This window comes from Staphylococcus kloosii (assembly GCF_003019255.1).
GTDB lineage: Bacteria > Bacillota > Bacilli > Staphylococcales > Staphylococcaceae > Staphylococcus > Staphylococcus kloosii.
The window spans coordinates 1960827-2191512 of sequence record NZ_CP027846.1; the positions used below are offsets into that span (position 1 = coordinate 1960827).

Here is a 230686-nt window from a genome sequence, read left to right on the forward strand (position 1 = left end):
GTCAATAAAGATATGCAACCGCTAATTGTTACAATATTTCATTTCGCATTATTATAGCATATTTTGTTACATCTAAAAGCAAAATAGTCAATAATATTAAAATTTATTGCTTTGATTTATTAAATATGGTACATTTATCAAGTATGTAGTAGATACGTGTATTTATATTTATTAAAGGAGGTACTTTCATGGGCAAACAATGTTACGTAACAGGTCGTAAAGCTTCAACTGGTAACAATCGTTCACACGCTTTAAACGCTACGAAACGTAGATGGAATGCTAACCTTCAAAAAGTTAGAATTCTTGTAGACGGAAAACCTAAAAAAGTTTGGGTTTCTGCACGTGCTTTAAAATCTGGTAAAGTTACTAGAGTTTAATAAATATAATGCACAATAAAGACCAATCCTTATGTGGAGGATTGGTCTTTTTTATTTGTCATTTATCCGTTGATTGTATCATTAGGACTGCGCCTTCATGTAGTTCAACGACGCCTGATTGCCCATCCAACTCATTAGATATAGTTAATGTAGAACCTTGTTCTAAATTTTGATGCTCTAACGGATATTTAAAATTGATTAATGAAATAGATGTAGGATAATTAACGGGTATAAAGGAAACATATTTAAAGTTTGCTTGCTGTTGTATATTGTAACAACCAGCAGTTAAATATTGTATTACATTTTGTTGATCAATAATAATTATTTTTACATTTAATCGCTGATATTCAGGTTTTTCCAGAATTTGTAATGCGCCCATAAAATGGTCTAACCTACCACCAGTGGCACCATAAATATGAATTTCTAAAAAACCACGTTGTACGGCTTCTTCAACGGCTATTGCTAAATCCGTATCATCTTTTTCTGCTTTAACCGGATTGATGCCAAATTGGTCAGTTAATACTTGTCTTTCTTCATCATTAACCGAATCAAAATCGCCAATCGTAAATTCAGGTTCGATATTATTTTGATATAGAATTAAAGCGCCTCGATCTACGCCACCCCATTTTTCTTCACTTTTATTATTTAATAAATGCTCGGGCGTGTTTCTATCGCTACACAATAAGTTTATATGCATAACATCATCCTTTTAACTGTTTTACTGCATCATTGTAATTTTGATGTCCAAAGAAGTATGAACCAGCAACTAACATCGTTGCACCATTTTCAATAACCTTATCTACTGTCTTATCGTTAATACCACCATCAACTTCAATATCAAATGTTAAATTATTGGCTGATTTAACGCTAGATAGTTGTTTTAATTTCGTTACTGTTGAATCGATAAACGCTTGGCCACCAAAACCTGGATTCACCGTCATTACTAATACATAGTCGACCATATCGATGACAGGTAGAATTGATTCTACTGGTGTACCTGGATTGATGACAACACCAGCTTTTTTCTTAGCATTTTTGATTTGTTGAATTACTCTATGTATATGTGGCGTTGCTTCGACATGAACAGAAATCATATCCGCACCACTGTCTGCAAATAATTCAATATATTTTTCAGGTGATTCAATCATTAAATGCACATCTATAGGTAAAGATGTACCTTTACGAACTGCTTCAAGAACAGGTATGCCTATTGAAATGTTAGGAACAAATTGACCATCCATTACGTCAAAATGAACGCCATCCACGCCTGCTGCTTCTAAGTTTGCTAACTCTTCATTTAAATTTAAAAAATCTGCTGATAATAGAGATGGGAATATCTTTGCCATTTAATATCTTTCCTTTCTGTTACTAATCTCGTTAAACAATTGAACATAATGATCATATCTAAATTGAGCAAGATTGCCTTGAGCCAATTCTTCTTTTACATTACATTTTGGCTCATTAATGTGATTACAATCTCTAAATTTACATGATTCGCCAAATTCATTAATATCTATAAAATATTCTTTTACTTCATTTTTTTGAATGTGGTCAAAATCTAAAGCGCTAAATCCTGGGGTATCTGCAATAAAACCATTACTTCTTTCAAATAACTCAACATGGCGTGTTGTATGTCGACCACGATTCAATGATTTAGAAATATGTTGTGTTTCAAGTTGTAATTCAGGAAAATAATGATTTAACAATGTAGATTTCCCAACTCCTGACTGTCCACTTAATACTGCTAAACCTTCTCCCCATTCATTAAATATTGTGTCAATATTACTATCTTTGCCGATAAATTGAATTTGATATCCTATCTCAGCATAAGTAGCAAGTTGTTGCTGAATGTTTTGTTGTACTTCTGACGTCGCTAAATCTTTTTTAGTAATTAAAATTTGAGGACGTAAATGATATGAATGTGCTATAACTAAAAACCTATCTAATAATTGCGTTGAAAAATCAGGTTCTACTGCACTCATCACGATAATTAAGTGATCAATATTACTCACCGGTGGTCTCTTCAATTCGTTTTTTCGTTCATGTATATGTTGAATATAACCTTCTGTTTTGTTTTCAACATCAAAGTCCACGACATCACCAACTATCGGAGAAAACTTATTTTTTCTAAATAAACCTCGCGGCTTTGTATCATACATTTCTCCTTGTACATCAACACGATATACACCACTTAGCGATTTAATGATACGTCCAGTTTTCAAATTTGCACCTCTTTTCATTACTATTACTTTTCTTATTATAGCAAAGCATAGTTATTTTAAATAATAAATAACCTATAAATAAAACAAAAGAGGTAAGACAAATTTTAATAATGACTATTAAAACTTGTCTAAACCTCTATTTACAATTAAAAATCATATGGAATATCTTTGTCTGACACTACTTTGTCATCCACTCGAACTGTATAACCTGCCGTTTTTCCTTTAGCAATCTTCATCGGAATTTTAATTGTTTTATCGTCTTTAATTTTATAAGTTTGAGCTACCGATGATCCAGAGTTATCTTTATCTCTAATATATACTTTTACTTCTTGGCTTTTATCGTCTTTACCAGTATAAGGTACGACAACTGTTTGCGTATAAGTTTTAGTCATATCTTCATCGTCATCATCTTTACTCTTATCTTTGTCATCTTTTTTATCTGTCTTGTCTTTGTCGTCATCATCTTTTTTCTCTTTACCTTTAGAGACAACAAAGGAGATTGTAGAACCTTCATCGACTTCTTTATCTTTAGGTGACTGACTAATAACAGATCCTTTACTAACGTGGTCGTCATTTTTTTCGGAAGTTACGACAACGTTAAAACCTTTATCTTCTAATTTAGACTGAGCATCTTTAAATGACTTGTCTTCAAAGTCCTCAACGTAAACTTGTTTAACACCTAACGATTCCGTTAATTTAATATTGTTACTGCTTAATTTAACATTATTACCTGCCGCAATATTTTGCTTTTCAATTAATCCTTTGGCCATATTATTTTTTGTATAAGCCCTATCTACTTTTACATTTTTAAAGCCTAAGTCCTTTAATTTTTTAACCGCTTCGTCTTTTGGCACGCCATATAATTGAGGCATTTTAGCCGTTTGTGGCCCTTTGGATAAGACAATATCAACTTTACTATTTTGTTTTAATCTCGAACCTTTTTTCGGTGTCGTTTTAATAATTTTATTTTCACCGTATTTATCACTATATGCACGAGATGTTTCACCTAATTTAAGCTTTTTCTGAGCTAAAATAGATTCTGCTTGTTTCTCTGTTTTACCAGATAAATTAGGTGTTTCTAAATATTTATTACCAAACATTCCCATAGCTACAAAGCTAAATAGACCGCAAAGTAATATAACTAAAATGAAAGCATAAAAAAACTTTTTCTTTTTCGATCTTTTTTTAGGAGGAACAGCAAAAATATGCTCTTCACTCGATTGGAACTTTTGGTGATCCACAATTGGAATTTGCATTGTCTGTTCAATATTATTGTTATCTTCTTGTCTGGCACGCTCTTTGATTTCATTTTTATCAAATTCCATCGTTGTCGTAGCCATATCTTCAGATACATATTTAGCTTCGTTAATGCGATCGTCTGACAAAGCACTCTTTAAATCTTCTTGCATTTCATTAACAGATTGGTAACGATCTTTTTTATCTTTTTCCGTGGCTTTTAATACAACATTACTTAACGCTTGAGGCACGTCCTTGCGCTGGTCAGTAGGGTTTGGCATATCGTCTTGAATATGTTTAATTGCGATGCTTATGGCATTTTCACCATTATAAGGAGGTTTGCCAACTAACATTTCATATAGTACGACACCAATAGAATAAATATCTGTACCACTGTCCGTAGATTCTCCGCGAGCTTGTTCTGGTGATAAGTATTGTACTGTACCGAGTACATGATTCGTTTGCGTCATAGTCGTTTCGCTTAATGCTTTAGCGATACCAAAATCTAAAATCTTTAAAGTTTTATCTTTTTCGATTAAGATATTTTGCGGTTTGATATCTCTATGCACTATTCTAGTTTCATGAGCGTGTTTTATGCCTTCAATAATTTGTTCAGTAAAATTAATGATAGTTTGAATATCTAACGGTTGATGATTCGCTATATATTCAGAAAGCGTTGGCCCATCAATATATTCCATAACTATGAAAAAACATTCATCATTTTCGGTTACGTCATACACATTTACAATATTTTTATGAGCAAGTTGCGTTAAGTTATGTACTTCTCTTTCAAAACGCTCAATTGTTTCTTCTTTTTCATTTGCAGGGATAGAAATAGCTTTTATTGCAACTTTACGCTTTAAAATTGTGTCTTCAGCAAGATAGACAACACTCATCCCGCCGCCACCAAGTTTTTCAAGCACTTCATAACGGTCATTTATTACTTTGCCTATCATACTTTGTCACCTTCAATCTCAGCGAGGACAAAACTTATATTATCATTTGAATCATTAGCTAATGCTACTTCTATTAATTTTGAGCCAATACTATCAATAGAATCGTTATCCTCGATAATTTCTTGAAGTTGATTATCTCTAACATAATCTGTTAGCCCATCAGAGTTTAATATAAGATAATCATAATAGTTAAAGCGTTTAACAAAAATATCTGGTGATACTAATTTATCTGTGCCCATAACTTTAGTAATAATGTTACGTTGTGGATGACTGAATGCTTCTTCTTCAGTAATTTGACCAATCATTACTAGATGATTAACGAATGAATGATCACTTGTAATTTGTTCAACATCTCGACTATTGACTAAATAAGCACGAGAGTCTCCTATATTTGCAACAACGATATAATCGTCAAATACTAATGCACAAACACATGTCGTTCCCATGCCACTATACTCAGGACGATCAATAGATAACTGATAAAGCTCGCGATTAATATTTTTTAACGTCGAACGTAACCAATCTTCAGCTTGATGTGCTTCTATTAAGTTTTCTTCCTCAAAGCGTTGTTGCAATTCTTTAGTTACGAATTGACTAGCCACTTCACCCGCTTGATGTCCACCCATGCCATCGCATAAAACTAATAGTTGTTGATTTGTTTTATTGTAAAATACGCCGCCCGCATCTTCATTGTTTTCACGATATTGACCTTTGTCAGTATAAAATTGTGCTTTTAGCATTTGAACTCTACCTCGTTTCTACTTGTCGTTCCTTAGCTCTTAATTGACCACATGCAGCGTCAATGTCAGATCCTTGTTCTCTTCTAATAGTTGCATTAATACCTAAACGCTTAAGCTCTTTTTCAAATTTGAAAATATCTTCTTTCGGTGTCTTTACATAGTTACGCTCAGGAACGTGATTGACAGGTATTAAGTTAACATGACAATTTAAATCTTGAATTAAATGTGCTAATTCTCTTGCATGTTCAAGCTGATCATTCACTCCACCAAATAGACCGTACTCAAATGTAATACGACGATTTGTTTTTTCTTGATAATATTCTATTGCTTCCATTAATTTCTCAACATTATATGCTCTATTAATAGGCATAAGTCGTGAACGAATTTCATCTTTCGCACCGTGTAAGCTTACGGCAAAATTAATTTGAATATCTTCTTCTGCAAAATCATAAATTCTAGGAATAATACCTGAAGTTGATACAGTTATATGACGTGCACCAATGTTTAAACCATTATCATCGTTAACGATTCTTAAGAAATCCATCATTTCATCATAGTTTTCAAAAGGTTCACCGATACCCATAATAACGATTTGAGAAACACGTTCTTCTGTTTCATCTAATGCTTTTTGTACTGTTAAAACCTGTGAAACGATTTCTCCAGCTTCAAGATTTCGTTTTAATCCACCTAAAGTAGAAGCACAGAATGTACAACCAATACGACAACCCACTTGTGTTGTTACACAAACTGAATTTCCGTACTCATGTCTCATTAATACTGTCTCAATTGTATATCCATCTTGTAGTTCAAATAAAAACTTAATCGTACCATCTTTACTTTCTTGTTTTACTACTGTAGAAAGTGTTGTCATAACGAAATTTTCTTCTAATAATTCTCTTAAATCTTTAGATAAGTTTGTCATTTCGTCGAAACTATTGATACGCTTTTCGTATAACCATTCGAATATTTGTTTTGCTCTAAACTTTTGTTGCTTATGTTCTACCAACCAATCTTGCATCTCGTCATATCTTAAAGAGTAAATAGATTGTTTCTCAAAATCCGGTAAAAATTTATTTTTTTTCTTTTTTTCGGCTGTAATCATAAATTAGCTTTCCTTCCGTCTTATTTTAGTTATAAAGAAACCATCGGAGTTGAAATCTTGGGGTAGTATTTGCATTGTTTTAACTTGCTCGCCTGTTCTCGGGTCTACAAATAGCTCAAATTCAAAGTCCTTATTATTTTTTAAAAATGTATAAATTACATTTTCATTTTCTAGCTGTTCTATTGTACATGTAGAATAAATCAATGTACCGCCAGGTTTAACGTTTGCTTTAACATTATCTAAAATAGCTAATTGTGTTTCGACAAGGCTATTTATTGTTGCTTTATTTTGTTCGTATTTAATTTCTGGCTTATGGCGTAACACACCCAAACCACTACATGGCGCATCAACTAAAATCTTATCATACACTTTATCATATTTTTCTGTGGCGTCGTGTGTATAGCTTAAAATGTTAGATAATCGTAATTTTTTGATATTAAAGTTAATCAAATCAATCTTATGTTCATGAATATCAGTAGCTTCTATTTGCCCTTGATTATCCATTAATTCTGCAAGATGACATGCTTTGCCACCTGGCGCACTACACGCATCTAAAATTACATCTTTTTTTTCAGGTGCTACAATGCCACCTACTAACATTGAACTTTTATCTTGAATTGATACTAAGCCATCTTTAAACATACGCGACTCAATAATTGGTTGACCACTGATATGCAAACAAATAGCAATATGTTGATCTTGTACTACTTCAAAACCATCTTTTTCTAGCCTTGAAATTGCATCGTCGACGCTGATTCTTGTTGTATTGACTCTTACGGTTTGTTTAACTTTCTCTAGTTGAGACTGTGCAATCTCTTCAGTTTTTTCTATACCAAAATGCGTCGCCCAATGATCGACTAACCATTTAGGTAAACTATATTGAATTGCAATGCGTTTTTTAGCATCTGTGATTTCTTCAAATTTAGGTAGCTCACTGCGCATAATATTACGTAAAATCCCATTTACTACATTACCGTTATGTGGGCCACCTTTATATTTAGCAATCTCTACCGCTTCATTAATGATGGCGTGCTCTGGAATTTTATTTAAATAAACATATTGATAAATGCTCATCCATAATAATTGGCGCACCCACCCTTTAATTTTGGTTTGAACAAATGGCTTTAAAAAATAATCTAACGTATATTTTCTCGCTAAAGTACCGTAAACTATCTCAGTATATAAATTTTTGTCAGCCCTATTCATTTCACTATTAGATAGCGTTTCGTTAATAATGATATTGCTGTACGCTTTATCATTTATAATTGCTTGTAACGTGTCAAATGCATGTCGTCTTACAGATACTTCCGTCATGTTAATTCCTTCCCAACTAATGATGTTTGAACACCACTTAAATAATTTGCGGCAAGCATACGTTTTTTACCCGCAACTTGAATATCCGTTAAAGCAATCGCATCTTGTGATCCTGTTCCAACAATAATTGCTTTTTTAGTAGTTTCTATAATTTCACCTGGTTTGCCCTTTTTATTAGTAACAATATGTGCTGCGTATAATTTCATGTTAGCATCGTCCATAATCGTATAAGCTACTGGCCATGGCGATAATCCTCTAATATGGTTATAAATTGCTTCTGCTGGTTGTTGCCAATCAATCTTTTCATCGTCTCGACTAATATTTGAAGCAAAAGTAGCTTCACTATCATCTTGTGGTTGTCTATTATTCGTACCATTAATAATAGCTGGCAATGTTTCTTTTAATAAATCAGCGCCTAAGAAACTTAATTTATCATGCATTGTACCTACATCGTCTTGTTGTTCAATATCAATTGCACGTTGAGCAATAATATCACCTGCATCGAGCTTTTTCGCCATATACATAATTGTTATGCCTGTTTTTGTTTCGCCATCGATAATAGCTTGATGTATCGGAGCACCACCTCTATATTTTGGTAATAAAGATGCGTGTACGTTTATCGCGCCTAATTTAGGTGCTTCTAGTAACTTTTCTGGTAACAATTGACCAAAAGCAGCCGTCACTATTAAATCTGACTCTAATGCTATAAGTTGCTCTAATTCTTCAGATTGCGTTAATTTTTCAGGTTGGTAAACTGGTAGTCCATGTTTCACTGCAATCTCTTTAACTGGCGGTGGCGTCATTTTTTTCTTTCTACCAACTGGTCTATCTGGTTGTGTTACAACAGCTATAACATTATGTTCTGCTATAAGCATTTCTAAAACTGTCGTTGAAAAATCTGGTGTTCCCATAAAAATTATATTACTCATGATTAAAATATGCCTCCATCTCAGATTCAGTCATTAATCGGTCAACACGTTCAGTGAATAACATGCCATTAAAATGATCTACCATATGTAATATCATTCTAGCCACATCATCATAAGCCGTTAATTCAACTTCATTGCCTTCTTTATCATTACTTTTCACGACTATCATCTTACTTCTTGTTACTTCACCATATACATCTGGTATGCTAATCGAACCTTCAAGTTCCGTTACTTTTTCATCTGATTGGCTTACTATTTCTGGATTAATTAACTGTAAAAGTCCGTCTATCTCCATATCAATGATTGCTACTTGTCTATCAATACCAATTTGTGGTGCACATAATGCTGATGCTTCTTGTTCATACATAGTATCTTCTATGTCTAATAATAACTGTTCAAGATCTTTATTATAATCTTCAACAGGACTAATCTTTTTAGACAAAAATGGATGTTGTTTAGCAACCAAACGTTTAATTGTCATTAGTAAGCCACCTCTCAAAATTCATCATATAATTATAACTTATCTTACATAAAATTGCGACCGTTACTAAATTTAACTTTCGTGCAAATTATATTGTCGTCTTTTAATTAATAATATTATGTTTTAGCAATTAAAAACAAGCATCTTCATAAAAGTTATACTTTTACTTAACAATGCTTGTTGTCATAGTTATTGAATATTCAATCTTTCGTATTGTTGCCCATTATTATCAAAATTACTTGGTGTTAACCATTGTTCATATTGTTGTTTAATACTAGGCCACTCACTATCCAACATAGAAAACCATGCCGTGTTTCTATTACGTTCTTTATAAATTTTATGTTGTCTAAATGTCCCCTCATAAGTAAATCCTAATCTTTTCGCACTATTCATAGACGCTTGATTAAAGTCATCACATTTCCATTCGTATCTACGATAGCCCAACTCTTCAAAAACATAGCTTGCTAATAAAAAATGAGCTTCAGTCGCAATACGTGTTTGCTTTAGTGCGTTTGAAAAATGAATATGCCCAACTTCAATCGAGGCATCGTTAGGATTTATTCGCAGTAACGAAAGTTCTCCAAGCGCTACATTTGTATTTTGATCAATTATGGCCATAAAGTATGGATCTTGTGAATTAATTTGATTATTTATATACTGCTTAAATTCGCTTTTGTCCTTAATCGGCTCTTCAGATAGATACGTCCAATTTGGCGCATCATCATCTAAACTAAAATGATTATACAAGTCATCAATATGCTGTTCGGACAACTTTTCTAAACGACAGTATTGGCCTTTTAAAATACTTACTTTAGGATTTGATGGTAAATTAAAAGTGTTTAAACTTTCACCAATAGGTTGATTGAATTGATTATATCTCACTTAGTACACCCTCTTTGTTTGATTAATATTAGTATTTGCTAAATAATTAAACGCTTGGTAATTAAGTTTATTGAAGCGAAAAAAGTCATGTATTGTTAAAGTTTATCATACCTTTTTTACTCATCATAAACTATATTTGACATACTTCTTAACGTAAAGCTAAATTCCAATGAATTATATTGCCAAGCTCATCACTTTTTCTTATTATAAAAGTATCGTGAAGTGTGCAGACAGGAGCTATTGAATAATGATACATATTAAGTCTGTATACAGCATGATAAGTTTCCAAAGGAATTAAAATATATTAGTATATACAAAATTTGTTAAACATAAATTTTAAATTAATTGAATTTTTTACTTAATATAGTAGATAAAGATAAATTTTAAGTATACTACCTTAATTCATCTAAGTTTTTATTGAGTTTATACATACCAAATACAACATTATGAAAATTTTTAAATTAAGATAAATTCATATGCCGTTTTTTATACGTAAACATCTAATGACCAATCATAATATAACCATCTTTATATATAGAGGCCTAGCTTAAGAGTTACGCTAACAAATCTATAACTTAACAAGCTTTTTCAAGAGTCGTAGTATGTTTGATTAATCAACTTACTATGACTCTTTTTATGTGTTGGCCATTGCAGTTTAACAAGTTTCAATAACTAAAAATTTTAATTTACTTTATCCATTTTGTAGGTAATTAAAATAGAGTTAAGGGTGAGTTATATATGAAAAAAGTCAGTGTTATTATGCCAACTTACAATAACGAAGCATGTATTAGACGCTCGATTGAATCTGTTATTAATCAAACAATGAATAAGCAAGATTACGAGTTAATTATCGTAGACGATTGTTCTACTGACAATACGCTAAATATTGCGCAAGAATACGCGCTTCAGCACAATGAATTAATTCGTGTAAAACAATTAAATGTTAATAGTGGAAGTGCTAGTATACCAAGAAATACTGGACTTGAATTAAGTGAAGGAGAATATGTTTTCTTTTTAGATTCAGATGATTATTTACATAAGAAAACACTGAAGGATTTATATAATTATGGTACTAAACATAATAGTGATTTAATAATAGGAAAGTATGGTGTAGAGGGTAAGGGCCGCAGTGTTCCAAAAGCAATTTTTGAAAATGGCAACGTCCCGCAAGCTAATATTATTAAAAATAGCATGTTTTATGCATTATCCGTATTAAAAATGTTTAGAAAAAAAGTCATAACAGACCATAATATTAAGTTTAGAGTAGATGCTAAAACAGCAGAAGATCAATTATTTACGGTCAAATTTTTAATGAATTCAAGCAACTACGCGATAAAAACAGATGTTGATTAATATGTAGTCGTTAATGATTTTGAAAATAGAACACATTTAACATCTAGTCACAGTACCGGTCGTGAATATTTTGCCACAATAAGAGAAATATATAAGGCAATATATAATAGTACAGTTTATACAGACATGGCTACAAGAGATGAATTTGCAGGAAAATACACAACTCGACTATTCAGACACGGTCGCAATAAAAATTTTGCGCTAAGCAAAATGGAATACAATGATAAGCTCGAATGGTTAGAGCATTATTCTGCAATGTTATCTGAACTACCTAGATCTATGGATAACTACGTTACTCAAAGTTTTAATATTAAATTAGAAGCTATTAGACAAAATGATTTACTAGCTGTAATGCTTGCTGATAAATTACTTTAATTCATAGAGAATTTTTAAACATTTTAACACTTTTAATTTATATTGGAACCACGTCATAAATATCATTTAAATATAAGAGTTTTGTAGGTCGTCCTCGTATAGTTGACTAGAGATGAAAAAGCTTAATACAAGCACATTTTCAATATAGTCACTCATTGCTAATGACAAAGAGTCTGGGGATAATATTATATGATGACATTATTATATAAAAATAAAATAAAAGCACTTTCAGTGAATTCACAATATAAAATGAATTTATACTGAAGTGTTTTTTTTTACCAGTCTCACTCCATAAAATCAAAACATTTTAATTTCTTATATAAAATATCTTCATTAGATAACAATGAACAATTATTTTCATGCTTAAATTCTTACTATAAATCTAAAAACATATTACATTATGTATTAATTAAACAATTATCCTATTTTAGAACATTTCTTTATAAATTAAAAAAAGCCACCCGATTAAGGATGGCTGTCTGAGTGTTTGCCTGGAGATACACCCTAGGGCGTATAGTAGACAAACCTTCATAAAATACGCCCTAAGACGTATTAATGTATCATACAATACTTTAATAATTAAAGCTAGCTTTATTTAATTAAATTTCATTAATGAAAAAGCATTATCACTATAAAGATAATTTTTATTGATTTTGTGATATCTTCTAGAAACTCTTTTTAGTTTTGTTGACTAAAAATAAACATTAATAAGCAATACTTTTGAACCCCTCTCTAAAATATTGATGTCTCATTAATTAAACCTAACGAAAATGAAATATATCATTTAAACCAAATTATCAGTGATGAACTTATCAAAAATATAATTTCTAATGATTCAAAGTTTTTTTGTGTAACAAATAAAAAAATAAAAAGTAATAATATAGATAGTGTTATTCTAGGTTGTACAAAATTACCTAATATTATCGCCGAAAATATAACAGATTTAAATTTAGTCGATACTACTCAAACTTTGGCGTATTAAACTTTAGAACATGTTATTAAGCAATAGTTGTACACATAATTATATACAAGTACTATGTCTTAAGAAAATTAATTAAAAACGCTTTGTAACTAGCTGTTACAAAGCGTTTTGTTACATCATCATATGCGGGTTGATATCAATCTTCAATGACAATTTATGTTTTAAATATTCATCATGATAATAATCATCTAAATATTGTAATGCTTCATGTAATGCCGGTTCATTTTTGTATTTCACAAGAATTTGAAAGCGGTACTCGTTATTTATTCTAGATAATGCCGCCGGTGACGGCCCTAAAACAAATGCTTTATCTGATATGTGTTGCACTAAAATTTGATGGATATGCTTAGAAGCTTCCATCACTTTTTTCATATCTTGATGTGCAATTGTAAAATTAATTAAAAAGAAATAAGGCGGGTATTTACCTAACTTTCTATAGTTCATTTCTTTATCATAAAATGCCAAATAGTCATTTAATTGCACGTCTTTAATTGCATAGTGATCAGGGTTATAGGTTTGAATTAAAACTTCGCCTTCTTTATCATGTCTGCCTGCTCTACCAGCAACTTGAGTTAATAACTGAAAAGTACGTTCACTCGAACGAAAATCAGGTAAGTTTAGCATCGTATCAGCATTTAACACGCCAACGAGTGTTATATTTGGAAAGTCTAAACCTTTAGCGATCATTTGTGTACCTAATAATATATCGCCTTTACCGGCACCAAAATCATTTAACAATTTTTCATGTGCACCTTTTCTAGAAGTCGTATCCACATCCATGCGAATGATATTAGCTTCAGGAAATTCTCGCTGTAACAATTCTTCCACACGCTGTGTGCCTGTTCCAACTTGACGAATATGTTCACTTTCACAATTCGCACATAAGTTTGGTGGCGTTTCTTGATAGCCACAATAATGACATTTTAACTGGTCTGCCGACTTATGATATGTTAACGAAATATCACAGTTTGGACATTGTGGCACATGCCCACAGTCTCTACACAACATAAAAGAAGCATAACCTCGCCTATTTAAAAATAGGACGATTTGTTCTTTCTTTTCTAAACGGGTTTGAATTGCGTCTCGTAACTTATTAGAGAACATTGAACGATTGCCTTCGCTTAATTCCGCTCGCATATCTACAATGTCGATTTCTGGCATAGCTTGATTATTAACCCTTGTCGGTAACGGTAATAAATCATATACCTTTTTATCTGCACGTGCATAAGTTTCTAGACTAGGTGTTGCGCTCCCTAAAATCAAAGGGCAATCATGGTACTGGCTTCTCCACTGTGCAATATCTCTAGCATGATAACGCGGATAATCTTCCTGTTTATAAGATGATTCATGTTCTTCATCTATAATAATCATCCCTAGATTTTTAAATGGCGCAAATACGCTTGATCTAGCGCCAACACTCACTCGAGCACGTCCGTCACGGATTTTTTGCCACTCATCATAACGTTCACCTTTTGATAAACCAGAGTGTAGTACTGCAACATCATCACCAAAACGGCGTTTAAAGCGTAATACCATTTGAGGTGTTAAGGCAATTTCTGGCACTAACATCATAGCTTCTCTACCAAGTTCTAACACTTCTTCAATAGTATGCAAATAAACTTCTGTCTTACCCGAACCAGTGACGCCGTGAAGTAAAAACGTTTGTTGTTCATGGGCATTTACTTTTGCTGAGATTGCGTCGAAGGCCTCTTGTTGTGACTCCGTCAAAGCTTGTTTTGCTTCTTGTTCAAAAACGCGCGTTTCAAATGGATCACGTTCTACCACAGTGTCGTATTTTTCAACGTAGCCTTTTTTAGCTAGTGTATCTATGCTTGATTTAGATAGACCCATCTCTTCTATATCTCTTAATAAAACCGTATGATGTCTTTCATCTAGCAAATATGCATATAAATCGTATTGTTTGGCCGATTTTTCAAGCGTTTGTAAAACTTCATCATAGTTATAATCTTCGGTAACTTTAACGGCACGTTGTTTTTTCTTTGTTGTATTTTGCGACAAAATCGTTTCTTCTGTAATGGCACCGCTATTAAGATATTGCACGAGTTCTGTAATATCGTCATTACGTTGCGCTTCTTTATAAAGATATTGACCGTCTTTATTAAATTTACTTAATAACAAAGATGGCATCATTTGCTCATCATTGAGTTTAAAAACTTTAGTATATTTCGCTTTAATTGCGCTAGGTAACATGACTTCTAACATAGAAATACGTTTCGTTACGAAATATTGACTATACCATTCACTTAATTCAATTAATTCAGGCGTCAATTCTGGTTTAATATCTTGTACTTCTTTAATTTCTTTTAATTTTGAAGTATCAAGTTGTTCGTCAGGTGTTTCAGTAATTGACATTACATAGCCTTGAATTGTTCTTGGACCAAATGGCACAATAACTCTCATACCAATTTGAAGAATAGATTGTAATCGTGTTGGGATAATATAATCAAATGTGAAATCAACACTTTTAGACGGTATATCAACGATTACTTTCGCTATCATATTATTGCCACCTTGCTTCAAGTTCATTTAATATTTTATCAGCGAGCGCTTTTTTAGTATCTTTACCAAGTTGAACAGAATCTTTAGTTGCAAAATGCATCGTATAATCATTATTGTCTGAGCTAAAACCAATAGACTTATCGCCTACATTATTAGCTATAATTACGTCGGCATTTTTTTTGACTAACTTTTGTTGCGCATAGTCATCAATATTTTGTGTTTCTGCTGCAAACCCAACTAAATATTGATGTGTTTTGTGTTCACCTAGATATTTTAAAATATCGGGTGTGCGTTTAAACGTTACCGACAATTCTCCATCTTGCTTTTTCAATTTATGATTAAGTGTTTCACTCGGTGCATAATCTGATACTGCAGCTGCCTTAAATACAATATCTAACTGTTCATATCTTGATGCAACAGCTTCAAACATTTCATCTGCACTTTGCACTTTTACTAATTTTATATTTTTAGATTGAGGTTGTGGCAAATGTGTAGGTCCACTGACGAGTGTTACGTTTGCGCCTCTTTTCGCTAATGCTTCTGCTAAGGCATAGCCCATTTTTCCTGATGAACGATTAGATAAGTAGCGTACCGGATCTAGCACTTCAATTGTTGGTCCTGCAGTAACTAATGCATTTTTGCCATTAAATGTACTATAGTCAAGTTCCTCGTCTAGTTGATTATTGTTTATAAATTGTTCTACTTTAGCTAAAATTTGTAACGGTTCTTCCATACGTCCTTTAGCAACATAGCCACATGCTAAATAACCTTCGCCCGGTTCGATAAAGTGGTAACCATCCTCACTTAATGTAGCCATATTTTGTTGCGTTCTTTTATTTTCGTACATATGCACGTTCATCGCAGGTGCGATAAATTTAGGCGTTTCCGTCGCTAATAAAGTTGAAGTCACCATATCATCAGCGATACCATGACTTAACTTAGCAATAGTGTTTGCAGTAGCTGGCGCTACGATAATAACATCTGCCCAATCTCCAAGCGCAACGTGTTGTATTTCTTGAGGATTTTGTTCAAGAAAAGTGTTTGTATAGACGGGATTTCTACTAATAGCTTGGAATGATAACGGAGTAACAAATTCTTGTGCATTATCTGTTAGCATGACGCGCACATCATAACCCGCTTGTGACAATTTACTAGTTAAATCTATAGCTTTATAAGCTGCAATTCCACCAGTAACTGCTAATAATATATTTTTCATTATAAAAGTTACCTCCATATAACTCAATTCGACTAACACCAACACGTTAATTTGATGTTGCAAGTGTTTGATTTTAACGTTCTCTTTTTACTTTCATCGCTAATTATACACAAAAAATTAAGATTATAAAAAAGACACACCTCGAAGTTAAAGGTATGTCTCACAATGCTTTTCGTATTAGCTTAAAATTTAGTTTTGTACGCCATCTGGGTAAACTTTACCTTCAGCTATTTCTTCTAAAGCTCTACCAACAGCTTTTTTTGAGCTATAACGTTCAAGTAATTCTGTATCTTCTACGTCTTCTAATTCACGCGCACGCTTTGCAGCAGTAGTGGCGATTAAATATTTAGAGTTTATTTTAGCAGTTAATTGGTTTAATGGTGGGTATAACATTATTTTTTGGCCTCCAATATCATTTTTCTATATCTTGCTTCTATACGTTCTCTTTTTAAATGTTCTGCTTCTACGATTGATTGAATGCGCTGTTTAGCTAGTTCAACCTCGTCATTAACAACAACATAATCGTATAAGTTCATCATTTCTACTTCATTTCTAGCTTCTTTAACACGACTTTGAATTTTCTCATCCGATTCGGTGCCTCGACCAACTAAACGTTCACGTAAATGGTCTAAACTTGGTGGAGCGAGAAATATAAATAAAGCGTCAGGAAATTTTTTACGTACTTGCTTGGCTCCTTCAACCTCAATTTCTAAAAATACATCATAACCTTCGTCCATTGTATCTTTAACATATTGAACAGGAGTTCCATAATAATTCCCTACATACTCAGCATATTCTATAAATTGGTCTTGTTTAATTAATTCTTCAAATTCAGCCTTTGATTTGAAAAAGTAATCAACACCATCGACTTCTCCAACGCGCATTTCACGTGTCGTCATAGAAATAGAATATTTGTAAGATGTAGATGGATCATCGAATATTTTCTTTCTAACTGTACCTTTACCAACACCAGATGGCCCAGATAGTACTATCAACAAACCTTTCTCATTATCCATTCCTTATAACCTCTCTAAGCTATACTATATTATTTACATATGATACCATAACAAAGCTTTAATTGTATAGCATACTTAATACAATCTTTGCCTGTGACCAAATGATTGCTACATGTTACAATTAAATGAATGACTTAAAATAAGGTGGCTGACTTAAATGGCATATGATGGCTTATTCACGAAAAAAATGGTTGAATCTTTACAATTTTTAACTAGTGGAAGAATCCACAAAATAAATCAACCTGAAAACGATACAATAATTATGGTGGTCCGCCAAAACCGTAAAAACCATCAACTATTATTATCCATACACCCTAGTTTTTCTAGGTTACAACTAACTAATAAAAAATATGACAACCCTTTTGACCCACCTATGTTTGCACGTGTGTTCCGTAAACATTTAGAGGGTGGCTTTATTAAAGAGATTAAACAAATCGGCAATGACCGTAGAATTGAAATAGACGTAGAAAGTAAAGATGAAATTGGCGATACGATTTATCGTACTGTTATATTGGAAATTATGGGTAAACACAGTAACTTAATTCTCGTCGACGACAAACGTAAAATTATCGAAGGTTTTAAACATTTAACACCTAATACTAATCAATATCGAACTGTTATGCCCGGCTTCCAATACGAAACGCCGCCAACTCAAAATAAAATGAATCCATTTGAAGTTACTGGTGCTGAAGTGACTCAGTATATTGACTTTAATAGTGGCAAAATCGCCAAACAATTACTCAATCATTTTGAAGGTTTTAGCCCTTTAATAACTAATGAAATTGTGAGTCGCAGAAAATTTATGACAAGTGAAACATTGCCGGAAGCATTTGACGAAGTGTTATCAGAAGTAAAATCTGAACCTACCCCCGTCTTTCATAAAAATCATGAAACGGGAAAAGAAGATTTTTACTTTATGAAATTACAACAATTTCATGATGACATGACGGTTTACGATTCATTAAACGAATTGCTCGACCGTTATTATGAAGCTCGTGGCGAAAGAGAACGTGTTAAACAACGTGCAAATGATTTAGTGAAATTTGTGCAACAGCAATTGCATAAATATCAAAATAAATTAAGTAAACTTGTAGATGAGCAAGAAGCGACGAAAGAAAAAGATAAACAACAACTTTATGGCGAATTAATTACTGCCAATATATATCGTATTAAACAAGGCGATGAAAATGTAACTGCGCTGAACTATTATACGAATGAAGAAGTAAAAATTCCGCTGAACCCTACCAAATCGCCATCGGTCAATGCACAATACTATTACAAACAATATAATAGATTGAAAACGCGGGACCACGAGTTAGATAAACAAATTGCATTAACAAAAGAAAATATTAATTACTTTGAAAATATTGAACAACAACTTGCACATATTACAGTTAATGAAATCGATGATATTAGAGATGAATTAGCTGAACAAGGCTTTATGAAACAACGTAAACAAAGTAAAAAAAAGAAAAAAACAGAACTTAAATTACAAAGTTATCAAGCAACAGATGGTACACAAATCTTAGTTGGTAAAAATAATAAACAAAATGATTATTTAACGAACAAAAAAGCGAATAAAAGTCATATTTGGTTCCATACTAAAGATATTCCAGGTTCACACGTCGTCATCTTAGATGATAACCCTAGTGATGAAACGATTAAAGAAGCGGCTATGCTGTCTGGTTACTTTTCTAAAGCAGGTAATTCAAGTCAAATTCCTGTAGATTATACAGAAATCAAACATGTGCACAAACCTTCTGGCGCTAAACCAGGTTTTGTCACATATGACAATCAAAAAACATTATTCGTTACACCTGACTACGATCACATCCAAAAGATGAAAAATGATAATTAACACTAATAGAATATTATAAATAAAAAGCTGCAAGCTTGAGTAATACTTCAAGTTTGCAGCTTCTTTTTATTATTGTTTTTCTGGTAGAGCTAATTGGAAGTTAACGCCAAATTTATCGACGATCCAAGTAAATTCTCTGAATGTTGGTGGCATTTCAGTTTTTGGCATTAATATTGCACCACCGCTTTTTAATTTACTAAATAGATGTTCCATTTCCATAGTACTCTCTACTGTCACATATAATGACATAGCAGGTGTCATATCAATATCAACGCCATTTACATTATCTATAGCCATCAATACTTGATCTTTAATTCTAAATATTGCGTGTTGTACGGCACCGGCCATTTCGCCACTGTCTTCGCCATATTTAACTAAAGTTAAAATTTCAGCATCCTCAAAAGTATTAACGTATAAATTTATTGCCTCTTCAGCATTTCCATTAAACATTAAAAAAGTTGTAACTTTAGGTATAAGCATCATTTTACCCCTCTCTACTTTTCTATTTACTTATATCATAACGATATTATAATTATAAATCGAGTTATGCCATTTACAGCTAATTCATATTCATAAAGCCATTGCCTAGCACATCACGTACGTCGTGTATCACTAAGAAGGCATTTTCATCGATTTCACTAACCATTCGTTTAACACGCGTTACTTGTGATTGTGGGACGACAACATATAACATACTCGTTTCTGTTTTACCGTATCCACCTTTACCATTTAATAAGGTAGAACCTCTACCGGTAAAGGAGTTTATCGCATTACTAATATCTTCACTTTTACTAGAAATAACAGTAACAGCTTTTTTAGGATTAAACCCTTCTATAATAAATGAAGTGGCACGTTCTGTAATAAATAACATAATAATTGTGAATAATACATTTTTTAAAGGTAGCACGAGTAAAAATGATAGTACGACTAAGCCATCTAAAATAAAAATACCTTGTGAAGTTTTAACGTCAAAATATTTATTTAACATCTTAGCAATGACTGAAGTACCACCAGCAGTACTGCCCGCTGCGATAATAAACCCACAGCCAATGCCGATGAATACACCACCGAATACTGAACTTATAATAAAATCATGAATACCTAAATTAAAGTCTTCGGTAAACCTTAAAAAGACAGACAATGCAGTATTTGTAATAAATGTGTATACCGCAGTAGCCTTACTTAAAAATTTCCACCCTACTATAATAACTAAAGTGTTAATAATTAATGAGGATATAGCAGGAGAAAATCCTAACGTATATTTAAGCGCTAAAGATATTCCAATCGTACCGCCATCGCCCATATTCGCTCCTAAAATAAAAAAGCTAACGCCAAGTGCGTTAATAAATGAGCCGATTATACAAAAGAGTACATTTTTATAGTGGTCTTTGAATAGTTTTTTCATACGCAGCTCCTAACGATAATTAATTATCCGTAGTTTTTGTTTTGTCTATGTTAAAATATAGATACCGTAATGAGTTAATTATTGATAAAAAGTAGAAAACGTCATACTATAAATAGCAAATAGTTTAGCATAAATATATAAGTATTTATCTACATCTTCTTAAATCAATATTACTTATAAACATGATTTTATGGTCTTTATTTCACAAGCGTTTTACATGCGTAAATATTTTTATGAAATTTCCACTTTTTCAATTATTGGAGGTTCGATATCATGATTTATGTTATTTCATTATTAGTAGCCGCAGCTATTATATTACTAGGTTATATTCTAACGAAAATTTTTATACGTTAAATATTAAAAAGAGAGCGAGACCCAAGTGAAAACTTAGTCTCGATCTCTTTTTTACTATTAAATATGACCTTTGGCTTTAATATCAGATTTTGCTTTTTTAAAAATGTTTTTATCTGAAGCCGAGGATAACCATTCATTTTGATCATTTGTTTTATGTTCATTGCGATAATCATCAGTTTTAGATAAAAATTTGTTTACATGAGAAAACTGTCGGTAAACATCGTGTGGGTTATTTGACATGATATTACCCCCTCTACTTAACATTTTATGCTAAGTTATCTCTCCATTCAACTAATGTCTTAATATCATCTTCTGAAATATCCCCATTATCTTTAGCTACTTCTATTAATTCATTATAGTCGCTTAAAGTGTAAAATGGAACACCTGCTTCATTAAATAATTCGTCTGCTTTGTTCAAACCATAAGTAAAAATAGCAACGACACCTAATACTTCAGCACCTGCTTCTTTCAAGGCATCTACTGCAGTAATTGAAGAGCCGCCTGTTGAAATTAAATCTTCAATAACAACAACTTTTTTACCTTCACTTAATGCACCTTCAATTTGATTTTGTTTACCATGACTTTTACTTTTAGAACGCACATAGTTCATCGGTAAATCCAATACTTCAGATACATAAGCTGCATGTGGAATACCTGCCGTTGCAGTGCCAGAAACAATTTCTACAGTTGGAAATTTTTCTTTAATTAACGCACTTAAACCATCTCTAATTTCAGTTCTCACTTTTGGATAACCTAAAGTCACTCTGTTGTCGCAATAAATTGGTGATTTAATTCCTGAACTCCAAGTAAATAAATCATTGGGCGAAAGTGAAACTGCACCTATATCTAATAACGATTGCGCTATACTTTTTGTCATATTAACCTAACCAACTTTCTTTAATTTTGTGATAACTAGCGACAGGATCGTCACTTTGTGTTATCGGTCTACCTACAACGATATGTGTAGAACCTAATTTTTTAGCATCTTCAGGTGTTGTTACACGTTTTTGATCGTTTGTTTCACTGTCTGCTGGACGTATGCCTGGCGTAACTTTTAAAAATGACGCTCCTAAATGATCTTTTAGCATTGTCGTTTCAAGTGGTGAACATACTACACCATCTAAACCTGCTTTCTGAGCAAGCGTAGCATAATTTAACACCGCTTCATCCATTGACGTCTTAATATTTTGTTGTTCATTCAGCATTTCTTGGCTCGTTGAAGTTAATTGTGTTACAGCAATAATTTTAATATCAGAATTATGTTTGCGAATGCCAGCAACGGCACGTTCCATCATTGTCGTACCGCCTGCTGCATGCACATTCACTAAATCTACATCAAGTTTACTCAATCCTTCCATTGCTTTTCCAACGGTATTCGGAATATCATGCAATTTCAAATCAAGGAAGATATCATGTCCACGTTCTTTTATTGATTTAATAAGTTGTGGGCCTGTTTGATAAAATAACTCCATACCTACTTTCACAAATAATGGCTCATCAAAGTTATCTAAAAAGTTATTTACAGCATCTTCAGTATCGAAATCGAGTGCAATAATTGGTAATTGTTTCATTTAAATTGGTCTCCTTACTGAACGTGTATAAAATTCAAGCTTTATTAACAATCACTCTAAGATAAATTACATATTTGCCATGTTAAATGTCATGCTTTCGATAACATTTGTTAAAGCATTAGCAGTATCTAATGAAGTAAGACATGGAATGCCATTTTCAACTGTTGTTCTTCTAATTTGGAAGCCATCACGTTCTACTTCTTTACCTTTAGTCATTGTGTTAATAACTATTTGAACTTCGCCATTTTGAATACGAGTTAACAAGTCATCTTCGTTACCAATTTTACCTACAACTTCTGCAGGAATATCGCGTTCTGCTAATTTAGATGCAGTTCCTTGTGTAGCTAAAATTCTATAACCAACTTCATGTAATCTGTTAGCAATATCGATGATTTCATCTTTATCCTTATCACTTACCGTAATCAATACAGTGCCATGATCTTTGACTTCAACACCACTAGCTGTTAAACCTTTATACAATGCTTTTTCCATTGTTAAGTCTTTACCCATAACTTCACCCGTAGATTTCATTTCAGGTCCAAGCGTAATATCGACGTTTTTCAATTTATTAAAGCTGAAAACAGGTGCCTTAACAAATACGCCTTCTGAATATGGTTGTATGCCTTCTTTGAAACCTAAATCTTTTAATTTATCGCCGATAATCGCACGCATAGCTAATTGTGCCATTTGAATATCAGTAATTTTACTTAAGAATGGTACTGTACGGCTAGATCTTGGATTTACTTCAAGTACATAAACGCCATCATGTGCAATAACAAATTGGATATTAATTAAACCTACAATGTTTAAGCCTTTAGCTAAACGAATTGTGAAGTCTTCAAGTGTATAGATTTCATTTTGTGTCAATGTTTGAGGTGGATATACTGCGATTGAATCACCAGAGTGTACCCCAGCGCGTTCAATATGTTCCATGATCCCCGGAATAATTACAGTTTCACCATCTGAAATAGCATCTACTTCTATTTCTTTACCAGTTAAATATCTATCTACTAATACTGGGTGATCTGGACTCGCTTTAACTGCTTGATTCATATAATTTTCAAGTTCTTCATCACTATTGACGATTTCCATTGCACGTCCACCTAATACGTATGAAGGTCTAACTACTACAGGATAGCCAATCTCACGTGCATTTGTTAACGCTTCAGCAGGTGAAGTAGCGGTTTTACCTTTAGGTTGTGGCACATCAATCGTATGCAACAATGCTTCAAACTCTTTTCTATCTTCGGCACGGTTTAAGTCCTCTAATGAAGTACCTAAAATTTTAACACCTTTGTTACTTAATTTTTCAGCTAAGTTAATCGCTGTTTGTCCACCAAACTGAACGACTACGCCACTTGGCTGTTCTAAATCAATGATATTCATGACATCTTCTTCAGTTAAAGGTTCGAAATAAAGTTTATCTGAAATTGAGAAGTCTGTAGACACTGTTTCAGGGTTATTGTTAACGATAATCGCTTCATATCCTGCATCTTGTATCGCCCATACAGCGTGAACTGTTGCATAGTCAAATTCTACACCTTGACCGATACGAATTGGACCAGAACCTAATACTAAGATTTTTTCTTTATCAGTCACAATTGACTCATTTTCATGTTCGTAAGTACCGTAATAATAAGGTGTTGTCGATTCAAATTCAGCTGCACATGTATCCACCATTTTATAAACTGGTTGAATGCCATTTTCTTGTCTTAGTGCATAGACTTCTTCTTCCGTCATATCAAATCTATGAGCAATAACACGATCACTGAAACCATAATTTTTAGCAAATTTTAAATAATCAATATCGCCTTTATTAGCTTTCAAGTCATGTTCAATATCGATAATGTGTTGGAATTTATTTAAGAAGAAGTAATCTATTTTTGTTAATTCATGAATTTCTTCCAGTGTTGTTCCTCGGCGAATTGCTTCTCCAATAAAGAATAAACGTTCATCATCTTGGTCTTGTATTCTTTCTTTAATATAAGACAAATCAAATGTCTCGCCATTAGGTAATCCTAAATGGTGTACGCCATATTCTAATGAGCGAATAGCTTTTAATAGCGATTCTTCATATGTTCTACCAATAGCCATAACTTCGCCTGTAGCTTTCATTTGAGTACCTAGAACACGTTCACCTTTTTCAAATTTATCGAATGGGAAACGTGGAATTTTAGAAATTACGTAGTCTAAAGCTGGTTCAAATGCCGCGTACGAAGTACCTGTTACTGGGTTCAACATTTCATCTAATGTTAATCCTACAGCAATTTTTGCCGCTAATTTTGCGATTGGATAACCAGTAGCTTTAGAAGCTAACGCAGATGAACGAGAAACACGTGGGTTTACCTCGATAATATAATAATCCATAGAGTGAGGATCTAACGCTAACTGAACGTTACAGCCACCTTCTATACCTAACGCACGAATAACTTTTAATGACACGTCTCTTAACATTTGATATTCGATATCAGATAAAGTTTGACTTGGTGCAACTACGACAGAGTCACCTGTATGAATACCAACAGGGTCAATGTTTTCCATGTTACAAACCACAATGGCATTGTCATTTTTATCACGCATTACTTCATATTCAATCTCTTTAAATCCAGCGATTGATTTTTCAATTAAACATTGTGTAGCTGGACTATAATGTAAACCATTTGAGACGATTTCATGTAATTCTTCGTCATTATGACAGATACCGCCACCGGTACCTCCCATCGTAAATGCAGGTCTAACGATTAATGGATAGCCTACTTGCTCTTTAAAGTGGAAAGCTTGTTCTACTGTATTAACAATGTCACTTTCAGGAACTGGGACATTCAAATCATTCATTAATGTTCTAAATAATTCTCTGTCTTCAGCTTGTTGAATTGAGTTTAATTCTGTTCCTAATAATTGCACATTATTTGTTTCAAGTACGCCGCTATCGTGCAATTGAATTGCCATATTTAGACCTGTTTGACCACCTAATGTTGGCAGTAATGCATCTGGTTGTTCTTTACGAATAATACGAGCAATAAAATCATGTGTTAAAGGCTCAATATAAACTTTATCTGCTACTTCTTTATCAGTCATTATTGTCGCCGGATTTGAGTTAACGAGTATAACTTTGTAACCTTCTTCTTTTAATGCTAAACAAGCTTGAGTGCCTGCATAGTCAAATTCTGCGGCTTGTCCAATAATAATCGGACCAGAACCTATTACTAATATAGATTTAATATCATTACGTTTAGGCATTTGTCATACTCTCCTTCACTTTAAATTCATTAATCATTTCTATAAATTCATCAAATAAATAGTTTGAATCTGATGGACCTGGGCATGCTTCGGGATGATACTGTACTGAAAATGCTGGTAATTTTTTATGTTTCAATCCTTCAACTGTACCGTCGTTTATAGCAATATGTGTTATTTCTAAATCAGTTTGTGCTAATGAATCTTTGTCGATAGCATAACCATGGTTTTGACTTGTTAAGGCTACTCTACCAGTTTTTAAATCTTTAACTGGGTGGTTGGCACCGCGATGCCCAAACTTCATTTTGAAAGAAGTTGCACCTTGAGATAGCGCAAATAGTTGGTGACCAAGACAAATACCAAAGAATGGTATTTTACCTAAAATATTTTGTATCATTTCAACCGCTACTTGTACTTCTTCTGGATCACCAGGGCCGTTAGATAACATTACACCGTCCGGTGACATTCTAATGATAGCTTCAGCAGAAGTATCATATGGTACTACTGTGACATTGCAGCCACGTGCATTTAATTCTCTAACGATATTTTCTTTTTTACCAAAATCAACTAATACGACGCTGTAGTGATAACCTGTTGAAATATAAGGCGTTTTAGTAGATACAGTAGTCACTTCGTTACGTGGTAATTCTACCGTTTTTAATTGTTCAACTAAGTTTTCAATTTCATTTTTATCATCAGTGAAAGCAGCTTTTAACACACCGTGCTTTCTTATTTTACGAGTAATACTTCGTGTATCCACACCTGAAATACCAGGCACATTATATTCTACTAATACTTCATGTAATGTCTTTTGTTGTCTAAAATTGCTTGGCTTTTGGCTCGCTTCTTTTACAACTACGCCATTTAAACTTAATGCTAATGATTCAAAGTCATCACGATTAATGCCATAGTTACCGATTAATGGATAAGTAAAAGTAATAATTTGTCCTGTGTATGATGGGTCTGAGATTGTTTCTTGATAGCCTGTCATTGCAGTATTAAAAACAATTTCTCCAATTGTTAAATCATCTGAACCTAATTTAAATCCTTCATAATATGAACCGTCTTCAAGTACAAGATAGCGTTTTTGTAACATTACAGTTCCTCCTTAAATTTAACTTCACCCTCAACCATCGTTAACACTGGTGTACCATATACTTGATAACCAATAAATGGCGTATTAGAAGCTTTTGAATAAAAGTCTTCAGCCTTAATTTCTGTTTCTTTATCTAAGTTAATAATTGTTAAATCTGCTAAACTACCTTCTTCGAGCTTGCCATAAGGTAAATCAAATGTTTGTGCAGGTTTTATCGTTAAATAATCAACAAGTTGTTGTAATGACCAAGAGCCATTTTTAACAAAATGAGTATATAACAATGGAAATGCTGTTTCGCTTCCTACAATACCAAATGGTGCTTTGGTCATTGGTTGGTCTTTCTCTTCTTTCGCGTGTGGTGCGTGGTCTGTAGCAATACAATCAATAGTGCCATCTTCTAATGCGTCTAATAATGCTTGTCTGTCTTCTTTACTTCTTAATGGTGGATTCATTTTATAAATTGCATTGTCACCTGGTACATCATCTTCTGTTAATAGTAAGTGGTGTGGCGTTACTTCTGCAGTAACGTGAATGCCTGCTTTTTTAGCATCTCTAATTACACGTACACTTTCTTTCGTTGAAACGTGACATACATGATAATGTGCATTAGCTGCTTCAGCTAATAATACATCTCGTGCGATTTGTACCGCTTCACAAATATTTGGAATACCTGGAATATCTAATTCAGCACTTCTTTTCCCCTCGTGCATAGCGCCGCCATAAATTAAGCTATTGTCTTCACAATGAGCTACGATTGCTTTGTTTACTTTCGCTGCTTCTTGCATTGCTTCATACATCATGCTCGCCGTTTGTACGCCTACACCATCATCTGTAAAAGCAAATGCCCCATTTTCTGCTAAAGCCTTGAAATCTACATGTTCTTTGCCTACTTGTCTTACTGTAATTGATGCATATGGTAACACTCTAACGTTTGCATCATTGGCAATAATATTATTTAATGCGCTTAAATTTTCTACATTATCTGGCACAGGTCTTGTGTTAGGCATTGGACATACAGTTGTAAAACCACCTCTAGCTGCAGCTTTTGTACCTGTCGCGATAGTTTCTTTATGTTCTCCCCCTGGTTCTCTTAAATGAACGTGAACATCAACTAATCCTGGTGCAACGAATTGGCCTTGTGCATCAATAATTTCTACGTCTTGATCCACTTCTATATGTTGTGCGATTTGCTTAACTTGCTTACCATCAATTAAAATCGAACTTTCTTGTAATTCTCCATTATTTAAAACTTTAGCATTTGTAATTAATTTCATATTATTGTTCCCCTTTCGTTTGTAAAACTGCATCTATAACTGCCATACGTAAATACATACCGTTTTGCATTTGTTGGAAAATGCGAGACTTCGGTGCTTCAACTAATGAACTATCTATTTCTACTCCTCTATTAACAGGAGCTGGATGCATCACAATCGCTTGTTGTTTTAATCGATTATAACGTTCAACCGTTAAACCATAAAGTTTATGATAATCATTTGATTCAAAGGATAAAACTTCATCATTATTATGGCGTTCATGTTGTACTCTCAACAACATGACAATGTCTACTTCTTCAATAACATCATCTATATCGACATATGGTGCTTCCAAAGTATCGTCCTTCCAAGAATCAGGGCTAGAGAACATTACATTTGCACCTAACGCACGTAGACTATAGTAATTACTTCTAGCCACACGAGAATTTTTGATGTCGCCACAGATCACAATGTTTAAACCTTTAAACGATTCGAAAGATTCATAAATAGTCATTAGATCAAGTAAACTTTGTGTCGGGTGTTGACCACTACCATCGCCAGCATTAATGATAGGAATATTTATATTACTTAATTCATCATAATATGCATTTTGAAAATGTCTTATGACTAATAAATCTACACCAATACTTTCTAGTGTCTTACACGTGTCATACAGCGACTCGCCTTTTTGTACTGAAGATGTCGTTGTTTCAAAATCGACTAATTTTAAACCTAATTTTTGTTCGGCAACAATAAAACTACTTTTAGTACGTGTCGAATTTTCAAAAAATAAATTAGCTACGAATTGATTACTGTATTGTGGTGTTGTAATATTGTGTGCTTTATATTTACAAGCTTGTTGAATAAGATGAAAAATTTCATCCGTTGTGAGATGTTCCATAGATAATAATTGTTGCATCTTCGGCCTCCTAGTTTACTTTGATTACCTTACGTTGATTGCTTTGGCAAAATTAAGTTCAATATGATACCAGCCAATGCAGCTAACGCCATACCTTCTATTTGTAAATTTACGCCAATCGGTTTGAGATTCAGCATTAGATTGCCTATACCGACAACAAGAATAACTGAAGCGATAACTAAATTACGATTTTGGGCAAAGTCAATTTCACTTTCTACTAACATACGTAATCCACTTGAAGCGATAATCCCAAATAAGAGAATTGAAACACCACCCATTACTGGTGTTGGTATGGATGAAATTAATGCCGTGAATTTTCCTACAAATCCAAGAATAATTGCTATGACCGCAGCACCACCAATAACGTAGATGCTGTATATTTTTGTAATGGCTAACACACCAATGTTTTCACCATATGTTGTGCTTGGTGGCCCGCCAATAACACTTGCGACCATTGTTGAGACACCGTCGCCTATAATTGATTTATCTAGGCCAGGATCTTTGAAGAAGTTTTTACCTACAATTTTGTTAATTACCATTTGGTGACCTATATGTTCACTAACTGTCACAAAAACAATCGGTACCATGACTAAAATTAACCCCAGATGAAACGACGGATGGTAATCTTTAAACGGTAAATAAATATCTGGCAATTGTAACCATTTGGCATTCGCTATTGTACTGAAGTTGACAATTCCCATGAAAGCAGCGACTACATAGCCAGCGATAATACCGATTAATACTGGTATTAAAGAGAGAAAGCCTTTGAAAAATCCTTGTACAATAACTGTTACTAGTAGAGTTACTAACGCAACGATCAAGTAACTTAAATTGTAACCTTTCATGTCACTTGAATTTTCATACATGGCCATGTTTACGGCCGTTGGTGCTAAACTTAATCCTATAACCATAATGACTGGTCCAACTACTACTGGTGGTAATAAACGCATTAGCCAATTTGTGCCACTCAATTTAATCGCGATACCGATGATGACATACATCAACCCACTCATGAATAAAGCCATTAACATATCGCCTAAACTATGAGAATGTAACCCACTAATAATTGGCGTTATAAAAGCAAAGCTAGAACCTAGATAAGCAGGTATTTTAGCCTGAGTAATTAATATGTATAATAATGTGCCAATACCTGAAGCAAGCAATGCTGCCGATATTGGTAATCCCGTAAGAAATGGTACTAGAACCGTAGATCCAAACATCGCAAATAAATGTTGGGTACTTAGAAACGCCCATTGACCTAATTTTGGTCTATCGCGTACATCTAATACGGGTTTGGCTGTCCTTTCAAACATTTCTTCGTTTCTCATAATTTGTCGCTTCCTCTCATAAAAAAATCTCTTTACATATTTCATGTAAAGAGACTAAAAAAGTTTATACCGCTCTAGTTAAAGAAAGTCACAATAAACTAACTCTAACGTTATGTTATAGGTATAAATGCAATCATAGAAAATTTTCTACGATTGTCCCTTTTTCAGTCTCTCGTACTGAGTTAAAAGGTTTATTCAATTACTACTGCATTTTTATTATCAATTTCTTCTAGATAGACAGAAACATCTTCATCACGAGATGTAGGAATGTTTTTTCCTACAAAGTCAGCGCGAATTGGCAATTCTCTATGCCCTCTATCTACTAACGTCGCTAAGCCAATTTTATTTGGTCTAGCATGCTGTAAGATAGCATCTAGTGAAGCTCTTACTGTTCTACCGGTATATAAAACGTCATCAATGATAACTACAATTTTATTAGTAATATCGACACTAATTTCATATGATTTGTCACCATTCGTATCGTTAACTTGTTCTAAATCATCACGAAATTGTGTAATATCAATCGTACCCGTAGGCACTTCACAAGCTTCAATCATTGCAATTTTTTGTTGAATTCTATTGGCTAAAAAAGCACCACGCGTTTTTATACCTAGTAAAACTAAATTATCTGTGCCTTTATTATATTCTAAAATTTCATGTGCAATACGTGTAACCGTTCTTTGAATAGCTGCTTCATCCATAATAATACGTTCTGACATAAGGCACACCTGCTTTCTTTAAATGTTATTAATTGTGATATAAAAAAACCTCATATCTTCAATTGAAGATATGAGGTATTCCCAGAAAAAATTTAAAGTATAAACGAGTATGAATGAGCTCTACTCAATTGGTATCTCAATATATACTTTGTGCATTTAAATACACTACTATATTAATAAATGTATATACTACATTATATAATCAATTTTCTCTTGGTTCATATCTTTGAAGTCTCTCTGGACTCTCAATTAAAGATGACCGATTCCTTATTAAACTGTCACCATTTTACCTTACATTTTATAGCAAGTCAATAAGCAGCTTATGTCGAAACCAACTATTATTCATTATGCATCAGTACGACGTAGCTCTTCTAACAATTGTGTAAATGATTCAGGTAGTGGTGCTTCTCTTTCAATATATTCATTTGTCACTGGATGATCAAAACCAATTATGCCAGCGTGTAATGCTTGCCCATCAAGGTCTAACGTTTTTCTAGGACCATATTTAGGATCTCCTGCTAATGGGAAGCCAATATATTTCATATGTACACGAATTTGGTGTGTACGCCCTGTTTCAAGTTGACACTCTATTAAAGTAAAGTTTTTAAAATGTTCTTTCACGTTAAAATGTGTAATTGCTTCTTTACCATCATCGACAACATCCATAGACTGACGATCATTTTTATTACGACCAATAGGTGCATCAACTGTGCCATAATCATGAGGAATATTGCCATGTACAAGCGCCGTATATTTACGAGTGACTGTTTTATCTATAAGTTGTTCAACTAAACTTCTGTGTGCCACATCATTTTTAGCAACCATTAATAAACCAGAAGTGTCTTTATCAATTCTATGCACAATGCCAGGTCTTACTTCTCCATTGATACCTGAAAGGTTTTTCATTTGATACATTAAACCATTTACCAATGTACCTGTATAGTGACCTGCTGATGGATGCACAACCATACCTTTTGGTTTATACACTATTGCAACATCATCATCTTCATAATAAATATCTAAATTTAAATTTTCTGGAACGATGTCCGCATCAACAATTTCCTTTTCAGTAACTTCGATTGCGTCATTCATTTTTACTTTATAGTTAGATTTAACATCCTTGCCGTTTACTTTAACTAATTTTTCTTTAATCCAATCTTGCATTTGAGTTCGTGACCATTCTGAATTCAGTTCAGCCAACACTTTATCTATTCTCTGACCTACATCAGCAGAATTATCTATTGTAAAATTATGTGTAGTCATTTAATACTCCTATCTATTTTCCCTTTTTAACATCTATTAACAGTGTAATGATAATCAATATGACACCTATCGTTAAACTTGAATCGGCAACATTAAAAATTGGAAAGTTATATCCAAAAATATATGTGTCAATAAAATCTACTACTTCGCCATGAAACAAACGGTCTATAAAATTACCTAATGCACCGGCAAACAGTAAACTTAAAGCTATTTGCATAAATAAATTATACTTCGCCTCTTTAATATAAAAAACGATTAACACGATTAAAATAATAATGGTGATGATAAAAAAGAAACTCATTTTACCACTTAAAATGCCCCATGCTGCACCATTGTTACGATGTGATGTAATATTTAAAAATCCTGGTATGACTTCAAAAGAATCACCTATACGCATAGAAGATGCAATAATAAATTTTGTTATTTGATCTAAAATTAAAATAATAATGGCGATAAATAAAGAAGTACCGATATAATACTGACGCTTCATGATTGTGCCTCCTAAATCACTTTACAACATAATATATTATAGCTTACTCATAACTATAAAAAAAGTTTGAGTTATGTTATTAAGTTTAACTTGCTTAATTTTAAATTAATTATTACATAAAAAGAAGCCATTAAATTAAAATATTTTTCAATTAAAAAACCTAGACAAACTATAAAAAGTAATTTGTCTAGGTCATTGTTTATTTTTAAACTAATGTTTTGACTACTTCTTGGCATCGAGGACATAAATGATCTAGGTCGCCTACAGAACCTAATTCTGTGCTGTAATTCCAGCAACGTTCACATTTTTCACCTTCTGCATGTTCAATACGAATATCACCGTATTGATAAGCAGTACCATTTTCAACGTTAGAAGTAACTTCAACTTGAGAAGTAATAAATAATTGTTCTAAATCTGAAAATTGTTGTAAGAATTCAGAAGGTTTAAAGTTATCATTGTCGCCGATTATAACTTTAGCTTCTAATGATTTACCAATTACCTTCTCGTTACGTGCTACTTCTAATGCACGGTTAACATCATCGCGTAATTTCATCAGTTTATTCCATTTTTCTAATAACGCTGAATCTACTTCTTCTACTTTAGGCATATGCGTTAAATGCACACTTTCTTCAGTTACGTGTGGAATATGAGACCAAACTTCGTCAGCTGTATGCGCTAAGATTGGCGCAAGTAATTTAGTCATATCAACAATGATACGATAAAGAACTGTTTGCATACTACGACGTTTATGTGCATCACGTGCTTCGATATAAAGAATATCTTTACCATAATCTAAATAGAAATTACTTAACTCAACATTAATGAAATTTTGAACTTCTTGATAAATATCAAGATAATCGAAATCATCATAATGTTCTAAAGTATTTTTTGTAAATTCTCTTAATCTATTTAATAGATATTTATCTACTTCTAATAGTTCATTTTCAGGTATCGCATTGACTGCTGGATCAAAGTCGTTAACGTTACCTAACATGAATCTTAGCGTATTTCTAATTTTTCTATAAACATCTGAAGTTTGTTTTAAGATTTCATCAGAGATACGCACATCGGCTAAGTAGTCAACACTACTTACCCATAAACGCGCAATATCTGCACCTTTTTGTTTAACGATTTGATCAGGTACGATAACGTTGCCTAATGATTTACTCATTTTTTTACCTTCGCCATCCATAACGAAACCATGGGATAATAACATTTTATATGGTGATTGCTCTCTAGTTGCTACCGCTGTAGTAATAGAAGAGTTAAACCAACCACGATATTGGTCACTACCTTCTAGATATAAATCTGCTGGGAATGATAATTCCGGTCTAGCTTCTAACACACCTCTATGAGATGAACCTGAGTCAAACCATACGTCCATAATATCCGTTTCTTTTGTAAATTCGCCATTTGGACTTCCTTCGTGAGTGAATCCTTCTGGTAATAACTCTTTAGCTTCTCTTTCAAACCATACATTTGAACCGTGTTGTTCAAATAAATCTGCTACATGATTTACTGTTTCAGAAGTCATGATAATATCGCCGTTTTCAGCATAAAATACTGGTAAAGGGACACCCCATACACGTTGACGTGAAATTACCCATTCGCCACGGTCGCGGATCATATTGTAGATACGTGTTTTTCCCCAGTCTACTTTAAAGTTTGTTTGATCAATTGCATCTAAGATATCAGTTCTTACTTTATCAATAGAAGCAAACCATTGTGGCGTAGCTCTAAAGATAACTGGTTTTTTCGTACGCCAATCGTGAGGATAACTATGTGTAATAAAGTCTAGTTTTAATAAAGCACCTTTTTCAGTTAATAAGTCAGTGATAGGTTTATTCGCTTTATCATAAAATTGACCAGCAAATTCTCCAGCTTCTTCAGTGAACACACCTTTATCATCTACAGGGCTAATTACTGGTAAATCATATTTTTGAGATACGATATAGTCGTCTTCACCATGACCAGGAGCCGTATGCACACAACCAGTACCAGCATCAGTAGTAACATGTGTACCGTTAATAACTAGAGATGTTCTATCTACAAATGGATGTTGTGTTTCTACATATTCTAACTCTGAACCTTTAAATTCTTTTTCAAGTGTAATATTTTCTTCATTCCAACCAATTTGTTCTGCAACATCACTTACTAAGTCTTTGCCAATAATATATTTTTCACCGTTAACATTATATTGACCATAAGTTAATTCCGGATGAACAGTGATAGCCACGTTAGAAGGCAACGTCCATGGTGTAGTTGTCCAAATAATAAATTTAGCGTCGTTATCGACAACGCCTTTACCGTCTTTAACGTCAAATGCTACATAGATTGATGCTGAACGTTTATCATGATATTCGATTTCAGCTTCAGCTAAAGATGATTCACTTGAAGGAGACCAATAAACTGGTTTTTTACCTTTGTAAATTAAGCCTTTATCCGCCATTTCACCGAACAAACGAATTTGAGCAGCTTCATATTCTGGTTTTAAAGTGATATATGGATTGTTAAAGTCACCTTGTACACCAAGACGTTTAAAGTCTTTCTTTTGTAGTTCAATTTGTTCTAATGCGAATTCTTCACATTTTTTTCTGAACTCAGCAACTGACATTTCTTTACGTTTTACGCCTTTTTTAGTCAATGCTTGTTCAATTGGTAAACCATGCGTATCCCAACCTGGCACGTAAGGCGCATAAAATCCTTGCATTGTTTTGTAACGCACGATAATATCTTTTAGGATTTTATTCAATGCATGCCCCATGTGTAATGAGCCGTTCGCATATGGAGGGCCGTCATGTAAAATATATGAAGGATTTCCTTCATTTTGTGCTAATGCTTTGGAATAAATATCGTTATTATTCCATTCTTCTTGAATTTTTGGTTCTTTATTTGGTAGACCTCCACGCATTGGAAAATCTGTTTTTGGCATTAATAACGTTTCTTTATAATCCATTGATTTCACTCCTTGTACTTTGCTAAAAATTTAAAACTAAAAAAGAACTCTAAGTTCAATTAACAGGGACGATTAAACCGCGTTACCACCCTGATTAACTCAACTTAGAGTTCTCTCATAAAAGTCTTTAATTGTTACATAACAGTGATATAAGCAACTTGTATATATTAGGCTCACACCACCCCTAATTCGCTGAATTATACTTCCAGTTACTTACGCGTCTGCTAAATTATTTAGATGTATCATCATCTGATTCTGAAGAAGCAACATCTTCCGCCGTAGTTTGTTGCTCGGCTTCTGCTTGTGCTTTCATCGCTTTTTCTTCTTCGGTTAAATCATTGTCGTGTAAATGATTAATATTCTCTTCTGTTACTTGTGCTGAATCTAAATCATAGTTCAATAAGTAATCCCAGTCTTCGCTTTTTAACAAGTCTAATTGTGCTTCGACTAACATACGGAAACGAGATCTAAAGATTTTAGATTGACGTTTCATATCTTCCGTTTGGAATGATAATCTACGTGATTTTTCGATAGCATCATTAACGATTTGATTAGCTTGCGCTTGTGCTTTGGCAACAGTCGCTTCTGCATCTTTTGTTGCAGCAGCTTTAGTTTCTTCACCAGCTTGTTGTGCTTGAACAAGCGCATCACTTACAGATTGATGAACATCTTTATATGATTGAATGTTCGTTTCTTTATCTTCAATTACTTGTTCTAATTGTTTTTTATCTTCTTTCAAACGTTCAATTTCAGTACTAAGTTGATCTAAATAACTTTCAACTTCAGTAGGTTCAAATCCATTTTTTACAGTTGTAAATGTTTTACTTTTAATTTCATTTGGTGTAAAAGGCATTGGATATCCTCCCTCTATAATACACTATTTTATTTAGTCAGAAAATATGCATTTTAACAATCTTACTTTATCTTTGATTACATATAAATATATTATACATTATTTAAAGAGTGTTTTGTAAGATATATGCACTTTATCTTTTTTCGTTCTGCCGCCTATGTCTGTTATCATTGCCCTGCCGTATCCTTGAACAGATATTAAATCATCACTATCAAGTTGGAAATCAACAGAGTCTATAATCGTATGATTAACTTTTACTTTTTTCTTTTCAATCAATTGTTTAGCTATTGAGCGCGACTTTCTAATGATATCTTTTAATACGACATCAAGTCTTAGTCCACTAACATTTGCTTCAAAATGCTTCCAATTCTCATTAGATTGTATCATATAATTAAATGGAATAGAATTAAGTTCAACCGTCGCACCTTTGATACGCGTTAATTGTAATATAATATAAGATTCTAATTGTTTTGTCAAAGTAAATTGAATACGTTCATTAACAATGATGTCACCTAATTGGTCACGCTCAATACCAAGTGACATAATTGTCCCTAACACATTTTGATGTTGTAACGTTACAAACTTTTGAGGGTAGTCTATTTCAATTAAGCTTATTTCAAAATCTTCTTCTTGAGGTTCAAAGTAACTTGGTGCGATGATTGCACGTTTACGCTCACTATATTGCCCACCAAAAAAAGTAACTTCTAATTCATCGAAACTTCCAATAATTACTTTTAATATATATTGTCCACGTGGATCGAGAAAATTTGTTAACACCGGTGAATACTGATCATTTGCTTGATTACATTTATCCAACAATATATCAATGATTTCATGCTCTTCTTTTCTAAAATGTTGATATATATCTATTTAAATCACTCCTACAACAACATAAAGCACCTCGCGCTACTATACGTTAGGTGCTTTACTCATTCAAATTTAAAACAACACATTTTAATATAAACTATTAAGTATAATTTCAAAAATATTTTGTAAACCTTTTTGGAATAATACTAATGCAATAATCGCTGCAATTGATGAAATATCAATCATTCCGATTGGTGGTATAATTTTACGGAAAGGCTCTAAGAATGGTTCATATATTTTAGCCAAAAATTGTCCAAATGCATTTTCTCGTGCGTTTGGTAACCATGACATAAAGAAATATATAATCATTCCAAAGTAATAAATTTGTACTAAAAGTAAAATAAAGTGAAATATAGTTGCTAATATTTCTGGACTCATTAATTAATAACCTCTATTCGCCTTGTTCCATATTTTCGATGTGATCCGTAATACTACCAGCAACTTCAACGTTATCTGGTGTACATAAGAAGATATCAGAACCTACGCGTTGGATATCTCCACCAATAGCATATACAGTACCACTTAAGAAATCTATAATACGTTTGGCTGAAACTTTATCGATACGTTGTAAATTTACTAACGTAGCACGACGATTTTTAAGTTCATCAGCAATATCTTGTGTATCAGAAAATACGCGTGGTTCAAATAAGCACATTTTAGAGCTTTCTTGCATCGTATTAAAAGTATCTTGTTCTTGATTCATATTAACAACATTCCTTGTATTGTTTTTAGGTGCACTATTTAATTGATATCTACGTTCGTTAGATTGATTACCACGTGTAGATTGTTTTTTAGGCACTGATTGAATTGAACGTTGATTATCTGTGTTGTCATAATTTGCGTGATCGTTATAATTAGTTTGAGACTGCGCTTGTTGTCTGTTTTGTTGTCTATCCGTCGTATTTTGTTGGGAAGGTTCTATTTCTTCTTCTTCCTCTTCTACTACGAAAAATCCGTTAAATAAATCTTTTAAAGCCATGGGGCTCACTCCTCTTTTCCTACAAGTTTAGTCCCAATTCTCACAAACGTTGCACCAACTTCTGTGGCGAGTTGAAAGTCATTACTCATACCCATTGATAGTTCTGAACATGGCGCATGTTTTAAATTGAGTTCATGTATTTCTATTTGTTTTTCTTTTAAGGCTTGAAACAAGTCTTTTATATAATCCTCATCATCTGTATAAGGCGCCATTGTCATAAGACCTACGACTTCAATATTTTCATAATCTTGTAAAGTATTAATAAAGTCATTGACTTCATCAAGCTTTATACCATGTTTCGATTCTTCACCAGAAACGTTGACTTGAATGAAACATTTGATTTTATGTTGTGCACGCTTGTTGATTTCATTTGCTAATTTTAAGCGATCTAATGCGTGAAAGTAATCAACTTCATTTATCACTTCTTTAACTTTTCTAGTTTGAAGTGACCCAATAAAATGAAAAATACAATCGTCAGGTAAAGCTTCTTTTTTAGCTAAAAAGCCTTCTAATCGGTTTTCACCGAAATGTTTTATACCTGCATTATATGCTTCATTAGCACGTTCTATTGTAACATATTTTGTTACTGCAATCACGTGAGGCTGTAATGAAAAACCGCCTTTCTTACTTGCTGCTGAAATTTCATTTTGGATTGCTGTATAGTTTTCCTGTACCGTCACCTAATCACCTCTTACATTATTGTCCAATAAAAGCTAGCATTCTACCAGTATTCCCTTTTTCTACTCTATAAGAGAAAAATACTGTTAATTCTTCAGACGTGGCATATTGTGTAATATAAATATTATCACTTGGCACACCTGCATTTACTAATAATAATTTATTAGCTAGCTTTAAATCTATACCATGTCGGTCATCGTCACGTGTTTCAATATATTTTGATGACTCGATCGGTAATTGTTCAAATTTTTGTTTAATATCATCATTTATTTCATACGAATTTGAAGTTGCAGGACCTATGACTACATTTAATTCTTCAAGATTAAAATCAATTTTCGTTAACATTTCCGCAACGATTTGACCTACTGTACCACGCCATCCTGCATGTGCTAATCCTATAAAATGATTTTGTTTACTATAAAAATATATAGGTACACAATCAGCATAACACATCGTTAATAATACATCAGAATCATAAGTATACATACCATCCACGCCATGTAATTCATCTGTTAATGTGTCAATATTCGTACCTCTATCGTGTTGCGTAATATGTACTACATTATTTTCGTGTGTTTGTATTGGAAAAACCCAATTTTCTCTAGGATAGTTAATAATTTCAGCAAGTTGTTCTTGATGATAAGTTATGTTACTGGGTTCATCGTCAATATATCTTGCCATATTAAAAGCGTCGTTTGGATAGGCACTCTTACCTTGCTCTCTTGTTGTTATGCCAATCGTCACATTTTCACTTTGATTATCTTCAAATAATAATACATGATTGTATTTTTTAAATTTTTCAGTCACGTTTGAAGCCTCCAACAAATTATTCAGTATTTAGAAAGCAAATTACAGTTTGATTTTTATAGTATTAAAAAAGTCATCAGATCGTTAAATCTGATGACATTAATATGGTCAGAAATGTATTCTAGCGACCATATTTATACTTATTAGTAAAGTATAACACTCTCAATTAACGTCTAGTTCTTCTAGAACGTCTTTCTTCTCTATTTCTAATGAAGCTTGGAATGTCATCTTCTTTTGTAGTATGACTTCTGGCTTCACTATTAGATTCAGAAGCTTGTGTTGAATTTGAATTAGATGAAGCAAATGAATCGTCTTTAGCAGAACTTGTTGCACTAGAACCAAATCCAGTGTTTGAAGATTTACGTCCTTGTACTGAAGGTTTGTCTTCAAATCCAGTTGCAATAACTGTCACAACAATTTCATCTTGTAATTCAGGATTAATTACAGTACCGAAAATCATGTTTACATCTTCGTCAGCTGCGTCCTGAACAATATCTGCTGCTTCTTGTGCTTCAAATAATGATAATGATTCTCCACCAGTAATATTCATTAATACGCCTTGCGCACCAACGATTGATGTTTCTAATAATGGTGAAGAAATTGCTTTTTTAGCTGCTTCTACTGCGCGATTTTCGCCAGAAGAAACACCGATACCCATTAATGCAGAACCTTGGTTAGACATGATTGTTTTAACGTCTGCAAAGTCAAGGTTAACTTCACCAGAAACTGCGATTAAGTCAGAAATACCTTGAACACCTTGGCGTAATACGTTATCTGCTTCTTTGAATGCTTCCATCATAGGTGTTGATTTATCAACGATATCTAATAAACGGTCATTAGGGATAACGATTAATGTATCAACTGCTGCTTTCATTGATTCTACACCAGCAGCTGCTTGAGTTTGACGTTTACGTCCTTCGAAACCAAATGGACGAGTTACAACACCAACTGTTAATGCACCCATTTCTTTTGCTATTTTAGCAACGACAGGAGCAGCACCAGTACCTGTACCGCCACCCATACCAGCAGTTACGAATACCATATCTGCACCTTGGATAGCATCTTCAATTTGCTCTCTAGACTCTTCAGCTGCTTTTTTCCCGATTTCAGGGTTAGCACCTGCACCCAAACCACGTGTTAATTTTTCACCAATTTGGATTTTTGATTCAGCTTTAGATAAGTTTAAAGCTTGTCCATCAGTATTAATTGAAATGAATTCAACATTGTTCATTCCGTGGTCGATCATACGGTTAACAGCGTTATTACCGCCACCGCCTACACCGATGACTTTTAGTGTCGCTAAATGATTAAATCCTTGTTCAAATTCTAACATTTATATTTCCTCCTAGTTTAAATGGCCAATCAATCGAATAATGATTTCATCAGTTTTTTAAATTTACTTTCTTCTTGTTCTTTAGGCTCATGATTGTGCTCTACATACTCATCTTCATATTGTTCTTCATGTTCGTCAGTTGACTGAGAAGATGCCGGTGATTTATGTACGTGTGCTGCTTCAGAATCATCTGAAATAGCGCCCTCCTGCTTATTTGACTTTTTCTTAAACCAATCAAATCCGCTAGATTTAGAAGTATTTTCTTTTTCTTCTGACTCAATTACTTCTTCTTCAAATTCTTCACTGCCATGATTACTAATTGTAACATAATCTAATAATTCGTCGAAAGTAATGCTACTAGAAATAGTAGAAATTGCTGAAGAAAATTCTGGTTTTCTAATTCCCATTTGAGATGGTGTATGAATTCTTACTTTTTCACTAACCATATCCTGTAATAATTCTTTAACACCTAATAAATTAGCAGAACCACCTGTAACAACAAAACCACCGTTTACTTTAGTTAAGCCTAGTTCTTCTAATACGTCAAATACACTTAAAAAGATTTCTTCTACACGTGCTTCAATTACATCAGCTAAATCTTTTTGCGTATATTGAACTTCTTCATCACTATCGATTTGGTTCACGTTGAAGATATCTTGACTTGAAGCTGAATCATAAAATGCATGTCCATATTGATGTTTAACTTTTTCAGCTGTTTCATAAGTAGTGTTAAATGCTTCAGCAACATCTTCTGTAATGTCGCGTCCAGCCATTTCTACTGAATCAGCGTCAACTAGTTCTCCACGTTCATAGAATGCTAATTGTGTTACATCTTCACCAATATCAATAACACATGCACCTAATTCTTTTTCAGTTGCAGACAATACAGAATTGTAGTTGTATGCGTCTGAGTAAACGTCTAAAACATCTACGCCACAAGACTCAACACATTTAATCATATTGATTAAAATAGATTGTTGTATTGCTATAACGCCCGCTTCAACTTTTAATGAATGTCTAGCAATCAGTTCTTTAGGGTCTGATACTTCATTGTCGCCATCAACTATAAATTTTATGGGAAATGCATTAATTACTTCAGTTTCTGGCACATCATTTTTTTCACGAATGCCTTCCAATGCACTCTCAATATGCGTACCATCTAACTCAGTATCTTCATAAAATTCTATTTCATTAGTTTCATCATAAACTTCAGTACCGATAATTGGTAATTTTAAAAACACTTCTTTAATATCTACACCTGAAGCAATTGAAGCTTTTTTAATCGTATCTTTAATTGCCTGTTTAGCTATATCAAAATCGTCTATTAAACCATTTTTTATACCACTCGTGTAGGTTTGTCCTGTACCTATCACATTTATTCCATTGTGAAATTTCTCGCCTACAATTGTTTTAACACTTGATGAACCTATATCTATACTTACATAATAATGTTCCTCCATAGATAGGCACCTCCTGACATTAACTATTCTATTTTACACTATGTTTAGTTTACAATACGTTGCCATGCTTGTGAACTATAAACACATGTATTTGTCAAAATTTTTTAATTACTTTCTTTTGAGTTCTTATTAATCTTATTTAAGGCACTTTGCAACTCATCTTTTGCCTTATCTGCTTCTGCTGTACCCTTTTCTACATCTCGATCACTATCTGATTTTGTATTAGATGATTCAGAGTAAGGAATAAATGAAGCACCTACTGTTAAATCTAAATAGCCTGATTTTTCTAATTCACCAGAGTCATTTCGTTTTAATGATTGAGACATTTGTGGGTAATATTTCATTTTGCTAGCAATCGTTTTGATATTACCTAAGATTTGCAAGTTATCCGAAGTATAAAGTTTAATTTGATTTTGCGAATTATCGCTAGGATCATATTTAATTTCAGAAATCATGTTTCGTACATTAGTTGGCATTTTAGCTAGTGCTTCAATCATTTTTTCTTGTTTCCCTTTTTTGAAGCCATCTAGTATTGGACCATCATCAGTAGATGTTCCACTGTAACTATCTAGTTGCTTGCCATTTTCTAAAATAGGGACATAATTATCTTTCTTTTTAACCAATCCTACTATTTTATATTCAGTAACTTTAACAGTCATTTTGTTAGGGAAATGTTTTCTCACTTCAGCATCTTTAATCAACTCATGTTTTTTTAAATTACTTTCAGCTTTTCTAGTGCTATAAGTGTACATTCTAGAATCCGATTTAACATTGATATATTTTTCAATCTTACTTTTGGATACGTTATCATTCCCTACTATTTTGACATTACTAATTTTACTAATAGATGTAAACATATACAGTAAAAATATTATAATCACGAATAGTAAAACACCAAAAATTGTATATTGAATTTGTTTTTGCCTTTTACGTCTTCGCTCTCGCTTTTCTTGTAAATACTCAGAGTCAAAAGTTCTTACTTTATCGGCCAAAGTTTGTCACATCCTTAAAAAGAAGGTAATTGAGCTTTAAAGCTATCAATAAATTGTTGACCACGCTCTTCAAAAGTATTGTATTGATCCCAACTTGCGCACGCTGGAGATAACAATACTACGTCATTCGGCTCTATTATATCTTGAATTTTATTTACTGCATCTTTTATATCTATAGCCTTAATTACATATTTACCTTGACTCTCACCCAATTTCACAAACTTTTCTTGAGTTTCACCAAAAGTAATCATTACACGAACATTTTCCATATATGGAATCAATTCATCGAATCCATTACCGCGATCTAATCCACCGCATAACCAAATAATTGGTTGGTTAAATGAATTAAGAGCAAATTGAGTCGCTAAAGTATTCGTTGCCTTAGAGTCATTGTAATATTTGTTCGTTTTATTAGTGCCAATATACTGCAATCTATGCTCAATACCTGAGAACGTCGTTAAACTAGCAATAATTGCATTAACAGGAACACCAGCAAGTAAAGCTGCTAAAACCGCCGCTAAAATATTTTCTAAGTTGTGCTCACCAGGTAAAACTAAATCATCAGTATGGATAATACGGAAACCTTTAAACACGATGTAACCATCTTTGATATAAATACCATCGACTTCTTGTTGTGTAGAAAAGTATAAAGTTTTAGCTTTCAAAGATTCAGATTCAATCAAATGACGTTGGTGATAGTTACAAATTAAATAATCATGCTCATCTTGATTTTTATAAATTTGCTTTTTCGCATTTTGATAATTTTCTAGTGTCTCATGATAGTCGAGATGCGCTGAATATATGTTAGTAATTATAGCAATATGTGGCTTATATTGTTCTATTCCTAATAATTGGAAAGATGATAATTCAGTAACTAGATAATCATCTTTAGTAACTTCTTGAGCTACTTTAGAAGCGACATAACCAATATTCCCTGACATTCTACCTACCAGTCTACTTTTTTGAAAAATATCGCCAATTAATGAAGTAACTGTTGTTTTACCATTTGTCCCAGTAACACCAATAATTGGTGCTTCTGATATGAGGTAACTTAATTCTACTTCTGTTAATATTTTCAATCCACGCTCTTGCGCTTCTTGTAAAATAGGTACTGTATAAGGTATACCAGGATTTTTAAAAATGATTGGTTCATTATCTAACAATGATAAAGGGTGTTCCCCACCGATAACTTTCACGCCAATATTTTCTAAATCCTTAGCATGTGAATCCTGTGACAAATCTTTTCCGTCATTGACCACTACATTAGCGCCAAGACGAGTCAATAATTTTGCTGCTTCATAACCACTTTTTGCTAAGCCTAATACTAAGACATTTTTTCCTTCTAAGCCTGTATAATTTAGCATTTTAGTGCACTCCAATCCATAAACCGATTAAACCTGTAATAAGTCCCACTGTCCAGAATACAGTTGTTACTTTACGTTCATCCCAACCTACTAATTCGAAGTGATGATGTAAAGGTGACATTTTGAAAATTCTTTTACCTGTTAATTTATAACTTGTAACTTGAATCATAACTGACAATGTTTCAGCAACAAAGACAAATCCAATAAAGATAAGTGAAAGTTCTTCATTTAACATAATTGAAATCGTAGCAAAGATTCCACCTAAAGCTAAACTACCAGTATCACCCATAAACACTTTAGCTGGGTTGAGGTTAAATGGTAAAAAGCCTAATAAAGCGAAAATCATTATTACGCAAAATATTCCAATTGAATTAGCACCATGAACAAAAGACATGATTGCGTACATTACAAAACCAATAATAGATAATCCAGTCGCTAACCCGTCTAATCCATCTGTTAAGTTTACGGCGTTTGAGAAACCAACTTGCCAGAAAATAATAAAAATAACATAAACAATTGATAATTGTAGATCAACGTTAGTGAATGGAATATGAATTCCTGTAGAGAAATTTGCTAATTGGAAAACTTGGCTCAATATGAAAAATATTACTGCAATAACAATTTGAGCTAAAAATTTCTGTTTACTTGTTAGACCTTCATTATCTTTTTTAACCACGATAATATAATCATCGATAAATCCAATCAATCCGAAACCAATAGTTACAAATAACAATAAAATAATTGGATTAGAATTATCCATGAATATAATAGCTAACACAGCAGTTACTATAATACTGATTAAAAATGTTAGGCCACCCATAGTTGGTGTACCTGTTTTTTTCATGTGGCTTCTTGGTCCTTCTTCTCTAATGCTTTGACCAAATTTCATTCTTTTTAATGTCGGTATGAGCAAAGGTACTAAAATTAAAGATATTAAAAATGCAATTATTGCGAGTAAATAAACCATATTGATCTCCTTTTTTATATTATGGGTTTTTACGTTTTGCTGAGTACAAATGCATATGTAAATTTAGTGAGACTTTGAGGTGGAATATTGTTGCTTGTTTATAATAACAACATATATTCCCCTCAAAATTGCCTCATCTAATTTATTAATTAAGAACTACTCGATTTTGAATCTCCACTTATTTTATCAGCTGAAAATTCAACTTCAATCTTATCATTCTTTTTAATTTTTTGTCCTTCTGAGGTTGATTGTTTTGAAACGAAGCCACTACCTTTAGTTGTGATTTTCACGTCAGTTAGTCTTTCAAATGCTAATACATCTTCTTTAGACCAACCTTTCATATTTGGCATCGTTAAATCTCCATCAGAAAGTAATAAAACTTTTCTGTTCGGTAAAATTTTCTTGTTGGCACTCACTGATTGTTTAGCAATCTTTTCACCAGAACCGATTACTTCAGGGTCTAATGATTTGGCGTTTAATGCATCTTCGGCATCTTGTACTGATTTACCTGACACGTCAGGCACCTTACTATATTTAACGTCTGAAGAATCTTTAGTATTTTTGTCATCAACGTTTAAATATTTCAGCGTATTTTTCATAATTGGAATAAATGCCTTACTAACACCCATTTCATAAGCTTCTTGGTCATTTTTTTGTGCTAAACTCATGCCAGCATATACAATGACTTTTGGATCTTTTTTCGGTGCATCACCGATGAAACTAACGAAATATGGATTGTCACCTTTTACATAGCCGCCACCTTTAGAATCTGCAACTTGGGCAGTACCCGTTTTACCTGCGATATCATAACCATGAATTCTATAGTTTTTCGCGTGACTATCATCACTGTTTACTACTTTATCTAATTCTACACGTACTTTTTTCGCTGTGTTTTCAGTAATTGGTTTGCCTGCATATTCCCTTTTACCTTTATAGAAAGTATGGTTACTTACTGGGTTCTTAACGCTATTTACAAACCATGGTTTAACCATATTACCTTTATTAAAGAATGCTGTTTGAGCTTGTAACATTTGCACAGGCGTTACAGTCGTAGATTGACCGAATGCAGACGTTTTTTGTTGCGCAGCATTATCCCAAGCAATACCACCACTTGCTTCACCATCAAACATACCATTAGTAGATTTACCAAAACCAAATTTTTCATACCATGATTTCATTTTATCGACACCTACTAAATCTTGTAAGTGCATCATTAATGTATTTGATGAATAAGTAAATCCAAGCGTCATCGGAATTTTACCCCAACCGACTTTGTTCCAGTCTGAAATTCTAGAGCCCATGATATCTCTATGGCCAGACATATATTTCTTGTTAGGAACGAATTTTCCTTCTTGAATCGCTGCTGCAAGACCAAATGATTTAAATGTTGAACCTGGTTCATATGTGTTTTGATATAAATCATTCGCCCATTTTTTACCAAAGTCTTTACCTGTTTCTGGGTTAAATGTCGGTCTTTGACTTGAAGCTAAGATTTCACCTGTATGTGCATCCATAACTACAGCAAATACATCTTTTGGTTTGTAATGGTCGACCATTTTGTCTAATGCTTCCTCAACGAACACTTGAATATTTGAGTCAATCGTTAAGTGTACATCATCGCCACGTTTAGGCATTTTTTCACGTTTTGTATTCGGCGCTAAATAGCCCCAAATATCATGAATATAAGATAAAGAACCTTTTTGACCGGATAAGTAGCTATCAAATATTTTTTCCACACCCATAGCGCCTTTAAGTTCACCTGTATCAGGATCTTTTTGTGCTATACCTAATAAATGTGACGCAAAGTTTCCATTAGGATAAAAACGTTCAGTTTCTGGATATAAGTTTATACCAGGTAAATTCATTTTATCTATTTTTTGCTTATCTTTATAAGTTAAATCTGTCCCTTTTTGCCCAAATTCAACTTGGAAGACTTTCTTCTGTTTCAATCGTTTTTCGATATCTGATTGAGATAAATCAAGTACTTCAGATAATTTTTTAGCTGTTTTCTTTTTATCGACAACATGCTTAGGTTTATCGCTATCCTTACTCGCCTTCTTATCGACGACAGCAACGACTTTATACCTTTCAACGTCTTCAGCTAAAACTTTACCGTTACGATCGTAAATTTTACCTCGTTCAGGTTGTTGTTGTGTGTTGACTAAATACTTTTCATTCGCTTTTAAAATTAAATCTTCACCGGAAGAATGTCCAGTTAGCATGATATATGAATATCTTAATATCAACGTAAAAAAGAGCAGTCCGAATCCAAGGATGAGTAGGACTGCCCCTATTTTATTTTGTTTTATTGGAATTTTAGGTATTTTTGGTTTTTTAAGTTTAATTTTTCGCTTCGCCATTATTACGCACTACCTTTACATTATCGTTCTTAAGGCTCATACCTTGATCTTTAGCCTTGTCGTAAATGCGTTCGTAAGATGAGTTCTTTTTAATTTCAGATTCTATCGAGCTATTTTCACTTGCTTGTTTTTCAATTTTTGTATCTAAATCTGCAATTTTTCCTCGAGTATCATACGCATCCATTTTCAAAGATAGCATATATATACTTATCAAAGCAATTATTGTTATAAGTCCTATGTATAACATTTTTTCAAACTTAGTTAATTGTACAACTACTTTTCTTTTTACCGACCTCGAACCAGGTTGGGTCGACGGTTGTGATTCTGGTATTTGTTGTGCCGAACCATTATATGGTTCGTATATCTTCTCTACAGCCACTTACAATGCACTCCTTATTTTAAAATTTCAGCGACACGCAATTTTGCACTACGAGCACGATTATTGTTTTCGGTATCTTCATCGGAAGCAATAATTGGTTTGCGGTTAACACGTTTTAATTTCGGGGTGTATGCTTCTGGTATAACTGGTAGTCCCCTTGGTACTTCTGGTCCCTTTTCATATTCTTGGAACATTTGCTTACACAAACGATCTTCTAAAGAATGGAAAGTGATTACAGAAATCCTACCACCAACTTTGACAAGCTCAATCGCTTGTTCTAATGAATCTTCGAATGCAGCCAACTCATCGTTCACTGCTATTCTTATTGCTTGGAAAACTCTTTTAGCTGGATGACCACCTTTTCGGCGAGCTTTCGCTGGTATCCCCTCTTTAATACTGTCTACAAGTTCTAATGTTGTTTCGATTTCTTTTTGATTACGATTTTGTTCTATACGTCTTGCAATTTGTTTAGCAAATTTTTCTTCACCATAACGATGGAAAATTCTGACTAAATCTTCAAACGACCATTCATTTACTACTTCATACGCAGTAAGCTCTTGTGTCTGATCCATACGCATATCTAATTTCGCATCATGATGATAACTGAATCCACGCTCGGGAACGTCTAACTGTGGGCTAGAAACGCCTAAGTCGTAATAGATACCATCAACTTTTTCAATATCTAAGTCATTTAAAATTTGTGGTAATTCTCTAAAGTTGCTATGCACGAAGGTTACTTTATGTAAATGATCCTTTAAAACTATCTTTGCATTTTCTATAGCTGTAGTATCTTGGTCAATAGCAATCAAACGGCCTTCGTCATTCAATTGATTTAACAAATAGAGCGCATGCCCTGCTCCACCTAGCGTACAGTCTACATACACACCATCTTCTTTAATATTTAAATAATCAATGGTTTCTTTTAGCATTACGCTTATATGATGAAACAAGTTAATTCCTCCATTTAAAAATCAAAATCTATTAAATCTTCAGCAATCTCTTCGAAACTATCCTCTGATTCTTCGTAGAAGCCATTCCAAGTTTCTCTGTCCCAAATCTCTATACGATTTGATACACCGATTACTGTACATTCTTTATCTAAGTTTGCGTATTGTCTCAAATTTTGAGGTATGTTAATACGCCCTTGTTTATCAAGTTCTACTTCAACAGCACCAGAAAAGAACATACGCATAAATTTACGTGCGTCTTTCTTTGTCATTGGTAAAGTTTTCATCTTTTCCTCAATAACTTGCCATTCTTCCAAAGTGTAGCCAAATAAACATTTATCAAGGCCTCGGGTGATAATAAAACGTTCATTTAAGTCATAACGAAATTTAGATGGAACGATCATACGTCCCTTAGTATCTAACTGGTGTTCGTATTCTCCCATGAACATTTTTTCTCACCTCACCTTCTCATATATATAATTTACCACATCTTACCACTATCCTCCACTAATTATACAATTTTCACCAAAATTTGTTAAAAAAGACAAAAAAAGACCCGATTCATCAATTGATGAATCAGGTCTAAACGTTGATATATCAAGGTTTTATAACTATATGTTCAAAAGTGTAGGAAAGTGGTGGATAGGTGGAGGGACTGAACACATCTATCCCAAATTCATTCATAATTTGTAATGGATTCCATATTCTTTCTTGTAATCCTTCCATTGGGTGGAGTGAATGATTTAATTCCCTAAAGTGTTTCATGCTAATGTCGTTTTCACGTTCAATATTTAATAAATAACGTTTAATTAAATAATCATATTGCTGCATATGAATATTATTATTTTTTTCCAACAACACTTTATTGTCGTTATTATTTTGTAATTCTTCTTTTAAAGACTCAAAAACTTGCGATTGTTGTTGCTTAAGTTCTTCGATGTTATTAATAAAAGTATCTGATGCATGCGCACGTATAAATTTATCTTTGGCACTTTCTGTACCTTCCGCAATTATTTCTTCTATTGGAAGAGCGTATTTTGATGATAACTTTTCAATTCTTTCATTAATATAACTTATTCTTAATCTAGGAATAACGATAGGCATTTCTATATTTAATGTTTCAAAAACTTCATTTAACTCTGCCCAATATTTTATTTCACTTGGTCCACCTACAAAAGCTATAGTATTGAATAACCATTCTTCCATTAATGGACGTGTGACAACATTATTAGAAAACCTTTCTGGCGACTGTTCTACAATATTTAATAATTCTTCTTTAGTATAGAAGGAATTGGATTTACTTGTTTTAAATTTGCCGTCTTCGAAAGTTAATAATTGTCGCATATTATCTTCTTCGATAAATAAATGCACATTTGTGTCAGTTTGAATCATTTGTTCGAAACCGTGAGATTTTAATTTATCTTGTGCCGACCTAAATGCTTCATCCACCTCATTAAATCGAGTTATTAACTCTTTTAAGAAAGGCTGTTCCAATGTTCTTAAATATTTATCTTGAGCATCAATAAATAATACGCCATATTCTTTAAAAACTTCATGTAATAACGCCTTAAACATTGCTGTCCAACTATCATAACGATCAATTATACTGTGACTTAATGTTAACAATTCTTTGGTATGCTTTGTCTCAGGTTGATGTTTGAAAAATTGATTTAAAGCATCTTTTAATTGTAATTTATTTGGATAATAATTAGACATGCTATCTTCGGGCGGTTCTAAAGTATGGTATTTCACTTTATGTAATTGAGCTTCATGACTACTATATACAAATGTATGATTAACTTCATCAAAGTCATGATCTTCACCGGCTATCCAAAACACAGGTACAACAGGTGTAGCATGATCTTCAGCTAAAGACTGACTTAAAGTTATAATTGAGAATATTTTATGAAAAGTATATAGAGGCCCACCAAATAAACCAGCCTGTTGGCCACCAATTACTACTTTCGCCCCTTCTCTTAATTGTTCAATATTTGAAAGTTGCTGCTGAGACAAAGTTAAATCACTCATATATTGATGAATAACATTTGCAAGTTGTTGTTCCCTACCATTCGTGGATTGTTCCACTTTGTATTTATAATTATCATGGGCCATGGCATCAAATTGATAAAATTTATTTAACGTTTCATCACTATTAGCAAGGCTCGTTATGAATTGATCTTTTTCGTTTAATTTTGTCGTCATACAATCCATTTATAATTCTCCTTATGTCCTATATTCCTAATTAGTATAAAGTTTATACAGCACTTTGACAATTTTACGGCTTACATATAAAAAATTTCTTTCAGTTAAAATATGTTTTGTAAAATATAGCTATTGGTTTTTAATTTAAATTTCAAAATATTATATGTGTAATATTAGTATTTATATACATCTAAAATTGTGAAAAATCATAATATTTAGGGTATAATAGTATATATAAATATAAAGGGGGAAGATGCTATGACAAGCGTAAAGCGTCTTGATATAAACTATAAAACCGATGAATTGTTCGAAGATTTTAGAAACTTCGGTAATAAAGACTTATATATGGTAGATGAACTACGTGGTGAAATGATTGATGCAAGTTCTGAATCTCCATTCTATGGTATCTATGTAGGTGAACGATTAGGTGCAAGGATGGCTCTATATAGAAAAGGCGAAGTCGAAGTAGAACATTTCCCAGAGTACGATGATTATTTAATTATTTGGAAATTAGAAGTCTTAAAAGATTTCCAAGATCGTGGTTACGGCACCGAATTATTAGACTTTGCAAAATCACACGGATTACCTATTAAAGTAATCGCACGAAATCAATCAAAAGACTTTTTCATTAAACAAGGATTTAAAGATTTACAACAAAAAAACAATGAAGACTACGATGTATTAGTATGGGAACCTTAAAAAGGATTGTGTTAGTTCAAACTAACACAATCCTTTTTTATATTGTTACTAACAATTCTTCGAAATGATTAATGGTTAAATCTGCCTCAATATTAGTGTCGTTAATTAGATGTCTAGGATTAAACCAACACGTTTTTATTTTAGCATTGATGCCTCCTAGTATATCTGAACTTAATGAATCACCAACTATCATTGTATTGCTTCGTCGATGCTCACCAATTTTATCAAATACATAATCAAAAAATTCAGGCATAGGTTTTTGATAACCTGTTTGTTCAGATACAAATACGTCATCAAATAAATCTTTAAACGCAGACTTGTCTATTCTTCGTTCTTGCGTCTCTAATACACCATTAGTAACTATATATAAATTAAATTTTTGACTTAACTCTTTTAATGTATTTAACATATTATCAAAATAAGTTAACGGTGCATTGGCTAATTCATCTCTAAAAATATGATCAGCTTGTTCACCATCTACATGGATATTATAACTTTCAAAAAAACGTTCAAAACGTTGCGATAATACTTCTTCTTTAGATAACTTCCCTTTTTGAAAGTCTTGCCAATGTTGTTGATTAACTTTTGTGAAATAATTAAAGTCTTGTGAAGATGCATTAAAATTATAACGATCTACCATTTTATAAAAAGCATATGTTTCAGCAGCTTCAAAATCCACTAATGTATCATCAAAATCAAACAGTATTGTGCCTTCCTTCATTATATATATCCCCCACAAAAACAAACTATATTACTGACTCTTATTTTTTCTATTAAAAGTTCTAATTACACGTACAAACATAGAAATTGTTGGTACTACCATTAACAATAATACAATATAGTACAAATCAACAATAGCATTTTCCCATGAAATTGGAACTAAAAATCCACTTATCATTATACATAAACCAATTAACAAATTAAAAAATACACATGCTATAAATTCTAAAATATTAGCTGTTCCTTTAAAATCAAATGCTCGTTTCCAAAAATTTATATAAAACATTCAATTGTCCTCCAATGAGTTTGTTGTCTTTCTAAATAAATTTTAATGTTATATATTTCAAAGTCTATATTTCTTCTTAAATAAGTAAAAAATTTGGAACAATAAACAAAAAAGGCAACCTTATTAGGTTGCCATAACAGAATGAATGTCCATTTAAATCAAATGTTAGCATTTGATTGCGTATCATTGTTTGAGCGGAACAATGAAACTAGAGAACTTAAGTGTACAAATCTCTTAAATATTTGTAACACACTCGTAATATAACATTAATTAAATAGAAATAAAACTCCTAACGCCATTTAGTAAATTTAAATATATATGACGCGGAACACTATTAAAATTGCATGTATCGATACACGATTAAACTATTTATAATTAAGTATTTATATCTGGAAATATTGCTCACTATTACTCTACAAGTTCAAATTTTTTTATTTGCTTATCTATTTTTTGATACTTTGCTTTTTCTTGTTCTTCAGCTGCTTTATTCATATTTTTATGTTCTTCAACATGATCCGGTCTAGAAACCCAAGCTTGAAAGTCATTTTTATCGTCCCATTTTGAAACAATAACATATTCTAATTTAGTTTTAGTCTCATTTTTCCAGACTTCCGCACCTTTGAATCCTTGAAAGCCTTCAAAGTCTTCTTTAGCATGACTTGCTTTCTCATCTAAAATAGAACGTACTTCAAAATCTTTTGTTGAAAATGTAACTTGTGCAACAAACATTCGCAATCTCTCCTTATTTCAATGTATAACTCAATGTAACAAAAATAAGTTTTTAAAACATATGAAATGCACTATGCTATTTTTTCAAGACTTAGCATCTGTTGCGTATTTATGAACCTACTCTTATTTAATAGCAAAAACTAAGCACTTAATTTAATTAAATAAAAAATCCTCTTAAATTAACATATTATTTACGATAATTTTAAGAGGAAATTTGAATATTAAAAGATTAATTTCGTATATTCACTGTTTTTTATAACTATAGTAATTTAATCAAAAATCAAAAACCATTTAAAAGAATGACTTGCAACTAATTAAAGTGAGTGTGTTTATTTATTATCATTTGAGGAGTTATTATTACCTAAAAATAAACCTAGTACCGCTATTGAAAATGTACTCGAAAAAATACTACCAATGATTGGATGGTTATTTAATATTAAGTAAAATCCACCCCCAATTATTACAATAGCTAAAATAAATCCTAAAGTTCTATTAATCCTATACATAGAATTTTCTCTATTTAATAATCTATTTTCCATTTTCCTACGGTGTAAACTTTCTGCTATACCGTTATCAATTATTTTTTTTGCAGCACCTTTATCTAATTTATCAAAACCCGCTAGTATATCTGGATGTGGAATGGGCCCATTATACATTTCCATAGTGGCAATTACTTCTTCTTTTTTGGGTTCTGGTATATCAGATTTTTTAACTGCTTCTATCACTTCAATGTCTGAACTTTCGTTGCTCATATTATTTTGCATGTTTTATAATTGCCTTTCTCATATCATTTCCAATTGCTGAGAAATCATTATTTATATTATTCCAATTCTTTTTTATGGCCTCATCTTCATCTAGGTTTTTATATGTTTGCGACATTATTATACTTGATGTTTGATGTGATTTAACTACCATTTTAGCAATATAATTAGAAAATCCAATTATCACTTTAGATATATTTTTGCTTAGTTTTAAAATGATATTCATTAAAGTTCACACCTTTCTACAAAACAATTTTAAATACTCTTAAATTTAATATAAACTGGAGTCGCGAAAAATCAAGAAAAATCACACTTTTATAAAAATAGTGCTGATTAGAGTAAAAAATAAGCTTATACATTTTTGTCAGGTTTTAAAATTATTTTATATGCTTTTCCAAATAATCCTTCCTCATAATATACATATTACTTATCTTGATTAATAGGGCCATCCCATGTCCTAATCTACAAATATAATATCTTCCCTCTACTCCTACTGTAACCTATAAAGACATGGTCACTAATTATATATAGTATTAGCGTTTAATATATTAGGTATGTCAACTCAATAAACTTTTGAAACGTTCAATAAAAATCTAAAATTTTTAGTATATTGACTTGATTACGAGGAGCAAAATCACCCAAATGTATACCCAATCATTAATGATTAGAATATATAGAGAAGTAGTAACTACGAAGTTTAATTGGTATGCACGCGCTTTAGGTTTATTTTCAAATCGTTATGAAGGAAATATGCTAATTAAAAATTCAAAAGAAGCGAACACCAAAAATTTATATATTTATTTAAATGAACAAACATTAGAAACCACTTGGAAAGTACACTTATATTTATCTAGTGATATAAAAGATGTTTTATATGATTTTAAAAAAACCAATTTACAAAGTGAATTATAAAGTTTTTAAATTACCAAAAAAGAAAATGTAAAGTTTTCTAAGAGATTAGAGTATGAACAAAAAATCTTTAAGCAAAGAACCTCATATGCAATTCGTTTCTATTCATCTTCAATCGCTATTTTTCCTTCAATCATTATTTTAGAAACTCCACCCAATTTCAATACATTGTCGCTTTTAATATAAACTTTGCCATTTCGGTTTATACATTCACCTTGAGAATTAGAAAATTCTTTATCCTTTAATAAACCATACAAATCATTCATAACAGCAACGCAACCATTACCACTTCCACAAACCGGATCTTCATCTACACCTTCTTTTGGAGCAAACGAACGAACTTCAAAAGTTGTATCTTTATTATCTTCATTTTTACCGAAAATTGTTACACCCGTAGTACCTTCATAGATATAATGTTCCATCAATTTAAAATTAGGTTCAATACTTTTAACGATACTCGCACTTTTTAATTCTAAAGTTAGCCATTCTGCGCCGATATTAATTTTTTTAGAGTGTACTACATCTTCCTTTTCTATCCCTAAACTATCAACTATTCCATCAAACTGTCGCGCCTGTAATTCACTAACATCAGGTTCAGGTAAACTAAAATATGTTTTATCTTTAGTAAAATCTATCTTCACTAAACCTACCCCGCATTCTTGTATGAGATAACTTTTGTTTTTAGGTACAAGACCATTTTGTAATATAGCGAAAGACGAACCTATAGTCGGATGACCAGCAAATGGTAACTCATTATTCGGAGTAAAAATTCTTAATTTGTAATCCGCATTATTATCCTCAGGCTTACAAACAAAAGTTGTTTCAGATAAGTTAGTCCAATTAGCAATATCTTTCATCTGTTTTACCGTTAATTCGTCAGCATCAAATATAACTGCAACAGGATTGCCTTTAAAAGCTTCATTCGGAAATACGTCAACTTGTTTAAAATTCAAATATTTCATAAACAAACCTCCATAATTAATATATAACTAAATTAACATAACCACTTTATTTCAATTGATTTATTGAAGTTTAGTTTTAGTATTCTAACTAATTTCTTGACTATTTATTAAATCGTAACATAATAAATTCGAAGCGAATCAAAATTTTCTTATAAGATGATTTTATCAATATTAAACCAAAATAATGTCAGATTAGCTTTGTAACGACTTGTATCATGCATACGCCTAGGAGGAAGTCTATGAGATAGGCAGAATATAAAAGTGAACATATTCAAAACCACCCGTATAACGGGTGGTTTGTTCTGCAGCTATAAGCCTCTTGTAATTAATTTCTAATATAATTTTCTATTACTTTTTTATTTCTACCAACTGTATCTAGATAAAAACTTTTACACCAAAATTTTCAGTTACCATATCTATACTTCAAATGGGCATGCCTATCAAATATCATTTAGCTACTTTTTCCTTTTAAGTACCCTACAAATTGCAAAAAGCTTAACTTCGGTGGAATACTAACTAGCATATGAATATGATCTTTGCATGCTTCAGCTTCTATAATCTCCACATCTTTTCTTTCACACAATTGTCTTAAAATGACGCCGATATCTCTTTTTATTTTTCCATAAATAATTTGTCTACGATTTTTTGGCGCAAACCCAATGTGATACTTACAATTCCATTTTGTATGTGCTAACTGTTTATGTCTGATGACATTTAATGCATCTCCTCGTATTGTTAATTTTGGTTGGCTGACCAAATATTACTCTAGCATGCAGAGATTCGTTTTTTAATACAACAGTGAAACCATACTGTACCATACGCATAGCGTATGGTTTTAATTACACAAAAAATTAGGCAAGCACTTAAAAGTACTTGCCTAAACTTATCTAGTCTTACTACTGTCTTGCATAACGTGTTGCTTACGTATTTAGGAATCATTGCTGTAGTCCTTGAAGTTAAGTGCGTTTTAACTTCTAGATATATAATATTAATAAATCTATGTGTTGTATATATAAATATATACTTTAGTAAAAAATAAGGTATATAATAGAAAAATTTATATTATAATTTTTCAGTTAATGTAAGTGAACACCAATATTTTTCATTTCTAAAGCTTTCTTTTTTATCAGTTATTTTACAAACAACACTTTATTAGGAGTAAATCCATCTTTCCTACGCCAACGTGCTTTTTCATTTCCACCTATTGATTCACAATAGTAACGGATAGCTATCTTTATGTTATATTGATTATTATCCTTTTTAAAATAGTCCATGTCATTTTTTTTAATAAAGCCTATTCTAACAATAAAATATTAAAAAATTATTTTGCGTCTTTAGGTCTTAAGAAAATAACATGTCATACATATAGTGAATTTTACCAGCTAACAATATATTAGCTTATTATATTTTAAAAAGATTATGTCATAAGAATATTAAAGTTACTTTGGAAGTCTATTACTATTTACTCGAAGAATCTTTTGTAGAAGAAGATAAAAAGGCAGAACAAGCAGTACAAATTTTATAGACTTGGCGTAATTTGGGCGTAGTAGAAGTTTAAAAACGGTGTAAAACGAAGAACATCGATATAAAAAACCGTTAAATCAACGTATTACTTACGTCAACTTAACGGTAATTAACTCATTAGCGTCCTGGGAGGGATTCGAACCCCCGACCGATGGCTTAGAAGGCCATTGCTCTATCCAGCTGAGCTACCAGGACATCACATTTTTGAACACAATAAATATTATATCTAAAGGAGTATTATAAAGCAATACTTTTAAGGGCAAAAATAAAGATGATTTTTCACTATTATAGATTATTTTCCACATTTAGAGCTTTTTGAATATTATTATATTAAAAATAATTTAATAAAAGGTACATTAATAGCATAATCAATGCACCTTTTTCACTATTAAATTTCGAATTTCACAGTCTCAATCACTTGATGATCACGGTTTCGGAAGTTAAGCGTAGCAGCAGTATTATCGTCATTTATAACTAATTCGGCATATGTTTCTTCTATATTACTTCTAGATTGTGAAATACTGCCTGGGTTTATCACATGAATACCATCAATTAACTCATACTTCGCTACATGTGTATGACCATAAAAAGCAAATTGACAACCTTTACTTTTGGCGGTTGCGGCTAATCTTTCACGAGATTGATTGACTTGGAATAAGTGGCCATGTGTAACATACGCATTTATACCATTATCGCTAACTGTTAAATCATTAGGAAATTCTGGATAAAAGTCTGTGTTACCTTTTACTCTTTGAAAGTAACTTAGTTCCGAATCATCATAAGTAAATTCTGAATCTCCTAAATGTAATGCTACATCTACGTCGTCATATTGATTAATAACATCAAATAAAATACCTTTTTCTGTATGATTGTCACTTACAATTATCCATTTTGCCATTAATTTTCACCTTCTAAATAACTTTGTAATTGAGCGATGGCTTTCTTTCTATGGCTGATTTCATTTTTATCTTCTGCTGGCATTTGCGCTAAAGTTTTATTTTTTTCTGTTACATAAAATATAGGATCGTAACCAAAACCTTCTTCACCTATTTTATTAAGTGTGATTTCACCAGTTAGTTCTCCTCTAAATTGTTTAGTTTCTCCTTCAGCAGTCGTCATACTAATAACACAGACGAAACGTGCTTCGCGATTAGTATCATTGCCTAATTTATCTAATACTTTTTCAATATTAGCATCGTCGTCTTTCTCACTACCTGCATATCTTGCAGAGTATACGCCGGGTTCTCCATTTAATGCCGTAACTTCTAAACCACTATCATCTGCTATAACAGTTTTATTTACAGCTTGCGCGCCAGCTTCAGATTTAAGCTTGGCATTTTCTTCAAAAGTCGTACCTGTTTCTTCAACATCAAAATCTTCAACTAAATCACTGATTGGTATTATATTGAAGTTTGGAAAAATAACTTTAAAGTCATTAAGTTTACCTTTATTATTAGATGCTATGACTATATCTTTCATTTGTAACCTGCTCCTCTACATTAACTTTTTCAACTTCTACAGTCATATTTAACCACTCTTTAATAATTCTTTCGATGTGTTCAGTATCTCCTGTAGCAAAAAATTTATGTTCCGGATTTTTCTTGTAGCCAGCGTGTTCGTTACTGAATGTTAGTAATGCACTTACTTCTCTGGCAGTTTCTAATCCTGATGATATAACAGTCTTCGTACCATCAAAATAGTCATAAATATATTTATATAGTAACGGATAATGCGTACAACCTAAAATGACAGTGTCAGCTTTACTGTTACGCCATTGCTTTAAAGTCTGGTGAATGACGATGCTTGTAATGGTTGGATCTTTATAGCGCATTTGCTCTACTAATGGTACAAAACCAGGACATGCAATACCTGTCACTTCTACATTAGGATTAATATTTTTTATATGATGACGATACGCTTCAGACTTAACTGTACCTTCTGTTCCTAAAATTAAAACATTTTGGTTTTGTGTCGTCATTATCGCGGTTCTTGCGCCCGGTTCAATAACTCCAATTACTGGTATCGTTAACCTTTCTTGTAGTGCTTCTAAAGCAACCGCAGTAGCAGTATTACATGCGATGACTAACATTTTAATATCGTATTGCATAAGTTTCTCTACAAGTTGTATTGTAAACTGTTTAACCTCTTCGCCAGATCTTGGACCATACGGACATCTTTTAATATCACCTAAATAATAAATTGTTTCGTTAGGCAATTGTCGTATGATTTCGCTAGCAACGGTTAAACCACCTACTCCAGAATCTATAACTCCAATTGGTTTATCCATAAATGCCTTCATCCTCATAATGTTAATAATTTTTATTGTAGCACAGAAGCTTTAGTATATTCACTTATCAAACTTAAAAATTGAACGAATAACGCAAAAAACCAACATTTGTAATAGCTACAAATGTTGGTTAAATAGTTATTAATAAACTTGATGATCTGAACCAAAGAATGATTTAAACATATGGAATGATGTTTCTCTGTTTAATGCCGCAATTGAAGTAGTCAACGGAATACCTTTTGGACAAGCATTGACACAGTTTTGAGAATTACCACATGCTTGTAATCCTCCACCACCCATTAAAGCTTCTAATCTTTCATCTTTTGTCATTGAACCGGTTGGATGTAAGTTGAATAATCTAACTTGAGAAATTGCTTGCGCACCAACGAAGTCATTATTTTGAGTAACGTTAGGACAAACTTCTAAACATACACCACAAGTCATACATTTTGAAAGTTCATAGGCAGTTTGACGTTTTTTCTCAGGCATACGTGGACCAGGACCTAAGTCATAAGTACCATCGATTGGAACCCATGCTTTCATACGTTTTAAGTTATCGAACATTCTAGAACGATCCACTTGTAAGTCACGAATAACTGGGAAAGTACTCATTGGTTCTAAACGAATAGGTTGTTCTAAGTGATCAACAATCGCTGAACATGATTGTCTTGCTTTACCGTTGATAACCATTGAACAAGCACCACATACTTCTTCAAGACAGTTCATATCCCAAGTTACAGGTGTTGTTTTTTCACCTTTACTATTTACAGGATTTCTTCTGATTTCCATTAAACATGCAATAACGTTTAAGTTTTCACGATAAGGAATTTCGAATTCTTCCATGTATGGTTTAGAATTATCATCATCTTGACGTTTGATAATTAATTTAATCGTTTTTTGCTTATTGCTTTGTTCTGCATTTTGAACATCTTGTACGTCGTTTGCTTCTTTAGTTTCTGCCATGATTATTTACCTCCTTTAGATTTAGACGTATAGTCACGTTTACGAGGTGCAATTAAACTGATATCTACGTCTTCATATGTGAATTTAGGAGCTTGGCCTTTACCTTGGAACTCAGCTAAAGTTGTTTTTAACCATTCTTCGTCATTTCTATCTGGGAACTCAGGTTTGTAGTGCGCACCTCGAGATTCGTTACGGTTATATGCACCAATAGTAATAACTCTTGCTAGTTCTAACATGTTCCATAATTGGCGAGTAAAGAACACTGCTTGGTTACTCCAAGTTTGTGTATCTTCAATATCAATATTATTGTAACGTTCCATCAATTCTTGAATTTTCTTGTCTGTTTCTAATAATTTATCATTTTCACGTACAACAGTTACATTAGCAGTCATAACTTCGCCAAGTTCTCTATGAAGTTTATAGGCATTTTCGTCGCCTTTCATTTGAAGTAACTTGTCGAATTTCTCTTGCTCTTCACGTACTCTACGTTCAAAGATGTCATCACCTAGGTCTTCATAAGAAGTTTCGATGTTTTCGATATATTTAATAGCGTTAGGTCCGGCAACAGTACCACCGTAAATCGCAGATAATAATGAGTTCGCACCTAAACGGTTACCACCGTGTTGAGAGAAGTCACATTCACCAGCTGCAAATAGACCTTTAATGTTAGTCATTTGGTCGTAGTCTACGTATAAACCACCCATAGAATAATGGACAGCAGGGAAAATCTTCATAGGTACTTTTTTAGGATCGTCACCAGTGAATTTTTCGTAAATTTCGATGATACCACCAAGTTTAACGTCTAATTCATGTGGATCTTTGTGTGAAAGGTCTAAGTAAACCATGTTTTCACCATTAATACCTAATTTTTGGTTAACACAAACATCGAAGATTTCACGAGTTGCAACATCACGAGGTACTAAGTTACCATAGTCAGGATATTTTTCTTCTAAGAAATACCAAGGTTTCCCGTCTTTATAAGTCCAAATACGGCCACCTTCACCACGAGCTGATTCACTCATTAATCTTAATTTGTCGTCACCAGGAATCGCTGTTGGATGAATTTGGATAAACTCACCATTCGCATATAATGCACCATTTTGATATGCAATAGATGCCGCTGACCCTGTGTTAATCATAGAGTTTGTTGTTTTACCAAAGATGATACCAGGTCCACCAGTAGCCATAATTACTGCATCAGCACCAAATGACTTAATTTCAGAAGTAGTTAAGTTTTGTGCGACGATACCTCTTGCCATATTATCATCATCTTTAACTATGCCTAAAAATTCCCAGCCTTCAAATTTGTTTACAAGACCATCAACTTCATGACTACGAACTTGTTCATCTAATGCGTATAGTAATTGTTGCCCTGTAGTCGCACCTGCATAAGCTGTTCTGTGGTGTAATGTACCACCGAAACGTCTAAAGTCTAATAGACCTTCGTTAGTTCTGTTGAACATAACGCCCATACGGTCTAATAAGTGAATAATTTGCGGCGCTGCATCTGTCATTGCTTTTACTGGTGGTTGGTTTGCTAAGAAGTCCCCACCATATATTGTGTCATCAAGGTGAACTGCTGGAGAATCTCCTTCACCTTTTGTATTTACCGCTCCATTTATACCGCCTTGGGCACAAACAGAGTGTGAACGTTTAACAGGCACGATTGAGAACAAGTCTACATATGCACCTTGTTCTGCTGCTTTAATTGTTGCCATCAGACCGGCAAGTCCTCCACCGACAACAATAACTTTCTTCTCTGCCATACTATGTCACTCCCCTAAAATGTATCTAAAGACTAATTTAATTTAATATTATAAGAACGCTAAGATTGCACTAACACCGATGTAACTAACTACTAAGAACACGATTAATGATACCCAAGTGAATACTTGTTGTGATTTCTTAGATTGTAAGGCACCCCATGTAACTAAGAATGACCATAATCCGTTAGCAAAGTGGAATGTCACTGATAATGTACAGATTATGTAAAAGATTAACCACCATGGATTTGAAACTATGTCATGAACTAAATCAAAGTTCACTGGATGACCCATAGCTACTTGGATACGTGTTTGCCATAAGTGAATACCAACGAATACGAAAGTAATTACACCTGTAACTCTTTGTAGTAAAAACATCCAGTTTCTAAACTGTGAATAATGTCCTACGTTTTCTTTTGCTGTAAAAGCAATGAAAACACCATAAACACCGTGATAGAAAATAGGAATGTAAATAAATAAAAATTCCAAAACAATTAAAAATGGTAAAGATTCCATGAATCCCGCTGCTTTATCAAAAGCAGAAGCACCTTTAGTTGCTTGATGGTTTACAAGTAAATGTACAAGTAAAAAGCCACCAATTGGAATTACGCCTAGTAATGAGTGTAAGCGTCTTAAATAGAATTGATTTTTCGTGTAAGCCAAAAGGAAGTCCCCCCTGAGAAACAAATAATTTATTTGATTTCTTTTTTCAGCAATTACGAACGTTAACCAAATAAAAATTATTAAGAACAAAAACATGAAACTTACATGAAAACTTGTGTCTTTGTAAGTTCGACGTTTCAATTGTTAATAATTTAAATATCACACTATATAAATTGATTCTAAAATTAAGTGATAATACTTCTCAATTAGAAAACGCTTCCATAATTTAGAAAAAAAAGAAATCTCTTTGCCTATTATTGTAACACTAAATAAAGTAAATTTGGGCATGAGAATGATTCTCACACCCACTTTTTTTGATTTACTAATTATTAAGTGCATCATAAAGGTTTTTAGCAACATTTTTTGGTAAGCCTGCTTTTGTAAATTCTTCAACAGATGCCTCTTTCATTTTTTTAATCGATCCGAAAGTTCTTAATAATTTCGTTTTTCTTTTTGAACCAATGCCATCTACTGTATCGAGAACTGATTGCAGTCCTGTTTTTTGTCTCGTTTGACGATGGAAAGTAATCGCAAATCTATGCACTTCATCTTGAATACGATGTAACAGATAAAATGCTTGGCTATTTTTCTTCAATGGTACGACTTCTGCACTTGCCCCATAAAGTAAATCAGAAGTTTGGTGTTTGTCATTTTTCTTCAATCCTGCCACAGGAATATCTAAACCAAGTTCATTTTCTAAAACATCTATTACTCCACTCATGTGTCCTTTACCGCCATCAACAATAATAAGGTCAGGTAAAGGTGTACCTTCATTTAGTACACGCGTATATCTTCTTCTAACGACTTCGCGCATGGACTTATAATCATCAGGACCTTCCACGCTTTTTATTTTGTATTTTCGGTATCCTTTTTTATTAGGCTTACCGTCAACAAATGACACCATAGCAGAAACTGGATCTACACCTTGAATATTTGAATTATCAAAAGCCTCGATTCGAATTGGTGTTTGAATACCCATTCTATCGCCTAATTCTTCTATCGCTTTAACAGTACGAGATTCATCTTTTGCAATAAGTTCGAATTTATTATCTAACGTAATTTCTGCATTATGATTAGCTAAATCTACCATTTCTTTTTTCTTACCTTTTTGTGGTTGCACAATTTTCGTATCAACAACCGAGTTAATCACATCTTTATTTAAATTTTTAGGGACATGAACTTCTTTAGGTAAAATGTGTTGATTTAATTCATAAAATTGTCCGATAAACGTATAAAATTCTTCTTCTTCTGTTTGTTGTAATGGAATAATCGTAGCGTCACGTTTTATCATATTTCCTTGTCGTACGAAAAAGACTTGGATACACATCCAACCTTTAGATACGCTGTAGCCAAATACGTCTCTAACAGTATAGTCTTTTGAAATAATCTTTTGCTTCTTCGTTAAGTTGTTTATATGTTCAATTAAGTCTCTATATTCTTTTGCACGTTCAAAGTCTAATTCTTCACTTGCTTTTTGCATACGTTCTTCTAAATTACGTAAGATTGTTTTGTCTTCACCATTAAGGAAATCGGATATTTCTCGTGTCATCTCAGCGTATTTACTTTGATCAACTGGATAGACACACGGTCCCATGCATTGCCCTATATGATAATACAGACATAATTTATCGGGCATTTTATCACATTTTCTAAACGGATAAATACGGTCTAGTAATTTCTTTGTTTCTTGTGCTGAATAAGCATTAGGATAAGGACCGAAATATTTTCCAGTTCCTTTTTTTACAGTACGAGTAACGATTAATTTTGGATGTTTTTCTTTAGTTATTTTGATGAATGGATAGCTTTTATCATCTTTCAATAAAATATTATAACGTGGCTGATATTGTTTGATTAAGTTTAACTCTAATAACAATGATTCGGTTTCACTAGAAGTTACGATATATTCAAAATTTCTAATTTCACTAACAAGTCGTGTTGTTTTTGCGTCATGTGCTCCTGTAAAATAAGAACGTAATCTATTTCTTAATTTTTTTGCTTTTCCCACGTAAATAACTTGGTTATTTCTATCTTTCATTAAATAACAACCCGGTTCCATCGGTACAACTGTTAATTTTTGCTTTATTTGCTCTTGATAAGTTTCCATGATTTACCTCCCTTCTTTTACACTAGTCAGTTCATTGTAATGATATATTTCATGAATATACGTATTATAAAACATTATTCAACGTTTATTACAAAAATTAAAGCTGATACATTAATAGTTAATGTACCAGCTTTAAGCATTTAGCTTATAGATGTTTATCGATAACTTCTGCTAAGTTTTCTTTAGGTTGGAAACCAACAACTTTATCAACTGGTTCTCCATCTTTGAACACAATTAGAGTTGGAATACTCATAACTTCAAATTTAGCTGCAGTTGATGGGTTTTCATCAACGTCTAATTTTAAGATATTTGCTTTTCCATCATAGTCACCAGCAAGTTCTTCTAGCACTGGTGCTATCATTTTACAAGGTCCACACCAAGTTGCCCAAAAATCTACTAAATTAACTCCAGATTTAATGTTTTCATCAAAGTTTGAATCTGTTGCTTTTACGATTGCCATAAATGCCAATCCTCCTTATTTTCAAATGATGAGCAAATTATAACAGAATTTAATTTATTCTGCATAGCCCTTGCTCACTATTATTTTAGTTCTACTACCGTAACGCCAAAACCACCTTCGCTTGGCATTCCATTTCTATATGATGCCACACTTTTATGGTTTTTCAAATAGTTTTGCACACCTTTTTGCAAAGCACCTGTCCCTTTCCCATGAATAATATTAACTTGCTGATAATTGCTTAATACAGCTTGGTCAATATATTGGTCTAGTTCATTAAGTGCTTCTTCATAACGATAACCTCTTAAGTCTAAATCCATTTTTATATTTTGTCTATTTTGACGCTTAACCATTTTAGTAGGCGCTTCTTGGGTCTTTTTAGTTTTTTCTAAGTCGCTTAATGGCAGTTTCATTTTAATGATTCCCATTTGTACAATTGCTTCATCATTGGATACTACTTCTAGTACTTCACCTTTTTGACCATAAGTTAATACTTTGACTTCATCGCCCGCATGAATCTCATCCCATTTTTGTTTTTTAACCTGTTGTTTAATATCTTTTGCTTCATATTGATCATCAAGTTGTTTTTTCTTATCTATAAGTTCATGTTCTTTTACGTCGGCGCCTTTTTTATCACGTAATGTTCTTAAATCTTTTAATATTTGATCCGCTTCTTGTGTTGCAGATTTAACACGTTGATTAGCTTTATCTTTCGCTTCATCCATTAAACGTTTTTCATAAGCCTGATATTGTTCGTATTTTTTCTCTAAGTTATCATGTGTTTCTTGTGCTTCTCTCAATAATCTGTCGAGTTCTATACGCTGGTCATCTACGCGTTTAGAATTGCTTTCAAGCGAAGCTATCATTTCGTTAATTTCCTGTTCATCTTGACCAATCATAGATTGAGCTTGTTGAATAATCGTTTTATCCAAACCTAGTTTGCTTGATATGTCAAAAGCATTGGAACGACCAGGTACACCCATTAACAATTTATATGTTGGACTTAACGTTGTTACATCAAATTCAACACTCGCATTCATAACACCGTCTCTATTATAGCTATATGCTTTTAATTCTGGATAATGAGTCGTAGCCATCACTAAACTATTGACGTTGTGTACATAATCTAAAATACTCATAGCAAGCGCAGCACCCTCACTAGGGTCCGTTCCTGCACCCAGCTCATCGAATAAAATCAAACTATCTGCTGTTGCCTCTTGTAGTATTTCTACTATGTTTTTCATATGAGATGAAAATGTAGAGAGTGATTGTTCTATAGATTGTTCATCACCAATATCACAAAAGACATTTTCAAAGATACTTAATTGGCTACCATCTAAAGTAGGTACTAATAAACCTGATTGTGCCATAACAACAATAAGACCAAGTGTCTTTAAAGTAACTGTTTTACCACCAGTATTTGGTCCTGTAATTATCACTGTTGATATATCTTCGGCAAATTCAATCGTATTTGCAACAACGGTATCTTGATCCAATAATGGATGAAATGCTTTAGGTAAATAAACAGTACGTTCTGTATTAAATGTTGGTTTTGTTGCTTTAATTGAACTAGCATAACGCGCTTTAGCGATTAAAAAGTCAATTTGTCCCATTACATTTTCAGCCGTTAAACAACCTTCTGCTTCAGTTGCAACTTCCGCAGTTAATTCGATTAAAATACGTTCTCTTTCAACCGCTTCATCATTTTTCAATCTACTAATTGTATTGTTCATTTCTACAACAGAATTAGGTTCGATATATAATGTTTGACCTGATGCGGATTGATCATGCACGATACCATTAAAATCTTGACGGTATTCTGCTTTAACAGGAATAACATTACGGTCATTTCTAACTGTAACTAACGCGTCAGATAATTTCTTTTGGTTGCTTTGACTTTTAACAATTCTATCAAGATTTTGCTTTATTTTTTGTGTAGTGCTAGCAATCTTACTACGAATGCCTTGCAATTCATAACTCGCATTATCATATAAATCATACGTATCACATTTTTGATGAATGGTTTGATACAAATCCGTTAGTACAGGTAATTGGTCCATTCTACCATGCAAAATAGGATATAAAATCTCTTCATCGTCTTCTAGCAATTGATTATAAAATGTTTTGAATTGGTTTTGCACTTGAATTAGTCGTTTAATTAAATTCAGTTCGCTAACGTTTAATACCCCACCGATTGTTGCTCTATGAATTAATTGTGAAACTTTCGAAAGTCCACTCAAACTAGGCAATCTATGCTTATTATAGATTTGGGATAATTCATCTGTTTCATCAATTTGAAATTGGACCGTATTTAAATCTGTTGCAGGTGACATGTTCTGCGATTTTTCGCGACCAATATCACTAATGGTTTCCTTCTCAACTAAGGCTTTAATTTTATCGAATTCTAAGACATCTAATGATTTCTGTCTCATGTAATCCCTCTATTTCTTCAATTTAATGTTGTTTTCAATCATTGATTTAAATGATTCTCTCGTCATAGTATTTATGACTCTATCTTTATGAACAAATCCTTTTTGCGCTGTAGCTACACCATATTTCATAAATTCTAAATGATCTACGTGATGTGCGTCAGTATTTATTGTTAATTGAACATTAGGATGTTTTTTAACAACGTCTGCAATTAAATCAAGACGCTTTGGATTCGCATTAATTTCTAATATAGTGTTTGTTTCTTCTGCTAATGCACATAATTTATCAATATTAGGTTCATAACCAGGTCGTCTACCTATAATACGTCCAGTAGGATGCGCGATATGTCTTACATAAGGATTACGGCAAGCATTTTCTAAACGTTGCATAATTTCCTCTTCACTTTGATTAAAGCTTTGATGAATCGCAGCAATAACATAATCTAGTTTAGCTAATACTTCATCACTATAGTCTAAACTTCCATCTGGTAAAATATCCATTTCTATACCAGAATAAATATCTATTTCATCGTATTGCTTATTAAGTTCTTTAATTTCTTCATTTTGACGCAATAATCGTTCTTCAGATAAACCATTAGCAACTTTTAGACTTTGAGAATGGTCAGTGATAACCATAAACTCATATCCTTTTTTGATGTTTGCTTCGATCATATCTTTGATGCTAAATGCGCCATCACTATATGTTGTATGCATATGGATATCGCCGTTTATATCATTAAGTGTTATTACGTTTGATAAGTCTTTATCAAATTCACTACCATCTTCACGCATTGCAGGCGCAATCCAATCTACGTCAAAATGTTGGTATATTTCTTCTTCACTTTGATATTGTATTAATTTGCCATCTGCTTGTTCTATACCATATTCACTTATTTTTTCATTTTTATCCTTTGCCATTTGACGAATTCTAATATTGTGATCCTTTGAACCTGAAAAATGTTGTAACGTATGATAAAAAGCTGCTGGTTCAATAAGTCGGAAATCTACGCCGATTGTTTCGTCATCGTAGCTTACTTCAAGTGACACTTTTGTAGAGCCAACTGCGACTTCTTTTTGTTTATTTGGTATTTTAATTAACGCTTCTTGAACTTCTTGGGGTTTAGTAGTACTAATAATGTAATCTAAATCTTTACTAACTTCTTTATATCTTCTAAAGCTACCGGCAACTTCATATTTATCTATATCATCAATAGTATCTAAAAATTCATTTATTTCTGCACTTAATCCGCGCATTTGGTCAATAGGATAATGATCTTTTTTAGCACCTAACGCTTTTACTGCTTCTAAAATATTTTGTTCTGTTTTTTTAGCAAAACCGCTAAGTTCACTCACTTTACCTTGTTCACAGGCATTTTGTAGCGCTTCTTTATCAGTGATATTTAATTCTTTATATAACTTAGCAATTTTTTTACTACCTAATCCTTGTATTTTTAACAATGGTACTAAGCCTGCAGGAACTTCTTGTTCAAGGTCTGCTAAAGTTGTTGATTCACCAGTGTGTCTATATTCATCAATTACTTCGCCAACGCCTTTGCCTATACCTTTAAGTTCTGTAACGTCTTCAATTTCCTCTAAAGGTCGTTCATCTATTTCTAAACTTTGAGCCGCTTTTCTATAAGCTGAAACCTTAAATGTATTCTCACCTTTTAATTCCATATAAGTGGCAATTTTTTCTAATAATTGGATTACATCTTTTTTTGTCATATCAATTCTCCTCATAAAAAAAGGGCAAGACAAGTTAACATGTGCGAAATGCAACAGTATAAACCTTGCGTCTTGACCTCCTGGATAATAAATTTCTCAGTTTCAATAAGCTATTATATTTTTAAAATAAAGTGTGATAAAAATGGTATGTTTAAAATTAACGGTTTAGCTATCAAAGATACTGAAAGTTGTGATTGCACTATGTCATTTGGATAGATTGCTAAAACATAAAGTGCTAAATTCACTACTATTAATGAAGTAATTATACTAACAATCACGCCAACAATTCTACTCCATAGCGTAATATGAGATTGCTTAATCATATTATCAAATACAGCTACAATAGCATAGAGAATCAACTTCACTATGATAGCAATAAAAATAAATGCAATAATATGATAAAACCGTTGTTGCAACTGTTCGAACGGTACGGCAAATTTCATATCATATGCCAACGTTTTCGGAAACGGAACAAACAATTCTAATCGACGTGCAATCATAAGATAGTATGCATTGCTTATAATTAAGGCTACTACTGTACAAGCCCCATGTAATACACTAAAACCAAAACCACGTCTAAAGCCTATAACTGCCATGTATAAAAAAACAAGCGCTACAGCTAAATCTATAATCATTGATTTTCTCTATTTTTATATTGCTGTAATTCTTGTTGTAGTCTATAGTTTTCTTCTTCTAATTGCACTTTTTCATGCATGACGTTCACTGCAGTAAGCACTGCTTTACGCGTCGTATCTAATCCTGCATTTTTACGACCTAATTCTTTTAACTTTTCGTCAACCAAATTTGCAACGTAGCGTATATGTTCAGGATTATCAGTTCCTACTATTGTATAATGTTTATCATTTATGATTACGTTGATTCTATTCTTAAACTCACCCATATGATAGCTCCTACCTTTTATATTATAGTTCGTAGTTATTTAATTAAAATAGCGTTTATCAACTACATATATTAAAAATATTTATCATCAGTCATTATACAATACTGTATAATATTTTGTAAGACCTGTGATTTAATTAGTAAATTCACTTTAATATTATATAATTTTAGAAATCTAAATGTCCAAAGTGCTATCATCATTACTTTATGATAAGATTACTAGTGTTTTTGAAGAAATTTTGCGAAGTGGTGAATAAAAATGAGCAATATCGTACATAAATTATCAGCATCGGAAGTAAACCAATTAATTAAACGGTTAGACTTTGAGACATCTAACCTTCCTCAAGGTATGAAAGCTAAACTCAAATATAAAGGAACGGTTATTTCTATATATAACTCAAATAAAGTGATGTTCCAGGGAAGCAATGCAGAAAGTACAGCAAACGAACTGTTACCTCATGTCAGTTCAAATAATACTACTAAAAGTTCATCATCTACTAAATCGTCTACTAAAAAATCGGCGACACACCCACCTTTTAATAAATATAATTGTATCGGCAGTGATGAAGCAGGCAGTGGAGATTATTTTGGTCCTTTAACTGTTTGTGCCGCATACGTATCTAAAGAACATTGCCAAGTGTTGAAAACTTTAGGCGTTGACGATTCAAAGAAACTTACCGACACTAAAATAGTAGAACTCGCTGAACAACTTGTTACATTTATACCTCATTCATTATTAACATTGGATAATAAAAATTATAATATCAAACAAGCTAGTGGTTGGTCCCAAGTTAAAATGAAAGCCGTGTTACATAATGAAGCGATTAAAAATGTTACTGCAAAAATAGAAACTGACGCCTTAGATTATATCGTTATCGATCAATTTGCCGAACCTAACGTTTATAAAAGATATGCATTAACTCAGCTCCCTTTCGAAGAACGAACTTGCTTTGAAACTAAGGGAGAGTCTAAATCTTTAGCCATCGCAGCAGCAAGTATCATATCACGTTATGCATTCGTTAAAAATATGGATCATCTGTCAAAAAAACTCAATACAACGTTGCCTAAAGGGGCAAGTAACAAAGTAGACTTGAGTGCAGCAAAAATAATTGAACGTTGGGATATCAATGTACTAGATGATATTACGAAAAAACATTTTGCCAACCGTAATAAAGCACTGGCATTAGTTAATAAAAAACACAATTAGTAGCGCAGTAATTATACTAAATTCAACTGCTCATCATTATTAATATGTCTATTTTCAAATGCATCAAATTTTGTTGGAATTTAAAAAACGTCAATTTCTATTAAAATATAGAAATTGACGTTTTTATTTTAATTATAGCTATTAATATCTTAAATTCGTTTACCTATAGTAATATTATCGAATTGTTGCACCATTATTTTGTAATGCTTCTAAAATATCATCATGGACAGCATTAACTTTATCATCAGTTAAAGTTTCTTCTGTATCTAAATAATATAGTCTTATTGCAACAGATTTTTCATCTTCAGCAACGTGTTCACCTTCATAAACATCAAACACCTGTGTATCTTGTAAAATATTGCCACCATGTTGTTTAATTGTTTGGATTAGTTCAGCTGATGGTGTTTCTCTATTAATTAATAATGCTATATCTCTCGCAGCACCAGGGAATCTTGGGATTGGTTCATAATTAATATAACCAACTTGAACAGCCATTAATTTTTCGTAGTTTAATTCAAATACATAAGTACGATTTAAATCATAAGCTTGCTCAACTGTTGGATGTAATTCTCCAACAAAACCTACAACTTCATCGTTTAAATAAATCATAGCAGTTCTACCTGGATGCATACCTTCAATTTCGCCATTAGCATAGTCAAAAGTGATGTCTAAAGTTTCTGCGATTCTGTCTACAACACCTTTAGCGATAAAGAAATCAATTTCTTCTTTTTTATTTTGCCAATCATTTGTTACATAATCGCCAGTTAAAATACCACTTAAGTATTCTACTTCATCCGGCAAATTACCCTTACCATTGTCGAAAAATACTCGTCCTAATTCAAATAATCTTACGTCTTTATTTTTACGAGCAACGTTATAAGATACGGCATCAATTAAATGTGGAATTAAACTTTGACGTAAAGTCGAATGCGCTTCACTCATAGGCATTAATAACTCTGTAGTATCTCTATCTACTAGAGTGAGTTGTCGCGCTCTTTCTTTATTAATTAAAGAATAATTAATTGCTTCGCTCAAGCCCGCGCCTTCTAATGAACCTTTAACAATTCGTGTCTTAGCTTGTCTGTCAGTCAATTTACCACTTGTAACAGTATCGAATACTGGTAATGTAGAAGGAATTTCGTCATAACCATATATTCTAGCAATTTCTTCAATTAAATCTTCTTGAATCGTGATGTCTTTACGTCTTGATGGTACATGTACAGTTAAAGTGTCATTATTATTTTCAGTTTTAAAACCTAATTGCACAAAGATATTAATAATATCGTCTGCACTTAAGTCAAAACCAATAGTATTGTTGACTTTATCTACTGTTATATTTATCGGCGTAACAAATTCTCCTAAGTCACCTTGTGATACACGGTCTTTTAGCACAGTACCGCCGGCATAAGTTTCTAATAAATAACATGCTCTATCTACGGCTTCGTTGACGAATTCAGTCGCAATACCTTTTTCAAAACGGCTTGAAGATTCACTACGTAAGTTTAATCGACGAGATGTATGGCGAATTGATACCGGATCAAAAATAGCACCTTCAACTAACACATTAGTCGTATTTGGTGTTACTTCTGAAAAGTCTCCACCCATTACGCCACCTAAAGCTACAGGTTGTTGGCCGTTAGTAATGACGATATCTCCTGAAACTAAACTACGTTGTTGGTCATCAAGTGTTGTCATCGTTTCATTTTCTTGTGCTTGTCTTACGACGATTTGTTCTGAACCGATTTGGTCTTTATCGAACATATGCAATGGTTGACCATATTCTAATAACACATAGTTTGAAATATCTACAACGTTATTAATAGGTCTAATGCCTGCTTTGATTAAACGTGTTTGCATCCAAATTGGAGAAGGAGCAATTTTAACGTTTTTAACCCCTCTTACACTGTAATAAGGTGTCTTATCTGGGTTTTCTACCGTTACTGACATGCTGTCATGTATTGATTCATCAGCATCTGTAGTTTCCGTTTGTGGTTTTGTCATAGAAGTATTATATAGTGCCGCAGCTTCATACGCCGTACCTACCATGCTTAGTGCATCTGCTCTATTTGGCGTTAAATCAAATTCCATTACTTGATCATTCAAATATAAAGCAGATAGTGCATCTGTACCAGGCTCTACAGTATCAGGGAAAACAAATATACCGTCCTCAAATTGTTTAGGTACTAAATTACTAGCTATACCGATTTCTTGTAATGAACAAATCATACCGGCAGATTGTTGGCCACGTAATTTAGCTTTCTTTATCTTAATGCCACCAGGTAATCTACCACCTACTTTAGCAACGATTACTGTTTGCCCTTCATCTACGTTTGGCGCACCACAAACAATTTGTACTGGTTCCTCTTCACCGATATCTACTGAACAAATATTTAATTTGTCTGCGTCAGGGTGGGAAGTTTTTGAAATTATATAACCGACAACTAAATTTTTAATATCTTGCGTATAATCAATAATATCGTCAACTTCAATACCTGTACGTGTTATTCTTTCGGCAAGAACATTAACAGGTTGATTGACATTAACGTAAGATTCTAACCATTCTTTTGAAATTAACATTATTGCTCACCTCTATCTTCTACTGCTTTAAATTGATTTAAGAATCTCACATCATTTGTATAGAAATGACGAATATCTTCAATACCGTATTTCAACATTGCAATACGGTCTGGTCCCATACCAAATGCAAAACCTGTATATTTTGTAGAATCGTAACCAGCTTTTTCTAAAACATTTGGATGTACCATTCCAGAACCTAAAATCTCTATCCAACCTGTATGTTTACAAACGTTACAACCTTTACCCTTACATTTGAAACATGAAATATCCACTTCTACTGAAGGTTCAGTGAATGGGAAATAACTTGGTCTTAAACGAATTTCTCGCTCGTCACCAAATAAACTTTTCGCTAATAATTCTAAGGTACCTTTAAGGTCACTCATTTTTATATTTTCATCAACTACTAAACCTTCAATTTGCGTAAATTGATGACTATGTGTCGCATCATCTGAATCACGGCGATATACTTTACCAGGGCAAATGATTTTAACTGGTGCTTTGCCGTTTCTTTTTTCCATTGTTCTTGCTTGTACAGGAGATGTATGTGTACGCATTAATATTTCTTCAGTAATATAGAAACTATCTTGCATATCACGTGCTGGGTGTGATTTAGGTAAGTTTAATGCTTCAAAATTATAATAGTCCTGTTCTACTTCATAACCATCAACTATTTCATAGCCTAAACCTAAAAATAAATCTTCTATTTCTTCAATTGTACGTGTTAAAGGGTGTTTTGCACCGATTGCCATTTTTCGACTAGGTAATGTAACATCAATTTTTTCAGTCGCTAACTGTTGTTCTAATTGTTCTTTAGCCAATAATTCTTGGCGTGATTCAATTTCAGTTTCAATAGCTTGTCTCACTTCATTAACTTGTTGGCCATATTGTGGTTTCTCTTCATTAGGTAAATCTTTCATATGTTTCATTAATCCACTAACTGAACCTTTTTTACCTAAATATTTAACTTTAACATCTTGTAATTCTTTTTCATTCGCAGCTTCATTAATATCAATTAATGCTTGCTGTTGTAACTGTGACATTTCTTCAGTTTGAACCATACTTTCTCCTCCTAATTTCGCTCACTTTTTTTACCAATAAAAAAAGACTTTCACCCCTGTAATAAAGGGACGAAAGTCTTCCGTGGTACCACCCAAATTTATGCCTTAGCATACGCTTGTAACGTCTTGATAACGGAATCTAATTCCGACTTAAATTTCTTTAAGTAACCAAAAAGGTGAAAAAAACTATTTGCTATTGGAATAAATTGCAGTCTTTGTTTATTCTCCCTGAACAATAACGTCTAATAGTTTACGTCTTTTTATCGGTTTATATTAAATTTAATGTAGTGATTTGTATTAATTATATACGAATATACTTTACAGGGTCAACCTTTCAAATGATACATTAATATGCTACCAGCAATAGCAACATTTAAACTTTCAGCTTTCCCGTACATAGGTATTGTAATATTATCAGTAACTGCTTCTAGTAATTCAGGTTTAACACCTTCTCCTTCATTACCTAATAAAATTCCAAATTTTTCCTGTTGCTCAATTGATTTGAATGACACAGCATTTTCAAGTGCCGTTCCGTAAATTGGACCATTAAAGTCATTCACAAAGTCAATTAATTCCGCAGTGATAATTGGCAAATGAAACACACTGCCCTGACTTGCTCTTAAAACTTTATCTTGGTATGGATCTGCAGTTCCTTTTTCTAAAACAATTAAATCTAATCCAGCTGCATCTGCTGTTCTTATTAAAGTACCTAAATTACCTGGGTCTTGAATTCTGTCGATAAGTAATACTTGTTGCGCATCATTTTTATCATAAACAGGTTTTTCAATTACTGCGAAAAAACCTTGCGGTGTTACCGTACCAGATAAGGCCTCTGCAACTTTTAAATTAATCTCAAAAGTGAGTTCTGCATATTCTACGATTGCATCATCAACTCTATCTGGTTCAACCATAAACAATTGTTTGATTGCAATATTGCTTTTATACGCTTCTTCAATCAAATGATATCCTTCAATTAGTGCAAGTCCTGTCTTATCTCGTTCACGCTTTTTGGCTAACTTAATTGCCTGTTTAATTTTGTTGTTTTGAGCCGAAGTAATATTTTCCATCATTTATCCTCGTCTTTTTTTATTTAACACGCTAGTGATTGTATATATGAAAAAATCGTTCACAAATTATCAATGTAATAATTAATGAACGATTCACATGACTATAATGAGTCATTTTATAATGTAATTATTTAGATACAACTTCTTCACCATTGTAAGAACCACAGTTTTTACATACACGGTGAGATAATTTGTATTCTCCACAACTTGGGCATTCAGTCATTCCAGGTACTGAAATTTTGAAATGCGTACGACGTTTATTTTTTCTAGTTTTTGACGTTCTTCTTTTTGGTACTGCCATGATTTATCCTCCTTATATTTAAACACAAAATCATTAATGTCAGATTCAATATTCAATTATACTATAGAATACATAAATCTGCTATTGCTCTTCATCATATAATTGGTGTAATTTCTGAAGCCTTGGATCGATTTGCTTAGACTCTGATTCTTCCTGTTCCTTAGCAAGTTCAGCCGCTTGTTCTTCGTCTAAAACTTCCCAACCATTACCTTCGCGCATTATTACTTCACTGTTATCAGCAAAGGCACGCATTGGTTTTTCAATGATGACAAGTTCTTCAGCAATATCTTTTAAATTTATCATTCCGTCAGATGCGTCATGATAATGTTCATCATCTTCACTATCTGCATAGTAGCCATCTAAATCAAATATTTCCTGTGAAGTTGTATCAAGCGGTACTTCAACTGGTTGTAAAGTTCTTGCACAAGGCATTGTATATGTGCCAGTGATATGCATATCTGCAATAACTTCATTTGATTTTACTGTTAACTCACCATCGATAGTAATATCTGATAAATCTATTAAATCCAATGTTTCTTTTAAATGATCAAAGTTAACCGTTTGATGAAATTCAAAAGGTTTATCTTGATATTTTCTTAATTGTGTTATCGACCATTTCATACGGCTTCACCTCTAACAAGCACAAAATTTATTTTAACTTTATAGACATAAGTTGTCAAGATTTTTTCTTAACACTTATGTATCTGATATAATATTAATAATGAATACTGAAAGGAAGAAATGCAAATGAAAAGTGTTGCGCTAATTACCGAGTATAATCCCTTCCACAATGGTCACTTATACCATGCTCAGCAGTCAAAGTCAATGACCCAATCTGATGTATCAATAGCTATAATGAGCGGTCAATTTGTAATGCGTGGCGAACCAGCAATTTATAATAAATTTGTAAGAGCCGAAATGGCACTATCTGCCGTTGACATCGTCGTCGAATTACCCGCCTATGCTTCTATGTCAGCAGGACAATATTTTGCTAATAGCGCAATACAAGTTGCTGATTATCTTGACGCAAATCATTTATCTTTTGGTAGTGAGTCTGGAAACATAAACGAATTTCATAAGACGGCCAACGAAATGAAAGCAATTGAACAATCGCCAATATTTGCGCAAAAGCAAAAAGAAGGTAAAAGCTATCCTCGTATTTTAGGTGAACTGCTTGAGCATAATGAATTATTAAAAGAACCTAATAACACGTTAGGCTTATCTTACATACAAGCCATTAATAATCTTGCTCCTCAAATAACACCATGGACGATACAACGCCATCAAGCGCATCACCATGACGACGGCATTACAAATCATTCATTTGCAAGTGGCACCTCTATAAGAAATGCCTTAATTGCTAATCAAAATGGTTGGCAAAATGTAGTACCTTCTCAAATAGTACAATTATACCGACATCCTAAAGCCGATACAGAATCTTGCTTCCCTTTTATTAAACACACAGTTTTGACTCATGATGCAAACCAACTGCGTCAAATACACACAATGAGCGAAGGATTGGAGCAAAGATTAAAAAAAGTAATTTCAGCATCGACTTCTCACTCTCAGCTTATCGACGCTTTAAAATCTAAACGTTATACACGTACACATATTCAAAGAGTATTAATGAATGTATTATTAAATTTTCAGCAGCATGAGAAGCCACAAACATTAGATGCAGTACATATATTAGGCATGAGCAAGCGCGGACAAGCTTATATCAAACATTTAAAAGCTCAATTTCCTGAGCGCAACTATATAACTAATATTAATAAGCAAAACGCACATCTTTTTAAATATGAAATCCAAGCTACGAATGTATACAACAATATATTTAATAATACAGCCACCGACTTTAATACCCCGGTTATCATTAAAAAGTAAACACTTTTAGCAATGACACTAACACGATTATCTAATCAATATAGTTAGTGTCATTTATTTTTTTATTCAAAAATGCCATCTTCTAAATTTGCCAAATATCAATTTCTAACAAGACCCCTATATAATCTATAACCCTACTACTAACCAACAATAATATATGACCACTCTTATTTTGAGCAAGACTTCTGACGGAAGAGAAAGTGTCTCGAGACCACAGGCTCGAGCCTTTCCCGTAGGAAAGCATAGCTCAAAATATATTACTTACAATCCTCTTCATAATAAAAATAAAAATGAATTAAAGAGTTATCCTAATAACATCGTTGTCTCCATCCCCTTTAACACACTTTTATTTTGAGCTAGACTCCTGACGGAATAGAAAGTGTCTCGAGACCACAGGCTCGAGCCTTTCCCGTAGGAAAGCACAGCTCAAAATATATTACTTACATAACACTTCCTAATAAAAATAATGATGAATGAAATGGCTAACTGAATAAGCACTGTTGTTTCCATTCTCACAAAAAACTCTTATTTTGAGCTTGACTCCTGACGGAATAGAAAGTGTCTCGAGACTACAGGCTCGAGCCTTTCCCGTAGGAAAGCACAGCTCAAAATAATCATAAATAAAAGCCAAACAATATAACGTAATAATATTGCTTGGCTTTAATCATCTTTTATTTTTTAAACTTTTCATTCAATGCTTTAGCAACATGTTTAGGTACAAAATCAGATACATCCGCTTTATAAGCCGCAACCTCTTTTACTACACTTGAACTTATAAATGAATAATTCGTACTAGTCATCATATAAAAAGTTTCAACATCACTATTTAACTTTTTATTCATAGAAGTTAAACGCAATTCATATTCAAAGTCACTTACCGCTCTTAGCCCTCTTATTATTGTTTTAGCTCCAATTTCGTCACAAAAATCAACTAATAATCCGCTAAATTGATGAACAACCACATTATCCAAATGCTTTACAGACTCCTTAATTAACTCGATACGTTCATCTACCGAAAATGTTCCAGCCTTACTACTATTTTTTAAGACACAAATATGTATTTCTTCAAATCGATCCGCACTTCGTTCGATAATATCGAGATGACCATATGTAATGGGATCAAAACTACCTGGGATTACTGCTTTTGTATTAGTCATATGAAACTCCTTTTTTAAGTAACAAAGTATCCGTTAATCCATAATGATAACGTTTAATTGCTTCAAAAGCTGTATAATCAATATCCTCTTTATGATTAAACTCACAAACGATAATACCATTTTCTTTTAATAAATCAAATTTATCAATTCCTACTAAAGCCTCGTCTATCAACCCTTTTTCATAAGGAGGATCTAAAAAGATAACATCAAATTGAATTTCTCTTTTATTCAATGCTTTGAGCGCTCTGTCGGCGTTATTTTTATAAACTTCAGCTTTATCCATGATATCTAAACTTTTTAAGTTCCCCTTTATCACTTGTACAGCTTTAAAGTTTTGGTCTACAAAAATCATTTTTTCCATACCTCTAGAAAGTGCTTCTATACCTAAAGCGCCACTTCCAGCAAAAAGGTCTAAACCAATACCGCTAATTTCATGCAAACTATTAAATATTCCTTCTTTAACTTTATCCATTGTTGGTCGAGTGTTACGACCCTCCATACTTTCTAAAGGTTTACTTTTATGTATACCAGAAATCACTCTCATGGTACTCCCACTTCCAATCCAAATATAAATTTTATATAATGCATTATGCATATTAATTAGGAGGTTACTTATGAAACAGTCTTTTATTTATCTAGGAGAAGGTCTAACTGACCTATTTGAATTTACAACACTTATCGAATATAACTATAAACGTGTTGATGCTGTGGTATTTTTCCATACTCCTAAATCACAAAAACAACTTAGTTCCGTTGCTTTAGTCATGCAACCAACTTCAGAAAATCACTTTCAAGCTATTTACATTATGTTAAATGCAGTAAAGTATCCATACCCACAAAGTAATAAGAAGAACGATATTATCACTGCTAGCGCAAACAACTACAATATTCCGATTAAAGGCGTAGACGTGCAGCCACCCGAAACTTTTCATGATCACGAATTGTACTTTAATTATTTAAAAAGCGTATTACGTCTACAAAACTGGATACCACCATTACAATAAGTAATCGTAACAACGTTAATTTCAATAATTAAGATAGCTCATGCTTCTCTTTTTCATAAACTTTTTTCAAATATTTATAGGGTGAGCCATCAATGTTTCTCACATATTTAAGCTTCATTAATTTGTTAACTACATCGTCAGCGTCCGCTTCATTAACATACAATACAACATACTTCTTTTGTTTATTTGTAGCAACGATGTGGCCAAATTTTCGAATTTGTCGTTCGTGTTTCATATGTTTAAGATAAATAATTAAACTTGTTCTTGAAATTATGTTCATATTCTTCATCACTCCGTTTATTAGCCACTTCATAATATCACGTCTGCATAAAATTATAAATGATATTTGCTTTTATACTTATACACGTTTTGATACGATATTACATATATTTATCCAATTAGGAGGTTAATAATGACGAAATTAAATACCGTACTAAAAGGCGCATTTGTCACTACAATCGGTGTGGTAAGTAGCATATTTTTCATTTCTAAGTATACAATTAAACCTAAAAATAAAACAATTCCTGCATTTTTCACACATCCTGCGCCTTATATTTTTGCACATAGAGGTGGCATGGCCGTAAGACCTGAATTAACAAAATTAGCATTCGATAACGCTATTAATTATAGAATTGACGGATTTGAAACAGATGTAAGATTAACGAAAGATAAACAACTAGTAGTATTTCATGATGCTACAGTTGATCGTACGACGAACGGTTCTGGCAAAGTAGCCGAACATACATTAGAAGAACTTAAACAGTTGGACGCAGGCTATTATTTTTCTGATATTAATAAGCAGTATGTTTATCGTGGACACAAAGATGCAAAAATTTTATCTTTTGCAGAATTATTATCTTTATATCCAAACCATCTTATAAATGTTGATTTAAAAGATGCGCCAAATAGCGAGCAAGGTCAATTAGCGCCAAACATTATGTTTGAAGAAATTATTAAACACAACGCTCAAGAGCGCGTATTAGTTACAAGTTTCCACGAACAACAAATAAAACGTTTTAATGATATTAGTAATGGCGTTGTTGCTATAGGTGCGAGTCAAAATGAAGTTGCCGATGGATTTATAAAATTTATGTCAGGCCTTGGCAATACTTACCAAGGCAATGCCAATACTTTCCAAATGCCACCTAGTTTTAAAGGTATTAGTTTAACTTCACCAAAATTTATTGCTTGGTTAATCCAACGCAATATTATCCCTGGCTATTATGATGTTAACAATATAGACTTAATGCAAGATTTAATAAATAAAGGTGCACATACGATAGTTACCGATAATCCTGAATTAGCCGACCGTTTTAAAGCAATTTCTTAATCAATATATTTTATTTTCAACACACATTTATATATAAGCATAAAAAAGCACTCAAACTTAGTTTGAGTGCTTTTAAATATATTATAATGAGCAGTTACATGACCCACCGGTCGAACAACCACCTGCATCTTTTTGAAAGAACGGATTCCCTGCTTCGATTTTTACATTCTCAGAAAAAGCAAATGCTATTTTAGTAATAATTTCATCTACTAACGTTTGTAACGCCATTTCTTTTTTCTTAAAGTCGACAACTACTGGTAAAGTTTCGTAAGCTCTTTTTCGTTTTCGAGTATCCATCATGACATTTTGATAATCCGGGTGATATTTACCAAAACGCATAACTTCATCATACTTTTCTTTTGATTTTAAAAATGCTTGATATAGTAAATGTGCCTCATCATTATCTGCTAATTCCTTTTCGGCCATTTTATAATCTTGATATAATTCTGACTTAACAATCATTTCTCCTAAGCCTTCAATATCATCTAATACTGACACTGTTTCTTCTGTAATCATCTATAGTACACCTCGCCTTATTTGTCTTTAATAAATATTAACGTATAGTAATCGTCCATTACATCTCCGCCCATTTGATTATATTTCTTATTTAACATTCTTGAGCGATGTATATCTGAGTTCATCCAACTATTAATGAGCGTTGGTACATCATTAAATTCGTAGCCGACATTTTGACTCGTTGAGACGAATGGTACTTGTTTAGCATTTAACTGTTGTTTTAATGCGTCTTCGGTAAATTCAACACTATCTGACCCCGTAGCATCATATAAATTATAAGAAGCTATATTAGAGAGTTGGTTATTTATTTTTAAAGGTTTTAATCCTTTAAGTTTTCTCATTTCATTAGTAACTTCATATAAAGTCATTAATTGATTTGGATTTTGTTCATAAGGTAACGCATCTTCTTTTGGTTTTTTAGTATCTTCTGAATTAACCGTTTGATATGGTTTAAACGTGTTAAGTGCATCACTGTCTAAAAAGCGTACACCGATAATTTTGTTAGATTGTTGGTCTATATATACTTGAGCGTACATTTTACCGAATTTAACTAACGTTTGTGTTTTCATATCTTCGTCTGATAATTCTAAATCATATTTTTTCCCATTAACGTGAATTGTGGGTTCTGGATTTATCGTTAAATGTTCGAATACTGACGACGCTCTGTCTTGTATTTTAAGTGGGCTAACATCGGCATTTTTTCCTGTAGCATACACTGATTTGATAATGTCTTTTTTCGTCGTCACAACATAATATTGATTATTGCCCCTAAACACATAATTTTTAAACCCATTTTGGTATGGATATGTACGATCTGCTTGCCCAAATTTTTTAGTTAAATGGTTAATATTTTTACCCATCCATGTGCCTACACCTTTTTTAGGTATTTTATTTTCAGTATTTTGTTTTTGAGGTTTAAAATCTTTATTTGAAGTAGTATTTTTACTATCTTTATTAGGATTTTCTAATACGTCAAATTTCAACCTAGGTGAATAAAATAAGTAAATTAAAAATATAATTAATACTATTACACCAATAACTTTTATTATTAGTTTGTTCATTTTTCACCCACCTAATTTATCTTATACACATTGTACATGTTTTGTTAATATACAATCAAGATATCTTATTTATACAAATAATTCAGTTTTTAACATTTCTAACTTTACTATTATAGCTTTAATTATAGGGTATACAACCTAATGAGGTGAACAGAATGGAACAAATTAGCATTCAAGGTGCAAGACAAAATAACTTAAAGAATATTTCAATAGATATTCCTAAACATAAAATAACTGTTTTTACTGGCCGTTCAGGTTCTGGGAAATCATCACTCGTGTTTAATACGATAGCTGCAGAATCTGAAAGATTATTAAATGAAACCTACTCTTCATACATACAACATCAACTGACTCAATATGAAAAACCCGACGTCGATTTAATCGCTCATCTACCCGTCGCAATGATTATAAATCAGAAAAGACTCGGTGGTAATTCAAGGTCTACCGTAGGAACGATTACCGATATCTACGCTTCAGTAAGATTACTTTGGTCACGCATAGGAGAGCCGTTTGTAGGCTATTCAGATATTTTCTCTTTTAATAATACAAAAGGCATGTGTGAAACATGTTCAGGTCTAGGTTATGTTGAAGATATCGATTTAAATGAGTTGCTCGATTATGACAAGTCTTTAAATGAAGATGCGATAAACTTTCCTTCTTTTAGACCTGACAGTTGGCGAGGAAAAAGGTACTTATACTCAGGTCTTTTTGACAATGATAAAAAGCTAAAAGATTATACTAAAGAAGAGATGGATACTTTATTATATACCAAACCTAAAAAGCTTAAAAATCCGCCAAGTAATTGGCCACGAACTGCAAAATTTGAAGGATTAATACATCGCTTCAGACGTTCATTTTTATTAAGTGACAATTTTGAAAAAAATAAATTCAAGCAAGATGTAGACCGTGTAGTTACACAATCGGATTGCCCTACTTGTAATGGCAAAAGATTAAATCAAGAAGTGCTAAGTTGTAAAATAAATGGACTAGATATTGCTGACTTTACTAATCTATCCATTAATGATGCTATTGCATTTTTAAAAAAAATTGATAACGATAAAGCTAATGTAATCAAAGCACCTTTACTTGAACAACTTGAAGCTTTAAGAGACATTGGGTTGAACTATTTAACTTTATCACGTCCTACTCCTACACTTTCAGGTGGAGAATCACAACGTATAAAATTAATTAGACATTTAAATAGTCCTTTAAGTGATTTAGTTTATATTATTGATGAACCAAGTATAGGTCTACATCCAGAAGATATTCAACGCATTAATGAAATCATTCAATCTTTAAAAGCTAAAGGTAATACCGTTCTTGTCGTTGAACATGATCCAGATGTGATTCGAATTGCAGATTACGTTGTTGATTTAGGTCCAAAAGCAGGCAAACATGGTGGTAATATTACATTCACGGGCAGTTACGAAGATTTATTGGCTTCAAATACAAGTACGGGTGAGGCACTTAGAAAGCCAAAACATTTAAAAAGCAATCCTAGACCTTTTAAAGAAACTATTGAATTATCACATTTAACTCATAATAATTTAAAAGATATAACTGTAACTTTTCCACAACAAGCCATGTCAGTTATAACGGGTGTTGCTGGTTCAGGAAAAAGCTCGTTAATTAATTCTGGCTTCACATCACGCAATGACGTCAGCTATATTACGCAAAAAGCAGCCCATGCTTCTAGTCGTTCAAATCTATTAACTTTTATGGATATTTTTGATGAAGTTCGTTCATTCTTTAGTGAACACACTAATTTAAAGAAAAGTATGTTTAGCTATAATTCTGAAGGTGCATGTCCACAATGTCATGGTAAAGGTGTGCTCAAAACAGAACTTGCCTTTATGCCGGATTTCACGCAAGTTTGTGATTTGTGCCACGGCACACGTTATAATCCAGAAGTTTTAGAAGCGACAGTTAATAATTACTCTATCGCAGACATACTTGCCTTAACAGTAGATGAAGCACTTGAATACTTTGATCATAATGACAATATCATTGCTGCACTGCAGGCATTAAAAGCTACTGGTCTAAACTATATGACATTAGGACAATCTCTAAGTACGCTATCTGGTGGTGAAACACAACGAGCGAAGTTGAGTAAACATTTAATCGATAAAGTTGAAAATCATATCTTTATATTTGACGAACCAACTACAGGATTACATGAAAATGATATTCATATATTGATGAATTGTTTTGACGACCTTATCGCTGCAAACAATACCATCATATTGATAGAGCATAATTTAACCGTCATGACCCAAGCAGATTGGATTGTAGACATTGGCCCATATGCAGGTGAACAAGGTGGTCACTTACTATTTGAGGGCAGACCTCAAGAATTGTTAAATTACACATCATCATTTACAGCCAAACATTTAAAAAATTATATTACACAAAATAAATAAGCAGATTAAAATCTTATCTCAAAAATAAAAGGCAATTGCTGTTATCTAAACTAGCAATTGCCTTATTTAATATCGTCCCAGCAACATTTCATATTTAACTATATAAAAAAAACCAATCAACATGTATGATTTTCAAACAAGTTGATTGGTTAATTATTGGGCGCAAAGCCTTTTATAGACCTAAAGTTGCCTTAATTAATGACGTTGTTTCTCCACCCGGATATAAAACATAAAGTAACACATATACTGCTACGCCTGTAATCGCTGTGAAGAACCAAATAATAGAAGCGATAGGTCCGACTTTTCTATGAATATTAAACTTATCTTTAAACGCAGTAATAATTTGGACTAAACCAAGAATGCCACCAATTGTAGCCAAATTTATATGAAAAACTAAAAATATCGTATAATAAATTTTAATTGAATCTGGTCCGCCGAAAGCCGTATTTCCTATAAACACAGTTCTTGAAGCATATATAATAAAGAATAATAAAGCTGCTACTGCGGCAGTTAACATTATTCTTTTATGCCCTTCGATGTTGCGTTTCCAAATTTTGCGCCAACCTATTGCAACTAAAATTGCACTTAATACAATGCAGGTTGTACTAATTGTAGGTAAAATAGGTAAATTCATAAGTTCCATCCTTAATAATTAAATTTAAAACATTTCGATTAGAGAAACGATTACTGTTAATACGAAAAATACTACTAAATAGTTTAATGAATAGATAAACATCTTAGTTGCCCATTTAGTATTATCAGTACCCTTTTTAAAACTTGTTAGACCCATGTATAGCCAACCTAAGTTTAGTAAAGTAGCAAGTACCATAAACGTAATACCTAAATCTCTAAATAAAAATGGTAATGGTAGTAAAAATACTAACCAGATAAACATACTCACTCTCGTACGATTGAATCCCTTAACTGATGGTAGCATCGGAATATTTGCTAATGAATATTCATCTTGACGCTTAATCGCTAGAGCGTAAAAGTGTACGGGTTGCCAACAAAAGACAACTAAAAATAATGCAATTGCAGTTACGCTTAAATGACCTTCAATCGCAGTCCATCCTATTAACGGTGGCACAGCTCCAGGAAAACTTCCGATTACAGTATTCCATACTGTGTGACGTTTTGCCCAAATAGAATAAAAAGATACATAACCAACGATTCCTAATAAACCAATTACACCTGAAGGTATGTTAAGTGCAAACAATAATGCCTCTCCTATTAACATCATCCCAAAACTAAGGATCAATAAATTTCTGTCTGAAATTCTGTCGTTTACAGTTGGTCTCTTTTGTTTGCTAGGCATGATGCTGTCAATATCTTGGTCATAATAATTATTCAGTGCACAAGCACCACCCATAATCAATGTAGACCCTAATAGCATCATAATGATTTGAGGTATTGACGAGAGGAAGGAATGATTTGCTAAAACAATTGCAAGCCATGAACCAGCAAATGCTGGAATTAAGTTGCCCTGTACAAGCCCCATTTTAATAATTTGCTGTAACTCTTTATAAGTTACACGGCTCGAAGATTGTGACAAAGTCTGCTCTTTGTTCATAATTTCCCTCCTAATATTTTCATACAATATATATGATAAAGCAAAATTATTTAAAACTCCATATATATTAAAATTTATTTGTGACACTTTAGCGACATTACAAATCGTCATTATTGTGACACAAATTATATATATATTCTTGCTATAATAAGATTAAAGATTATTATAACCTTTCTTATAATTTAAGATGAGATTTTTGCAATAACCGATATAATTACTATAATATATTGTTATTGGAAATTTTTATCTCATAAAGGTATTTTTTGGTGGGGTGTTTATCATTGTTTAAAAAACGAAACCTAAAATGGTTATCGGTACTAGCTACCATCATCATGGCACTAGTACAATTAGGTGGAGCGCTCGTAACTAAGACTGGTTCAGCTGATGGCTGTGGTTCCGACTGGCCATTATGTCACGGCGCTTTTCTACCGCAAAATTTACCAATACAAACAATAATCGAATTAAGCCATCGTGCCGTGTCGGGTTTATCCTTAATCGTTGTAGTATGGTTATCTATTGTTGCTTGGAAACATATTGGTTATATAAAAGAAATAAAACCATTAGCAATTATTAGTATTAGCTTTTTATTAATTCAAGCACTTATAGGGGCAGCAGCAGTAATTTGGCAACAAAACGCCTATATTCTAGCACTTCATTTCGGTATTTCTTTAGTCAGCTTTTCTTCTGTTTTTGTAATGACTTTAATCATTTTTGAAGTCGATCGCAAATATGAGGCTGATGAACTATTTATTAGAAAACCGTTACGTAGTTTAACATGGATTATGACGGGCATTGTATATTTAACAATTTATACTGGTGCCTTAGTAAGACATAAGAAAGCAAGTCTTGCATATGGTGAATGGCCATTGCCATTTCATGATATTATACCTCATACCGAAGGAGATTGGATTAACTTCGTCCATAGAGGTATGGCGTTAATTACATTTATTTGGATATTATTAACATTCATCCATGCACTTAACAATTATCACCAAAACAGAACAATCCGTTATGGTTACACGACTGCATTTATCTTAATTATTTTGCAAGTAACTACAGGCGCATTATCTGTCATCACACATGTGAATTTAATTATTGCATTACTACACGCTTTAATTATCACTATTTTATTTGGTTTAATCACCTACTTCATCGTACTAATGTTACGAACGATTCGTAGTGGTGGTTAATAAAAAATGATAAACGCTATAAACAAATGGAGCCTGGGACATAATTCCTAACTCGAATTAAATAACACCTCATTCTACTGATTTATTCAGTAAAAATGAGGTGTTATTTTTTATAATCTACGATTTTGTTCGTGCATGCTTGCCTAGGGTATGGCTCGAGCCTGTAGTCTCTCACTCATACGATTCCCTTAGGCGTCAGCACTTTACAAAATCGTTACAAATGTCCAATTTTATACAAAAAATAAAGCACGCTCGTATAATTTAATTAATCACGACAAAAACCAAATTAACGAGGTGCCTTATGTATAAAAATTATAACATGTCTCAAATAACGCTACCACTAAATATTGAAATATTGAATACAGAAAATGATATTGCACGTTATGTGAATCAAATTGTAGAGTTTATACATAGATGGTACTAAGATTGAAGCAAGTGCTAACAAGTCTACATTTGTGTGGTGAAAAACACTGAAAGATATATTAGTAAAGTAATTGAACAAATCTAACGAAAATGAATTTAACACATAAAATTGTACTTACTATGAAATAAGATATGTCATTAGGTGGGAATTCATAGTAAAACGCGAACTTGGAATTGCCTTAATAGCAACAAATATAAGAAAAAATGGTAGCTCTAAGAGCTACTAAAAAGACTTTGAAAATGAAATACAGTGGAAATTCAATTTTACTAATGAATTCCCACTGTATTTTTACTTTCTAGAATATTTCTGTCCCGGACTCTGTTTTATAGTTAATTAAATTTGAAAAGTTAATCTACCGCTTCTTTTTCAATTTCGATTAATAAATCACCTGATTCAATTGCGTCGCCACTTTGTACAGTTAACTTAGTAACTACACCATCAAATGGCGCTTGAACAGTTGTTTCCATTTTCATTGCTTCTGTAATTAATAATGCTTGGCCACTCTTCACATTTTCACCTTCAGCAATTTTAACTTCTGTTACAGAACCTGGCATTTGCGCACCAATGTGGTTAGGGTTTAATTTATCTGCTTTAGGTTTTACGCTTGCATTGGCTTTTACATTTTCATCTTGAATATAAATTCGACGTGCTTGACCATTCATGTCGAAGAAAATTGTACGTACACCTTTCTCATCTGGTTCTGTTATAGCTTTAAGTGTAATGATTAGACGTTTACCTGTATCAATTTCGATTTCTACAGTTTCATTGTTACGCATACCAAAGAAGAATGTTGGTGTATCAAGCAATGATACGTTACCGTATTGTTCTTGTGTTGTCATATATTGTTCATATACTTTTGGATACAGCACATAACTAATAATGTCTTGTTCTGTTACTTCTTTAAGTTGTTTTTCTTCTAGTTCTTTTCTAACACTTTCAAAATCTACTGGATCTAAGTATTCACCTGGTCTGTCTTCTAAAGGTGTTTCACCTTTAAGCACTACTTTTTGTAATTCTTTATTGAAGCCATCTACAGGTTGACCAATATCACCTTTGAAAAATGATACTACTGATTCAGGGAAATCTAATTTGTAACCGTCCTTGAGTACAGTTTCTTCATCTAAATCATTTTGTACCATGTATAGTGCCATATCACCAACAATTTTAGATGACGGTGTCACTTTAACAATATCCCCGAATAAGAAATTGACTCTACGATACATATCTTTGACTTCGTTATAGCGATTACCTAAACCTAAACTTTTAGCCTGTTGATGCAAGTTAGAATATTGACCACCTGGCATTTCATGTTTATATATTTCAGTATTTGGTGATTTAATATCACTTTCAAAGTCACTATAGTATTGTCGAACTGTACCCCAATATTGAGATAAGCTTTCCATACCTTCTATATCCGCACGCATATCACGAGGGAAGCCGTTTAATGCATAATATAATGAGTTACCACTTGGTTGACTTGTTAAGCCACTCATTGATGCTACAGCAGTATCAATAACATCGACGCCTGCATCAATCGCTTGTTTATACAGTAGTAAACCATTGCCACTTGTATCATGAGTGTGCAAGTGAATTGGAATATCAACGACTGATTTTAATTCTGCAACTAGTTCGTAAGCTGCCTTAGGTTTCAATAAACCTGCCATGTCTTTAATTGCTAAAATATGGAAACCTTCACGCTCTAACTCTTTCGCCATATTGACATAATAGTCTATCGTATAAATGTTAGAACGTTCTGGGTTTAAAATATCACCCGTATAACAAATCGCACCTTCAGATATTTTACCAGCTTCTTGCACTGCCTCATTCGCTACTTTCATTTGATCTATCCAATTTAATGAGTCAAAGATACGGAATACATCGATGCCTGCATCAGCACTTTCTTTGACAAACTTTTTAATAACATTATCTGGATAGTTTTTATAACCAACCGCGTTAGAAGCTCGTAATAACATTTGGAATAACACGTTAGGTATTGCTTTACGTAATCTTTCCAAACGTTCCCATGGATTCTCTTTCAAGAAATTGTAGGCAACATCAAACGTTGCGCCGCCCCACATTTCAAGAGAAAAGTTATCTTTCATGACTTGCGCCGTTTTAGACGCTATGTTCATCATGTCATTTGTACGAACTCGAGTTGCTAACAATGATTGATGTGCATCTCTAAAAGTAGTGTCTGTAATTAATACATCTTCTTGTTGTTTTAACCAATCGGCTACAGCTTTTGGTCCTTTGTCATCTAATAATTGTTTCGTACCTGATAATTGCGCGATTTCTTTTTTACTAACTTTTGGCGTTGGTGTAACTTCGTATTCAGGTTTTGGTCGTTTTTCTACATTTGGGAAGCCATTTACTGTAATGTTACCAATGTATTCTAACGTTTTTGTACCTCTATCTTGGCTCGGTTCAATTTCAAAAAGTTCAGGCGTATTTTCAATAAATTTAGTTGTATAATCACCACTAATAAATTGAGGATTACGGATTACATTTTTCAAGAATTGTACGTTCGTCTTTACGCCTCTAATACGCATTTCTTGTAATGAACGGTCCATTTTTTCTTGAGCTTGTTTAAAGTTAAGTCCATGTGTAGACAACTTAACTAACAGAGAATCATAATATGGTGAAATTTCCGCACCTTGGAATCCGTCGCCCGCATCTAAACGTACACCAAAACCACCACTAGAACGATAAGCTATAATACGGCCTGTATCTGGCATAAAGTCATTAGATGGATCTTCTGTTGTAATACGACATTGAATCGCATAACCTAATGTTTTGATATCTTCTTGATGAGGCATATTAACACGGTCGCCGAATAATGGTTCACCATCAGCAATTAAAATTTGAGTTTTTACGATATCAATACCTGTGATCATCTCTGTAATTGTATGCTCAACTTGAACACGTGGATTTACTTCAATAAAGAAGAACTCTTCTCCTGAAACTAAAAATTCTACTGTCCCTGCGTTGACATAATCAATTTTATTGGATAAATCTACGGCAGCATCACATATACGTTCTCTCATTTCTTCTGTAAGACCTACAGATGGCGCAACTTCAACGACTTTTTGATGTCTACGTTGAACTGAGCAATCACGTTCATATAAATGAACGATATTACCATGTTCGTCACCGATAATTTGTACTTCAATGTGTTTTGGATTATCAATGTATCTTTCTATATAAACTTCACTATTACCAAAAGATTTTTCGGCTTCTGATTTAGCTCTGTGGAATGCATCTTCTAATTCATCAGCATTACGAACGATACGCATACCTTTACCGCCACCGCCACTTGTCGCTTTAATCATTAATGGATAACCAGCTTCTTCGGCAAATGATTTGGCTGCCTCAAAAGTTTCTACTGGTCCATCCGTACCTGGAATAACAGGTAAATCAGCTTTGATAGCAGTTTCTCTAGCTTTCACCTTATCTCCGAACATATCCAAATGTTCAAGTCTTGGGCCAATAAATTTTATGCCCTCTTCTTTACAACGGCGTGCAAAAGTTTCATTTTCACTTAAAAAGCCATAGCCTGGATGGATAGCATCAACTTCTGCGCGCTTAGCTACTTCGATAATTCTCTCTATATTTAAATAACTATCTGCCGGTCCTAAATCTTCACCGACTAAGTATGATTCGTCCGCTTTATATCTATGTAAAGATCCTTTATCTTCATTTGAATATATAGCAACTGTTTGAATATCTAATTCAGTTGCTGCCCTAAAAATTCTAATTGCAATTTCCCCACGATTAGCTACAAGTAATTTATTTATGTTTTTCAAATCATGGTCCCCCTTAAATTTTTGAATTTTCTAAATAGTTAGATATATAACATTATATCAAAATGCGATGTTTGTATACAGTAAAAAATTATTCTTAGTGTTATTTTATACTAATGTATGTATAATTACTCGTATATTTACAATAGACATACCTTTATCTTATATGAAATTTGTGTGTCTACTATTATATTATAATTTATCAACGCCTTTATAGCACCTATTTATACACTAATAAGTACTTTAAAATAGACATTTTTATGTTTGATCTTCATTTCATTTATTGTATAAAAATAAACAGGCATTACATCTAAAATGTAATGCCTGTTATTTCGTTATCTACGTCTGTTTGTAGGTACAGATCGTATATTATAATTATTTTCTTTTTTATAAGCTTCATCAATTTTAATTTGTTTGGCAGTTATTAGTAATAAGCCCATAGCTATACTTAAACTAATCATAGAAGATCCACCAAAACTAATAAATGGTAATGGCACACCGGTAAGTGGAATTGTACCAGAAATACCACCTAAGTTGACGAATGTTTGACTTCCAATATAACTAGCAACACCGACACAAACTAATTTATAGAAATATGATGATGTTTTATTCGCAAGTTGGAAAGCTCTATAAACGATAAAGAATAGTAAGCAAATTACAAATAATCCACCAATAAGTCCAAGTTCTTCACAAATAATTGAAAAGATAAAGTCTGTATGTGGTTCAGGTAAATAACCTAGTTTCATTATACTATTACCTAGCCCTCTACCAAATAAACCACCATTACCTATTGCTAGCAGTGAGTTGGAAATGTGATAACCAGTACCTGCTTCATTACTAAATGGATTTAGTAAAGTACTGAAACGTGCAGTTAAGTAATGTGGTACTAAGCCAAATAGCAATGCCAAACCACCCACAACTACAACACCAATAACAATCACAAGTAAATATTTAACCGTTTTTTCAACACCAATTCCTGCATAAAATATTATTGAGAAGAATATGATTATAATAAGTAATGTTTGTCCAACGTCTTTTTGTAACAATACTAAGCCAATACAAAATGCTGCTAGTACTATCGGCGACGTTAATAATTTAGGTTGCTTAAAAACTCTCGGTCTTTTCTTTTCAATCATATATGGTATGTAGAGGATTAATGCAATTTTTAACAATTCCGAAGCTTGTAAATTCATAAACCCTAAGTTAATCCAACTTTTAGAACCATTAATATTACTACCAATCACAAGAGTTGCACACAATAACCCTACTATAATGAGCATCATCCATTTTTGAAATTTTGTCTGTTCCAAAAATTTAACATTAAGGAAAAATGCCATAAAGAATACGATTCCGAAACTCATAATAACGTAAAGTAATTGTCTAGAATAAAAATAAGTACCTGATACTGATATGCCACCAGTCAATGTACCTTTTGTAGCTGCAACCATACTCGCACTATAGACCATAACTAAGCCAATCATACATAATAAAATATATGTAACAACTAAAGGATAGTCAATGTACTTTGCATATTTTCCTACATGCCGTAGTATTTGCCTAATATTTTTCATTGTAAATTTCATCCACTTCTAAAATAATATCATTTCTATATACTTAATTTATGTAAAAAATTTGAGCTACGCTTTATTAAGTATAAACTTTGCACGTTTTATTATAGCAACTTTACTGTAAATTCTCGAATAAAGTTGTAATGTATTTTGTAACTTTATAAAAAAAGTGACTAAAAATAAATCAACATACATTTGATTCTTTAGTCACTAACTTGTCTCTATGTAGTTTTAATACAAACGATTAGCTTTTATATCATTAAACAAATACATTTAATACACATTATACGTTTGTAAAAGCGTCATGAAGTTTAGACAATTCTTTTTCTAAACGAAGCATTAAATCTTTCCCTACTTCTTTATCTATTAACTCTAATTGAATGGCAAAATCAACTTCTTTTTGTAAGCCAAACATTTGAGTGTCTAGTACTTCTTCATATAATGGGCATTGAGGTAAAGTAAGATTGTCCATTTGAACTTTAATCAATTGTAAAATCCTGTCAGCATCTTTATTTAACTGGTCATATGCCGCATTATTTAGTTTTTGACTTTTTACCATGACATATTCCCCCTATCAAATGTAACTTTATATTAAAATTCTATCCTACAAAGAATTAAAAAGCAAGTGAATTTATGTATTATACTTCATGAGTTAAGATATGCTAAAATAGTTAAGAGAAATTTTTTACCATTCAATTTGGTAAACTAAAATGGTTAATTTTACAACCATTGATATCATGGTTTTTTTCATTATTTTAAGCTTATGAAATTGTCAGAAAATAAAGTTTATAATATGTCATAAAAAAGACACAATTTCTATCTTTTATTTAATGCTTATCTAAATGGTATAAAATTTTTTACGAGTAATAAATTGATTAGGGAGTGGGAAAATGATTCAAATTAAAGGCGCGGTTAAATTTCCAATTACTTTAGATAGTACAACGTGGATATTCGATGATCGCAAAGTAAAAATTGAAGATTTAGAATCTGGTATTTTTGAAGGTACTAAACCGATAGACTTCGAGGATAATAGAGAATGGAATCGTGCTATTCTTGAAGGACAAACAAATCCACCTACGTTAAATTCTGAAATTAAATATAAGAAAAATGCCATGCTTGATGGCACTTTTGTAATAAATATGGCCACATTTTTCAAAAATGCTGAACCACATAACGATGCTAAATTAATACGTTTATCAAATGATAAAGACTCAATCGATATAGATATCGAATTATTACCATATTTATTTTTCCAATTTGCTAGAGAAGGCAAAAGACTTTATGACGATAATGCGGTTGATAGTTTTATCTATACACCAGAACAAGGCTATTCACAAAAATTCAACTATGTGACTAACATAGAGGTGATCTAATGATGATGACCGTACAATGTATAATTTGTGATACTAAAGTACTCATCGACAAAAATACATTAGAAGCTAAACGTCTCCGTAACGACCCAATGCACACATTTATGTGCGATGAATGTAAAAGTCGTTTAGATTCACCTAAACAACGTAAACAGCATATTAATTATAATTAACGTTTTAAAAACAAGGCCATTGTTATTTATTTAAATAACAATGGCCTTGTTTATTAATGACAAGTCTCAAAATTAATGCATAAAAAGGCCAATCAATCATTGATTGGCTTTTTATTTATTCTTCGTCTTGCATCATTTGTTTAACACGTTTTGATTCTTTTTCACGCGCAGATTTTTCAAGAATTTTCTTTCTTAATCTGATGCTTTCTGGTGTAACCTCTACTAATTCATCGTCATTGATAAATTGTAGTGCTTCTTCTAGAGTTAATACTCTTGGACGTTTCATTGTAACTGTTTGGTCTTTTGTAGCAGAACGTACGTTAGTTTGATGTTTAACTTTAGTAATATTAACTGTTAAGTCATTATCACGGTTATGTTCACCAACAATCATACCTTCATATACTTCAGTACCAGGTTCCATAAAGTTAGTACCACGATCTTCTAAACTCATGATCGCGTATGAACTTGCTTGACCTTGGTCCATTGAAACTAAAGCACCATTTCTTCTGCCGCCAATACGACCTTTGATACGTGGTTTAAATTCTTCAAATGTATGGTTAATAATACCGTACCCACGAGTTTGAGACATAAATTCTGTAGTATAACCGATCATACCACGTGCAGGCACCATAAAGATAATACGAGTTAGGCCATTATCTGTAGTAACCATGTCTAACATTTCACCTTTACGTTGACCTAATGATTCAATAACTGCACCAGTATATTCTTGTGGTACTTCACATTGTACTCTTTCGAATGGTTCACATGTTACTCCATCAATATCTTTTAAAATTACTTGTGGTTTAGAAACTTGTAATTCATAACCTTCACGTCTCATATTTTCAATAAGGATTGATAAGTGTAGTTCACCACGACCAGCAACAATCCAAGTATCTGGAGAATCAGTTTGTGTAACTTTTAAAGAAACGTCTGTCTCTAATTGTTCATCAAGACGTTCTTGGATTTGACGTGCTGTTACGAAATCACCTTCACGACCAGCGAATGGTGAGTTGTTAACTTTAAATGTCATTTCTAATGTAGGCTCGTCAATACGTAATACAGGTAAAGCATCTTGGTGATCGTGTGGTGTCACTGTTTCACCAACGTTGATGTCTTCCATTCCTGATACGGCAATAAGGTCTCCGGCATGTGCTTCTTGCACTTCAACACGGTTTAAACCAAAGTAACCAAAGATTTTAGTAACACGGAAGTTTTTCACTGTACCATCTAATTTAATTAATGACACATTGTCACCTACGCGCATTGTTCCTCTGAACACACGTCCTACACCGATACGGCCAACATAGTCATTGTAGTCTAATAATGCTACTTGGAATTGTAATGGCTCTTCATGATTGTCTAGTGGGGCTGGAATATAATCGATAATAGATTCGTATAGTGATTGCATTGTTTCGTCTTGTTTATCTGACTCTAAACTTGCAGTACCGTTAACAGCAGAAGCATATACAACAGGAAATTCTAATTGTTCATCTGTAGCTTCTAATTCGATAAATAAGTCTAATACTTCGTCTACAACGCCTTCTGGTCTAGCAGAAGGTTTATCAATTTTATTTACAACTACTACTGGTTTTAAATTTTGCTCTAATGCTTTTTTCAATACGAAACGTGTTTGTGGCATAGTACCTTCGTAAGCGTCTACTACAAGTACAACACCATCTACCATTTTCATAATACGTTCTACTTCACCACCAAAGTCAGCGTGCCCTGGTGTATCTAAAATATTAATTCTTGTGCCTTTGTAATCAACTGCAGTATTTTTTGCTAAAATTGTAATACCACGTTCTCTTTCTAAATCGTTTGAATCCATCGCTCTTTCATCTACATGTTCATTTTCACGGAACATGCCTGATTGCTTTAATAATTCATCTACTAAAGTCGTTTTACCATGGTCAACGTGAGCGATGATTGCTATATTTCGAACATCTTCTCTTAAATTAGTCATTCAATAATTTCCTTTCTCGATTAAATTCCCACTTTTAATTGCAACTTAATTATTATATCATATAATTGATTAAAGAAAACAAAAAGGTGTGGTAGGGATGCAACAAAAAAAATCAAAAGCTATATTTTGGGTACTCGCAGTAGTAGCCATCATATTCTTATTATTATTTAGTTTTAGCTTAGCAGCTACAAATGTTCCATTGATGATTTTAACACTTATATTGTTCATTGCAACATTTGGCGTTGGTTTCACTTTAAAAAAGAAATATCGTGAAAACGGCTGGCTATAATAATTTATAGTGACTACTTGTCTAACAAGGTCAATTCACTAAATTATTGCTTTTTAAAAAACTAATCCATGTAGTTTACATGGATTAGTTTTTTTATTTTATAAACACATTTATTATTTGAATCGTTCATGAAGTGCAATCAATGTATCTTTATAATTATCAAAATAATTATGAATTAAATTTTCATGCAAACTTGAATTAGCTACAACGACCGAATTCGGATGTAAAATAGACAATGGTTCGCCTAACATATTCGTAGCTCTTCCATTAACTTCATTTAAAATTATCATTCCACCTGCGAAATCCCACGGTTGCAATCTAGGCGTAATATAGGCACCTAATTTACCCGTTGCAACATAAACAATTTCTAACGCCGCAGAACCATAAGCTCTTGCGCTTCTTGAGTCTTCTACAATCGGCTGTAACATAGGCCCTAATTTAGGTTTAGTTAACCAGTTTGGATTAATACCTATAATACTCTTCTCTAAAATATCTTCTATTAAAGTTGGTAATAAGCGCTCATTTTCATATGCACCCTCGCCTGCTTTACAATGATATAACACGTTATTAATAACATCGTATACAAACCCAGCATAAGGTTCACCATCTTTAAAAATACCAATAGAAATTGCAAAGTTTTCTTGCTGATGCACAAAATTTAATGTGCCATCAATCGGATCCACGACCCATACAACACCACTTGTTTCCGATAGATCATGCCCATGCCCTTCTTCTCCGATAACGGCATGATTAGGATAAGTTTTTTTTATATTATCGAACAGAAATTTTTCTGTTGCTTTATCTACATTCGTGACTAAATCGTTTGGATTGGATTTAGTTTCAATTTCAATTTCTTGTTGCATAATTTTGGTAACATTATTACCCGCTTCTAATATAAGACCTTTTGCAAACTCATATACAGTCATTAAATCATCTCCTAGCTTAAATTGTATTATACATTAAATGCTTCTATAAAAAATGTCATATGCATAGAAAAAGTAAAATAAAATTTTTTCTTCTTTATTTAAAATAAAAAATTGCGTTACGTATAAAGCTAAGGCAATGTTTCTAAACAATGAATATGCTACAATATCAACAACTATAGTTATAATTATGTTGGAGGTTAATATGACTAAATATATATTTAAACCCAAAGATTTCAAAGCATTTACAGTACCAGGATTAGACGACAGAATGGCAGCACTCGAAGAACATGTGCGTCCTCAATTAAACAATTTAGGTGAATATTTCGCCCAATATCTAGAAACTCAAACTGGAGAAGTGTTCTATCCACACGTTGCAAAACATGCGAGAAGAAGTGTAAACCCACCTAAAGACACTTGGGTAGCTTTTGCGACGAATAAACGTGGTTATAAAATGCAACCACATTTCCAAATTGGATTATTTGAAGAACAATTATTTGTAATGTACGGCGTCATGCATGAAGCAAAAGATAAAGCACAACAAGTAAAAGTATTTGAAGATCAATTCAATCAACTTAAAAATCTTCCCGCCGATTACAGTGTAAGTTTAGACCATATGAGTCAAGAAAAAACACTAATTAAAGATATGGATGATTCAAGTTTACAAAAAGCCATTGATCGCGTTAAAAATGTTAAAAAAGGCGAATTTTTCGTTGCAAGAACATTACAACCTGGCGCAGATGATTTAAAAAGCGACAAAGCCTTTATCTCATTCCTAGAAGATACATTCACTCAATTACTTAAATTTTATGCTTAATATTATATTTCATCTTAAATAACATTAAAAGCAGCGCTGTAATAAATACAGGCTGCTTTTTTAATAGATAGAATTTAACTTAATAAATATATGGATCGTCTTTTTTCTTATTTAAATCTTGTTCTGGATTCCATTGCTGTTGATTGTGGTTAGTACCATTGGTCTTACCTTGTTTAATATTATTGTTATTATCTTTTTTAATAAATAACTTAACCGCAACAATTATCCATAACACCATCGCTACTAAATTAGTAACAAAAAGACTAACGACTGCTGCAATGATAAATAGTACACCTGCCAAAACGCGATTATTTTTCATTATTAGCGTTGCAATTATAGCTAGAATAATTACTACTGCTAAAATGATCGTTTGAATCAAATAGCTCATAAATAATAAATCTGGCGAGAAAGTTTGTCCTTGTGCTTGAGACATTTCATTAAACACCTTTTTAAATTCTTTAGTATTTGTGTTTAATAGTAGCACACCTAATAACACGATTAATAAATATAAAATACTTAAACCATTACCAATCCACGCCAATATTTTTTCGGTCTTTCTATTCATAACTTACCTCCTTTTATTCACAATTATTATTTTATCAAAATTACTATATCACCAAAAGACTTATATAACTACTTAAAATAACTACAAATTATAATTTTTAGGTTGACCTAACAATTATTTTTTAATATCCTTGATTTATTACAAAAATTAGTAAGTGGTGAAATTATGACAGAGAGAGATAATGAAAAAAGCCTAAGTGAAATTAATAATACAGTATCCATTAATACTGACGGTAAGTTTAGCCGTAAATTATTATCATTTTTAGGCCCCGGCTTGCTGATTGCAGTCGGTTATATGGATCCAGGTAATTGGATTACATCAATGCAAGGCGGCGCACAATTTGGATATATGCTATTGTTCGTCATTTTACTATCAAGTTTAGCCGCTATGTTATTACAAAGTATGGCGGTACGTTTAGGCATTGCTACCAACATGGATTTGGCACAAGCAACTAAACATTATTTAAATAAACCGTTTACCTATGTATTTTGGATTATTACTGAATTGGCAATTATTGCGACTGATATTGCAGAGGTAATTGGTAGTGCAATCGCATTATACCTACTCTTTGATATTCCATTACTTGTAGGTTCAATTATTACAGTATTAGATGTATTTTTATTACTATTTATTATGCATTTTGGTTTTAGAAAAATTGAAGCCATTGTCGGTACACTTATCTTTACTGTATTAATTATTTTCTTATTCGAGGTATATATCGCATCACCTTCTGTAACACATATGTTAAATGGTTTCGTACCACAGACAGAAATCATTACTAATAATAGTGCTTTATATATCGCTTTAGGTATCATTGGTGCGACAATTATGCCACATAATTTATATTTACATTCATCTATCGTACAGTCTCGTATGTATGATAGAAATGACGACAAAGCGAAGAAAAATGCTGTAAAATTCGCAACGCTAGACTCAAACATTCAACTTATCATTGCATTTGTTATCAATTGTCTATTATTAGTACTTGGTGCAGCATTATTCTATGGCGCTAATACGGAACAATTAGGTGGTTTCTTTGATTTATACCACGCACTTAGAACTGAGCCAGCACTAGGTGCAACTATGGGTGCAATTATGAGTACGTTATTTGCCGTAGCCTTATTAGCATCAGGTCAAAACTCAACAATCACTGGTACAATGGCTGGTCAAATTGTCATGGAAGGTTTTATTAATTTAAAAATTCCAAACTGGGCACGTAGATTAATAACACGTGGTATAGCTATTTTACCAATTATCATTTGTTTAATTGTTTTCAAAAGTAATACAGAAAAAGTAGAACAATTATTAGTATTCTCACAAGTATTTTTAAGTATCGCTTTACCATTCTCTCTAGTACCATTACAATTGGCGACGAATGATAAAAAATTAATGGGCATATTTAAAAATAAACGTTGGGTAAATATCATTAGTTGGTGCTTAATTGTAATTTTAAGTATTCTTAATGTTTACTTAATCGTTCAAACATTCCAAGAATTATAATCTCTATAATTACTTTAAACATAAATTCTAATATTAAAATACGAGAGCTAATCCATAATGGATTAGCTCTTTTATTTATATATAAATTTTGTATATGCTTTCCAAAAACAGAGAATCTTCAACCGCTATTTTATCTAATTTTTAAAGTTATAAATGATGTATTGTGGCTCTAAAAAACTCATAAAAAAGAAAACGTCAATTTCAATAGAAATTGACGTTTAGTCTATAATCAGAAATATTTTATTTCAAACACTTCTATATTATTTTTCTTTTTCGTCTGTAGTTGTAGTATCTTGGTTGTCAGAAGTTTTGTCTGTAACTTCTTTTTCTGTCTCTACGTCATCATGAGATGTCATTTTCTTACGTTCTTCATAATTCATACGACGTTGATTTACAGCACTTGGTTGTTGCTTACGTTTTTCTTTCATACGTTTTCTTAGTTCTTTTTTCTCTTGTTTGATTCTTGATTTTTCTTCGGCGCGTTCTTGTTTAAGACGTGCTTTTTCTTCAGCTTCTTCTTGTTTACGTCTCGCCTCTTCTTCTTGCTGTCGTTGACGCTCTGCTTCTTGACGTTCTAACTCTTCTTGAGAAGGTCCACGTTGGTAATCCGCTTCAGTATTTTCATCTTCTAGAGGAACTTCATCCTCTTGTTGTTTTTTATTTTTATAATTGTATTTAGCTTGTCTTGAAAGAACTTGTGGTTCTTCCTCAGCGTTAGGATCACCATTTACTTGTCTTGCTACCTCAGAACTATATCCACCTCTACGCAATGAATTATAATCTTTAGTTTCTTCTTCATCTGAAGGTGTACTTTGTTGATCAACTGTAGTACTTTCATCAGCATTTCTACGCATTGTACTTGGCTCATCAGCTGGTTGATAATAGCTTGCTTCTTGATTACTTTTACGTTGTTTATAATCATTTTGTTCTGGTTCTCTATCATAACCATGTCTAGATTGAGCATCTCTTTCATAATATCCATTGTCATAATATGCAGGTACTGTTTCAACCTTATCTTTTCTTGCAAACATCATAATTGCAACTATGATGAATAATACAGGAATGATTAATGGAACAAATAATACCATTAAAGGTAAAGTAACAATGGTAGCAATTAAGAATAAGAATCCTGATAAAATTCTAATATTCATTGAAATTAGGGCTAAAAACGAAATTAATAAACAGATTATTAAATATACTATAATCGCCCATACTCCATTTTGTAACCAAATAACTGCTTGTGTTGTGTTTAAATTGTTATTGGCAAAAATTTGTTGTGCAAATTCATTCGCATTCAATGAACTCTCAAGTTTTTGTATTGATGTATCACTACTAAATGATACGAGTGCGATAAACATTGTAGCAATGGTTAAAAGCAGTAAGAAAATCCAACTTAACCATCCTAGTACTTTTTCTGTTAATCGACTTACAGGACGTCTAACTTGCGTAAATTGCTCTCCTGACATGTACTTACAACTCCTTACATTACTAGTCAACCCATTATATCGAACTATAGCAAAAATAACTACTAACTGTCATCTATTTTAATGACATTTTGAAGTTTAAAAATCTTTCGTTATAATCGCTTAACGTTTGTTTACCTAAATCTTGATAAACTTCTAATTTGTGTTGTTCCTTTTTAGATGGATAGAATCGTTTATCATTTTTAACATCGTTCGGTAATTTATTTCTAGCTGCTTTATTTGGTGTTGCATATCCAACCCATTCAGTATTTTGTTTGTTGTTGCGCTCATTTAATAAGAAATTCATAAATTTATAAGCGCCTTTTTTATTTTGTGCTGTCTTAGGAATAACCATATTATCAAACCATAGATTAGATCCCTCTTTAGGTACTACGTAATCAAATTCATTACTATCTTGAACAATTGGTGCAGCCACACCACTCCATACAACAGCTACATTAGCTTCATGTTGCTCTAACATCATTGTTATTTCATCTCCAACGACACCTTTAATTTGTGGCTCTAAATGTGTTAAATCTTGTTGTGCTTCATTTAGATGTTGTGGATTATTATCATTCAAACTATAACCTAATTTATTGAGCGACAGACCCATAATTTCTCGTGCGCCATCTACTAACAGTATATCATTTGCATACTTTTTCTTGTAAAGACTTTGCCAAGAACTAAAATCATCATGTGGATATGCTTTTTTGTTATAAACGATACCTACCGTTCCAAAAAAGTATGGTACGGAATATTTATTATTTCTATCAAAAGGCATATCCAAATAATTTTTATCTAAATTTTTCATATTCGGTATCTTTTGGTGATCAAGCGGTAACAATAAATTTTCACGTTTCATTTTTTGAACGGTATATTCACTTGGAAAGGCAACGTCGTAATTTGTTCCACCGTTACGAATTTTTGCTTCCATAGCTTCATTTGAATCAAAAGTTTCATATACTACTTTGATACCCGTCTCTTTTTCAAACTTTTTAATAAGTGCTGGGTCGATATATTCACCCCAATTATAGACATTAATCTTTTCGCCACTCTTTGATTTATCTTTCGCAGTGAACTTATGACTAATGTATAAGCAAAGCAAGCCAACTACGATAGCAACAATAACTAATTGTAATACGCGTTTCATTATTGTACACCTCGCTTACTCTGTTGTTTTCGTTTTATCATGTGTAGAACAAAATAATAACCAACAACACCTATTAAAATAACGACAAATAACAACGTCGAAATAGCATTTATTTCCATACTTATCCCTTTTCTTGCCATAGCATAAACTTCAACGGATAATACACTAAATCCATTTCCTGTTACGAAGAAACTAACTGTAAAATCATCTAGTGAGTATGTTAATGCCATGAAGAAGCCGCCTAAAATGCCTGGTAATAATTGTGGTAACATAATATTACTTAATACTTGGTACTCATTAGCGCCTAAATCACGAGCCGCATGAAGCATGTTGTCATTCATTTCATAAAGTCTTGGTAATACAATAATAACTACAATGGGTATACAGAATGCAATATGAGATACTAGCACGGTCGTGAATCCTAGACCTAAACCTGTGATATGACCTATCGCTGTAAACATAATTAAAAATGATGCACCTATCACTACATCAGACGACACCATTAACACATTATTTAATGTTAACAGCGATACTTTCATCTTTTTATTTCTTAAGTGATAAAGTGCTATTGCACCCATTGTCCCAATTACTGTTGATACGGAAGCAGCAATTAGTGCAACTGCTATCGTATTAAAAATAACCGACATCAATCTATCATTTTGAAATAATGATTTATAATGTTCTAACGTAAAACCATCGAAATGAATCATATTCCCAGCTGAATTAAAAGAATAAATCATTAGAAAAATGATGGGAGCATATAATAATGCAACTAAAATTCCTATATAAAGTTTGCCATACCATTTCATTTGATTCACCCTTTTCCGTTCGATGATTTAGAATTCGTAATTACTAATATAAAGGCCATAAAGACTATTAGGAATAACGCGATAGTTGACCCCATACCGTAATTTTGAATAACTAAAAATTGTTCTTCAATAGAAGTACCGATATTAATAACTTTATTACCAGCAATTAATCTAGTTATCATAAATAAAGATAGTGCAGGAATAAATGTTACTTGAATACCTGTCAATATTCCTTGCTTCGTTAAAGGCAAAATCACTTTACGAAACGTTGTAAAAGGACTTGCGCCTAAATCTTTAGCAGCTTGCAACAAGTTATTTGGAATATCTTTCATACTATTAAAGATAGGTAAAATCATAAATGGTATATAAATATAAGTAGCTACAATTAGAAATGCTGGCGTAGTAAATAATAAATGCGCTTTAGGCAAATGTAGTATATTTAACAATTGATTTATAATACCATCATGACTGAAAAGTCCAATAAATGCATAAGTCTTCAGTAGTAAATTTATCCAAGTAGGAATAATGAGTATCAGTAACCATAAATTTTGATTTTTGGAAGCTTTAATAAAATACGCGGCTGGATAACTAACGAGTAACGTCAATAATGTGATTGCAATTGCATAAATCACTGAGTCCCAAATCATTGATAAATATTTCATAGACAGTATTTGTTTATAATTACTAAAACTAAAATGACCATTAATATCGATAAAAGAAAAATACACAAGCAATATTACTGGTACGATGATAAACAACACCATCCATAATAAATATGGAATGAATAAAAAGTTAGATATTTTACGCATTGTCTTGCTCCTCATAACTTTCGATTCGTTTATCGAATTCTTCTTCACTTTCACCAGGCACCATTATATGAATAGCTTCAGGATCAAAATAAAGACCGACTTTGCTACCAATATCGGCTTTTTTAGTCGTGTGTATCACCCATTCGTATCCTTTTCTATCTATACAACAAATTTCGTAATGTACGCCTCTAAATAACATTGAATCAACTGTCACTTCAAACAAACCTTGCTCGGCTTCTATTAATGAAATATCTTCCGGACGTATAACAACTTCAACATTTTTACCTGAAGGAATACCCATATCTACACAATCAAAATCTTGTCCATAGATATTAACAACATAGTCACGTTGCATTGTGCCTTTGACAATATTAGATTCACCAATAAAATCAGCAACAAATCGATTAACTGGTTCATCATATATATCGATAGGCGTTCCGAATTGTTGAATTTTGCCATCTTTCATAACAAAAATATAATCACTTAACGCTAATGCCTCTTCTTGATCATGTGTAACAAAAATAAATGTAATACCTAAGCGAGATTGGATTTCTCTTAGTTCATATTGCATTTCTGTACGTAATTTTAAATCTAGAGCAGACAACGATTCATCTAATAATAGTATTTCAGGTTCATTTACAATCGCACGTGCAATTGCGACACGTTGTTTTTGTCCTCCGCTCATATCATCAATACGTTTATTTTCATATCCACTTAATTTAACCAATTTCAAAGCTTCTTTTACTTTAGCTTCAATCTTTGGTTTACTCATTTTTTTGAGTTTCAGTCCAAATGCGATATTTTCAAACACATTCAAATGTGGAAATAGAGCGTAATCTTGAAATACTGTGTTTACTTTACGCTTATTGGCAGCAATATTGGTCATAGATTTATTTTGATAGATAATATCTCCACTATCTGGTTGTTCAAAACCTGCAATTAATTTTAGAATTGTAGTTTTTCCGCAACCTGAAGGCCCTAATAAGGTATAAAAAAAGCCTGATTCAATGTCTATATCTATTTCATTTAAAATTTGTTCATCATTATAACCTTTACTGACAGATTTAAAAGATAATAACGGCTTCATTTCTTGTCCTCCTATAAATATGATGCAGTAGCAACGATGATTGCTTTCGCTGTATGTTCACTACAATTAAACAATCTATGCTTGTCATTTGCTTTAAAATATAACGCATCTCCCTGTTGCGCTTGATAAACTTTTGTTCCGAGTTCTAACGTTATTGCACCTTCCATACAAAAAATAAAAGTGTCAGAGTTAGACGGATTAAAATTTTTATAAGTTGCTTGTGGTTTTAACGTCAGCATCAATGGTTCCATATCGAATTCATTAGATTGCGTAACTAACCAATTTAAAATATAACCTTTATCATATTCGTCATAAACAACTTGTGATTCTTGTGGGTATAAGACCTTTTCTTCTTGCTTTTGTTTAAAAAACTCGCTTGGAGAAGTTCCTAGCACTTCTAAAATGGATAAAAAAGTTTCCATACTTGGCGAAGCATGTTGGCTTTCAATTTGAGAAATGTAACCTTTAGATAAATCGGTGCGTTCGGCCAATTCTTCTTGTGTTAAGTTTTTAATCTTACGTAAATTTTTAAGTTTTATTCCAATATTCATTGTACTCACCCATCAAGTTGTATATATTCCAGTAAAAATTACCAAATAAAAAAGAGCTATACTTTGTTTACTTTTATCAAACTTTTTGTTTAATGCTTAATAAAAATATCAAAGTATAGTTCAAATAACAATACTTATTTTTGATTTGTCGATATATTTTTTTTATCTGGATTTTCTTGTGCATATTTTACTGCTTTAAAACTATTATAGCCACTACCTTTTTCAAATTCTTTAAAGATCTGTTTTTCCTCCGCCTTACCAGGAACGATACTTTTGAATTTGCGATATTGCTCGATAAGATAATCTCTTTCTACTTGTTGTTCATAAAAAGCTTCAATCGCATTAAAAAAAGTAACGACAGTGACCATTTCATCGTTTGTCCAATCTAAATCAATAGGATAATGATATTCCATTTTCACCCTCCTTTAATAAAAAAGGAGCAGGACAGAAATCTTATTTGTATAAGAAGATTTTTTAGTCCCGCCCCGACAAAGATGACTAAAGTTGAAAGACGCATGATACAAGCACATTTTCAGTTCAGTCATACTACTGCTTATATAAAAATAGAGTCTGGAGAAAATATTATGCTCCAGACTCTGTTAACTCTATAAATGTAAGCTGTTAATTACATAGTGTGAATAGGTAAACCTAATGCTTTTTCAGCAGCTTCCATTGACATTTCACCTAATGTTGGGTGAGCATGTACTGTTAATGCTAAGTCTTCAGCATTCATTCCTGCTTCGATAGCTAAACCTAATTCAGAAATAATGTCAGAAGCACCAGTACCTACTACTTGAGCACCTACTAAAGTGTTGTCTTCTTTAAGTGTTAATAATTTTACGAAACCAGTAGTATCGTCTAATGATAACGCACGACCATTAGCTGCGAATGGGAATTTAGAAGCTTTAACTTGTAATCCTTCTTCTTTAGCTTGGTCTTCTGTATAACCTACTTGAGCTAATTCTGGCTCAGTGAAACATACTGCAGGCATACCAATGTAATCTACTTCAGAAGCTTCTCCAGCAATTACTTCAGCTGCAACTTTAGCTTCGTAGCTTGCTTTATGAGCTAATGGTAAACCAGGTACGATATCACCAATTGCAAAGATATTATCGACAGAAGTACGGCTTTGTTTGTCTACTTCTAATAATCCACGATCAGCAAATTTTAAGCCAAGTTCTTCTAAGCCTAATTCGTCTGTATTTGGACGACGGCCTACAGTAACTAATACGTAGTCTGCTTCGATACTTTGTTCTTCACCATTAACTTCGTAAGTTACTGTTACACCATTTTCTGATTCATCAGCTGATTTAGCCATTGCTTCAGTAACGATTTCGACACCTTTTTCTTTCATACCTTTTTTAACAGGTTGAGTCATTTGTTTTTCGAAACCGCCTAAAATGTCTTTAGCACCTTCTAAAATAGTAACTTCAGAACCAAAGTTAGCGAATGCTGTACCAAGTTCAGAACCGATATAACCGCCACCAACAACAACAAGTTTACCAGGAACTTCTTGTAAGTTTAATGCGCCAGTTGAATCGATAACGCGGTTACCAAATTTGAAATTAGGAATTTCAATTGGTCTAGAACCAGTAGCAATAATAGCATTTTTGAAATTGTAAGTTTGAGCGCTCTTGTCGTCCATAACACGTAAGCTGTTATTATCAACGAAATAAGCTTCACCTTTTACGATTTCAACTTTATTACCTTTTAATAGTCCTTCAACGCCACCAGTTAATTTGTTAACAACTGATTCTTTGAATTCTTGAACTTTGTCAAATTTAAGTGATACGCTTTCAGCGATTACACCTAAGTTTTCAGAATGTTGTGCTTCACTGTAACGGTGAGAAGCGTGTAATAAAGCTTTTGAAGGAATACATCCAACGTTAAGACATACGCCACCTAAGTTACCTTTTTCTACGATTGTTACTTTTTGACCTAATTGTGCTGCGCGGATTGCTGCAACATAACCCCCTGGTCCTGCTCCAATTACAATAGTATCAGTTTCAATTGGGAAATCTCCAACTACCATGTTTTACCCCTCCATTAATAATAATTCTGGATTATTTAATAATCGTTTAATATGGTTCATCGCATTTTGTCCAGTAGCACCATCAATTTGTCTGTGGTCGAAACTTAATGATAATGATAATACTGGCGCTGCCACAATTTCACCATCTTTAACGATTGGTTTTTGTGCAATGCGTCCAATTCCTAGGATAGCAACTTCTGGGTGATTAATTACTGGAGTGAACCATTGTCCACCAGCTGAACCGATATTACTAATTGTACAAGTAGCACCTTTCATTTCGTCAGAAGTTAATTTACCATCACGAGCTTTAACAGCTAGTTCATTAATTTCATCAGAAATTTGGAAAATAGATTTACGGTCAGCATTTTTAACAACAGGTACTAATAAGCCTCTGTCAGTATCAGCCGCAATACCAATGTTCCAATAGTGTTTGTGTACAATTTCGCCAGCTTCTTCATTAAATGAAGTATTTAATGCTGGATATTTTTTCAATGCAGAAACTAATGCTTTAACAACATAAGGTAAGAAAGTTAATTTAGTACCTTGTTCAGCAGCAATTTCTTTGAATTTCTTACGGTGATCCCATAAATCTTGAACATCAATTTCGTCCATTAATGTTACGTGAGGTGCAGTATGCTTAGAGTTAACCATTGCTTTAGCAATCGCTTTACGCATAGCTGGGATTTTTTCTGTAGTTTCTGGGAACTCACCTTCAGTAGCTGTTGGTGCTGATTGTGCTGCACTTGCAGATTCTTCAGTACCCTGAGCTTCAGTGCTTTCAGAGGCAACTTGTCCACCGTTTAAGTGAGCATCGATATCTTCTTTAGTTATGCGACCATTTTTACCAGTAGCTGATACTGCTTTAATGTTAACGCCATTTTCACGTGCGTATTTACGTACAGATGGCATCGCTTTAACTCGTTTGTTGTCATCTACATCTTCTTCTTGAGTAGATGCTGATTTAGTTTCAGTAGCAGCTTCTTCTTTACTATCGTCAGATGATTCTGATGATTGTGAAGCACTTTCATCGCTATCGCTACCTTTGAAAGTCATTTCTTCAGCGTCAGGCGCATCGATTTTAACAATTGTGTCACCAACTACTGCAACTGTACCTTCGTCTACTAATACTTCTTCAACTGTACCGCTTACAGGTGATGGAATTTCAACAACTGATTTATCATTTTGTACTTCTGCTAATACATCGTCTTCTTCGATTTGATCTCCAGCTTTAACAAACCATTTTACGATTTCGCCTTCGTGGATACCTTCACCAATGTCGGGTAATTTAAATTCAAATGCCACGTTTTTGTCCTCCTAAGATTTCAATTTAAGTTATTGTGTGGAATTTTACTATGTACTAAACATAGCTTAACATATTTCATTTATAAAACATTAGAGAGAAGTAGAGAAATTTTCATTCAACTACTTCTGACTAGTGTATTAATTAGAATTCTAATGTTGCTTTAGCTTTTTCTAAGATATCATTTTTGTTAGGTAACCAAACATTTTCAGCTTGTGTAAATGGATATACAGTATCTGCTGCAGCAACACGAGCGATTGGTGCTTCTAATGATAAGATAGCACGTTCTGCTAATTCTGAAGCAACTGTTGCACCAACACCAGCTTGGCGTTGAGCTTCTTGTACTACTACTGCACGGCCAGTTTTTTCAACTGATGCAACAAGTGTTTCGATATCGATTGGTTGAACAGTACGTAAGTCGATGACTTCAACTGAATGTCCATCTTTTTCTAATTCTTCCGCAGCTTTAAGTGATTCTTGAACCATTGCACCGTATGCAATAATTGTTAAATCTGTACCTTCTTGTTTTACATTGGCTTTACCAATTTCAACAGTATATTCTTCTTCAGGTACTTCATCACGGAATGAACGATATAATTTCATATGTTCTAAGAATACGACTGGGTCATTGCTTCTAATAGCTGAAACTAATAATCCTTTAGCATCGTATGGGTTTGAAGGAATTACAACTGTTAATCCAGGAGATTGAGCTAAAATACCTTCTAAGTTATCTGCGTGTAATTCAGGTGTATGTACACCACCACCGAATGGCGCGCGGATAGTTACTGGTGCACTTTTTGAGTTACCAGAACGGAAACGAGTACGAGCAATTTGGCCCGCTACAGCATCAAAGACTTCAAATACGAAACCTAAGAATTGGATTTCCATTACAGGACGGTAGCCTTCTAAAGTTAAACCTAAAGCTAAACCACCGATACCTGATTCTGCTAATGGTGTATCGAAAACACGGTCTTCGCCGAATTCTTTTTGTAACCCTTCAGTTACACGGAAAACCCCACCATTAACACCAACGTCTTCACCGAAAAGTAAAACGTTCTCGTCGTTTTGTAATTCAGTTTTAAGCGCATTGTTAATCGCTTGAACCATTGTCATTTGTGCCATGGGTTACTTCGACTCCTTCTCTTTATAAATTTCATATTGCTCTGCTAAGTTTTGAGGCATGTTTTCGTACATGTTTTCCATTAAATCTGTAACAGTTTGTTTAGGTGTGTTGTCTGCTTCTTTAATCGCTGCTTTAATTTCTGATTTAGCGCGTTCGATAACTTCGTTTTCTTTATCTTCAGACCATAAACCTTTATTTTCTAAGAATTTTCTAAAACGGACTAATGGATCCTTTTTCTCCCATTCAGAATCTTCATCAGAAGTACGATATTTAGTTGGGTCATCTCCGGCCATTGTATGTGGACCATAACGATAAGTCATAGTTTCGATTAGCGTAGGGCCTTCACCATTTACTGCACGGTCACGAGCTTCTTTAGTAGCTTGATATACTGCTAATGCATCCATACCATCGACTTGAAGTCCTGGAATACCTACAGCAATCCCTTTTTGAGCAAGTGAAGTTGCAGCTGTTTGCTTACTACGTGGTGTAGAAATTGCATAGTTATTGTTTTGAATAACAAAAATTGCAGGTGCTTTATAAGCAGAAGCAAAGTTAATACCTTCGTAGAAGTCACCTTGTGAAGAACCACCGTCACCAGTATAAGTAATTGCAACAGCTTTTTTACCACGTTTTTTAATACCTAATGCTACACCAGCAGTTTGAACATACTGTGCACCAATGATAATTTGTGGGCTTAATGCATTTACGCCTTCTGGGAAACGATTTCCTTTGAAGTGTCCTCTTGAGAATAAGAATGCTTCAGTTAAAGGTAAACCGTGCCAAATTAATTGTGGTACGTCACGGTAACCAGGTAAAATAAAGTCTTCTTTCTCTAATGCGTATTGTGAAGCTAATTGAGAAGCTTCTTGTCCAGCTGTAGGAGCGTAGAAACCTAAACGTCCTTGTCTGTTTAATGAAATAGAACGTTGGTCAAGGATACGTGTCCAAACCATTCTCTCCATTAATTCAACGAATTGTTCATCTGATAAATCTGGTACTAAATCGTTATTAACAACATTACCGTCTTCATCCAAAATTTGAATCATTTCAAATTGAGATTGAGTATCGTTTAATACTTTCTCTGCATCGAATTGGGCTTGTAATTTCGGAGCCATTCAATTCACCATACCTTTCCCGTATAATAGAAATTCATTTTATCCTATCACATTGTATCACAAAACTGTTTCACTGTTAAACAATTTAAAAAAGTTCTGTTCTACTACAAAAAGGTACAGTTTCAAAACTGTACCAGTATATTATATACAACTGTACTAGTGGATAAAATGTGTCACGTAGCGTCATTTACCACCACTAATGTAAGCGCAATCATTTTTCTGATTTTATTCTCAACTTAATTTACATTAAATTATCGACATCTTGTTTTTCTTCTTTAACTTTTTTCATTGCATTAGAATAATTTTTAAATTGTTTATTCATATCTTTATATGCACCTGAAATAGCATGTGATTTTTTATCAATTTGTCCTTGAGAAGGTTGTCCTTTTGAAGCATATTCAAACATATCTTTTTCTTTATTCATTACGTTTTTATATGCATCTGCGTATTTATCATGTGCTTTATATTTTTCTTTTAATGCAGTATCTAATTGTTTAACTTCACGTTGCTTTTTACTATTACCAATTTTATCAATATGTTTAGCAGCTTTTTTATACTCTTGATGAGATTTGTCCATAGCATTTTCTTCTTCTTTAAAAGTTTGCTGTCTTTCTTTTGTATTATCTATTACTTTTTTAGCAATCTCTTTTTCTTTATCTTCATCTTTACCTTTTAAACTTTGAACTAATTTATTTTTCTTCTGTTCAAGATCATTTAGTTTTTTACTAGATGTATTAATAGATTTTTCGTTATCAAAAGCTTTTTGAATTTGTTTATTATATGCTTTCATTTCGCCTTTATCGGTAGTACAACCAGTTAATAGAACTGTCGAAGCTAATGCGACACCGATTCCTTGTTTTAATTTCATATTAAGCTAATTCCTCCTCTACGTGTGTGTTATATTATATAATATTATAGTATAAATCAAATAGATTACTGTATTTTAATTATTCAAATTTGGTATAGTGAAAGTAAGGAAGGTGTAAGTAAATGTTAACAATGAAAGACATAATTAGAGACGGTCATCCAACTTTGCGTGAAAAAGCTAAAGATGTTGAATTACCATTGTCGGATGAAGATCGCTCAACATTAAAATCAATGCGTGAATTTTTAATTAATAGTCAAGATGAAGAAACAGCTAACAAATATGGGCTACGCTCAGGTGTCGGATTAGCCGCACCTCAAATCAATGTTTCTAAAAAAATGATTGCTGTTTATCTTCCTGATGATGGTAATGGCAATTCATATGACTTAACTTTAGTTAATCCTAAAATCATGAGTCATAGTGTTCAAGAAGCTTATTTACCAACAGGCGAAGGTTGTCTTAGCGTCGACGAAAACATACCTGGCTTAGTTCATCGTAAATTTAGAATTACGGTAAAAGCAACAGATATGGATGGTAAAGAAGTGAAATTAAGACTTAAAGGTTATCCTGCAATCGTAGTCCAACATGAAATCGACCATGTTAACGGTGTTATGTTTTATGATCATATCGATCAAAATAACCCACTACAACCACATGAAGATGCTGTTGAAGTTTAATAAAACGATAGAGAGAGCAATTACATCTAGTAATTGCTCTCTCTTTATGTTTACATAAAATCGTCGCGTCTTTCACTATAAGCTATATGTATTTCATCTAAGCTTTTCTTTAACGCATTTAATTCTTGAATATCAATAAATTCCGGGTCGTGATTATGTTTAATAAAATATTGGTCTTGATTTTGTGTATCGACAATCTCTTCATAATTAAAAAACATAATTACTTGTTCAGTTCTCACTTCAAACGTAACGCCTTTAAAAATTTTGTCATCTCGTTGTTTTTCACGTTTCACATCTTCAATAATTCTACTTGTTTGATCCAAACTAATCACCTTAATTCTATTTTGTCTCGAATTTCAATTACTACTTGCCTTTTAGTTATATTATTTCATGATAAATAAATTTCTAGATTTACTCAAGACTAATGTTAAAAATTAACTAAACTTTCAGTTTATTATCATTTATAACTTTATGATGTTCATTTTTTTAAAACATAAAATATAGTTAGTTGCTCATGATAAACTGCTTTATTTATTCATTAACATCATGTAAAATAGGAAATAACTAGAATTAGATTAATATTGATTACATCTATTCTTATACTGAACGAAATTAACTTCCCTAGAAACATACTGGGCAGAAAGCTTGTATGTTCTTTTATATTCAGACACTTTGCCTAATTTTACAAATTTGGTTCTATTCATTTTTGTATGTGTATTCGACTAGGGTTTTTATTCAATAATATTAAATATTTAGAGATAGCAATAGGAGGAAATATAGATAATGGCAGTATTTAAAGTATTTTATCAACATAATAAAGACGAAGTGGTAGTTCGTGAGAACACACAAACAATTTACGTAGAAGCACAAACTGAAGAACAAGTAAGACGTTATTTAAAAGATCGTAATTACAACATTGAATTTATTACTAAATTAGAGGGCACACATTTAGAATATGAAAAACAATCAGATCACTTCAATGTGGAGCAAGCTGAATAATGAAGCAAATCAATAAAAATGAAGTAGCTGTATATGCACTTGGTGGCTTAGGTGAAGTAGGTAAAAACACTTATGCCGTCGAGTACCAGGATGAAATAGTTATAATTGATGCGGGTATTAAATTTCCTGATGACAATTTATTAGGTATCGATTATGTCATTCCTGATTATACGTACTTAGAACAAAACCAAGATAAAATCGTTGGTTTATTTATTACACATGGACATGAAGACCATATAGGTGGTGTGCCCTACCTGTTAAAACAAATTAATGTACCTATTTACGGTGGTCCATTAGCTTTAGGATTAATTAGAAATAAATTAGAAGAACATCACTTATTAAGAACTACAGAATTAATCGAAATAGATGAACAAAGTGTGATTAAATCAAAACATTTTGAAATTTCATTTTATTTAACAACACACAGTATTCCTGAAGCTTATGGTGTTATTGTTAATACACCGGAAGGTAATATTGTTCATACTGGTGACTTTAAATTTGATTTCACACCTGTTGGTGAACCGGCTAATATTGGGAAAATGGCTAAATTAGGTGACGAAGGCGTATTATGTCTGCTTTCTGATTCTACAAACGCCCTCGTCCCTGATTTCACATTAAGTGAACGAGAAGTCGGCCAAAATGTCGATAAGATTTTCAGAAATTGTACGGGCCGTATTATATTCGCGACTTTTGCATCTAATATATACCGTGTTCAACAAGCCGTTGAAGCCGCGATTAAATATGGTCGTAAGATCGTTACTTTTGGTCGTTCAATGGAAAATAACATTAAAATTGGCATGGAGCTTGGATATATTAAAGCACCACCAGAAACTTTCGTAGAACCAAATAAAATTAATAGTATTCCTAAACATGAACTATTAATTTTATGTACTGGTTCTCAAGGTGAACCCATGGCCGCTTTATCACGAATAGCTAATGGTACACATAAACAAATAAAAATCATTCCTGAAGATACAGTTGTATTTAGCTCATCACCTATCCCAGGTAATACGAAGAGTATTAATCGTACAATCAATTCGTTATATCGTGCTGGTGCAGATGTTATTCATAATAAAGTATCTAACATTCACACTTCTGGTCACGGATCTCAAGGTGATCAACAATTAATGTTACGTTTAATTAGACCTAAATACTTCTTACCTATCCATGGTGAGTACCGTATGCTTAAAGCACATGGTCAATCAGGTATTGAATGTGGTGTCGATCCAGATAATGTCTTTATTTTCGATATTGGCGATGTTTTAGCTCTTACACATGATTCTGCTCGCAAAGTCGGTCGCATTCCATCAGGTAACGTATTAGTTGATGGTAGCGGTATAGGCGACATCGGTAATGTCGTTATACGTGATCGTAAGTTATTATCAGAAGAAGGTTTAGTCATCGTAGTCGTTAGCATTGATTTCAAAACAAACAAACTACTATCTGGTCCAGACATTATTTCACGCGGCTTTGTTTATATGCGTGAGTCAGGTCAATTAATTTACGATGCACAACGTAGAATCAAAACGGATGTAATTTCTAAATTAAATCAAAATAGTTCGATACAGTGGCATCAAATAAAATCTTCAATCATTGAAACATTACAACCATATTTATACGAAAAAACTGCAAGAAAGCCAATGATTTTACCTGTAATTATGAAGGTTAACGAAGATGAAGATAGCAAAGCTAACTCTAGCAAACCACAAAAAGAACGTAAACCTTCAAATGCGAAAAAAGCACCTAAAGAAAATAAAGAAAAATCTCAGAAACAACAAAATAATACACAATCAAAATAGCATTTGAATTTTGCTACAAAATATATAAGGAGTATAGTTATCTACAATAGATAGCTATACTCCTTTTTATAGGTAATAAAAAAAGAGTGCTGAACTAATATTCAACACTCTTAAAAGCGTATAAGATTATCTTACAACTTTCATTTCAAAACGATTCAAGTCATTATCATGACCAATCATTATTAAAATATCGCCTATTTCTATATTTTCATTTGGATCAGGAGAAACTAGTATATTTCTACCACGTTTAACCGCTATTATACTAATACCAAATTGAGCTCTAATATCCAACTCAATAATCGTTTTACCTGCCATCTTTTCACTTGCTTTAATTTCTACAATTGAATGCTCATCTGCTAATTCTAGGTAATCTAATACACTCGCACTCGCTACATTATGAGCAATACGACGACCCATATCACGCTCTGGATGCACAACTGTATCGGCACCAATTTTATTTAAAATTTTCGCATGGTAATCATTTTGAGCTTTAGCTGTTACTTTTTTAACACCTAATTCTTTTAAAATAAGTGTCGTCAATGTACTAGATTGAATATTTTCACCAATTGCAACGATAACATGATCAAAGTTTCTAATACCTAAACTTTTCATTACGGCTTCATCTGTTGTATCAGCAACTACTGCGTGAGTAGCAATTTCACTATACTCGTTCACACGCGCTTCATTACTATCAATTGCCATAACGTCCATATCTAATGCATTTAATTCTCTAACAATACTACCGCCAAAACGGCCTAATCCTATTACCACATATTCTTTATCCATATGCGTCCTCCATTAAAAAATAAAGGCGTGAAAAGAGTCACTCACATTGTTTAACAATTTGTTAACCCTTCTCACCCTTTTGTTAATATTGAGACTTTTTGCCTTCTACATATTCTTTGTCGAAAACAAATAACTTCAATAATAATATTAACGATGGAACTAATAAAAGTAAACCACAAATAAATGCGATTGTTAATGCCATCGCCATACTATCATTTACCACTGCATGTTCGAATTGCACTTGCGGATAGAATATATATGGTAGTTTACTTGCACCATATCCGAAAAAGGCAAAAGCCATTTGTAGGATGACCATTATAAATGCCCAACCATGCGCTTTTTTAATTAGTGTTAATAACATGGCTATTATAAAGCAAATTAGACTAAGTAAGAATAACCACCAATAGTTAAGCACTGCTGATAAAAAATGACCTTCATTTTGAATTCTTAATGATAAAAAGACAAATAGTGATATTGCAATCATCGGTGGTCCCCAGAAAAGGAACCAATATCTTAATAATTTATATGCTCTCGTATCTTTTGCTCTATCAGCATAAAATGTTAAAAATCCTGAAGAGATATAAAGTACAGTGATGACTGCTAAAAATACTACTGACCATGAAAATGGACTTAGTAATAATTCAGTCCAATTCAAGTCAAAGTTTGAACCATGCTTAGTAATATAACCACCTTCAGAAATTGTCATTGCAGTGGCTAACGATGCAGGAATAAATAATCCTGTTAAACCATATAATACTAACCAAGGTAATTTAGAATCTTGGCCATAGTTTTCAAATGCGTAGAATGCACCTCTTATCGATAACAATACTAATGCAATGGAAGCTGGTACTAATAATACTGTTCCAAAGTATAATGCTGAGTCTGGGAAGAACCCTACCATTCCTACGAAAAAGAACACGAAGAACACGTTAGTTACTTCCCATACTGGGTTCAAATATCTAGATATTATATGATTTAACTTTTTATCTTGATTAGTAATCTTAGCGTGTAATGCAAAGAAACCTGCGCCAAAGTCGATTGATGCAATAATAATATAGCAAAACAAAAATAACCACAAGACGATTATTCCAATATAAGAAAATATCATTACTGCTCACCTCTCTCATTTGAAACTGCTGCGATATCTTTATAAGCAGGTTTATTTTTAAACATTCTTATTAGCACATATGCTGATGTTACCATTAGTACAATGTAAAGTAATCCAAACATAATAGTAACGAATGTTAAACCACCTGCTTGTGTAGCAGCTTCTTTAACTTTTAAATAACCTCTAACTATCCAAGGTTGACGACCCATTTCTGTTAAGAACCAACCAAATTCGATAGCTAACATCGCTGCAGGACCAGTGAGTAAGATACCATATAGCATTGGTTTAGCATGCATGAAGCGTCGTAATTTTTTAAAGATTAGCGTCGCTACATATGCCGCAGAAATGATGAAACAAAATACACCAAGTGATACCATCAAGTCAAAGAAATAATGCACGATGAGTGGTGGTAAGTCAGCTTTAGGAAAATCATTTAATCCTTTTACTTTAGTATTAATATTATCGTCTGCTAAAAAGCTTAGTAACCCAGGTATTTTTATTGCACCTGTTACTTGTTGTGTATGTTCATTAAGTGTACCGAAGAAGACCAAATCAGCTTTTGAACCCGTATCAAAATGCCATTCATATGCTGCTAATTTTTCTGGTTGTACTTTGTGTAAAAATTTAGCTGATAAGTCTCCAGCAAGCATTGAACCTAAAGTAAATACTAAGCCTAATATCATCGTTATTTTTAGTGCCTTTTTATGATATTCTGCATCTTTACTAACTTTATTTTTCAACAATTTAAATGCTGCTACGGCAGCTAATATAAATGCCATCGTCATAAGTGCAGTAGCAACTACGTGAAATGATCTCACTAAAAATGATGCATTAAACATTGCTGCCCATGGTTCAACGTTTACCATTCTGCCGTCTTTAACTTGGAATCCTGCAGGCGTGTTCATAAACGAGTTTACTGAAGTAATGAACAATGCAGAGAATGAACCACCAATAATAACTGGAATACTTAAAATTACGTGTGTCCATTTACCTTTAAATCTGTTCCAAGTATATAAATAAATACTTAAAAAGATAGCCTCAAAGAAGAATGCAAATGTTTCCATAAATAGTGGTAATGCTATAACATGGCCACCCATTTGCATAAATGTCGGCCAAAGTAATGACAACTGTAATCCGATAATTGTTCCTGTCACAACGCCGACTGCGACAGTAATCGTATAACCTTTGGACCAACGTTTTGCTAATGCAGTATAACTAGGATCATTCTTTTTAATACCTAAAAATTCTGCAATAGCAAACATTAATGGCATTCCAACACCAATAGTCGCAAAAATTATATGAACGGCTAGCGTCATTCCTGTGAGGAAACGCGCTATTTCTACTGAATCCATAAAATCACCTTTTTTCTGAATTTGTGACAAAAATCACAATATGTTTTTATTATAACTCGCTATTTTCATGGATGGAATTGTTATGGTTCAATTGAATATTGACAAATTAATGACGTGTCACAGACAGTTCACAAACTTGATTTCTTATGTTGTATCTCTTATATTATGGAATAGTATTTCAATTTGAAAGGAATTTGTTTTAAATGTCTAATATTATCATCTATTCACAAAATGATTGCCCGCCTTGTACGTTTATTAAAAATTATTTAACTGAAAAAAATGTTGATTATACAGAAAAGAATATTTCACAAAACTCAACATATCGTAATGAAATGATGGACTATGATGCATTTGCTACGCCATTTATTCTTTTAAATAATGAGCCTATGTACCAAATTGATATGGACAAAATCAACGCTGAATTAAATATTAAATAAAAAGAAGTTTATTAAGTGTTAACACTTAATAAACTTCTTTTTATTTGCTATTTAGTATATTGTTTAACTAATGTTTGAACTTCTTCTGAAGTTGCCGCATTAATTGCACGGTTAGTTAGTTCTTGCATTTCAGACTGACTTAATTCTTTGATTTGACGACGTGCTTTCAAGATTGAAGTAGCACTCATAGAGAATTCATCTAAACCTAAACCTAATAATAATGGTATAGCAATTTCATCTCCCGCCATTTCACCACACATACCAGTCCATTTACCTTCATTATGTGAAGCTTCGATTACTTGTTTAACTAAACGAAGTATCGCTGGATTATAAGGTTGGTATAAGTATGACACACGTTCAGACATGCGGTCTGCTGCCATAGTGTATTGGATTAAGTCATTCGTACCAATACTGAAGAAGTCAACTTCTTTAGCAAAGACATCTGCTAAAGCAGCCGTAGATGGAATTTCTACCATGATACCTAATTCGATATCATCAGAAACTTCAATACCTTCTTGTTTTAAGTTTGCTCTTTCTTCTTCTAATAATGCTTTAGCATCACGGAATTCTTGAATAGTTGCAACCATTGGGAACATAATATTCAATTTACCGTACGCTGAAGCACGTAATAGAGCACGCAATTGTGGTCTGAAGATATCTGGTTGATCTAGACATAAACGAATTGCTCTATAACCTAAGAACGGATTCATTTCATCTGGTAAATTTAAGTATGGAAGTTCTTTATCGCCACCAACGTCTAGCGTACGTACGACAACTCTTTTACCTTCCATAGACTCAATTACTTCTTTATATGCCTCAAACTGTTCATCTTCAGTTGGCAACTGATCTCTACCCATGTATAAGAATTCAGTACGATATAAGCCAATACCTTCAGCGCCATTTTCTAATACACCTTTAATATCATTTGGTGTACCTATGTTAGCAGCTAATTCTACATGACCACCGTCTAATGTAACTGACTCTTCATCACGTAATTTTTGTAAATCTTTTTTATCTTCAAAGAAACGTTCGCGTTTGTTTTGATATGCAATAACTTCATCGTCAGTAGGATTAACAATTACTTCCCCAGTTAATCCGTCAACGACAATCATATCACCTTGTTGAACTTCATCAGTAATAGATTTAGTTCCAACAACTGCAGCAATCTCTAAAGAACGACTCATAATAGCAGAGTGAGAAGTTCTGCCACCGATGTTAGTAACAAAACCTTGGACAAATTCTTTATTTAATTGCGCAGTATCTGAAGGTGTTAAGTCATTACCAATTATAACAACGCTTTCATCAATCATACTAGGGTTTGGTAATTCAACGCCTAATAGGTTTGCTAAAATACGTTTTCTCACATCTCTAATATCTGCAGCACGTTCTTTCATATATTCGTTGTCCATGCCTTCAAAGATAGAGATAAATTGGTCTGTAACTTCAGTTAATGCTGTAGGTGCATTAACTTGGTCATTTTTAATTTTGTCTTCGATTGGTTGAATTAACTCTGGATCATCTAAAACTAATAAGTGCGCGTCAAAAATAGCTGCTTTATCAGCACCTAAATTTTGCTCTGCATTATTTCTAATTTTAGTTAATTCAATTTTTGATGTATTGATAGCATTTTGAAATTTCTCTACTTCAGCAGATGCATTAGCAACTTTCTCATTGTCGAATGATAAGTCTGGCTCAACTAGTAAATAAGCCTTAGCTATTGCCACACCATCAGAAGCAGCAATCCCCTTAATATAATTAGTCATAATTATTCAGTAAGTCCTTCTTTAGATAATACTTCTGTAATTGCATCAATTGCTTCTGCTTCATCGCTACCATCTACATAAATTGTGATTTCAGCATCTTTACCTACACCTAAACTCATAACACCCATGATAGATTTTAAGTTTACTTTTTTGCTGTTATATTCTAATTGAATATCAGAATCAAATTTTGAAGCTGTTTGTACAAGCATCGTTGCTGGACGTGCGTGAATACCTGTTTCATCAATAATTACGTAAGATTTTTGTTCCATATGTGTAAATCTCCTTCATATAGTTAGTATCGTTAGTTTATTATAAAACTTAACATAGTTTTATACGTTTACATTACCAAAAAAGTTATATAAATTCAATTCGTTAATCCCTAGACACGATAATAATCGGAGATTATTTTCAAGTATCATGAAAGCGTTACAATTTAAATATTTTTTTATACTATTGAGCGAATTACTTTTTCACATTTTTCTACGTGGTCTTGCCCTATTTTTTTCATAAAATAATAACTAATTGATGCAGAGATAGCTTGGCCTACGATAGGGAACCATTTTGTTTGTTTAGCAGCGGTACGTTTAGCCACATCTCTAATTACTACTTTCAATAAAGCACTTGAAACTTTTCGACCTACAAATTGACTACCTTGAATTGCAGCAGCTGTATAAATACGTTCTTTTACATCATCGCCTAAATTATTAACTTGTTTATGATCAACACCATAAATTTTATTAATATCTTCAATAATGTCTCTCATTAACTTCAAGTCCACACCAAAGTCTAAACCTGGTATTGGCACAATACTCACACTAGAAGATAAAATAGCTTTTTTTCTAATTAGTGCTTCCGCACGTTCTCTACGATTAGCAATTTCATCATTAGTAGTTGGTAAATTATTTTTAGCATCTATTTCTTCGATATTTAATACTTTATTACCAAATTTATTAGTTAATTTATTTGTAACTTTATTTTTAATTCCCATTTTTAATCTACTCCTTCATTTGTGCACTCAATAATTTAAATACCCTGTTTTCAATAAATTATTTAATTTGCAAGAAGATAGCTTTTAAATATTTGGAAGGTTTGTAATGTGGATGCGTTTTGAAATCTTTAGGTAATCCCATAACTTCTATTAATTCATAATCAACATCGACGTTCTCCAATGTATCTTTTATTACTTTTTTAAATGCTTTTAATGAGAATGTGCTATTGTTTGTACATAATAATAAATTACCATCTGGACCTAAAATATCTAATGCTCCTAAAATTAACTTGTCATAATCTTTAGTAACAGAAAATGTTTTCTTTTTATTTCTAGCAAAACTTGGTGGATCGATTACAATCGTATCGTAAAAGTGATCGTGACGACGTGCATAGTTAAAGAAGTCAAACGTATCCATAACATAAATATATTGAGATTTAGGGTCGATGCCATTCAAGCCAAAATTGTCTTCTGTAAGGCTACGCGAACGATTAGCTAAATCAACGCTTGTAGTACTATTTGCTTCATTAGCAGCTACTACTGAAAATGCACCCGTATAACTAAATAAATTTAAAATATCGCGTTCCTTTGAGAATTTGTCTCTTAACTTTTTACGCACTTCTTTTTGGTCTAAAAAGATACCTGTCATTAAACCATCATCTAAATTCACATTATAAAATGTATTGTTTTCTTCAATAACAATTGGAAATTCAGGCGCTTCACCTGTTACAAAACCACCCGTTAATGAATCATCTTTAAAACGCATTTTTTCATATATAGAGGTATACTCAAATACCGCTTCAATTGCTTTTAATACCAAATATCTAAACTTATATATTCCTTTTGAATACCATTGGATTAAAAGATGACCATCATAATTATCAATTGTTAAACCACCAACGCCATCTCCTTCACTGTTAAATAATCTAAATGCAGAAGTGCCATCTAAATTATAAAAATAAGTTCTTTCTTCATGTGCAATTTGGAATAAGCGCTCGAAGAAACTCGCATTTATGTCTTCATCTTTATCATAGCTTAGTACCCAACCTATACCTTTATGTTGTCTACCAACATAACAAGTCGCAATATACTCTTCTTTGTTTGTTACTAAGTAAAACAAATCCCCTTCTTTTAAATGGTCGTGAGCATAAATATCCTCTTCTTCGATTAATGGATATTGGTTGTTATATTTAGTTTCTTTTCCTCTATTTAAAGTGGCTGTTTTCATAATGTGCCGACCTTTCTTTATTTATAATTTATAGCGCTTTTTATTTTAACATGTTGATTACACTGTAGCACATCACAAATATAAATGTTTAGTCTCGTAATACTTATTAAAATGGCTATTTTGTCTCCCGTTTTTACTTTTAAACACAAAAATACAGCTTAATGGCCTCAATTACATAACCATTAAGCTGCATTAGTATAATTATTTTAATGTCTTAGTTTTATTACAAACGCTACAATAACCGCAATTAACATGATGAATAAGATTGGAGTAATGAATATAGATAACAACAATCCGTGAATCATAATATTGACAAATTCTGTTAGTAATTTAAAGAACAGAATACTGATCATAAATAACTGTAAATAATAAAATTTATCGCGTAAGAAATTCGTAAGTGTAGTTAAAATGTAAATAATAATTGCAAACATGAGCAATAGTAACGTTACCCATTCGATAACATATTGTGTTTGAGAAATTTCCCATTCGCCAGACACAAATAAACTATTTCTGTTATTAAATTCAATTAGTGTAAAGAATAATAAAACTGCACCACATAATAATTCAACATATGCAGTTTTCAACCATTTTGGTTTCTTCATCCAATTTGGTACGTCATCTTCTTGAATGTCTATAATTTCTTTCCATTTGTTTATAACTTTATCTTTCTTATCGCGCATTTTTTGTAAATCAACACTTCTACGTGTTTTACGAGTAAATTCAGTTGTTCTATCTTGAAAGTTTTTCCAATGTTCTTTTGTTTGGTTTGTCATAGAATCTTTACTCATACGAGAAAGTTCTGGTTCTTCTTCACCTAATTCTTGTTTAGTAAGCGGAAGTGATCTTCTTAAAAACAAGAAATTCCATATAGACATTTGACCTAATACCCACATGATTAAAAAGAAAGTATTAATACTCAAAATATCTATTGATAAGATTTCATCGCTGTCTATACGACTATATAGAACGATTTGCGTCAATAGATAAACAATGCCATAACTAAAAATTATCCATAGATAGTGATACTTGCGGTGATTAGGATTCAATTCGTCTTTATAAACGATATATCCTATATGAATAGCGAATGGCACTATAAATAGTACTGCAAAGAAGCTATAAATTTGAGTCATTAAAATTATTGTTATTAGGAAATATAAAATACCTACTACTAAGAAGAATATTGAAATATCATAATCATATTTAGTCGTGCGATATAATGTAAAACCTAAGTAAATAACTAAAGCACCAAATAGAATAATTATAATTGCACTAACAATTGGGAAACTACCTATATAATTACTCGTTACCCTAATAATTTCACCGAAAAATGCATTGATAAAGTCCCAAACATTATGAATATGTAAATCTATCTTATCTTTGCCATTAAGTTTATTAATTAATGATAAATTAAGTAATATAATGACACTTATTAAAATAGACACTATACCAATTACATAGCTATATAATATTTCGGCGTGTTTTTTCAAAAACGACATACCATTCACCTCAAAGTTATTATATACGAACTTAAGAATCTTGTCTTTAATTAAACCGATAAATAAGTCTATAGTATGATATAAAATACACACATTAGACTTTCCACAGTTTGCTTTATTTTAAACAAACTTCAATTACTTAAGAATACCTTATTTATACGATTTCTTGCAACAATATTATAATTAATTTGTTTTAAATTTTGTGGAGGAGGTAAACACATCTGTATAACAACTTTATATAGTAAAAACCCTAAATTGAGGAGTGGTTACCTATGAGTAAAGAAGAAATGCACAAAGACTTAGCTGAACAAGCAAAAAACGCTGAAAATGAATTAAAAGACAAAAACGAAAACAGTACTGATAATCACGAAGAAACGATGAAAAATATTCAAGACTTATACGAATAAGGATGTAATGAGATAAATTTTCATTTACAACCTTGACAAACGACATTAAAAGGCATACATTAAGGTTAAATTAAAACTTAATATACGCACTAGGGGTGTTTTGTAACTGAGATGAGGATTACCTCAAACCCTTTGAACCTGATCTAGATGAGACTAGCGTAGGAAAGTGTACAATTATAATTATTAATTTATTAATGTTTTTGTATAATTATGCCTATAATTACGCACAACTTCTAGTGAGGTTGTGCGTTTTTTTATGGAGGAATGTTATATGTCAAAAGGTTTAAAACTATCAGAAATACTCGTTACGATACTTATTGCTATCGTCTTTTCAATTATTTATAATATTTGGAATTTCGTTTATAAAGCATTTCAAGTATCTGGTCTTCATATAGAAGAAATTACTTATGGTGCTTGGTTTATGGCTGCAGTAGTAGCTTATCTTATTATTCCAAAAGCCGGTATTGCTTTATTAGCTGAATTTGCAGCTGGTGCTGGTGAAACTATTATTATGGGTCGTTTCGATATTGCTACAATGATTTACGCATTTGTACAAGGGTTAGCATGTGAAATTATATTTGCTATTTTTAGATATAAATCTCGCAAAGCTATCGTTGCCATTTTAGCTGGTTTATTAACTGCAATTTCAACATTACCATTAGACTTTGCTTATGGTTACCTAGCATCACTTACAAGCTGGAACTTAATACTATATATTGTTTTTCGTTTATTAGGCGGCATATTAGTTGCCGGACTACTCTCTTATTATATAGTTAAGGCGCTCGATCAAACAGGTGTTACTAGATTATTTAGACCCTCATCAAAAGAAGATTACGATAATTTATAAGGAGCGTTGCACGTGTTAGTAGCAAAAAATTTACGCCTAAAATACCCAAACGCCAACAAAAAGATTTTTGATGGGTTAGATATAACGATAAAGGATCAAGAAAAAGTCCTATTATTAGGTCCATCAGGTTCAGGGAAAAGTACACTATTGAATGTACTTAGCGGTATAGTACCTGACTTGATAGAACTGCCCCTAAAATATGATCAACTAGATAGAGATTTAAATAGTGGTGTTATTTTTCAAGACCCTGACACCCAATTTTGTATGCCAAAAGTCTATGAAGAATTAGCTTTTATTTTAGAAAACAGACAAGTTCCTACAGATCAAATGGATGAAGAGATATTAAAAGCATTGCAATCTGTTGGTTTGTCTGTTGATAAAGATCAGTATGTAAATCAATTAAGTGGAGGCATGAAACAAAAATTAGCAATTGCAGAAACGTTATTACAAAATGCCAATACCTTATTTCTAGATGAACCTACTGCTATGTTAGACGTTGAAGCGACCGAAGCACTTTGGTCTAAAATTAAATCATTATGGACTAATCAAACAGTGCTTATTGTCGAACATAAAGTAGCTCATATATGGGAACACATAGATAGAGTAATTTTATTCGATTATGATGGAAATATTATTGCAGATGAACAACCACACACCATATTAACTAACTATGAACATCTACTAACTGAATATGGTGTGTGGCACCCTAAAGCTTGGGATTATGCACCTAAACCTATCACACAGCCTACTTTAGAAAAGTCAGACTATCAACTTCGTATAGAACAATGCACGATAAAAAGAGACAAAAGAGCGTTGATTAAAGTCAATGAATTAACGATAAATCAAGGTGAGTGGATTACAATCACCGGAGCTAATGGTAGTGGAAAAACTTCCCTACTAGAATCTTTAATGCAACTTATTCAATATGAAGGGAAAATGTATTTTAACAATAAACTTATCCGCAAGATAAAAGATGTTGCACACCATGCCTTTTTAGTTTATCAAAATCCAGAATTACAATTTATTACTAATTCTGTTTACAATGAAATATATGTTCAATATTCAAACTATAGCGATACTGAAGCGCAACAAAAAACAGAAGCTATGTTACAAGAACTAAATTTAACCGAAGTCAAACATCAACACCCCTTTGAACTTTCTGTAGGACAAAAAAGACGTTTAAGTGTTGCTACTGCATTAAGTTCAGAAGCTGAAATTATCTTATTAGATGAACCTACTTTTGGTTTAGATAGTCATAATACGTTTAATCTTATCAAATTATTTCAACAGCGTATTAGCAAAGGTCAAACTATAATTATGGTTACGCATGATCCCGAAATTATAAAACGCTATTCTACACGCAGAATACACGTAGAAAATAAACAACTCGTAGAAATGTTAGGTGAAGTACATGTTTGATTTATGGAAAACAAAATACACCTTCTTAGATGACGTTAATATTATTACGAAATTGGCATTATCGGTTTTATTATTTTTCTTAGTAATATTAATTCACCAATTCGATTTAATGATTTATTTAGCTTTATTAATGGTTCTATTTTTATTGTTTTTTAATGGTATTAAATTAAGAGTCACATTAATATTTATTCTCTTTACTATGATATTTAGTATAGTGTCAGCATTATTTATGATCTTTTATGGTAATGGTACGCATATGCTATTTAAACTAGGCTTTATACAAATTTCAATAGAAAGTTTAATAAGAGGTTTACATCTTTCATTAAGAACAATGACCGTGTCATTCTTTGGTTTATTGGTTGTATTCTCCTCGCAAATCGTCATGATTTTTTATAGCTTAATGCAACATTTAAAAGTTAAGCCCAAGTTTGCCTATGCTTTTATGGCAGCTGTAAGAATGGTACCACTTATGTTAAGTTCATTTGTTCAATTACGAAGAACGTTAAAAATGCGTTATCAAATGATACCTTCGAAAAATCACAAAGGATTAAACCGTTTTAAACATTTGTTAATTCCTATGCTAAGTCAAAATATTAGAAAAGCACATCAACTATCAGTAGCAATGGAGAAAAAAGGTTTTAAAGATGGACCACGAACGTATTACTATTATGTCCCTTTTTCATATAAAGATATTATTTTAATCGTCGTTATGATTGTGTTAGTAGCTTTAGCATTTATATTAGCTCATTTCATGCCTATTACTAGCATTAATGACGTACGAGTTAATAATATTTATTAAACATTCATTTAAAAAGCAAAAACGTCAATTTCTATCTTAACTAGGTAGAAATTGACGTTTATTTTTATCTTATTGCCTTATTACTTATATCATTTCTATAGAATAAGGCGTTGCTTTCTATATTTGCTATACGTTGATATGCTTGTTGTTTAGCGCTAGCAATATTTTCACCTTGTCCTACAGCTAATATAACTCTCCCACCACTTGTTACATAATTATCATTTTGTAACGTCAGACCACTTACAAAATAATTGCCATCTAAAGTGAATCCAGCGACAGTTTTGCCTTTTTCGTATGTGCCTGGGTAGCCTTTTGAAGCAAGCATAACGCCAACAAAAGCATCTTCTTTCCATTTAAATTGGATAGGTTGTTTTTGATCTAGTTCAATAATGTGTTGCATTAAGTCGCTATCCATTCGACTTAATAATACTTGCGCTTCAGGATCTCCAAAGCGTGCATTAAATTCAATGACTTTTGGACCATCTTTTGTAATAATCGCACCTATATATAGTACACCGAAAAATGAATAACCTTCCTCATGCATCGCTTTCGCAATCGGTTGCGCTATCGTTTCATTTGTTTGGCTTAAAATATCTTCACCGATATGTGGAACTGGGCAGTAAGCACCCATTCCACCTGTGTTAGGACCTTTATCGTCATCAAATGCTCGTTTATGATCTTGTGCAATGCAATCAAAAGGTACTGCATAATCACCGTTTACAAAGGTCATTAGTGAAAATTCTTCACCTTCTAAAAACGTTTCGAAAACGACAAGTTCATCTCCATTTTCATAAAATGCTTGTACTGCTTTAAGTGCTTCGTCATAATTTTGTGCAATGATAACACCTTTACCAGCAGCTAATCCATCTTTTTTTAACACAACTGGATAGTCACATTCCTCTATGTACGACAACGCTGTAGCTTTGTTATTAATTTCTTGGTAATCAGCAGTTGGAATATTGTGACGTTCCATGATTTGCTTTGCAAATGACTTTGATCCTTCGATTTGAGCAGCAACTTTATTGGGGCCAAATACTTTGATACCTTCTGCTTGTAGTTTATCTGTTAATCCTTCAGTCAATGGTTGCTCAGGTCCAATAATAGCCCAATCAATATTATTTGCCACCGCAAATTCAACGATTGTTGCATGATCATTTTCAGCTATCTCTTTATGAACTTCTGCACTATTTACCATAGCGTCATTGCCAGGAATGGCATATAAATGGCTAACTAGACTAGATTGATTGAGTTTAAAAGCAAGTACATGTTCTCTACCACCCGAACCTATTACAAGAACTTTCATTTTTTCAACCTACCTTCCATTTAATGTTTAAAGTGACGTACGCCTGTTGTTACCATTGTAATGCCATATTTATTTGCCATATCAATTGATTCTTGGTCTTTAATTGAACCACCTGGTTGAATGATTGCTTTAATACCAGATTGCGCTGCTAGTTCTACTGTATCCCCCATTGGGAAGAAGCCATCTGACACAAGTGCAACATTTTCGTTCATTTCTATCGCTCTTTCGATGGCAATTTTTGCAGAACCTACACGATTCATTTGTCCAGCACCAATACCGACAGTTTGTTTATCATTTGTTAAAATTACTGCATTACTTTTGACTGAGCCAACAACTTTCCATCCAAGTAACATAGCTTCCCACTGCGCTTCTGTAGGCGCAATTTCTGTTACAACTGACATATCTTCACGTTGTACTTTTTTATTATCTTTATCTTGAACAAGATAACCACCTGAAACTGATACAAGTTCTTGCTCATCACTATCGATATGCATACCAATTTCTAATAATCTAATATTTTTCTTTTGTCTTAAAATAGTTAAAGCTTCTTCACTATATTCAGGTGCAATGACTACTTCTAAGAAGATTTCATGCAATTTATTTGCAAGTGTGGCATCAACTTTTCTATTTAAAGCAACTATACCACCAAAAATAGATTGACTATCTGCTTCAAATGCATGTTGATAGGCACTTTCAATATCTTCACCTATACCAACACCACAAGGGTTCATATGTTTTACCGCTACTGCTGCAGGTTGCTCAAATTGTTTAACTAATGCTAATGCTGCATCTGCGTCTTTAATGTTATTATAACTAAGTTGTTTGCCGTGTAATTGCTCTGCGCCACCTAATGTATGCTTATCAGTTGATGTACGTACAAAGTATGCTTCTTGTTGTGGATTTTCTCCATAGCGTAAACTTTCTTTATTATTGTTAAAGAAATCAACGATTGCCGCATCGTAACTATTTGTATGTTCAAATACTTTAATCATTAGTGATTTTTTATAGTCATAATCTAATGTATTATTTTTCACTCTTGCGATTACTTCATCGTAATCTGAAGGATGAACTATAGTAGTCACGTGTTTAAAGTTTTTCGCAGCCGCTCTTAACATCGTTGGCCCACCGATATCTATATTTTCAATTGCATCATCTTCAGTAACGTCAGGATTAGCAACTGTTTCTTTAAATGGATATAAGTTAACGACTACCATATCGACTAAAGCTATATGTTGTTCTTCTAATTGAGCTAAATGTTCTTCTTTGTCTCTATCTGCTAAAATACCGCCATGCACTGCTGGATGTAATGTTTTTACACGTCCATCTAAAATTTCATCGAACTGTGTTAATTCAGAAATTGAATGAACTTCCACCCCTGCTTCTTTTATCGCACGCATCGTACCACCAGTAGAATAAAGTTCATAATCTTGTTCAGTTAAAGCTTTGGCAAAATCTACAATACCAGTTTTATCGGAAACACTTAAAATTGCTTTTTTCATTTTTTGCACCTCTTATTGAATAATTTCAGCGATTACTTCAGGATATAGTTTATGTTCTAATTGCTTAATTCGTGTTTCTAAACTTTCTTTATTATCATCGGGATAAATAGGGCAAGTACGTTGCGCAATTATTTCGCCTGTATCCATGCCACTATCTACATAGTGAACCGTTGTACCTGTTATATCGTCATCACTATTTAAAGCTTGGCCAACTGCATCTTTACCTTTATATTTAGGTAACAACGATGGATGAATATTAAGAATCCTTCTGTCATATGCATTAAGAATTTCCGTACCGATTAATTTCATATAACCGGCTAAGACAATCCATTCAACCTTTTCAGAAGTTAACCATTCTAAAATTTTACGTTCATAATCTTCTTTAGAATCGAAGTTTTTCAATTCGTTAATATGCACGTCTAATTTAAATTGTCTTGCTCGTTCAATACAACTTGCTGTTAATTGGTCAGTGTATAATGCTGTAACTTCTATATTAGGTAACAAACCTTGTTCAATCTGTGTCATAATATTTTCGAAGTTGCTCCCAGAACCAGAAGCGAAAATAGCTATTTTTGTCAATTTAATACCCCCGTTATTTGTATAGGCTCATCGCCTTCCACAATCTCACCTATAACATAAGCGTCTATATCGTACTGTTGAGCAATTTTTATAATTGCGTCGCTATTTTCTTTATCAACTACTAATGTATAACCGATACCCATATTAAATACGTTGTACATTTCATCTGCAGGTACATCACCGTGCTGTTGTAACCACTTAAATATTTTTGGCACTTCATAAGCTGTGGCATCAATTTGAGCAGTTACGCCTTCAGGTAAGGCTCTAGGTATATTTTCATAAAAGCCGCCACCTGTAATATGAGTCATTGCATATACTTTAAATTGATTTAAAATATCAAGGACGGGTTTTACATATAAACGTGTAGGTTCTAAAAATGTTTGTAAATAAGTACGATCCTCATCAAAGTTATCATTTAAATTAACGCCTGAATTAGCGATAATTTTTCTAACAAGACTATAACCATTTGAGTGGATACCACTTGAACTTAATCCTACAAGTACATGACCTGCTTCTACTTGTGAACCATCAATATATGCGTCTTTTTCAACTGCACCAACAGCAAAGCCTGCTAAATCGTAGTCGCCTTCGTGGTACATATCTCCCATTTCAGCAGTTTCGCCACCAATTAAAGCGGTATTCGTCTGTTCACAACCATCGCTAACACCTTTAACGATTTGTTCAATAACTTCAGGAACCACTTTATTTGCCGCAATATAATCTAAAAAGTATAACGGCTCTGCACCTGTAGTTAAAATATCATTCACGCACATTGCTACAACGTCGATACCTATTGTGTCATGTTTGTTATTATCAATTGCTAACTTTAACTTCGTGCCCACACCATCTGTTCCTGAAACAAGTAACGGTGCTGTCATATTTAACTGCGATAAATCAAATGTTGCGCCAAAACCACCTAATCCACCAAATACTTCCTTACGCATCGTGCGTTCTACATGGCTAGAGATTCTTTCAACTGCTTCATATCCTGCATTTATGTTAACGCCTGCATTTTCATAAGCTTTAGACATATTGATTTCCCTTTCTATCAAAATATTGTTTATTGCTAGTTAAAAACGCTTGTTGACGTTCACTTAAATTAGCATTAAAGCGTGCTTCATAGTCGTATAAACCAGCTGGATAATCTCCAGTAAAACTTTCAACACATAAACCACTGTATGGTTCTTCTTCATCGATACCGATTGACTCTATCAAACCATCCACTGATAAATAAGATAATGATTCGGCACCAATATATGTTTTTATTTCATCTGGAGATTTGTGAGCTGAGATCAATTCTGCCGTCGTTGATACGTCAATACCGTAAAAACTTGGGAACATAAATTCTGGAGATGCAATCCTAACATGTACTTCATTTGCACCCGCATCTTTTAATAACCTTACTATTCGTTTACATGTCGTCCCACGTACAATTGAGTCATCTACTAAGACAATATTTTTACCATGCACAATATCTTTAACTGCTGATAACTTGACTCTAACGCCTTGTTCTCTTAGCGCTTGCGTAGGTTGAATAAACGTTCGGGCTACATATTGGTTTTTTACTAATCCCATTTCATAAGGTAAATTTAATTCTTCCGCATAACCTGTTGCTGCTGATAATGAAGAGTTTGGTACACCAATGACCATATCTGCATTTTCTGCTGGGCTTTCTTGCGCAAGTCTTTTACCTGTAATTTTTCTTACAGCATGTACATTTTTACCTGCAATAGTTGAATCCGGTCTAGCAAAATATATATATTCCATCGCTGAAATAGCAGTGGTCGTTGCGTTAGTATATGATTCAACACGTACACCTTCGTCATTAATAACGACATATTCACCTGCATGTATGTCTCTTACAAATTCGCCACCGAGTACGTCAATTGCACACGTTTCGCTTGCCAAGACATATTCTCCTGTTTGTAATTGCCCTATTACTAAAGGACGAATGGCATTCGGATCAACGGCACCATAGAGTGCATCTTTTGTTAGCAAAGCAAACGTAAATCCACCTTTAATTGTGCGTAAACTTTCTTTAAGTGCTTCTTCAAAAGTTGCCGCTCTACTTTTACGTATTAAATGCATGATAACTTCTGTATCTGATGAAGAATGGAAAATAGAACCTTGTTCCTCCAATTCTTGACGTAAACTTTGGGCATTTATCAAGTTACCGTTATGACATACGGCAACGCTCATGTCGTAAAAGTGATATAAAAATGGTTGTATATTTTCGATTCCCTTATTACCAGAAGTTGCATAGCGCACGTGACCAATTGCATGTTCAAAAAATTTTAGTGACTCCAAATTTTGTTCAGAAATCGCTTCTGTTAGTAAACCTAAACCTCTTTCGCCAACTAGTTCTTCATTATTTGAAGCTACAATACCTGCACCTTCTTGACCACGATGTTGTAAACTTTGCAACCCCATATAAGTAAGGTGTGCCGCTTCATTATGATTCCAAATACCAAATAACCCACACTCTTCGTTTAGTCCTTTGTAGTCATACATTGAGCAATTGCTCCTTCCCACACTTCTTTTAGATTTGATACTTTATCTTCCAATACACTATCTCCATTAGAAACAACAAAATTATTATTATCGGTGAATGAACCTATTGCTATCGCTCCCTCTATATTTACAGGTTGATCGTCTTTAACTGCGACAACATAACGTCCTTGAGTTTCACTAAATAATTGTGCATTTGTAAGAGATAATGAAACATCCATACCTAAATCGTAAAACGCACTCATACGTGCTAATGTGATTGCTAAACCACCTTTACCGACAGTTTGTACATGCGATGCTCTACCATCTCGCACTAACTTTTTAACCGCTTCACCTTTTTGCACTTCTTGTGATAAATCTATTTCTTCAGATTCATGGTTAACATCTTTATATAATAATTTTTCTATTTGGCTACCACCAAAGTCATCTTTAGTTTCACCAACAATGTAGAGTTTGTGACCTGCTTTAGGTTGGAAGTCAGCCAAATAATCAATATCTTCAATTAAACCAACCATACCTACTACTGGTGTTGGGAAAATAGAAGTACCTTTGGTTTCATTGTAAAGTGACACGTTTCCTGAAACGACAGGAGTATTTAATATTTCACATGCTTCTGACATACCTTTTGTTGATTCTATTAATTGTTGATAAATTTCTTTCTTCTCTGGAGAACCATAGTTTAGACAATCTGTCATAGCCAACGGTGTCGCACCAACAGCAATTAAATTTCTATACGCTTCAGCAACAACCATTTTGCCACCTTGATAAGGTTGGTTATAAACGTATCTTGCTTCACCATCAATCGTTGATGCAATTGCTTTATTCGTTCCTTCTACTCTTACAACAGATGATTGTAATCCTGATTTCACTACTGTATTTGCACCAACCTGTTGATCATATTGTTCATATAAATATTTCTTTGAAGCTATCGTTGGATGTTTCAATAAATCATTAAATACTTGTTCTACATCGATATTGTCATAGTCATTTTTTTCTTGATTGTAAACTTGTTCTTCTCCTTCTAATACATAAACTGGCGCTTCATCAGAAAGAGGTTGAACTGGAATATCAGCAAACACTTCACCTTCGTATGTTAAAACAAAGCGATCTGTATCTGTTACTTCTCCAATTACCGCACTATCTAATTCGTGATAGTCAAAAAGGTCTAAGAATTTCTGTTCTGTTCCTTTTTCAACAACTAACAACATACGCTCTTGCGTTTCTGAAAGCATCATTTCATATGGTGAAATGCCTTGTTCACGTGTAGGAACTTGTTCTAATTTTAAATGTAAACCACTGCCGCCTTTAGCTGCCATTTCAGATGATGAGGACGTTAATCCTGCAGCACCCATATCTTGAATACCAACTAGCTCATCATATTTAATAGCTTCTAAAGTTGCTTCCATTAATTTTTTTCCGACGAATGGGTCACCAATTTGAACAGATGGTCGTTTACTTTCACTATCTTCACTCAACTCTTCAGATGCAAAAGTTGCGCCGTGAATGCCATCTCTGCCTGTTTTTAATCCTACATAAATCACTGAATTGCCAACGCCTTTGGCAGTCCCTTTTTGCACCATATCGTGATCAATAATACCTACACACATTGCGTTAACTAATGGATTCCCATCATATCTATCGTCAAATTCAATTTCACCAGCAGTCGTCGGAATACCTATACAGTTACCGTAACCACCAATACCTGCAACGACACCTCTTAATAAGCGTCGATTTTGTTTTGCTGATAACTCTCCAAATCTTAAACTATTTAGCAAATTAATTGGTCTTGCTCCAATGGACACGATATCTCTAATGATGCCACCTACACCAGTCGCAGCACCTTGATAAGGTTCTACTGCAGATGGATGGTTATGTGATTCAACTTTAAAAACAACTGCTTGATCATCGCCGATATCTACAACGCCTGCGCCCTCGCCTGGCCCCATTAATACGTGCTCACCTGTAGTTGGAAATTGTTTCAAAAATGGTTTTGAATGTTTATATGAACAATGTTCACTCCACATTACCGAAAAAATACCTAATTCAGTAAAGTTTGGTTCTCTGCCTAAAATGTCGCAAACTTTAGCGTATTCTTGATCGCTAAGTCCTACATCTTTATACAATTGTTCTGTTTTAATTTCAGTTGCACTTGGTTCGATAAATTTAGACATTTTGTTCCCTCCAACTATTCACCATTGCTTCAAACAATTTAACTCCACTGTCTGTACCTAATATTCGTTCTAAAGCTCTTTCAGGATGTGGCATCATACCACAAACGTTACCTTGTTTATTTACTATCCCAGCTATATCTCTATAAGACCCGTTAGGATTATCACTGTAAGTTAGAATAATTTGATTATTTTCTTGCAACTCATCATACATTGCTTGTGTACAGTAATAATGACCTTCGCCATGAGCAACAGGATAAACGACTTCTTCGTTTTGTTCGAATAAATTTGTAAAACGTGTATTATTATTAACAACATTTAGCCTTTCGTTTCTACTAACGAATAAATGTGCATCATTATGTAATAACGCGCCAGGTAAAAGACCGATTTCAGTTAAAATTTGGAAGCCATTGCATACACCTAAAACAGGTTTGCCTTCTTCAGCTAATCGTTTAACCTCTGTAATAATCGGAGCTACACTAGCCATTGCACCAGATCTTAAGTAGTCTCCAAATGAAAACCCGCCAGGAATTAAGACACCATCAAACCCATTTAAAGAAGTTTCACGATAGTCTACATATTCTACATCGACACCTGATTTAACGGCCGCATTGTACATATCACGATCACAGTTAGATCCTGGAAATTTCAATACTGCAAATTTCATTAGGCTTTCTCTCCTTCTTCAACCACTTTGTAGCTATATTCTTCGATCACTGTATTGGCAAATAGTTTTTCACTTAAAGTAACAACTACATTATGTACTGCTTCATCAGTTGCTTCATCTACTGTCATATATAATAATTTACCTACTCTTATATCATTAACTTGAGGGTAGCCTAAGTCATGTACAGCACGATTAAGCGCCTGTCCTTGAGTGTCTAATACTTGTGGTTGTAATGTAATATGCAATTCAATAGTTTTCATTATGATAATGCCTCCAATTTATTTAAAAATGTTTGATATGTTTCAATGATTGAGCCTCTGTCTTCTCGATACACATCTTTATCAAAATTTGTATCACTATATTTGTCCCAAATGCGACAAGTATCTGGAGAAATTTCATCTGCTAAAATAATTTCACCCTCACTTGTAATGCCAAATTCTATTTTGAAGTCAACTAGACGCAGTTCCATCTTGTCCATTAATTGAATTAATTTATTATTAATGTTCAAAGCTTCAGTTTTTAGTTGCTTTATTTGAGTAGCGTTTGCAATATTTAATAATTTTACGTGGTCATCTGTGATTAAAGGATCATTTAAGTCATCATTTTTATAGAAAAACTCGACCAGTGGTTGTTCAAAAATATGCCCTTTTTCAAATCCTAAACGTTTAGTAATCGAACCTGCAGCAATATTTCTAACTACTACTTCTAAAGGTATAATCTCTACTGATGTAACAAGTTGTTCAGTTTCTGAAATTTGTTCAATAAAATGGCTATTGAGGTTTTGAGATTTAAGAAAATTGAAAATATTCGAAGTAATTTGATTATTTAAGCGCCCCTTACCTTCAATTACATCTTTTTTAGCTCCATTACCTGCTGTAACTTCATCTTTGTATTCTACTCTTAAAATACCTTCTTCTGCTGTGGAGTAAATTCTCTTAGCTTTTCCTTCATATAACAACGACATTAGTGGTTTCTCCCTTCAAACTGTTTAATTAACATTGCTTCAGTTTCTTCTATATTATTAGTCAACACTGTCAAATGCCCCATTTTTCTATTAGGCTTTCTATCCGCTTTGCCATAAATATGCACATGCCATTCGGGCGTTGCACTAAATTTAGACTCAAGTAAATCCAAATCTTTTCCTAATAAATTCATCATAATAGTAGGTTTTAAAAGTGTGATATCTCTTGGTAAAACTTGACCAGTTATAGCTAATATATGGGTATCAAATTGTGAGAAATCACATGCTTCAATTGAATAATGCCCTGAGTTATGAGGACGTGGTGCTATTTCATTTACATACAAATTGTTTTGTTGATCTACAAAAAATTCTACTGTAAATGTACCTATAAAATGTATTTCACTTATTATTTTATTAACTTCATTTCTTGCTTCTTGTTCCTTATCAGAACGTGCGGGTACGACAGTTTTAAATAAAATTTGGTCTCTGTGTTCGTTTTCTTGTAATGGGAAGAAAGTAACACTTTGATTGCTACCAATCGTAACTGTTAAAGATAATTCTTGTTTCAATTGTAAATATTGTTCCGCAACACATTCATGTTGCGATATAAGTTGACGCGCTTCATCTAAGAAAGTCTTATCTTTTACTAATATTTGTCCCTTGCCATCGTAACCACCAAATCTTGTTTTAAGAATAAATGGATAACCGAGCGCTTCGACTGCATGTTCAAGTTCATCAGTAGAAGAAACACGTAAAAAAGGAACGATTTGTGTATTTGCTTGTTGCAATGTTTGTTTTTCAGTCAAACGGTCTTGCAACAACTCAATCGCTTCGTATCCTTGTGGGATATTATATTTAGTAACAAGCTCTTTTAATTGAGGTGCAGAAATATTTTCGAATTCATATGTAATTACGTCTGAACGACGACCTAATTCATTTAATGCATCAATATCATTATAATTTGCATTGATGAAGTCATGCGCTACATATTGACACGGACACGCTTTATCTGGATCTAGAACGATTACTTTGTAACCCATTTTTTGTGCTGATTGTGCCATCATTTTACCTAATTGGCCGCCTCCGATAATTCCTATCGTCGAACCAAAATGTAAGTTAGTCAATTTCACGCTGCATTTCCCCCACTTTCTCTTCTAGAGATTGTTTATATTGTGTTAACTGCTGTTCTACGTGTTTATCTTTAATACTAAGCATTCTGGCTGCAAGGATACCAGCATTTTTAGCACCTGCTTTGCCGATCGCTGTCGTTGCTACTGGTATACCTCCCGGCATTTGCACAATCGATAGTAATGAATCTAAACCTTTTAAACTTTTAGATTCTATAGGAACACCAATAACCGGTAAAGTCGTCATTGAAGCAACCATTCCCGGTAGATGTGCTGCTCCACCAGCGCCTGCAATAATAACGTCATACTCATTTTGACGTGCATTATTGGCAAAGTCGTACATTAAGTCAGGCGTACGATGTGCTGAAACAACCTTTTTATCGTACGGTATTTCAAAAGTATCGAGCATTTTGCAGCTTTCTTGCATAATATCCCAATCAGATGAACTACCCATAATTACTGCCACTTTCAATCTGAACACCCTTTCAAAAATTTGAAATGTTAGTACTTGAAGATGTATATTACAGATATAGCATAACAACAAAATCATGTATTTTCAATCAAAAATCGAACTTTAACTGTAATTTTGTATTGAATTTACGTTTTTTGCTTAATATTAACAACTTTTTATGTTATAAAGTTAAGGTAAAGTTTGTTATTCGAAGGAGGAATTATATAATGGTTGCCAAAATATTAGATGGTAAACAAATTGCGAAAGATTATAGACAGAAGTTGAAAGAAGAAGTTGAATCATTGAAAGAGCAAGGTTTCACTCCTAAATTATCAGTTATTTTAGTAGGTAATGACGGTGCAAGCCAAAGCTACGTTAATTCTAAAAAGAAAGCTGCAGAAAAACTTGGTATGATTTCAGAAATCGTACATTTAGATGAATCTACTTCTGAAGAAGAAGTATTAAACGAACTAAAGCGTTTAAATGAAGATGATAGTGTTAGTGGGATCTTAGTCCAAGTTCCTTTACCAAAACAAGTTAGTGAACAAAAAATAATCGAGTCAATTAATCCTGATAAAGATGTTGATGGTTTCCATCCGACAAACATTGGTAAACTTTATATAGATGAACAAACTTTTGTACCATGTACACCGTTAGGTATTATGGAATTATTAAGCCACGCTGACATTGAAATCGAAGGTAAAGAAGCAATTATCATTGGCCGTAGCCATATTGTCGGTCAACCTGTTTATAAATTATTACTTCAAAAAAATGCAACTGTTACAATAATGCATTCAAAAACTAAGGACATGCATAGCCATCTTAAAAATGCAGATATTATAGTAAGTGCAGTTGGTCAACCTGGCATCGTATCGAAAGATGATGTGAAGGAAGGCGCAGTAGTAATCGATGTCGGTAATACGCCTGACGAAAATGGAAAATTAAAAGGTGACGTTGATTATGAGGACGTTAAAGAAATAGCTGGTGCAATCACACCGGTACCTGGAGGCGTAGGCCCAATGACTATTACAATGGTACTTAATAACACTTTATTAGCTGAAAAAATGCGTAGAGGGATTAAATAAATCCATCTTTTACTATATAATAGAGTCCAAGATAAAAATTAGTCTGACTTAACGTAAACGTCAATTTCTATTGAAATAATATAGAAATTGACGTTTTTTCTTGTTTTATTTAATTTAATGCATTTAATTTACATTTTCTTAATTCTAAAATACTTTCTCATATAATATAGAAGTTAATTAACATTTATTAATACAGGTACATAAATCTCATCAACTATGTATATAGTTCCCCTACCACTTTTAATAATATTAATTAACCACCTTATTTTGTTAAAAATTTGTTACATGTATTTACTAGATTCTAATTATAAACTAAACTTTACCTTCTAAGATGATTTTAGGACCATAGTACGATGTCTTATATATAAATATAGGCTATAGTTAATTTAAACTTAAGGTCAGTTTTCATACGGAGGTAAACGTCATGAATAAATTATTACAATCATTATCAGCTATCGGCGTATCTGCGACGTTAGTAACGCCTAACTTAAATGCTGAAGCAACAGATAATTCAATGCCAGAAATAAAAGGTGCTAAAGACACAATTGTAAAAAAAGGAAACGACTATAACTTATTAAATGGTGTGCATGCTTTTGATAAAGAAGATGGTGACCTAACAGATAAAATTAAAGTAAATGGTTATGTCGATACAAATAAAGAAGGTAAATATAAAGTAGAATATAAAGTTCAAGATTCAAATGGCGCTGTCGAAAAATCAGTACGCTATATAGAAGTAAAGTAAAATACATAAAACTTGTGGAACACTCTAATTGATAACGTTTATCAATGGAATGACGCCTTTTGTCATGATTCTTTCAATTTTGACGATTTTCACAAAATGTACACATAATTTTAACAAATCTTTCATCCCCCACCAGACGTTGATTCTGTTGGGGTTGTTTTAATTTTACAATAATTTTTTTACCACAAACACTTGTAAATATCGCGGAATATCTTAAAATTGATGGTAAGCCCTACAATTGTAGTATTAGGAGGTCAAAAAAAGTGTCAAAATTTAAGTCTTTGCTTCTACTATTTGGCTCACTAATTTTACTTAGTGGTTGTTCTAATGTAGAAGTTTTAAACCCAAAAGGGCCAATGGCAAGCGACTCGAAGTTTTTGATTATCTATTCAATTATCTTCATGCTCGTAATTATTGCTGTTGTACTTATCATGTTCGCTTTATTCTTAATCAAGTATAGATTAGGTAATAATAAAGAATCTGGTAAGATGCATCACAATTCATTAATCGAAGCAATATGGTTTATTGTTCCAATTATAATTGTTGTTGCCTTAGCAATACCTACGGTCAAATCATTGTACCAATATGAAAAACCACCAGAGAAAAAGGACGACCCACTTGTAGTTTATGCAACAAGTGCTGGTTACAAATGGTTCTTTAGTTATCCAGATGAAAAAATTGAAACTGTTAACCATTTAACAATCCCTAAAGATCGTCCAGTCGTATTTAAACTCCAATCAATGGATATGATGACAAGCTTCTGGATTCCACAACTTGGTGGTCAAAAATACGCTATGACAGGTATGACTATGGATTGGACGTTAACAGCGGATAAAACTGGAACGTTTAGAGGTCGTAACTCAAACTTTAATGGTGAAGGATTTGCTCGACAAACATTCGATGTACATTCTGTAAGCCAAAGCAAGTTTAATGACTGGGTTAAAGATGCTAAGAAGAAAAAAGTATTAGATCAAGATACTTTCGACAAGCAACTTTTACCTACGACTGAAAACAAAAATCTAACTTTCAGTGGTACGCACATGGCATTTGTGGATCCGGCTGCTGATCCTGAGTACGTATTCTACGCTTATAAACGTTATAACTACGTACAAAAAGACCCTAACTTTAATAGTGAAAAACAAATTAAAGAAGACGTCTTAAGCAAACCGGACAAACCAAAACGTAAACCACAAATTACAAATGCTAACTATGAACGTCATGGTATGAAGAAAATGATTTTACGCAACAACCAACCATATAATAGTGAATTCAAAGATAATGAATCACATAATATGGATGAAATGGAAAAAATCTCTAAAGGAGCTAAAGATAAAAAAGCTTCTGAAATTGAGAAAAAAGACCATGAACATGGAGGTGGACATTAATGAATTTTCCATGGGATCAATTACTCGTTCACGGTAACTGGATGATCACAATGGCACAAATTGGTGCCCCATTTATGATTATCGCTTTAGTGGCAGTAATTACGTACTTTAAATTATGGAAATATCTATACAGAGAATGGTTCACATCTATTGACCATAAAAAAATCGGTGCTATGTATATCATCTGTGCTGTACTAATGTTCGTGCGTGGTGGTATTGATGCGTTATTAATTCGTACTCAATTAACATTACCAGACAACAAGTTTTTAGAGTCTAACCACTATAACGAAATCTTTAGTACACATGGTGTTATCATGATTATCTTTATGGCTATGCCATTTATCTTCGGATTATGGAACGTAGTAGTACCATTACAAATTGGTGCTCGAGACGTAGCCTTCCCTGTACTAAACAACGTAAGTTTCTGGTTATTCTTCTCAGGAATGTTACTGTTCAACTTATCATTTATCGTTGGTGGTTCTCCTGCAGCAGGTTGGACTAACTACGCACCTCTCGCAGGTGAGTTCAGTCCAGGACCAGGTGTTAACTACTATCTAGTAGCAATCCAGATTTCTGGTCTTGGTACATTAATGACGGGTATTAACTTCTTCGTTACTATCCTTAGATGTAAAACACCAACAATGAAATTTATGGAAATGCCAATGTTTACTGTGACGACTTTCATCACAGCTTTAATCGTTATTTTGGCTTTCCCAGTATTAACTGTTGCATTAGCATTATTCACAACTGATAGAATCTTTGACACTGCATTCTTCTCAGTTGCGCATGGTGGTATGCCAATGCTTTGGGCAAACTTCTTCTGGGTATGGGGGCACCCTGAGGTTTATATCGTTATCTTGCCGGCATTTGGTGTTTATTCAGAAATAATACCTACATTTGCTCGTAAACGTTTATTCGGCCATCAAAGTATGGTATGGGCTACAGCAGGTATTGCATTCTTAAGTTTCTTAGTTTGGGTTCACCATTTCTTTACTATGGGTAATGGTGCATTAATTAACTCATTCTTCTCAATTACAACTATGATGATTGGTATTCCTACCGGAGTTAAATTATTCAACTGGTTATTCACATTGTATCAAGGTAGAATATCATTCGAATCACCAATGCTTTGGGCATTAGCTTTCATCCCTAACTTCCTATTAGGTGGTGTTACGGGTGTCATGCTAGCAATGGCAGCAGCCGATTACCAATACCATAATACGTACTTCTTAGTGGCACACTTCCACTATACGCTTGTTACTGGTGTTGTATTCGCTTGTCTAGGTGGTTTAATTTACTGGTATCCTAAGATGACTGGTTATAAATTAAACGAAACATTAAACAAATGGTGTTTCTGGTTATTCATGATCGGATTTAACGTTTGTTTCTTACCACAATTCGTACTAGGTTTAGATGGTATGCCACGTCGTCTATACACTTATATGCCAGAAGATGGTTGGTGGTTACTAAACGTAATTTCAACTATCGGTGCCTTATTAATGGCGGTTGGCTTTATGTTCCTAGTAGCAAGTATCGTATACAGTCACTTCACTTCACCACGTGAAGCTACTGGTGACAACTGGGACGGTTTAGGTCGTACTTTAGAATGGTCTACGGCTTCAGCTATGCCTCCTAAATATAACTTTGCTATCACTCCAGATTGGAATGATTATGATACGTTTGTAAACATGAAAGAACATGGTCGTCACTACTTAGACAACCATAATTATTCAGAAATTCACATGCCTAACAACACGCCAGTCGGTTTCTGGATGGGTATCTTCTTAACAATCGGAGGTTTCTTCTTAATCTTCGAAACAATCATTCCAGCTATTATATGCCTATTAGGTGTATTCGGTTGTATGATTTATAGAAGTTTCCAAATCGATCACGGTTATCACATTCATGTATCTGAAATCGAAGAAACTGAAGCTAGACTACGTGAGGCACGTAGAAGAGAAAGGGAGGCTGTAAGTCATGAGTCATGATACAAACACTATTGATTCACGTTCACACGAAGGTAATCTGAATAAACTTGGCTTTTGGATATTCCTTACAGCTGAATTTTCATTGTTCGGTACGTTATTCGCAACGCTATTAACATTACAACATGGCGGTGACTATGCGAACCAAATGACTACTGAACTATTCGAATTACCTTTAGTACTTATTATGACATTTGCATTGTTAATCAGCTCATATACTTGTGGTATTGCCATTTATTATATGAGAAAAGAAAATCAAAACTTAATGATGATTTGGATGATTATTACTGTCATTCTTGGTGCAGTATTCGTTGGCTTCGAAATTTACGAATTTAGCCACTATGCATCAGAAGGCGTAAACCCAACTATTGGTTCTTTCTGGTCTAGTTTCTTTATCTTACTAGGCACACACGGAGCCCACGTATCAGTTGGTATTTGTTGGATTATTTGTTTATTAATTCAAGTAGCAATGCGTGGATTAAATAAAGACAATGCTCCAAAATTATTTATAGTAAGTTTATACTGGCACTTTTTAGATGTTGTGTGGATCTTCATCTTCACTGCCGTATATATGATAGGGATGGTGTATAGCGGATGAATACTATAGTTAAACATACAGTAGGCTTTATTGCCTCTATCGTTCTGACACTCTTAGCAGTTTTCGTAACTCTATACACATCATTGACGTTAAACGCAAAAATTACGATTATTTTTGGCTTTGCTTTTGTTCAAGCTGCTGTACAATTATTAATGTTCATGCACTTAACTGAAGGTAAAGATGGTAACTTACAAAGTTTCAAAGTAATATTCGCGATTATCATTACGTTAATAATCATTATAGGTACTTATTGGGTAATGCAAGGCGGACACTCTCATCACCTATAATATATTAAAGACTTCTCCTTTACGGAGAAGTCTTTTTTTATTCCTAGTCCCCTTTTATTCACATCGTATCGTTTTAAATATTATAATAGTATATGAAGTTAACTTTACGTGTAGGAGGTAAACAATGAAACAACCAATTATTATTGATACTGATCCAGGTATAGATGACGCCGCTGCGATTAGTATCGCCTTAAACAACCCTCAATTTGATGTCAAAATGATATCAACTGTTAATGGTAATGTAGGCGTAGAAAAAACGACTGCAAATGCCTTGAAGCTAACAAACTATTTTAATAGTGATGTACCCGTACATCGAGGCGCATCTCACCCACTAATCTCAGATATTGTTAGTGCAAGTGATGTTCATGGTGAATCCGGTATGGATGGTTACTTATTTCCAGAAGTTGATTTAGATACCCTTGCGTCTAATAATGCTGTGCTTGCTATGTATGAAACGTTAAAAAATAGTACGGAGCCTATTACTATCATCCCTATCGGTCCGTTAACAAATATTGCCTTGTTGTTAAAAACTTTTCCAGAAGTTAAAGATAATATTAAAGAAATAGTAATGATGGGTGGTAGCGCTGGCAGAGGTAACGTTACGCCGACTGCTGAGTTTAATTTCTACTGTGACCCTGAAGCAGCGCGAATTGTTTTTAATTCAGGTTTACCATTAACTATGATTGGACTTGATGTGGCACGTAGTTCAACGTTAGTACATGCTAAAATTGATAAATTGAAATCATTAAATGAAACTGGCGATATGTTACACCAGTTGTTTTCACATTATCGTGGTGATGATTTCGAATACGGTATAAATATTTACGATGCATATACGATGTTATATTTATTACATCCAGAAAGTTTTGAAGTAGCAGAAGCATTAGTAGAAATTGAAACGGATAGTACACTTACTCGTGGTGCTAGTGCCACCGATTTTAAATCTCCTTATCCTAATAGCACAATCGTGTTATCAATAGATACTGATGAATTTGAAAAATTATTATTCGAAGCATTAGCACACTGTAAATAAAAAAATTCCTAAACAAGTTATATAATATAACTTGTTTAGGAATTTTTGTTTATTAATAGGTATGCCCTACTTGATTATAATCTCCACCTTGTTTCAAAATATTGTTGTAAATATGTTTGATTACAGCTTCATTTTTCACTGATGGATTTTCATAATTAGTGCCAACCACTACTATATATTTATCGTTAAAATAACAAGTAAATACGTGTCCATAAAAACCACCATTTATTCTATTTTTATCCTTATAAGAATAAAAACCATATCGATACGCGTCTGGATATCTTTTTGTTTTACTTTCTTTTATATAAGGCTGGGTTTGATTTTCTGGAAAAACACGATTACGTTGTAAATCTACAATAAATTTACCCATGTCATAAGGAGCCATATATAAGTTTCCTGCACCATAATATTGGTTTAATAATACAGGATCCATTAATTGAGGTTGATTATTAACTTTTTTATAACCAATAGCCATATCATTTTGTGCGTTCGGATCATCATAAAATGCAGTATGATGAAGTTTATATTTATGTACAATAGTTTCGTTAAATACTTTTGCATAAGGTTTATTCAACACAGATTCAATAACCTTTGCTAGTACTAGATAATTACCGTCATTATAGCGATGACGTTTATAAAAGCCTTCTTGAATGCCTCTTTGTTGTATAGCGTGCACCGCATCATCTAAATTATGGAAACTCGTTGATCCTTTATATTTAAACAATCCACTTTTATGCAACATTAAATCAGTTAATGGTATTGGTTTAGTAGTTGTGAACCATGGAATGTAATTCGAAACAGGGTTACTCATATTAATTTTTCCTTCATCTACTAATTTCTTTAACATAATTCCAGTAAAGAACTTTTGAGAAGAGCCAATAAGATACATCGTATTAGCACTGTTATGTTCGTTATTTTGGAAGTTTTTGATACCATAACCTTTGTTAAATTTAATTTTGCCATTATGAAAAACGGCTACTGAACCATTAAATTTTGCTTGTTGCAAGTAATCGTCTATTTCCTGATCTTGTGTGTCTTGTGCATCGAAAACTGTTTTTAATCGCTTCTCTTCTTTTTTATTGTGCGAAATTTGTTGTTGTTTGTTAATTACATTTGTCTTTGGCATAACCGACATATATTGTTTAAAGGCGTACACCCCTATAATAACTAATAAAATCAAAATTGCTGTAGTAACAATAATATATAACTTTTTACCAATGTTTATTTTCTTTTACCTTCCTCTTTGGTGTTATTCAATAAAAGTTTTAACAAATTGTTGTGAAATGTCGTCTATATTTTCTACATTTAATGAGAAATATAATTTAATTTTTGGCTCTGTTCCAGAGGGTCTTAAGGCAATAAAACCTTCGTCAAATATAAATCTAATTAAATTAGTCTTAGGTAAATCAAGCTGAGAGTCTGTTTCACTTTCTTTATCTATTAAGCTTCCTTTTTCATAATCTTCAATTTGACGAATGTTTAGACCACATATCGTAGCTAATTTATTATCCTCTTGTCTAAATTGTTGCATAATGCGTTCAATCTTAGCATTACCTTCTTGACCTTCAAACATAGGTGCTATTGTTTTATCTTTAAAATGACCAATATTGTTATAAATATCGTCTAATATTTCTTTAAAAGATAAACCGTTTTGAGCTAATAAATTTTTATATTTAATAATTAAAGGTACCATTTGAATTGCATCTTTATCTCTAGAAATTGACTGTGCTAAATAACCGTGACTTTCTTCAAACGCTAACAGTAATTTTTCTGAAGATGCTTCTTTCTGAGATAATAAATCTGAAATATATTTAAAACCTGTTAATACATTATTAACTGCTACATTAAGTGATTCAGCAAGCCTTTGTGCCATTTCACTTGTTACTATCGATTTAATAATATATAAATCGGAGTCTTCGACAATTAAATCCTGGTATCTAAGTTTCATTAAAATCAAGCCTATTTCATTTCCATTAAAATAATGATAATTTTGGTTATCATCAATTTCTACAAAGCCGAAACGGTCTGCATCTGGATCAGTTGCAATGACTAACTTAGCATCAGTTTGTCGTGCTAAGTCTATACCTTTATCAAAAGCTTCTACTTCTTCCGGATTAGCGCTCGTTACACTTGGAAAATCACCATCTGGTATCGATTGCTCTTGTTCAATAACATAATTGTTGTAGTCTAAATCATTCAGAATATCACTAAGTAAAGGTAAGCTCGTACCATGTAAGCTGGTCAACACAACTTTCACATTATCTTGTTCGATTTTACCTACTAAATTTTTTACTGCTTGTTTATAACTATTTGTTACCTCATCATTTAAATATTCAATTGTACCTTCAGCGATTAATTGATTGAAATCGCCTTTAGGTATGTCTAATGGCTTATCTATACTGTTAATGTATGTACTAAGTATTTCTGAATCTTCTGGTAACAGTTGGCCACCTTCGTGATTATATACTTTGATTCCATTATAATTTTTAGGATTGTGACTCGCAGTAATCATAATGCCTGCATTGGCTTGTAAATGCCTAACTGCAAAAGATAATTCGGGCGTTGATTTATAACTATTAGATATAATAGTTTGAATACCATTAGAAGCTAACACTGTTGCCATTTCATTACAAAATGCTTTAGACAGATGTCGCGTGTCAAAGTGTATAACTACTATAGGTCGTTTACAATTATTTTTTAAATAATTTGCGAAACCTAACGCCACTTTTCTGACAGTAAAGGCATTTAGTCTACCTGGTCCTATTCCAAAAGTGCTACGTATACCTGCAGTACCAAAAGAAAGTGTATTATTAAATCCTTCCTCAATTTGAGATTCGGATTGTTGTTCATAAAAAGGTTTAACTAAGCTTTCGTCTAATTTATCTAGCCATTGTTGTTTCATTATATGTATGCCTCCTATGCAACGTTAAACTGATTTAAAATTTTAGATATATGTTTAAAATTAAGTTATACTAGTTAGTGAGTTTGTTTACTTATAGTAACCTTTGAAATTATATTTTTCTTTGGTTTTATAACTATAACTACTATATTGCATTATACCGTAATTCATTCAATAAATCATTTTGAATAGATACATGAAAGTAATTTATACCTATTACAAATTTGTATACATAAAATGTTATATAAACTTAGTTGATATTTTTCTTTCAGAGTAATAAAATATTACCTTATAGTACATTTTCTTATTTACAAAATATTAATAAACTTACTAATAACATTAAGTTTTCCCTAAAATAAAATATTATGTACAAAATTTAATAAGTGGGAGCATCTATAATGAATAAAATTTTTAAATATTTTTTGATTTTACTTTCATTGCTATTAGTTGTTGCTCCGATAGTATTCGCTATTATTTTATTTAAAACTTCTCAAGGTGCTTTTGAGAACTCATTTAATAATAGCGATTCGGCGCGTAAATCAAATTTAAGAGATTCGAAAGTAAATGCATCAAAAGAACCTATTTCAATTTTGTTTTTAGGAATTGATGAAAATGACAACAGAAAAAAGAATGGTCAAAGTACAGAACATTCTAGAACAGATTCAATGATACTATCTACTTTAAACACTAAGAAAAAACAAATCAGAATGTTGAGTATCCCTCGTGATACTATCAGTTATATTCCTAAAGTTGGGTATTACGATAAAATTACACATGCTCACGCATATGGTGGCCCAGCAGCTTCAATGGACACGGTTGAAGCGACACTAAATGTTCCAGTAGATTACTATGTTAGAATTAACATGAAAGCTTTCGTTGATGCAGTAGATGAACTAGGTGGCATATATTTCAAAGTCCCTTATTCTATTAGTGAACCGAACATGAATGATACTGGTAAAACAAAAGTGAAAAAAGGTTACCAAAAATTAAATGGTGAACAAGCTTTAGCCGTAGCTAGAACTAGACATCAAGACTCCGACTTAAAACGTGGTCAGCGTCAAATGCAATTATTAAAAGCTTTATTTGCAAAAGCACAAAAATCTGATTCCTTTAATAAATTAGATGATGTTATTAAAATTGTTGGTAAAAATTCTAAACACAACTTAAGCTATAAAGAAATACGAGCATTAGCTTCTGTATATCTTAAAAAAGATGTTAATCTTAAAACAACTCAACTTAAAGGTAAAGACGATTACCTAAGTGGTGTTTATTATTACAATCCTGACATTAAAAACATCAAAGATACTTCTAACATATTAAGAAAAGATTTAAATTTACCAAAAATCACTGATAAAAATGATTTCTTAAACCAACGTGTTATTGATCATTATGGTGATTTAGTACCACAAACCGAAATTGATAAGAGTTTATTACGTAAAAATCAAAACGATACTACTGATGACAATGATAAAAATTCATCTGATAATGCATCTTCATCAGACGATAGCAATAATCAGTCAAACGGTAATGACAATAATAGTAATAACCAACAAAATTATGATCAAAGTCAGCAACAACAGCAAGGACAACCACAACAAGATCAGCAACAAAATCAGCAACAACAGCAAGGACAACCACAACAAGATCAGCAACAAAATCAGCAGCAACAAGACCAGCAACAAGATCAACAACAAGACCAACAGCAAAATGGCGATCCTAATCAACAACAGCAACAACAACCTAATGCTGATCCAAACCAACAACAAGCACAATATTAATTTTATTAGAGAGGAGCACACTATATGACGCGAAAAACTTACGATAAATTAGCTCATATAAATGGTATGTTCAATGTTTTAGAACAACAAATAATTCACAGTAAAGATATGGCACTTTTTAGAAACGAGTTTTTCTATGTAAACCATGAACATCGTGAAAATTATGAAGCGCTACGTATTTATTATAAAGATAGTGATGCAAATCCAGTCGTTGATGGTGCTTGCTATATTGTCGCTTTACCTGAAATTTTTGATAAAGTTGATGTTTTTGAATCTGAATTACCTTTTTCATGGGTTTATGATCAAAACGGTATAACTGATACAATGCAACAAATTAGTGTGCCAATTCAATATTTAATTGCCGCTGCTCTAGAAGTAACAGATGTTAATTTATTTACACCATCTGGATTTACTATGGGAATGAATAATTGGAACATTGCACAAATGCGAATCTTTTGGCAATATACAGCTATAATTCGTAAAGAGGCACAATAATTATTAACCACCCTATCGTTACTAAACGATAGGGTTTTTATTTAATCTTAATAATATTTATGAAAAGAGGCATTAATATGTTTAAAGTAGTTGAAAATCATACAGAATTGGAACAAGCATACGACATTAGAAAAAAAGTTTTCGTTAACGAACAAGGTGTTCCTGTAGAAAATGAATTGGATAATTATGAAGAAGTTGCAACACATATTATAGGATATGACACGGATAACTCGCCTATTGCGACTGCTAGATTTCGCCCTTTTGGTGAAGGCGTCAAAATTGAACGTGTAGCAGTAATAAAAGAACAAAGGAAATCAGGAATCGGTAAAGTGTTAATGCGATTTATTGAACAGGTAGCACAACAATCTGGCTATGAAAAATTAATTTTAAACGCTCAAATTCAAGCCCAACCCTTTTATGATAATCTAGGTTACTCACCTATCGGAGAAATTTTCATGGAAGAAAATATTGAACATATTAAAATGACCAAGTCCCTTTAATATTTTTATTAAATCTATAATCAACCAAATTATTATTTTGTAATATTAAAAAATTGGTATTTTAGAGCAAATATAGATTTATCATGGCTCCAAGACGATTTCTCTTAAATTTTGCACATTACTATTTCATTACAAATTAATGAAAATCGAACAAGATAGTTTTCGGCGTATTATAATTAGATAAATTAATCATTAATAAGTAAAGGGGTAGTAACATGCCAAAAAAATTTAATTACAAAGCGCCTTCAATTATCGCTCTAACTTTAGCAGGAACCGCTTTGACAACACATCATGCGCATGCTTCTGAGAAAACTCAAGATCAAACACCAAACAAAAATGTATTAAACGATGACAATGCACTTAAAGAAAGTGAACAAATCAAAAGTGACGTAAGTAAACCTACTACTAACGTTTCGGGGACACAAGCTTATCAAGATCCGACAGTTATTAAAGCGCAAGATGAGTCTATTAATCAAAACTATGATGCATCATTAGACAACTTACATAATGATTCGACTAACGATGAAAACAGTAATACTCAGTCACCTTCTGAACAAACTCAAGTTGATAGTACGAGTAACACTGAACAAGAAAGTAATACTACTGACGAAGCAAAAGTGTCAGCAACTGAAGATGAGGCAGTACAGACTAAAGAACAAACAACATATATTAAAGGGACAACACAACAAAAGGATGAAGACACTGATAAAGCAGTAGAAACTTCAAATAATGACAATCCAGAAACTTTTGCTCAAGATGAATCAGATACTAAAGACTCAGCTGATTTTAATGTACAAAATTATAATGTTGAGGACAACGATGCTGATACACCACAATTCGTTCAAAACAACACATCAGATGATCAATCATCAAATGTTAAATTGACTGACACTAATGATAATGACATAACTCAATCAAATACAAACAAAGTCAACAAAGACCAACAATCTACTGCTACTAAAGTTGATAATTCTATTCAAAAACCAGAAGCTCAACAAACAACAGCTAATACTGAAGATAGTAAAGCTAAAACAGTTACGCCTGTGAATTCTACTAAGTCTGTTGACACTGTTCAAAAACCAGCGGCTCAACAAACGACTACTAAAGTTGAAGATAGTAAAACTAAAACTGCTGCGCCTGTGGCTGCCGCTCAGTTAAAAGCAGCTAATACAAGTACAACTCAAAAAGCAACAACTACGTCAAGTAAATCAGAAGTTTCAGATCAAAAAGCGACTACATCAAATGGCGCGACAGCATTCAGAATGGCAGTAGCAACACCTAAATTACGTACAGTTGCTGCTACTAATACAACTCAAAAGGCAACTGTAAAAAAAGAAGCAGCAACAAAAGCTACTACTAGTTTACCTAAATATACACCACAAGTTAAATCTTCTATCAATGATTACATTCGTAGTAAAAACTATACTGTACCTAAATATGAAGAAGATATCGCTAGCTATTTACCAAAATATAGTTATCGCAATGGTAAACCTGAAGGAATCGTAATGCACGATACTGCGAATGATAATTCAACGATCCAAGGCGAAGTTAACTACATGAAAAATAACTACAATTCAGCTTTCGTACATGCTTATGTAGACGGCAATAGAGTTATTGAAACTGCCAACACAGACTATTTAGCTTGGGGTGCTGGTCCAGCCGCTAATGATAGATTCATTCATGTTGAATTAGTGCATACTCATACTGCAGACGATTTTGCTCGCTCAATCAATAACTATGCGGACTATGCAGCAACTAACTTACTCTATTATGGATTAAAACCTGACAGTGCAGAATATGACGGTCAAGGTACAGTGTGGACGCATAGAGCGGTAAGTAATTATTTAGGTGGAACTGATCATTCTGACCCACACGGTTACCTACAATCACACGGTTACACATACGATGAACTTTATGATTTAATCAATGAAAAATATTTAATTAAAACTGGTAAAGTGGCAGCTTGGGGCACAAAAAGTTCTGGTAGTACAAGTGGCAACACTGGTGGTAGTACAAAACCTTCCGGAGGTAGCACTGGCACTACTACACCTACAGGTAAGCTAACAGTTTCTAACTTAACTAATACACAAGGTACTGTTAAAACAACCAATAGTGGCCTTTATACTTCAGTTTATGACACTACTGGTAAAAAGAACTCAACAATTAATGGTAAAACTTATCAATTAACTAAAAAAGCAACACTTGGTAGTAAATCTTTCTACCTTATAACTGACAATAAAACGAACTTAGGTTGGATGCAAACTGGTGATATTACTGTTAAAAAACCTGCCGCTTCTACAAGTAGCAAGTTAACAGTTACTGCCTTGAAAAACACACAAGGTACTGTTAAGACTACAAACCATGGTGTCTACACGACTGTATATGATAAAGCAGGTGTTAAAAATTCCAACATCAACGGTAAAACTTATCAATTATCTAAAAAAGCAACACTTGGTAGTAAATCTTTCTACCTTATAACTGATAGTAAATCTAAAACGAATTTAGGTTGGTTACAAACTGGTGATATCACTGTTAAGGCTGCTACTACTGCTAAAACTAAAGCTGCAGTTGCACCTAAACCAGCTGCTAAACCAAAGACTGAAGCTACAACAAAAGCTACAACAAATCAAACACTAAATGTAAGTAAAATTGGCCAAACAAACCCATCAAAACTAGGCATCAAAGCTTCAGTTTATGATAAAACAGCTAAAGATGGCTCAAAATTTGCTGGTAAAACATTTAATGTAACTAAACAACGTAAACAAGGTAATACAACATATGTCCTAATCCAAAACAGTACAAATGGTACACCTATTGGTTGGGTCGATACTAAACATATCAATACACGTAATCTAAGCAAAGCAGCTGCGAAAAAAGGTGAATATGTAGTTAAATCTACAAATAGTGGACTCTATGCGATTCCTTGGGGTACTAAATCTCAAATTATCGAGCCATCAAAAAACCTAAATAACAAGGCTTTTACATCTTCAAAATCAGTATTTGTAGACAAAGACGAATATGTATACGGTACTGTTAACAACAAAACTGGTTGGATTGCTTTGAAAGATTTAGGCGTTAAAGCTAAAACGCCAGTGGTGAAAAAACCAACTACTAAAGCACAACCTGTAGATTATACTAAAGCTAAAAAGCAAAACTTTGATTATGTCGTATATAATAAAACAGGTTATTTCTATAACTCACCTACTGCTAAGACTGCAGGATCATTAAATCAATATTATTCTACAATCTTTGCAAGTTATGAAAAACTCGTTATTAATGGTGTAACTTGGTATCATGGCACATTAGAAAATGGTAAAAAAGTTTGGATTAAAGAGTCTGACTTACGTAAAGAACTAGTTAAATACATCAGTACTGGTCAAACATTAGATCAAGCTGCAGCTAAACAATACAATTTATCATTCAAACCACAAGTGCAACGTGTACCTGGTAAATGGCAAAACGCTACATTAAGTGAAATTAAAAATGCTATGAACACAGCTGTTTTATCTATAGATAGTACTCAAAAATATCAGTTCTTACGTTTAGATAAATCTCAAGATCTTAGTACTGAAAACTTAAATAAATTACTACAAGGTAAGGGTATTTTAGAAGGTCAAGGTGCGGCATTTAAAGAGGCAGCGAAAACATATAACATTAACGAAGTTTACCTTATTTCACATGCCTTACTAGAAACTGGTAATGGTACTTCTACATTAGCTAATGGTGGCGATGTTATAAATAATAAAGTAAATACTAAAGCTACTACTAAGTATTACAATATGTTTGGTATTGGAGCTTATGATAGCGATGCAGTAAGACAAGGCTTTATTCGTGCTAAACAAGAAGGTTGGAATACTGTTAGAAAAGCTATTATTGGTGGAGCTAAATTTATAGCTAATTCTTACATCCATCAAGGTCAAAATACGCTATACAAAATGCGTTGGAATCCATCTAACCCAGGTACACATCAATATGCAACAGACGTTAACTGGGCTAAACATAATGCAACACGTATTAAAGGATTCTATGACTCAATGGGTCAAGTTGGTAAATTCTTTGATGTTAACACTTATATTTAAATCTTATTAAAATAACATACAAGAGGCTGAGACGTTATAATTATGTCTCAGCCTTAACTTTTAAATTCATAATAAAACTTAGTTTTTCGAATTTAAGGTTATTCAATTTATTTAAAGTTACTGTCTAATTACATTGGTAACGCCCAGCAACTTTCATTAGTAATATTTTAAAACGTTGTATATCTTCTTCAGTTAAACCATGGCACCGTGCTTCGATTAATTCAACTCTACTATTTATTATTTGTTGAATTAATAATCGAGACTTTTCAGTCAAAATGATGTCTTTACATCTTAAGTCTGTTTTATTTTGAACACTCTTCAAGTACCCTAATTTACATAGTTTCTTTATCCAACGCGAAACGATAGATTGTTCTTTATTAAGTTTCATCGTTAATTCGTATTGAGATAACTTGGAGTGGTTAAAAACAATAGTTAATAGTTCAATTTGTTCAGAAGTTAGTTCAGTATACTGTCCAAATCTTCTACTAACCAAATTTAATTCATTGCTCGTATGTGTTAAAAGTTTTTCTAGTTGTTTATACAAAGTTGATCATCTCCACTACTTTTATATAATTTTATTATAAAATCGTTTGTACTATCTCTCAACAATAATCTAACTAATACTCAATTTTGTTGCAATACTGGTAGTTTTTATAATAAATTATAGATATTGAGCATTTTACTAAAGGAGCAGAATCATGACACAAATTAAAGAAAGAGATTACTTTTTTGATAATGCCCGTGCCCTATTAATATTTCTTGTCGTATTTGGACATTTAATGGAACCCTATAGGAGTTCAAGTGGATTTATCACATCATTATATTTAACAATTTATAGTTTCCATATGCCTGGGTTCTTATTTATTTCAGGATACTTTGCTAAAAAGGCAGGCCAAGCAGGTTACATAGAAAAATTATCGAAGAAATTATTAATTCCATATTTTATTTTCTTCGCATTCTTCTCTGTCTTTTATTATTTTACAGGAAAAGAGAGTAAATTAACTTTTGATCCATTCGATCCAGTATTTGCGTTATGGTTCTTACTTACACTATTCTTCTTCCATATTATATTGGTTATAGTAAAAGACTATAAGCCATATATTATTTTACCTTTAGTAGTTGTTGTTTCTTTATTAGCAGGTTTCTCTGATGATATTGGGCAATATTTAAGTTTATCTAGAACAATAACATTTTTCCCTATATTCTATTTAGGTTATTTATTTAATAAACATCATACTGCTATATTTAGAAATAAAAAGCTCATTCCTATATCCATTATTATCTTTATAGTCTTTTATTTCGGTTATACAATTCACCCTATTAAATCAGACTGGTTATTCGGAAGAGCGAGCTACGTTTCATTAGAGGACAAAGAAGGCGTGTACAGTCCGATTAAGCGACTGGTTATTTATTGCGGTATTCTACTTTTAATGTTTGCATTCTTTAACTTAACACCGAAACGTAAACATTTCTTTACTTATATTGGCAGAAGAACGATGCAGGTTTATTTATTACATGGAATCTTTATTGGTATTATTAAAGCTTTAGATTTCCATCCATTTAAATCTCCAACTTCTGTGCTAACATATATATATTTACTCATAATGGCAGCAATAATCGTCTACTTATTATCAACGCATTTCGTTGCGAAATGGACGAACCCTGTCATTCATTTAAAACGTCCGGCAGATTATCGTGACTAGTATTTTACCGAATTGTTATACTTCAATCTATGTTATGCTAGAACTAATTTGAATTGTTCAAATGACCTTCTACAGATTGTTGATAACAATTCGGAATTTTTTATTTTTGAGGTGAAATCATGCAACTATCATTAAACGACCAGTCTAAATTTTTACGCGCCCCAAGTATTCGTCAGTTTTCCAATAGAATGAAAAATATTGACGATTGCGTTAATTTGACAATTGGCCAACCAGACTTTACGATGCCACAAGTTGTAAAGGATGCTTATATTAATGCTATTAATGAGGATATGACAAGTTATTCTCACAATAAAGGATTAAGTGAAACAAGACAGGCCGTAAGTAATTATTTTAATAACAAATATGGTTTTTTCTATGACGAAGAAGAAATTATAATCACTAATGGCGCGAGTGAAGCTTTAGATACAGCTTTAAGAAGTATATTGAACCCTGGCGACGAGATTATCATTCCTGGACCTGTTTATGCGGGCTATATACCTCTTGTAGAGACACTCGGTGGCGTTCCAATATATATCGATACAACCGCTACTGATTATAAAGTTACACCTACTACAATTGAGCAGCATATAACGCCACGTACAAAAGCAATTTTACTCAATTACCCAACTAACCCTACTGGTGTTACATTGAGCTATGATGAAGTAAAAGCAGTTGCCAATACATTAAGTAAACATGAAATTTTTGTAATTAGTGATGAAATATATGCCGAAAATACTTTTAATGGAGAACATACGTCATTCGCACAATTCTCTATATTAAGAGACCAATTGTTACTTATAGGTGGATTAAGTAAGTCACATTCGGCTACTGGTATTCGTATTGGTTTCTTAATAGGTCCTTTATATTTAATCGAAAAATTAACGTTTATGCACGCCTATAATTGTATTTGTGCTAATGTACCAGCCCAAGTAGCTTGTATTGCTGCTTTAAATGAAGGCTTAGAAGCACCTCAATATATGAATGAAGCATACATTGAACGTAAAAATTACTTAGTGTCAGAGTTGGAATCCCTTGGCTTCGAGTTGAAAGCAAAACCTGAAGGTGCTTTTTACATTTTCCCTGATATTTCAAAATTTACAAATGATGATTTTGATTTCTGCGTTAAACTACTCGAAGAAGCACATTTAGCCATCGTACCCGGTTCTTCATTTACCGATTATGGCAAAGGCCATGTTAGAATTTCATATGCTTATGACCTCGAAGTACTTAAAGAAGGTATGCGTAGATTGAAAAAATTTATGACTGATAATTATAACTAAATATTATTAATAGAACTTAAAAACATCTCACTAAGTAACCATATACTCAGTGAGATGTTTTTTAACTAGTATTAATTTTCAATCTATTTAGAGTTTATATTAATATCAACGAATTTGCGTAAAATATGCGTATAATCGTTTAAGTCTTCATCTGACATATTAAATTGAAGTAATACATCTGTTATTACTTGACTAAAGTGCTTTTTCAATTCAACACCTTCGTCAGTTAAAATCACCTTAACACGTCGTTCATCTTCTTCAGTACGCCTTCTTTTAATTAAATTCTTCTTTTCTAATCTTTTAATTATAGGACTTATTGTACCTGAATCTAAAAATAATTCATCACATAAAGTTTTAATAAATATAGGATTACTTTCCTCAATATATTGTAAGACGATAAAATTTGGAAAACTAATATCATATTGTTTTAAGTATTGGTTAAATCTACTAACCACTTCTTTATTTGATACATAAAATAAAAAACAAAATTCTCTCTTTATATCATTGTCATAGTCCATTGTTATAACTTCACCTCGTACACTATAATAAAATACGCAATATTTTATGTGTCAATTATTTATTTTTAAAATATAACAATGAATGTATCAAAGTAATAATTTTTTTATATTATTTAATGGCGCGTTATAGTTTTGAATCTATATATATAGCAACTATTTATATATAAAAACAAATATTGCCAAACAAAAAATAAAATAATCGTAATAAATACTTGTCTACATATATAACTACCAAATAATAAATAATTAAATCATAAAAGGTGGCTTATTCTTAGACAAATTGACCATTAATATTTTAGTCTATTTTTGCTAATTAAAATGCACTAAATCATTTTAATTAGCAAAAATAAAATGCCAATTGCTATTTAAATTTCTAGCAATTGGCATTTTTAACTAAATATACTTACATCTTTGACTTATAAAATATATTTTATGGGAATTTAGGGAATTGATCAAAGTCAGGATCGCGTTTTTCTTTAAATGCGTCACGACCTTCTTTTGCTTCATCAGTTGTATAATATAATAACGTTGCGTCCCCTGCCATTTGTTGTAATCCTGCTAAACCATCAGTATCAGCATTCATAGCAGCTTTCAAGAATCTTAAAGCAGTTGGTGAATGTTGCATGATTTCTTCACACCATTGTACTGTTTCATCTTCAATATCTGCTAGAGGTACTACTGTATTAACTAAGCCCATATCTAATGCTTCTTGAGCATTGTATTGGCGACATAAATACCAAATTTCACGTGCTTTTTTATGTCCTACTATACGAGCTAAGTAACCTGAACCATAACCTGCATCAAATGAACCAACTTTTGGTCCTGTTTGACCGAAAATAGCATTATCAGCAGCAATTGTTAAATCACATACTACGTTTAATACATTACCGCCTCCGATAGCATAGCCTCTAACCATAGCAATAACTGGTTTAGGAATAACACGGATTAAACGTTGTAAATCTAAAACATTTAAACGTGGAACTTGGTCAGTTCCTACATAGCCACCGTGGCCACGTTTCTTTTGGTCTCCGCCTGAACAAAATGCTTTGTCACCTTCACCAGTTAAAATGATTACTGAGATACGTTGGTCATCTCTCGCACGGCTAAATGCATCAATCATCTCTTGCACTGTATCAGGAGTAAAGGCATTGCGAACTTCTGGTCTATTTATCGTTACCTTTGCTATCCCATTATAAAATTCGTACTTTATCTCTTTATACTCTCTTATAGTTTCCCACTGTCTAGTCATTTTGCTCCTCCTTAAATAAAAAACCTAATACTATTCTACCAAATTCTTCAGCATCTTCCACATGAACTGTATGTCCAACATTAGAAATCTTGCTAACTTCTGATTGATCTATTTCTTTATTCAAACGTTGACTAATTTCACAAAACTTACGGTCTAGCTCTCCCACGATGATTAACGTAGGCACTTTAATATTATGAATGTCATGCCATAAATTAGGCATATTACCTGTACCATAATCTCTTAAAGCTTGAGCTAAACGATTAGGATCTTGATTCATTCGCATCGTTCTAATACGTCGTTGACTACTTTTATCCAAATCATATTGCGTTTGAAATAAAGGTAATTTTTCCCAGTCATTAACAAATACTTCTAAACCTGCTATGTCTAATACCTTTGCCCGAGCTTTATCAACTTGCTGGCGTTCAACACGATTTTCTGCAGAATCAATTCCTGCAGAAGTGCTTTCTAAAATTAAACCATGCACCGTCATTTTACCATTAAGTGCATAATATAATGCAACTCTGCCACCCATAGAATAACCATGCAAATAAATATCATAATTCGAAAATGTTTCTAAGGTATCATCTAAATAGTGACTAATAGTATTAAAATTCCATTCTTCATCACGTGTCGTTTCATCATTCCCATGTCCAGGTAAGTCTATCGTTAATACATTTACGTCATTATTAAATGATGATAATAAATGATCAAAGCTAGTATGATCACTTATAAAACCATGTAACAATACTAATAATTTATTGCTATCTTTTTGAGCAGGATGAAAATTATAATTTAGCATTAACGATTGCTCCTAACTTGTCATATAGCACTGTATGCTGTTCTTTATTAACATCTCTATCTGTAATGACTTCATAAACATGTGCGCCAATTTGTGAAAGTGATTCATATTTGAAATCCTCAATGCTGTCGATTTTTTTATAAGTAAAATTATAAAGTAATGCTGCATGTTCAAATTTCAAACCAGTAGGCGTACCAAATAAACGTTCAAAATACTCTTCTGCGCTATTTTTTTGAGGTAGATAAGAGAAAATACCGCCACCATCGTTGTTTAACAAGATGATATTTAAATTAATATCATTAAGTTTAGACATGAGTAAGCCATTCATATCATGATAGAAAGCTAAATCACCAATTAATAAAGTAACTTTTTTATGCACAGCCATACCAATTGCAGTTGATACAACACCATCAATGCCATTTGCACCACGATTAGCATATACTTCTGCTTCGCAATCAATATATAAATTATCGACATCTCTAATTGGCATACTATTACTTACGAACAGCGTATCTTGTGCCGTTAACTTATCTAATAAATGCGCAACGTAAGCCGCTTCATCATTTGCATTATAAACATAATCTTTGATTTCTGCTTTCGCTCTTTTTTCCAATTCTTGCCAATAATGTAACCATTGTAAACGTTCCACCGAAGAGACCTCTGCTAATTGTCTAAAGAAATCATTGGCTGATATTTCATAAGAAATATGTGGTGCAATTGGAAACGCATCAGGTCTATCATTATTTTGTACAAGTATTTGATAGGCTTTAGTACGTTTTAACCATTGATTCAACGCTTTCGATATCACTGGTTTACCAACTCGAATAATAAAGTCTACTTCATCATCTAATCCTGCTCTAAACATTAAATCATAAGTGGAAATTACATTAGGATGCTTAATTTTACGTAGCTGACTCAATGGGTCTGCCAAAATAGGTACATCATGTATTGTTGAAAAAGTTAAAATTTGATCGACATCTTCATGTTGCACATCACCAACAATAACTAGCCCACGTTTTTTCTTAATAATAGTTGCTATTTCATTGAGCGTTGCCGTTTTTTGATAATGTGGGACTGGCTTAACGTCAGAAGTTAACATACTTCGTTCTTCTAAGTCTGGCGTTAATGGCTCCCTAAACGGTAAATTAAAATGAATAGGTCCTCTGTGTGGACCGTAGAGATGTTGACTTGCTTTTTGTAATTGAAAAGCAATTGTGTCGCCCATTTTATCTTCATATTCCCCACTATCTGCTATTGGAAAATCGAATTGATATTGCACATAATTTTCGAACATTTGTGTTTGATTAATGGCTTGCGGCGCACCAATGCCTCTTAATTCGTGTGGTCTATCACTCGTTAATACGACCAACGGTAATCTGCTAATCTGACTTTCGGCTATTGCTGGCGTATAATTCGCTGCAGCTGTACCCGAAGTACACAACACTGCAACAGGCTTTTCACTACCTTTCATTAAACCTAACGCAAAAAAGGCCGCACTACGTTCATCGGGATGTATCCAAGAAGTAAGTTTAGGATGGGCTTCAATCGCAATTGCTAAAGGCGTTGAACGAGACCCAGGGCTTATAACAACTTCTCTAATTCCATATGCATATAGTTCAGATGCTAAAGTATAAACTTGTTTTGTTAGCGCTTCTTTATGATTCATCATCTTTATCTACTCCTAAAGCTTTCATCATTGGCGTGAATTTTATTGCTGTTTCTTCAACTTCACTGTCAGGATTTGAATTATTTACGATGCCACAACCAGCATATAATGTTGCACTTTGACCTTTTATCAACATCGAACGGATAGCTACTACAAATTCGCAATTATCATACATATCGATATAACCCACAGGCGCACCATATAAGCCTCTCGTACCAAATTCATGCTCATCTATATATTTTACAGCTCTTTCTTTAGGAAAGCCGCCTAAAGCTGGTGTAGGATGTAAATTATCTAACAAACCTATATATGATTCACTTTTCAAGTCACCTTTTATTTCAGTTAACAAATGGAATAAATGATCGTTAGCTAAAATTTTAGGGCTATCATTATATTGAATAGCATTAACATATGGATTAATATCATGTAAGATACTTTTAACTACAAATTGGTGCTCATTTAAATTTTTAGTGTCATTTAAAAATGCATCGATATTGCGTTGGTCAATTGTTTCATCATGTGAACGACTAATCGTACCTGCGATAGCTTTAGTGTAAAGAACTTCGTCTTCTACTTCCATTAATTGTTCTGGTGTCTGCGAAAAGAAAATACTATTCGCAGATTCTAAAACAACTAAGTAACTATTTTTCTCGCCTTGCATTGCTTGTTTGAGTATATAAGCTATATTAATAGGTTTATCAAATTCAACTAATCTTTTACGTGCAAGTACAACTTTACTTTCGTCGTTTAATTTGGCAATCGTTTCTTTGACTAAGTCACGCCATTCTTCTTTATATATATCTTCAATCGACTCAACATTCCCCATATCTAAATCAATGTGTTTAGATGGTTGAGTCAGGTATTCTACAACGGATTTGAAATACTTAATATCGAAATTTTGTCGTTCTCCTGTATAAGTAACATATGAAATACCATTACTAATCGTTACTAATACTTCGGGTAAGGTAAAATGATTAAGTCCAAATTCATTCCATTCATCACTTTCTTTATGTGCAGAAAATTGAAAGCCTCCACAAATTCTTAAATGATGATAAGTAGAATTAGGATGTATTAATTCAATATCATTTTTATATTTTCCCCATTCTTGAAAAATAGATTGTTTGTTTTGTAAATCGTTTTTTAACTGTTTTATAGTACCGTAACCAAAATATGAAGCTGAGTTGTCATTTTTCTTAAAATAAAAACGATCTCCAGCATATGCTTCGGTTAATTGAAATAACATAGTCGGGTCAAGTTCATGGTCTATTTGAGCTTCGACGGAAACCCAATTACGTTCACTTGCGTGTACCGCTGCGACGATTTCATCTTCCCTGACATCCACACTCATCTCGTTCACTTCTTTCATATTTCAAATTTAACTCATTATTATATTGTAACATCTTTCACAATCTCTGTACTCATTCTTGCTTAAATTAACGCCCTTTAAACTAACGTAAGTTGACCTCTGCATTAACTTCTATTAAAATAACTCTATTAAAGTATATATTTTAGAATAAGAGGTAATTTATTTATGGCATCACAATATCAACAATATTCTACTGTCAGAAAATATTGGCTACTTATGAGACCTCACACCCTAACTGCAGCAGTAGTACCTGTATTAGTCGGTACGGCTTCCGCAAAAATCTTTTTATTAGGTAGTGAAGATCATCTTAAACTTAGTCTATTTTTAGCAATGTTAATCGCATGCTTATTAATACAAGCTGCTACAAACATGTTTAATGAATATTACGACTTCAAAAAGGGCTTAGATGATCATAACTCGGTAGGCATCGGTGGCGCAATTGTGCGTAACGGCATGAGTCCTCGACTCGTTATGAATTTAGCAATAGCATTTTATATTATTGCAGCCTTACTCGGTATTTTCTTAGCAGTACAAAGTTCATTCTGGATATTACCTATTGGTTTAGTTTGTATGGCCATTGGTTATCTTTACACAGGAGGCCCGTTACCTATTTCTTGGACGCCTTTTGGAGAACTATTTTCAGGTTTCTTTATGGGTATGATTATTATTGTCTTATCATTCTTTATACAAACAGGTAATTTCCAAGCCTATGTTTTTTGGATTAGCTTACCAATCGTTATAACTATAGGCATGATAAACATGGCTAATAACATTCGAGATCGCGTAAACGATAAAGAAAAAGGACGTTTCACGTTACCGATTCTTTTAGGAAAGAACAATTCAGTACGTTTCCTAGGTTTAATGTATATTATTGCTTATGCATTAGTAGTATTTCTAGCATTCTTTAGACCTGGTGGTTCAATATTTTTCCTACTCGCATTGCTATCATTCCCAATGCCAATTAAAGCAGTACGTAGATTTAAAAAACATGACACACCAGCAACAATGATGTCTGCTATGGAAGCTACTGGTAAAACAAATACATTCTTCGGCATACTTTATGCTTTAGGTATTTACATCAGTGCCTTATTAGGTGGCATTTAATAGTTATTAATCGACCTTGCAAAAGGTCGATTTTTTTAATTTGCCTGTACTTTATCCCCTTCATACACCATGTGTCTATGATTGTGACCATATAAATTAATATCGCTTTGCGTCTTAAAACCAAATTTATTATAGACATAATAAGCTCTTTCATTATGATAATCGCAATTCAAACTCCATTTAGCAGTTGGCTCTTGATCAATCACATATTGCATTAATTTAGTAGCAACCCCTCTGCCACGGTAATTAGGGAAAGTAGCAATCGTTTCGATATAATATTCATCATCATTAGATTCTTTCATCGGCATTGGTGTACCTAATGCTTTAATATCTTCATCGACATCTAAATCCAACCATGCACGTTCTAATGCTAATTCATCTTTACCTGGATATGCTATTAAACATCCTGCTACATTACCGTCAATTTCATACACCCAAATATTGGAAATATTACCTCTATATTGAATATCGACGATGCTTTTTTGCATAACTTTTAATAATCTTTCACGTTCAATTTGTTTTACCATATCTATTTCTAGTTCTTCCCATATGATATAACATAGTTCTGCAATTGCCTCTTTATCTGATGCTTTTGCTTTTCTAATCATATTATTTCTCCTTTAAATTAATATGCTTTATCATTCATATTATATTATAACATCAAATAAATATTGAAATAATTAACTATATAAAATTCGAAACTTTCAGTAATATTGAACATTTATTGACCACTGTTTAATTAAAACAGTAAACTGTAGTTAATCATTAGAAAGGAATTGTGTTATGAGAGTAAGTAAAGTAACGTATGTATTATTAGCATTTTTATTAGGTTGGATCGGTGTTCATAAATTTTATTCCAATCAAGTTTTTCTAGGCGTATTGCACATCATTTTCTTTTGGACTGGCATACCTTATATTGTCGCGATTATAAGTGGTATCATTACCATTTTCTTTAAAAAAGCCGATAAAGATGGCATGATTGTTTTTTATTAATACAATAATTTTTTGTAATTGTACGACTTAAAGGTATTAATAAGGGGTAAGGAGTACTATATAATTGCTATAACTTAGGAGGTAACTTATGCAACAACTAATACAAAGAATTATTCGCGCACTAGCTGTAGGTTATATCGTTAGAGGTATTAGACGATTAATAAGTAAAAGCAGCAACAGTAGCAAAAATAAAAATGATGACAATAATAAATCTCAATAATAATTAATAGGCTAAACCCATAATAATGTGGTTTAGCCCCTTTTAGTTAAATTCTATAAAAACACATCTTATTTAAGAAAGAAAATCACTATTGTTTGGCTTATTTTCAAGATAAATTATTTTACCATTGCTATCTAATTTAGCGACATCAATACCTTCTTGTGTATATACTCCCGTTTCATATCTATTGCCACAAATAGCCCATTTAGTAGCGTATGTGCCATCTTCGTTTTGTTCCCAACCATTATACATATGTTTTAACTCTTTATTGGAAGCAAAAACTTGTTTAACAAAGTTTTCCCATGCATTTTTACCATTAAAAGTACGTCCATTTAAGACAAAAGTAATATCATCACTAAAAAGCGCATTTAATTTATTAAAACTTTCTTCACTTTCTTTAGCTTCATCAAACAATTTAAAATAATTATCTAATACATCCATCTGTACACCTTCTTTTATTAATTACTGTTTACTATTATATGGATTTAATTATATTTTACAAAACTACTGTTTCATAATTAAAAAAGACACCTCATTAACGGTGTCTTTTCACATACATATTTTAATGATATATTTTACTGCCTTCAGAAATAAATTCTGCAGATTTTTGTTTCATGCCTTCAGCTTTCAATTCCGGACTTTTACGTAAATCATGTGAGATACGCATTGAACAGAATTTCGGACCACACATACTACAAAAATGAGCTATTTTAGCCGCTTCTGCCGGTAATGTTTCATCATGGAATGCTCTAGCTTTATCAGGATCTAATGATAAATTAAATTGGTCATACCAGCGAAATTCAAAACGCGCCCTACTAATTTCATCATCTCGTTTTTGAGCATTTTTCATTCCTTTTGCTAAATCAGCGGTATGTGCTGCAATTTTATAAGTGACTACCCCTTCTCTAACATCGTCTTTATTAGGTAAGCCCAAATGCTCTTTTGGCGTTACGTAACATAACATAGCTGTTCCATAGCTTGCGATTTGTGCCGCCCCTATTGCTGAAGTTATATGGTCATATGCAGGTGCAATATCTGTCGTTAACGGCCCTAAAGTATAAAAAGGAGCTTCTTGACAATAATAATCTTCTAACTCTTGGTTCTCTCTAATTTTATGCATAGGCACATGTCCAGGACCTTCGACCATAACTTGTACATCATACTCCCAAGCAATCGCCGTCAGTTCTCCTAAAGTTTTCAGTTCCAAAATCTGACTTTCATCATTTGCATCATATATTGAACCAGGACGTAATCCATCACCAAGGGAGATTGCAATATCATATTCTTTTAAGATTTCACATATATCTGTGAAATGCGTATATAAAAAGCTTTCTTCATGGTGAGCTAAACACCATTGAGCCATTATAGACCCGCCTCTTGATACTATACCTGTTAAACGTTCAACTGTTGTTGGAACATATCTTAATAACACGCCTGCATGTATCGTAAAGTAATCAACGCCTTGTTCAGCTTGTTCAATCAATGTATCTCTATAAATTTCCCAAGTAAGATCTTCGGCTTTACCATCTACCTTTTCTAACGCTTGATATATTGGAACTGTACCAACTGGAACAGGTGAATTACGTAATAAATATTCACGTGTTGCATGAATATTTTTACCCGTCGATAAATCCATTATCGTATCTGCACCCCAATGGATAGCCCACACTAACTTTTCTACTTCAGCCTCGATAGATGAACTAACTGCAGAATTACCAATATTAGCGTTGATTTTCACTTGGAAATTTTTACCAATGATCATCGGTTCTGATTCTGGATGATTCACATTATTAGGAATAATTGCACGACCTCTCGCTATTTCTGAGCGTACATATTCAGCTGATACGTCTTCTCTAGCGGCGACAAACTTCATTTCTTTCGTAATAATACCTTGTTTAGCGTAATGCATTTGTGTCACATTTTTACCTCGTTGTGCTTTTCGAGGTTTATATTCGAAAGGTGTTTCGACAAATTTCTTATGATTTTCTTTTTTAAAGCCGTTATCTAGGGCAACAACTTTGCGCCCTTCATAAGAATAGGTATCTTCGCGTTCTGCAATCCATTTATCACGTAACTTAGGTATGCCCTTTTCTACGTTAACTTCATATTTTTCGTCGTGATAAGGTCCAGCTGTATCATAAACAATCATTGGCTTATTAGGTGTAGTTCCACTTTCCGTAACGGTAGGCTCTAATTTAATAGACCTAAATGGAACTTGAATGTCCGGTTCATCACCACTAATCCAGACACGTGTACTTGCTGGAAATTGCTTTTTCAATTCAATCTTGTTTTGTTGCATAAAAAAACTCCTTAGCATAATTTATTTTGCTAGGAGACCTGATTAGAAATCGTATGTATAACGAAGTCAACGAACAGTAATAAACACATATTTAATACTGAGTCGTTCTGCTTCCCTACGCTGGTATTAACCAGATCAGGTTCAAAGGGTTGAGACCTTCATCTCTTTCAGCTTTGTTAAAGCACCCCTAGCAATGGATATTAAGTTCTGTTTTTAAACTAACATTAATTCAGTTTTATTACAAACTTATTTATGAAAAAAAAATTTTGAATCTGTAAAGATTAATTTTTTTAGAATGAATTTACGTTCCAACCGTTATCTTACAACGTGTTAAAGAATAAGTTAACACGCCTAAATATTTTTTACTAACAATAGCAAGTTTCAATAAATCGAGAAATGTCTTATCGTTTATTAATATTAACTGGCATTAAAATTGCCAAAAGAAAAAACCGTTAAATCGACGTAAAATTAACGTCAACTTAACGGTTTTTAAATTACGGAAACGGAGTCCTTTGGGATACTTTAGTATATAGTAGAAAAAGGCGTAACTAAAGCATTTTGACTAATTTACTTTCGGAATAAACAGAACTAAATATAACTAAATTGACACATATTTGACACGTAAAACTCCCATCTATTCATTTAGGTGGGTGTTTGCATATCGATTTAAATTTTATGCTATTATCAGTCTAGGAGAAATTTTTCTAAAACTATAGTGAAAGGAAATTTACAATGTTAATAATATCATTAATTTTTATTATATTATCTATTCTACAATTTATCTCAATATTGATAGATATATTTAAAAGACCTCAAAAAATGTTTATCATGAATATTGTTTGGCCTCTTACAGGACTCTATTTCCCCATTCTAGGTATTATTGGTTATTACACTTTAGGCAGAACAAAAATAGATAGACAAACAAATCACAATAAACCATTTTGGCAAAGCGTAATTATTTCTACTACTCATTGTAGCGCAGGATGTTCTTTAGGCAACCTAATTGGGGCTCCGGTTATTTTCTTATTTGGAATAACTTTCTTTAGCAATGAATTAGCTACTACACTAATAATAGAATTTATTTTAGCTTATATATTTGGTTTATTATTTCAATATTTCCATATGGAAATCAAACATGATCATCCATTAGCAGATTTGAAGGATGCTGTAAAAGCAGACACCTTCTCACTTATAGCATTTGAAATTGGTATGTTTGGCTTTATGATAATAATGCGTTTTGCAATTAATAATGCACTTCTACAACCAAATAAATTAGAATATTGGTTTTTAATGCAAATAGCTATGCTTATAGGTTTTATAACAAGTTATCCTGTGAATTGGTACCTTGTCAAAAAAGGAATAAAACATGCCATGTAGTTATTTCTAAAAGATATAAATTTATATAAAAAATTAGCCCACCCGAAGGTGAGCTTGTAAAGAGTTTTTTATGAGTTGGCAAGCGTTGTATGACGCTTAATTTATTATACCACATATATTTTAATATAAACAAAAACCCCACCAAAAGGTGAGGCTGTAATCAATAAGTGGGAGCCCACTACAACTCCTTAATATATTGTAACATAAAAGCGAACATAAAAAAGACCCCCTAATAAAAGGGGGTCTTTGAGACTATAACGGGAGTTAACGTCACACACCTAAGGGTGCGCAACATTTTCCCATCGTCTTTACACACCCTAAGGTGTGCAAAACTAACAATAAATGATTTTTATCTACTTGTAAATAAATATTTGCTAATTTACTTGAATAAACTGTAGCTCATAAATCTCTTTGCTCTCATAAGAATTAAAATTATCAATATGGCCTTTAAGCAATATCTCGTGCTGTTTTCTACTCACATTATGAAAATATGTTAGCTTTATATTCATATCTGACTCATAACCGTTGTTCTCGATAGTTTTATCAAGTTCATCAAAAACCTTTTTATTAATAGGTAACATATACCCCTCTTTACTAGGCAATATGCTAACATATTTAGTCTGTATAACTTCATTTTCTCCTAACAAAACTTCAATAGTGATTTTTTTTGCTGCTCCACCACCAAGATTATATAACTTTAAATGATCTTCATGTTCATTAGAATTCATAATTGTATTTTTTAAATTTAGGTTTTTATTTCCATCTTTTTCTAAAAGAATTTGATTAAATCCTAATGCAGGTAGAAAACTAATTTTCATTTGATAAAGTTGAACTGATACTGATACAAAATAGAATATTGCCATTATAAATGTTCCCATGGAACCAATTGCTGAAATAATATTTATCATATTAAATCTCCTTTATATTTATTTGGAGACAGTAGTAAGGAAGTATTATACTACCCTATAAGATTAAAATTAATCATAAAAAACAACCACCCAGTGACATGCTTAGGTAGCTAGGATGCTAGTGTAATATCACACTATTTTATGTTAAGAGAATTTGTGCATGTATTTTAATTTTATCACACATAAAATAAATAAAAAACAGGACAAGCACCTAAGTGCCTGCCCTTTACACCAAACTTTCATCCAGTGACATGCTTGGATGACGGAGATTTGATTCATTATAAAAGCAATAGTTGGATAACTAGTGCATGTTTAAATATTATACCCTAGAGGTTGTATTTAAAACAAAAAACAGACAGGTCGGAAATCCTGTCTGCAAATCGTATAACACGTTTGAAAATGAAAGGCGAGCTCTAAACCTCTATTTTCAATTTATCATAGTTTATCAATTAATACAAAAAGAAACAGGCTATGGGGAGCCTGTTAAGGGAAATTCATGTTAATCAAAAAGAGAATAATTAAGAGACCTATCGCCTCTTCAAAGAATATATCACAATATATTGGGCAAAACAAATAAAAAGAGTAGGCACGGGACAACGTACCTACTTTTACCTTGAAAATGAATAGCGATTGTATGGCTAATATTATTTTATCATAAAAAAGACACCCCATAAAGAGGTGTAAACAAATGTATTTAAAAATGAGATAAAAATTCTGGAGAAAAAATTATCTAAATTAATTATATCATGACCAAATAATATTAGCTAATTGTATTCAACACATATTACTTCTTAAAAAAGAGCAGCCCTAGGAGACTACTCTAATTATGCACTACCGTAAATTTTTCTACCTATTATCAGGCAAAAGTAGTTTTATAATTTTAATACATTTAGCTAATTGTGTTCCATAATTTTTCATCTAAATGATTAGATGGCGCTGCACCATTTAATGTTCTTATTGGAAGAAAGTTTTTACACAATAATCATATAGTGGAAATAAATTTATAAATTAAAAAAAAGAGCAAGCTACGAGGCTTGCTCCACAAGAAAGTAATTCAAATTAGAGAATGTAAAGAGTTTAAAATAACTCTAAATAAACAATAACATTTTAATTTTAAAATACAAATATTTATTCCACAATTAGGAATTAAAAAATAAGGCATATAAATCATATCATATAAATAAATTTATTCAAAAAAAGACACCTCTTTATGAGGTGTCCTCCGAATTATGAAACACTGAAAATGTAATACTAGTACTTGCACCTAATTTGTAATTTAACATATATTATCTAATAATACAAAAGACACCCCATAAAGAGGTGCCAACAAAAATATAATAGCGAGATAATATCCTGGAGAAAATTATCTATATAATAAGTAAGACACCTCTTAAAGAGGTGCCCCTTATAGGAGAAGATAAAACAAGCAATGTTATACTATATTTCATTTCCCTAATTGCAATATAACATACACATATAATTTTAGCTAATAGTTCCCCATAATGGTCCTAATACATAATTACTACTACCTGGTGTACCTTGTGCCGTTCTAATTGGTACATAGCGTCTACCATTGTAAGAGTCGTAACCTAAGAATACATATCCATCTTGAACCATGACCTCATCATAAGTTATAGTTACACCTGGATTTAACCAACCAGTGAACGGACAAGTAGTAAATGGTCCAGTACTTCTCACCGCTATTCTTGTGCTACCAACAGTAAATGAAGCACGCTCTGTTTTGTAATAGGTATTATAGGCATTAACCTTCCACCCGTCATTATTACTTTTAGTAGCTGGTGTAGAAGCTGAACCTGGCTTATTAGCTACTGTTTTTATAGATGGTGTTTTACCTTCCATATATGCACGGATTTCTTTAATCCAAATATCCTTAAGTTTCTTAATAATGGCGTCTGAGGGTCTGCCTTGCGTTACAGGATTAAATCCAGTTCTCATTGTTAAACTTCTATGAGGACAGCTCGTAGCTGAAAACTCTAAATGCAACCTTACCGTATTACGATTAGCTGGTAACTTCCATTTTTTAAGAAGTCTAGCTACCTCTTGTAATACGACCTGCTCATTAGCCATAAAATTTTTATCTGATGCACTCATAGATTGGCATACCTCAATACCAAAGTAATCATAATTACCTGTACCTTTTTTTACACCATCTCCGGTATGATAGGCAATGCGTTCTGGTTCGATTGCATACCAAATGTGACTTGAATCAGCATAAGCGTGGGCTATGCCGTTATTTAGTCTGTTTTGATTTGCACCTTTAAGACTGTTTTCATATTGTTGAGCTGTAGAACGCCCTGCATCGTTATGAATTACAACGCCTTTAGGATTGTATCCTCTCTTAGCAAAGTTGCTTTGTAGGTTTATATTGTTATGGCTAACACTAATCTTTTTAGCTGGTTTACTTGTAGCTGCTTTAGGTGCTGTTTTCTTAGTCGTAATTGTTTCTTTAGCGTATGGTACTTCGATAAAATGCGTTAATCCATAGTAATTATCCCATCGTGTTAAAGGTTTCTTATTTGCCCAGCCATTCCAATTTTGTTCAATAATATGGAATTTATTTGTGTCGCCTGGGCTATATACAATACCTATATGACCATACTGTGAATAAGTGCCAGACGTAAATACTGCTATCCAACCAGTTTTAGCTACCGTTGATGGTAAGTTTTTATGAATCTTAAATCCTGTACCATAACTTTGATTAATTTGGTCTTTAGCATTTCCCCACGGTCTCACTTTATTGTCTGTTAACCACAATACATAATCAGTAATTAAATCTTGGCATTGTGCATGATAGTATCGATCTACGTCAATGGCACCGACTTCCATAACTCCGAATGATGGGTTATAACTCGTAGGTTTTGTGATACGATATGGGCTATCCACTGTACCTTTTGCATAAGCTTGTAGTCGTTGTTCAATTTGCTTTTTAGTCTTTGTCATTGTCAACACCTCTTTGTCCTAGACCTTCATCAGTATCATCTTCGGGTTGTTCTTCATCTTCTAAATGTTTAGCTTCATCTGGATGCTGACCGCCATCTGTTAAAGTTGAATAAAATTCTACTTCATCACTATCATCAGAAAAATCTTCTCTAGTATCATATTCTTTAGGTGTGAATGTGTTCCCTTCTCTTTGATACTCAACAGGGTCTACTTGCTCATCACGTGGCTTAGCATAGGTTTGAGCGATGCCACTATCTTTTAATCCCTTAGTAGTAGGGTCGTTGATTACTCCAAACGTTACTAATACAGCTAACACGCCATTAATGCCGTTACTGAATTGTTCAACTTGAGCTGTGTAATCTAATCCTAATGCTTGGGTGATATTGTTAATAAAGAGTGCTATTGCCGAAATAATAGCTACCCAAAATGATTTCTTCTTGAAACGAACTTTCCAATTTATACTTTTCATTTGTTTACCTCCATAATAAAAAAGCCGACACTTTGTGCCGACTTATCTGAAAAATTGTGCTACAACGGTTATCACTGCGGGTAATACAACGCCTGCAACGCCTATCCACGCAACAATAACTTGCGTGTTCCCCTTTGTCTTTTCTTGCAATGTCCCCTGTAAACTTTCAATATCCTTTTTATTCGTCTTACTTTCGTATTCTAAATCAGTTACTCTCGTTCCAACAGTAGACAGAGACTCACTCATCTTTTCTAAATGTTTCTCTGATCGTTCTTGCGATTCGAAAGACTTTTCTTGTAATAACGTCTGCCTATCTACTTTACTTAACAGTTGATTGTGTAAATCCGTATGTTTACTGTCTACATCATTAATACGCTGATGTATTTTACCTCTTGAATTTTCCCATTCGTGACGTAAGACATATTTATCTTCTGCCATAAATATCAACACCGCCTATGAAACCAGCAAAACCTAGCCACGCTGTCATAGCTATAAATTGTGCCGGTGTTAGCCAATTGATTGCGTTATATATACTGGCAGATGCCATTAAAAAGTGAATTATCGCACTTCCTGTACCTCCAATAACCATAAAATAATTGGATACATTATTCACTGAACGTTTGCCAAAAAATATACTTGCAATGAGCAAACAACTGCCAAAAATGAGTAGTATAAATCCCCATAGCCAGATAGGCATGACTTCATGTAACGCACTGTAAAAATCGCTTTCATGAATGACTGACTCTTGGTTTACAAACCAGTAAAAACCCCTTATGTCGACGAATACACCTAGTCCAAATAAAGATAATGTTGCAATTCGGTCGGACACCGTAAATGTTTCGTTCATGGACTCACCCACTTTCTATAAAATAAAACCACAAGCCTAAGCCTGTGGTTCTGGATATTTTTCACCAGTAATTAGTGCGTATTCTTCTTTGTCGATGACTTCCATATCAACAAACCATTTAATTTGGTCATTTGTATAACATCCCCAGCTATACATGGTTTTAATATCGTTAAATTTCGGAAACAACATCTTCATCTTTATCCGCTCCTTTGAGTTGTTTTATTTCATTTGTCATGTTGACTATTTCTTGTGTTAAATCAGCATTTTGTTGAGCGACTTGTGCTACCATCATATTGCCTTGAACAAGTTGTTCTTGCATACTAGCAAACATTTTTCTTAGTTCTTCATCTGGTCCATTTGATGTAATCATAGGTGGTATATAAGGTGTGTTGGATGCTTCTTCGTAATTTGGATTAAAAATGATTTGTTCGTTTTGATACAAGTAGTATTTCGGTTTATAGTTTTGTGTAAAGTCATGAGGGATAATCGAATCATCAATCTCAAAATCTCCTTCAATACCACCGACAATGGCGTAACCTGTAATTTCGTTATTATCATTTATAGTTATACGCATTATTTATACACCCCTATAATTTTCTGAATGGTAAATTTGTTCGCATTAGCACCAGACCCTTCACCAGTTAAAATATTCACATAGTTGTCTGAATTGATTTCTAATTTTTGTCTGTTAACTTTCTTCAACGTACATTCATAACTTATTGCGTCTGTTGCGTCCAAACCTACGATATTATCTTTGTTAATATTAATGTTACGTGTTCCTAGTGGGTTACCTAATGCTGCAAACTCGCCACCCGGAAAATCTCCAACAATGTAAAGAACAATAAAATTGTCTAAGGTCTCGCTTAAATTAATCGGTGTACCCACGCCATTAGCATTCCCCTCAAATAATGTATTATTACGTTTCGAAAATTTACCATCGGTATAAGTTTTAGCGTTATTTTCAGCTATTGTTGCTTTAGCTTGTGAGCCAGAAGTAGTTTCAAATGGACTGCTAGGGTCATTAAATGCAACCTTTTTCCATCCCGTATCTCTCGTTCCTGATGTGTGGAAAATTCGATAATATAGTTCTCCATTATAAGATGAGGTCAATTCTATTCTTTTTCTAGTAGTATCGCCATTTGCTGCTGATATATCAATTTGGACATAGGTATTATTTAAACCAGTTGGGAAACCTTGCGCAGCAGCATTATCATCAGAAACTGTTTCATAACTTCCTGGTGCAAGTGTTGTAATGTCTTTAATAGTACCTTTTTTGAGGTATTGTCGCGTTCCATCATCAGCTGTTAACTTATATTTCTGCCAGTTAGCAGACTGTCCAGTCGTAACTAATCCACTACCATTTACTGAAGATTTAAACGCTTCAAACTTCTCATCCATGTATTGCTTATCTTCATCAAACTTCGTACTATATGCGTCGCCTTTATCGTCTAACTCTTTCATTTTAGCTTCATGATTAGCGTTATAAGCTTTCTCTTTATCATCGATGAGTTTCGTTAAGGCTGTGATACCTTGTTGCGTTGTATCTTGTACCTGCTTAACATAGTCATTCATATTTTCAAAGTCACTATTTAATTTCGTCATCATTTCCGCAACTTCGGCACGCATGTCAGAGAATAGTTTAATCTCACGTATTTTGTCTTCACTAGGCAAGTCAATAATTAAGTCGTTAGCTACAGTAAAACTAAATTGTCTTTGTACAACAACTTCCTCATCATCTAATGTTGTTATATAGATTTGTCCTATAACATCTCTAGCCAGTTTCATGAAGTCATTAGGTATTTCATAACTAATAACACCATTTAATTGATCTAAATAGTTGAAATTATCGTCTACTAAAAAACTATCCCCTGATTCAAGCGCGATGAAAACTTTCACGTTTTCTTCACTTAAAGCTAAAGGATAGTTATTTCGTGTAATTTGAAATTGTAATATTGCTGTGCTTTGGTCTTGATTCCAAAACTGAACATTGAGCTTACTTAAACTTTGGTATTGTGCCGTTGTTTCAAGTTGTAAATTGGCTATTTTATCCATAGACATGTAAGATCCCCCCTTATAAGTTTGTGCCTTTGAATTGGGTCCATGGTGATATACGTTCAGGTTTTCCTGAAGATGAGAAGTAAGCAATAATCATCTCAACAGGTGCAACAGATGACACACGCGTTAAGGTCACTTTAAATCGAGCACTTGTTACGTTATCAACGAGACACGTCCACCCAGCAACCCCTGGTAGTGGGAAATCTTGTATTTTGCTACTTGTCGCAGTATCAATGTACCATTGCTTATTTGCTACAATACCTAATTGATTCATATTAGTTATATGGCTTGGTATTGCTTCTGCAGGCCCTCCGATACTTGTATAGCCCATGTGACACCAGTTCGAAGCATCATTTGTACCTGTAAAGTTATTGACTGATACAAGACGCACATATTGCATAATGTCACGAGCGAATGTATTTCTCGTTAAAGTTTGGACCATAACTCCTTGAACGTTAAATGCACTGTTATTTAGGAACCAACCGCCATCACGCATTTCTTTAGGTAGTGGGAAATCCGTTACACGCATTGTGTCGACTGTATTCATGTAGTAATCACCAGGTTCTAATAAATCAGCAATCCTTGTAAAGTTCTCCACAGGGAATGACTTCGTGCGTCCCCCAGTTTCATATGTTGATACAGGTGTGCGTGGTGCTTTTAATTTCTCATATAATCCACGCATGAAAATACCATGTATTTCATGCGCTCGATAGTTACCAGCTCCAACAGTTACACCGACAAGCAATGCTTTCTTGCCTGTATCTCTATCGTGATAAATTTGACAACCTTCAGCTTCTTGGAAGTCACCAGGGTACTCATTCCCTGATTTACCGATATCCACTTTCTTTTGATATAATTGTTTACCAGTTTCTAAATCAAATACTGTAATAAAATTGGGTACATTAGGGTCACTATCGCCTGTGTACCAATACAATTTATTATCATCAAATGTACACCCTTGCATTGGTTGAGTTGGGTCACCAAAACTTGTTAGGTGTTTTGGTATATCCATGCGGTATAACACATTATCCACTTTATTATCTATATCTTCTAAACGTCTAACTTCGACGTAGTTTGCAGATCGTCTAGATTCCCATTCAGATTTTGGATATTGTATTCTAAGCATGATTAAGCCTTCATGTTCATTTATGACAGGTGTCATGTATGAACGTTCAGGGTGCCCAGTAAATACTTCCTCCATGTCATAACCCCCGTAAGTTAAAGTGGTATCAGGTCTATAAGTGAACTTCACTAATGCATTATAACCATCTGGCCGTTGTATATGGGAATAAATCCACGTTTTATTTTCAACTTCATCATGTCTTAAAGCAATCTGTGTACCGTGACCGCCACCTTCGAGTTCCATTTGTGAAATGAATTGACCGTTCGCTTTCATTTTAGTTAACTTATAATTATCTCTATAAGCTTGTGTTTGATAAGCAATATCACAAGTTTCATCAAGTAAAAATGATTGCATTACTGAATTTGTCATTGGTGATAGGTTTGTTAAATATTGGAATGATGAATTAGGTATATCAAACTCAAATTCTTGCGCTAGTATTTGCGCTCTTGTATCTTCAACGGCTTGTATTAAATCTTCTTTATCTATTTCATGCCTGTTTGAATCCGATAATAATCTGTCAAATAAAGTCGCATGTCTTTCGCCTAAAGTATCTAGTCTTGCATCCTTAACTTCTTGCAAACTATTTTTACCCTTAGATAAAACAAGATTGTCGTATCGTTGGTTAATGATTTGTAATCCACGTTCAACTGTTCTAAATCTTTCATCATTAATTTGTGATGAATGGTGGGCATTTAATTCTTCGTTTTTATGATATTTAAATTGCTCTACGAAAGTATTAACGAAATCTTCAGTGCGTAAAAAATTTGTATGCAATTGTTGTCTAAATTCTTGACCTAAGGATGATGTTAAGCTTTTTTGTAATTTTAACATTCGTTTTCCCCCTTATAAAAAGCTTATTTTTGTATTTGTTGTTGCAAGTCATTAATTTGTAATTTCATAGTGTATATATCTTGTTTTATTTGGCTTATTTCTTCGTAAATTGCTGAAAGATTGCTGATTTGGTTATTAATATTGTCCAATCTATTTTGCATATTAGAAATGTCGCCGAGTATATCGCTGTCCGCAAAGTCTTCCAAATTATCTGGCAAACCGTTTACACAGCTTATATCTGTATGAGGAAAATATGGGTTACCTTGTTTATCCAAGAGCGTTCGTGTATCTATTTCAGCCATTTTGTCACTCCTTCATCAATCATCGACTAGTACACTTCCCATAACGTCACTGTAGAAGTCATATGATTGGTTATTATTAACATTCCAATTACCTTGTGCGATAGCGCTATTAGCACGTCGTATGCGCTGATTTGCTCTTGTTTGAATATCTACAATATCTAATTTCGCATTACTGAATTCTATATCTACAGGTTTCTGTGTAAGTGGATGATAACGTGTGAGTTTAACGACCTTTAAATCTGTATTAAAGTTTAACGGTTTGTGTATAAAACGAACAATGTTGTTTTCTTTTACATCATCTTCACCTATGAATACAATGTCATCACCGTTGATTAAGTAATTGGTTGATAATTCAACGGTAGGTTCATCATTTAATTGTTCTTTTAAACCATCCATTAAATCTGTTTTGTTCGTATATTTTTCATCAAATACAGTCGGCGCTCTCATTTCTCCAAATACTTCATAATTTGGTGACTTGTATTCTCCATATACATGGTAAACATCTTTACCTTTTAATACTGCTGTTAAATTGAGCATGGTCGTTTTTTCAGTCCCTACATACATTACAGGCGCCTTTTTCTTGTAATCAACACCTGATTTACCACCTCTAAATATAACTTTGAATGTATGTTTACCTTTGCTTAAATTCTTAGCAATTGTAACCGTATCTGTTTTAGCTGTTTTACGATAAAGTTCAAAGGTATTCATTTTCTTGTCATCTAAATAAACGTCAACAATACCGCCCTTAGATCCTTTCTTACGAGTCCATATGAGCGTTTCATTTCCCCATTTACATGTGAATGTCTTGCTATAACTAGCACCAACTTTTTCTGTAGTCCAAGTTCCTGTTTTATCGAATGTACCGCTATATGATAAATCTTTTGGTTTTATTGGATTATAGTTTTTCGTTTCTGATTTGGTCTTTTTCTTGCCATATCCCTGTATGATTGTTTTCAAATCTGTGGTACTTATATCTAATTTCACATCATCAGAATTACCCCGGTAGACGATAGGAAAGTCTGCACGTTCATAAAATAAATCGGGTGTGTAAAAATATATCTTTTTATTATCTGCAAAGTAGATATAATTAAAGTACTCTGCACCTTCAGTAATGAATTCCAAACCATTTTTGTTACCCAATTCAGATATAGGTGCTAATCGTCTATTGTCTCCAATGATTTCGTATTCAAATCCTAATTTGTTCTTAGCAAAGCCAAAATCTAAAAATTGTTCAAGTGTGTAATTGGGTGCTGTATCTTCATCGCCAGTTTCTGCGTTAAGTTCCTCATCTTCAATATCTTTTTCTATATAATGATTCTGGAAGTTCATAAATATATGTTTAGCTTCCACTTCGCATGTCGTCACTTGTGCGTCATACGCAAGTGAAGTTGATTTAATAACATAATATTGTCCTTGGTAGATGATATAGTTTTCGTTAACTAACATGTCGAAAATATCTTCTGTACCTTCAATTTTTATCGCTGTAAATGTTATAAAACGGTCTCCATTCTTTTCATACTCATATTTAAATGAATCAGGGTCATATATCGCAAACACTTCTGAAAAGTTACCAGCTTTATTTTCAAGTATTAATTCTTTATTTTGCACGTGATCACCTACCTATAGACAAAATTAAATTGAAATTCCGAATAAATATCATTCGTTGTATCACATTTAATCTCAATATTATTCATACCTTCAGCTAATGTTATCCACCCATAATCTGTGTCGAAACCCACACGTTTATTTCCTATAATTGGATGTATACCATTTAATGTTAATGTTTTAGAACTTGTTAAAGCGTTATAATACGTAAACGATTCACCCGTTGTATGATTAATTAATGTTAATCCTCTAGGCGCATCTGCTTTTATTCTGATGATTAATTTATGGTTCAAAGGGTCGATTGTGTCATTACTTCCATTCCATATTTCAAAGCCTTTTTCTTTATGGACGTAAGCAATCGCTTTATCAGTAATTAAACCACCTTCAAATTGCCAGTTATCAGAAAGAAAACCTACATCTAATGTATCTGTAAGCGACTCTGAAAAACCTTTAAATACATTAAAAGTAACTTCAAATGTACCGAATTTTGTTCCAATATCCTCTATAGCATTTTCTTCACAATAAACGTGATATTTAATGCCTGGCATATCTGAATGAACAATATAAAAAGGGTCCCTTCGAAAAAGGATCCCTCTTAGTTTATGTTTAAGTAATCTATAATCTTGTATATCTGCACCACGGTAAAAGAAGCGTAATTTAAGTTTGAATGGACCAAAGGATGGTCGCCCTATTCTCACACCATCGCGCCCTTTAGTTTCTACCGTGTTTGCGCTAATTTCTACGCCATCTTCTGTGGCATCTAAGAATGTTAAATTAGGTAAATCCGTTAACATTTTTGAAAAATCATCGTTAAACATTTTAACTGTTTTAGCCATTAGACGATTGCACCCCCTCTGGCATATGCTTTCATTCTAGCTTTTCGTCCTTGTGCTTGTGATACATCACGTTCATTAAAGCCGGCTTTATCTTCAATACCTCTATTGCTTTGAGCAATTTCCATTAACGCGTCGAGTTGTTTTTGTTGGTTAGCAATCATTTGTAGTAATAATTCTGTGTTGTCGCTACCAGCGTTTACTGTCGTCTTAGGTGTACGCATTTGATTAGGTCGTTTATTATTATCGCGTTTGCCAATATGTTCAGAAGCAATCGCTAATAGTTTCATAGCGTCAGATTGTCTGCTAGGGTCTGTTGGGATAACAAATTCTGGATAGCCACCTTCAGCTAGGTTGTACCAACCACTTGAATTAATTAATCCGCCAGTAGCAAATCTTCTACCTCCAGTTGGACCCCAACCGGTTGAACCCGCAGCCATACGTCGTTTCCAAGCGCTAAGGTTACCACGCCAAGAACTGTTATTGAAGAAAGCAAGCAATTGGTCGTAACCATTCATAATATTTCCATGACCTTTAACTTTATAACTACCAAATGTACCTGGTGTATATTGAAGTAAACCACGTGCTCGGTTGGCACCAGTGTTGATATCATTAATTTGTTGTACAATACCAGCGTCACCACTAGATTCTGTGCTAATTAATTTAATAATGTCATTTAATTCACTTCCTGAAAGGTTAACCTTCATTTGTTTGGCTGCACGTTTTATATCTGGCGCCCATTTCTTAGCGGCTTTTTTACCGCCACCTTTTAATTTTTTTAACCAACCTAGTGGGTCAACAGCAGTGTCATTTCCAGCATGATTACCTTTCATTAATTGGAAATGTAAGTGGGCACCACGAACGTAATTACCTGTATCTCCTGACTTACCAATTAATTGGCCTGCTTTTATTTTCTGACCTTGCTTAGCAATTTGTTTAGATAAGTGCATGTACCAGTTCCATTCGCCCTTACCTGTTTTTATTTGAACAGATTTACCGCCACCATAATCAGTCCATACTTTGTCGGCTTTACCACCTTTTACAGCGTATACGTTTGTACCTATTGGCATTCCAAAGTCAACACCATAGTGTTTACCACCATTAAAGCTTAATCCGCCTGTATAGTTACCGAATTTCTGCCATATATCATGTTTGAATAACCAAGAAGCATCGCCATCGCCACCTGCTTCATCCATCCAGCCTTTAATCATGTTGATAGCGGCATCTTTAAGTTTTCCAAACATTCCCTTCATCATGTCATAAGGTAAGGTAGCCCCTTTAGGTACGCCAAAGGATTTTAGGTTAATGCCAAAAGCATCAGCGATTTTATTGAATAATTTACCGGGTTTCCCCACCCAGTCCATGACATCTCCTACTTTATCGCCCAGCCATTTTTTACCTTTACCTATAGCTTTCGCTGAAGCTTCTAAAGCTTTTTGGGTACCTTCTTTTACGCCATGTGCTGCATCAGATGCTTTTTCTCCAAAAGCGCCTGCTAAGTTTTTACCTTGTTCTAAGATGTTTTGTTTTTTCTTCTTGTTTGTACCATTTGCGAATTTAGGCATACCACTTAACATAGAATGCGTTTGAGCTCCATTCATAACTGATGAACCTTTAGGTAAGAATGCTGTTGTATCTCTGTTAGGTGTAATCGCCATTTTACCATTAGGGTATCTAATCGCTTCGTGTCTAAATCCACCTGGACCATTACCTCGACCTTTATCGCCTACAGTAGCAAAAGTATCACGAGATATTTTGCCATTCTTAACTACGTTCGTTGTCGTATTGGTATGCTCAGTACCAGTGTGAAGTTTAATCTTAGGTAATTTATCCATACCTAATTTACCAGCTACCCAGTTGACACCATCAATGAGTTTGTTTAAACCTTTTTTGACACTGTCGACCATACCATTGATAAGACTTTTAATTTTGCCAATTATACCACTAAGGCCATCTTTCATTTTATTGAAAGTTTTCTTAACTGCGCCCCAAAGTGATGAAGCAATACCAGTCACCTTATCTTTGATAGCGTTCCATAATTTGATCGTGTTATTCTTAACTCCTGTAAATATGGATGCAACACCTTTGCGTAATGATTTAAATGTATTGCTTACGCCAGACCATAAAGATTTGGCTCTTGAAACAACGCCATTTTTAACGTTGGTCCATAATTTGAGTGCAAAATTCTTAACAGCGTTAAATATCGCATGCACATCTTTATTTAAGGCATTAAAGGTTTTTTTAACGCCATTCCAAAGCGCTTTTACAATGGATATTACTTTATTTTTAATTGAGTTCCAAAGTTTGATTGAAAAGTTTTTAACTGCATTGAAAATTGTCGTTACAACACGTTTTAATGTATTAAAGTTATTTCGTGTTTGATTGACATAAGCTTTCACTATTCTTATGACACCATTTTTGAGTGCATTCCAAACTTTTATGACAAATGTTTTAATTCCGTTAAAAATAGTAACCACTATACGTTTCAATAAGTTAAAGTTATTGCGTGATTGATTAATATAAGCCTTTACAATCGCAATGACAGCATTTTTAAGCAACGTCCAAATCTTGATAGCCGCTGCTTTCATCCCATTCCATAAAGCAGTTAACGCTTTATTTAAAGCTTGTATAGGATGTTGTACTGCGAATTTAATTCCGTTCCATATAGCTATAGCAGACGCTTTAATTGCATTCCATACAGCGATTGTTACAGTTTTTATCACATTCCAGATACCTATAATATAAGATTTCAAGAAACCAAATACTGCTATCGCTGCATTTTTTATAGCGTTCCAAGTGTTTATAACAATGTTTCGGAATGTACTATTTGTTTTCCATAAATAAATGATTGCTGCTACAAGCGCAGTAATTACAGTGATAACTATTCCTACTGGCCCAGTCATGAAACGAATCGCTAATCCTAAACCACGTGTAGCCAATGTGGCCGCTTTAGTTACACCTGTCCAAACTGTCATAGCTACTGCAGCAATTTTAGATTTAATCGCTTGTGCTGTTTGTGAGGTAATAAGTGCAGCCACTGCAGCTCTATAACCGTTAGCTATGCCCCTAGCTGTGACAGTAACTCCGTTCCAAATAGCTTGACCTACTGCTGCGGTTTTACTTGCAACATTATGACGTATTAAAAATGATATTAACGTAGACATTCCACTGAACATACTACCTATAGTACTGGTCATTTTTCCAAACACCGTTAATACTGGACCGGCAGTGATTAAGGTTATACCTAGCCATTTAACTATACCTCCGAGCACACTTTGAGTGGTGCCATTGAGACCATTCCACCAATTCATTAATCCTTTAATACCATTACCTATAGTATTAAAAGCGTTCCCTAACTTTTCGCCACTTTCAGCAGCCCATTGTTTAGCGCCTGGTGATTTAAGCATTTTCTCAAACTCATGTAAACCACCTTTAGCCTTTTGGAATGTACTACTAAGGAAAGCTTCACCAATTTGTCCGATGTAGGCTTTACTATTCTGTACCATACCTTTCCACGATTTAGAATAAGCACCTGCCATACCACCGGCAAAATCATCCATAGTACTTAGGAAGTCTTTAGCTGTCACTTCACCATTAGTAACCATAGTTCTAAACTGATCATAAGAAACACCTAAATTTTTAGCCATCGCATTACTGAAACCGGGCATACCTTCTTCAATCATGTTTAATTCTTCAGTCATTAACTTACCTTGACCTTGAACACGGTTGAATATCATTGCCATTTCTGAAACAGGCCTACCACTACCAACTGCAGCATCGCCAACTAATTTGATGTATTTTTCTAAGTCTTTACCTTGTTCTACACCTGCAGCTAATGCGCCTGCAGCAACGTCGGTACCTTCAGCCATAGTGGTCATACCACCATCAATTGCCTTAGCTACTTGGTCTGTGATACTACCAACTTCTTTAGTTGAATAGCCTAGACCTTCTAATTTAGCTTTAGCTGTATCTAATCCAACTAAACGGTCAAAACCTAATTTAGCTGTTAAACCAGCAGCTGCAACACCAGCAACTAATGCAGGTTTCGTAATACTATTAGACAACGAACGACCGACACCTTGCATTTTACTTCCAGCTGCCTGCATGCCCGAACCAACAGATGCAAAAGATTTCCTTATTTTCCCTAGTGCTGAAAAGTTCTGTTGATATTCGGCAGTAACACTGCTTAATTGACCTTTATACATATTGAAAGCGTCGGTTTCTTTATTGATTTGATTAGCTAAATCCAATGCAGCTTTAGATCCTGCACCTTGCTCTGCAACTACTTCGGCATGTCGTTGTTTTAACTGTGACAGGTGTTTAGAACTGCCATCAACTGCAGTTTGTAACTCATTCATACGATTTTTATATGATGCAGCTGATTTATCGCCATATTTAAAGTTATTATTCGACACTTTCATGCTCGTGTTCAAAGCTCTAAATTCACGCTTAACACTAGCTAACTTTTTACTGACATCCATGTCATTAAGGCTTAAATCTATCTGTAAACCTTTAATTCTTTCTGCCATTACTCCACCTCCAATCTATGAGATGTGTTTTAAAGGAACGCGTCCAACATCGATTCCTTTTTCTCAACATCTTTCTTATTACTTTCGTCCACAATTTCCATGAAGAAAGCGAAAGGCATATCTAATATATCGTTAATATCCTTCCCACCTTCTTTCATCATTTGCAACATGATTTTCTTCATATTTGCTTTGTGGTCAGCCCATGTCTGAACCTTTATATCATTTTCGCTAATTCCTTTTTTCTTTCATCATCCATTTGTCCTTGTGCGATAAACTCAATTTGACCACGAAGTTCTTCTATCGCATCAGGTGCATGTAATCGGTCTAATAGGTCATCTTTAGTGAACTGGTTATTATAAATATCGACAACCATATCTAACATTTCATCAAAACCTTCTTTAGAAGATTTGTCATCTTCTCCTTCTCCGTCCATTAAATCTGCAGCATCATAAATTTTACGGAATGGAATTTGTGTTGGTGTAATGTAAGTATCGAATTTAACGTTTCCTTCTGAATCTGTTACTGCGTTACCTTTTTTGTCGATTTGAATTAATTTAATAAAATTACGTTTAGCCATTTATAATTACTCCCTTTATAAGTTGATTTTTTATTTGCAAATAAAAAGAGGGCATTTAAGCCCTCGTGTTAGTTATTCTTCTGATTCTTCCGGTACTTCTGGTTCAGGTTCTTCTACTGCATTAACTGTTACTGTTGCAGTATCAGACTTATTACCATCCTGTGTAGTGACCGTAATCGTTGTTTCACCTTCTGCAACACCAGTTACTGTACCGTCACTTGATATGGTTGCGACTGCTTCATCAGAACTTGCATAAGCTACTGATTTATTGGTAGCAGTTGATGGTGTAACCGTACTATTTAATTGAGTTGTTGCTTCTACATCAATACTTGCAGTTTTAGGTGCAATTGTTACGCCTGTTACTGCAATAGGTTTTGTTTTGAATGCCGGAACATCTACCTTTTCAGATTCTCCATTTTCGTTAGAGAATGCTACTTGGTAAGTACCAGCTGCATAATCAGTGTTAGCTTCGAGGTTGTTAATCGTAACGGATGCTTTACCGTTTTCACCACGTTCAGCACTGCCTACGACTTCCTCGCCTTTATACACGTTTAATGTATCTGCCATTTATTGTTCCTCCCTATCTATATTAAAAGCCCCTATTCTGCAGAAACAACAGCCGACTTGCTATTGGCTGTCACTTCTACATTTTGGGGTATATTAGGGTGTATCTTCGCCTTTATCTTCATCACTGCCAAATACTGCTTTCCAAATAGCGTCTTTCATGACATTTACGCCTTTTTCATCGTGTCCTAATAACATAGCTTTTTCTTCTTCAAAACCAGCTACAGATGCTTGCATAAATTCTGCTTTAGTAGAATCTGAACTGAACTCTACGCCATCTTCTTTAGTATTACCTTCAAGTTCTGGGAATGTGAATAAACCTTTTGGTAATCCAACATATTCACGTGAGCCATCTTCCATAGTTTTAGCGAACATAACAGCCACGTATGGCGGTGTATCATTACCAACTGATACAATGCCATCTTCTGATTTTTCTAATCCAAATAATGCCACTCTATCTTCTAATGGTAATTTATGGAATCCAGCTTCAACTTCAATAGTTCCGTTAGCTACTGCCATCTCTGCTACTTGGTTATCACCGTATGCTTTTTCGATGTCTTGGTCCTTAGATACTGAAATCTCTTGTAAGAATTTGATTCGTTCTGGGTCTGTAACTGCTTGAACATCTTCACCATGCACTTTGTAGTAGAACTCAGTTAAACCTGTGAACGATCTATAGTTTTTCTCTGCCATATATAAACACTCCTAAATTTTAAAATATTGTTTACCTTCAAAGCGTTTTGCTTGATGGTATAAGTTGAAATCCTTAATAAATTCGGGTTTGATTGAGGACGTTTCACCGAACCCCAATCTCTCCCACATAATTCTTTGCAATAAAAAAACGAGCCTATCTGATAGGACTCGTCCGTTAATGCCGTTATTCTGTTTGACGAATACATCAATTTGATAGAAATATTCGTATAATATATTGTCATCGTCGCCAAAGTTAGTTGGTGTAGGTGTATCTAATGGGTCTATGACAATCACTACATCTTTGACTTCTTGTGCGTTGGGATAATCGAAGAATTTAATGTTGTTCTTTTGAACATGTTGCATAATTTCTTCGTTATCAGTTATCGCTTCATATATCTTCATTGTGATGTCATCCATTTACACCCTCCTAGCTAACTCTGCTTTTACTGTGGAAAAATAGGTTTCTCTGCCTTGTCTTAGGGCGTTTTCGATAACACCCTTACCAGCTGTGTTAACCCATTTACCTGCTTTGTCATAGTGGCCAAACTCGTTAAGATGAATAATTCTATAACGCTCGCCTGTACTTCCGTCATTCCAGTGAATTTTAACTTGTCTCACGCCACCTATTGTTTGAGGCTTTGAAACAGATGTCGATTTCACTGATTTACCAGTATCAGCAAACGAACGCATATCTTTAGCGATTATCGAGGCAACAACGCCACCACCTTTAGTCAAAGCGTAATCTACAATCTTTTGCATTTTACGTTTGCCAAATCGGCGTTCGAGTTCTCGTTGTAACTCTTTTTCTCCCTTTAAAGTTGCTCTCATTCTTCTTCACCTACCACTTTGATATAGTTAGGTGTTTTAGCGGGTGCCACATTTTTGACATTAAAAAACAACCCAGCATACATACCATTTTTTATTTCAAACGTTTGATTAACGCTGGGTATGAATTGAGGTTGCGCATTTCTAATATTTAATGTGACCGACCTTTTGCTAAGTTCTAAATTGCCTAACTGTACATCTTTTTGTGTAGGCTCATATAAGCCCGTGTAACAACTGTAAACTTCTTTCCAATCATTCATGCCAGCTTCTGGTCCATCATTAACAATGTCGTAAAATACGACTCTGTAATCTAACTGGTTAAGATTCATCGGCTATCACCTCGATGTTTTCTAAACGCCATTTAGCAAGATTACTTCGTAACGTTTGTATAAGTGCTAATGAAGATGCTGGTACATCAAAGCTTTGTTCGTTAGATGTAATAGAACGATTGTCATTATGATGTGCGACAATGTTTAAAACAGCTAAATTAAATAAAGGATTATTTTCGTAAAAACCTTTATCTTCATCGTTTAATGAAACAGCCGTTTTAACTTCATTAATTGCACCAGGTAAATAGACATCCATAATCAAGTCATCATCGAAATCATGATCTACACGAATCGCTTTTTTTACGGATTCTTTACTTTCTAAATCGAACATCTAAACACCCCTATTCTGCCGTAATAGAAACGGATTTTGCATTCGTATTAACTACGACATTTTGGGGAGCATTAGGGTGTATCTTCGCCTTCTGCATCCTCGCCAAATGTTACGAAGAAACCAGCGTTTTTATCTGCTTGTTTAACATCGAAACGGAACGCACCCATCAAGTATTTACCGTAGATTTCGTTTTCAATCCATTGAACTGAAACGTCTGTACGGTCTGCAAATAACACGCCGCGTTTTACGTCTCCAATAAACGCTTTAGCATCGCCGTTAACGCCTAAAAGGTCATCACGTACCACTGTTACGTTCATACCTAATACAGTGTTACCAGCAGTGTTGATAATGCTGTCTTGTAATAAATAACGACCGTTACCATCTTTTAAAGTGTCTAGTTTTTGATAGAAACTTTGTGTACAGATAATTTGACGGTCGTAACCTGGGTCTAATTTAACGTTGATAATTTCTTTTAAGTCATCCACATTAGCGATTGATGTTGGATTGAATGCTTTAAGCACTGCACCAATTTTTTCGTTTAATGTATTGATTTTTTGTTCGTTGATATTTTCAGACACAATAGCAGTTAAGTTAGCAACTGAATCGTCTAACGCTTCTTGAGAGATTGGAATAGAACCACGGTAAGTGTTAACTTCCCAGTTAATTGTTTCAAATTCTGGACGTGCTAACTCTGGGTTTTTCTCTAGTTCTTCAACTGTGTTGAATTTAGCATTTGCACGTTTTAAGATTGGGTACTTGCCACTTGCAGTTGATACTGAAGTTTTTTGTACTAATTCTGATAAATCTTGTACTGTGTTAACTTCTTTTTCTGGAATATATTTAATATCCTCTGGAATTGTTACGCCAACATCATCAGATTTAACGTTGTCACGTTTTGCTCCTTTAGATTTCATGTATTGTTCGAAACCTAGGATTTCCTCATTAGTTTCTTGATTTTGATTTAATTTCGCCATAGAACGTTTCGCCCCTTCTTTTTTCTTTTTGTCTTTTTCTTCTTCCAACTCGTCTTCTGTAGGTTCTTCTACTTTTTCGATAGCTGGTGCTTCTGGTTTTTCTTCAGATTCGGGTTTATCATCGTCTTTAGGTTTGTCGTCTGTTTTTTCTTCTTCAGACGGTTTATTTTCTTTATCGTCCGATGGTTTTTCCTCTGAATCTTCTTTTTTGTTATCAGTTTCTTCTGCACCTTCATCTTTAGGCGGTACAGATTCTTCTTCTGGTGCTGACGCTTTGATTTCTTCAGATAATTGTTTTAATTCTTCATATTCTTTCTTCTGTGAATCGATATCAGCTTTTAAATTACGTGCAGTTTCTAGGTCTCCCTTTTCGACTGCTTCTTGCGCTTTAGAAACTAAATTATTAATTTCTTTTTGGCGCGCATCTAAATTGTTAGCCATGTTTTTCACTCCTTTTAGTAAAAATGCGCATAAAAAATAGCCTTACGTTTCAAAACGAAGGCTTTCTATATCTAGCGCTATTTTTAATTGTTCTAACTCTTTTGCTTTAGTTAAATCTTGAGAACGTTGTGCAACAATAACCGAGGTATCATCGTATGCTGGCATAGTCACAACACTAATTTCTCTTAACTCTGATATTTGATGTACTACATGTACGTAATCCCCATCTATTTTTTCCCAATGTCTACTACCCTCATTTTTTTGAGGGAGTGTATAAAAGAAACTACATTCGTCAATGTTACCTAATTTTATATTTTCATATATATCACGCCCTGTTGACGTATTCGGTAAGTAACACTTAAATTTAAGCCCTTTGTTGTCAACTTCTAATTCTAAGGTTCCTGATTTCGTCCTTCCGATAAGTTGGCCCCAATCATGGTCCACCAAACATTTGACATCTGATACATCAACTTCATCAAATGCAGTGGGTAATATTTTTTCTCTGTAACCATTAGGTGTCATTTTACTAATAGAATCAAATAACACTGCATACCCCTCTATGACCATATCTTTATACGCATCAACGTTACTGTTCGTCATTTAAACCACCCCCTTTAAGAGTGTTCTTTTCGACTTCTTTATCTATCTTAGAACTTTGATAATTTTCTAATGTAGATAGTGGCGCACGGTTCAAGTCAACAAGTGGTTGGTCACCATGATCTATAGGTTGATAACCAAATACACTTCTTGCTTCATCTGTTGATATAATTCCTTTACCATGCAATTCTGTAATACGTTGCAATTGTAATTCTGGGTCAATATCAATAAGACGAGAAGAATCAAATTCCAATTCATAACCAGAATCAATGAATTTGAATATCTTAGTTTCGAGTTCTGCAATCATCATTTTGAATATTGGATCTAATGTACTTTGCAGATATTCGAGATTAGCTTGTGTAATGGACGTGTTGACTGTTTCGATACCTAATTTAGATACTGGTAATCCAAATGCTTTAGCGACTTGTGATGTACTGAACTTATAACTATTTAAGAAGTTCAATACTTCTGTTGGTACTTGCAATCTTTTAAAATCTTGTGATTCATCAATGACAATAAGCCCACCATTATTTTTCATTTGCTTTTCAATAAAGTTTTCATTCATTTGTTTTAGTTGGTCGCCATTGATATTACCTTTTTTCATGGTTAAAACACCAGTAGATGTAGCACCGTTTTCAAAGAATGTTTTCAAGAAATTCTTAGAGCCTTGAGATATACCAATTTCGTTTGCTAATGCATACAACGGACTGTAACCCACATAACCATCTAACGTGATGTATCTAAAATGCAGTATATCCTCACTAGTAATTTTTACTGCATTACCTTCCACATCCTCACTGACGTTATAAATAACTTCCCCATCCTTTTCTTCAATTCCTACTAAATCGTTATGTAAGAAATGGAAACCAACGGGGAAGTCATTTTTATCACGTATAATCTCAACGAAAGATTGACCGTTGAGTAACATGTTCGCAATGATAATGAATTTGAAGTGCCAGCCTGGTAAGTCTGAGTGAGGGTTGTTATTGAATAAATTCAATACATCATTCATTACTGTGTTCGTCTCATGACCTTTAACTTTTAACTTCGTACTAGCAATATCTGCTGAAATAATACGTGTAGCAGTAAATACGTCACTGTTACGCAAAGCATTAATACCTGTGTAACTAGCATGTGTTCCGTGTTCTTGCCAATAAAGTAATCGTTCTAAATCACGATTCATCTTATCTTGCTTGCTGTTAAACCCTAAATCGAGTAATGGCATCTTTAGTTTTTACCCCTTTCTGAGGTGTTATCGTACGCTTGATTTAACACTCCAGTTAAACCAATTAAAAATAAGCCACCAACAATAAATGCTAATGGTTTCCAAAATATAAATAATCCATAGAATATACTAGTTATTCCGACTATGAATAATATAATCAATAATAATGCGTATAGAATTTTATTCATTACAACACCTCCCTATAAGAACATTGGTATAAATGTTTCAGCGTCCCATTCATGTTCGCCTGCTATTACATAAGCAAATATTGTAGCCATGAGTGGGTCAATTTTCTCTCTATTCATTTTCTTTTCTATCATGATTGAATCATTAACATTCTTAGCAATTGCATTTTTGACCGCTGTATCAAGTAATGGATTTTTATGATGTTTAATTTCTCCATTCATAACTTTTAATCTGAAATCTATATTAGGATTAGATAAAGTTTGTGACCCTTGCCTAATTTCATATAACTCATAAAACCAATTACGACGTTCAATTTCTGCTAACACACCATGTATAGCGTGTGGATCGTAACAAATAGCTTGTACATCTAAGTTGTATCTACTTACATAATTTTCAATATAATCTAATACTTGATTTGTATTGATGATTCCACTAGATAAATCAGTAATCGTACAATAACCATCATTTGCAAGTTGTTGATAATCTATAATATCTCTTTCAATTTTTGCTTGGAGCCCGCCTTTAGTTCCTACGAAAGAGTGAGAGGTTACATAATACTGCTTATTGTTTTCATCTAAGTGAATGAATGAAACTGCTGTTAAATCATCTCCACGTGATAAATCTAACCCAACGTATGTTTTACTATTAGTAATATCAAACTCGGTTTCATTTTTCTTCCAATCATTGAAATCAAGATAAGATTCTTCACTAGCTTGCATCCAATAATTAAAATTTTTAACTAAAATTTTGAACATTTTACCTTTTTTAGTTCCAGTTTCTATTCTTCTTTTCAAATAATCAGATGCTTGTTGTTTCAATTCTTCTGATTCATTAATAAGTGGATTAGATTTAGGCCATAATGTTTCATCTTGCCATTCTTCTTCGTCATCTTGTTCATAAATAACTGTGAAATATCTATCATCTTCATAATCTCCAGATAATATTTCTTTAGCGTAAGGCCATTCATCAACATACATAGGTACATTTAAATTGAAACCAGCAGTAGATATAATAAATATCAAAGATTGATTTAATTGTCCTTGTCCAGATTCGATAAGTTCATGCATTTCATCTGTTTTATTTTCGTGATACTCATCAAGTATTCCTATATATGGTTCAAATCCGTCTACAGCATTTGTTTCTTTTGATAACGGCTTAATATAAGAGTCGTCTTTTAAATTTGTAATTGTATCTCTAGATTTTTTAGTTGCTTTTTCTAATTCTTCATCTTTCACTCTTAAAAAGGACAACTGTTTCCAAATCATTTTAAAGACAATAGATGCTTGGTCTTTACTGTTAGCAGCACAAAATATTTGTCTACCTTCTTTCGGCTCTCTATCAAACAAGAAAGCGTATAGTGTGAGACCAGCAACGATAATAGATTTACCTTGTTTTCTTGCCATACTGATAAAAACCTTTTTAAATCTTAAATTGTCGTCTTTATCAAACCAACCTCTCACAGAAGAAATAATAAACTTTTGAAATTTTGCTAGTTTATGAAAATTACCTTTTGTATCTGGCAAACTTTCTGTAAAGCGAATAACTGTTTTAGCTCTTTTAGTTTTATATATATATGGAAAATTATCATTACCTATTCGATGTAGATCTTTCAAATGACGGATACATGATTGCCTTGTTTTTTTGCCGGCAATGTATTTGCCCGTCAATACAAGTACACAATATTCATAAGCATCATCTTTATATTTTTGAGGAACATCAAGTAATTCCTCTAAGTTATAAGTCATCTTCGTCATCATCTTCATCTAAAGCAAATTCATCGAATATAGATTTCTTATTTTCTTTTTCTGTTGGTACAACAATTCTCATTCTTGAATCAATTGTCATTCCTAGTTGTCCACAAATTGATTTTATTTCTTTTAAAGTATCCATATATACTAAAAATGAGCCGGTTTTCTTCGTGTTTTCTTCGTTTACTGCACCATTTTGTATAACGTCCGCATAAGCATCGTCATTTATGTCTACAAGTTGGCAATACCTTTTAATCATTGTGTAATCTAAATTAGCAATTGGTAGTTGTTCCAATAGTGGCACAACCCTTCGCCATTCAGTTACAGCATTTTCCGTTAAATCAGCAGGTTCAGAATTTATATTTATTGATTCAAATTGTTCTAACCCGTTTTCTAGTAATTTAGATTCTTCTAATTCGCTCTTTGTATGATTTCCTGTCTTAGTTGCGTTTAATTTTCTAGGTCTAGCCATCAAAACACCTCCAATATACTAATTTGAATTTATGAGTTTCTGGAATTTGGTCACAGCGATGTGCGGCTCGTTATATTAGTGTAAATTTTCCATACCCGGTTTTTGTTTCCCCCGCAAAAATTATTTCTGAAAAATAAAATTCTAAAAATTTATTCACCATGAATTTTATTGTGGCAGCTAAAACAAACCGCCTCTAAATTTTCCATATCCAGTCGCTTCGACCAATCCCGTTTCAATTCGATTTTGTGATGGACGATTAAATTCTTGTCATTCACCACACCTTGCTCTAAACATTTCTGACATAAGTAGTTATCACGTATTAACACTTGCTGTCGTAGCTTACGCCAAGCTGTACTATTATAGAAGGAAGTATATTCCTTGTTACGTGAGTTATACCTAATGTCTTGGTTATAACGTTTAGTATTGGCTTTCCTATAGTCTTGCAACTCGCTTTGAGTATATGACTTATTACCAAGTCGAACCTTTGGTTGAACAAACAAATGAATCAACTTCTTTCATTTGAATTTAATATTTAAAACTAATTTATAAATAAAATTAATATTTATTCTTACAAAAAAATAAAAGACAAAACGAAATAAGAAATTATAATCTCAAATCATTTTGTCTTTAAACTTTATAAAATGTTTCATCAATCAAAAGCAAATTAATCTTTAAAGTTTATGATCAACGAAACATTAAACAAACAACAAACAAACTAAATAAGAAATTATAATTATTGTTTCAATTAATCTCTTAAACTAATGAAACCTTTTAAGTTAATTGAATGAATGTTGTTCTATCAGTCAGACACTCAATGTATAAGTGATGACCTTAAACTGTATGACCTAAAAGGGTACTCTTAAATGTAGAGACCTTAATCGCCGCACCTTAATAAGTGGTGTCCTTTAATATGTGTGTCCTTATTATGTGGGTAGATTAAATAGGTGCATACAAAAAGACACGCTACAAATGTAACGTGCCTCGCATAATATAGTACTGGTAAAACATAAGTACCTTAATTAGTACCGTGTTTGAAATACCTTATGCTATCATAATATATCTTTTTAGGGTGGACTTATATAGTCCTAAAGTCCGTTCCTACACATACCCTATATATTCTGCTAACTTAATTAACATAGCATTTCTCCTTCTAAGTATCGTAGTCTTACTTACATAGAATCTATCCGCTATCTGTTCCCACTGATTACAATCTATAGGACAATCCCAGTATCTCAATCTAATCATCTCAAGTGTTTGTTCATCTAGCTCATCTAACAGTCTGTCTACACCTCTAACTATATTGCTGAGATTATTATACTTCTTATCTTTCATCTTCTTTAATACTTCTCGCTCTACTGGATTACTCGTAATATTAGATTTACCACCTTCAGAATTAACTACCTCGTGATTTTCTAATAGCTCATATTCCCTATATCGCAATTGCTTACGATACTGTTTAATGTTTTGTATATAGTCTTCAAGCTTTCTAATATCATATCGTTCAATAGCTATCATCTAATACCTCCAGTTATTTTATGCGTTTATCTAACTCGTCTTTAATATCTCGTACATCCTCATCCTTCAATCGAAACAGTACATCGCCGCGTTCGTTGAATATGATGTTAAGTAAATATGCAACTTCTGCTTCTAACCGTTCGTTCTGATTATCCTTAACCGTATTCAGTATCAATGTGACAATGGCAATGACAGCTAATACAATGCTTGTGATTATCCAGAACATATTACTTACCTCCCGCATTATAGTTATGAACCCCATTCAAATCTGCCTGACTGTTAATATCATAATCACATGGTGCGTCTATCTCATCATTAGCTGTTAAGCGTATGATAATCTCATTCGTTACGTATTTGCTTAGTTCGTATAGTGCCAGTAGCCATACAATATATAGTGTGCGTTTAATGAATTTCATTTACTCACTGTCCTTTCTTATTACCTTTAAAAGTTTGTTATTCTCTATAAAGCATTTAATATTCCTAAACGCTTTACCTACTCGATACTTCATAAGCGCTTCTTCCTCACTCTCTGCATCAACCAGTGTAAACACTTCATTCTCTTTAGCCTTAACCACGTCGTGAAAGACTTCGCCTGTATTGTGTGTAGTTGTTTTGATTAGGAATTGGGTCATTTCCTTAGCACTTCCTTAATTTTAGTTACGATGTCTTTAATATCCTGTTGATCCAAAGCCTTGTTGTCCTCTTGCTGATTCATTACTAAACTCCTTAACCTCCAATAACTCAGGTGTAAATATAGGTACGATAACTAACTGTGCGAGTTTATCGCCTTTGTTGATTTGGTATGAACCACGCTTATATATATTGCGTTCTTCTTCAAATATCTTTTCGTTCGATATATCTCTTAGGAAAATAGTTTCTGCACCATCGTCTTCATTATCATTCTTAATATTAATCTTCATATGCCCTTGATAACCTGCATCTATCTTCCCAGTTTCAATCACTAGATGAGTCTTACTACTTACTCCACTTCTGCTTGTAAGTAATCCCACATAGCCTTGTGGAATATTAACGGCTAAGTCTGTAGCAATGAGTGCTTTCTGTTGTGGTTCAAGTATCACTGTTTCTGCTGCGTATATATCGTAACCAGCGTCTAAGTTATTACGTGTTGGCATTGTTGCGTTATCGCTTAATAGTTTGATTTCTAGGTTAGTCATTTTATTTGTCCTCCATAAACCAATACTGATTATTACCTTGCGCACCAATTGCCTCAATTGCTACTGCTTTATTTAAACAATCTTTGCACAAATCAATGTCTTTTTGAGTAACATAAGGTGTAGTGGATCTTCCTTCTATTTGCTCTGTTTTAAATAATACTGGTAATTTTATAGATTTAATTTCTTCCTCGGTATGCGATGTAATATTATCATCGATTTCTACTTGTTTTTTACATATATCGCATTGTTTAACTTTCATTATTTTTTCAGTCATTTATCTCTCCCCTTATACATATCTCGTTCCAACTCATTCATCGTATAACTCAACTCATGTAATAAATCATTATTACAACGTTCGGCTAACTTCCCTTGCTTCCATTTGGTAAGCTTATCCCACATACGCACGTAGCTTTCAAGTTTCTGATTACGTCGCATTAATCGATCGTTGTTAGCTTTTAATATAGCTACGTCGTCGATAAGTGTGTCACGCTCTTCTTTATAATCATTCACTCGCCATCACTCCTTTTTAAGAAACGTTCCAAGCAATGACCTTCTAAATCAATTTCAATACCCGTTAACTCATATGCCTTGTTTATTACATCCCGTGCTGATTGTGCAGTGTCATCGAAACACTCATCAGTACCACACCATTCATTAGCTATTTGCTCCATGTTGCTAGTGTATTCGACAGCTAGGATATTAATAAGCTCGTCTTTATCGGTTACCTGTTTTATATCGTCTATATCTCTCATCTCTCTCACTCCTCTATACTTAATTCTTTATCACTACAAAACTGTTCAAACTCACTTCTATCAAACGTACGTCGCTTAAACTCAGTAAACCGCTTATAATGCCCGCATACCGTATACGCATCACCCACAATATGCACGTGGGCAATACGTCGGTTATCTTTGGTCAGGTAATGCTTGTTAGTGAAATATGTGGATCTCATGATGTAATCCCCAATTCTGCTTCAATTTCAGCTATACTCACTTTCTCTACGACTAACCTTTGCGAATCATTTCCAACTTCACGCTTAGTTAAATTGCTCGCCATTCTATCAAACGTGTTATTGGCAATCTGCATTTTCTCGAGTATTTCTTGTCGAGTACCTGCACATACAACATCGTCACCTTTATAAACTACATACTCATACGAGGGTCTACGTCCTTTTTTCTTCATTGTCAGCCCTCCCATTTATCAAATATTCGCTGCACATAATATTTGGCTTTATTAATGTCCTCACGACCATTCTTCATATTGGCACGACTTAAATATTTAATAGCGTTGAATACATAAGGTGCTAATTCAGGTGGGTACTGTCTACACACTTGGTCACAGTAATCTATGACTTCTATATCGCCGTACGTATAATGTGCTGGATGGTTCACGTTATCTTTTTCCATCACTTACTCACCCTTTCACCTAATGCAATTTGACAACCATCATCAATACGTACTTTATGTTGTCCCACTAATACTTCGGCATAGGGTTTATCATCGTTATACACAAGCTTTGTTACAGTAGCCGGATATGAAATATTGCTACCAGGCTCAATAAACCAAATGTAATCGTCTAGGTTTAGATCAATTATTTTCATATCAATTACCTACCTTTACTGAATCAGTTAATTCTTTACCATTACTTAATAACTCCATTACTTGCTTTAACTGATACTTGCCTAACATTTCTAATTTATTATCTTCTTCTAAATCTCCTGTACTAATGTTCAAGTTATAATTCGCTTTAGCTAGTAGGTCTATAATTCTAGTGTCATATCTTTTGTTAGCTTTCTTGTTCTCTCTAATTTCGTGCTTTGTGTATAAACTGAAACGCTTCTTAAACTTTTCGAAATCCTCGATTGATATTCTTTTATATAAATTTGCGAATGGCGTATCTGCATAACCTTTCACATTGTAGGAATGAATGTTTAATCGCTTAGCTTTAACTACTTCTTCGCCTTTAGTGTTATATAAATCAAATTCTTTAATCATCTTCATATCCCCCTGTCAGTAATGGTCGGTTCCTCTATCCAACGCACCTTACCATCTGTATATTCTTCTTTATTTGTATGCATGTGATTGTGTATTTGCTCTTCCAGTTCCCAGTTATCATCATTGGGATGAGTTGGAAATGTAATCGTCTTTTCAAACTCGATGTTATATTTAATCTTGATTGTTTCTTCCATTTAGATCACTTCGCTTTCTTTCTCTCTCGTCTAGCCTTGATTAACTCCTCGTACGTAATCCATTCTTTGCCTGTGTACTTTGGCGCTTTACATATCCAAGTTAATTTGACATCTTGATATTTAAATCTGAAAAACTTCGCTTTTAACTTCGCTGCTTCTGTTGGCATACCTTTAACGTCTATAACTTCTAATAACTCACCATCATTCCATAAAGCAAAATCAGCAACATACGTTGTTTTACGCTGTTTACCAAACTTAGGAAGTAGTTCGTATTTTGGTTGTAATTCGATAAAGTTATATTCACTCACTGGCATCATGCGTTGTAAATATTTGTAGTAGTCACACTCAACTTTGCTATCGAATGTGTAACCATCGTATTCAACTTTCTTAGCATTATATTTACTCACTGTTCTTTCACCCCTACATATCAAATATGCTCATCTGATTTTTTAGTTCTCCTGCTCTGAATAAATTGTGATTACCTTTGAATTTTTTAATCTCTTTATCATTCAAATATTTAAATGGCTCGTTCCAGTATCTTATTCCAGCGCAGTTTTTAACGTAGTACAGGTCATTACCTACTGGTTGTACTTCAAATACTATTTCGCTTTCTTGTGTATATAGTGCGTAACCGAACTCTAATATTTCTTGAATATCTTCCATGTTCATATAATCACTCCTCTATATTCATCGAAGATAATTTGCTTATTTGCTTCATAGTCATCATATGGCGTTATAAGCTCATTCTCGAGCAATCTTTGAACAGCATAACCTAACTCTAAAATGCACAATTGAATGGCTGTATTGCCCTTGTACGTGTCTCTATAAAGGTGCCCGAGTAATTGTTGTAATTGTATTATTGTCATGTAAAAAACCTCTGCGTTTTCTTGTAAAATTCAAACTCAATAACACCCGTTTCACCGTCTTTATTTTTAGCAATATTGCACTCAACAATCGATTTACCTGTTTCATCTTCTTGTTGTTCGTAATAGTCATCTCTATAAAGCATCATGGCTAAACTAGCATCAGCTTCAATGCCTCCTGATTCTTTCATGTCTGATAACATTGGTCGTTTGTCATTTCGCGATTCAACGCCACGACTTAATTGTGATAACACAACAATAATTGCACCTGTTTCGTTAGCTATAATCTTCAAGTCACGAGAGAGTTTTTCTACAGCAACACGTCTATCCACTTTCGTATCTGTACTCATCAGCTGTAAGTAGTCTATAAAAATGACTTGAGGTTTATCTGAAGGTTTCATAGCTTGAGCCCTTATATCTTGTGGGGTTGTTGTACTATCGTCATTAATATTGATACCTAATTTAAGTATTTGATCTATAGCACCTGTTAATTTTGTTAGTTCGTCAGGTGTTAAGTCTTGAACGTTTTTTATGCGATTTAATTCAATGCCAGTAATAGTTGCTAGTAGACGTTGTAATACATTTTTACCTGTAGTCTCAATACTAAAGAATGATGTTTGGTAGCCTTGTTGTGCAATGTTCCACAACATGTTAAGCGCAAACCCAGTCTTACCGACTGATGGTCGAGCTGCTATCACAACTAATTGACTAGGCTCAAATCCACCTATTTTGTAATCCATAAGTTTGTATTTTGTTTTTACACGCTGTAAAGGTTCATCGCTATATAAATCTTCTACAAGTTGTGTAGCGTATCGTTGTGTTCCATCTTCTTTTTTAGATGTTATGTTAGTTAGTTCTTTGAGTTGGTCTACCATATTATTAAATGTTGATGGTGTTAGTTCTGATTTAAACTCGTCTGTTAACTGCATTGCTTTAATGAGTTGATAGTTTTGTAATAATTCTTGCTGGTACCGTTCAAAGAAGCCGTAACCTATAAAATCTGATTGATATAATTTACCTATCACATCATTACCTAAAAATGATTTATCTTTAGTACTTTTAAGATATATTTCGTTTAAGTTAACTCTTCCTTGTTCTAAAATGTACTCAAGAAAGTTTCTGAATTGTTCATTTTGAAACATGTAAGGCTTAACCCTTAATTTTTCTAGAAGGTCGGATTTCTTCAACAAACTAGCAATGACTGTACTTTCAATTTCATACTGTTCATTCAACAAAGTCATCACCTCGTCTATCAAATTCAGCTACCTTCTGCCTAAATTGTTCTAATGCTCGTTTACGTGACTCAACGTATTCAGGGTCATTTGCCATTTTCCAACGATGTGATTTTGTTTTATCGTCTGGTTCTTCTTCCTTAAACACTTTGGGGAAATGTCGTAATATGTTAGGTATTTTAGGTGGGTATACATTGCCGTCTTTAATATATTTCTTAGCCATCTTTAGCGATGGTTCATAATCTCCATCTTCGCAAAGGAAATCAATCCATAAGTCTAATTTTTTCTCAGTGAACTCCATATTGTAGACGTTGCTTACTAACTCAATAATTTCGAACGCTTCTTTTTTATTCATCGGCATAACGTCTATCCCCCTAATAATTCTTTACGTTTCTTTTCTAATAGATCATCTGATGGTGTGTTGTCTTTAAAGTTGGTAGTATGTTTACCTTGGTTATAATCATTCATATAACTTTCTTGTGATAAGAATGTCTTAGGATATTTTTGATACTGTTTATCTTTAATTGTTTTAAGGTAATCTTTAGTACCATTCATAATTGTTTCAAAGTCATGCATTTTTAATGCTGTCTTAAATAAACTTTGTGCTTTCTTCTTATCTAGTTTTTTATCATATAAATTCCACCATTGGTCGAATTGTTCTTGCGTAACTTTAGTTGCGCTAGTATTACTATCATTATTAGTACTATCATTATTAGTACTATCATTATTAGTAGTTAGCCCTTTTCGGTTTTCCGTTTTTCCGTTTTCCGATAATCCGTTTTCCGATAATGGCATTTCGGTTGGTTTCTCATAAACACGGTATTCATAGCCTGAAAATACACCATTTATTTGGCGTTTCTGTATGCGGTGTACATAGTTACATTCCATCAATTCTTTAATTCCATTATTGATAGATTTTTGACCGTCGTTCATATGCTTAACTACTTCAGAGGTATAAATTTGCCAATCATCAGGTCTGCTTAAAAAGTAAAGTAAGATCCCTTTAGCCTTAGCACTTAATCTCTCATCAAATATGAACAACTTATTTACTGTTACGAAATCGCCACGTTCTTTAATCGTTCTAAATGTCGCCATCCACTTTCTCTCCTTTCAACATCTTATTCAGCTTCTCGTCTACTTCAATCCAGCTGTCTTTAAGATGGTATTTCTTGTTAAAGCTATCCATACCTATTTGGTGCTGCTCTGTATGGTGGTTTCTACATAGCGCTAGTACTTTGTTGCCGTAATGATTTATCTTGTTCCTGTTACGTCCTCGACCTACAGCTTGATAATGTGCTAAGTCTGCATGTTTACCGCAAATAACACACTTCCTATTGATCGTTGCGTAGTATAAAAATGTTCTATCATTCTTCATTAGGTCACTTGTCTTATAATTAAGTGGTATGTCATTAGCGAATATCCATTCGAGTGCAACGTCAATGACTTCGCCTGCTTGTTTACGACTGCAGTTACTCAATGAGATACGCTTATCGTAGCCATACAGGACAGTTACATATTCTTGAAACATTTCCCTCATATAGTCACGTGGCGTCCCTGTATGAGCCTCTATATCATTACAAAGCGCAAACACTTTACGACGCTGTTTATCCGTTATCTTGAATGGGTCATTGACTAGCACATCGGCTTCTAATTCGTAACCATTGTCGAGCATTAACGTATCTTTATTACCAAGTGATACATCCGAGATGACAGCAGTTATCGAGCCGTCATCTTGCTGGATGTAAGATTTAATTTGAGCCATTTAATCAGTCCAATCAGAAAGGAAGATCGTCCGAAGTCACATCGTTATTGTTATTTGCAAACGGATTATCTTGTTTAGTCTGTTGGTTAGATTGTTTACTATCTAGAAATTCCACTCTGTCCACGTTAACTTTAATTTTTTCTCGTTTGTTGCCTTCCTTATCTTCGAAACGATCTTGTTTTAATTCACCTACAATTAATATCTTTGAGCCTTTTTGACAGTAAGTTTCAATGAGTTCTGCTGTTTTGCCCCATGCTTCGATTTGGAAAAAGTTAGTTTCATCTTTTTTAAAATTACTACGTACACCTAGACCGAATTTCAATACTTGTGATTGTCCCGCTGCTTTCATTTCTAAATCATTAGTGATATTACCTGTTAAAATTGTTTGATTAGTCATTATTTACTCTCCTTCGCTTGTTTGCTCCACTTGTCTAATGTAGAGATCATTGTAGCTATTTGATTATTTGACAGTTGGTTAATGTCCTTGATATTTAGCTGTGCTTTAACTTTCTCTGCTGGTACGTCTTTACCATTTGATTGCATAAGTTGGCTAAACATTTCGATTTCATCTTCAAGCGTCTTAATGTTCTTAGGGTCTACTTTTGAATATTTGTCTTGTTTTTCTTTAGCATCTGCGTCATCTTCATCAGTTGGGATATTGAAGAATTTCATTAAGAAATAACGTTCAGCGTATGTTAAAGCTGTGCCATGTGCTTGTGAAATATCACTTTGTTGACCGAATGCATGGTAACCAATGTCTAATTGCTCCTCTGGTTTGTCAGCGTTTATCCACTTGTAATTGAGGTCCATTTCTACCACAAAATCTATGACTTCATGACCTTTTTTATTTTTGTAACTATGCGTTGTCCATTGTTCGTTTGTAGTGTTAGGCACTAATAGTAAATTGTGTTCAATCATTTTCGTTCTAATACGGTGTAAAATTTGTGAGCCTGATACATAAGAAAAGTTGTAACCTTTAGTATCTTTAGTGAATCCATCTATATTAGCTTTTACATCTGCTATTTTTTGGTATAAATTAAGTTCTTCAGTCATAATCCACCTCTTCGTATTCAGTTGTTTCAGTTACTGTCTTTTTAATTGCAATGTGTTTCGTCATATCAATAATGCTGTTATCTAGTCCGTTAAATTCTCGACTATCTCTTTTATCCGTTGAATATTTGATAGTATCGTTAGATTCAGATGGTTTGTTTGTAATATATAGCTCATCATCTTTTTTCTTAATTAGGTATGTGACTGTCTGTTTCATCAGTTATCAACCTTTCGTTAGCCATGACCTCTTTCATAGCTTTAAGTGCTTGTTTAGCTTCTTCTTGCTTATGCCAATCGTATATATGAATTGAGGCGTAACCTTTCTCGTAGTAATCACTGAAATGTGTAAATGCTATGCCAAGTGTTGCGTCGTCGAATTGTTTAAAAGTGACATGTCCTTCGATGTGTGAATAAGCTAGTTTGATGTTTAAGTCGTGGGACATGTTGAGTAAGCGATGTGTGTTCATATTGACGTCCTCCCATATTTAGTTGTATAGTTAAGTTGTTAAAATTTATTAAATACTCGACTGTGAGCTAACCCCACATTAGCTTGCAGTCTTTTTATTTGCGAAAAAATATTTATCAAAGAATGCATATGTCAATACTGCGAGTACTGTGCCTGTGAATATCGCTGATGTGAAATACACACCAATTAACATTAAAGCTAGTGTGAATACCATCCACGCTGTGAATGCGATATAAAAAGATTTATTCATGCTATCCCTCCTTATAAATTAGATTCTTTTATAAAAATATGTTCTTCGATAAAGTCGATTGCAGGTCTAATTTTGATGTAACGTTTGTTACCTTTACCGAAACGGTACATACATGCTTCTTGGAATGCTTTATTCGAAAAAACTTTATCTTCCAAATCATCTTTAGAAATTCCGCTAACTTTTACAAACTCTTTTGCGTCTGCAAATCCGATATATTCCATCTTTATTGGCTCCTTTCGTGTATAATGTTGTTATCGCTACTGCGATAGTGGGTGGTGTGAAAAATGGAAAACATTGATAATTACAAAACTTATATTTCGATTGCAGGGTTTTTACTGTCTCTTATTAATTTTTGGTTTATATTTTTGAAACAACGTCCAAATTTTAAAGTTAAAATTAAACAAATTGCAGATAGTACTAGCGACTTTTACATAGAATTTATTTTCACTAATAAATCTAATAAAGCTTTGTCTATAACTGGTATAATGGCTAAATCTAAAGACGAAGAATTTAATGGGGTCTACGATATTCAAAATATTATGCCCAGTAAATTCTTTAAAGAACCTCATAGAACCAGCGGTTTACCTTTAAAGTTAGATCCTTATCAATCTATGAAATGTTTTATTCAGTTTGAGAAAAATACTGCAGATAAAGATTTTGACTACGACTGTTTAAAGTTCAAAATTTCAACTAGTCGAAAACCTAAAAATGTTTGCATAACTATCCCCAAAAATTTAGTAATAGAGCAAGAAGATTTATACTTAATGTGATAATTGTAAAAATCAAAATAAATTTATCTTCATCCATGATTTACACCCTTAACACTCTTAATCTCTTCCGCCAAGATGACGATTAGGGGTGTTATTTTTAACGCTTGTTTTAGCTTCATTCCGTTTCCTCCTTTAAGTTGGTTAGATTTCGATTTGCTTTTCAATAACTGGCAAGATGCCTTCATCCTTTAACAAGTCATAAATAAATAATCTTCCTTGTTGTGTCCATTTCGTGCTTACCTTTGAATGTTCTTCATCTAGCGCATATGTGCTTGTCTGCGTGTAACCTTTATCTTGGTATTTAGCGTAGAGTAACCAGATATCACCTTGCTTATACTGAACCCCTAAATCATGTAGCAATGTGTTCAACGCTCTAGCACTCATGCCGTAATCCTTTGCTATCTTGCTGACTGATAAAAGTGATTTATTCTGTAGTACCAAGTCGTAATAAGTAGCTTTAGGCTTTAACTCGCCTATTTGCTGTTTTTGAATACTGTTCTCAAGTTGTAGTTCTTCGTTACGTTCTAAGTTCTCTAATAATTGAGCAACAGCCTCTTTATACGAACCGGGTAATTTATTCTGTAGTGCGTTTTCCATTTCATTAAATTTATTAATGTAAGCCATTTTGAAATCGTTATGACCTTGAATGTTGAACATATACAAAGTGAAACCGTCTTTGGTTAAAAGGTATTCCTTTAATCTTCTACCTGTATTGTCTTTATATTCGCTAGGAATAATTACTGAGCTCACATTTGAGCTGAGCATAATTTTTTCTAAATCTCTAATCACGTTTTTATGTGCTTTGCCTAATTCTTGAGCAATTACTCTACTAGAGACTACTGCACCTAGTTCCGAGTTGTTTTCAATTTGAATTGTTTGTAATTCATTCATTAACTGTTCACCTCTTCTTATCACTTAAAGTGATAGTGATATTAAATTTTTTTGGCCTTGATGTAATCTACTTCCGTATCAAACAACTTAGCCAAAGCATATAATTGAATGCCCTTTAATTCTGTATCGTCTTTCTCCCATCTGATAACAGTGTGTTTAGTGACACCTAACTTATCTGCAACGTCTTGCTGTGTCATTTTTGAATTAATCCTCCAAACTTTGACTGGAAATTCTCTTGGCATTTTTAATCACCTCCTAGTTGCTAAATACAATATTACTATTACTTAAAGTGATATGTCAACATAAAAAGTAATATTTTTTCTTAAAAAGTGATATTACCTATTGTAATAATAGTTTACTTATGGTAAGTTAATATTACATTAAGTAATATTAAAGGAGCAGAAAATATGGAGTATAAAAGCGCTAGAAAAATTTTGTCGGAGAACTTAGAACAACTTATGAAACAAAACAACATTACACAAACAGAACTTTCTGAAGCTATTGGCGTAAGTCAATCAACTATTTCTAATTGGATAAAAGAAGTAAAATATCCACGTATTGGAAAAATCGAAGAACTTGCTGAATATTTCAATGTTCCCAAATCTCGGATTACTGAAAGACAAGCTGTAGTCAATGAAAAACAAGACACAATCGCAGCACACTTTGATAAAGAAAATTTAACAGATGCTGAAAAACAAGAAGTTGAGGATTTTATTAACTATCTAAAAAGTAAACGTAAATAAAGGGTGTATTAGATGGGAAAATATGAGGAATTAGTAAATAAATATAAAGACTTAAATATTATTGAAACTGATATGCTTCCATCATTTCAATCAGGTATGTATTTTAATAACAAAATTTATATTAACAGTAATAGATCCGAAGCAGTTAAGTTAGAAACGTTAGCAGAAGAATTAGCACATCATAAACTCACATACGGGAATATAACTGACCAATCTCAATTTAACAACAGAAAATTTGAAGGATATGCAAGACGTTATGCAATGGAGCAACTCGTTTCATTAGAAGGTATCATAGACGCTTTTAAAAATGGTTGCCATAATTTATATGAGATAGCTAATTTTTTTGAAGTTTCAGCAGGTTATGTACAAAATTGCTTGTCTCATTATAAACGTAAATATGGCACTTATGCTCGATGTGGGGATTATGTAATTCAGTTTGAGCCATTAAGAGTTTTTGAATATAAAAAAATAGATTAAAGGATGGATGTAGAATGACTGAAATGAAAGATTTTATTTATTTAGATATGGATTCCGTATCTAGTATATCAGCCCAATTATTTGAAGGTAATATTACAGAACTTATAGATGAGAAAGCAGTACAAAGAGGAAATAATATTGAGGATAATTACGGAAGTAATGAATCGAAAAGCACAGGTGCAAAAGCAGGAACACATGGTACAGGGGTAAATGGTAATAAAACAAATCAGACTTTTGAAGGTAAAACAATAGAATTTTTTAATAATGATACTTTTAAAACTGGAGTTAAGAAAGCTTATGATGATTTCCTTTATAACAAAGTAAATGAGGTGCTAAAAGAAAATCATGAAATACATTCCTTAGAAAATAGTAATCAATTTGATTTTGTTGATATTGATGATGATTTTAGTGTTTTAGATTTACATACTTCTTCAAGAATATTTGATACTGAGTTACTAAGACAAATGCCATACATTAATAATCGACTTGAACTACCAACTATTAAATATTTAGAAGATAAGTACAAAAGTGCAGATAAATATCTTACAAATCCAGGGTCAAAAAAATTGCCAGGTCATTTTGAAAATATTGAAGAATTGCAAGAATTTCATGAAAGTTTCCATGCAATGTCATTAATGAAAACTTTTAACGAAATGAGCAAACATTTAGCTAGTGTATTAGGGAATAAAATAATCTTTAACAAAGGCAATACAATATTGATTGGTGATAGAGAAAATTTGAGGATTCCAGGAGAAACAATATCACTAGCTAATGAAGTTAAACTAAAAGGTTTCGGAAGGAAAATTACAAGAACAGTCGCATTATCTTCTGTAACTAATTTTCAGAATGTAGAATTTGATAAAGAAGAATTTCTTTCAAAAGGCACTCAAGGCATGCTGATGATTTTTCTAACCTCTGTTTTAGGTTTAAAAGAAAATGACACCTTCGATATAATTCAACCAATTGGATTAGAATTCTCAAAAGTGCCTAGATAGTTCTTTCTCTACATGTTTTTGAACATCTGATTTATGCATATTTTCTTCGTATTCACTTATTTTGTTTTTGGTTTTCTGATAATTCTTATGGTGTGAATCAGACATAGTTTGACGTTCTTTTTCAATTTGAGATATTTTATTTTTAATCAATTTAATCATACACATCACACCCTTTTTAATTATTATAGCATGTTTTTTTTATTTTTACACCATGGGCACCCCCTACCGTGCCCTATATAAAATTTAAATAAAGGGGCAAACTATTCATGGATAATATATTAGTCTATGCAGAGTATATAATAGTTGGGATTATTTTAGCATCATCTCTGCTCTTTCAACGTGTTAGAACATTTAGATATTTTAAAAAGAAAAATAAATAACGCCTAACTGAGTTAGACGTTGAGAGGTGGTGAAATTAATATGCCTGAAAATAATAACAAGCAACAACATAATCCTAAAGAGCCTGGTCACAGTGGTGGTGGCGGACTGGGTCATGAGAAAAGAAATAATGAACCTGTAAAAAAAAGATATAGAAACCACACACATGACCATGAAACATTAAGTGAGTCAAAATTAGAAGAAAAATTTGGAAAAGATTTCAGAAAAGATAGGAAATGATTAATCTTTAAATCCGTAAATTTTATAATAACTTGTCGTATTAGTTTTATGATACACATAATATGAGTCGGCTTTAGCTAATTTTTGATTTGTGAATTTGCTAGTTGTAGAAATTATGAAACTTACATCTAAGTTATTATCAACTTCATGTTTTGCTATTAAACCGTACATAGCTGGTTTCTCAATAAATTCATCATTATAGCATTCAATATAATAACTCATTTTACTATTAGAAAGAACGAAATCAATCGCATGTTCATGTATTAGTGCATTCTTTTGAAAGTCAATTCTAGTTTTATTCATGTGTGATCTAAATATATTTATTAAAAATACATAAATATATTTATTAAGAACGAATATTATCAACATTGCAGATATCAATAAAGCTATTGATATGCTTAACAACTCATTTTTTATAATAATGCCTATAAAATTGTTAACTAATATAAAAATTCCAATACTTACTAGTGAAAAAAGTATAGAAAACATCTTTTTAATCTCTGATTTTTCTGTATCGAAAATAGACAAATAATCTAAATAAATATAACTGAATAATCCTGCAACACCTGAACTACATAGTAATAAAATAAATTCCAACTTCTCACCCACTTTTTATTTTTTATTATAGCATATAACTATAAATTAAACACTATCCCATAGTTTTTCCCTATGGGTATATATTTTTATCTTTTTTAAGGAGGAAGATTAAACATGGCATCATTTACAGTAACAAAACGTAAAAATAAAACATCTACGACTTGGCAATACGATGTGAAAGACTCTAGTTTTAAATCTGGTAAAAAACGTAAGTCAGGATTTAAGACTAAAGCAGAAGCAATTAACGCAGCACAGCAACTTATTAGAGATTTGGAAGATGGTAACAAGATTGAAGATAATAAAACATTTGAAGCATATTACAAAGATTGGCTCATTATAAAAAACAAAAAAGACTTATCTCCTCGTCAATATTATTGGTACGAACGCTCACTCAAATTATTTAATGATTATTTTGGTGAAAATATGTTACTTAAGAATATTAAACGTACAGAATATCAAAAGTTTTTAAATAATTATGGTAAAGGGCATGCTGATGAAACAGTAAGGAAAGTAAATGGTTGTATCGGCCCATGTTTAAGAGAAGCTGTTTATGATGGATATATCAAGAAAGACCCCACTTTCAATGTAACTGTAAAAGGAACTGTTAAGCCAAAAGAGGAACATTTTAAATATATGAGTATAAAGAATTATTTAGATATGATGGAATATTTCAAAAGTAAAAATGAACAAAGTTATATTTTTTTATATTTACTAGCGATAACAGGAGCAAGATATAGTGATGCAATTAATATGACTTATGATGATCTAAATAAGGGAAATGGGATTATACATTTACCAGGAACAAAAACGAAGAATTCTAAGAGAGATGTTGAAGTTAGTCAAAAAGATATTACATTAATTAAATCTAAATTAACTCATCTACCTCGTAGAATAGACGGAAAATTATTTTCATTAAGTCATTCTGCAGTCAATAAATCGTTTAAACACACTAAAGATATGATTGGATTAAATGATGATAATGTAACACCTTATTCACTAAGACATACACATACATCATACTTACTTTCCAAAGGTATCCCTATTGAATATATAAGTAAACGTTTAGGACATGCAACCATATCACAAACACTCGACACGTACTCACACCTTTTAGAAGAACATAAAAAAGAGCAAGGCCAACGTGTCAGAGAATTATTCTCTTGACACATATTTGACACTTACTCTCTTGAAACCCTATTAAATCAAGGGTTTGATACGGAAACGGAGGGATTCGAACCCTCGCGCCGCTCTCGCGACCTACACCCTTAGCAGGGGCGCCTCTTCAGCCAACTTGAGTACGTTTCCAATGGCTCCACAGGTAGGACTCGAACCTACGACCGATCGGTTAACAGCCGATAGCTCTACCACTGAGCTACTGTGGATTAATAGTACTTCTTATCAAGCACAAATATTATTATATCAATTACAGACAATTTTTCAAGTAGAAATATCAAAAAAATATGCGGAACATTTACACTAATTTAATATATTATTCCGCATATTTCATTTTTACATGAGAAATTAATATACTATTTATGTTCAAACAATGAATATTTTGCTAAAGCTTCATAAATATTTAATTGCGGTTTAGTATAATCGATCGGTGCATCTGGATCAAATGTAGTTATCCTTGCTTCTCTATCCATCATATAATAATAGTAAATAGCGTTTAAATATTGATGTCTCATGCTATGTGCAGAAATATCAATCGTTATAAATTGGTTATCAACGAAAGTTACTTTACTCTTTCTATCTTTTAGTGATTTAATATTTTGCACATAATGAATATTGATCCAAGTGTTTTCGTCTTTTCTATCAGAGTGTGTTGGAAAAAAGTATGTGGGAAATAACGGAGTGAATAATATTGGGGGTTTACTAATAATACCTGTGATGCGAATGGTGTCTTCTTTCTTAAAATGATAACTACTACCGTAAAATCGACACGAACGTTCAATTATTTTATGCGCTCTTTCTTTAAATTCTTCTGTTGGTTGCTTATATTTTAATATTCTTGTGCCACCATATTTTCTTTCTTTTGTATCAAACGGTTGAACTACCATGTCTCCTTTCTTAATAACATATTTATTAATTATCTCAAACGCCTCCTTCAATTTTATTGACTATATAGTATATCAACAAAAATATAAAATCAATAAATTATTAAATTATTTTTTCTTTTTTATCATTTTTTATATAAATGAGCTGAATTTTTTCCAGTAAATAATAAATTTAAGTATACTTTTACACCTTTTTCTTTTAAAATGTCAGAATATTCATTGATTTCAAAATTTAATAATTGTATAATTAACTTAAATATATAGAAGGGGTGTGTTGGAGATGAAACATAACACAAATGTAAAATACAATACATTGGAATCATTTGTTTCTACAATTAATGACCTAGGTATCGAACTTATCATAGATGAATCTTTAAGAAACGTTCGAAAAGAGCAATTAGAAACATTAATCGACAAAGCGCTTCAGAATAAAAACGAACAAGACTTTAAACGCTACACAGAAGAATACAAACATCTGGAGGAATTTCTCGTTGGTTAAGTTAAATAGCTCATCATTATTATAAAAAGTCTATTCCCTACTACATTTAATAGTAAGTGAATAGACTTTTTATTTTTTGCTTATGACATAAGTCTGATTAATTCATAACGGTCAATATCCCCAAAATAATGCCGGATATCATATTGTGATAATGCTTCTGCTATACTATCAAAATCATGCAATGTACCTTCTAATGCATGTTCTAACTCAGTAATATCTCCTTCACCGAAGAAATCTCCAAATATTTTTGCATGTTCTATGCGACCTTTTTTAACATCGAATTTAAGCTGCACGAACCCTTTTTCAAACTTTTCTTCTCTAACAAAGTTATATTTAGGATTTTTACCATAATTCCATTCCCATGTACGATATTTTTCATTGCTTAATTGTTCAATGTTTTCCCAATCTTGATCAGTTAATTTATATTCTTCTACATGGTCCGCTTCACCAAAAATAGTTTTTAGAATCACTTTTTTAAATGTATCAATATCGATAGGTTCATCTAAAAATTCAACAATATTTGCGACACGACTGCGGACTGATTTAATTCCTTTTGATTTTATTTTGGCTGGATTCACACGGAGTGCATTTTGTATCTCATTTAAATCACTGTTTAATATCAAAGTCCCATGACTAAACATTCGTGATTTCACTTTAACCATTGCATTACCGGAAATTTTTGCTTGTCCGACTTGAATATCGTTGCGTCCACTCATCTCTGCATCTACACCCAATGATTTTAATGCTTCTACAATTGGTTCTGTAAATTTTTTAAAATTATGGAAACTATTACCATCGTCGTCAGTAATAAAACTAAAATTCAGATTACCAGTATCATGGTATACTGCCCCACCACCAGATATACGTCTAACCACGTCGATATTATGTTTTTCCACATATTCTTGGTTTACTTCTTCGATAGTATTTTGGTTTTTACCGATTATAATAGATGGTCTATTGACGTAAAAAAGAAAATAACTATCATCATTCGGCATATTTTTTAAAACATATTCCTCCATCGCTAAATTGATAGTCGGATCTGTAATATTATTGTTGCTAACGAATTTCATTTTTTTCACTCCTTAACCTCTTAAGTGCCCTTATCTTATTTATGCAATATTTTTATTAAAAATGCCAATTATATACTCGCAAAATGAATATTTCTTTTTAACGTTATTTTATTTCACACGTCTTAATAGTTATTTGTTTATTTGTATTCAAATTTTTAGTACAATATATGCTAGTAAACATTTCTAGGGAGGATTTTACATGACTGTCGCTGAAGTAGGTAATATTGTAGAATTTTATGATGGCTTAAAAGGCAGAGTTGAAAAAATAAATGATAATTCGGTCATCGTTGACTTAACTATCATGGAAAATTTCGCTCAGTTAGATTTACCTGAGAAAACTGTTATTAATCATAAAAGATATAAAATTGTTGACCAAGAAGGATAAAGAATATGAAAAGAATTTCAAATGCATTGTTATGGTATATTATTAGCTTCATTGTATTTCATATCATTTTATACATCATGTGGGGAGAAAAACAAGAATACTGGAACTTATACACTGGTATTATGTTAATTGCAGGCGTGAGTTATGTTTTCTATCAAAGAGACATTAACTCTAAACGCCTTTTATCTTCTATTGGTGTTGGTATTCTAAGTGGTATCGTGCTTATAGTTGTCCAACTTATAATGGCGGCTATTGCTTATGATTTAACTTATGCGCAATTAGTTAAACAGTTAGCACACACTGGTGTTTATTATAAATGGCAAATGCTTATTACATTAATTTTTGTAATACCATGCCATGAATTATATATGCGTACAGTATTACAAAAAGAACTAATCAATTTGAAACTACCGAATTGGCTTAGTATCATCATAACAGCACTTTGTTCTGCGTCACTCTTTTATTACTTGGATAACCTATGGATAGTATTATTTATTTTTATCGTTCAACTTATATTATCTATCAGTTATTTATATACACGCAGAATTGCTACAACAATCATTGCACAAATTGTAGCAGTTGTTATCTTATTAATCTTTAATGGATAATACATAATTTATATTTTAAAAACGTCTCAATTATTTACTAATTGAGACGTTTTTTATATTCGACTCTTAAGTTATATTACTTATAAATGTACTACCTAAGACATCACGTACATCATGTATAACCAAGAATGCCTTCTCATCTTCTTGATTTACTAAATTTTTGATTTTAGTTACTTGAGATTGCGGTACAACTACATAAAGCATACCTGAAGCGTTTTTAGAGTAACCACCTTTACTTGGCAAAATCGTAGATCCTCTTCCTGTGAAAGCATTAATCTTGTCTGCTATAACCTCGTTTTTCTCAGATATAATCGTAACAGCCTTTTTAGGATTAAATCCTTCTATAATAAATGAGGTTGCTCTTTCAGTTACGAACAGCATTATAATTGTGAATAATACATTTTTTAATGGTAAAACCATTAAGAAGGATAATACGATTAAACTATCTAGTATAAAAATAGATTTAGCTGTTTTAAAACCAAAATATTTATTTAATATTCTAGCTACAACGGCAGGTCCGCCTACTGTACTGCCCGTAGATAATACAAACCCAACACTGGCTCCTATAATAGCCCCACCAAATAATGCGTTAATGACAAAATCATCAATACCTAGATTCATATGTTTTGTTAATTCTAAAAATAATGATAACGATGAATTTGAAATCACCGTATAAATTGCTACAGTTTTACTTAAATATTTCCACCCTATAATAATAAGAATGACATTAATAATAAATGATGTTAATGCTGGAGAAAGACCAAGTGAATACTTTAAAGCTAACGATATCCCTACTGTTCCTCCATCACCTAAATTTGAACCTAATAGAAAGCAATTTACACCAACAGCATTGACGAAAGTACCAATTAAACAAATAATAATATTTTTATAATGATCTTTAATTATAGCTTTCATATTTATACCTCCTTTCATACATATATTTCACATTATAAAAAAGCACCTCTAACTTGAGGTGCTTTTAATTTCTAATAATAAAAATTATAAAAGAATATTTATTATTTAAAAAGCCTTTTTTTATCTTTTTTCTTATTTAACTATTGTTCTTCTTTCCACCACAGCGAATCTTTAGGGTTTTCAATAGCTATTTTATATTCTTTTTGGTTCTCTACGTTTGGATATGAACCTTTTAGTGATTTATTAGCTGTGTCTGTGAATAACGTTAAGACAACGACAATTCTTTCAATACTAATAAACAATGTGTTTTTAATAACGATATAGTAAAAATTGTTATATAATTTGTATTTATCTATCACATTTTCACTTTGAAACTTTGTTTATCTTGTATAGCGTAATTGTGGTCTTTTAAATTTCGCGCTATTAAATCATTCATTGTCACATTTTTTGTGCCATGCACGACAGTGTTTTCTAAGTATTGACGGAAATTACGATAACAATAATCAGTCATACTTACGCGATACATATGTTCGAGATTAATATTATGCAATGTCACTCTGTTAAATGGGTCTGCAGTCATATCAACTTCATAATCTATACCTTGCCAAAATGTACATAACGTTTCATCAATAATTGTTACGCTTAGCGTGCCATTTGTGAATTCAATATGTGAATAGCTATATTCCAACATATCTTTAATTTGTTGTCCTTTTAATGTTAAATTAATCGGAATGTCTGGATGCGGATAAGCATTATACAAATCAACGTTTGCTACTTGTCCTGATAATCCTTCTTCGCCACTTTTAGGTAAATGCACACAAGAGATGTCAAAATCATAAACGAGTCTAATGCTGTCATGTAACAATTGTGTAAATGGATGTGGTTTTGTGATAACATCTTCCAAACCATTTACCTTAGCATCGACATCTTGCGCAGAAATAATTTCTTCACTCCAATATTCGACTGCTTTTCTATCATAGTATGTTTCGGTTAATAATGCTTCATCTTCTTCATAATCATTTAAGTCGATAATTTCAGAAGTTATATCTTCTAATTCAAAAGAACTTGTACGCTTTTTAAAATCAACGAGAATGTGAATAAGATTTTTGGCATTTTGGCCGGCTTGAACATAGACAGTTTGGTCATCTTTGCCAATAAAAGTTTGGTGTTGATGGCCAGTGATTAATAAATCTATTACACCAACTTCTTGCATAATTTTTTCTGCCTCATTAACATTTTGTTCGCGTTCGTTAGATGATTTATTTAACTGATTAATACCACCATGGTAAATGACGATTAAAAAGTCTGGCGCTTCTACTTCATGAATATATCGAATCCAACGTTTAGCAGATAATAATGTTTTTTCAATCGCCACATCCTGCTCCATTTCAAAATATTCACGATCCATTAAACCGTCAGAGGTTAAACCTACGATTGCTAGTTTAATGCCCCCTATTTCTTTAATGGTATATGGCGTAGAAAAATATGGTTCACGCGTTTGTTTGTATTCAATATTTGCTGATAGCCATGGAAATCTAGAGAGCGACACAGCTCTAGAAAAAAATGATAAGCCAAATTTAAATTCATTAGGACTTATACCACTAGCATCATAACTCATCGCATTCATTAACTTAATCATTGGATGTCGTTTATACGGAGCAACGACAGCATAATAAAAAGCTGCTAAAGAGCCCGCTAAACTACCACCACTATCTAGTAATAGTACTTCTTTACCTTGTTCTCGCATTTGTTTTACATACGTTCCAGCACGATAAATATTAGAACCGTGTTGTCCATTTAAAAAGTAGCTGTGCATATCCGAAGTCGCAATAATGTCTATAGATATTTTTTCGCTCTGTGTCATATATCTCGCCCCTTTATCAATGCTAGTTTAACATGTTTTCTTATTATTTGGATAGCAACTATAGAGCGTTGTTATATAAAAATAACCAATCAACGCTTTTCTCAATGAACAATCGTTGATTGGCTATTTACTTTAAACTTTTATTATAATCCTAAAAAATTAACCGATTTGTATACGTTCTTTTGGATAATGATATTTATCAGGTTCTCTTCTACCTGCTATCATAATTACGAAGCTAATCAAGCCAACACGGCCAATAAACATTAAGATCATTAAAATAACCTTTGTTGCTCCGTGTACGTTATCCGTTACGCCCAGTGATAAACCACAAGTACCGAATGACGACATAACTTCGAAGAACGCTTGTAAAAATGTTATTTTCCCTTGCTCTATAATTAAAATAAGCACTGTACTAATAAACGTTAAAAATGAAGCCATCGTGAAAACTGCAAATGAACGCTGAATATCAGTAGTGTGAATTTCACGATTGAATGCTTTAATAGATAATTTTTCAGTGTTGTTATTAAAGTTTAATAGGAAGAGTATTAATATCGCAAAAGTCGTGGTACGAATACCACCACCTACAGAACTCGGTGAAGAACCAATAAACATTAAGAATCCCATAATTAGGTTAGTTCCTTCACTAAAATGACTAACATCAATAGTTTGTAAACCAGCACTTCTAGTTGTGGCTGATTGGAATAGTGCATAAAATAAACTTTTGTGCCATGACATATTATGAAATGCATGATTATGTTCAATTAGTAAAATAATAATCACACCAAAAACAAATAAAAACAAATAAGTCACAGTAGTAATTTTTGCAAAAAGTGAAAATCTAAAGTTCGGTATTCTGTTTTTAATATAAGCCTTAATTTCTAATAAGACTGGAAATCCAATGGAACCGAGTATTATTAAAAACATAACAATCGTCTGTACAAAATAATCATTAGCATATGGTATTAAAGATTGTCCTGTAATATCTAAACCGCCATTTGTTGTTGCTGATACGGATACAAAGAGCCCTTGCATAATGGCATATTCTATATTCGGTGTATCTCTATAAAAATAAAATGTTAATAATACTGCACCGATAAGTTCAATAATTAACATTGTTCTTACAATGTCTAATATCAATTTTACAGTACCACTCATCGTATCTTTATTGTTATCTAGCATAATAAGTTGGCGTTCGCGAATACCAATTTTTTTACCTAAAACCACCCATAATAGCGTACCAATAGCCATGACACCAATGCCACCTATATTCAATATAATCATTATAATGACTTGGCCAAAGGTAGAATATGTTTCGGCTATATTAATGGGCGAAAGACCAGTAACACTAACTCCTGATACAGCTACAAATAATGTATCTATAGGATTTACATGTGCACCCGCTTTATGTACAAAAGGTAAATTTAATAATAAAAATGATACGATAATCGCAACTAAATAGTACATCACTATCCCTTGTTGAGGGCTGGATTTCTTAAATAATTGATTGAAAATGGACAAAGCGTTACTTCACCTCAACGTTACTTCAATTTGAGCTTGATATTTTTTAAATTTCCATCGCGATAAATTTGAGCTGATAAAGGTTTCAGGTCATTTTTATGACTGAAAATAATTTGTCTATATCTAAGCGTATCTTCCACTTGTTTTCCATCTAATTTTACTATGACATCATTTTTTTGCAACCCTGATTTATCTGCAGGGCCTTCAGGCTTAACTTCTCCGACTACTACACCGTTGTCTACTTTACTAGGTAAGTTTATTGATTGCTTAGCTGTATCATCTAATTCATTTACACTAGCAATTTTAACGCCTGTATTAGGATAATTAACTTTACCTTTTTTCTCAAGTTGTTCGGCAATTGTTTGAACATGATTTACTGGTATAGCAAACGCCATGCCTTCAACGTTCTTCATGCTTATTTTCATAGATGCAATACCAATTAGTTTGCCATTTCTATTTACAACTGCACCACCTGAATTCCCTGGATTTACAGGGGCATCCATTTGAAATGCATCCATTAAAACATCATAATGACCATCTTTATCGATATCTACTGGCACATGTCTATTTAAACCAGAAATAATTCCTTTAGACACTGAACCTTTGAATTCAGTTCCTAACGGGTTACCGACTACAACAAGGGGTTCACCTAATATTAAATTTTTAGAATCGCCCATTTTTATAGCTTTAACATCTGAATCTTGAGTTAGTTTCGCTTTAACAACAGCAATATCTGACCATTTATCAGTCCCTAAAACTTTACCTTTAACTGCTTTATTTTCACCATATGTAATTTTTTGTTCCTCTTTATCACCAACAACGTGAGCATTAGTAATAATAAAAATGGAGTCGCCCACTTTCTTGTAGACGACACCGGATCCTAACTCACTATCTTTTCTAGCTTCCTTAGTTTCCTTTTGAACAGAAGATGAATTATTGCTGGTATCATTCTCAACAGTTACAACTGAACGAATGGCGCTATTAGCACTTTTCATAGTAGCTGTGTATTTAGGTTTATGATTGTTACTTGATTTAAATAATGCATTGCTATCGTGACCGTTATGATCCACATTATTAAATATTGCGTTCATTAACGTTAACAATAAAATAACACCTATAATAATTAATAGCTTTGCCCAATTTTGAGAAAAGAAGCCTTTCGTACGCGAAGACAAACTGTTTTCCTTAGCATTATTTGATTTCGTGCCGTATGTGTTTGACGAAGCATCATCGTCGGTCTCTTTATAACGTTCATCATCTGAAATAAATTGATTCACACGTGATTGCTGTGATGCTTCAGTGTAAAATGGTTGATCGTTTTCTTTTTTATGGTTGTCTTCCGACACCGTTTCACTGTCATTTAACGAAGTATCGCTTAAGTTTTGATCATCGTTAGACTGATTATTATCAGCCACCGCATCTTTATTAGTTGCAGCATCAATCTGCTTATCATCTGTAACATCATGTTGTTCAGTTACTGGTTGATCTTGTTGTTCATCAGCAGATGATTTGTCAAATTGTTCTTCGTCTGTATCTGCATTTGCAGTATCATTTTTTGTTTCATCTAAATCAGTTGCTGGCACTTTATTACGTTGATTGGCAATTTCTTGTTGATGTTGTATTTCTTCTTGAGTTAGTTTTTCGATACGTGATTTTTGTAAATTCTCTTTCACACGTTCTTTATTGTTTTGTGCTAACGTCGCATCTTTTTGAGCTTGTTGCTGACGGAGCTGTTGTTCTTGTTTTACACGTTGTTCACGTTCTTCATTATGAAAAAACTGGCGGCGTGAGCGACGATACTTACTTCTAGGTATCACCTGTTTTTTATCTTTATCCACCATTATTCCCCCTATCTTACACGCTTCATTAATTTATATTATGACATATAAAGTCAAAAATTTCTGCATTATACTATGTGAAATATTTTTAAAATTGCACAACATCATTACCTTCAACATAATCATAGGATTTTTACATCGGTTGCGCAATATTATTAGTAAATTAGAAGTAATAACAAAACCCTAACAACATTAATGCTGTCAGGGTTTTAAAGAGATATTATTTGTTTTGATTTTTATTGTGTCTCATTGATGATAACCAGCCAATGATTACGAGTAAAATCATAACTGACCAGAATATTGACTGCCATAACATACCATGTGGGAATTCATGTGGTAATACACCAATATCTTTGTGCGCTAATACTAACACGACTAATTTGATACCGACCCAACCTACGATGGCAAAGGCAGCGCCTTCTAGACCAGGATATTTATTGAGTAACTCAACAAACCAAGTTGCAGCGAAACGCATAATAATGACACCAATCATGCCACCTAAGAACATAACAACAAATTGACCTAAATCCATACCACCGAAATGTATGCCAACTTTCGGAATCGTCATTGCAATTGCCAACGCTGCAAGCATTGAATCTATAGCAAAGGCGATGTCTGCAAATTCCACTTTAAATACTGTGCCCCAAAACGCTTTAGGGCCAGCTTTAATTTCTTCTCCATCCTCACCATAATGGTGATCATCGCCGGATTCTTGTTCTTCTTTGTCTTTATGCTTAAAGAATTCATACAGGTTTTTAGAAGACATATATAGTAAATAAAGTGCTCCTGCTGCTTGTATAAACCAGAAATTAGCAATAATACTAATTAAAAATAACGCCATAAATCTAAAAACAAATGCACCTAATAAACCGTAGAACAATGCTTTTTTACGTTGTTCTGGTGGTAAATGTTTTACCATAACTGCCATAACTACAGCATTATCTGCTGCCAATAGACCTTCTAGGAATACCAAAACTACAAGTACCCACAAATAAGGTAAAATCAAACTCGGATCCATGAATTACAACTCCTTTATTTTTGTACATAAAAATAGAGACCTTAGCAATATAGACATAAATGCCGAAAAGCATAAATATATCTATAGCAAAGGTCTCACTCTGTGAATATTCATCCACCCACTCCACCGGAAAGTTATACTTTCGTAATGACGATGATAGTGACTTATATAAATTCAAGATTAATAATTCGCTTGATTTTATTAAAAGTTAAGTTACTCCCCTCTGACTATACAGTCATCGGTCTTTAATTTTGTAAGCTTATTATACACAATGTGATAAATTATAACAAACTATATAGTTTAATTTCTGGAAACTTATCTTCAAACCATCTTGTAGCAAATTCATTTTCGAATAAGAAGACGTATTGGTCATAACGATCTTTAACTAATATAGAACGTGTCGAGTTCATTTTATCTTGAATATCTTCTTCATTCTCAATCCAACGTGCTATTTTACGGCCCACAGGCTCCATAACAACATCGACGTTATATTCATTTTTAATTCTATGTTCAAAAACTTCAAATTGTAGTTGCCCTACTGCACCTAATATAATTTGATTTGTGTGCAACGTTTTATAGTACTGAATGGCACCTTCTTGCACAAGTTGTTCTATACCTTTATGGAAATGCTTTTGTTTCATAACATTTTTGGCAGATACTTTCATAAAGATTTCAGGTGTAAATTGTGGGAGTTCTTGGAAACTATATTTTTGATTTCCTCCAACTAATGTATCACCGATTTGGTAGTTTCCTGTATCATACAAACCAATAATATCACCTGCAACAGCGTGATTTAATGTTTCTTTATCATCCGCCATAAACGATGTTGAACGTGTAATCTTTTGTTTTTTCTTTGTACGTTGTAATGATACATCCATACCACGCTCAAATGCACCACTTACAATTCTCATAAAGGCAATTCTGTCTCTATGTTTCGGGTCCATATTTGCTTGGATTTTAAAGATAAAGCCTGAGAAATCTGTATCAAATGGAGATACAGAAACATCTTCTTTTGTTTGTCTTGCGTTTGGCATCGGTGCATGATCAACATATGCATTTAAAAAGTTTTCTACGCCGAAATTAGCTAATGCAGAACCGAAAAATACTGGCGTTAAATCTCCGGATAATAATGCTTCTTCATCAAAGTTCTCGCCCGCTTCTTCAACTAACATTAATTCTTCGATGGCTTGTTGATAAGCACTATCGTTTGTAATGGCATGATCTTCTTCTAATTCGTAATCGTCATTTAAATGAAGTATGTTTTCTTCATCTCTAAATGGTTCGATTGTTTTGTCTTTACGGTCGATAATACCGAAAAAGTTTTGCCCCATACCAACTGGCCAATTCATAGGGTATGTTTCAATTTCTAATGTTTCTTCGATTTCATCTAATAATTCGAATGGCTCTTTACCCACTCGGTCTAATTTATTAATAAAAGTAAAGATTGGAATACCTCTCATTTTACAAACTTTAAAGAGTTTCAAAGTTTGTGGCTCTATACCTTTGGCACAGTCAATAACCATGACTGCACTATCCACCGCCATTAGTGTACGATAAGTATCTTCTGAAAAGTCTTCGTGCCCAGGTGTATCTAAAATATTAATCTTATAATGATCGTAATCAAATTGCATAACTGAACTCGTAACTGAAATACCACGTTCTTGTTCTACTTTCATCCAATCACTCGTTGCAAACTTGCCACTTTTTTTACCTTTAACGGTACCAGCTTCTCTTATGGCACCACCAAATAGTAATAATTTTTCTGTTAACGTCGTTTTACCGGCGTCAGGATGAGAAATTATCGCAAAGGTTTTTCTCGATTCTATTTCTTCTTTAATACTCATTTATATTCTCCTTTAATACTTCTAACCATTCAATGATTTGATTGGTAATATGTGTAGATTTTTGTTCGTCGAAAATAGTAAATAAATGCATTACAAATTCTTCTTTAATACCTATTGTATCTAATAAAGTAGATACTTCTACAGACCAATTATAATCTGGAATCCCTACAAAATAGACATTATTCTCTTCATTAATATATAAATAAACTCGCGTTTCATCTTTTAAATATCTAATCGCCACTAGGACCACCACCGAATTTTTCATAAGCCGCTTCTAGACCAATTAAATCATCTCTGTGCGGTACTTTAATATGTCCTGGCATAATTTGATACGGTTCTCTTCCTTTAGAAGCAAGTACGACTGTATCACCTGGTTGCGCTATTTCTATCGCATGTTTTATTCCTTCTGCACGATCATCAAATTCTACATAATTATTGTGTGTCGCTCCTTTAGCTAATTCTGCTGTAAGCATTTTTGGGTCATCATTAGCTGGATTATCAGGTGTAAAGATAACATAATCCGCTCGACTTGCAACTCTACCCATCTCAGGTGTTTTAGTTAAATCACGTTCACCTGCCATGCCACATAAAAATATCAATTTTTGTTGCGCAAATGGTTTAACTGCATCGATTAATTTATCCATACCGTCTGCAGTATGCGCGTAATCAATAATTAAATCTATAGGTAGTGATGGATCTAATACTTCTAATCTACCTTCTACTGGTTCTAAAAACTCAACCGCATTAATCACTCGTTCTAAACTTTCACCTTTGCTCCAAACTGCAATAATAGCAGCCATTATATTGGCGATATTAAATTTACCTACATAAGGTGATTTAACAGTATAGTCTCCAAATGGCGTTGCTAAATCGAAAGTCACACCTTGTAAAGTTTCATTTATATTCTTAGCCATAAACTGTGCTTCATTATCTATACCATAAGTAAACACTTCAAATGGTGTTACAGTACGTAAATACTCTGAAAAGT

The 230686-nt window shown here is 33.0% G+C and carries 242 protein-coding genes, 3 tRNA genes, 3 pseudogenes and 2 riboswitches (1 of these 250 running past the window's edge); of the genes and pseudogenes, 52 read left to right on the plus strand and 196 right to left on the minus strand.

The features are described from left to right. Positions 1 to 188 precede the first annotated feature (188 nt). Positions 189 to 377, plus strand: a complete 189-nt coding sequence (gene rpmB, locus C7J89_RS09720) for a 50S ribosomal protein L28 (RefSeq protein ID WP_061854869.1) — start codon at positions 189 to 191, stop codon at positions 375 to 377. A gap of 58 nt (positions 378 to 435) precedes the next feature. Here rpmB and C7J89_RS09725 read toward each other — a convergent pair whose 3' ends face one another. The 10 genes from C7J89_RS09725 to C7J89_RS09770 all read right to left on the minus strand — a co-directional run bounded on the left by C7J89_RS09725 (position 436) and on the right by C7J89_RS09770 (position 10239). After that, entirely contained in the window at positions 436 to 1074 is a 639-nt protein-coding gene (locus C7J89_RS09725) for a thiamine diphosphokinase (protein ID WP_061854870.1), read from the minus strand. Between the two features lie 4 nt (positions 1075 to 1078). Continuing rightward, positions 1079 to 1723: a ribulose-phosphate 3-epimerase gene (rpe, locus tag C7J89_RS09730; protein WP_103294965.1), complete on the minus strand. Its 645-nt coding sequence runs from the start codon at positions 1721 to 1723 to the stop codon at positions 1079 to 1081. After that, positions 1724 to 2599, minus strand: coding sequence for a ribosome small subunit-dependent GTPase A (rsgA, locus tag C7J89_RS09735; protein ID WP_103294966.1), 876 nt, complete (start codon positions 2597 to 2599; stop codon positions 1724 to 1726). A 146-nt stretch (positions 2600 to 2745) separates the two neighbouring features. Beyond that, complete coding sequence (pknB, locus tag C7J89_RS09740) at positions 2746 to 4791, minus strand: Stk1 family PASTA domain-containing Ser/Thr kinase (RefSeq protein WP_103294967.1); 2046 nt, start codon at positions 4789 to 4791, stop codon at positions 2746 to 2748. Continuing rightward, positions 4788 to 5531, minus strand: coding sequence for a Stp1/IreP family PP2C-type Ser/Thr phosphatase (locus C7J89_RS09745; RefSeq protein WP_061854874.1), 744 nt, complete (start codon positions 5529 to 5531; stop codon positions 4788 to 4790). The genes pknB and C7J89_RS09745 overlap by 4 nt, the downstream gene beginning before the upstream one ends. A 7-nt stretch (positions 5532 to 5538) precedes the next feature. Then, positions 5539 to 6633, minus strand: coding sequence for a dual-specificity RNA methyltransferase RlmN (gene rlmN / locus C7J89_RS09750; RefSeq protein ID WP_061854875.1), 1095 nt, complete (start codon positions 6631 to 6633; stop codon positions 5539 to 5541). 3 nt (positions 6634 to 6636) lie between these two features. Next, complete coding sequence (gene rsmB, locus C7J89_RS09755) at positions 6637 to 7947, minus strand: 16S rRNA (cytosine(967)-C(5))-methyltransferase RsmB (RefSeq protein ID WP_103294968.1); 1311 nt, start codon at positions 7945 to 7947, stop codon at positions 6637 to 6639. Further along, a complete protein-coding gene (fmt, locus tag C7J89_RS09760; protein ID WP_103294969.1) occupies positions 7944 to 8876 on the minus strand; it encodes a methionyl-tRNA formyltransferase in 933 nt (310 codons plus the stop codon). The genes rsmB and fmt overlap by 4 nt, the downstream gene beginning before the upstream one ends. Further along, on the minus strand, positions 8869 to 9357 hold the full coding sequence (locus C7J89_RS09765) for a peptide deformylase (RefSeq protein ID WP_103294970.1): 489 nt from the start codon (positions 9355 to 9357) through the stop codon (positions 8869 to 8871). The genes fmt and C7J89_RS09765 overlap by 8 nt, the downstream gene beginning before the upstream one ends. 189 nt (positions 9358 to 9546) lie before the next feature. Next, positions 9547 to 10239, minus strand: coding sequence for a GNAT family N-acetyltransferase (locus tag C7J89_RS09770; RefSeq protein ID WP_103294971.1), 693 nt, complete (start codon positions 10237 to 10239; stop codon positions 9547 to 9549). 738 nt (positions 10240 to 10977) lie between these two features. Here C7J89_RS09770 and C7J89_RS13425 point away from each other — a divergent pair. Both C7J89_RS13425 and C7J89_RS13430 read left to right on the plus strand, forming a co-directional pair. Then, positions 10978 to 11592 carry a glycosyltransferase family 2 protein gene (locus tag C7J89_RS13425; protein ID WP_233432431.1) on the plus strand — a complete coding sequence of 205 codons (615 nt, stop codon included), beginning with the start codon at positions 10978 to 10980 and terminating at the stop codon, positions 11590 to 11592. A gap of 72 nt (positions 11593 to 11664) precedes the next feature. Then, a pseudogene (locus C7J89_RS13430) lies at positions 11665 to 11967 on the plus strand (glycosyltransferase family 2 protein); the annotation flags it as partial. 1093 nt (positions 11968 to 13060) lie between these two features. Here the strand turns inward: C7J89_RS13430 and priA are convergent. The 4 genes from priA to gmk all read right to left on the minus strand — a co-directional run bounded on the left by priA (position 13061) and on the right by gmk (position 17701). Further along, entirely contained in the window at positions 13061 to 15469 is a 2409-nt protein-coding gene (gene priA, locus C7J89_RS09785; RefSeq protein ID WP_103294972.1) for a primosomal protein N', read from the minus strand. 1 nt (position 15470) lies between these two features. Then, the gene (gene coaBC / locus C7J89_RS09790) at positions 15471 to 16685 is read right to left on the minus strand and encodes a bifunctional phosphopantothenoylcysteine decarboxylase/phosphopantothenate--cysteine ligase CoaBC (protein WP_061854882.1); all 1215 of its coding nucleotides are present in this window, start codon (positions 16683 to 16685) and stop codon (positions 15471 to 15473) included. A gap of 189 nt (positions 16686 to 16874) precedes the next feature. Next, entirely contained in the window at positions 16875 to 17078 is a 204-nt protein-coding gene (gene rpoZ, locus C7J89_RS09795) for a DNA-directed RNA polymerase subunit omega (RefSeq protein WP_061854883.1), read from the minus strand. Further along, positions 17078 to 17701, minus strand: a complete 624-nt coding sequence (gmk, locus tag C7J89_RS09800) for a guanylate kinase (RefSeq protein WP_061854884.1) — start codon at positions 17699 to 17701, stop codon at positions 17078 to 17080. The genes rpoZ and gmk overlap by 1 nt, the downstream gene beginning before the upstream one ends. Before the next feature lie 157 nt (positions 17702 to 17858). Between gmk and C7J89_RS09805 the strand changes: the two genes are divergently transcribed. Continuing rightward, a complete protein-coding gene (locus C7J89_RS09805; protein ID WP_103294973.1) occupies positions 17859 to 19559 on the plus strand; it encodes an Rqc2 family fibronectin-binding protein in 1701 nt (566 codons plus the stop codon). Positions 19560 to 19628: 69 nt separating this feature from the next. On the opposite strand, the gene C7J89_RS09810 is transcribed toward C7J89_RS09805, so the two are convergent. The 30 genes from C7J89_RS09810 to bshC all read right to left on the minus strand — a co-directional run bounded on the left by C7J89_RS09810 (position 19629) and on the right by bshC (position 52347). Next, a complete protein-coding gene (locus C7J89_RS09810) occupies positions 19629 to 20039 on the minus strand; it encodes a VOC family protein (RefSeq protein WP_103294974.1) in 411 nt (136 codons plus the stop codon). Positions 20040 to 20118: 79 nt separating this feature from the next. Then, a complete protein-coding gene (locus C7J89_RS09815; protein ID WP_061854887.1) occupies positions 20119 to 20964 on the minus strand; it encodes a YitT family protein in 846 nt (281 codons plus the stop codon). 411 nt (positions 20965 to 21375) lie between these two features. Next, the gene (locus C7J89_RS09820) at positions 21376 to 21558 is read right to left on the minus strand and encodes a hypothetical protein (protein ID WP_061854888.1); all 183 of its coding nucleotides are present in this window, start codon (positions 21556 to 21558) and stop codon (positions 21376 to 21378) included. A 25-nt stretch (positions 21559 to 21583) separates the two neighbouring features. After that, the gene (pyrE, locus tag C7J89_RS09825) at positions 21584 to 22195 is read right to left on the minus strand and encodes an orotate phosphoribosyltransferase (protein ID WP_103294975.1); all 612 of its coding nucleotides are present in this window, start codon (positions 22193 to 22195) and stop codon (positions 21584 to 21586) included. 1 nt (position 22196) lies between these two features. After that, the gene (gene pyrF / locus C7J89_RS09830) at positions 22197 to 22889 is read right to left on the minus strand and encodes an orotidine-5'-phosphate decarboxylase (protein WP_103294976.1); all 693 of its coding nucleotides are present in this window, start codon (positions 22887 to 22889) and stop codon (positions 22197 to 22199) included. 66 nt (positions 22890 to 22955) lie between these two features. Continuing rightward, positions 22956 to 26129 (minus strand): carbamoyl-phosphate synthase large subunit, encoded by a 3174-nt coding sequence (gene carB, locus C7J89_RS09835; RefSeq protein ID WP_061854891.1) that lies wholly within the window; start codon positions 26127 to 26129, stop codon positions 22956 to 22958. Further along, on the minus strand, positions 26122 to 27222 hold the full coding sequence (locus C7J89_RS09840; protein ID WP_061854892.1) for a carbamoyl phosphate synthase small subunit: 1101 nt from the start codon (positions 27220 to 27222) through the stop codon (positions 26122 to 26124). Before C7J89_RS09840 ends, carB begins: the two co-directional genes overlap by 8 nt. After that, positions 27222 to 28496 carry a dihydroorotase gene (locus C7J89_RS09845; RefSeq protein WP_103295528.1) on the minus strand — a complete coding sequence of 425 codons (1275 nt, stop codon included), beginning with the start codon at positions 28494 to 28496 and terminating at the stop codon, positions 27222 to 27224. The genes C7J89_RS09840 and C7J89_RS09845 overlap by 1 nt, the downstream gene beginning before the upstream one ends. Position 28497: 1 nt before the next feature. Continuing rightward, on the minus strand, positions 28498 to 29394 hold the full coding sequence (locus tag C7J89_RS09850) for an aspartate carbamoyltransferase catalytic subunit (RefSeq protein ID WP_103295529.1): 897 nt from the start codon (positions 29392 to 29394) through the stop codon (positions 28498 to 28500). Positions 29395 to 29423: 29 nt separating this feature from the next. Next, positions 29424 to 30722: a uracil-xanthine permease family protein gene (locus tag C7J89_RS09855; protein WP_103295530.1), complete on the minus strand. Its 1299-nt coding sequence runs from the start codon at positions 30720 to 30722 to the stop codon at positions 29424 to 29426. A gap of 191 nt (positions 30723 to 30913) precedes the next feature. Then, positions 30914 to 31441, minus strand: coding sequence for a bifunctional pyr operon transcriptional regulator/uracil phosphoribosyltransferase PyrR (gene pyrR / locus C7J89_RS09860; protein WP_103295531.1), 528 nt, complete (start codon positions 31439 to 31441; stop codon positions 30914 to 30916). A gap of 345 nt (positions 31442 to 31786) precedes the next feature. Continuing rightward, positions 31787 to 32704 (minus strand): RluA family pseudouridine synthase, encoded by a 918-nt coding sequence (locus C7J89_RS09865; RefSeq protein ID WP_061854897.1) that lies wholly within the window; start codon positions 32702 to 32704, stop codon positions 31787 to 31789. A 13-nt stretch (positions 32705 to 32717) separates the two neighbouring features. Next, positions 32718 to 33194 carry a signal peptidase II gene (lspA, locus tag C7J89_RS09870; protein ID WP_103295532.1) on the minus strand — a complete coding sequence of 159 codons (477 nt, stop codon included), beginning with the start codon at positions 33192 to 33194 and terminating at the stop codon, positions 32718 to 32720. A gap of 205 nt (positions 33195 to 33399) precedes the next feature. Next, positions 33400 to 36150 carry an isoleucine--tRNA ligase gene (gene ileS / locus C7J89_RS09875; protein ID WP_106884409.1) on the minus strand — a complete coding sequence of 917 codons (2751 nt, stop codon included), beginning with the start codon at positions 36148 to 36150 and terminating at the stop codon, positions 33400 to 33402. Between the two features lie 229 nt (positions 36151 to 36379). After that, the gene (locus C7J89_RS09880) at positions 36380 to 37003 is read right to left on the minus strand and encodes a DivIVA domain-containing protein (protein ID WP_103294782.1); all 624 of its coding nucleotides are present in this window, start codon (positions 37001 to 37003) and stop codon (positions 36380 to 36382) included. 99 nt (positions 37004 to 37102) lie between these two features. Beyond that, positions 37103 to 37873, minus strand: a complete 771-nt coding sequence (locus tag C7J89_RS09885) for a YlmH family RNA-binding protein (protein WP_170066462.1) — start codon at positions 37871 to 37873, stop codon at positions 37103 to 37105. A gap of 84 nt (positions 37874 to 37957) precedes the next feature. Next, positions 37958 to 38248: a YggT family protein gene (locus C7J89_RS09890; protein WP_103294784.1), complete on the minus strand. Its 291-nt coding sequence runs from the start codon at positions 38246 to 38248 to the stop codon at positions 37958 to 37960. Between the two features lie 13 nt (positions 38249 to 38261). Then, the gene (locus C7J89_RS09895; protein WP_103294785.1) at positions 38262 to 38849 is read right to left on the minus strand and encodes a cell division protein SepF; all 588 of its coding nucleotides are present in this window, start codon (positions 38847 to 38849) and stop codon (positions 38262 to 38264) included. Between the two features lie 5 nt (positions 38850 to 38854). After that, positions 38855 to 39529, minus strand: a complete 675-nt coding sequence (locus C7J89_RS09900; protein ID WP_103294786.1) for a YggS family pyridoxal phosphate-dependent enzyme — start codon at positions 39527 to 39529, stop codon at positions 38855 to 38857. A 16-nt stretch (positions 39530 to 39545) separates the two neighbouring features. Continuing rightward, positions 39546 to 40334 carry a peptidoglycan editing factor PgeF gene (pgeF, locus tag C7J89_RS09905; protein WP_061854905.1) on the minus strand — a complete coding sequence of 263 codons (789 nt, stop codon included), beginning with the start codon at positions 40332 to 40334 and terminating at the stop codon, positions 39546 to 39548. 166 nt (positions 40335 to 40500) lie between these two features. Beyond that, positions 40501 to 41667, minus strand: coding sequence for a cell division protein FtsZ (gene ftsZ, locus C7J89_RS09910; protein ID WP_103294787.1), 1167 nt, complete (start codon positions 41665 to 41667; stop codon positions 40501 to 40503). 29 nt (positions 41668 to 41696) lie between these two features. After that, on the minus strand, positions 41697 to 43127 hold the full coding sequence (gene ftsA, locus C7J89_RS09915; protein ID WP_061854907.1) for a cell division protein FtsA: 1431 nt from the start codon (positions 43125 to 43127) through the stop codon (positions 41697 to 41699). Between the two features lie 104 nt (positions 43128 to 43231). Continuing rightward, entirely contained in the window at positions 43232 to 44119 is an 888-nt protein-coding gene (locus C7J89_RS09920; protein ID WP_103294788.1) for a cell division protein FtsQ/DivIB, read from the minus strand. Between the two features lie 14 nt (positions 44120 to 44133). Next, on the minus strand, positions 44134 to 45483 hold the full coding sequence (gene murD, locus C7J89_RS09925) for a UDP-N-acetylmuramoyl-L-alanine--D-glutamate ligase (RefSeq protein WP_103294789.1): 1350 nt from the start codon (positions 45481 to 45483) through the stop codon (positions 44134 to 44136). Between the two features lies 1 nt (position 45484). Then, positions 45485 to 46450: a phospho-N-acetylmuramoyl-pentapeptide-transferase gene (gene mraY / locus C7J89_RS09930; RefSeq protein ID WP_103294790.1), complete on the minus strand. Its 966-nt coding sequence runs from the start codon at positions 46448 to 46450 to the stop codon at positions 45485 to 45487. A gap of 149 nt (positions 46451 to 46599) precedes the next feature. Beyond that, positions 46600 to 48810, minus strand: a complete 2211-nt coding sequence (locus C7J89_RS09935; RefSeq protein ID WP_103294791.1) for a penicillin-binding protein — start codon at positions 48808 to 48810, stop codon at positions 46600 to 46602. Next, the gene (gene ftsL, locus C7J89_RS09940) at positions 48791 to 49189 is read right to left on the minus strand and encodes a cell division protein FtsL (RefSeq protein ID WP_061854912.1); all 399 of its coding nucleotides are present in this window, start codon (positions 49187 to 49189) and stop codon (positions 48791 to 48793) included. Before ftsL ends, C7J89_RS09935 begins: the two co-directional genes overlap by 20 nt. A gap of 14 nt (positions 49190 to 49203) precedes the next feature. Then, a complete protein-coding gene (rsmH, locus tag C7J89_RS09945; RefSeq protein WP_061854913.1) occupies positions 49204 to 50139 on the minus strand; it encodes a 16S rRNA (cytosine(1402)-N(4))-methyltransferase RsmH in 936 nt (311 codons plus the stop codon). Between the two features lie 14 nt (positions 50140 to 50153). Further along, the gene (mraZ, locus tag C7J89_RS09950) at positions 50154 to 50585 is read right to left on the minus strand and encodes a division/cell wall cluster transcriptional repressor MraZ (protein WP_048794145.1); all 432 of its coding nucleotides are present in this window, start codon (positions 50583 to 50585) and stop codon (positions 50154 to 50156) included. Between the two features lie 148 nt (positions 50586 to 50733). After that, a complete protein-coding gene (gene bshC, locus C7J89_RS09955; protein ID WP_103294792.1) occupies positions 50734 to 52347 on the minus strand; it encodes a bacillithiol biosynthesis cysteine-adding enzyme BshC in 1614 nt (537 codons plus the stop codon). Between the two features lie 249 nt (positions 52348 to 52596). On the opposite strand from bshC, the gene C7J89_RS09960 reads away from it, so the two are divergent. After that, a complete protein-coding gene (locus tag C7J89_RS09960; RefSeq protein WP_061854915.1) occupies positions 52597 to 53037 on the plus strand; it encodes an N-acetyltransferase in 441 nt (146 codons plus the stop codon). Between the two features lie 37 nt (positions 53038 to 53074). Here C7J89_RS09960 and C7J89_RS09965 read toward each other — a convergent pair whose 3' ends face one another. The 5 genes from C7J89_RS09965 to C7J89_RS09985 all read right to left on the minus strand — a co-directional run bounded on the left by C7J89_RS09965 (position 53075) and on the right by C7J89_RS09985 (position 55759). Next, a complete protein-coding gene (locus C7J89_RS09965) occupies positions 53075 to 53758 on the minus strand; it encodes a YjjG family noncanonical pyrimidine nucleotidase (RefSeq protein WP_103294793.1) in 684 nt (227 codons plus the stop codon). 30 nt (positions 53759 to 53788) lie between these two features. Further along, positions 53789 to 54043, minus strand: coding sequence for a DUF805 domain-containing protein (locus tag C7J89_RS09970; RefSeq protein ID WP_061854917.1), 255 nt, complete (start codon positions 54041 to 54043; stop codon positions 53789 to 53791). Between the two features lie 408 nt (positions 54044 to 54451). Beyond that, on the minus strand, positions 54452 to 54772 hold the full coding sequence (locus C7J89_RS09975) for an antibiotic biosynthesis monooxygenase family protein (RefSeq protein WP_103294794.1): 321 nt from the start codon (positions 54770 to 54772) through the stop codon (positions 54452 to 54454). Positions 54773 to 55101: 329 nt separating this feature from the next. Further along, positions 55102 to 55524, minus strand: a complete 423-nt coding sequence (locus tag C7J89_RS09980) for a DUF2335 domain-containing protein (protein ID WP_159031776.1) — start codon at positions 55522 to 55524, stop codon at positions 55102 to 55104. Between the two features lies 1 nt (position 55525). Further along, on the minus strand, positions 55526 to 55759 hold the full coding sequence (locus tag C7J89_RS09985; protein ID WP_103294796.1) for a hypothetical protein: 234 nt from the start codon (positions 55757 to 55759) through the stop codon (positions 55526 to 55528). Between the two features lie 416 nt (positions 55760 to 56175). On the opposite strand from C7J89_RS09985, the gene C7J89_RS09990 reads away from it, so the two are divergent. Next, positions 56176 to 56445: a hypothetical protein gene (locus C7J89_RS09990; protein WP_103294797.1), complete on the plus strand. Its 270-nt coding sequence runs from the start codon at positions 56176 to 56178 to the stop codon at positions 56443 to 56445. 98 nt (positions 56446 to 56543) lie between these two features. Here C7J89_RS09990 and C7J89_RS09995 read toward each other — a convergent pair whose 3' ends face one another. From C7J89_RS09995 to zapA, 15 genes and pseudogenes are all read right to left on the minus strand, one after another. Next, positions 56544 to 57404 carry a PhzF family phenazine biosynthesis protein gene (locus C7J89_RS09995; protein WP_103294798.1) on the minus strand — a complete coding sequence of 287 codons (861 nt, stop codon included), beginning with the start codon at positions 57402 to 57404 and terminating at the stop codon, positions 56544 to 56546. A 328-nt stretch (positions 57405 to 57732) separates the two neighbouring features. Further along, positions 57733 to 58118: pseudogene (gene tnpA, locus C7J89_RS10000) on the minus strand (IS200/IS605 family transposase); the annotation flags it as partial. A 931-nt stretch (positions 58119 to 59049) separates the two neighbouring features. Further along, positions 59050 to 59123, minus strand: a tRNA-Arg gene (locus C7J89_RS10005). 193 nt (positions 59124 to 59316) lie between these two features. Beyond that, positions 59317 to 59826 carry a YfcE family phosphodiesterase gene (locus C7J89_RS10010; RefSeq protein WP_061854923.1) on the minus strand — a complete coding sequence of 170 codons (510 nt, stop codon included), beginning with the start codon at positions 59824 to 59826 and terminating at the stop codon, positions 59317 to 59319. Next, positions 59826 to 60407 (minus strand): XTP/dITP diphosphatase, encoded by a 582-nt coding sequence (locus C7J89_RS10015; RefSeq protein ID WP_061854924.1) that lies wholly within the window; start codon positions 60405 to 60407, stop codon positions 59826 to 59828. Before C7J89_RS10015 ends, C7J89_RS10010 begins: the two co-directional genes overlap by 1 nt. After that, positions 60382 to 61215, minus strand: coding sequence for a glutamate racemase (gene racE, locus C7J89_RS10020; RefSeq protein WP_061854925.1), 834 nt, complete (start codon positions 61213 to 61215; stop codon positions 60382 to 60384). Before racE ends, C7J89_RS10015 begins: the two co-directional genes overlap by 26 nt. 141 nt (positions 61216 to 61356) lie before the next feature. After that, complete coding sequence (sdhB, locus tag C7J89_RS10025; protein WP_061854926.1) at positions 61357 to 62178, minus strand: succinate dehydrogenase iron-sulfur subunit; 822 nt, start codon at positions 62176 to 62178, stop codon at positions 61357 to 61359. Positions 62179 to 62180: 2 nt separating this feature from the next. After that, the gene (sdhA, locus tag C7J89_RS10030) at positions 62181 to 63944 is read right to left on the minus strand and encodes a succinate dehydrogenase flavoprotein subunit (protein ID WP_061854927.1); all 1764 of its coding nucleotides are present in this window, start codon (positions 63942 to 63944) and stop codon (positions 62181 to 62183) included. Positions 63945 to 63992: 48 nt separating this feature from the next. Then, entirely contained in the window at positions 63993 to 64604 is a 612-nt protein-coding gene (locus C7J89_RS10035; protein ID WP_103294799.1) for a succinate dehydrogenase cytochrome b558 subunit, read from the minus strand. A gap of 322 nt (positions 64605 to 64926) precedes the next feature. Next, positions 64927 to 66708, minus strand: coding sequence for an excinuclease ABC subunit UvrC (uvrC, locus tag C7J89_RS10040; protein WP_103295964.1), 1782 nt, complete (start codon positions 66706 to 66708; stop codon positions 64927 to 64929). Between the two features lie 145 nt (positions 66709 to 66853). After that, a complete protein-coding gene (gene trxA, locus C7J89_RS10045) occupies positions 66854 to 67168 on the minus strand; it encodes a thioredoxin (protein WP_048794161.1) in 315 nt (104 codons plus the stop codon). An 80-nt stretch (positions 67169 to 67248) separates the two neighbouring features. Continuing rightward, on the minus strand, positions 67249 to 69597 hold the full coding sequence (locus tag C7J89_RS10050; RefSeq protein WP_103295965.1) for an endonuclease MutS2: 2349 nt from the start codon (positions 69595 to 69597) through the stop codon (positions 67249 to 67251). A gap of 9 nt (positions 69598 to 69606) precedes the next feature. Continuing rightward, the gene (polX, locus tag C7J89_RS10055; RefSeq protein WP_103295966.1) at positions 69607 to 71319 is read right to left on the minus strand and encodes a DNA polymerase/3'-5' exonuclease PolX; all 1713 of its coding nucleotides are present in this window, start codon (positions 71317 to 71319) and stop codon (positions 69607 to 69609) included. A gap of 113 nt (positions 71320 to 71432) precedes the next feature. After that, a complete protein-coding gene (locus C7J89_RS10060; RefSeq protein ID WP_103295967.1) occupies positions 71433 to 71954 on the minus strand; it encodes a CvpA family protein in 522 nt (173 codons plus the stop codon). After that, complete coding sequence (gene zapA / locus C7J89_RS10065; protein ID WP_061854933.1) at positions 71951 to 72220, minus strand: cell division protein ZapA; 270 nt, start codon at positions 72218 to 72220, stop codon at positions 71951 to 71953. Before zapA ends, C7J89_RS10060 begins: the two co-directional genes overlap by 4 nt. A gap of 258 nt (positions 72221 to 72478) precedes the next feature. On the opposite strand from zapA, the gene rnhC reads away from it, so the two are divergent. After that, complete coding sequence (rnhC, locus tag C7J89_RS10070) at positions 72479 to 73426, plus strand: ribonuclease HIII (protein WP_103295968.1); 948 nt, start codon at positions 72479 to 72481, stop codon at positions 73424 to 73426. A gap of 174 nt (positions 73427 to 73600) precedes the next feature. On the opposite strand, the gene pheT is transcribed toward rnhC, so the two are convergent. The 5 genes from pheT to C7J89_RS10095 all read right to left on the minus strand — a co-directional run bounded on the left by pheT (position 73601) and on the right by C7J89_RS10095 (position 79050). Continuing rightward, positions 73601 to 76003 carry a phenylalanine--tRNA ligase subunit beta gene (gene pheT, locus C7J89_RS10075; RefSeq protein ID WP_103295969.1) on the minus strand — a complete coding sequence of 801 codons (2403 nt, stop codon included), beginning with the start codon at positions 76001 to 76003 and terminating at the stop codon, positions 73601 to 73603. Next, positions 76003 to 77061 (minus strand): phenylalanine--tRNA ligase subunit alpha, encoded by a 1059-nt coding sequence (gene pheS, locus C7J89_RS10080; RefSeq protein WP_061854936.1) that lies wholly within the window; start codon positions 77059 to 77061, stop codon positions 76003 to 76005. The genes pheT and pheS overlap by 1 nt, the downstream gene beginning before the upstream one ends. A gap of 326 nt (positions 77062 to 77387) precedes the next feature. Next, positions 77388 to 78128, minus strand: a complete 741-nt coding sequence (locus C7J89_RS10085; RefSeq protein WP_061854937.1) for a TrmH family RNA methyltransferase — start codon at positions 78126 to 78128, stop codon at positions 77388 to 77390. Between the two features lie 127 nt (positions 78129 to 78255). After that, a complete protein-coding gene (gene rpmF / locus C7J89_RS10090) occupies positions 78256 to 78429 on the minus strand; it encodes a 50S ribosomal protein L32 (protein ID WP_002435373.1) in 174 nt (57 codons plus the stop codon). Positions 78430 to 78510: 81 nt separating this feature from the next. Continuing rightward, a complete protein-coding gene (locus C7J89_RS10095; RefSeq protein WP_103295970.1) occupies positions 78511 to 79050 on the minus strand; it encodes a YceD family protein in 540 nt (179 codons plus the stop codon). 126 nt (positions 79051 to 79176) lie between these two features. On the opposite strand from C7J89_RS10095, the gene C7J89_RS10100 reads away from it, so the two are divergent. Next, positions 79177 to 80313, plus strand: a complete 1137-nt coding sequence (locus C7J89_RS10100) for a nucleotidyltransferase (protein ID WP_103295971.1) — start codon at positions 79177 to 79179, stop codon at positions 80311 to 80313. Between the two features lie 671 nt (positions 80314 to 80984). Here C7J89_RS10100 and coaD read toward each other — a convergent pair. Further along, entirely contained in the window at positions 80985 to 81470 is a 486-nt protein-coding gene (gene coaD / locus C7J89_RS10105) for a pantetheine-phosphate adenylyltransferase (RefSeq protein WP_103295972.1), read from the minus strand. Then, positions 81463 to 82014 carry a 16S rRNA (guanine(966)-N(2))-methyltransferase RsmD gene (gene rsmD / locus C7J89_RS10110; RefSeq protein ID WP_103295973.1) on the minus strand — a complete coding sequence of 184 codons (552 nt, stop codon included), beginning with the start codon at positions 82012 to 82014 and terminating at the stop codon, positions 81463 to 81465. The genes coaD and rsmD overlap by 8 nt, the downstream gene beginning before the upstream one ends. A 70-nt stretch (positions 82015 to 82084) precedes the next feature. Here rsmD and C7J89_RS10115 point away from each other — a divergent pair, with 70 nt between their 5' ends. Next, the gene (locus tag C7J89_RS10115) at positions 82085 to 82474 is read left to right on the plus strand and encodes a DUF7147 family protein (RefSeq protein WP_061854942.1); all 390 of its coding nucleotides are present in this window, start codon (positions 82085 to 82087) and stop codon (positions 82472 to 82474) included. A 28-nt stretch (positions 82475 to 82502) separates the two neighbouring features. Here the strand turns inward: C7J89_RS10115 and C7J89_RS10120 are convergent, their stop codons facing one another. Beyond that, positions 82503 to 82754 (minus strand): YlbG family protein, encoded by a 252-nt coding sequence (locus C7J89_RS10120; protein WP_048794175.1) that lies wholly within the window; start codon positions 82752 to 82754, stop codon positions 82503 to 82505. Positions 82755 to 82886: 132 nt separating this feature from the next. On the opposite strand from C7J89_RS10120, the gene C7J89_RS10125 reads away from it, so the two are divergent. Further along, positions 82887 to 83804 carry a lysophosphatidylglycerol phospholipase D gene (locus C7J89_RS10125; protein WP_103295974.1) on the plus strand — a complete coding sequence of 306 codons (918 nt, stop codon included), beginning with the start codon at positions 82887 to 82889 and terminating at the stop codon, positions 83802 to 83804. Between the two features lie 81 nt (positions 83805 to 83885). Here the strand turns inward: C7J89_RS10125 and C7J89_RS10130 are convergent, their stop codons facing one another. Continuing rightward, positions 83886 to 84320 carry a YlbF/YmcA family competence regulator gene (locus C7J89_RS10130; RefSeq protein ID WP_061854944.1) on the minus strand — a complete coding sequence of 145 codons (435 nt, stop codon included), beginning with the start codon at positions 84318 to 84320 and terminating at the stop codon, positions 83886 to 83888. 17 nt (positions 84321 to 84337) lie between these two features. After that, positions 84338 to 85381, minus strand: a complete 1044-nt coding sequence (locus C7J89_RS10135) for a CAP-associated domain-containing protein (protein ID WP_061854945.1) — start codon at positions 85379 to 85381, stop codon at positions 84338 to 84340. 155 nt (positions 85382 to 85536) lie between these two features. Here C7J89_RS10135 and C7J89_RS10140 point away from each other — a divergent pair, with 155 nt between their 5' ends. Next, on the plus strand, positions 85537 to 87801 hold the full coding sequence (locus tag C7J89_RS10140) for an ATP-binding cassette domain-containing protein (protein ID WP_103295975.1): 2265 nt from the start codon (positions 85537 to 85539) through the stop codon (positions 87799 to 87801). Between the two features lie 172 nt (positions 87802 to 87973). Here the strand turns inward: C7J89_RS10140 and C7J89_RS10145 are convergent, their stop codons facing one another. Beyond that, positions 87974 to 88435, minus strand: a complete 462-nt coding sequence (locus C7J89_RS10145) for a DUF420 domain-containing protein (RefSeq protein WP_048794180.1) — start codon at positions 88433 to 88435, stop codon at positions 87974 to 87976. A gap of 24 nt (positions 88436 to 88459) precedes the next feature. After that, complete coding sequence (cyoE, locus tag C7J89_RS10150) at positions 88460 to 89371, minus strand: heme o synthase (RefSeq protein ID WP_103295976.1); 912 nt, start codon at positions 89369 to 89371, stop codon at positions 88460 to 88462. Positions 89372 to 89652: 281 nt separating this feature from the next. Here cyoE and C7J89_RS10155 point away from each other — a divergent pair, with 281 nt between their 5' ends. Both C7J89_RS10155 and C7J89_RS13485 read left to right on the plus strand, forming a co-directional pair. Then, the gene (locus C7J89_RS10155; protein ID WP_061854948.1) at positions 89653 to 90561 is read left to right on the plus strand and encodes a COX15/CtaA family protein; all 909 of its coding nucleotides are present in this window, start codon (positions 89653 to 89655) and stop codon (positions 90559 to 90561) included. Positions 90562 to 90862: 301 nt separating this feature from the next. Next, entirely contained in the window at positions 90863 to 90985 is a 123-nt protein-coding gene (locus C7J89_RS13485; RefSeq protein ID WP_258027139.1) for a hypothetical protein, read from the plus strand. Positions 90986 to 91332: 347 nt separating this feature from the next. Here the strand turns inward: C7J89_RS13485 and C7J89_RS10160 are convergent, their stop codons facing one another. From C7J89_RS10160 to C7J89_RS10170, 3 genes are all read right to left on the minus strand, one after another. After that, positions 91333 to 94788, minus strand: a complete 3456-nt coding sequence (locus tag C7J89_RS10160; protein ID WP_103295977.1) for a pyruvate carboxylase — start codon at positions 94786 to 94788, stop codon at positions 91333 to 91335. A gap of 332 nt (positions 94789 to 95120) precedes the next feature. Then, complete coding sequence (ftsW, locus tag C7J89_RS10165) at positions 95121 to 96356, minus strand: cell division peptidoglycan polymerase FtsW (protein WP_103295978.1); 1236 nt, start codon at positions 96354 to 96356, stop codon at positions 95121 to 95123. A 280-nt stretch (positions 96357 to 96636) separates the two neighbouring features. Further along, complete coding sequence (locus C7J89_RS10170) at positions 96637 to 96912, minus strand: Fpa/YlaN family protein (protein WP_061854951.1); 276 nt, start codon at positions 96910 to 96912, stop codon at positions 96637 to 96639. 331 nt (positions 96913 to 97243) lie between these two features. On the opposite strand from C7J89_RS10170, the gene C7J89_RS10175 reads away from it, so the two are divergent. Then, on the plus strand, positions 97244 to 97726 hold the full coding sequence (locus C7J89_RS10175; protein WP_061854952.1) for a hypothetical protein: 483 nt from the start codon (positions 97244 to 97246) through the stop codon (positions 97724 to 97726). 2 nt (positions 97727 to 97728) lie between these two features. After that, positions 97729 to 97896, plus strand: a complete 168-nt coding sequence (locus C7J89_RS10180; RefSeq protein ID WP_081108190.1) for a DUF2197 domain-containing protein — start codon at positions 97729 to 97731, stop codon at positions 97894 to 97896. Between the two features lie 115 nt (positions 97897 to 98011). On the opposite strand, the gene typA is transcribed toward C7J89_RS10180, so the two are convergent. Beyond that, positions 98012 to 99859, minus strand: coding sequence for a translational GTPase TypA (gene typA, locus C7J89_RS10185; RefSeq protein ID WP_061854953.1), 1848 nt, complete (start codon positions 99857 to 99859; stop codon positions 98012 to 98014). Between the two features lie 97 nt (positions 99860 to 99956). Here typA and C7J89_RS10190 point away from each other — a divergent pair, with 97 nt between their 5' ends. Further along, positions 99957 to 100148 carry a DUF5325 family protein gene (locus C7J89_RS10190; RefSeq protein ID WP_048794188.1) on the plus strand — a complete coding sequence of 64 codons (192 nt, stop codon included), beginning with the start codon at positions 99957 to 99959 and terminating at the stop codon, positions 100146 to 100148. A gap of 113 nt (positions 100149 to 100261) precedes the next feature. Here C7J89_RS10190 and C7J89_RS10195 read toward each other — a convergent pair whose 3' ends face one another. Continuing rightward, positions 100262 to 101074 (minus strand): inositol monophosphatase family protein, encoded by an 813-nt coding sequence (locus tag C7J89_RS10195; RefSeq protein ID WP_061854955.1) that lies wholly within the window; start codon positions 101072 to 101074, stop codon positions 100262 to 100264. Between the two features lie 202 nt (positions 101075 to 101276). Between C7J89_RS10195 and C7J89_RS10200 the strand changes: the two genes are divergently transcribed. After that, positions 101277 to 101888: a YktB family protein gene (locus tag C7J89_RS10200; protein ID WP_061854956.1), complete on the plus strand. Its 612-nt coding sequence runs from the start codon at positions 101277 to 101279 to the stop codon at positions 101886 to 101888. 79 nt (positions 101889 to 101967) lie between these two features. Here C7J89_RS10200 and C7J89_RS10205 read toward each other — a convergent pair whose 3' ends face one another. Continuing rightward, positions 101968 to 102453, minus strand: coding sequence for a DUF4064 domain-containing protein (locus tag C7J89_RS10205; RefSeq protein ID WP_103295890.1), 486 nt, complete (start codon positions 102451 to 102453; stop codon positions 101968 to 101970). A 165-nt stretch (positions 102454 to 102618) separates the two neighbouring features. Between C7J89_RS10205 and C7J89_RS10210 the strand changes: the two genes are divergently transcribed. Continuing rightward, positions 102619 to 103953: an Nramp family divalent metal transporter gene (locus C7J89_RS10210; RefSeq protein WP_103295891.1), complete on the plus strand. Its 1335-nt coding sequence runs from the start codon at positions 102619 to 102621 to the stop codon at positions 103951 to 103953. A 260-nt stretch (positions 103954 to 104213) separates the two neighbouring features. Here the strand turns inward: C7J89_RS10210 and auxB are convergent, their stop codons facing one another. The 12 genes from auxB to C7J89_RS10270 form a co-directional block, all read right to left on the minus strand. Next, entirely contained in the window at positions 104214 to 105419 is a 1206-nt protein-coding gene (gene auxB / locus C7J89_RS10215) for a lipoteichoic acid stability factor AuxB (RefSeq protein WP_103295892.1), read from the minus strand. A 73-nt stretch (positions 105420 to 105492) separates the two neighbouring features. Beyond that, the gene (locus C7J89_RS10220) at positions 105493 to 106566 is read right to left on the minus strand and encodes an ABC transporter substrate-binding protein (protein WP_061854960.1); all 1074 of its coding nucleotides are present in this window, start codon (positions 106564 to 106566) and stop codon (positions 105493 to 105495) included. Continuing rightward, on the minus strand, positions 106566 to 107375 hold the full coding sequence (locus C7J89_RS10225; RefSeq protein ID WP_103295893.1) for an ABC transporter permease: 810 nt from the start codon (positions 107373 to 107375) through the stop codon (positions 106566 to 106568). The genes C7J89_RS10220 and C7J89_RS10225 overlap by 1 nt, the downstream gene beginning before the upstream one ends. A gap of 5 nt (positions 107376 to 107380) precedes the next feature. Beyond that, on the minus strand, positions 107381 to 108184 hold the full coding sequence (locus C7J89_RS10230) for an ABC transporter permease (RefSeq protein WP_103295894.1): 804 nt from the start codon (positions 108182 to 108184) through the stop codon (positions 107381 to 107383). Then, a complete protein-coding gene (locus C7J89_RS10235; protein ID WP_103295895.1) occupies positions 108177 to 109271 on the minus strand; it encodes an ABC transporter ATP-binding protein in 1095 nt (364 codons plus the stop codon). The genes C7J89_RS10230 and C7J89_RS10235 overlap by 8 nt, the downstream gene beginning before the upstream one ends. An 11-nt stretch (positions 109272 to 109282) precedes the next feature. After that, positions 109283 to 109822 (minus strand): helix-turn-helix domain-containing protein, encoded by a 540-nt coding sequence (locus tag C7J89_RS10240; RefSeq protein ID WP_061854964.1) that lies wholly within the window; start codon positions 109820 to 109822, stop codon positions 109283 to 109285. A gap of 134 nt (positions 109823 to 109956) precedes the next feature. Next, entirely contained in the window at positions 109957 to 110235 is a 279-nt protein-coding gene (locus tag C7J89_RS10245) for a UPF0223 family protein (RefSeq protein ID WP_103295896.1), read from the minus strand. Positions 110236 to 110447: 212 nt separating this feature from the next. Then, entirely contained in the window at positions 110448 to 111854 is a 1407-nt protein-coding gene (gene lpdA, locus C7J89_RS10250; protein ID WP_103295897.1) for a dihydrolipoyl dehydrogenase, read from the minus strand. Between the two features lie 3 nt (positions 111855 to 111857). Then, complete coding sequence (locus C7J89_RS10255; protein ID WP_061854967.1) at positions 111858 to 113156, minus strand: dihydrolipoamide acetyltransferase family protein; 1299 nt, start codon at positions 113154 to 113156, stop codon at positions 111858 to 111860. Positions 113157 to 113298: 142 nt separating this feature from the next. Further along, positions 113299 to 114276 carry an alpha-ketoacid dehydrogenase subunit beta gene (locus C7J89_RS10260; RefSeq protein ID WP_061854968.1) on the minus strand — a complete coding sequence of 326 codons (978 nt, stop codon included), beginning with the start codon at positions 114274 to 114276 and terminating at the stop codon, positions 113299 to 113301. A gap of 3 nt (positions 114277 to 114279) precedes the next feature. Continuing rightward, a complete protein-coding gene (gene pdhA / locus C7J89_RS10265; RefSeq protein WP_103295898.1) occupies positions 114280 to 115392 on the minus strand; it encodes a pyruvate dehydrogenase (acetyl-transferring) E1 component subunit alpha in 1113 nt (370 codons plus the stop codon). Positions 115393 to 115633: 241 nt separating this feature from the next. After that, positions 115634 to 116260, minus strand: a complete 627-nt coding sequence (locus C7J89_RS10270) for a YkyA family protein (RefSeq protein WP_103295899.1) — start codon at positions 116258 to 116260, stop codon at positions 115634 to 115636. Between the two features lie 122 nt (positions 116261 to 116382). Here C7J89_RS10270 and def point away from each other — a divergent pair, with 122 nt between their 5' ends. Then, a complete protein-coding gene (gene def / locus C7J89_RS10275; RefSeq protein ID WP_061854971.1) occupies positions 116383 to 116934 on the plus strand; it encodes a peptide deformylase in 552 nt (183 codons plus the stop codon). 50 nt (positions 116935 to 116984) lie between these two features. On the opposite strand, the gene C7J89_RS10280 is transcribed toward def, so the two are convergent. Next, a complete protein-coding gene (locus C7J89_RS10280; protein WP_371860672.1) occupies positions 116985 to 117266 on the minus strand; it encodes a hypothetical protein in 282 nt (93 codons plus the stop codon). Positions 117267 to 117717: 451 nt separating this feature from the next. On the opposite strand from C7J89_RS10280, the gene C7J89_RS10285 reads away from it, so the two are divergent. After that, positions 117718 to 117933, plus strand: a complete 216-nt coding sequence (locus C7J89_RS10285) for a DNA-dependent RNA polymerase subunit epsilon (protein ID WP_061854973.1) — start codon at positions 117718 to 117720, stop codon at positions 117931 to 117933. After that, positions 117933 to 119732: a ribonuclease J1 gene (gene rnjA / locus C7J89_RS10290; RefSeq protein ID WP_061854974.1), complete on the plus strand. Its 1800-nt coding sequence runs from the start codon at positions 117933 to 117935 to the stop codon at positions 119730 to 119732. The genes C7J89_RS10285 and rnjA overlap by 1 nt, the downstream gene beginning before the upstream one ends. A 126-nt stretch (positions 119733 to 119858) precedes the next feature. On the opposite strand, the gene C7J89_RS10295 is transcribed toward rnjA, so the two are convergent. From C7J89_RS10295 to C7J89_RS10305, 3 genes are all read right to left on the minus strand, one after another. Further along, positions 119859 to 120518: a potassium channel family protein gene (locus C7J89_RS10295; RefSeq protein WP_048794209.1), complete on the minus strand. Its 660-nt coding sequence runs from the start codon at positions 120516 to 120518 to the stop codon at positions 119859 to 119861. 82 nt (positions 120519 to 120600) lie between these two features. Further along, entirely contained in the window at positions 120601 to 121626 is a 1026-nt protein-coding gene (locus tag C7J89_RS10300; protein WP_103295900.1) for a cytochrome d ubiquinol oxidase subunit II, read from the minus strand. Next, positions 121626 to 122978 carry a cytochrome ubiquinol oxidase subunit I gene (locus C7J89_RS10305; RefSeq protein ID WP_103295901.1) on the minus strand — a complete coding sequence of 451 codons (1353 nt, stop codon included), beginning with the start codon at positions 122976 to 122978 and terminating at the stop codon, positions 121626 to 121628. Before C7J89_RS10305 ends, C7J89_RS10300 begins: the two co-directional genes overlap by 1 nt. A gap of 203 nt (positions 122979 to 123181) precedes the next feature. Here C7J89_RS10305 and C7J89_RS10310 point away from each other — a divergent pair, with 203 nt between their 5' ends. Further along, positions 123182 to 123415: a glutaredoxin family protein gene (locus C7J89_RS10310; RefSeq protein WP_103295902.1), complete on the plus strand. Its 234-nt coding sequence runs from the start codon at positions 123182 to 123184 to the stop codon at positions 123413 to 123415. Positions 123416 to 123462: 47 nt separating this feature from the next. On the opposite strand, the gene ptsP is transcribed toward C7J89_RS10310, so the two are convergent. The 5 genes from ptsP to auxA all read right to left on the minus strand — a co-directional run bounded on the left by ptsP (position 123463) and on the right by auxA (position 128890). Continuing rightward, complete coding sequence (ptsP, locus tag C7J89_RS10315) at positions 123463 to 125178, minus strand: phosphoenolpyruvate--protein phosphotransferase (RefSeq protein ID WP_103295903.1); 1716 nt, start codon at positions 125176 to 125178, stop codon at positions 123463 to 123465. Positions 125179 to 125180: 2 nt separating this feature from the next. Next, positions 125181 to 125447, minus strand: coding sequence for a phosphocarrier protein HPr (locus C7J89_RS10320; RefSeq protein WP_048794214.1), 267 nt, complete (start codon positions 125445 to 125447; stop codon positions 125181 to 125183). A 176-nt stretch (positions 125448 to 125623) separates the two neighbouring features. Next, complete coding sequence (locus C7J89_RS10325) at positions 125624 to 126166, minus strand: hypothetical protein (RefSeq protein WP_061854979.1); 543 nt, start codon at positions 126164 to 126166, stop codon at positions 125624 to 125626. Between the two features lie 58 nt (positions 126167 to 126224). Next, positions 126225 to 127394: a class I SAM-dependent rRNA methyltransferase gene (locus C7J89_RS10330; RefSeq protein WP_061854980.1), complete on the minus strand. Its 1170-nt coding sequence runs from the start codon at positions 127392 to 127394 to the stop codon at positions 126225 to 126227. A 206-nt stretch (positions 127395 to 127600) separates the two neighbouring features. Beyond that, complete coding sequence (auxA, locus tag C7J89_RS10335) at positions 127601 to 128890, minus strand: lipoteichoic acid stability factor AuxA (protein ID WP_061854981.1); 1290 nt, start codon at positions 128888 to 128890, stop codon at positions 127601 to 127603. 272 nt (positions 128891 to 129162) lie between these two features. Here auxA and graF point away from each other — a divergent pair, with 272 nt between their 5' ends. The 4 genes from graF to C7J89_RS10350 all read left to right on the plus strand — a co-directional run bounded on the left by graF (position 129163) and on the right by C7J89_RS10350 (position 132362). Further along, a complete protein-coding gene (gene graF, locus C7J89_RS13355; RefSeq protein WP_195708312.1) occupies positions 129163 to 129297 on the plus strand; it encodes a glycopeptide resistance-associated protein GraF in 135 nt (44 codons plus the stop codon). Positions 129298 to 129378: 81 nt separating this feature from the next. Continuing rightward, positions 129379 to 129479, plus strand: a riboswitch (TPP riboswitch). A gap of 89 nt (positions 129480 to 129568) precedes the next feature. Continuing rightward, positions 129569 to 130144, plus strand: a complete 576-nt coding sequence (locus C7J89_RS10340; RefSeq protein ID WP_061854982.1) for an ECF transporter S component — start codon at positions 129569 to 129571, stop codon at positions 130142 to 130144. Between the two features lie 12 nt (positions 130145 to 130156). Further along, positions 130157 to 131563 carry an ABC transporter ATP-binding protein gene (locus tag C7J89_RS10345; RefSeq protein WP_103295904.1) on the plus strand — a complete coding sequence of 469 codons (1407 nt, stop codon included), beginning with the start codon at positions 130157 to 130159 and terminating at the stop codon, positions 131561 to 131563. Beyond that, complete coding sequence (locus C7J89_RS10350; RefSeq protein ID WP_103295905.1) at positions 131556 to 132362, plus strand: energy-coupling factor transporter transmembrane component T family protein; 807 nt, start codon at positions 131556 to 131558, stop codon at positions 132360 to 132362. The genes C7J89_RS10345 and C7J89_RS10350 overlap by 8 nt, the downstream gene beginning before the upstream one ends. A 64-nt stretch (positions 132363 to 132426) precedes the next feature. Here C7J89_RS10350 and purD read toward each other — a convergent pair whose 3' ends face one another. The 11 genes from purD to purE are packed head-to-tail and all read right to left on the minus strand — an operon-like array spanning position 132427 to position 143646. Continuing rightward, positions 132427 to 133665 carry a phosphoribosylamine--glycine ligase gene (gene purD / locus C7J89_RS10355; RefSeq protein WP_103295906.1) on the minus strand — a complete coding sequence of 413 codons (1239 nt, stop codon included), beginning with the start codon at positions 133663 to 133665 and terminating at the stop codon, positions 132427 to 132429. A 20-nt stretch (positions 133666 to 133685) separates the two neighbouring features. Then, positions 133686 to 135164 carry a bifunctional phosphoribosylaminoimidazolecarboxamide formyltransferase/IMP cyclohydrolase gene (gene purH / locus C7J89_RS10360; protein WP_103295907.1) on the minus strand — a complete coding sequence of 493 codons (1479 nt, stop codon included), beginning with the start codon at positions 135162 to 135164 and terminating at the stop codon, positions 133686 to 133688. A 12-nt stretch (positions 135165 to 135176) separates the two neighbouring features. Further along, positions 135177 to 135743, minus strand: coding sequence for a phosphoribosylglycinamide formyltransferase (gene purN, locus C7J89_RS10365; RefSeq protein WP_103295908.1), 567 nt, complete (start codon positions 135741 to 135743; stop codon positions 135177 to 135179). Then, the gene (gene purM / locus C7J89_RS10370; protein ID WP_103295909.1) at positions 135740 to 136774 is read right to left on the minus strand and encodes a phosphoribosylformylglycinamidine cyclo-ligase; all 1035 of its coding nucleotides are present in this window, start codon (positions 136772 to 136774) and stop codon (positions 135740 to 135742) included. Before purM ends, purN begins: the two co-directional genes overlap by 4 nt. Beyond that, positions 136767 to 138254, minus strand: a complete 1488-nt coding sequence (gene purF / locus C7J89_RS10375) for an amidophosphoribosyltransferase (RefSeq protein WP_103295910.1) — start codon at positions 138252 to 138254, stop codon at positions 136767 to 136769. The genes purM and purF overlap by 8 nt, the downstream gene beginning before the upstream one ends. Then, complete coding sequence (gene purL / locus C7J89_RS10380; RefSeq protein WP_061854990.1) at positions 138233 to 140422, minus strand: phosphoribosylformylglycinamidine synthase subunit PurL; 2190 nt, start codon at positions 140420 to 140422, stop codon at positions 138233 to 138235. Before purL ends, purF begins: the two co-directional genes overlap by 22 nt. Beyond that, positions 140415 to 141086 carry a phosphoribosylformylglycinamidine synthase subunit PurQ gene (gene purQ / locus C7J89_RS10385; RefSeq protein WP_103295911.1) on the minus strand — a complete coding sequence of 224 codons (672 nt, stop codon included), beginning with the start codon at positions 141084 to 141086 and terminating at the stop codon, positions 140415 to 140417. The genes purL and purQ overlap by 8 nt, the downstream gene beginning before the upstream one ends. After that, positions 141086 to 141346 carry a phosphoribosylformylglycinamidine synthase subunit PurS gene (gene purS, locus C7J89_RS10390; protein WP_061854992.1) on the minus strand — a complete coding sequence of 87 codons (261 nt, stop codon included), beginning with the start codon at positions 141344 to 141346 and terminating at the stop codon, positions 141086 to 141088. The genes purQ and purS overlap by 1 nt, the downstream gene beginning before the upstream one ends. Next, on the minus strand, positions 141346 to 142050 hold the full coding sequence (gene purC / locus C7J89_RS10395) for a phosphoribosylaminoimidazolesuccinocarboxamide synthase (RefSeq protein WP_103295912.1): 705 nt from the start codon (positions 142048 to 142050) through the stop codon (positions 141346 to 141348). Before purC ends, purS begins: the two co-directional genes overlap by 1 nt. Continuing rightward, the gene (gene purK / locus C7J89_RS10400) at positions 142050 to 143177 is read right to left on the minus strand and encodes a 5-(carboxyamino)imidazole ribonucleotide synthase (protein WP_103295913.1); all 1128 of its coding nucleotides are present in this window, start codon (positions 143175 to 143177) and stop codon (positions 142050 to 142052) included. The genes purC and purK overlap by 1 nt, the downstream gene beginning before the upstream one ends. Next, positions 143164 to 143646, minus strand: a complete 483-nt coding sequence (gene purE, locus C7J89_RS10405; RefSeq protein WP_061854995.1) for a 5-(carboxyamino)imidazole ribonucleotide mutase — start codon at positions 143644 to 143646, stop codon at positions 143164 to 143166. The genes purK and purE overlap by 14 nt, the downstream gene beginning before the upstream one ends. A 206-nt stretch (positions 143647 to 143852) precedes the next feature. Between purE and folD the strand changes: the two genes are divergently transcribed. The 7 genes from folD (at position 143853) to rihC (ending at position 150740) form a co-directional block, all read left to right on the plus strand. Beyond that, positions 143853 to 144710, plus strand: a complete 858-nt coding sequence (folD, locus tag C7J89_RS10410; RefSeq protein ID WP_103295914.1) for a bifunctional methylenetetrahydrofolate dehydrogenase/methenyltetrahydrofolate cyclohydrolase FolD — start codon at positions 143853 to 143855, stop codon at positions 144708 to 144710. A gap of 424 nt (positions 144711 to 145134) precedes the next feature. Next, entirely contained in the window at positions 145135 to 145452 is a 318-nt protein-coding gene (locus C7J89_RS10415) for an immunoglobulin-like domain-containing protein (RefSeq protein ID WP_061854997.1), read from the plus strand. 263 nt (positions 145453 to 145715) lie between these two features. Then, the gene (qoxA, locus tag C7J89_RS10420; RefSeq protein ID WP_061854998.1) at positions 145716 to 146837 is read left to right on the plus strand and encodes a cytochrome aa3 quinol oxidase subunit II; all 1122 of its coding nucleotides are present in this window, start codon (positions 145716 to 145718) and stop codon (positions 146835 to 146837) included. Further along, a complete protein-coding gene (qoxB, locus tag C7J89_RS10425) occupies positions 146837 to 148825 on the plus strand; it encodes a cytochrome aa3 quinol oxidase subunit I (protein ID WP_103296084.1) in 1989 nt (662 codons plus the stop codon). Before qoxA ends, qoxB begins: the two co-directional genes overlap by 1 nt. Then, positions 148815 to 149420 carry a cytochrome aa3 quinol oxidase subunit III gene (gene qoxC, locus C7J89_RS10430; protein WP_103296083.1) on the plus strand — a complete coding sequence of 202 codons (606 nt, stop codon included), beginning with the start codon at positions 148815 to 148817 and terminating at the stop codon, positions 149418 to 149420. The genes qoxB and qoxC overlap by 11 nt, the downstream gene beginning before the upstream one ends. Further along, the gene (gene qoxD, locus C7J89_RS10435; protein WP_048794237.1) at positions 149417 to 149707 is read left to right on the plus strand and encodes a cytochrome aa3 quinol oxidase subunit IV; all 291 of its coding nucleotides are present in this window, start codon (positions 149417 to 149419) and stop codon (positions 149705 to 149707) included. The genes qoxC and qoxD overlap by 4 nt, the downstream gene beginning before the upstream one ends. Positions 149708 to 149831: 124 nt before the next feature. Beyond that, the gene (gene rihC / locus C7J89_RS10440; RefSeq protein WP_103296082.1) at positions 149832 to 150740 is read left to right on the plus strand and encodes a ribonucleoside hydrolase RihC; all 909 of its coding nucleotides are present in this window, start codon (positions 149832 to 149834) and stop codon (positions 150738 to 150740) included. 52 nt (positions 150741 to 150792) lie between these two features. On the opposite strand, the gene C7J89_RS10445 is transcribed toward rihC, so the two are convergent. Next, on the minus strand, positions 150793 to 151866 hold the full coding sequence (locus C7J89_RS10445; RefSeq protein ID WP_229294281.1) for a serine hydrolase domain-containing protein: 1074 nt from the start codon (positions 151864 to 151866) through the stop codon (positions 150793 to 150795). Between the two features lie 123 nt (positions 151867 to 151989). Then, on the minus strand, positions 151990 to 153642 hold the full coding sequence (locus C7J89_RS10450; RefSeq protein ID WP_103296080.1) for a phospho-sugar mutase: 1653 nt from the start codon (positions 153640 to 153642) through the stop codon (positions 151990 to 151992). A gap of 395 nt (positions 153643 to 154037) precedes the next feature. Here C7J89_RS10450 and C7J89_RS10455 point away from each other — a divergent pair, with 395 nt between their 5' ends. The 4 genes from C7J89_RS10455 (at position 154038) to C7J89_RS10470 (ending at position 160491) form a co-directional block, all read left to right on the plus strand. After that, positions 154038 to 155417, plus strand: a complete 1380-nt coding sequence (locus C7J89_RS10455) for an LCP family protein (protein ID WP_103296147.1) — start codon at positions 154038 to 154040, stop codon at positions 155415 to 155417. A 24-nt stretch (positions 155418 to 155441) separates the two neighbouring features. Next, positions 155442 to 155912, plus strand: coding sequence for a DUF2538 family protein (locus C7J89_RS10460; RefSeq protein WP_061855005.1), 471 nt, complete (start codon positions 155442 to 155444; stop codon positions 155910 to 155912). 77 nt (positions 155913 to 155989) lie between these two features. Further along, entirely contained in the window at positions 155990 to 156412 is a 423-nt protein-coding gene (locus C7J89_RS10465) for a GNAT family N-acetyltransferase (protein ID WP_103296148.1), read from the plus strand. A 215-nt stretch (positions 156413 to 156627) separates the two neighbouring features. Further along, positions 156628 to 160491 (plus strand): N-acetylmuramoyl-L-alanine amidase, encoded by a 3864-nt coding sequence (locus C7J89_RS10470; protein WP_103296041.1) that lies wholly within the window; start codon positions 156628 to 156630, stop codon positions 160489 to 160491. Positions 160492 to 160615: 124 nt separating this feature from the next. On the opposite strand, the gene C7J89_RS10475 is transcribed toward C7J89_RS10470, so the two are convergent. Beyond that, the gene (locus C7J89_RS10475) at positions 160616 to 161035 is read right to left on the minus strand and encodes a MarR family transcriptional regulator (protein WP_103296042.1); all 420 of its coding nucleotides are present in this window, start codon (positions 161033 to 161035) and stop codon (positions 160616 to 160618) included. Between the two features lie 154 nt (positions 161036 to 161189). Between C7J89_RS10475 and C7J89_RS10480 the strand changes: the two genes are divergently transcribed. Continuing rightward, positions 161190 to 162194 (plus strand): acyltransferase family protein, encoded by a 1005-nt coding sequence (locus C7J89_RS10480; protein ID WP_061855009.1) that lies wholly within the window; start codon positions 161190 to 161192, stop codon positions 162192 to 162194. 119 nt (positions 162195 to 162313) lie between these two features. Then, positions 162314 to 163474: an aminotransferase class I/II-fold pyridoxal phosphate-dependent enzyme gene (locus C7J89_RS10485; protein WP_103296043.1), complete on the plus strand. Its 1161-nt coding sequence runs from the start codon at positions 162314 to 162316 to the stop codon at positions 163472 to 163474. 83 nt (positions 163475 to 163557) lie between these two features. Here the strand turns inward: C7J89_RS10485 and C7J89_RS10490 are convergent, their stop codons facing one another. The 5 genes from C7J89_RS10490 to C7J89_RS10510 form a co-directional block, all read right to left on the minus strand. Further along, positions 163558 to 163998 carry a MarR family winged helix-turn-helix transcriptional regulator gene (locus C7J89_RS10490; protein WP_170066464.1) on the minus strand — a complete coding sequence of 147 codons (441 nt, stop codon included), beginning with the start codon at positions 163996 to 163998 and terminating at the stop codon, positions 163558 to 163560. A gap of 424 nt (positions 163999 to 164422) precedes the next feature. Then, positions 164423 to 165241, minus strand: a complete 819-nt coding sequence (gene menB, locus C7J89_RS10495) for a 1,4-dihydroxy-2-naphthoyl-CoA synthase (protein ID WP_061855012.1) — start codon at positions 165239 to 165241, stop codon at positions 164423 to 164425. Further along, positions 165234 to 166040, minus strand: coding sequence for a 2-succinyl-6-hydroxy-2,4-cyclohexadiene-1-carboxylate synthase (menH, locus tag C7J89_RS10500; protein WP_103296044.1), 807 nt, complete (start codon positions 166038 to 166040; stop codon positions 165234 to 165236). Before menH ends, menB begins: the two co-directional genes overlap by 8 nt. Continuing rightward, the gene (gene menD, locus C7J89_RS10505) at positions 166027 to 167709 is read right to left on the minus strand and encodes a 2-succinyl-5-enolpyruvyl-6-hydroxy-3-cyclohexene-1-carboxylic-acid synthase (RefSeq protein WP_061855014.1); all 1683 of its coding nucleotides are present in this window, start codon (positions 167707 to 167709) and stop codon (positions 166027 to 166029) included. The genes menH and menD overlap by 14 nt, the downstream gene beginning before the upstream one ends. Then, positions 167696 to 169054: an isochorismate synthase gene (locus tag C7J89_RS10510; RefSeq protein WP_103296045.1), complete on the minus strand. Its 1359-nt coding sequence runs from the start codon at positions 169052 to 169054 to the stop codon at positions 167696 to 167698. Before C7J89_RS10510 ends, menD begins: the two co-directional genes overlap by 14 nt. A gap of 183 nt (positions 169055 to 169237) precedes the next feature. Here C7J89_RS10510 and C7J89_RS10515 point away from each other — a divergent pair, with 183 nt between their 5' ends. Next, positions 169238 to 170176: a 1,4-dihydroxy-2-naphthoate polyprenyltransferase gene (locus C7J89_RS10515; RefSeq protein WP_061855016.1), complete on the plus strand. Its 939-nt coding sequence runs from the start codon at positions 169238 to 169240 to the stop codon at positions 170174 to 170176. Between the two features lie 35 nt (positions 170177 to 170211). Here C7J89_RS10515 and C7J89_RS10520 read toward each other — a convergent pair whose 3' ends face one another. Then, on the minus strand, positions 170212 to 170784 hold the full coding sequence (locus tag C7J89_RS10520; RefSeq protein ID WP_103296046.1) for a GNAT family N-acetyltransferase: 573 nt from the start codon (positions 170782 to 170784) through the stop codon (positions 170212 to 170214). Positions 170785 to 170959: 175 nt separating this feature from the next. On the opposite strand from C7J89_RS10520, the gene C7J89_RS10525 reads away from it, so the two are divergent. Further along, complete coding sequence (locus C7J89_RS10525) at positions 170960 to 171169, plus strand: TM2 domain-containing protein (RefSeq protein WP_061855018.1); 210 nt, start codon at positions 170960 to 170962, stop codon at positions 171167 to 171169. Between the two features lie 88 nt (positions 171170 to 171257). Next, on the plus strand, positions 171258 to 171389 hold the full coding sequence (locus tag C7J89_RS13490; RefSeq protein ID WP_258027140.1) for a hypothetical protein: 132 nt from the start codon (positions 171258 to 171260) through the stop codon (positions 171387 to 171389). A 72-nt stretch (positions 171390 to 171461) separates the two neighbouring features. On the opposite strand, the gene C7J89_RS10530 is transcribed toward C7J89_RS13490, so the two are convergent. Both C7J89_RS10530 and thiC read right to left on the minus strand, forming a co-directional pair. Next, a complete protein-coding gene (locus C7J89_RS10530; RefSeq protein WP_103296047.1) occupies positions 171462 to 171830 on the minus strand; it encodes a nuclear transport factor 2 family protein in 369 nt (122 codons plus the stop codon). Positions 171831 to 171951: 121 nt separating this feature from the next. After that, on the minus strand, positions 171952 to 173688 hold the full coding sequence (gene thiC, locus C7J89_RS10535; protein WP_103296048.1) for a phosphomethylpyrimidine synthase ThiC: 1737 nt from the start codon (positions 173686 to 173688) through the stop codon (positions 171952 to 171954). Between the two features lie 95 nt (positions 173689 to 173783). Beyond that, positions 173784 to 173887: riboswitch (TPP riboswitch) on the minus strand. Positions 173888 to 174420: 533 nt separating this feature from the next. Here thiC and C7J89_RS10540 point away from each other — a divergent pair. After that, positions 174421 to 175065 carry a DUF4396 domain-containing protein gene (locus tag C7J89_RS10540; RefSeq protein ID WP_103295239.1) on the plus strand — a complete coding sequence of 215 codons (645 nt, stop codon included), beginning with the start codon at positions 174421 to 174423 and terminating at the stop codon, positions 175063 to 175065. A gap of 374 nt (positions 175066 to 175439) precedes the next feature. Here the strand turns inward: C7J89_RS10540 and C7J89_RS10545 are convergent, their stop codons facing one another. The 55 genes from C7J89_RS10545 to C7J89_RS10805 all read right to left on the minus strand — a co-directional run bounded on the left by C7J89_RS10545 (position 175440) and on the right by C7J89_RS10805 (position 211212). Beyond that, positions 175440 to 175973: a hypothetical protein gene (locus tag C7J89_RS10545; RefSeq protein WP_103295240.1), complete on the minus strand. Its 534-nt coding sequence runs from the start codon at positions 175971 to 175973 to the stop codon at positions 175440 to 175442. Between the two features lie 1482 nt (positions 175974 to 177455). Next, a complete protein-coding gene (locus C7J89_RS10550; protein WP_103295241.1) occupies positions 177456 to 178934 on the minus strand; it encodes an SH3 domain-containing protein in 1479 nt (492 codons plus the stop codon). Next, positions 178921 to 179403 carry a phage holin gene (locus C7J89_RS10555; protein ID WP_103295242.1) on the minus strand — a complete coding sequence of 161 codons (483 nt, stop codon included), beginning with the start codon at positions 179401 to 179403 and terminating at the stop codon, positions 178921 to 178923. Before C7J89_RS10555 ends, C7J89_RS10550 begins: the two co-directional genes overlap by 14 nt. Positions 179404 to 179445: 42 nt before the next feature. After that, positions 179446 to 179841: a hypothetical protein gene (locus tag C7J89_RS10560; protein WP_103295243.1), complete on the minus strand. Its 396-nt coding sequence runs from the start codon at positions 179839 to 179841 to the stop codon at positions 179446 to 179448. Beyond that, positions 179828 to 180250 carry a hypothetical protein gene (locus tag C7J89_RS10565; protein ID WP_103295244.1) on the minus strand — a complete coding sequence of 141 codons (423 nt, stop codon included), beginning with the start codon at positions 180248 to 180250 and terminating at the stop codon, positions 179828 to 179830. Before C7J89_RS10565 ends, C7J89_RS10560 begins: the two co-directional genes overlap by 14 nt. A 36-nt stretch (positions 180251 to 180286) precedes the next feature. Beyond that, on the minus strand, positions 180287 to 180445 hold the full coding sequence (locus C7J89_RS10570; protein WP_103295245.1) for an XkdX family protein: 159 nt from the start codon (positions 180443 to 180445) through the stop codon (positions 180287 to 180289). Then, a complete protein-coding gene (locus C7J89_RS10575; RefSeq protein WP_103295246.1) occupies positions 180420 to 180824 on the minus strand; it encodes a DUF2977 domain-containing protein in 405 nt (134 codons plus the stop codon). The genes C7J89_RS10570 and C7J89_RS10575 overlap by 26 nt, the downstream gene beginning before the upstream one ends. Next, complete coding sequence (locus tag C7J89_RS10580; RefSeq protein ID WP_103295247.1) at positions 180824 to 182308, minus strand: BppU family phage baseplate upper protein; 1485 nt, start codon at positions 182306 to 182308, stop codon at positions 180824 to 180826. Before C7J89_RS10580 ends, C7J89_RS10575 begins: the two co-directional genes overlap by 1 nt. Positions 182309 to 182321: 13 nt before the next feature. Then, the gene (locus C7J89_RS10585) at positions 182322 to 184259 is read right to left on the minus strand and encodes a phage baseplate protein (RefSeq protein WP_103295248.1); all 1938 of its coding nucleotides are present in this window, start codon (positions 184257 to 184259) and stop codon (positions 182322 to 182324) included. Between the two features lie 23 nt (positions 184260 to 184282). Next, positions 184283 to 184561: a hypothetical protein gene (locus tag C7J89_RS10590; protein WP_103295249.1), complete on the minus strand. Its 279-nt coding sequence runs from the start codon at positions 184559 to 184561 to the stop codon at positions 184283 to 184285. Between the two features lie 15 nt (positions 184562 to 184576). Continuing rightward, entirely contained in the window at positions 184577 to 186169 is a 1593-nt protein-coding gene (locus C7J89_RS10595) for a phage tail protein (protein ID WP_103295250.1), read from the minus strand. An 8-nt stretch (positions 186170 to 186177) separates the two neighbouring features. Beyond that, on the minus strand, positions 186178 to 187002 hold the full coding sequence (locus tag C7J89_RS10600) for a phage tail domain-containing protein (protein ID WP_103295251.1): 825 nt from the start codon (positions 187000 to 187002) through the stop codon (positions 186178 to 186180). Next, the gene (locus tag C7J89_RS10605; RefSeq protein ID WP_103295252.1) at positions 187002 to 191528 is read right to left on the minus strand and encodes a peptidoglycan DD-metalloendopeptidase family protein; all 4527 of its coding nucleotides are present in this window, start codon (positions 191526 to 191528) and stop codon (positions 187002 to 187004) included. Before C7J89_RS10605 ends, C7J89_RS10600 begins: the two co-directional genes overlap by 1 nt. Before the next feature lie 29 nt (positions 191529 to 191557). Next, positions 191558 to 191698 (minus strand): phage tail assembly chaperone GT, encoded by a 141-nt coding sequence (gene gpGT / locus C7J89_RS13325; RefSeq protein WP_170066447.1) that lies wholly within the window; start codon positions 191696 to 191698, stop codon positions 191558 to 191560. A gap of 44 nt (positions 191699 to 191742) precedes the next feature. Further along, positions 191743 to 192105 carry a phage tail assembly chaperone G gene (gene gpG / locus C7J89_RS10610; protein ID WP_103295253.1) on the minus strand — a complete coding sequence of 121 codons (363 nt, stop codon included), beginning with the start codon at positions 192103 to 192105 and terminating at the stop codon, positions 191743 to 191745. Positions 192106 to 192177: 72 nt separating this feature from the next. Next, entirely contained in the window at positions 192178 to 192672 is a 495-nt protein-coding gene (locus C7J89_RS10615) for an Ig-like domain-containing protein (RefSeq protein ID WP_103295254.1), read from the minus strand. A gap of 93 nt (positions 192673 to 192765) precedes the next feature. Next, a complete protein-coding gene (locus C7J89_RS10620; protein WP_103295255.1) occupies positions 192766 to 193362 on the minus strand; it encodes a major tail protein in 597 nt (198 codons plus the stop codon). 12 nt (positions 193363 to 193374) lie between these two features. Next, the gene (locus C7J89_RS10625) at positions 193375 to 193779 is read right to left on the minus strand and encodes a hypothetical protein (RefSeq protein ID WP_103295256.1); all 405 of its coding nucleotides are present in this window, start codon (positions 193777 to 193779) and stop codon (positions 193375 to 193377) included. Continuing rightward, complete coding sequence (locus C7J89_RS10630) at positions 193780 to 194190, minus strand: hypothetical protein (RefSeq protein ID WP_103295257.1); 411 nt, start codon at positions 194188 to 194190, stop codon at positions 193780 to 193782. It lies immediately after the preceding gene. Beyond that, positions 194187 to 194516 carry a hypothetical protein gene (locus C7J89_RS10635; protein ID WP_103295258.1) on the minus strand — a complete coding sequence of 110 codons (330 nt, stop codon included), beginning with the start codon at positions 194514 to 194516 and terminating at the stop codon, positions 194187 to 194189. Before C7J89_RS10635 ends, C7J89_RS10630 begins: the two co-directional genes overlap by 4 nt. Continuing rightward, positions 194506 to 194847, minus strand: coding sequence for a head-tail connector protein (locus C7J89_RS10640; RefSeq protein WP_103295259.1), 342 nt, complete (start codon positions 194845 to 194847; stop codon positions 194506 to 194508). Before C7J89_RS10640 ends, C7J89_RS10635 begins: the two co-directional genes overlap by 11 nt. 71 nt (positions 194848 to 194918) lie before the next feature. Then, on the minus strand, positions 194919 to 196262 hold the full coding sequence (locus C7J89_RS10645) for a phage major capsid protein (protein WP_103295260.1): 1344 nt from the start codon (positions 196260 to 196262) through the stop codon (positions 194919 to 194921). 42 nt (positions 196263 to 196304) lie between these two features. Continuing rightward, positions 196305 to 196862 carry an HK97 family phage prohead protease gene (locus C7J89_RS10650; protein ID WP_103295261.1) on the minus strand — a complete coding sequence of 186 codons (558 nt, stop codon included), beginning with the start codon at positions 196860 to 196862 and terminating at the stop codon, positions 196305 to 196307. Next, positions 196849 to 198084, minus strand: coding sequence for a phage portal protein (locus C7J89_RS10655; RefSeq protein WP_103295262.1), 1236 nt, complete (start codon positions 198082 to 198084; stop codon positions 196849 to 196851). The genes C7J89_RS10650 and C7J89_RS10655 overlap by 14 nt, the downstream gene beginning before the upstream one ends. 2 nt (positions 198085 to 198086) lie before the next feature. Next, a complete protein-coding gene (locus C7J89_RS10660; RefSeq protein ID WP_103295263.1) occupies positions 198087 to 198272 on the minus strand; it encodes a hypothetical protein in 186 nt (61 codons plus the stop codon). Positions 198273 to 198284: 12 nt separating this feature from the next. Continuing rightward, on the minus strand, positions 198285 to 200015 hold the full coding sequence (locus C7J89_RS10665; RefSeq protein ID WP_371860673.1) for a terminase large subunit: 1731 nt from the start codon (positions 200013 to 200015) through the stop codon (positions 198285 to 198287). Beyond that, positions 200005 to 200490, minus strand: coding sequence for a phage terminase small subunit P27 family (locus tag C7J89_RS10670; protein WP_103295265.1), 486 nt, complete (start codon positions 200488 to 200490; stop codon positions 200005 to 200007). Before C7J89_RS10670 ends, C7J89_RS10665 begins: the two co-directional genes overlap by 11 nt. 149 nt (positions 200491 to 200639) lie before the next feature. After that, positions 200640 to 200990: an HNH endonuclease gene (locus C7J89_RS10675; protein ID WP_103295266.1), complete on the minus strand. Its 351-nt coding sequence runs from the start codon at positions 200988 to 200990 to the stop codon at positions 200640 to 200642. 598 nt (positions 200991 to 201588) lie between these two features. After that, entirely contained in the window at positions 201589 to 202005 is a 417-nt protein-coding gene (locus C7J89_RS10680) for a DUF722 domain-containing protein (protein ID WP_103295844.1), read from the minus strand. Between the two features lie 13 nt (positions 202006 to 202018). Further along, positions 202019 to 202231 (minus strand): DUF1514 family protein, encoded by a 213-nt coding sequence (locus tag C7J89_RS10685; RefSeq protein WP_103295843.1) that lies wholly within the window; start codon positions 202229 to 202231, stop codon positions 202019 to 202021. Between the two features lies 1 nt (position 202232). After that, on the minus strand, positions 202233 to 202421 hold the full coding sequence (gene rinB / locus C7J89_RS10690; RefSeq protein WP_103295842.1) for a transcriptional activator RinB: 189 nt from the start codon (positions 202419 to 202421) through the stop codon (positions 202233 to 202235). After that, positions 202422 to 202637 carry a DUF1381 domain-containing protein gene (locus C7J89_RS13525; protein WP_106884410.1) on the minus strand — a complete coding sequence of 72 codons (216 nt, stop codon included), beginning with the start codon at positions 202635 to 202637 and terminating at the stop codon, positions 202422 to 202424. A gap of 36 nt (positions 202638 to 202673) precedes the next feature. Then, entirely contained in the window at positions 202674 to 203180 is a 507-nt protein-coding gene (locus C7J89_RS10700) for a dUTP diphosphatase (RefSeq protein ID WP_103295841.1), read from the minus strand. 1 nt (position 203181) lies between these two features. Next, complete coding sequence (locus C7J89_RS10705) at positions 203182 to 203454, minus strand: hypothetical protein (protein ID WP_103295840.1); 273 nt, start codon at positions 203452 to 203454, stop codon at positions 203182 to 203184. Beyond that, entirely contained in the window at positions 203451 to 203690 is a 240-nt protein-coding gene (locus C7J89_RS10710; RefSeq protein WP_103295839.1) for a hypothetical protein, read from the minus strand. The genes C7J89_RS10705 and C7J89_RS10710 overlap by 4 nt, the downstream gene beginning before the upstream one ends. Then, positions 203687 to 203932 carry a hypothetical protein gene (locus C7J89_RS10715; protein WP_103295838.1) on the minus strand — a complete coding sequence of 82 codons (246 nt, stop codon included), beginning with the start codon at positions 203930 to 203932 and terminating at the stop codon, positions 203687 to 203689. Before C7J89_RS10715 ends, C7J89_RS10710 begins: the two co-directional genes overlap by 4 nt. A 5-nt stretch (positions 203933 to 203937) precedes the next feature. Further along, entirely contained in the window at positions 203938 to 204132 is a 195-nt protein-coding gene (locus tag C7J89_RS13595; protein ID WP_103295837.1) for an SAV1978 family virulence-associated passenger protein, read from the minus strand. Beyond that, positions 204129 to 204362 carry a hypothetical protein gene (locus tag C7J89_RS10725; protein WP_103295836.1) on the minus strand — a complete coding sequence of 78 codons (234 nt, stop codon included), beginning with the start codon at positions 204360 to 204362 and terminating at the stop codon, positions 204129 to 204131. The genes C7J89_RS13595 and C7J89_RS10725 overlap by 4 nt, the downstream gene beginning before the upstream one ends. A gap of 2 nt (positions 204363 to 204364) precedes the next feature. Further along, positions 204365 to 204586: a DUF3310 domain-containing protein gene (locus C7J89_RS10730; RefSeq protein ID WP_103295835.1), complete on the minus strand. Its 222-nt coding sequence runs from the start codon at positions 204584 to 204586 to the stop codon at positions 204365 to 204367. Then, a complete protein-coding gene (locus C7J89_RS10735; protein ID WP_103295834.1) occupies positions 204586 to 204780 on the minus strand; it encodes a hypothetical protein in 195 nt (64 codons plus the stop codon). The genes C7J89_RS10730 and C7J89_RS10735 overlap by 1 nt, the downstream gene beginning before the upstream one ends. 1 nt (position 204781) lies before the next feature. Next, positions 204782 to 205174 carry a hypothetical protein gene (locus C7J89_RS10740; RefSeq protein ID WP_103295833.1) on the minus strand — a complete coding sequence of 131 codons (393 nt, stop codon included), beginning with the start codon at positions 205172 to 205174 and terminating at the stop codon, positions 204782 to 204784. A 2-nt stretch (positions 205175 to 205176) separates the two neighbouring features. Beyond that, positions 205177 to 205368, minus strand: a complete 192-nt coding sequence (locus C7J89_RS10745; protein ID WP_103295832.1) for a hypothetical protein — start codon at positions 205366 to 205368, stop codon at positions 205177 to 205179. Positions 205369 to 205373: 5 nt separating this feature from the next. Further along, on the minus strand, positions 205374 to 205775 hold the full coding sequence (locus tag C7J89_RS10750; RefSeq protein ID WP_103295831.1) for a DUF1064 domain-containing protein: 402 nt from the start codon (positions 205773 to 205775) through the stop codon (positions 205374 to 205376). A gap of 13 nt (positions 205776 to 205788) precedes the next feature. After that, a complete protein-coding gene (locus C7J89_RS10755) occupies positions 205789 to 206037 on the minus strand; it encodes a DUF3269 family protein (RefSeq protein WP_103295830.1) in 249 nt (82 codons plus the stop codon). Next, positions 206034 to 206234, minus strand: a complete 201-nt coding sequence (locus tag C7J89_RS10760; protein WP_103295829.1) for a hypothetical protein — start codon at positions 206232 to 206234, stop codon at positions 206034 to 206036. Before C7J89_RS10760 ends, C7J89_RS10755 begins: the two co-directional genes overlap by 4 nt. Next, a complete protein-coding gene (locus tag C7J89_RS10765; RefSeq protein ID WP_371860674.1) occupies positions 206231 to 207463 on the minus strand; it encodes a DnaB helicase C-terminal domain-containing protein in 1233 nt (410 codons plus the stop codon). Before C7J89_RS10765 ends, C7J89_RS10760 begins: the two co-directional genes overlap by 4 nt. Further along, positions 207456 to 207824: a replicative helicase loader/inhibitor gene (locus C7J89_RS10770; RefSeq protein WP_103295827.1), complete on the minus strand. Its 369-nt coding sequence runs from the start codon at positions 207822 to 207824 to the stop codon at positions 207456 to 207458. The genes C7J89_RS10765 and C7J89_RS10770 overlap by 8 nt, the downstream gene beginning before the upstream one ends. Before the next feature lie 5 nt (positions 207825 to 207829). Further along, positions 207830 to 208558: an LvrA C-terminal domain-related protein gene (locus C7J89_RS10775; protein ID WP_103295826.1), complete on the minus strand. Its 729-nt coding sequence runs from the start codon at positions 208556 to 208558 to the stop codon at positions 207830 to 207832. Continuing rightward, positions 208545 to 209225 carry a putative HNHc nuclease gene (locus tag C7J89_RS10780; RefSeq protein WP_103295825.1) on the minus strand — a complete coding sequence of 227 codons (681 nt, stop codon included), beginning with the start codon at positions 209223 to 209225 and terminating at the stop codon, positions 208545 to 208547. Before C7J89_RS10780 ends, C7J89_RS10775 begins: the two co-directional genes overlap by 14 nt. 13 nt (positions 209226 to 209238) lie before the next feature. Further along, positions 209239 to 209622, minus strand: a complete 384-nt coding sequence (locus C7J89_RS10785; protein ID WP_103295824.1) for a single-stranded DNA-binding protein — start codon at positions 209620 to 209622, stop codon at positions 209239 to 209241. Beyond that, a complete protein-coding gene (locus tag C7J89_RS10790) occupies positions 209622 to 210278 on the minus strand; it encodes an ERF family protein (protein WP_103295823.1) in 657 nt (218 codons plus the stop codon). The genes C7J89_RS10785 and C7J89_RS10790 overlap by 1 nt, the downstream gene beginning before the upstream one ends. Continuing rightward, positions 210271 to 210492 (minus strand): DUF2483 family protein, encoded by a 222-nt coding sequence (locus tag C7J89_RS10795; RefSeq protein ID WP_103295822.1) that lies wholly within the window; start codon positions 210490 to 210492, stop codon positions 210271 to 210273. The genes C7J89_RS10790 and C7J89_RS10795 overlap by 8 nt, the downstream gene beginning before the upstream one ends. Further along, entirely contained in the window at positions 210464 to 210742 is a 279-nt protein-coding gene (locus C7J89_RS10800; RefSeq protein WP_103295821.1) for a hypothetical protein, read from the minus strand. The genes C7J89_RS10795 and C7J89_RS10800 overlap by 29 nt, the downstream gene beginning before the upstream one ends. A 78-nt stretch (positions 210743 to 210820) precedes the next feature. After that, a complete protein-coding gene (locus C7J89_RS13245; protein WP_159031777.1) occupies positions 210821 to 210991 on the minus strand; it encodes a DUF1270 family protein in 171 nt (56 codons plus the stop codon). A gap of 11 nt (positions 210992 to 211002) precedes the next feature. Further along, entirely contained in the window at positions 211003 to 211212 is a 210-nt protein-coding gene (locus C7J89_RS10805; protein WP_103295820.1) for a hypothetical protein, read from the minus strand. Positions 211213 to 211275: 63 nt separating this feature from the next. Here C7J89_RS10805 and C7J89_RS10810 point away from each other — a divergent pair, with 63 nt between their 5' ends. Then, complete coding sequence (locus tag C7J89_RS10810) at positions 211276 to 211761, plus strand: hypothetical protein (RefSeq protein ID WP_103295819.1); 486 nt, start codon at positions 211276 to 211278, stop codon at positions 211759 to 211761. A gap of 141 nt (positions 211762 to 211902) precedes the next feature. On the opposite strand, the gene C7J89_RS10815 is transcribed toward C7J89_RS10810, so the two are convergent. Then, on the minus strand, positions 211903 to 212652 hold the full coding sequence (locus C7J89_RS10815; RefSeq protein WP_103295818.1) for a phage antirepressor KilAC domain-containing protein: 750 nt from the start codon (positions 212650 to 212652) through the stop codon (positions 211903 to 211905). A 41-nt stretch (positions 212653 to 212693) separates the two neighbouring features. Next, on the minus strand, positions 212694 to 212894 hold the full coding sequence (locus C7J89_RS10820; RefSeq protein ID WP_103295817.1) for a helix-turn-helix transcriptional regulator: 201 nt from the start codon (positions 212892 to 212894) through the stop codon (positions 212694 to 212696). A gap of 165 nt (positions 212895 to 213059) precedes the next feature. Here C7J89_RS10820 and C7J89_RS10825 point away from each other — a divergent pair, with 165 nt between their 5' ends. The 4 genes from C7J89_RS10825 to C7J89_RS10840 all read left to right on the plus strand — a co-directional run bounded on the left by C7J89_RS10825 (position 213060) and on the right by C7J89_RS10840 (position 215485). Next, entirely contained in the window at positions 213060 to 213395 is a 336-nt protein-coding gene (locus C7J89_RS10825) for a helix-turn-helix domain-containing protein (protein ID WP_103295816.1), read from the plus strand. A gap of 12 nt (positions 213396 to 213407) precedes the next feature. Continuing rightward, a complete protein-coding gene (locus C7J89_RS10830; protein ID WP_103295815.1) occupies positions 213408 to 213872 on the plus strand; it encodes an ImmA/IrrE family metallo-endopeptidase in 465 nt (154 codons plus the stop codon). A gap of 14 nt (positions 213873 to 213886) precedes the next feature. After that, positions 213887 to 214867: a DUF6414 family protein gene (locus C7J89_RS10835; protein WP_103295814.1), complete on the plus strand. Its 981-nt coding sequence runs from the start codon at positions 213887 to 213889 to the stop codon at positions 214865 to 214867. Between the two features lie 420 nt (positions 214868 to 215287). Beyond that, positions 215288 to 215485 carry a hypothetical protein gene (locus C7J89_RS10840; protein ID WP_103295813.1) on the plus strand — a complete coding sequence of 66 codons (198 nt, stop codon included), beginning with the start codon at positions 215288 to 215290 and terminating at the stop codon, positions 215483 to 215485. Here C7J89_RS10840 and C7J89_RS13250 read toward each other — a convergent pair whose 3' ends face one another. Beyond that, entirely contained in the window at positions 215486 to 215788 is a 303-nt protein-coding gene (locus C7J89_RS13250) for a hypothetical protein (protein ID WP_142381017.1), read from the minus strand. It abuts the gene before it with no gap. Between the two features lie 408 nt (positions 215789 to 216196). Between C7J89_RS13250 and C7J89_RS10850 the strand changes: the two genes are divergently transcribed. Beyond that, positions 216197 to 217246: a tyrosine-type recombinase/integrase gene (locus C7J89_RS10850; RefSeq protein WP_103295811.1), complete on the plus strand. Its 1050-nt coding sequence runs from the start codon at positions 216197 to 216199 to the stop codon at positions 217244 to 217246. A gap of 52 nt (positions 217247 to 217298) precedes the next feature. Here the strand turns inward: C7J89_RS10850 and C7J89_RS10855 are convergent. The 3 genes from C7J89_RS10855 to C7J89_RS10865 form a co-directional block, all read right to left on the minus strand. After that, positions 217299 to 217387 (minus strand) — tRNA-Ser (locus C7J89_RS10855). Between the two features lie 2 nt (positions 217388 to 217389). Beyond that, positions 217390 to 217464: transfer RNA gene (locus tag C7J89_RS10860), tRNA-Asn, on the minus strand. 147 nt (positions 217465 to 217611) lie between these two features. Beyond that, on the minus strand, positions 217612 to 218175 hold the full coding sequence (locus C7J89_RS10865; RefSeq protein ID WP_061855517.1) for a competence protein ComK: 564 nt from the start codon (positions 218173 to 218175) through the stop codon (positions 217612 to 217614). A 244-nt stretch (positions 218176 to 218419) separates the two neighbouring features. Between C7J89_RS10865 and C7J89_RS10870 the strand changes: the two genes are divergently transcribed. Further along, complete coding sequence (locus C7J89_RS10870; protein ID WP_048792741.1) at positions 218420 to 218638, plus strand: IDEAL domain-containing protein; 219 nt, start codon at positions 218420 to 218422, stop codon at positions 218636 to 218638. An 80-nt stretch (positions 218639 to 218718) separates the two neighbouring features. On the opposite strand, the gene C7J89_RS10875 is transcribed toward C7J89_RS10870, so the two are convergent. After that, the gene (locus tag C7J89_RS10875; protein ID WP_061855078.1) at positions 218719 to 219708 is read right to left on the minus strand and encodes a lipoate--protein ligase; all 990 of its coding nucleotides are present in this window, start codon (positions 219706 to 219708) and stop codon (positions 218719 to 218721) included. A gap of 199 nt (positions 219709 to 219907) precedes the next feature. On the opposite strand from C7J89_RS10875, the gene C7J89_RS10880 reads away from it, so the two are divergent. Together C7J89_RS10880 and C7J89_RS10885 are read left to right on the plus strand one after the other, a co-directional pair. Next, positions 219908 to 220093, plus strand: a complete 186-nt coding sequence (locus C7J89_RS10880) for a YkvS family protein (protein ID WP_048792739.1) — start codon at positions 219908 to 219910, stop codon at positions 220091 to 220093. A 5-nt stretch (positions 220094 to 220098) separates the two neighbouring features. Then, positions 220099 to 220701: a CPBP family glutamic-type intramembrane protease gene (locus tag C7J89_RS10885; protein ID WP_061855080.1), complete on the plus strand. Its 603-nt coding sequence runs from the start codon at positions 220099 to 220101 to the stop codon at positions 220699 to 220701. Positions 220702 to 220767: 66 nt separating this feature from the next. On the opposite strand, the gene C7J89_RS10890 is transcribed toward C7J89_RS10885, so the two are convergent. The 9 genes and pseudogenes from C7J89_RS10890 to C7J89_RS10930 all read right to left on the minus strand — a co-directional run. After that, positions 220768 to 221616 carry a YitT family protein gene (locus C7J89_RS10890; RefSeq protein ID WP_103294589.1) on the minus strand — a complete coding sequence of 283 codons (849 nt, stop codon included), beginning with the start codon at positions 221614 to 221616 and terminating at the stop codon, positions 220768 to 220770. Positions 221617 to 221756: 140 nt separating this feature from the next. Beyond that, a pseudogene (locus C7J89_RS10895) lies at positions 221757 to 221918 on the minus strand (MFS transporter); the annotation flags it as partial. Between the two features lie 53 nt (positions 221919 to 221971). Further along, a complete protein-coding gene (locus C7J89_RS10900) occupies positions 221972 to 223480 on the minus strand; it encodes a bifunctional metallophosphatase/5'-nucleotidase (protein ID WP_103294591.1) in 1509 nt (502 codons plus the stop codon). A 159-nt stretch (positions 223481 to 223639) separates the two neighbouring features. Beyond that, complete coding sequence (locus C7J89_RS10905) at positions 223640 to 224998, minus strand: TrkH family potassium uptake protein (protein ID WP_061855083.1); 1359 nt, start codon at positions 224996 to 224998, stop codon at positions 223640 to 223642. A 20-nt stretch (positions 224999 to 225018) separates the two neighbouring features. Next, positions 225019 to 226839: a S1C family serine protease gene (locus C7J89_RS10910; RefSeq protein ID WP_081108195.1), complete on the minus strand. Its 1821-nt coding sequence runs from the start codon at positions 226837 to 226839 to the stop codon at positions 225019 to 225021. A 217-nt stretch (positions 226840 to 227056) separates the two neighbouring features. Further along, entirely contained in the window at positions 227057 to 227854 is a 798-nt protein-coding gene (locus C7J89_RS10915) for a TerC family protein (RefSeq protein WP_061855085.1), read from the minus strand. A gap of 281 nt (positions 227855 to 228135) precedes the next feature. After that, complete coding sequence (locus C7J89_RS10920; RefSeq protein WP_061855086.1) at positions 228136 to 229698, minus strand: peptide chain release factor 3; 1563 nt, start codon at positions 229696 to 229698, stop codon at positions 228136 to 228138. Beyond that, positions 229688 to 229939 carry a YueH family protein gene (locus tag C7J89_RS10925; RefSeq protein ID WP_061855087.1) on the minus strand — a complete coding sequence of 84 codons (252 nt, stop codon included), beginning with the start codon at positions 229937 to 229939 and terminating at the stop codon, positions 229688 to 229690. The genes C7J89_RS10920 and C7J89_RS10925 overlap by 11 nt, the downstream gene beginning before the upstream one ends. Then, positions 229929 to 230686: the 3' portion of a UDP-N-acetylmuramoyl-L-alanyl-D-glutamate--L-lysine ligase gene (locus C7J89_RS10930; RefSeq protein WP_103294595.1), read on the minus strand. It continues 727 nt past the right edge of the window; 758 of the gene's 1485 nt are visible here — the last part of the coding sequence; its start codon lies off the right edge, out of view — the gene reads right to left on this strand; it ends in the stop codon at positions 229929 to 229931. The genes C7J89_RS10925 and C7J89_RS10930 overlap by 11 nt, the downstream gene beginning before the upstream one ends.

Coding starts and splice junctions, on each gene's coding strand:
- rpmB (WP_061854869.1), top strand. CDS start 189: ATGGGCAAACAATGTTACGTAACAGGTCGTAAAGCTTCAACTGGTAAC.
- C7J89_RS09725 (WP_061854870.1), bottom strand. CDS start 1,074: ATGCATATAAACTTATTGTGTAGCGATAGAAACACGCCCGAGCATTTA.
- rpe (WP_103294965.1), bottom strand. CDS start 1,723: ATGGCAAAGATATTCCCATCTCTATTATCAGCAGATTTTTTAAATTTA.
- pknB (WP_103294967.1), bottom strand. CDS start 4,791: ATGATAGGCAAAGTAATAAATGACCGTTATGAAGTGCTTGAAAAACTT.
- C7J89_RS09745 (WP_061854874.1), bottom strand. CDS start 5,531: ATGCTAAAAGCACAATTTTATACTGACAAAGGTCAATATCGTGAAAAC.
- rlmN (WP_061854875.1), bottom strand. CDS start 6,633: ATGATTACAGCCGAAAAAAAGAAAAAAAATAAATTTTTACCGGATTTT.
- rsmB (WP_103294968.1), bottom strand. CDS start 7,947: ATGACGGAAGTATCTGTAAGACGACATGCATTTGACACGTTACAAGCA.
- fmt (WP_103294969.1), bottom strand. CDS start 8,876: ATGAGTAATATAATTTTTATGGGAACACCAGATTTTTCAACGACAGTT.
- C7J89_RS09765 (WP_103294970.1), bottom strand. CDS start 9,357: ATGACAATTAAACGTTTGGTTGCTAAACAACATCCATTTTTGTCTAAA.
- C7J89_RS13425 (WP_233432431.1), top strand. CDS start 10,978: ATGAAAAAAGTCAGTGTTATTATGCCAACTTACAATAACGAAGCATGT.
- priA (WP_103294972.1), bottom strand. CDS start 15,469: ATGATAGCGAAAGTAATCGTTGATATACCGTCTAAAAGTGTTGATTTC.
- coaBC (WP_061854882.1), bottom strand. CDS start 16,685: ATGAAAAATATATTATTAGCAGTTACTGGTGGAATTGCAGCTTATAAA.
- rpoZ (WP_061854883.1), bottom strand. CDS start 17,078: ATGTTATACCCACCATTAAACCAATTAACTGCTAAAATAAACTCTAAA.
- gmk (WP_061854884.1), bottom strand. CDS start 17,701: ATGGATAATGAGAAAGGTTTGTTGATAGTACTATCTGGGCCATCTGGT.
- C7J89_RS09805 (WP_103294973.1), top strand. CDS start 17,859: ATGGCATATGATGGCTTATTCACGAAAAAAATGGTTGAATCTTTACAA.
- C7J89_RS09810 (WP_103294974.1), bottom strand. CDS start 20,039: ATGCTTATACCTAAAGTTACAACTTTTTTAATGTTTAATGGAAATGCT.
- C7J89_RS09815 (WP_061854887.1), bottom strand. CDS start 20,964: ATGAAAAAACTATTCAAAGACCACTATAAAAATGTACTCTTTTGTATA.
- C7J89_RS09820 (WP_061854888.1), bottom strand. CDS start 21,558: ATGTCAAATAACCCACACGATGTTTACCGACAGTTTTCTCATGTAAAC.
- pyrE (WP_103294975.1), bottom strand. CDS start 22,195: ATGACAAAAAGTATAGCGCAATCGTTATTAGATATAGGTGCAGTTTCA.
- pyrF (WP_103294976.1), bottom strand. CDS start 22,889: ATGAAACAATTACCAATTATTGCACTCGATTTCGATACTGAAGATGCT.
- carB (WP_061854891.1), bottom strand. CDS start 26,129: ATGCCTAAACGTAATGATATTAAATCTATATTAGTAATAGGTTCTGGT.
- C7J89_RS09840 (WP_061854892.1), bottom strand. CDS start 27,222: ATGTTACAAAAACGCTATCTTGTACTTGAAGACGGTTCATATTATGAA.
- C7J89_RS09845 (WP_103295528.1), bottom strand. CDS start 28,496: ATGAAATTAATTACAAATGCTAAAGTTTTAAATAATGGAGAATTACAA.
- C7J89_RS09850 (WP_103295529.1), bottom strand. CDS start 29,394: ATGCAACAATTATTATCTATGGAACATCTCACAACGGATGAAATTTTT.
- C7J89_RS09855 (WP_103295530.1), bottom strand. CDS start 30,722: ATGAGAAACGAAGAAATGTTTGAAAGGACAGCCAAACCCGTATTAGAT.
- pyrR (WP_103295531.1), bottom strand. CDS start 31,441: ATGTCAGAACGTATTATTATGGATGAAGCAGCTATTCAAAGAACGGTT.
- C7J89_RS09865 (WP_061854897.1), bottom strand. CDS start 32,704: ATGACTACACATAATTTTACAATAGATAATTCTGCTGATGTAGGTCAG.
- lspA (WP_103295532.1), bottom strand. CDS start 33,194: ATGAAGCGTCAGTATTATATCGGTACTTCTTTATTTATCGCCATTATT.
- ileS (WP_106884409.1), bottom strand. CDS start 36,150: ATGGATTATAAAGAAACGTTATTAATGCCAAAAACAGATTTTCCAATG.
- C7J89_RS09880 (WP_103294782.1), bottom strand. CDS start 37,003: ATGCCTTTTACACCAAATGAAATTAAAAGTAAAACATTTACAACTGTA.
- C7J89_RS09890 (WP_103294784.1), bottom strand. CDS start 38,248: ATGAGTCCAGAAATATTAGCAACTATATTTCACTTTATTTTACTTTTA.
- C7J89_RS09895 (WP_103294785.1), bottom strand. CDS start 38,849: ATGGCTTTAAAAGATTTATTTAACGGATTTTTCGTAGTAGAAGAGGAA.
- ftsZ (WP_103294787.1), bottom strand. CDS start 41,667: ATGTTAGAATTTGAACAAGGATTTAATCATTTAGCGACACTAAAAGTC.
- ftsA (WP_061854907.1), bottom strand. CDS start 43,127: ATGGAGGAACATTATTATGTAAGTATAGATATAGGTTCATCAAGTGTT.
- murD (WP_103294789.1), bottom strand. CDS start 45,483: ATGCTAAATTATACAGGCTTAGAAGGAAAAAATGTCTTAGTATTAGGC.
- mraY (WP_103294790.1), bottom strand. CDS start 46,450: ATGGTTTATTTACTCGCAATAATTGCATTTTTAATATCTTTAATTTTA.
- C7J89_RS09935 (WP_103294791.1), bottom strand. CDS start 48,810: ATGGCGAAGCGAAAAATTAAACTTAAAAAACCAAAAATACCTAAAATT.
- mraZ (WP_048794145.1), bottom strand. CDS start 50,585: ATGTTCATGGGAGAATACGAACACCAGTTAGATACTAAGGGACGTATG.
- bshC (WP_103294792.1), bottom strand. CDS start 52,347: ATGGATTGTATGACGACAAAATTAAACGAAAAAGATCAATTCATAACG.
- C7J89_RS09960 (WP_061854915.1), top strand. CDS start 52,597: ATGACAAGCGTAAAGCGTCTTGATATAAACTATAAAACCGATGAATTG.
- C7J89_RS09965 (WP_103294793.1), bottom strand. CDS start 53,758: ATGAAGGAAGGCACAATACTGTTTGATTTTGATGATACATTAGTGGAT.
- C7J89_RS09970 (WP_061854917.1), bottom strand. CDS start 54,043: ATGTTTTATATAAATTTTTGGAAACGAGCATTTGATTTTAAAGGAACA.
- C7J89_RS09975 (WP_103294794.1), bottom strand. CDS start 54,772: ATGTTTGTTGCACAAGTTACATTTTCAACAAAAGATTTTGAAGTACGT.
- C7J89_RS09980 (WP_159031776.1), bottom strand. CDS start 55,524: ATGAGCAACGAAAGTTCAGACATTGAAGTGATAGAAGCAGTTAAAAAA.
- C7J89_RS09985 (WP_103294796.1), bottom strand. CDS start 55,759: ATGAATATCATTTTAAAACTAAGCAAAAATATATCTAAAGTGATAATT.
- C7J89_RS09990 (WP_103294797.1), top strand. CDS start 56,176: ATGTATACCCAATCATTAATGATTAGAATATATAGAGAAGTAGTAACT.
- C7J89_RS09995 (WP_103294798.1), bottom strand. CDS start 57,404: ATGAAATATTTGAATTTTAAACAAGTTGACGTATTTCCGAATGAAGCT.
- C7J89_RS10010 (WP_061854923.1), bottom strand. CDS start 59,826: ATGGCAAAATGGATAATTGTAAGTGACAATCATACAGAAAAAGGTATT.
- C7J89_RS10015 (WP_061854924.1), bottom strand. CDS start 60,407: ATGAAAGATATAGTCATAGCATCTAATAATAAAGGTAAACTTAATGAC.
- racE (WP_061854925.1), bottom strand. CDS start 61,215: ATGGATAAACCAATTGGAGTTATAGATTCTGGAGTAGGTGGTTTAACC.
- sdhB (WP_061854926.1), bottom strand. CDS start 62,178: ATGGCAGAAACTAAAGAAGCAAACGACGTACAAGATGTTCAAAATGCA.
- sdhA (WP_061854927.1), bottom strand. CDS start 63,944: ATGGCAGAGAAGAAAGTTATTGTTGTCGGTGGAGGACTTGCCGGTCTG.
- uvrC (WP_103295964.1), bottom strand. CDS start 66,708: ATGGAAACTTATCAAGAGCAAATAAAGCAAAAATTAACAGTTGTACCG.
- trxA (WP_048794161.1), bottom strand. CDS start 67,168: ATGGCAATCGTAAAAGCAACAGATTCAAACTTTGATGAAAACATTAAA.
- C7J89_RS10050 (WP_103295965.1), bottom strand. CDS start 69,597: ATGAGACAGAAATCATTAGATGTCTTAGAATTCGATAAAATTAAAGCC.
- polX (WP_103295966.1), bottom strand. CDS start 71,319: ATGACAAAAAAAGATGTAATCCAATTATTAGAAAAAATTGCCACTTAT.
- C7J89_RS10060 (WP_103295967.1), bottom strand. CDS start 71,954: ATGATTATAGATTTAGCTGTAGCGCTTGTTTTTTTATACATGGCAGTT.
- zapA (WP_061854933.1), bottom strand. CDS start 72,220: ATGGGTGAGTTTAAGAATAGAATCAACGTAATCATAAATGATAAACAT.
- rnhC (WP_103295968.1), top strand. CDS start 72,479: ATGAGCAATATCGTACATAAATTATCAGCATCGGAAGTAAACCAATTA.
- pheT (WP_103295969.1), bottom strand. CDS start 76,003: ATGTTAATTTCAAAAGAATGGTTAGAATCTTACGTTAATGTCAATCAA.
- pheS (WP_061854936.1), bottom strand. CDS start 77,061: ATGGTTCAAACTGAAGAAATGTCACAGTTACAACAGCAAGCATTAATT.
- C7J89_RS10085 (WP_061854937.1), bottom strand. CDS start 78,128: ATGGAAAATATTACTTCGGCTCAAAACAACAAAATTAAACAGGCAATT.
- rpmF (WP_002435373.1), bottom strand. CDS start 78,429: ATGGCAGTACCAAAAAGAAGAACGTCAAAAACTAGAAAAAATAAACGT.
- C7J89_RS10095 (WP_103295970.1), bottom strand. CDS start 79,050: ATGAAATGGTCGATAACACAATTAAGAAAATATCAAGATAAACCTTTT.
- C7J89_RS10100 (WP_103295971.1), top strand. CDS start 79,177: ATGAAAAGTGTTGCGCTAATTACCGAGTATAATCCCTTCCACAATGGT.
- coaD (WP_103295972.1), bottom strand. CDS start 81,470: ATGACTAATACAAAAGCAGTAATCCCAGGTAGTTTTGATCCCATTACA.
- rsmD (WP_103295973.1), bottom strand. CDS start 82,014: ATGAGAGTGATTTCTGGTATACATAAAAGTAAACCTTTAGAAAGTATG.
- C7J89_RS10115 (WP_061854942.1), top strand. CDS start 82,085: ATGAAACAGTCTTTTATTTATCTAGGAGAAGGTCTAACTGACCTATTT.
- C7J89_RS10120 (WP_048794175.1), bottom strand. CDS start 82,754: ATGAACATAATTTCAAGAACAAGTTTAATTATTTATCTTAAACATATG.
- C7J89_RS10125 (WP_103295974.1), top strand. CDS start 82,887: ATGACGAAATTAAATACCGTACTAAAAGGCGCATTTGTCACTACAATC.
- C7J89_RS10130 (WP_061854944.1), bottom strand. CDS start 84,320: ATGATTACAGAAGAAACAGTGTCAGTATTAGATGATATTGAAGGCTTA.
- C7J89_RS10135 (WP_061854945.1), bottom strand. CDS start 85,381: ATGAACAAACTAATAATAAAAGTTATTGGTGTAATAGTATTAATTATA.
- C7J89_RS10140 (WP_103295975.1), top strand. CDS start 85,537: ATGGAACAAATTAGCATTCAAGGTGCAAGACAAAATAACTTAAAGAAT.
- C7J89_RS10145 (WP_048794180.1), bottom strand. CDS start 88,435: ATGAATTTACCTATTTTACCTACAATTAGTACAACCTGCATTGTATTA.
- cyoE (WP_103295976.1), bottom strand. CDS start 89,371: ATGAACAAAGAGCAGACTTTGTCACAATCTTCGAGCCGTGTAACTTAT.
- C7J89_RS13485 (WP_258027139.1), top strand. CDS start 90,863: ATGTATAAAAATTATAACATGTCTCAAATAACGCTACCACTAAATATT.
- ftsW (WP_103295978.1), bottom strand. CDS start 96,356: ATGAAAAATATTAGGCAAATACTACGGCATGTAGGAAAATATGCAAAG.
- C7J89_RS10170 (WP_061854951.1), bottom strand. CDS start 96,912: ATGGTAAAAAGTCAAAAACTAAATAATGCGGCATATGACCAGTTAAAT.
- C7J89_RS10175 (WP_061854952.1), top strand. CDS start 97,244: ATGATTCAAATTAAAGGCGCGGTTAAATTTCCAATTACTTTAGATAGT.
- C7J89_RS10180 (WP_081108190.1), top strand. CDS start 97,729: ATGATGACCGTACAATGTATAATTTGTGATACTAAAGTACTCATCGAC.
- typA (WP_061854953.1), bottom strand. CDS start 99,859: ATGACTAATTTAAGAGAAGATGTTCGAAATATAGCAATCATCGCTCAC.
- C7J89_RS10190 (WP_048794188.1), top strand. CDS start 99,957: ATGCAACAAAAAAAATCAAAAGCTATATTTTGGGTACTCGCAGTAGTA.
- C7J89_RS10195 (WP_061854955.1), bottom strand. CDS start 101,074: ATGACTGTATATGAGTTTGCAAAAGGTCTTATATTAGAAGCGGGTAAT.
- C7J89_RS10200 (WP_061854956.1), top strand. CDS start 101,277: ATGACTAAATATATATTTAAACCCAAAGATTTCAAAGCATTTACAGTA.
- C7J89_RS10205 (WP_103295890.1), bottom strand. CDS start 102,453: ATGAATAGAAAGACCGAAAAAATATTGGCGTGGATTGGTAATGGTTTA.
- C7J89_RS10210 (WP_103295891.1), top strand. CDS start 102,619: ATGACAGAGAGAGATAATGAAAAAAGCCTAAGTGAAATTAATAATACA.
- auxB (WP_103295892.1), bottom strand. CDS start 105,419: ATGTCAGGAGAGCAATTTACGCAAGTTAGACGTCCTGTAAGTCGATTA.
- C7J89_RS10220 (WP_061854960.1), bottom strand. CDS start 106,566: ATGAAACGCGTATTACAATTAGTTATTGTTGCTATCGTAGTTGGCTTG.
- C7J89_RS10225 (WP_103295893.1), bottom strand. CDS start 107,375: ATGAAATGGTATGGCAAACTTTATATAGGAATTTTAGTTGCATTATTA.
- C7J89_RS10230 (WP_103295894.1), bottom strand. CDS start 108,184: ATGCGTAAAATATCTAACTTTTTATTCATTCCATATTTATTATGGATG.
- C7J89_RS10235 (WP_103295895.1), bottom strand. CDS start 109,271: ATGAAGCCGTTATTATCTTTTAAATCTGTCAGTAAAGGTTATAATGAT.
- C7J89_RS10240 (WP_061854964.1), bottom strand. CDS start 109,822: ATGAATATTGGAATAAAACTTAAAAATTTACGTAAGATTAAAAACTTA.
- C7J89_RS10245 (WP_103295896.1), bottom strand. CDS start 110,235: ATGGAATATCATTATCCTATTGATTTAGATTGGACAAACGATGAAATG.
- lpdA (WP_103295897.1), bottom strand. CDS start 111,854: ATGGTAGTTGGAGATTTCCCAATTGAAACTGATACTATTGTAATTGGA.
- C7J89_RS10260 (WP_061854968.1), bottom strand. CDS start 114,276: ATGGCACAAATGACAATGGTTCAAGCGATTAACAATGCGCTTAAAACT.
- pdhA (WP_103295898.1), bottom strand. CDS start 115,392: ATGGCTCCGAAATTACAAGCCCAATTCGATGCAGAGAAAGTATTAAAC.
- C7J89_RS10270 (WP_103295899.1), bottom strand. CDS start 116,260: ATGAAATTAAAACAAGGAATCGGTGTCGCATTAGCTTCGACAGTTCTA.
- def (WP_061854971.1), top strand. CDS start 116,383: ATGTTAACAATGAAAGACATAATTAGAGACGGTCATCCAACTTTGCGT.
- C7J89_RS10285 (WP_061854973.1), top strand. CDS start 117,718: ATGGCAGTATTTAAAGTATTTTATCAACATAATAAAGACGAAGTGGTA.
- rnjA (WP_061854974.1), top strand. CDS start 117,933: ATGAAGCAAATCAATAAAAATGAAGTAGCTGTATATGCACTTGGTGGC.
- C7J89_RS10295 (WP_048794209.1), bottom strand. CDS start 120,518: ATGGATAAAGAATATGTGGTAATAGGATTAGGCCGTTTTGGCGGTAGT.
- C7J89_RS10300 (WP_103295900.1), bottom strand. CDS start 121,626: ATGATATTTTCTTATATTGGAATAATCGTCTTGTGGTTATTTTTGTTT.
- C7J89_RS10305 (WP_103295901.1), bottom strand. CDS start 122,978: ATGGATTCAGTAGAAATAGCGCGTTTCCTCACAGGAATGACGCTAGCC.
- C7J89_RS10310 (WP_103295902.1), top strand. CDS start 123,182: ATGTCTAATATTATCATCTATTCACAAAATGATTGCCCGCCTTGTACG.
- ptsP (WP_103295903.1), bottom strand. CDS start 125,178: ATGACTAATTATATTAAGGGGATTGCTGCTTCTGATGGTGTGGCAATA.
- C7J89_RS10320 (WP_048794214.1), bottom strand. CDS start 125,447: ATGGAACAAAAATCTTACGTAATTATTGATGAAACAGGTATTCACGCA.
- C7J89_RS10325 (WP_061854979.1), bottom strand. CDS start 126,166: ATGGGAATTAAAAATAAAGTTACAAATAAATTAACTAATAAATTTGGT.
- C7J89_RS10330 (WP_061854980.1), bottom strand. CDS start 127,394: ATGAAAACAGCCACTTTAAATAGAGGAAAAGAAACTAAATATAACAAC.
- auxA (WP_061854981.1), bottom strand. CDS start 128,890: ATGTCGTTTTTGAAAAAACACGCCGAAATATTATATAGCTATGTAATT.
- graF (WP_195708312.1), top strand. CDS start 129,163: ATGAGTAAAGAAGAAATGCACAAAGACTTAGCTGAACAAGCAAAAAAC.
- C7J89_RS10340 (WP_061854982.1), top strand. CDS start 129,569: ATGTCAAAAGGTTTAAAACTATCAGAAATACTCGTTACGATACTTATT.
- C7J89_RS10350 (WP_103295905.1), top strand. CDS start 131,556: ATGTTTGATTTATGGAAAACAAAATACACCTTCTTAGATGACGTTAAT.
- purD (WP_103295906.1), bottom strand. CDS start 133,665: ATGAAAGTTCTTGTAATAGGTTCGGGTGGTAGAGAACATGTACTTGCT.
- purH (WP_103295907.1), bottom strand. CDS start 135,164: ATGAAAAAAGCAATTTTAAGTGTTTCCGATAAAACTGGTATTGTAGAT.
- purM (WP_103295909.1), bottom strand. CDS start 136,774: ATGTCTAAAGCTTATGAAAATGCAGGCGTTAACATAAATGCAGGATAT.
- purF (WP_103295910.1), bottom strand. CDS start 138,254: ATGTATGACTACAAAGGACTAAACGAAGAGTGTGGGTTATTTGGTATT.
- purL (WP_061854990.1), bottom strand. CDS start 140,422: ATGTCTAAATTTATCGAACCAAGTGCAACTGAAATTAAAACAGAACAA.
- purQ (WP_103295911.1), bottom strand. CDS start 141,086: ATGAAATTTGCAGTATTGAAATTTCCAGGATCTAACTGTGATCGTGAT.
- purS (WP_061854992.1), bottom strand. CDS start 141,346: ATGAAAACTATTGAATTGCATATTACATTACAACCACAAGTATTAGAC.
- purC (WP_103295912.1), bottom strand. CDS start 142,050: ATGTCGTTGTTATATGAAGGAAAAGCTAAGAGAATTTACTCCACAGCA.
- folD (WP_103295914.1), top strand. CDS start 143,853: ATGGTTGCCAAAATATTAGATGGTAAACAAATTGCGAAAGATTATAGA.
- C7J89_RS10415 (WP_061854997.1), top strand. CDS start 145,135: ATGAATAAATTATTACAATCATTATCAGCTATCGGCGTATCTGCGACG.
- qoxB (WP_103296084.1), top strand. CDS start 146,837: ATGAATTTTCCATGGGATCAATTACTCGTTCACGGTAACTGGATGATC.
- qoxC (WP_103296083.1), top strand. CDS start 148,815: ATGAGTCATGATACAAACACTATTGATTCACGTTCACACGAAGGTAAT.
- qoxD (WP_048794237.1), top strand. CDS start 149,417: ATGAATACTATAGTTAAACATACAGTAGGCTTTATTGCCTCTATCGTT.
- rihC (WP_103296082.1), top strand. CDS start 149,832: ATGAAACAACCAATTATTATTGATACTGATCCAGGTATAGATGACGCC.
- C7J89_RS10445 (WP_229294281.1), bottom strand. CDS start 151,866: ATGCCAAAGACAAATGTAATTAACAAACAACAACAAATTTCGCACAAT.
- C7J89_RS10450 (WP_103296080.1), bottom strand. CDS start 153,642: ATGAAACAACAATGGCTAGATAAATTAGACGAAAGCTTAGTTAAACCT.
- C7J89_RS10455 (WP_103296147.1), top strand. CDS start 154,038: ATGAATAAAATTTTTAAATATTTTTTGATTTTACTTTCATTGCTATTA.
- C7J89_RS10460 (WP_061855005.1), top strand. CDS start 155,442: ATGACGCGAAAAACTTACGATAAATTAGCTCATATAAATGGTATGTTC.
- C7J89_RS10465 (WP_103296148.1), top strand. CDS start 155,990: ATGTTTAAAGTAGTTGAAAATCATACAGAATTGGAACAAGCATACGAC.
- C7J89_RS10470 (WP_103296041.1), top strand. CDS start 156,628: ATGCCAAAAAAATTTAATTACAAAGCGCCTTCAATTATCGCTCTAACT.
- C7J89_RS10480 (WP_061855009.1), top strand. CDS start 161,190: ATGACACAAATTAAAGAAAGAGATTACTTTTTTGATAATGCCCGTGCC.
- C7J89_RS10485 (WP_103296043.1), top strand. CDS start 162,314: ATGCAACTATCATTAAACGACCAGTCTAAATTTTTACGCGCCCCAAGT.
- menB (WP_061855012.1), bottom strand. CDS start 165,241: ATGACTAGACAGTGGGAAACTATAAGAGAGTATAAAGAGATAAAGTAC.
- menH (WP_103296044.1), bottom strand. CDS start 166,040: ATGCTAAATTATAATTTTCATCCTGCTCAAAAAGATAGCAATAAATTA.
- menD (WP_061855014.1), bottom strand. CDS start 167,709: ATGATGAATCATAAAGAAGCGCTAACAAAACAAGTTTATACTTTAGCA.
- C7J89_RS10510 (WP_103296045.1), bottom strand. CDS start 169,054: ATGAGTGTGGATGTCAGGGAAGATGAAATCGTCGCAGCGGTACACGCA.
- C7J89_RS10515 (WP_061855016.1), top strand. CDS start 169,238: ATGGCATCACAATATCAACAATATTCTACTGTCAGAAAATATTGGCTA.
- C7J89_RS10520 (WP_103296046.1), bottom strand. CDS start 170,784: ATGATTAGAAAAGCAAAAGCATCAGATAAAGAGGCAATTGCAGAACTA.
- C7J89_RS10525 (WP_061855018.1), top strand. CDS start 170,960: ATGAGAGTAAGTAAAGTAACGTATGTATTATTAGCATTTTTATTAGGT.
- C7J89_RS13490 (WP_258027140.1), top strand. CDS start 171,258: ATGCAACAACTAATACAAAGAATTATTCGCGCACTAGCTGTAGGTTAT.
- C7J89_RS10530 (WP_103296047.1), bottom strand. CDS start 171,830: ATGGATGTATTAGATAATTATTTTAAATTGTTTGATGAAGCTAAAGAA.
- thiC (WP_103296048.1), bottom strand. CDS start 173,688: ATGCAACAAAACAAGATTGAATTGAAAAAGCAATTTCCAGCAAGTACA.
- C7J89_RS10540 (WP_103295239.1), top strand. CDS start 174,421: ATGTTAATAATATCATTAATTTTTATTATATTATCTATTCTACAATTT.
- C7J89_RS10545 (WP_103295240.1), bottom strand. CDS start 175,973: ATGATAAATATTATTTCAGCAATTGGTTCCATGGGAACATTTATAATG.
- C7J89_RS10550 (WP_103295241.1), bottom strand. CDS start 178,934: ATGACAAAGACTAAAAAGCAAATTGAACAACGACTACAAGCTTATGCA.
- C7J89_RS10555 (WP_103295242.1), bottom strand. CDS start 179,403: ATGAAAAGTATAAATTGGAAAGTTCGTTTCAAGAAGAAATCATTTTGG.
- C7J89_RS10560 (WP_103295243.1), bottom strand. CDS start 179,841: ATGGCAGAAGATAAATATGTCTTACGTCACGAATGGGAAAATTCAAGA.
- C7J89_RS10565 (WP_103295244.1), bottom strand. CDS start 180,250: ATGAACGAAACATTTACGGTGTCCGACCGAATTGCAACATTATCTTTA.
- C7J89_RS10570 (WP_103295245.1), bottom strand. CDS start 180,445: ATGAAGATGTTGTTTCCGAAATTTAACGATATTAAAACCATGTATAGC.
- C7J89_RS10575 (WP_103295246.1), bottom strand. CDS start 180,824: ATGCGTATAACTATAAATGATAATAACGAAATTACAGGTTACGCCATT.
- C7J89_RS10580 (WP_103295247.1), bottom strand. CDS start 182,308: ATGTCTATGGATAAAATAGCCAATTTACAACTTGAAACAACGGCACAA.
- C7J89_RS10585 (WP_103295248.1), bottom strand. CDS start 184,259: ATGTTAAAATTACAAAAAAGCTTAACATCATCCTTAGGTCAAGAATTT.
- C7J89_RS10590 (WP_103295249.1), bottom strand. CDS start 184,561: ATGGCTGAAATAGATACACGAACGCTCTTGGATAAACAAGGTAACCCA.
- C7J89_RS10600 (WP_103295251.1), bottom strand. CDS start 187,002: ATGGCTAAAACAGTTAAAATGTTTAACGATGATTTTTCAAAAATGTTA.
- C7J89_RS10605 (WP_103295252.1), bottom strand. CDS start 191,528: ATGGCAGAAAGAATTAAAGGTTTACAGATAGATTTAAGCCTTAATGAC.
- gpGT (WP_170066447.1), bottom strand. CDS start 191,698: ATGTTGCAAATGATGAAAGAAGGTGGGAAGGATATTAACGATATATTA.
- gpG (WP_103295253.1), bottom strand. CDS start 192,105: ATGGCTAAACGTAATTTTATTAAATTAATTCAAATCGACAAAAAAGGT.
- C7J89_RS10615 (WP_103295254.1), bottom strand. CDS start 192,672: ATGGCAGATACATTAAACGTGTATAAAGGCGAGGAAGTCGTAGGCAGT.
- C7J89_RS10620 (WP_103295255.1), bottom strand. CDS start 193,362: ATGGCAGAGAAAAACTATAGATCGTTCACAGGTTTAACTGAGTTCTAC.
- C7J89_RS10625 (WP_103295256.1), bottom strand. CDS start 193,779: ATGGATGACATCACAATGAAGATATATGAAGCGATAACTGATAACGAA.
- C7J89_RS10630 (WP_103295257.1), bottom strand. CDS start 194,190: ATGAGAGCAACTTTAAAGGGAGAAAAAGAGTTACAACGAGAACTCGAA.
- C7J89_RS10635 (WP_103295258.1), bottom strand. CDS start 194,516: ATGAATCTTAACCAGTTAGATTACAGAGTCGTATTTTACGACATTGTT.
- C7J89_RS10640 (WP_103295259.1), bottom strand. CDS start 194,847: ATGTTCGATTTAGAAAGTAAAGAATCCGTAAAAAAAGCGATTCGTGTA.
- C7J89_RS10645 (WP_103295260.1), bottom strand. CDS start 196,262: ATGGCTAACAATTTAGATGCGCGCCAAAAAGAAATTAATAATTTAGTT.
- C7J89_RS10650 (WP_103295261.1), bottom strand. CDS start 196,862: ATGACGAACAGTAACGTTGATGCGTATAAAGATATGGTCATAGAGGGG.
- C7J89_RS10655 (WP_103295262.1), bottom strand. CDS start 198,084: ATGCCATTACTCGATTTAGGGTTTAACAGCAAGCAAGATAAGATGAAT.
- C7J89_RS10660 (WP_103295263.1), bottom strand. CDS start 198,272: ATGAATAAAATTCTATACGCATTATTATTGATTATATTATTCATAGTC.
- C7J89_RS10665 (WP_371860673.1), bottom strand. CDS start 200,015: ATGACTTATAACTTAGAGGAATTACTTGATGTTCCTCAAAAATATAAA.
- C7J89_RS10670 (WP_103295265.1), bottom strand. CDS start 200,490: ATGGCTAGACCTAGAAAATTAAACGCAACTAAGACAGGAAATCATACA.
- C7J89_RS10680 (WP_103295844.1), bottom strand. CDS start 202,005: ATGATAGCTATTGAACGATATGATATTAGAAAGCTTGAAGACTATATA.
- C7J89_RS10685 (WP_103295843.1), bottom strand. CDS start 202,231: ATGTTCTGGATAATCACAAGCATTGTATTAGCTGTCATTGCCATTGTC.
- rinB (WP_103295842.1), bottom strand. CDS start 202,421: ATGAAATTCATTAAACGCACACTATATATTGTATGGCTACTGGCACTA.
- C7J89_RS13525 (WP_106884410.1), bottom strand. CDS start 202,637: ATGACCCAATTCCTAATCAAAACAACTACACACAATACAGGCGAAGTC.
- C7J89_RS10700 (WP_103295841.1), bottom strand. CDS start 203,180: ATGACTAACCTAGAAATCAAACTATTAAGCGATAACGCAACAATGCCA.
- C7J89_RS10705 (WP_103295840.1), bottom strand. CDS start 203,454: ATGACTGAAAAAATAATGAAAGTTAAACAATGCGATATATGTAAAAAA.
- C7J89_RS10715 (WP_103295838.1), bottom strand. CDS start 203,932: ATGAGAGATATAGACGATATAAAACAGGTAACCGATAAAGACGAGCTT.
- C7J89_RS13595 (WP_103295837.1), bottom strand. CDS start 204,132: ATGAGATCCACATATTTCACTAACAAGCATTACCTGACCAAAGATAAC.
- C7J89_RS10725 (WP_103295836.1), bottom strand. CDS start 204,362: ATGAAGAAAAAAGGACGTAGACCCTCGTATGAGTATGTAGTTTATAAA.
- C7J89_RS10730 (WP_103295835.1), bottom strand. CDS start 204,586: ATGGAAAAAGATAACGTGAACCATCCAGCACATTATACGTACGGCGAT.
- C7J89_RS10735 (WP_103295834.1), bottom strand. CDS start 204,780: ATGAAAATAATTGATCTAAACCTAGACGATTACATTTGGTTTATTGAG.
- C7J89_RS10740 (WP_103295833.1), bottom strand. CDS start 205,174: ATGATTAAAGAATTTGATTTATATAACACTAAAGGCGAAGAAGTAGTT.
- C7J89_RS10745 (WP_103295832.1), bottom strand. CDS start 205,368: ATGGAAGAAACAATCAAGATTAAATATAACATCGAGTTTGAAAAGACG.
- C7J89_RS10755 (WP_103295830.1), bottom strand. CDS start 206,037: ATGAACATGGAAGATATTCAAGAAATATTAGAGTTCGGTTACGCACTA.
- C7J89_RS10760 (WP_103295829.1), bottom strand. CDS start 206,234: ATGACAATAATACAATTACAACAATTACTCGGGCACCTTTATAGAGAC.
- C7J89_RS10770 (WP_103295827.1), bottom strand. CDS start 207,824: ATGCCGATGAATAAAAAAGAAGCGTTCGAAATTATTGAGTTAGTAAGC.
- C7J89_RS10775 (WP_103295826.1), bottom strand. CDS start 208,558: ATGGCGACATTTAGAACGATTAAAGAACGTGGCGATTTCGTAACAGTA.
- C7J89_RS10780 (WP_103295825.1), bottom strand. CDS start 209,225: ATGGCTCAAATTAAATCTTACATCCAGCAAGATGACGGCTCGATAACT.
- C7J89_RS10785 (WP_103295824.1), bottom strand. CDS start 209,622: ATGACTAATCAAACAATTTTAACAGGTAATATCACTAATGATTTAGAA.
- C7J89_RS10790 (WP_103295823.1), bottom strand. CDS start 210,278: ATGACTGAAGAACTTAATTTATACCAAAAAATAGCAGATGTAAAAGCT.
- C7J89_RS10795 (WP_103295822.1), bottom strand. CDS start 210,492: ATGAAACAGACAGTCACATACCTAATTAAGAAAAAAGATGATGAGCTA.
- C7J89_RS10800 (WP_103295821.1), bottom strand. CDS start 210,742: ATGAACACACATCGCTTACTCAACATGTCCCACGACTTAAACATCAAA.
- C7J89_RS13245 (WP_159031777.1), bottom strand. CDS start 210,991: ATGAATAAATCTTTTTATATCGCATTCACAGCGTGGATGGTATTCACA.
- C7J89_RS10805 (WP_103295820.1), bottom strand. CDS start 211,212: ATGGAATATATCGGATTTGCAGACGCAAAAGAGTTTGTAAAAGTTAGC.
- C7J89_RS10810 (WP_103295819.1), top strand. CDS start 211,276: ATGGAAAACATTGATAATTACAAAACTTATATTTCGATTGCAGGGTTT.
- C7J89_RS10815 (WP_103295818.1), bottom strand. CDS start 212,652: ATGAATGAATTACAAACAATTCAAATTGAAAACAACTCGGAACTAGGT.
- C7J89_RS10820 (WP_103295817.1), bottom strand. CDS start 212,894: ATGCCAAGAGAATTTCCAGTCAAAGTTTGGAGGATTAATTCAAAAATG.
- C7J89_RS10825 (WP_103295816.1), top strand. CDS start 213,060: ATGGAGTATAAAAGCGCTAGAAAAATTTTGTCGGAGAACTTAGAACAA.
- C7J89_RS10830 (WP_103295815.1), top strand. CDS start 213,408: ATGGGAAAATATGAGGAATTAGTAAATAAATATAAAGACTTAAATATT.
- C7J89_RS10835 (WP_103295814.1), top strand. CDS start 213,887: ATGACTGAAATGAAAGATTTTATTTATTTAGATATGGATTCCGTATCT.
- C7J89_RS10840 (WP_103295813.1), top strand. CDS start 215,288: ATGCCTGAAAATAATAACAAGCAACAACATAATCCTAAAGAGCCTGGT.
- C7J89_RS13250 (WP_142381017.1), bottom strand. CDS start 215,788: ATGAATAAAACTAGAATTGACTTTCAAAAGAATGCACTAATACATGAA.
- C7J89_RS10850 (WP_103295811.1), top strand. CDS start 216,197: ATGGCATCATTTACAGTAACAAAACGTAAAAATAAAACATCTACGACT.
- C7J89_RS10870 (WP_048792741.1), top strand. CDS start 218,420: ATGAAACATAACACAAATGTAAAATACAATACATTGGAATCATTTGTT.
- C7J89_RS10875 (WP_061855078.1), bottom strand. CDS start 219,708: ATGAAATTCGTTAGCAACAATAATATTACAGATCCGACTATCAATTTA.
- C7J89_RS10880 (WP_048792739.1), top strand. CDS start 219,908: ATGACTGTCGCTGAAGTAGGTAATATTGTAGAATTTTATGATGGCTTA.
- C7J89_RS10885 (WP_061855080.1), top strand. CDS start 220,099: ATGAAAAGAATTTCAAATGCATTGTTATGGTATATTATTAGCTTCATT.
- C7J89_RS10890 (WP_103294589.1), bottom strand. CDS start 221,616: ATGAAAGCTATAATTAAAGATCATTATAAAAATATTATTATTTGTTTA.
- C7J89_RS10900 (WP_103294591.1), bottom strand. CDS start 223,480: ATGACACAGAGCGAAAAAATATCTATAGACATTATTGCGACTTCGGAT.
- C7J89_RS10910 (WP_081108195.1), bottom strand. CDS start 226,839: ATGGTGGATAAAGATAAAAAACAGGTGATACCTAGAAGTAAGTATCGT.
- C7J89_RS10915 (WP_061855085.1), bottom strand. CDS start 227,854: ATGGATCCGAGTTTGATTTTACCTTATTTGTGGGTACTTGTAGTTTTG.
- C7J89_RS10920 (WP_061855086.1), bottom strand. CDS start 229,698: ATGAGTATTAAAGAAGAAATAGAATCGAGAAAAACCTTTGCGATAATT.